The following is a 230,686-nucleotide window of genomic DNA, read 5'->3' as shown; positions in this document are numbered from 1 at the left end:
AGCTTCTGTACCACCAGAGCCTGACTGTAAATCGATGTAGCAATCTGAAGCATCGTGATCGCCAGAGAACATACGACGGAACTCAAGTTTACCTAGCTTAGCTTCAAGCTCTGCAAGTTCTGGTTCAATTTCGTCGAACGTTTCTTGATCTTCTTCTTCAACTGCAAGCTCAAGTAGACCGTCTACATCCTCAACACCTTGGTCAAGCAAATCGATGGTTTCTACTACCGCTTCTAATGCAGAACGCTCTTTACCTAGCGCTTGAGCACGTTCAGGTTCGTTCCATACATCTGGTTGTTCTAGTTCTGCGTTTACTTCTTCTAGACGCTCTTTCTTAGCGTCATAGTCAAAGGTACCCCCTCAGGATATTTGTGCGCTCAGACACATCCTGCAGACGGTTTTTGATTGGATTGATTTCAAACATTTTAGCTCATCATTTATGAGTAGAATTTAACCGGAGAATTCTACTCAAAAATGTGACGGAGATACAGAAAAAAATACGTTTCCAGCCCATCAATTAGACAGGCTAGAAAGGATTAATTCTGAAAAAAGAAAAGATGCCTATTTTGCTTCTAAATGATCGATCATCAATTGCAAAGACTGATTGCCACGAAACTCGTTAATGTCGAGCTTATATGCAAGGCGAACCGTTTTGACTGACGCATCCGGCCAACGACGTAAATCGACATTAAACGCGATGCCATCAATCATAATATTGGTAGGGTGTCCTTTAAATAAAGGCTCAAGCATAAGCTTTAAGTGCTTTTCCCCAACGAGCTTTTGATGAAGTACTTTAAATTCACCATCAAAAATAGGCTCAGGGAACGCTTGCCCCCATGGACCACCAGCACGCAATGTTTCTGCAGTGTGCATGGAAAACTCTTCAGGCTTCAGTTCCCCATCCGATAAAATAATGCCTTTTAGCGCCGCTTCATCGAGTTCTAGTTTCACTATGTCGTCAAACAATTTACTGAAACGGTTAAAGTCCACTTCTTTGATGGTTAGGCCTGCAGCCATCGCATGACCACCAAATTTTAAGATCAGTCCTGGGTGCTGAGTATCAATTCGGTCTAATGCATCACGCATATGTAAACCCGGGATCGAGCGACAAGAGCCTTTGATATAGCCTTCCCCCCCATCAGCAAACGCAATTACCGGGCGATGGAATTTATCTTTAATTCGAGACGCAAGAATACCAATCACGCCTTGGTGCCAATCACGCTGGAATAACGCTAAGCCATAAGGCAATTCAGCGTCTTCACCAAATTGCAGACGCTCACAAAAAGCCATCGCTTCTTGCTTCATGCCTTCTTCAATTTCTTTACGGGTTTGATTAAGCCCATCAAGCTCACTGGCCATACGGCGCGCAGCATGAATGTTGTTACTCATCAAGAGTTCCACACCAAAAGACATGTCGTCGAGACGACCAGCAGCATTAATTCGCGGGCCAAGTGCAAAACCGAAATCAGAAGCCACCAAGCGACGTGCGTCTCTTTTCGCGACTTCAATCAGCGCTTGAATGCCTGGGCGAGCCTTGCCTGCCCTGATCCGTTGCAAACCTTGATGCACCAAAATACGGTTGTTGTCATCCAGTGGGACAACATCCGCCACCGTGCCTAACGCTACTAAGTCGATAAGTTCCATCAACTTAGGCTCTGCCATACCTTGTTCAGCAAACCAGCCCAGCTTTCTCATATGGACACAAAGTGCCATCATCAAGTAGAAGGCAACCCCTACACCAGCTAATGCTTTTGATGGAAAGGCGCAGCTTTCTAGGTTTGGGTTCACCATTGCATCAACCATAGGCAGCTCGTGCCCAGGTAAGTGATGATCGGTGACGAGAACTTCTAGCCCTTGCTCTTTAGCAAAGCGAACCCCTTCAATTGAAGAAACCCCGTTGTCGACCGTCATGATAACTTCAGCACCAATTTCAATCGCTTGCTCAACAACTTCAGGGCTAAGACCATAACCATCTTCAAAGCGGTTAGGCACTAAATAATCGACATTGGAGCTCCCAAGCATACGTAAAGCCAGCACCGATAGAGCTGAACTCGTAGCGCCGTCCGCATCAAAATCTCCAACAATAATGATGCGTTTTTGCTGCTTAATAGCATTAAACAGAAGCTCAACGGCCGCATCAATACCACCCAGTTTTTGGTATGAATGTAACCCTTTGGCTGTCGTTTCTAACTGGTTTGCATTCGTAATCCCACGACTCACATAAATTCGTTTGAGTAAATCGGGTTGATTACCAACAAGCACGCTGGTATCGACTTCGGGGCGACGTTGAATTTCTATCATATTGCATGTGGCTCAACGCAAGCTAAGCCAACTCCTGTCATTTGGAATTAAATACTGGTTATTGTGTCTGTAGACGTTGAAGCAATTGAGCAGGAGGTAAGTACCCACTCACTAACTCGCCACCAGGTAAGAAGATCGCCGGTGTACCGCTAATCCCGAGTTCACGACCTAGCGCATATTGGCCGCTGATTTGCTTTTCAAACTTGCTAATGTCGCCAGAAGGTGTTGGGAATGAACGGTTAATTTTAGCATCATGCATTGCGGTTTGCGGGTCTTTCGCCGCCCAAATGGAAGCCATCTGCTTGGCGACTTGACCTTCTGCGCCTTGGCGAGGGTAAGCAAGGTAGCGCACAGTAATGCCTAACGCATTATACCCTTCCATTTGGCTATGTAGTCGAACGCAGTAACCACACGTTGTGTCTGTAAATACAGTAATGGCATACTTTTCGTCTTGAGCTTTATACTCAATCATTTCGTCATTAAACGCCGCGATTTTCTCGGCATTAATCGGCGCTTGACGCTCGGCCAGAATATCAGTGTATTTTCCATTTTCATCCAACGAATAGAGCGTACCCGCAACAAAATATTCACCTGTCGGCGAAGAGAAAATGACACCGCTATTCGTTTGAATTTCCAATAGACCTTGAATATCTGAAGGCACGACATTCATAACTTTGATCCCGATTTTCTCGAAGCGAGCGGTTAACGCTTGCAAATCAAAGTCGCCACTTTCTACAGCAACCGCTTTGGTTTCAGCAACTGTAGCTGTTGGTTCGTTAGTCGTCGATTCTTCGGCACCGTTACATGCAGCAAGTAATAGCGGCAGGGTCAATAAAGGAAGACGGCGTAATACGCTCATTAAGTTCACCTTAGTTTTATTATTCGATTAAGCACGTGGATGGTGTTCAGCATGGATCTGCTTGAGTCTTTCCGTCGCCACGTGAGTATAAATTTGCGTTGTAGATAAGTCACTATGCCCTAAAAGCATTTGTACGACTCTTAGATCCGCGCCATAGTTCAATAGATGTGTCGCAAAAGCATGACGTAATACGTGGGGAGACAACAATTCTGTATCAATCCCGGCCATCACTGCATAATGCTTAATTCGATACCAGAACGTTTGTCGCGTCATTTGCCTTGCGCGTTTGCTTGGGAAAACAACATCCGACGTGTTTTCTCCCAGTAACGCAGGGCGGCCTTGCTCCATAAAGGTTTCAATCCAATCTACGGCATTTTCTCCCATCGGAACTAAACGCTCTTTGCCACCTTTACCTATGACTCGAACCACCCCTTGGCGCAAGCTAATGTTTTCCATCGTTAAGCTCACTAATTCGGTCACGCGTAGGCCGGTTGCATACAATAGCTCTAACATTGCTTTATCACGCAGCTCAATCGGGTCATTAGGGTCAGGCGCATCGAGCAAAGCGTCCACTTGCTCTTCTGATAGATCCTTAGGTAAACGCTGAGGTAATTTGGGGCTGACCAACAACGCACTTGGATCATCGGCTCGAACCTTTTCACGATGCAAATACTGGAACAAGCGGCGAATCGCTGACAGCATACGGGCTCGTGATGTTTGCTTGAAGTCTTGGTCAACTAACCAGCTCTGGTAATCTTGAAGCCCAGACAAACTGATGAAGTCGAGTTTGTAGTTATGATTTTCCATCCACAGCACAAGCTTGGTTAAATCTGCACGGTAAGAAGCCAGCGTATTTTCAGACAAACCACGCTCCATCCACATCGTATCTAAAAACTGCTCAACCAAGCCATAATCCAAACTTTGCCCTTGAGAAGGCGATTCCATACTGTTTACTCTCGCTTATCAAAACTGGTTCGAGAGTAAGCCACCACACCATTGATTGCCATAAAAATTACGAGTTGAGTGGATAATCGCTGCAATCAAAAGCAATTTATGGTTAGAATTCGCCATCCCCAAATAAAACCGAACATATGCTATGAAAATTGGATTATTTTACGGCTCTACTACCTGCTATACCGAAATGGCAGCAGAAAAAATTCGCGCGATGATTGGCGAAGAACTTGTCGATATTCATAACGTAAAGGAAACCCCATTATCGTTAATGGCAGATTACGACTTGCTGCTATTAGGCATTTCCACATGGGACTTTGGTGAAATTCAGGAAGACTGGAATGAGGCTTGGGAAAATATCGCCACTACACCAGTTAAAGGAAAAACTTTCGCCCTGTTTGGTTTAGGTGATCAAGAAGGTTATGGCGAATGGTTTCTTGACGCGATGGGGCTGCTGCACGATGAACTAAAAACAGCAGGCGCTGAACCAATTGGTTACTGGCCGAATGATGATAGCTACGAATTTGAAGCCTCTAAAGCCCTCACAGAAGATCAATCACAATTCGTCGGTTTGGCTCTAGATGAAGATTCACAATATGAGCTCAGCGACGAGCGTATTGAAGCTTGGGTGGAACAAGTACTCGTTGAGTACCACGACAAACTCTAATTCAGCCAGCTCTTTCAAAGACAAATAAAAAGGCCTCGTCATATGACGAGGCCTTTTTATTATTCAAGCAAGCAATACATTAAGCCGCTTCTTCTGTCATCACATCTTTCGTCGATTTACCGATGAACAGCATACAAACCATTGCAGTTGCTGTTGGTAACAACCAACCCATGCCGATCTCAAACAACGGCAGCATGTTTAGAGCAGACACATCAACACCCGCCACTTTAGCTGCATCAATCAGAGCAAACAGTAATGAAGCCAAAATAACTACGCGGTATGCCACACGAGGATTTGGCAACTTCTTGCGAATGAAAGTAAGTGCGACTAGGGCAATTGCTACTGGGTAAAGTGCAAATAACACAGGAACAGACAGTGCGATAAGTTGAGCTAAGCCCACATTCGCAACCGTTGCACATGCGACACCATTAATGAGCACCCAAGTTTTGTATGACAAAGGAGTCAAAGAGCTGAAGTAATCTGAACACGCTGAAATCAGACCAATTGCAGTCGTTAAACATGCCAGTAAAACAATAACCGACAATACGATCTGACCTGAAGGGCCAAATAGTGACTGAACATACAGGCTTAACACTACACCGCCATTGTCCGCACCTGCCGCGACCGTTGCGCTAGTCGCACCAAGATAAAACAGTGAAATATAAACGAAAGCTAAGCCCGCTGCCGCGATACAACCTGCGCTGATCAGGTATTTAGTTGTGGCAGCTCGATCGGTAATACCTTTGCTGCGGATTGCATCAACAATCAACATACCGAACATCAATGAACCAAACGTGTCCATGGTGTTGTAGCCTTCAAGGAAACCCTTCGTCAACGGCTGAGTCAGGTAATCGCCTTGCGCTGCAATCATTTCGCCTTGTGGGTTAAAGAAGACCGCGATAGCAAGAATGACAAGACCAACAAACAGTAAAGGCGTCAAAACTTTACCAATAATGTCGATAAGCTTGCCTTGAGACCACGCAAAGAACATCGCAATAGCAAAGAAAGCAATAGAGAATATCGTTAGGTGAGCTTGAACGGCATCGATGAAGAACGGTTTCACCGCCATTTCGTAAGCAACCAAACCGGTACGAGGTGCAGCAAAAGCAGGGCCAATAATAATAAATATCAGAACCGCCATGATTGTTGCAGCTTGTTTAGGCAGATCTTTTGTTAAATGCCCCCAAGTACCACCAGCAACAGCAATAGCAACGATAGTAATAAGAGGTAGACCTACTGCTGTTAATAAAAAGCCAGACATTGCTGGGAACAAATGGTCACCGGCCAATTGACCAGCTAGTGGTGGAAAAATAATGTTTCCTGCACCTAAGAAAAACGCAAAAAGCATAAAGCCCAATGCAATTATATCTGTTAGTTTTAGAGTCTGTTTCACAGATAACCCTTAATTATATTTTTGGAATTTAAGTCGTGTTTGCATGAATGCTCAAGTTAAAAACTGTGCACTCACTCTATAAAATAGTCGCGCATAATGACGAAAGGCTCACCAATTCGCAAGGCGAGAGAAAAAAACACTATATTAATTTGCACATTTAACAAATAACCAGTTCAAATCACCAGATTAATAAAAATAACCAAAACTATACACTAGCGATTAGCGTTAACAGATAACCTACAAGCAGAGTATTTATCCAAACAAATCGTTAACAATAGATGTAAAAACTTATATTTAGAACAAAGTTAGAACAATCATGAAAAGTAGCACATTAAAGACCAAGAGCTTCAAATTTAAACGCTTTGCTATCGAAGGTGGTCAAAGCGGCATGCCTGTGAGTACAGACGGCGTGTTGCTCGGAGCTTGGGCTCAATTCCCTCATGCCAACAACATCTTAGATATCGGCACGGGGACTGGGCTACTTGCCTTAATGGCAGCGCAACGATTCGCTGATATCGACATACAAACTATTGATATAAATCAGCACGCCGCAGAAGCAGCCTTATTCAATTTTCAACAATCTCCGTGGACTGCTCGACTTCATCTAATACAAGGGGACGTGCTCTCCCATCCTTTCAAGGAGAAGTTTGCAGGCATTATCTGTAACCCTCCCTATTTCAACAATGGCGAGCAAGCAAAGCATCAACAAAGAGCCACCGCTCGGCATACCGACACATTAAGTCATCAAGCTCTGATTGACCGCTGCTCAGCCATCACTACCGAAACAGCGACGGCCAGCTTTATTTTGCCGATTACCGAAGGCGAATCCTTCATCGAAATCGCCTTGCAATCTGGTTGGTTTCTATCTCGCCGACTGGATGTAAAGCCAACGGACAGCAAACCAGTAAGCCGAGTCGTATTTGAATTGACTAAACAACCGCAAGAAACTCAATACGATCAACTCACCATTCGTCATAAAGCCGACTATAGCGATGAATTTATTGCGCTAACTAAAGATTTTTATCTGAAGATGTAGAAATACCATGTGATCCTAATCACTAATGCTTCTATAATGGCCGACTACTCTTTTTTATCTTCTGCTACTTGATGCAGAAAACATTTATTGCTTGTGGAGAAACAACAGTGATCAGAACCTTTGCAGAACTCGATCTAGAACAAGAGCTGCTAAAAGCAATTGACGAAATGGGCTACGAGCGCCCAACACAGGTACAAGCTGAAGCAATCCCACAAGCGTTAGATGGAAGAGACGTTTTGGCTTCCGCGCCAACAGGTACAGGCAAAACCGCATCTTTCGTTCTACCTGCGCTGCAATACTTACTGGATTTCCCACGTAAGAAAGCAGGCCCTGCACGTATGCTGATCCTGACGCCAACGCGTGAGCTAGCGATGCAGATCACCGATCAAGCCCGTGAACTGGCTAAGTACACCAGCTTAAACATCTTCACCATTACTGGTGGTGTGATGTACCAAGAGCACGCAGACATCCTTGGTACCACTCAAGATATCGTGGTTGCAACTCCAGGCCGCCTAATGGAGTACATTGAAGCTGAACGCTTTGATTGTCGTGCGATTGAATGGCTTATCCTAGATGAAGCAGACCGCATGCTAGACATGGGTTTTGGCCCTGTCGTTGACCGACTGTCTGCCGAGTGTCGCTGGCGTAAACAAACTTTACTATTCTCAGCAACGCTAGAAGGTAAAGGCGTAGAAGGCTTCACTGAAGATCTTCTAAAGAACCCAGCAGAAATCAACGCGCAATCGTCACTGCGTGAACGTAAAAAAATCACTCAGTGGTATCACCGTGCAGATACAGCCGATCATAAACTGGATCTGCTTAAGCACATTATCACCGAGCAAGCAGAGCGCACGATCGTATTCTTAAAAACTCGCGAACGTTTAGGTGAGCTACGCGCTCAACTGGAAAGTGCGCAAATCCCTTGTGCGTGGATCCAAGGTGAAATGCCTCAAGACCGCCGTAACAATGCGATTGCTCGTTTCCGTGATGGCACAGTGAATGTACTATTAGCCACTGACGTTGCCGCTCGTGGTATCGACCTTCCAGATGTCAGCCACGTGATCAACTACGATATGCCGCGTACTGCAGATGTGTACTTACACCGTATCGGCCGTACGGCTCGTGCAGGTAAGAAAGGTAATGCGATTTCAATCATTGAAGCGCATGACCAGCCGATGATCGAACGTGTGGCTCGTTACACGAAAGAAAGCATCAAAGAGCGCTTCATCGAAGGCATGCGTCCAACGCACAAAAAACCTGTCTTCAAGAAAAAGAAGAAAGTAAAAAAAGACGACAAAAAGTCCGCTGCGTCTAAAAAGAAAGCCGCTAAGAAAAAGAAGTAATCCCTTCTGAAGATCAAAAAAACCGATGCGAATGCATCGGTTTTTTATTGTTATCTAAGTCTATAATCACGTTCGTGGTTAAGCTTGTTCTTCACGTTTGAAAACTAATTCTTTCGCATTCGACTCTTCTTCAACAAAGTAGTAACCCGCGGTATCAAATTTCGTTAACGCTTCAATCGAGTCAACTTTGTTCTCAATGATGTAGCGGGCCATCATGCCACGCGCTTTCTTCGCGTAGAAACTGATCACCTTGTACTGGCCATTCTTACAATCTTTGAATACAGGCGTAATGACTTGCCCGTCTAAATTCTTTGGCTTCACCGCTTTGAAGTATTCGTTCGATGCTAGGTTGATCAACACATTGTCGCCTTGAGCGTTCAGTGCTTCATTCAGCTTGTCTGTGATGATGTTACCCCAGAATTGGTATAGGTTAGTACCACGAGCATTTGCGAGACGTGTTCCCATTTCTAAGCGGTATGGCTGCATCAAATCCAAAGGCTTCAACAAGCCGTAAAGACCGGAAAGCATACGTAAATGGCTTTGCGCATAATCAAAGTCTTCTTCTGTCAGAGACTCTGCATCTAACCCTGTGTATACATCACCTTTAAACGCTAGAATCGCTTGGCGAGCATTCTCTTGAGTAAAGGTTTCGCTCCACTGTTCGAATCGAGCCACATTCAGCCCTGCGATTTTATCACTCACTTTCATCAGCGCCGAAACATCTGCCGGAGTCAGTTTACGGCACTCTTCAATGAGCTCAGCTGAATGCTCAACAAATTCAGGCTGACTAAAGCGTTCTGTTGCTAAAGGAGATTCGTAATCTAGTGTTTTTGCGGGAGAAACGACAACTAACATAACTTTGATCCTATTCATTAACACCAGTTGAATCCGCACCTTCAGCGGCAAAGCTTCGCGAAGTGCAGTTTCAGTTGGTGTTCAATAATTGAAACTTGAGAATAGCGTTAGAGTATCGAAAAAACATCAACTTGTCTTTATGACTCTCCCTATTACTTCCATAGGTAAACATCCAACTTCACTCAACAACAAAAAAGGCCAAGGTAAAATACCTTGGCCTTTGAAATGCTTCTGAAGCTTGGCTTCAACGTCAGCTTTGGGGGATGAAACTTACTTCTTCGTGTTATCCCAAATACCGTCTTCTAACTGAGACTTAAGCTCAGGGAAGTCATTCGAATCAAACGTTGGCACTTTGCCTGCGTCTAATTGACGGTTGTAGTCTTTAGCAAGCTTAATCACGATGCCGGATAGCAGGATAATTGCCACCAAGTTCACAATCGCCATCAAACCCATTGATACGTCAGCTAACGCCCAAACGGTTGGCAGTGTTGCTAAAGAACCGAACATCACCATGCCTAGTACAACAACACGGAACAGCACTAGGCCTTTCTTATTATTGTGCTCTAGGAAGATAAGGTTTGTTTCAGCGTAAGAGTAGTTCGCAATGATAGAAGTAAACGCGAAGAAGAAAATCGCTACCGCTACAAAGATACCACCCCAATCACCAACTTGTGCTGTTAACGCGCGCTGAGTCAGTTCAATACCTGTGATTTCACCATGTGGCACATATTCACCAGACATCAAGATGATCGCAACAGTCGCAGAACAGATAACAATAGTATCGACGAATACACCTAGCATTTGAACGTAACCTTGCGACGCTGGGTGCGGCGGGTAAGGTGTCGCGGATGCCGCAGCGTTTGGCGCAGAACCCATACCAGCTTCGTTCGAGAATAGACCACGTTTAATACCGTTGATCATTGCTTGTGCGATTGCGTAGCCTAAGCCACCCGCCGCAGCTTCTTGCAAGCCGAATGCACTCTTGAAGATAAGCGCTAATACATCTGGCACTTTCTCAATGTTCATGAACATTACGAAGATAGCAATCGCAAGGTAAGCAAGTGCCATAACAGGAACGATAAGTTCAGCTGTACGAGCGATCTTACGGATACCACCAAAAATAACGAAAGCAGAGATGATTACGATAGCGACGCCAACATAGCTGCGTTCAAAATCAAACGCGGTATTCATTGCGCTTGCGATTGCATTCGCTTGAACCGCGTTGAATACAAGACCGAATGCGATGATTAGGAAGATAGAGAATAGAACCCCCATCCAACGCATACCAAGGCCTTTCTCCATGTAGTAAGCAGGGCCGCCACGGTAGTTACCGTCGTTATCGCGTGTTTTGTATAGCTGAGCTAGCGTACTTTCGGCAAAAGAGGTTGCCATACCTAGCATCGCAATTAACCACATCCAGAAAATCGCACCTGGGCCACCAGCGGTAAGTGCGACTGCAACACCCGCCATGTTACCTGTACCTACACGCGCAGCAAGACTAGTACAAAGAGCTTGGAAAGAAGAGATACCAGCGTTGTCTGCTTTACGGCTGTTCTTTAGAACAGAGAACATATGGCCAAAGTGGCGGAATTGAATGAAGCCTAGTCTTACAGTGAAGTAAATACCTACACCAACTAGTAAATAAACTAAGATTGATCCCCAAAGAAGATCATTCATTAAATTAATTAAATCTGTCACGTGAACCTCGTATTGAGTTTAAGCACTGATCATGCATCCGAGCCCTCCTCTAAATTGCCAATGCCAGTGTCAATGTTGTGTCGGCATTTGTTATATCGTGTTATTTGTGCAATTTAGATTGTAAATTGTCGCCTCATGCGTCCATTTTACGTATCAGTGTATTTTTTGACGGGCGGATAATGCAGCGAGTCGAAGTAAAAATCAATATGCACCAGATATCATTACAATGCTATTTTTCACTAATAAATGACTATTTGTTAACATAAAACGCAACAACACCTACAACAAAAAGACACATAAGCCAGACATTTCCACAACATCCCATTCCTTCGCCTATCAATATAAACAGCATCTAACGAATAGGGCGTAAACCTAGGTTCTATAAGGTACGGTGAACTTAAAGGCAATATTCCAATGCCAAGTTACTATCAGCAATTTGCACAGAGTATGAGTATGATTGCATTGTGACTAAAATGCTATTCCCACCCCGTGCCTTATTAACATTCTCAATGCTGCAATTTGATCGTTTTCTTATGTTTGTTTGCGCAATAATTAACCACACCTCATGCTAAATAACGTGACCACCTGCTGAAAATACACACAAAACCTTCATGGTATTGAAACAAATGAGAAACAAATCAAAGTTATCGTTGAAGAAAATATGGTACTAAATGAATCGAAACGAACCGCAAACATGGAAAGGGGTCGCTTATGGAAAGCTTTCAATTTGATGAAATCGCAGAGCTAGATGCACCAAGAGCACAAAGAAGTCGTTCTAAACCGGTTAAACGTAAGTGGCGAGAAATAGAAGAGATCAACGATCGTCGTCGCTTACAAAAAGAACTCATGGACTTAGATTTAGATGCCGATTTCGGTATCGAAGACATTAAGCTCTAAATCAGAGAACAAAAAAAGGCACGGTATCGTGCCTTTTCTATTTATATATCAGTGCTCAAACACACTCTTTTGCACTTTGCCGTATCCTTTCAGCCAGCTGCTTATATTCTTCCGCAATCGTATCGCCAAACACCGGGTCATCTTCAGGTTGAGCCCATTGAGATTCCACTTCCTGCCAATCTTCGACAGTAAATGCATCAACAATGAGCGGAAGGATGTACCTTTCTTCTAGCTCTAAATGGCGCTTTTGCATTTGAATGAAGTCATCGAGCTTTTCAATGAACACCTCTTGAGGAACAACCGCATCTTGCAAAATCATTTCTACCACTAACAGAAACTGAGCCGTTCTATCAGACAGAGTTCGATGCTCAGCCTCAAGGTTATCAATCGATTGTTGTTCACCATACTTTTTCAAGTAGTGGTGATAAATAATATCTTCTTTAGGATGGTGCACTTTCTCTGAATGACTAATAAGATAACTAACAATCTCTTTGACTAAACCATAGTTAATCTCTTGTTCACGATTCAGTTGAGCAAGTTTACCTTTCAATATAGAGAGTAATTGCACCATGTAGCCGTGCTCGCGCCTGATCCTTTCAATCATCATTGTGTCGACCTCCATTTCACCTACTTTTTATAAGTGTATAGGGTCATTCACCTATAAGCCTTGATCCTGGTCGAAAAACAATCAATTATCGACTTCAAGCGGCAAATGCCAATGAATAGGGTTTAGCCCTTGAGCCATTAATGCTTCATTTACCTTGGAAAAATGCCTGCACCCGAAAAAACCGCGCCTAGCGGAAAGAGGCGAAGGATGCGGGGATGAGAATACAATGTGTCTATTCGAATCAATCGCAGCCCCTTTTTTCTGGGCATGTGCTCCCCACAGCAAAAATATGACAGGAGATTCCCTTTGATTGAGCTTATCGATCACCGAGTCAGTGAATTGCTCCCATCCACTCTTGGCATGAGAATGCGCTTTTCCTTCCTCTACCGTTAACACAGTATTTAATAATAAGACGCCTTGTTCCGCCCAGCTTTGTAAGTAACCATGAGATGGTGTTTCAAAGCCTTCAATATCTTGAGTCAGTTCTTTATAGATATTGCGTAACGATGGCGGGATCTTAATACCTGGGAGCACAGAAAAAGACAAACCGTGTGCTTGGTTTGGCCCATGGTAAGGGTCTTGCCCTAATATCACGACCCTAACATCTTCATAAGCGGTACTAGAAAATGCGCTAAACACATCTTTTTCAAGCGGATAAATTGGCTTACCAGAATTCCGCTCTTGCTCGACAAACTGCTGAGTTTTCTGAAAATAGGCTTTTTGCTGCTCTTCTTTAATAAAGAGCGCCCAAGTAGACGATGCGTTCATGTGCTCCTCCTAAAATCTTCTTCGCGTAGTGTACCCGATATATGAAGATTTCAGGAGGGATACTACTAAGCACTTTTTTGTGGCGTACGGTAATGACCGTGACTGTGGATGTGTCGATTAGGTACAGGTAAACGACCTGATGCCGATGCCCCGCTTACACTCGCGAGTTTTATTGAAGTGGAATTGAACATACCCTCTCCTTAGTACAGTAGGTAGCGTTGTCTACTGTACTAATGAAAGAAAGATGCCAAGTTTTGTCTAAGGAGTATTAGTCCGTTGAATTATCATGAAACTTTCTTAACGCGTTAATTTCATCTTTCCATTTTTCTGGCTTTATTGTCTCTAAAATCAAAGGGATACCATTAAAACGTTCATCCGACGCAATATATTCAAAGCAATCCCAACCAATTTCCCCTTCACCTAATGCATGGTGGCGATCAACTCTACTTGCAAATTCTGCTTTAGAATCATTGATGTGCATTGCTCTTAGATAGTGCATACCGACCACTTCATCGAATTCTTCAAAGGTCGACTGACACGCTTCTTTAGTTCTCAAGTCATAACCAGCGGTAAAGGTGTGGCAAGTGTCGAGACACACGCCGACACGTGACTTATCTTCAACTTGATCAATGATTTCCGCTAAATGTTCAAACCTCCAGCCTAGATTAGTCCCTTGGCCTGAGGTGTTCTCGATGACAGCGGTGACGTTCGGCACTGCTTTGTGAGCTAAGTTGATCGACTCTGCGATACGAGCTAAGCAGTCAGATTCTGAAATTTTCTTTAAATGACTCCCAGGATGAAAGTTCAGCAGCGTGAGACCAAGTTGGTTACAGCGCTCCATTTCATCAATAAAAGCGGCTCGTGATTTTTCCAATTTCTCGATTTCAGGAGCCCCTAGATTAATCAAATAAGAATCGTGAGGTAAAATGTGTTCAGCACCAAAACCAAGCATTTTGCAATTAGCTTTAAACGCACTAATGGTTTTTTCCTCTAATGGCTTAGCAGCCCACTGCCTTTGGTTCTTTGTAAATAGTGCAAACGCGTTTGCTCCTATTTCTCGAGCACGCATTGGAGCTTGATCAACGCCTCCCGCCGCAGACACATGAGCACCGATAAATTTTTGGTTATTCGAAGAAAAATTGTTTGTCATTAAATCACTTTGCACTTTCAGGATAAGCACCATATTTAGTATTAGAATAGGTGTCAGTTCAATAAACTAGTTAATTTTGTAGTAAACTTACAACAAAACCATCTGTTAAATAATTTTTATAGTTTAAAATATTTTGTAATCACATTGTTTTTAAAGGTTTTATTGATTTAACTCAATAAAATTACCATTAAAAAATTAAGGTTTTTGATTGTTTTTTGACTTAAATCAAGACTATCATGGCGACAGCTAGGTATATATTAACCTGTTCAACAAAATTCGAAAGTTAACACCATAACAATCCACATTAGTGGACTAGGAGATAGTGATGATTCAAGGTATTCAAATTACAAAAGCAGCAAACGACGACCTACTAAACTCAATCTGGCTACTAGATAGCGAGAAGAACGAAGCTCGTTGTGTGGTTGCTACAACTGGTTATGAAGCGGATCAAGTGATCACAGCTTCAGACCTAGGTGAATATGAAAGCCGTGAAGTAGCAATTGAAACTGCACCACGTATCGAAGGCGGTCAGCACTTAAACGTGAACGTTCTAAAACGTGAAACTCTTGAAGATGCAGTAGCACACCCAGAGAAGTACCCACAACTAACAATCCGTGTTTCTGGCTATGCGGTTCGTTTCAACTCTCTAACGACTGAACAGCAACGTGACGTTATCGCACGTACGTTCACTGAGTCTCTATAATTTAGATTGCTCATTCAGCAACGGCTGAAAACAAATACAAAAAAACGGCGCTCTATGAGCGCCGTTTTTATATCTAAAATGAGGATAGCTGGCCATCCCATATTGAACTATTTTTGAACGCGGCGAAGTACTTCTTTCAGTGCGTCAAAGTCATTCGATAAGTTTTCAGACAACAATTCCATCGCAGCGTGCTTCGCTAGCGGGCCAGGAAGATCGATATCTGAACCAAGAATGTCATCAACGACTTCTTTGAACTTCGCAGGGTGAGCCGTACATAGGAATAAGCCAGTTTCGCCATCTTGCAACTGTTCGTCTAATAGACGGTAAGCAATCGCACCATGCGGTTCACACAAGTAACCTTGTGCTTTTAGGTCGCGTACTGATTCAGCACTCTGCTCATCAGATACCTTACCTTTACCTAATGTATCTAAGCCCCAACCTTTCAACTGACATAACTCTTCAATGCGTGGCCAGTTATTTGGCTGACTAACATCCATTGCATTCGAAGTAGTAGCAACGGTTGGTTTCGGATCCCATTTACCGGTTTCTAAGTAACGTGGAACCGTATCATTTTCATTGGTTGCTGCAATAAAGCGCTTAATTGGTAAGCCAAGTGCTTTTGCTAAAAGACCAGCAGTTAAGTTACCGAAGTTACCACTTGGCACTGAAATTACTAGGTTTTCACGTTGCTCTTTCGAAAGCTGAGAAGCTGCTTCGAAGTAGTAACAAATCTGAGCCATCAAGCGGCTAATGTTGATTGAGTTTGCTGAGTTAAGACCAATCTCTTCACGTAACGCCGCATCATCGAACGCTTGCTTGACTAGTGCCTGACACGCATCAAAGTCACCATCGATAGCGACTGTGTGAATATTCTTACCAAGCGTACAGAATAGCTTTTCCTGAAGCGGGCTGATCTTCCCGTTCGGGTAAAGGATCACAACATTAATGTCTTCCATACCATAGAAAGCATGCGCCACTGCCGCGCCAGTATCACCTGATGTCGCCGTAAGGATAGTGATCTTACCGCCATCTGAAACCGCTGCTAAAGATTGCGCCATAAAACGGCCGCCAAAATCTTTAAATGCTAACGTAGGACCATGGAATAACTCTAGTGCGTATACGCCATCTTTTACTTTGTTGATCGGCGCTGGGAATTGGAATGCAGCATCAACTAATTGATTCACTTGCTCTGCAGGTAGTTCATCACCAATCAGTGCCGATAAAATTTTGCCACTACGAGTAACAAAGTCTTCCGCTAATAGCGCATCGATATCATCGAACTTCGGCAGTTCCGATGGGAAAAATAGACCTTGGTTACGACCTAGCCCTTGGCGCACGGCTTGGCCAAAAGATACTTGTTCGTCATTTTCTTTGATGTTGTACAGCTTCATAGCTCACTTCCTGTAACGATCGAACCTTGCTTGTCTAGGCGACAAACGTGAACGAATCCTTCTTCATTTTGTACGTAATTTTGTTCTAACCAGCGTGCTACACGCTCAGCGACATCTTTTTCTTTGCAAATGCTAAATAGAGTTGGACCGCTACCTGAAATACCAGTTGCGAGTGCCCCTGCTGAAGCGGCGTATTTACGCGCGTCAGCAAACCCTGGAAGCAGTTTCTCACGATATGGTTCTGCGATCACGTCTTTGATCATTTTAGCTGCTAGTTCAGGTTGACCTGAATGGCATGCATGGATAAATCCAGCTAAATGACGACCGTGCGCGATCACGTCTTGGCGACGATATTGAGAAGGTAAAATTTCACGAGCTTCGGCGGTTGATACCTTAATGCCCGGATATGCCATGACCCAATACCAATCATCAAAACAAGGTACTTCTTGGCTAATAATGCCCAGCTCTTCTAACATCAGCTGCAAGCCACCTAAGTAGCATGGGGCAACATTGTCATAGTGGATGCCACCGGAGATTTGGCCTTCCATCTCTCCCATTAAGGCGAGCAGTTCCATCTCATCCAGAGGTTGACCATGGAAACGGTTAAGCGCATCTAACGCCGCAACGATAGAACACGCACTAGAACCTAACCCAGAACCGATTGGCATGTTCTTTTCTAGTGTCATTTCTAGCGGCTTTAGTTCAACCCCTTTCTTGGCGAGTTCGCGAGAAAACACGACCCAACAATCGTAAACAATGTTTTCTTTCGCTTCTTTTGGAAGCTTAGATACAAAGCTCCCAGCAGTTTTCAAAGTGAAGGCTTCATTACCGGCCTTCACTAACACTCGGTCACCTAATAGCGTTCCGTCTACAGGGGAAACCGCAGCACCGAGCACATCGAAGCCTACACTTACATTACCTATCGATGCAGGCGCGTAAACTACAACATCCATATCACTTGAACTCATTTTAAACCCCTAACTTCCAACCAAGAGTACGCATAACATCAGAGAATACACCCGCAGCGGTTACTTCCGTACCCGCACCGTATCCACGTAGGACAAGTGGGATCGGTTGGTAATAACGGCTGTAGAATGCTAACGCATTTTCACCATCTTTGATCTTAAACATTGGGTCATCGCCATCTACCGCAGCGATACGCACCTTACATTTACCATCCGCAATTTCACCAACGTAACGCAATACCTTGCCTTCTTCAGCGGCAATAGCTGATTGCTCTTGGAAGTACGCATCCGCTTCAGGCAAACGGGCCATAAATTCTTCAACACTACCTGAATCATCAAAACCAGGTGGCAGCGCTTGATCCACTTCCACATCTTCCAATTCAAGAGCCATACCCGCTTCACGAGCTAAGATAAGAAGCTTACGAGCCACATCCATACCAGATAGGTCATCACGTGGATCTGGTTCTGTAAATCCATTGTCTTTAGCGATATTTGTCGCTTGGCTTAACGTCATACCTTCATCCAACTTACCGAAGATGTATGACAGTGAACCAGAAAGAATACCGTTGAATTTCTCGAGTTCATCACCCGCCGAAATCAGATTTTGTAGGTTCTCAATAACCGGTAGACCAGCACCCACTGTTGTTTCGTACATCAACTTACGACGAGAGCTGCGCGCAACCTCTCTAAGTTGGTGATAGTAAGCCATGCTAGCCGTATTCGCTTTCTTATTTGGCGTCACTACATGGAAGCCTGCAGCAAGGAAGTCCGCATATTGATTTGCGATAGCTTCACTTGAAGTACAGTCTACTAGCACTGGGTTGATGATATGGTTGCGCTGAACCAATGCAACGAGTCGAGCTAGGCTGAAATCTTCTGTTGCATCAGCCATACGATCACGCCACTGCTCGAGCGGTAAACCTTCACTATCAAGTAGTAGCCCTTTACTGTTTGCTAGTCCACAAACTCGGATAACGATGCCTTTTTCAGCCAATTTCCCTTGCTGACGTTTGATCTGATCAACAAGTTCACCACCAACACCGCCAACACCAACCACAAAGACATCAAGGAAGTGCTTCGAGTTAAATAGGTTTTCATGACAAGCTTTAATGGCTTCTGAAATTTTATCTTCTGGGATTACCGCTGAGATAGCACGCTCTGAAGAGCCTTGAGCAATCGCAACAATGTTGACATTCACTTCAGCTAAAGAGGCGAAGAATTGGGAAGCAACACCGCGAGAAGTACGCATGCCATCACCTACCAGCGTGACGATAGCGACGTCATCCATGAACTCAACAGGTTCAAGCAAGCCGTCTTTAAGCTCTAGCTCAAAGGATTCCGACAGCACTTGCTGAGCTTTGGCTTTATCTGCAGATTCAATACAGAAACTGATGCTGTATTCAGATGAAGATTGAGTAATTAAAACAATAGATACGCCCGCAGAAGACATCGCGCCGAATACACGGCTAGCCATGCCAACCATACCTTTCATACCAGGGCCAGATACGTTGACCATTGTTAGGTCGCTTAGTGTCGTGATGCCTTTGATCGCTAGGTTATCTTCACCAGTGTCTTGGCCAATCAAAGTGCCCGCACCTTGTGGATTAAAGCTATTTTTAATCAAACATGGGATGTGGAATTGCGCAATTGGAGCGATAGTTTTTGGGTGAAGAACAGAAGCACCGAAGTACGACAACTCCATTGCTTCTTGATAGCTGAGTGATTTAAGCAGGCGAGCATCATCCACTAGACGAGGGTCACAGTTGTAAACACCGTCAACATCCGTCCAGATTTCGCAACAATCAGCACGTAAACAGGCTGCCAATACTGCCGCAGAGTAGTCTGAGCCGTTACGACCTAATGTCACCAACTCGCCTTTTGCATTACCCGCAGTAAAACCAGGCATGATATTCACATGGCCTTCAGGTAACGGAGATTGGCGGAAGTTCTGTGTAGAAACCTCAACATCCACCATTGCTTCAAGATGATCACCTTGAGCATACAGATACTGGATAGGATCAATCAGGCTCGCGGCTTGACCTTTTGCTTCTAAAACAGCCTTCATCAACTGAATAGATACTCGCTCACCCTTACTAATTATGCGAGCGTTAACATTGTTAGGGCACATGCCTAATAGGTTAATTCCATGTACGAATTGGCGAAGTTGAGAAAGTGATGTTTTTACTTGGTTATCAAAACCAGAGCCATCAATGTTGGGTAATACCGCTTTAATGCCTGAAAACAGTTCTTTAAATGACGACTCCAATTCACTTATTTGTAATTCAGCCTCGCCATTTCTCAAAGCACCATCGATAACAGCAACTAACTTATTTGTTGTCTTACCAGGTGCCGACAATACTACTGCTACTTCTTCCTGCTGTGCATTATTAGCAATGATATCTGCCGCTCGTAAAAAACGGTCTGCATCTGCTAATGATGAACCTCCAAATTTAAGAACTCGCATCCCTTCCTCCATAAATCATAAAAATTGGTACAAAAAAAGGCCTGTATCTTGTGGGATACAGGCCTTTTCTTTTAAATCCGTTACTTAGCAGCCTGCCCCAACAATTGTAATGTCGGTAATAATAATGGTTGTGGTCATTACTAGGTGGCGAGTGTTCTGCATAATAATATTTTTTCAATTCTTTGCGTTTGCTTATCTCTACGTGTATCAATTTTTAGTAGGTCACGTCAATGAAAAGTTAATTTTTTTTCACATTCAGGCGATTTTTAGAAGTAAAGCGCCATTAAATAGCAATAAGTGTAGATTTTCATTCCTTGAGAACATTAATCAAACAACTTTGAAAGTCATACAGTTACCAAATAAGCATCTAGACTCTTATGGTTTAATAACCATTTGCTATAACATTAATGCAGCAATAAGCATTTTTATGTGCTTTAATTATTCTCGCTAAACAATAATTAATAATAACGATCCAAGGAGTGGGTTATGGGAAGACTACTGTATCTTTTTTCCTTAGTCGTGCCCGCTATTTGCCAAGCAAACTCCCTCCCTGAACTGCCTTCTCAAACCAAAGAGTCCGCGCACAGCTTTTTCATTTCAAGTCAGCCTACCGCCTCAGATGACAGTTTTGATATATGGAAAATCGATGGTGGGTATTCATATAACGTTTTCAAAAGCGTTGACCTTTATGTCGGGGCACGAGTGAACAACTCTACAATAGGAAATGAAAACGGCTTTCTAAGCGGTGTTAGCTATCAAATATCAGACAAGCTTTCATTGAACAGTACTGTACATACATATACTTATGAAAACGGTGACGAGAAGAACAGCTCTGTGGCGGCGGAAGTCTCAAGTCGAATGAAACTCACCGATAATTTAGATATTCATGCCACTCTTGACTATGAAAAGTGGCAACAAGGTATTGAGGTAGGGCTAGGTTTTCGCTTCTAGTTGATTAGCTTATACGCTGATAACAAAACACCATTCCAATCTGCGTAAATATAATCCCCAGGCTGTACAAGTTGATTGTGGATCGACAGAGTCACATTCACATCTCCAGCACCACGCTTCTCAGTTTTAAATGGGCATGCGCCTAAAGCCTGAACTCCGAGATCCATTTGAGACATCATCCCAACATCACGAATCGCTCCATTAACAATAACCCCTTCCCAGCCATTCTCTATTGCTAGAATAGCCAGCTGATCACCAAGTAGGGCTTTCTGACAAGAGCCATGACCATCGACCACTAACACTTTTCCTTTACCATCAGATTCCAGCATCTCTCGCACTTTAGAGTTATCGTGATAACAACGAACAGTAACGATCTCCCCCCAAAATGCCCCTTTTTGACCAAAGGTTTGTAACGGTAGGTTAAGCAAAGTAACTTGCTCTTCAAACTGGTCACACAAATCCGGTGTTATGTCTTGCATATTTCCTCCATGAGATAAGAGCCGCACAGTTTCCATTGACGCGCTCTTAATACTTCTCTGTGTAGATAGTTATAAAAATTCTTTATTCTCATACCGTTAGCTAACGAGACGAGATTGAAACTCTCCTAAACACTCATACTGATTATGCGCTAAGCACGAATGTAAAAATAATTGATTGCCGGACACACGGTAGATGGCATTTTGTTCAAACTTCCTAGCCGTTGTGATGGCTTGTTCTAACTCCATCACAACGGCGTAGCTTTCTTCACACCAAGTGAAACTTTCATCCCCCACGATACCTTGCGTCAATTCATGTTCTTGTAAGTCTGTGAGAAGTAATTGGTTCTTCGTTTTATTCTCTTCTATAGACAGTATGGCACTTCTTGGGTTCCAAGCGGTGATTATTATGAAAGAGTGTTGGTTAGGTAACTCTTTAAAATCAAAAAAAGAAGCTGCATAAGCATGCCAAAGATTCGAGTCTATAATCAAATTAGTACCAGTTATATTTGTATTTATACTATTAGAGTTTGTTACATTTCAGCAATTGATATAAATCAACAAAGTGAATGGAATTAACATTCTCGCATTGTTAGCAAGCTGTTAAGATTATAGAATTCTCAGCAATTACTAACGGAATAATAAAGGGCGTACTCGGAATTACGTTTTCAGGCAGAGCTTCAAGGATGGCGGATAGCTGAAGTAAGTGTTTTTTTGAAAACTTTGAGTTATTATCAAAATTACATTACCTGTATGTTATGTTTTTGCCTAGAATTTATTCTATTAGCACAGTTTCGTCACAAATTTAGGTACCGCCAAATGCAAACCCCGCAGATTCTCATCGTTGAAGATGAGCAAGTAACGCGTAACACTCTTAAGAGTATTTTTGAAGCAGAGGGATATGCTGTTTTTGAGGCCAGCGATGGTGAAGAGATGCACCAAGTGCTATCTGACAACCAAGTTAACTTGGTAATCATGGATATCAACCTTCCTGGTAAGAATGGTCTATTACTGGCTCGTGAACTACGTGAGCAAGCAAACGTAGCCCTAATGTTCTTAACTGGCCGTGATAACGAAGTTGATAAAATCCTTGGTCTAGAAATTGGTGCTGATGATTACATCACTAAGCCATTTAACCCACGTGAACTGACTATCCGCGCACGTAACCTTCTTAACCGTTCAATGAGCACAAGCACAGTGACGGAAGAAAAACGTAGCGTTGAAAAATATGAGTTCAACGGCTGGGTTCTAGATATCAATAGCCGTTCTCTTGTAAGCCCTGATGGCGAAGGTTACAAACTGCCACGTTCTGAGTTCCGTGCTTTACTTCACTTCTGTGAAAACCCAGGCAAGATCCAAACTCGTGCAGACCTTCTTAAGAAGATGACTGGTCGTGAGCTTAAGCCACATGACCGTACTGTAGACGTCACTATCCGTCGTATTCGTAAGCACTTTGAATCAGTGTCTGGTACTCCAGAAATCATTGCAACGATTCATGGTGAAGGCTACCGCTTTTGTGGTGACCTAGAAGAGTAGTCTTCAAGTTAAAATAGAAAGGGTGATGCTTTTGGCATCACCCTTTTTTGTTGCAAGGAAAATACTGGAAAGTTAGTAGACAGAGTCGACTTTCACTTCATTCTCAACCAACCATTGAGATTGCCCTGCTTGCTCAACTTCAACCGCGACATCAACAACCAGATCGGCATCAACATCCAATTGCCATACGAAAGCCACTTCCCACTGCGTTTCACTGTGTGTACGCAAGTCTAGCGCTTCCCCATCAACAATCCATGTATTCTCGCCTTGCTTAAGAGAAACACTTTTAACGGTAAGGTCAGCAGGAAGGTCCGAGTCGGACTCTAAGTAAAGAGCGCCATGTAAGTTATGTTCTTGCTCTTCACCTATGGTCGGCATTTTGTTTAGCCACAAGTTGCTTTTCAAAGTTACAGTCGATTGAGAAACTTCAATTTGACTATCTTGGTCCCAGCTAACGTTTGTTGTCGAGCAGCCAGCTAAAGCAAGCACGCACGCTAATGCAATTTTCTTCATTCGATTACCTTTGATTTAACCAACTTTTAAGGACTTCAATATCATTCTGATATTCGTTATTTATTTCATCAACCCAATCAGCCACATTATCCCACCATTCTGGTAAATCTGGAGATTGCGCTTTTTGCGCGGTTTTCTGAATTCGCTTAAGCCCAATAGAGCCTGCCGCACCTTTTATTTTATGCGCTTCAGAGACAATGCTCGGTTGATCTTTAGCGGCCATATTCGAGTTTAAGATAGCCATGTAGTCCGGCATCATATCTTCAAACATAGCGATGCTGTCTAACACTGGCTTCGAACCAACAATATCGACATACGACTCTAGCATTTCAATATCGAGCAGTGAGGTATCAATATTCACCACCGGTTTAACGGTTTTCTCTTCAATAACAGGCTTCTCTTTAACAACTTCGCACTCTATAAACTCAGCAATCACATCTTGAATCGCTTTCACTGATAACGGTTTACTGATCGCCTCATCCATACCGTTTTCAATATATTCCTGTTTATTACTGAGTACATTGGCCGTCAAAGCCACCAGCGGAGGTAGCTCAGGGTATTTATCACGATAGTAATGCGCCACATCGAAACCGGTCATGTCTGGTAATTGAATGTCCAACAATACCAAGTCGTATAAATCTGGTACGAACTCGATTTGCGCATCTTTCCCCGTCATGGCAACAGTCACTTCGTGTCCTAGACTCTCCAAAAGCGAGCGCGCAACAGTCACATTCAGTTCAATGTCTTCAACCATAAATATCTGTAATTTTGGTTGCTTACGAATGACCTTATTCAGAACTTGTTTATCTTCTGTGACCGGTACTCGAATAGAGACAGTGAAAGTGCTACCAAAACCTTCTTCACTGCTTACATAGATGTCGCCATCCATCATATTGATTAATTGCTTCGACACAGCTAAACCAATGCCCGTACCGACTGCATGTAAGTTATCTTTGCCAGATTTAACTTGATAGTACATCGCGAAAATCTTTTCGACTTCACTTTCTGGTATACCAATGCCTGTGTCTTCAACTTCCATTGTGACATTGGCAAAGCCATCTTCCACATCAGCACTCACCGTCATGACCACCCCACCATCTTTGGTGAACTTCATGGCGTTACTGATTAAGTTCCATAGAACTTGTCGTAAACGAGTCCCGTCTGCTTCAATGATCCCTGGGAGCTCTGATAAACGATCTAAATCAAAACGAAGTCCTTTTTGCTCGGCCATCAAGGCTGAAATGCTCTCCATTTCAGCAACAAAGTCTTCAAAATTGAGCGGCGTCGGGAAAAGCTCCAGCTTATTTCGGTCAAATTTATCCATGTCGATAATATCGTTGAAAATATTACCCAGTGTCACCGCACTCACTTTGATCGTCTGCATATGTTTTCGCTGCTCTTGGGTGAGCTGACTATCAAGTAACATACGGCTTAAACCAATAATACCGTTGAGTGGCGTTTTTAATTCATGGCTAATGGTGGAGATAAAAGTGGTTTTATCGCGGCTGGCTTTCTCCAGTGACTCTTGATGCTCTTTACGCTCTGTAATATCTCGCCCAAAACCGACCAAGCCCAAATGACGACCATCTTTACTATAGAAAGGGACTTTTCGTAATTCGAAGTAATTCTTACGACCATCAGGGTACTCTAGCCACTGCTCATAAGTTAGAGCTTGATTGTCAGCAAAGACTTTTTCATCGGTTTCAACCACTTGTTGAGCCACTTCTTTACTGTATACATCCCATGGAGTCAGCCCGACCAGATCTTTCTCAGATTTACCGGTAAGCTCTTCAACGGCACGGTTACATCCAGAAAAAATCCCATCTTCATTTCGGTAATAAATCAGATCCGGTGACGCATCAATGAAAGACCGTAATAACGCGGTTCGCTCTGCGAGTTCAAGCTGTGTGCGCTCACGTTGAAACACCTCATTTTCAAGATCCTTCATCGCTTCTTGGCGAGCTTCTTCCGCTTTCTCACGTTCTTCAATTTCTTGGTTAAGCTTTTCGATATTCAGTTGTAACTGACTGTTGAGCTCTTGATCTCGAGAGCGCATATCACCAAGCTTTGAAACCAACTTGGATAAACGCTGGCGCGACTCCTCTAACTGATCAACAACCACCGATAAGAAATATACCGCCCATGGAGTAATCACTAAGCCAAAGAAAACCGAGCGAACGATATCGATGTCATCGACATTACCTTTTAGGGCAAGTGTAATACCAACTTGAACAACGACCGCTAGCGCTACAAGGGCTAAAGCAAGAAGAATGGAAAAGCGAACAATGCCCAGTTTTACTAGCAGATCAACGTAGTATTGGGCGAGGTTTTTCATGGGTTTCATTTAACGCTCCATGCGATACGACTAGGCAATATTCTAACCTGTTTAACTAAGTCAGGTAAGCGTGCTAGCGTATTTGGAGCGGTTGAACCCGCTAATCTGTGGGGTATCTAACTAATTTTGCGATGATGGATGGATACAAGTTTGATTTCGACCGTTTGCTTTCGCTTGATAGAGTGCACTATCCGCCAACGCAACGGCAGATTCCATCGATTCACCAAGAGGAGGCGTATAAGAAATGATACCTAAACTCACGGTCACAAACGCTGAAACCGTGGAAGTTTCATGTTCAATTTCCAATTTTGCAATTTCTTCATGAATACGTTTTGCGACGGCTTCTGCTCCGAGTGCCGTTGTATTCGGCAAAATGAATCCGAACTCTTCGCCACCGTATCGAGCCACGCAATCCGACGAGCGGTTTAACACTTTCAAAAAGGCTTGAGACACTTTTATCAAAGCCTCATCACCTTGTTGATGCCCATAAAAGTCGTTATAACCTTTAAAGAAATCTATATCGCATAACATCACGGTGATCGGCAAAGTTTCCCGGACATGGTGATGCCACAACGTTGAAAGCTGCTCATCAAATCGTCGACGGTTGGAAACCTGCGTTAAGCTATCCATAAAACTCAAACGCTCAAGCTCTAAGTTCGCTTCTTCCAACTTTTGTTCTGCCAAGTAACGTTCTGAGACATCACGCGCCATGATCAAAACACCATTAGTCCCTGAGGCTGGATCTCTGAATGGAGACTTTACAACGTCGTACCAAGTCAGTCGGCCATCAGTAGACATGGTTTTATCTAAATAGCGTAGTGATTTATTTTGATGAAGCACTTGGCTGTCCGTTTCCGACAAACGCTTGTATAAGTCACTTGGCACCACATCTTGCAGGCGCTTACCTATCAGCTCATTGACATCACTAATGCCTAATGCGCTAACAAATGGCTGATTACAGGCTTGGTAAATCATATTTTCATTGAAGATACCAATAGAGTCAGGACTCGCCTCTAGTATGTTTTGCAAAATGGTGTCTCTTTGCGCCAATGCAACTTCGGTATCTTTACGGCGCTCCATTTCATTACGTAATTGCTGCTGAGTATTGTGCCAGTCTGTCACATCATGACTAATAGAGAGCATGCCTAGGTTTTCGCCCTGCTCTGAAAGCAATACGTTCTGATAAGTTTCAAGCAGGCAGCTTCGCCCTTGATTGTCGGTCGTCCATGAGCGCTCACTTACCCTGCCTTTTAACAAGCTATCTGTGATATCTCTTAAACCTTCATCGTGACGATCCTGCCAAAACTTTTTGTAGGCGCGATTGGTCGCAATGAGTTTTCCCTCATTATCTTTTACGTAGATAAGTTCAGAAAGTGAGTCTAATGCGGTCTTTGCTACACTAAGCACTTTCATTTCAGCTTGTTGCGCATCCATGGTGTTTTCAGCCGGAGCAATATAGATCAACCACGCTCTTCGTCCATAGAACCAAACCTTTCGGCCAGTAATAGACAAACGAAGCGCATCAAATGTGGATAACGACCAAGGGAAAGAAACATTAGAGAAATGAGAGCCGTTTTGTTCCTTTAATATAGAAAGAACTTTTTCGGCCCCTACCGTCTTAGGATAACGATAAACTGTACCAACCTTACGAATGCCAAGCAGCTGCATGGCTTGACGGTTAGCTTTGCGAAGCTCTGCCGTTTTAGCATCTATAATACAAACTGCAGATGGGGAATCATGAGTTAAATGACGTAATTGATTTTGGTATCGAGTGTAAATGAGGCCACAGATAAATATACTAGATACGAGAACGACAATATCAAAACCGTATCCGTTCGTAGTATTCCATAACCAGTCTAAGACCTGTTCCATTTACCCTCAATTACTCATCTACCATCATCAGTAATAAATATATCATTATCTGGTCATTTTATCTGCTGATAAAATCGGTAGCGTATATTCATACGGATCATTGATTAATACCCCTTGAGCACCGGTTTTATTCAATGAACGCCCTATTTCAGTCATCGCTAACCAACGGTTTTCACACCACAGTGGAGACAATAATGTTGGCCGCCTCGCCGCCGAGGAAACTCTGTGATAAATAATTTGGCTCGGAGTTCGTTGGATCATCTCAGTCGCGATGTCGACATATTCTTCCAAAGTCGGCGCTTCCAATCTGCCAGCCTTCCATGATTTCGCCATAGTGCTGCCTTCTACTATATGTAGGCCATGTAGCTTAATCCCATCAGTACCGACGTTTAAAACTCGTTCCAAAGTTTCCAAATTATCGGTTTTAGTTTCTTTAGGTAACCCCACAATTAAATGCGTACAGACCTTTATTCCAAGCGATCGAGCGCGCTGAGTAATCGATTCATAAATCGCGAAATCATGACCTCGATTTATACGCTTGAGCGTTTGATTACTTGCAGTCTGCAACCCTAGCTCTAGCCAAATTTCGTAACCCTGATTTACATATTCGGCTAGCAGTTCCAGTACAGAGTCTGGCACACAGTCAGGCCTAGTTCCGACGCATAGCCCGACGATATCTGCAGCTTTCAATGCTTCCTCGTACATATTTTTTAGCACTTGCACCTCGGCATAAGTGCTGGTGTAAGCTTGAAAATAGGCCAGATACTTTTTGGCTCGCTTAATTTCACCCGCTCTATCTGTCAGTTGATCGACGATACTTTTGATTTGAGTTTGTTCATCCGCAAATGACGCGACATTACAAAACGTGCAGCCCCCTCGACCAATCGTGCCGTCCCTATTTGGACAACTAAATCCGCCATGTAAGGTCAGCTTATGAACTTTCTCGCCATAGCGGCGCTGTAAATCTTGGCCAATAGTATTGACTAACTCGTGTAATTGCATCGTTTAGGGTTAACCTGACAAATAAGAATGAATCTCACTCCATTTATGAAAATAAATTACATCCCTGCAAAATTAAGCCAGACACAATACTCAAAATGTATTGCGAGCAACCTATCAAATATCAATAAACATTCAAAAAATAGGTACTATTTGCCTAATGTTGCGCATTTGTTATGCGATTTATTCATGCGAAGACGAAAAAAATGGTCTACACAAGGCAACTTTCGTTGGAATTAACCAGTACAAAATTGTAGGATACTTACACATATCTGCGTTTTTTGTGATTTTAGTTACAGAATTAGTTGCAGATAAATCGGTGATATCCGGCTCCCACCTATATAAACCACTAGTTTGTGGCTCTAAAAAAACGGATATCACTAAGGATTGTTTTTCTCGCAAAATTTTTCCTGCGAGATACGGAAAGGACTCAAACTGGCTCGTCAGAGTTGGTTTAGATTCATAAATATAAAAGGACAAGGCTCGCTGGCAATAGCCAAGTTGCGCCTAGATTGAACTGGAAGGATGTATCTATGGTAGATAGAGAGCAGAATGCACAAGGCATGTATACTCCGGAATTGGAGCATGATGCGTGTGGTATCGGTTTTGTTGCTCACCTAAAAAACCGTAAATCTCATGATGTAGTCACTCAAGCCCTCGATATGCTTGCGCGTATGGAACACCGTGGCGGTCAAGGCTGTGATCCTTGCTCGGGTGATGGTGCGGGTATCTTGCTACAAAAACCTCATGAATTTTTACTCGAAGAGTCAGTAAAGCTTGGTATTAAGCTTCCGTCTTTCGAGAAATACGGTGTCGGTGTAGTACTTTTCCCTAAAGACGAACACAAACGTGCACAATGTCGTGACATTCTTGAACGCAACGCTAAGCGTCTTGAACTTGAAGTATTAGGCTACCGTGAGTTACCAACAGATAACTCAATGATCGGTGCAGATCCTCTAAGCACTGAGCCACAATTCGAACACGTCTTCATTTCTGGTGGCCCAAGCACCACACCTGAAGAATTAGAGCGTAAACTTTATGTTCTACGTAATTACACGGTTCGTGTTTGTCTAGAAAGCATTTCTAACATTGGTGATGATTTTTACATCAACTCAATGTCTTACAAGACTTTGGTTTACAAAGGTCAGTTAACAACGGAGCAAGTACCTCAGTACTTCCTAGACCTTCAAAACCCAACGATGGTAACAGCACTCGCTCTTGTTCACTCTCGTTTCTCAACCAATACATTCCCTCGCTGGCGTCTAGCTCAACCATTCCGTTACATCGCTCATAACGGCGAAATCAACACGGTTCGTGGTAACTTGAACTGGATGAAAGCACGTGAAGCGATCATCGAATCTGATCTATTCACTCAAGCTGAAATCGACATGCTTCTTCCTATTTGTCAGGAAGGCAGCTCGGATTCATCAAACTTCGATATGGCGCTAGAGCTTCTGGTTCTTTCTGGCCGTACATTGCCACATGCATTGATGATGATGATCCCTGAAGCATGGCAAGAAAACAAAAACATGGATCCAACTCGTCGCGCGTTCTATCAGTATCACGCAAACGTAATGGAACCATGGGATGGCCCAGCTTCTGTATGTTTCACTGATGGCGTCCAAGTAGGTGCAACTCTTGACCGTAACGGTCTACGTCCTTCTCGCTATACCGTGACAAAAGATGACTTCCTAGTAATGGCATCTGAGTCAGGTGTTGTAGAAATCGCCCCAGAGAACGTAGAGTTCCGCGGCCGCCTACAACCAGGTCGCATCTTTGTTGCGGACTTAGAACAAGGCCGCATCATTTCTGATGAAGAAGTGAAAGACGGTATTGCAAATAGCCAACCTTACGAGCAATGGGTAAAAGACAACCTATTAAGCTTGAAAGAGCTACCAGAGGCAGACAACGCACACAGCCAGCCGACTCCAGAGCGTCTAATGCACCACCAACAAGCATTCGGTGTAAGCTCTGAAGAAGTAAACGAAATTATTGTTCCTCTTGCAAAGACCGGGTACGAGCCGCTATCTGCAATGGGTGCCGACTGGCCGCTAGCAATTCTTTCTCACCAGTCTCAACATCTATCTAACTACTTCAAGCAGCTGTTTGCCCAAGTAACTAATCCGCCAATCGATCCGATTCGTGAGCGTATGGTTATGTCTCTGAACACTTACCTAGGTAAAGATCAGAACTTACTCGCTGAAACACCTGAGCACTGTCAGAAAGTGGAGCTTGAATCTCCAGTTCTTTCAAATGCTGAGCTTGAGAAACTACGTGCAATCGACAACGAGCACTTACAAGCTAAGACGCTAGACATCGTATTCCGTGCAAGTGAAGAAGAAGGCAAGCTAGAGCGCGCACTTAAACGTGTTTGTCAGTACGCAGAAGATGCTGTAATTGATGGCTACTCAATCATCCTTCTAACTGACCGCGCAGTAAACTCTAACCACGCAGCCATTCCAGCAATGCTGGCGGTTGGCGCTGTTCACCACCACCTAATCCGTAAAGGTCTACGTGCGAAGTGTGACATTGTGGTTGAGACAGGTGATGCACGTGAAACGCACCACTTTGCAACTCTAGTAGGTTACGGCGCAAACGCAGTAAACCCTTACCTAGTGACTGAGACCATCATTGATCTTCAGCGCACTAAGAAACTGGATCCAAACCTATCTGCTGACGAGCTATTCGATAACTACCGTAAAGGTGTTAACGGCGGCTTGCTGAAAATCTTCTCTAAGATGGGTATCTCAACACTTCAGTCTTACCATGGCGCTCAAATCTTCGAAGCCCTTGGTATTAGTAAATCTGTTGTAGATAAGTATTTCACTGGTACCGTTTCACGTATCGAAGGTCTAACAATTGATGACATTGCTAAAGAAGTATTAGTACGTCACCGTGTTGGTTACCCTACTCGTGAAATCCCAGTTCAAGTTCTGGATGTCGGTGGTGTTTACCAGTGGAAACAACGTGGTGAGAAACACTTGTTTAACCCTGAAACAATTTCACTGCTGCAAGAGTCTACTCGTAACAAAGACTACGCTCAGTTCAAGAAATACGCGAAAGCGGTTGATGATCAAGGCGATAACGCGGCAACACTGCGTAGCCAACTAGACTTCGTTAAAAACCCAGCGGGTTCGATTCCATTAGAAGAAGTGGAGCCAATCGAAAGCATTCTTAAGCGTTTCGCTACAGGTGCAATGTCATTCGGTTCGATCTCTTACGAAGCACACTCAACACTTGCAGTTGCGATGAACCGCATTGGCGCGAAGTCAAACTCAGGTGAAGGTGGTGAAGACCCAGCGCGTTTCGAGCGTAAAGAAAACGGTGACTGGGAACGCTCTGCAATCAAGCAGGTTGCTTCAGGTCGCTTTGGTGTAACGTCATACTACCTAACTAACTCTGACGAGATTCAGATCAAGATGGCACAAGGCGCGAAGCCTGGTGAAGGTGGTCAATTACCTGGTGATAAAGTTGATGACTGGATCGGCGCAACGCGTCACTCGACTCCGGGCGTTGGTCTTATTTCACCACCGCCACACCACGATATCTACTCAATCGAAGATTTGGCTCAGCTAATCTACGATCTGAAAAATGCGAACCGTGCTGGCCGTGTAAACGTGAAGCTGGTATCGGAAGCGGGTGTTGGTACGATTGCATCTGGTGTAGCGAAAGCGAAAGCTGACGTGGTACTTATCGCAGGCTTTGATGGTGGTACAGGTGCATCTCCAATGTCATCTATCCGTCACACAGGTCTACCTTGGGAGCTTGGTCTAGCGGAAACGCACCAAACACTACTGAAAAACGGCCTACGTAACCGTATCGTAGTTCAGTCTGATGGTCAGATGAAGACGCCTCGTGACCTTGCAGTAGCAACACTACTGGGTGCTGAAGAATGGGGCGTAGCAACGGCTGCATTGGTTGTTGAAGGCTGTATCATGATGCGTAAGTGTCATAAAAATACCTGTCCTGTTGGTATCGCGACACAAAACAAAACACTGCGTGAACGTTTCGACGGCCGCGTAGAAGACGTAGTGACATTCTTCCAGTACATGGCTGAAGGTCTGCGTGAAGTGATGGCTGAACTTGGCTATCGCACAATTCAAGAAATGGTTGGTCAATCTCAGAAGCTGAAAGTTCGAGAAGACATCGGCCACTGGAAGTACAAGAACCTAGATTTAACGCCAGTTCTACACCTAGAGCCTGCACGTGAAGAAGATGGCGTGTACAACCAAATCGAGCAAAACCACAACCTAGAAGACGTTCTGGACCGTAAGTTGATTCAAGCCGCTATTCCAGCGCTTGAGAAAGGCGAAGCAATCAACGCTGAATTCCCGATCATCAACACAGATCGCTCTGCGGGTACGATGCTTTCTAACGAAATTTCAAAAGTGTACAAAGACCAAGGTCTACCAAAACCGATGAACGTGAAGTTCAACGGCAGCGCAGGTCAGTCATTTGGTGCTTTCCTAGCTAAGGGCGTGAAGTTCGAAGTAGAAGGCGATGCGAACGATTACTGGGGTAAAGGTTTATCTGGTGGTACGCTTGTTCTATATCCTGATGCAAAATCATCCATCATTGCAGAAGACAACATTGTTGTAGGTAACGTATGTTTCTACGGCGCGACTTCTGGTGACTCATACATCCGAGGCATGGCTGGTGAACGCTTCTGTGTTCGTAACTCAGGTGCCAAAGTAGTTGTAGAAGGCGTAGGTGACCACGGCTGTGAATACATGACCGGTGGCGTAGCGGTAATCCTTGGCTCAACAGGTCGTAACTTTGCGGCAGGTATGAGTGGCGGTGTCGCTTATGTTTGGGACAAAGCTGGAGACTTCGAAACCAAGCTGAACCCTGAACTAGTTGACCTAGATCCTATCGAAGCAGAAGACAAAGCTCTTCTAAAAGAAATGCTAACTAAGCACGTTGAATTCACAGGAAGTGAAGTTGCTCAGTCTTTCCTAGACAACTTTGAAGTAAGCATTCAATCACTGGTTAAAGTTATGCCACGTGACTACAAAGCGGTACTTCAAAAGCGTAAAGCTGAAGCACAACAAGCACAATCGGAAGAAGTGGAGGCAGTATAATGGGTAAGCCTACTGGATTTTTAGAACATGGTCGTGAGCTTCCGAAGAAGCTCGATCCATCCGTTCGTATCGAAGACAACAAAGAGTTCGTTCTAAACGAAGAGTTTGGTGACAAGATCAATACTCAGGCTTCTCGTTGTATGGACTGTGGTGTCCCTTTCTGTCACAGCGGTTGTCCAATTGGTAACATCATTCCAGAATTCAATGACGCGGTTTATCGCGACAGCTGGGAAGAGGCTTGGAACATTCTAAGTTCGACCAACAACTTCCCTGAATTTACAGGTCGTGTATGCCCAGCTCCTTGTGAAAGTGCATGTGTACTTGGCATTAACCAAGATCCAATCACAATCTGTAATATCGAAAAAACCATTGTAGAAACTGCGTACCGTGAAGGGTACGCAAAACCTAAGACTCCGCGTTCTCGCACGGGTAAAACTATTGCGATCATCGGTTCTGGCCCTGCGGGTTTAGCTGCTGCAGAGCAATTGAACAGTGCAGGTCACTCAGTGACAGTATTCGAACGTGACGAGAAAGTAGGTGGTCTACTGCGCTTCGGTATCCCAGATTTCAAACTGGGTATGGACATTATCGATCGTAAAATCAACATGATGGCTGAAGCTGGCGTTGAGTTTAAAGTAAACCAACACATTGGTGTTGATGTTAACGCTCAACAGTTGCGCCAAGAGTTTGATGTGGTCTTACTAACGGGTGGCTCTACGGTACCTCGTGACTTGCCAATCCCAGGTCGTGAGCTGAAAGGCGTTCACTTTGCCATGGAATTCCTTGGTCAAAACAACCGCCGTGCCAACGACTTAGATCTTAAAACAGAAGAGATTCACGCTAAAGATAAGCATATTGTGGTTATCGGTGGTGGTGATACGGGTTCTGACTGTGTAGGTACATCAAATCGCCATAAAGCAGCAAGCATTACTCAGGTAGAGATCATGCCGATCCCACCAGAGAAACGCCCTGCAAATATGCCTTGGCCTCAATACCCAATGATCATGAAAACCACCACTTCTCACGAAGAAGGTTGTGAACGTCATTGGAACATCCTGACCAAAGAATTTATCGGAAACGATAAAGGCGAAGTAACAGGTTTACGTATCGCTGACATCGTTTGGCAAGATGCGAAACCAGGTGAACGCCCAGGTTTTGATGAAGTCGCTAACTCTGAACGTGTTATCCCTTGTGATATGGCATTCCTAGCAATGGGCTTCTTGCACCCAGAACCAACAGGCGTGCTTGCTCAACTAGACATTAAACTGGATGAGCGCGGTAACGTCGCTTCTGAAGGTTTTGCGACGAACCAGAAAGGCGTTTTCGCTGCTGGTGATATGCGTACTGGTCAGTCACTAGTTGTTCGCTGTATCAACGAAGGCCGTGAATGTGCAATCGCGATTGATGATTACCTAATGGGTAACTCAAACTTAGAAGCGAAAGCAAATTCATTGATGCTTTCAGCATAATAACTCTCCGTTAGCCTTCTAACTTATTGAAGGCTAACCAAAGAGTTCGCAACACCCTTCCTAACTTTTTATATTTGGCTAGCACTTGATGCTAGCCTTTTTTATTTTAAGCCCTCGTAAACACCCACCCACATTGTTACAAAAATGTAACAATGAAAACTCTATCCCATTGATATATTTAGTCATAACTAGACAATTACTTGGGTATTGGAAACATGACGTGATAAATGACCACAAACTTGACCTTTTGCACAATTAGCTATACGTTGTGAAATCGTTGAAAATAAAAGCAATAGATTTTGTTAACAGATTCAATAACGATTACTAATTAACTATGCAGATATAACAATTATAATGAATAGTTAGTCATTTACTGTCTGGATGACAGAGAAGCAAAGGGAGAATTGCAATGGCACTATATGATCCTAGTCTTGAAAAAGACAACTGTGGATTTGGTTTAATAGCGCAAATGGAAGGCCAGGCCAGCCACAAACTCGTACGTACCGCTATATCAGCCTTAGATCGCATGACACACCGTGGTGGCATTGCCGCTGATGGAAAAACAGGTGATGGCTGTGGTCTATTACTTCAAAAACCTGACTCTTACCTTAGAATCATCGCCGAAGAAAATGGGCTTAACCTTGGCAAACAATACGCGATCGGAATGATTTTCTTCAGCCAAGATCCTGTCAAAGCTCAAGCAGCGAAAGACATCATCAATAAAGAACTGGCTCAAGAAACACTCACCGTAGCAGGTTGGAGAGAAGTACCGACAAACACTGAAGTGCTAGGTCCAATCGCCAAAGATTCAGTTCCCAATATTCAGCAGGTCTTTATTTCAGCCCCAGCAGGTTGGCGAGAACGAGATATCGAACGACGTTTATATATCGCTCGTCGCAGAATTGAAAAACAGATCACCGAAGACAAAGATTTTTATATTTGTAGCCTATCGACCCAAGTCATCGTCTACAAAGGTTTATGTATGCCTGCCGATCTTCCTAGATTTTACCTCGATCTTGCAGACTTACGCATGGAATCTGCCATTTGCTTATTCCACCAAAGATTCTCGACCAACACTCAACCTCGTTGGCCTTTAGCTCAGCCGTTCCGCTATTTAGCACACAATGGTGAAATCAACACCATCGAAGGTAACCGACAATGGGCCAGAGCGCGTGCTTATAAATTTGCCTCACCGCTTCTACCGGATTTACAAACGGCTGCGCCATTTGTTAACGAAACGGGTTCCGATTCATCAAGCCTGGACAACATGCTCGATCTGTTCCTTGCGGGTGGTATGGATGTCTTCCGAGCAATGCGCATGCTTGTTCCACCAGCATGGCAAAATCACCCAGACATGGACCCAGATCTAAGAGCCTTTTACGATTTTAACTCCAAGCATATGGAACCATGGGATGGCCCTGCTGGGATCGTACTGTCAGACGGTCGATATGCAGCGTGTAATCTAGACAGAAACGGATTACGCCCAGCTCGATACGTCATTACCAAAGACAATTTGATCACACTCGCATCAGAAGTCGGCATCTGGGACTACGCTCCAGATGAGGTTGCCGAAAAAGGGCGAGTAGGCCCAGGTGAGCTGCTGGTCGTCGATACTCGCCGTGGTAAACTTTGGCAATCCAGCGAGATCGATAACGATCTAAAAGGCCGCCACCCATACAAAGAGTGGATGGAAAACAACGTCCATAAACTAACTCCATTTTCAGCATTAGAAGACGCTCAAGTTGGCGAACGAAGCTTCGATACCGACCAACTGAATACTTATCAAAAACAGTTCGCGATGAGTAATGAGGAAGTCGACCAAGTGCTTCGTGTTCTTGGGGATATGGGGCAAGAAGCCGTGGGTTCTATGGGTGACGACACGCCAATGGCTGTGCTTTCTTCCAAAGAACGCTTAGTTACTGACTACTTCCGCCAAAAGTTTGCTCAGGTAACCAACCCTCCTATCGACCCGCTTCGTGAAAAGCACGTTATGTCTTTAGCTACAAGTGTTGGTCAAGAGATGAATGTGTTCTGCGAGACCGATGGACACGCTTATCGAGTTACTTTCGATTCTCCTGTTCTGCTCTACTCAGACATGCAACAACTCCTTGGGTTAAGTCAAAAGCATTATCGTCACTCTATTCTCGACATCAACTACGACCCAGAAGTTAAAGATCTTAAACAAGCGATCTTAGACCTTTGTGATCAAGCTGAAGAAGCCGTTAAAGCTGGCACTGTATTAGTAGTTCTTTCCGATAAGCAACTAGAAAAAGGGAAACTCCCAATCCCTGCAGCGATGGCGGTAGGTGCAGTACAAACTCGCTTAGCTGATACCAACCTTCGCTGTGACGCCAACATAATTGTTGAAACTGGTACCGCTAGAGATCCTCACCAATTCGCAGTGCTCCTTGGATTTGGCGCAACAGCAGTCTACCCATACCTAGCATATGAGTCCTTAGGTAAAATCATCGATGACGGAGCCTTAAACAAAGACTACCGTGAAGCAATGCAGAATTACCAAAACGGCATTAATAAAGGTCTGTATAAGATCATGTCGAAAATGGGAATCTCCACTATCGCCTCATACCGATGTTCGCAGCTGTTCGAAGCAGTTGGCCTACATAACGACGTGGTTGAACTGTGTTTCAGAGGTGTTACGACACGTATTCAAGGTGCGAGCTTCAGTGATTTCCAGCAAGACATTTTCAATCTTTCGCGCAAAGCATGGGCCAAGCGTAAGCCGATTGAGCACGGTGGGTTACTGAAATACGTTCATGGTGGTGAATATCATGCTTACAACCCAGATGTTGTGGGCTCACTGCAAACTGCAGTTAAAACCGGTGAGTCGTCTGATTACCAATCGTTCGCCAAACAAGTGAATTCTCGCCCAGTCGCTATGCTTCGTGACCTAATGTCACTCAAAAAATCGGATACACCTTTACCTTTGCAGCAAGTAGAGCCGAACACTGAGCTATTCAAACGCTTTGACTCCGCTGCAATGTCTATTGGCGCGTTAAGCCCTGAAGCACATGAAGCTTTAGCTACCGCAATGAATCGACTTGGGGGTTACTCGAATTCAGGGGAAGGCGGTGAAGATCCTCGTCGTTTTGGTACTGAGCGTAATTCTCGAATTAAGCAGATTGCATCAGGCCGTTTTGGGGTGACTCCGCATTACCTCACCAATGCAGACGTTCTACAAATTAAAGTCGCACAAGGGGCGAAACCGGGTGAAGGCGGACAGCTTCCGGGTCATAAAGTCACCGCAGAAATCGCAAAACTGAGATACTCAGTTCAAGGGGTAACACTGATCTCCCCTCCTCCGCACCACGATATCTACTCTATCGAAGATTTGGCACAGCTGATTTTCGACCTCAAGCAAGTTAACCCTAAAGCATTGGTTTCAGTGAAGTTAGTATCTGAACCTGGCGTTGGTACGATTGCTACCGGTGTGGCAAAAGCCTATGCCGATTTGATCACTATTTCGGGCTACGACGGTGGCACAGCAGCAAGCCCGCTCACATCCGTAAAATACGCCGGTTGTCCTTGGGAACTTGGCCTAGCAGAAACTCAACAAGCACTAGTTGCTAACGGGCTTCGTCATAAAATTCGCCTGCAAGTCGATGGTGGTTTAAAAACCGGCCTTGATGTCATCAAGGGCGCAATTCTGGGTGCCGAAAGTTTCGGTTTTGGTACTGCGCCTATGGTCGCAATGGGCTGTAAATTTTTGCGAATCTGCCACCTGAATAACTGTGCAACGGGCGTTGCTACTCAAGACGAAACCCTGCGCAAAGAGTACTTTAAAGGCTTACCAGATATGGTGGTGAACTACTTTACTGGTCTAGCCGATGAAGTACGCCAACACCTTGCAGAACTTGGAGTCGAAAAACTGACTGACCTAATCGGTCGTACTGATCTACTTGAAGCTCTTGATGGCCTGACCGCGAAGCAAAACAAACTCGATTTGTCTGGCATATTAGAAACACCTGTATCTCCAGAAGGTCACCCTGTTTATTGGACGGAGCCAAATGCACCGTTTGATAAAGCAGAGCTAAATCAGAAAATACTCGACGATGCGCGTAGCGCAATTGAGAGCAAACAAGCAGCTAACCTTTATTACGATGTAATCAACACCGACCGCTCCATTGGCGCGCGTATCTCTGGTGAAATTGCTAAGCGATACGGCAATCAAGGTATGGCAGGGGCTCCAATCAAGCTAAACCTAAACGGTACAGCAGGCCAATCTTTCGGGGTGTGGAATGCTGGCGGCGTTGAGCTGTACCTAACTGGCGATGCTAATGACTACGTTGGTAAAGGTATGGCCGGAGGCAAGATCGTAATTAAGCCTCACCTTGGCACTGCCTTTGTTTGTAACGAGGCCACAATTATCGGTAATACCTGCCTATATGGAGCGACTGGAGGCAAACTATTTGCAGCCGGAACCGCTGGAGAACGATTTGGCGTTCGTAACTCTGGAACAATCGCCGTTATTGAAGGTGCGGGTGACAACGCCTGTGAGTATATGACTGGTGGTATCGTTGCTATTTTAGGTGCTACTGGGGTTAACTTTGGCGCAGGTATGACGGGCGGTTTTGCTTATGTCCTCGATCAAAATGAAGATTTCACAGGCCGTGTAAATAATGAGTCTGTCGAAGCGATTTCACTGTCAGAGCTTGTCATCCATCAAGAGCATCTGCGTGGTTTAATCGCAGAACACCTTGAAGAAACAGGCTCTAGCCATGCTGAAAACATCTTGGCGAACTTTGATGAATGGATTCCGAAGTTCTACCTGGTTAAACCACAATCCGCAGATCTGCGCACACTTTTAGGTCATCAAAGCCGAAGTGCAGCAGAGCTACGTGTTCAAGCGCAATAATTGGAAGGAGCCAAAAAATGAGCCAGAACGTATACCAATTTATTGACGTCAATCGCGTAGACCCAGCGAAAAAGCCCGTCAAAATTCGTAAGATCGAGTTTGTAGAAATCTACGAACCTTTCACCAAACAGCAAGCTAAAGCTCAAGCTGACCGATGCTTAGATTGCGGTAACCCATATTGTGAATGGAAGTGCCCAGTGCACAACTACATTCCACAATGGTTAAAGCTTGCTAATGAAGGCCGCATCATCGAAGCGGCTGAGCTTTCCCACCAAACCAACAGCCTGCCTGAAGTCTGTGGCCGAGTATGCCCTCAAGACAGACTATGTGAAGGCTCTTGTACGCTAAACGATGACTTCGGTGCGGTAACCATAGGTAACATAGAAAAATATATTACCGATAAAGCCTTCGAAATGGGCTGGAAACCTGACATGTCCAAAGTCGAGTGGACAGACAAAAAAGTCGCGATCATTGGTGCAGGGCCTGCCGGATTAGCGGCTGCTGATGTCTTAGTTCGAAATGGAGTTAAACCTGTCGTTTTTGACCGCTATCCTGAAATTGGCGGCCTACTGACTTTCGGTATTCCATCATTCAAGCTCGAAAAGGGCGTCATGGAAAATCGACGCCGAGTCTTTACCGATATGGGCGTTGAATTTCAAATGAACGTTGAAGTAGGCAAAGATATCGCACTCCAAACACTCGTTGACGATTATGACGCTGTCTTTTTAGGCGTAGGTACCTATAAAAATATGCGTGCAGGCCTCGCTAACGAAGATGCCCCTGGGGTTTACGATGCACTTCCTTTTCTAATTTCCAATACTTACAAAGTCATGGAGCTAGACAACCCACAACCTTTCGTTGATATGTCAGGGAAAAAAGTGGTGGTCCTAGGTGGCGGAGACACTGCAATGGACTGTGTTCGAACCTCTATTCGCCAAGGCGCAAAGCACGTTGTGTGTGCGTATCGTCGTGATGAAGCAAACATGCCAGGTTCCAGAAGAGAAGTGAAGAATGCCAAAGAAGAAGGCGTGAACTTCATGTTCAACTTGCAGCCATTAGGTCTGGAAGTTGATTCTCAAGGGAAGGTTAATGGCGTGAAAGTGGTGAAGACCGCATTAGGTGAACCAGATGAAGCTGGACGTCGTCGTCCGGAGCCTGTTCCGGGAAGTGAGCACATATTAGAAGCCGATGCCGTTATCATGGCATTCGGCTTCCAACCTCATAAAATGGAATGGCTAGAACCATTTGGTGTCGACCTTGATCAATGGGGACGCATCAAAGCACCGCAACAACAAGAGTTCCAATATCAAACCACAAATGAAAAGATCTTTGCGGGTGGTGATGCTGTACGAGGATCAGACTTGGTGGTAACGGCAATCGATGAAGGCCGGAAAGCAGCTGAGGGAATTATGGACTACCTAGAAATCTAACCTCCCCTACCCAGCACTTAAGTCAAAAAGGATCCAACTAATTGGATCCTTTTTATTTTTCTATTAATAATAAGCATATATCGAAATTCAAAAGTAGACTCAACGATGAAAACTAGATTACTCCCTTTGGCCGCTATTGTTGGCCTAACCGCTTGCAGCCAAAGTCCTGAAACAATCGTAGATAGAAGCTCAAAAGCATGCGGCGAAAAGCCTAATTGTGTATCAACACTTGACGATAGAAGTGATTACCAACTCGCCCCCTATTTTCTTAAAGAAGCGGTCACTATTGATAACATCGAAGTCAGTGCCCTTAAATTACCCGGCGCTAAGGTCGCCGTGAAAGATACACAATACATCCGCATTGAATGCACGAGCCAAATCCTTAGATTTGTTGATGATTTAGAACTCCGTGTATCTGATAACCAATTGATTGTTCGTTCCGAGTCTCGAGTTGGTTATTCTGATTTTGGTGTAAATAGAGAACGAGCAGACCAACTTAGAGAGCTTCTTATCAAAGATGGTTTGCTGACTCAGTAGCGCAAACGAATGATCAATAGATCTATCGCCCACCTCTTTCGTTCCTGCTACACTTAGCGACTATTATTAAGACTTATTTAAAGAGATAACACATGAAAATCGGCATCATTGGCGCAATGGAGCAAGAAGTTGCGATCCTAAAAACAGCGATTACTGACATCCAAGAAGTAAGCAAAGGCGGATGTACCTTTTTCTCAGGTCAGCTAAACGGCGTTGATGTCGTACTTCTTCAATCTGGTATTGGTAAAGTAGCGGCTGCGGTCGGGACCTCAATTCTTCTTAATGAGTACCAACCAGATGTTGTTATTAATACAGGTTCTGCAGGGGGCTTCGACCCAAGCTTAAACCTAGGTGATGTCGTCATTTCAACAGAAGTTCGCCATCACGATGCTGATGTAACGGCATTTGGATACGAAATTGGCCAAATGGCTGGTCAGCCTGCTGCATTTAAAGCAGACGAAAAGCTAATGGCGGTTGCAGAGAAAGCTCTAGAGCAAATGGAAGATAAGCACGCGGTACGTGGCTTGATTTGTACTGGCGACGCATTCGTATGTACAGCTGAACGTCAAGAGTTCATTCGTACACACTTCCCATCTGTTATTGCCGTTGAAATGGAAGCTTCTGCCATAGCTCAAGCATGTCATCAATTTAAAGTACCATTTGTTGTAGTACGCGCAATTTCTGATGTAGCAGACAAAGAGTCACCAATGAGTTTTGACGAGTTCCTTCCTCTTGCAGCTCAAAGCTCTTCAGAAATGGTCCTGAAGATGGTTGACCTATTAAAGTAACCATCCGCCATGCAAGCAATGTTTGAACAAATATTTGCGAATGGAGTGCTCCTAGTTATGTGGGGAGCACTTCTGTTTCATTTAGTCCTTCCAATCCCCTACTCAGCACACCCAACAACACTCTGGCACAAATTCGCCGAGCTACTCGCGAGTAAAGTAAACAATAACCACAGTTACTCACAAAGCTTACTTTCAGGCACACTAGCCTGCCTATTAATGTGTTTACCTGCCTTAGTCGTTTTGTGGGCACTCAAACCTTTGGTATGGCAGCCCCAGCTATTTGAATTGGGCCTTCTATTATTAGCAATTGATTGGCGCAATAATGAAAAGTTGGCCAACCAGCTCATCAAAGCGCTCAGCAATGATGATAAAAAACTAGCTCGCCGTTTGCTTTCGCCTGTCGTCAATAGGCAAACAGAGACCTTATCAGTTCTCGGTCTAGGCAAAGCTGGCGCAGAAACCATAATAATGGGGTACGGTCGCAACGTTATTTGTGTATTGTTTTGGTACGGAATTGGAGGGGGTATTGCTGCTCTGATGTACCGATTAACCGCTGAGTTGGCTCGAGCTTGGTCTCCAAGTAGACAAGAATATTCACCTTTTGGCATTGCTGTTGTTCGTTTAACTGCCATGTTGGATTTCATTCCATTACGCTTATTTGCGTTGATGATCGTATTCGGTTCGAAAGCAGGTCATACATTCAGCACTATGTTATCTCAAAGCAAATCTTGGCCCCTGCCAGGGCCAGCTTGGTTAATTACCGCGGTAGGGAATAAGCTTGAGTTATCGCTAGGTGGCCCGGCTATCTATAACGATACGAAAGCGGTTCGCGCGAAATTAGGTGGACGAATCGCTCCTTCAGCACTTCATTTATCACAGCTTCAAAAGTTACTTGCGTGGAGAATTCTAGCCTGGATACTATTCCAAAGCTTAGTTCTTCTGCTCATACATAAAGGGATTTAAATGGTTATTCGTTCTTGCTATCGCTTCATGGCGCTAACGTCAGCTGCGTGCGCTTTCTCCGCTATAGCAGAATCAGAAAACAACATTGAGCGAGTAGTCAGTTTGGCTCCTCATGCAACAGAACTCGCATTTGAAGCAGGGCTAGGAGACAAAGTCGTTGCTGTCAGTGACAGAAGCGATTATCCACCCGCGGTCAAAAATTTAGAAAAGGTCGCCAATTATCAAGGTATCAAGGTTGAAAAAATCATCGCACTTCAACCTGATCTGATCCTTGCTTGGCCTGCAGGAAACCCTCCAAGAGAGTTAAGAAAGCTTAAAGAGTTTGGATTTAATATCTATTACTCACAAACCAAAACTCTCGATAACATTGCAACAAATATTGAACAACTCAGTCAATATGCCGATGAGCCTGAAATAGGAATGAGAAACGCAGAGGCGTATAGAGAGCGTCTGGAGTCACTCAGAAAAAAATACGCAAATGCCTCACCTGTTCATTACTTTTATCAGCTGAGTGAAAAGCCGATCATCACGGTTGCCCAAGGGCATTGGCCAAGTGAAGTGTTTGAATTCTGCGGTGGTGAAAATATTTTCCAAAACAGTGCTTCACCTTATCCTCAAGTTGGGATTGAGCAAGTCGTGCTACGAGAGCCCGAAGTTATCTTTACCTCTCAACACGCCATTGATAACGGAAATATGTGGCTAGATTGGAAAGCTGAAATACCAGCTGTTAGCAAACAACAAGTTTGGTCTCTCAATTCAGATTGGATTAACCGCCCAACACCTCGCACTTTGAACGCCATACAGCAAGTGTGTAATTTCTTCGATAAAGCACGCCAAAATCGCTAACTATTTGGAGCGAATTTTCGTACAATTCGCCCCACTACCATGTTCCCTAACTATACAAGAGCGTCAGTATCATGGATTCCATGCTGCTTTATTTTATTGATTTGTTTGGCACCGCAATATTTGCTATTTCCGGAGTGATCCTCGCTGGACGATTAAAAATGGATCCATTCGGCGTCGCTGTGCTTGGCAGCGTAACCGCCATAGGCGGAGGTACCATTCGAGATATGGCTCTGGGTGCAACTCCCGTTTTCTGGATCACCGACACCACTTACCTTTGGGTTATCTTATTAACATGCTTGCTGACGATGATCATTATTCGGCGTCCGAAGCGTCTTGCTTGGTGGATCCTGCCTGTCTGTGATGCGATTGGCCTAGCCGTATTTGTCGGCATTGGCGTTGAAAAGGCCATGGCTTATCAGGATTCCGCATTAGTTGCAGTGATCATGGGGGTCATTACTGGTTGCGGTGGTGGCATTATTCGTGATGTGCTTGCCCGAGAAGTACCCATGGTATTAAGAAGTGAAGTCTACGCGACAGCCTGTATTGTTGGCGGTGTATTCCACACAACTGCACTCAGCATGGGGCAAGACTCAGAGACAGCTTTTCTAGCAGGGGTTTTCTCTACTCTATTGATTCGCCTAGGCGCAATTCGTTGGCATTTATCTCTACCAACATTCGCACTCAATAAATAGTGCGTCAAACGCTTGAATCTTATAACGAAAACAAAAGGCTCTCCGGAGCCTTTTTTTGTGCCTGTCGATCTGATCCCTTCACCCAAACTAGCATTGCGTGGAACAAAAAGAAGTTAAATAAAGTTTTTTATTTACTTAATCGCTTTTTGAACTATATTAGTAAACAAATATCTTTATAAAGTTATTTATTTACTAATTAGAGAACACTGGAGGTTCCAATGCAGGCTTATGTTGAACACGCAAATATCACCGTCAGTAACATTGATGACGCCGTCCAATTTATCCAAACCGCGATCCCTGAATTTAAAGAGCGCCACCGCGGACAAACAAATTACCGCTGGTGCCATATCGGTACTGACGACAGCTACATTGCACTTCAAGAGGTCGTTGCAAGAGAGCAAACCGATCGCTCCCCTTATCTAGATGTAGGTATCAATCACATCGGTATCGTTGTTGATGACGTTGATCGTGTTGAGAAGCGCTTATCAGACGCTGGCTATGAACAGAACGATATCGGAGAAGCTAATCCATTTCGCAAGCGCGTCTATTTTTACGATGCAAGCGGTGTTGAGTGGGAGTTCATTGAATACCTTACTCAGGATGCTGAAAACAAAAATCTCTACGAGGATTAACCCATGAGACAGATCGGTATTGTTTTCTTCTCTAAGTGCGGTGCAACGAAAGCTGTCGCCCAAGCCCTCGCCGAAGGTGTTGAGGCTCAATCTCAATTCGTCACCATGGTTGAGGTATTACCCAGTGAAATTGTAGAGGGTCGCTACACCAACGACCAAAAGCTCAGGGAACTTGGAGAGTGTGACGCGATCGTATTTGGCTCCCCAACTTACATGGGGAGCCCAGCCGCACAATTTAAAGCTTTTATGGACGCCAGCAGCGATCCTTACTGCGCTAAAGCTTGGCGTAATAAATTCGCCGCAGGCTTTACCACGGGCGGCAGCCTTAACGGTGAGCAGCAGCAAACACTGCTGAGTTTTTTCACACTGGCATGTCAGCATGGGATGTTATGGATTGGACTCGATGCCTCTAAACACACCGATGAGTTGGGTCTCAATCGAACCGGCTCCAACATCGGCTTGGTGTCCAGCATCGATGACGGAGAAGAAGATGTAAACGTCAATGATCTGCTCACCGCTCGCTACTACGGCGCCCGAATTGCCACGCTAGTTCAAGAACTGGCAAACAAACACTAGAGTCATAGATTTGATTGAGATAAGTTGGGGATACTATTCCCAACTTTCATCAATAATCCTATGCTACTGGAAGGTATTGAAACACTGCTAGTACTCAGCAAAGCAAAAACCATGAGCCGCACTGGCAGCTTGCTGTATATCAGCCAATCAGCGGTAAGCAAACGGATTGCTAACTTAGAAAAGAAGTTGGGTAAAAAGCTCATCGAGCCAAGTGGTCGGCAGATAAAACTCACGCCAGATGCGATAGCACTGATCGAGAGTATTGGACCTACGTTCAATGAACTTCGTGGCCTTATTTATGAACAGCAAGAACTGGAAGATACAACTCTCATCACCTTAGACAGCTCTAAATCTTTGATAGCCGGCTATTTAGGTGAAATGATGGGGCAGTTTATCCAACAAGATAAATACATCACCATAACCACCAACCACACGCCCAGGATCATCGAACGAGTTCAGTCCGGTAAAGCAACCCTTGGTCTATGTGCTGGCTTGTTGCCGCCACATCATGGATTGATGACGTTTCATCTGTTCGACGAGCCCTTTTATATTGTAAGTAAGTTGCCATTGAAAGGGCTTCCACCCAAAGTCATCACGAATGACATGACTAACCCAGCCAACTCTTACCAACTTTCAGTATTAGAGAAGTTTGGCATTAAACCTTTGATGGAAATGGACGCTTACACCGCAGCGGCCCAGCTTGCATTAGGTGGAACAGGGCCCGCTTTGATTCCGCTCTCTATCGTAAAAACACTCAATATTGATACTGAATATCTGTATAGCTTCCAAGAATTAGCGGGCTTAATTCGACCGATTCATATCTGTGTGAGACCAAATAGCTATCAGTCTCCAAGAGTTAAAACACTGATAGAATCCATTGCTGATGCTGTTCCCAAAGCAACTTAGACGCCATTAGCATCGACATCACGATCACAAGGGGGCGAATCCACTTCTGCCCTTTTGTTACCACTACTTTAGCGCCCAGCTGAGCCCCCATAAAACCCCCAATTGCCATCACTAAACCCAGCTCCCAGATTGGCAAGCCAGCCAAAATAAAGAAAATCAGTGCCGCGATGTTAGAGGTGAAGTTCAACACCTTAGTACGCGCCGTAGCATCAACCAGTGAAAAGTGACCTATCGCGACAAAGCACACGGTAAAGATAGAGCCCGTCCCCGGCCCAAAGAAGCCATCGTAAAAGCCAACACCGCCACCAACACACAAAGCAAACATGGCTTCAGAGAGCTTTTGTTTACCTTCAGAGGCCTTGGTTTGTGGCGCTAATAAGAAGTAGAGAGAGATAGCGATCAACAGCAGTGGGATCACACTGGTCAATAAGCTTGCGTCAATGTACTGAACGAGTTCTGCACCAATCGCCGAGCCAATGAAGGTACACAAGATGGCGAGGCGCATCTCCTTAATACTAACGATACCGTTACGCACGAAGTACCAGCTTGCGGAAAAACTGCCGAAAGAGCTTTGCAGCTTGTTAGTTGCTAGGGCTTGTGTTGGTGGCACACCTGCAGCGAGCAATGCAGGCAAAGTCAGTAACCCGCCACCGCCGGCCATCGCATCGATAAAGCCAGCAGCCGTTGCGACAACAAACAAAATAGCCAATATTTCCAGAGTGATTTCCATATGCCCAACACCTCAAAGTCTCGTGTAGCGACAACTTACCATCCTGAGCAGGCGATCAATAACGAAACACAAGATTTTAACCTATTCCAAATATTCATCATTTAACTAACGCTGTATCACGAACATAAAAAAGCCCACTCCGAAGAGTGGGCTTTGAGCATTTATATCCGCTAACTTCAGTTCAGTTAGCTAAGCTAAGACAAATTAAGCTTGAGAAGCTTTCACCTGCGCGTGTAGCTCTTGAACAGAAGTTACTGTCGTCTTCGCATCTGCAGTGTGCGCCATACATGTCGCAAATGCTGCGTTTAGCGTAGTCGTGTAGTTCACCTTCTCAGCAAGTGCACCACGACGAAGAACTTTAGAATCTTCAATCGCTTGACGGCCAGCTGCAGTGTTCACGATGTAGGTGTACTCGTTGTTCTTGATACGGTCAAGAATGTGAGGACGACCTTCGTGTACCTTGTTTACTAGACGTGGGTTGATGCCCGCTTCGCCAAGAATCACTGCTGTACCGTGTGTTGCGTCTAGCTGGTAGCCAAGCTTAGATAGCTTAGATGCTAGGTCTACAACGCGCTCTTTGTCGCCTTCGCGAACAGAAAGAAGTGCACGACCGCCTTCTGGGTAGATGTTGCCACAACCCAATTCAGCTTTAGAGTATGCTTCTGCGAACGTCGCGCCAACACCCATAACTTCACCAGTAGAGCGCATTTCTGGGCCTAACAGTGGGTCAACACCAGGGAACTTGTTGAATGGAAGTACAACTTCTTTCACTGAGTAGTAAGGTGGAATGATTTCTTTCGTAAAGCCTTGAGACTCTAGAGATTGACCAGCCATTACACGAGCGGCAATCTTAGCGATTGGCGCGCCAGTTGCTTTAGATACGAATGGAACCGTACGTGCTGCACGAGGGTTAACCTCGATTAGGTACACTTCATTGTTCTTAACAGCAAACTGCGTGTTCATCAGACCACGAACACCTAGCTCGAATGCTAGCTTTTCAACTTGCTCACGCATTACGTCTTGGATTTCTTGGCTTAGCGTGTAAGCAGGAAGAGAACATGCTGAGTCACCTGAGTGAACCCCCGCTTGCTCGATGTGTTCCATGATACCGCCAATAACTACGCGCTCACCATCACAGATAGCATCGATATCTACTTCAACTGCGTCGTCTAGGAAGCTATCAAGAAGAACTGGCGATTCGTTCGATACGCTTACTGCTTCGTTGAAGTAGCGACGTAAGTCTTGCTCATCGTATACGATTTCCATCGCACGACCACCAAGTACGTAAGAAGGACGTACAACCAATGGGAAGCCGATTTCGCGAGATTTCTCTACCGCTTGTTCCATTGTTGTTACTGTCGCGTTCTCTGGCTGTAAAAGACCTAGACGGTCAACAGCAACTTGGAAACGCTCACGGTCTTCTGCACGGTCGATTGCGTCAGGGCTAGTACCGATGATTGGCACGCCAGCTGCTTCAAGTGCGCGAGCCAGTTTAAGTGGCGTTTGACCACCGTACTGAACGATAACGCCTTTTGGCTTCTCAACGCGAGCGATTGCTAGTACGTCTTCCAGAGTGACTGGTTCGAAGTACAGACGGTCAGACGTATCGTAGTCTGTAGAAACAGTCTCAGGGTTACAGTTAACCATGATGGTTTCGTAGCCATCTTCACGTAGAGCTAGTGATGCGTGTACACAACAGTAGTCAAATTCAATACCTTGGCCGATACGGTTTGGACCGCCACCAAGAATCATGATTTTGTCTTTTTCTGTTGGGTTTGCTTCACACTCGTCATCGTAAGATGAGTACATGTAAGCCGTATCTGAAGAGAACTCAGCCGCACACGTATCTACACGCTTGTACACTGGGTGGATATCATATTGGTCACGCAGACGACGGATTTCGCTTTCCGCTACACCTAGAATCTTAGATAGGCGCGCATCAGCAAAACCTTTACGCTTAAGCTTGTTTAGCTCGTCTTTATTTAGACCAGCAAAGCCTTTCGTTTTAAGCTCTTGCTCAAGCTTAACGATGTCTTCGATTTGAACTAGGAACCAACGGTCAATTTGCGTTAGGTTGAATACGCCATCTACTGACATACCCGCACGGAATGCATCCGCGATGTACCAAATACGCTCTGCGCCCGCTTCTTTTAGTTCGTGACGAATTGTTGTTAGTGCGTCTGGCGCATCTAGGTCAACCATTTCGTCAAAGCCAGTCGCGCCAACTTCTAGGCCGCGAAGTGCTTTTTGTAGAGATTCTTGCTGGTTACGGCCGATAGCCATAACTTCACCAACAGACTTCATTTGCGTCGTTAGACGGTCGTTAGCACCTGCAAATTTCTCGAAGTTGAAACGAGGAATCTTAGTCACTACGTAGTCGATGGTTGGTTCGAATGATGCTGGCGTTGCGCCGCCAGTGATGTCATTTTGCAGTTCATCTAGTGTGTAACCCACAGCCAGTTTCGCTGCAATCTTAGCGATTGGGAAACCTGTTGCTTTAGAAGCTAGTGCTGAAGAGCGAGATACACGTGGGTTCATCTCGATGATAACCATACGGCCATCTTTCGGGTTGATACCAAACTGTACGTTTGAACCACCTGTTTCAACACCAATCTCACGCAGTACCGCTAGAGAAGCGTTACGCATCAGTTGGTATTCTTTGTCTGTTAGAGTCTGTGCTGGTGCAACTGTGATTGAGTCACCCGTGTGGATACCCATTGGGTCAAAGTTTTCAATCGCACATACGATGATGCAGTTGTCGTTTTTGTCACGAACCACTTCCATCTCGTACTCTTTCCAACCGATAAGTGATTCATCGATAAGAAGTTCGTTGGTTGGAGATAGGTCCAGACCACGACGACAGATTTCTTCAAATTCTTCTTTGTTGTAAGCGATACCACCGCCTGTACCACCCATAGTGAATGATGGACGGATGATACAAGGGAAGCCAACCATGTCTAAAACTTTGTAAGCTTCTTCCATGCTTTTCGCTGTATCAGCAGTTGGACACTCTAGACCAATTGCTTTCATTGCTTTATCAAAGCGTGAACGGTCTTCTGCTTTATCGATAGCATCAGCCGTTGCACCAATCATCTCTACACCGAACTCTTCAAGAACACCGTATTTCTCTAGGTCTAGTGCACAGTTAAGTGCTGTTTGGCCACCCATTGTAGGTAGAACTGCATCTGGCTTCTCTTTCGCAATGATGTTGCGAACAACTTCCCATTGGATAGGCTCGATGTAAGTTGCATCTGCCATGTCTGGGTCAGTCATGATGGTCGCTGGGTTCGAGTTTACAAGAATAACTCGGTAACCTTCTTCGCGAAGCGCTTTACAAGCTTGAGCACCAGAGTAATCGAACTCACATGCTTGGCCGATAACGATCGGGCCAGCACCTAGAATTAGAATACTTTTAATGTCAGTACGTTTTGGCATTGTCTACTACTCCGAATTACGCTGTGTGCTGTTTAATTAGTTCAATGAAGTGGTCGAATAACGGCGCTGCGTCTTCTGGACCTGGGCTTGCTTCTGGGTGACCTTGAAAGCTAAATGCAGGTTTGTCTGTACGGTGGATACCTTGTAGAGAACCATCAAATAGAGACTTGTGCGTTGCACGTAGGTTTTCAGGAAGCGTCTCTTCGTCAGCAGCAAAGCCGTGGTTTTGCGAAGTAATCATCACAACATCACGATCTAAATCTTTAACTGGGTGGTTTGCACCGTGGTGACCAAACTTCATCTTCACTGTCTTAGCGCCTGACGCAAGAGCAAGAATTTGGTGGCCTAGACAGATACCAAAGATTGGTAAACCTTTATCTAGGAACACTTTTGTCGCTTCAATTGCGTAAGTACATGGTTCTGGGTCACCAGGGCCATTTGAAAGGAATACACCGTCTGGGTTCAGCGCAAGCACTTCTTCAGCAGAAGTTTCAGCAGGAACAACCGTTAGGCGGCAGCCGCGGTCAACGAGCATTCGTAGGATGTTTCGTTTTGCACCGAAGTCATAAGCAACAACGTGGTATGGCAATTCTGAATCTGCTTTCGCTTCAGGAAGTCCACCCGTAAGCGTCCACGAACCTTGTTTCCATTGATACGCTTCTTTTGTTGTAACTTCTTTCGCAAGGTCCATACCTTTCAGGCCAGGGAATTCTTTTGCTTTAGCTAGAGCCAAAGCTTCGTCTAAGTTGTTACCCGCTACAATACAACCGTTCTGTGCGCCTTTTTCACGAAGAATACGCGTCAGCTTACGAGTATCGATATCAGCGATACCAACAACGTTTTGCGACTTAAGGTAATCAGAAAGGGATTGTTCATTACGGAAGTTAGAAGCGATAAGAGGGAGATCGCGAATCACAAGGCCTTGAGCGTGGATTGAAGAGGATTCTTCGTCTTCGGAGTTGGTTCCGGTATTGCCAATGTGAGGATAAGTAAGGGTAACGATTTGTTGAGAGTAGGAAGGATCAGTGAGGATTTCTTGGTACCCCGTCATCGAGGTATTAAAAACGACTTCACCAACTGCGGAACCTACAGCGCCAATGGCTTCACCGTGAAATACTGTCCCATCTTCTAGGACAAGTAGTGCTGACTTTTTCAAGACAACCTCCAGAAATAAATATGCATTAAAATTGATTTAATTTGCAAATCTACCTTCCTGCAACACCAGAAACTGCGTGTTTATGGAAATTAGACAAATTGGCGGTATTTTAGTGATGTGCGTGATACGTGTCAACATTTAACGCAAAAGAAATTAAAGATTTGTAAGGACTAAATCAATTTGCCCAACCAAAGCTTCAAAAGTTCAACTTTCATGCTCTATAAAACTAGATATTACGATTTTCTAATTTTACCCCCTCACTTTACTACCCCACTGAGTACCAAAAACATCATCAACAAAACGCAATCGATAAAAACAAACAGAAAACATAAAAGTTTAGAGCTCTAAAGCAAAAACAAAGCCAAGCCAACAAAACCACAAGAAAAGTAGCGTGAGAATGGTGTTAAAGGGTAAATAAAAGAAAGGATAGAGAAACAAGATTACATGGAAAAAAACAGGAAATAAAGAAAGCGCCGGCAATTGCCAGCGCATAAATATCTATTTAAAGGTCATTCAAACCAAGGACATCTGTCATGGTATAAAATCCTGCAGGCTTATCGTTTAACCACACTGCAGCCTTAATAGCACCGTTAGCAAAAGTCATTCGGTCAGTTGCTTTATGGGTTATTTCGACTCGCTCACCAATATCAGCAAACATCGCGGTATGTTCACCGATTATATCGCCAGCACGAATTGTCGCAAAACCGATCTCATCTTTAGTGCGCTCACCGGTAATACCTTCACGAGCCCAAACTGCAACGTCATTTAGCTCATTACCCATCGCTCCCGCAATCGCTTCGCCCATACCAATCGCAGTACCTGATGGTGCGTCGACTTTATGGCGGTGGTGCGCTTCAACGATTTCCACATCGCAGTAATCGCCCATCACTTTAGCGGCCTTTTCTAGCAGCTTAAATACAAGGTTTACCCCTACGCTGTAGTTAGGAGCCATGATAATTGGCATCTCTAGCGACGCTTGATTGATCACTTCTTTTTCTTCTTCAGAAAAGCCCGTGGTGCCGATGACCAACTTCTTGTTGTACTTTTTACACAACTCGATATTTGCTAACGTACTTACAGGCGCTGTAAAGTCGACGATAACATCAAAATCATCAATCGCTTTTTCCAAGTCATCCACTAAAACAACGTTTAGTTGGCCCTCTCCACATAGCTCGCCAATATCAACTCCAACCAAAGAGGATTCAGGGCGTTCAGAGCCTGTACCAACTCTTGCTTGAGTATTTTGGTGTGCGGCTTTGACCAAGTTTCGGCCCATACGACCGGCTGCTCCTGCAATCGCAACTCTAACCACTGCGTTATTCTCCATCCGTTACTGTTAACGACTAGTACCAAGGTGGTCCAGTGCGCTTTATCAACTACATATTGCTAATAAACTATCAACAATCTCAAACTCTGGCTAGAGGTTAAGCAAACTCTTTTATCACACGCTCAACAATCGGACGGTTCGCTTCAGGGAATGTGTAATCCACTAAATCACTCACAGGAACCCAAAGTCCATCTTGCCCCTCTTTACCGTAAGGTTCAGATCCAAAAGCTGTTACTAACATAAAATCAAACTCTAAAGATTTATCCGGGTAGTCATGCTTTAGGTTCTCAAATACGTTCTGCTCAGTCACCGAAATACCGATTTCTTCATCGAGCTCTCGAATCATCGCCTGTTCTACTGTTTCGCCAAGTTCAACCTTTCCGCCTGGAAACTCCCAAAAACCACCTTTATGAAGATGATCCGGCCTTTTGGTAATAAATACTTGTGACTTATCCGAATTAAAAATGATGCCAGCTACAATATGAATGCGCTTCATGTCTATCCCTTCTGCTCAGCTTACTAATGAGCCTATCTATACTTAAAAAAAGAGCCGCTAATGCGACTCTTTAATTGGATTGTTTATCAGCTTAATTAGGCAATTTTGCCATGACACTGCTTGTACTTCTTACCACTACCACAAGGGCATGGTTCGTTACGTCCAACTTTGCGCTCTTCACGAACCATTGGCTGATGAGCACCATCTTCTTGTGACTCATCATTACCTAACTGGTTTTCAGCATTAGCATGTTGAGCTTGAGCACGTCGAGCCGCTTCTTCAGCTTGCGCTTGACGCTGTGCTTCCATCTTCTCAACTTCTTCTTGCTGTTGAACTCTAACTTTAGAAAGAATGGTAATCACATCAGACTTCAGTGCATCAAGCAAACCTTCAAACAATTCAAACGACTCGCGCTTGTATTCTTGTTTCGGGTTTTTCTGCGCATAGCCACGTAAGTGGATACCTTGACGCAAATGATCCATTGCGGCCAAATGCTCTTTCCAAAGCGTATCTAACGTCTGAAGCATTACAGATTTTTCAAAGTTACGTAGTACTTGTTCGCCTACGACTTCTTCTTTCTGCTTATACACTTCAACAGCAGTCACTAAGATTTTCTCTCGAAGCGCTTCTTCGTAAAGCTTGTCGTCTTCGTCTAGCCATGTTTGGATTGGAAGCTCAAGATCAAAATCGTTCTTAAGACGCTCTTGTAAGCCTTCAATATCCCACATGTCTTCTAAAGATTGTGGCGGGATGTATTCATCTAGAACTGAAGTAAATACATCAGCACGGTTTTGCTCAATCATGTCACTGATGTCATCAGCGCCCATCAGCTCATCACGTAGCTCGTAAACCACTTTACGCTGATCATTAGCAACATCATCGTACTCTAGAAGCTGCTTACGTATATCGAAGTTACGACCTTCAACTTTACGCTGAGCTTTTTCAATAGAACGTGAAAGCATTCGGCTCTCAATTGCCTCACCTTCATCCATTCCACTTTGAATAAGACCAGCCATACGATCAGACGTGAAGATGCGTAGTAGTGAATCTTCCATCGAAAGGTAGAAACGAGAAGAACCTGCATCACCTTGACGACCAGAACGACCACGAAGTTGGTTATCGATACGACGAGATTCATGACGCTCAGTACCGATGATATGCAAACCACCAGACTCAAGCACTTGATCATGTACCACTTTCCAATCAGCCTTGATCTTATCAATCTGCTCTTGAGTTGGGTTATCTAGTTTATCAACTTGAGACTGCCAGCTACCACCAAGTACGATATCCGTACCACGACCAGCCATGTTAGTTGCGATCGTTACTGCACCTGGCGTACCTGCTTGCGCTACGATCTCAGCTTCCATTTCGTGGAACTTAGCATTTAGTACGTTGTGCTTAATCTTCGCTTTCTTCAATGCATTTGAAAGCAACTCTGATTTTTCAATCGAAACGGTACCAACCAAGCTAGGCTGACCGTTTGCCACACGTTCTTTAATGTCTTCAATAATTGCGTTGAATTTATCAGCTTCAGTTCGATATACCACATCAGGCATATCGTTACGAACCATTGGTCGGTTAGTTGGAATAACGACCGTTTCAAGTCCATAGATCGATTGGAATTCAAATGCTTCTGTATCCGCCGTACCTGTCATACCAGACAGCTTTTCATATAAACGGAAGAAGTTCTGGAAAGTGATTGACGCTAGAGTCTGGTTTTCATTTTGGATCTTAACGCCTTCTTTCGCCTCTACCGCTTGGTGAAGACCTTCAGACCAGCGGCGACCAGGCATGGTACGGCCAGTATGTTCATCAACGATGACTACTTCACCTTCTTCGGTAACAATGTAGTCAACGTCTTTTTCAAACAGAACATGCGCACGTAACGCTGCATTGACGTGGTGTAATAGGCTGATGTTGGTTGGAGAGTAAAGAGTATCGCCCTCTTCCATCAAACCATTTTTCACCATTAACTCTTCAACAAACTCTTGACCTGTTTCTGTTAGGTGAACTTGTTTAGACTTCTCATCCATAGTGTAGTGACCATCACCACGGTACTCTTCAGAATCTTCTTTCTCTTGAAGCTCTAGATGAGGGATAAGAGTATTAATTCGAGTATAAAGCTCCGAGCTATCTTCGGCAGGGCCTGAGATAATTAACGGGGTACGTGCCTCATCGATTAGGATCGAATCCACTTCATCGACGATTGCAAAGTAACGCTCACGCTGTACACGGTCTTCCGAACGGAAAGCCATATTATCGCGCAGATAGTCAAAACCAAATTCGTTATTTGTGCCGTATAGAATATCCGCTAAATAGGCTTCTTTCTTTTCTTGAGGTGGCATGTTTGGCACATTAATGCCGACAGTCATACCTAGGAATTCAAATAGTACACGGTTAGTTTCTGCATCACGCTTAGCTAAGTAGTCGTTCACTGTTACAACATGAACGGCACCTTTAAGTGCATTTAAGTATGCAGGTAAAGTTGCGGTAAGAGTTTTACCCTCACCTGTGCGCATTTCTGCGATTTGACCCGCGTTCAGTACCATGCCGCCAATCATCTGAACATCAAAGTGACGCATACCATACACACGCTTTGATGCTTCACGAACTGTCGCAAAAGCTTCTGGCAATAGGTTATCTAGAGTTTCACCTTTTTCTAAGCGCTCACGAAATTCAACAGTCTTAGCTTTTAATTCTTCATCAGAAAACGCTTCAAACGTGGGCTCGTAGTTATTAATTTCTTTTACAATTTTTCTAAGGCGGCGCAGTGTTCTGTCATTGCGACTGCCAATTACCTTTGTCAGCAGCTTAGTAATCATGTGCTTGGAATCTCTTCTTTAATCAGATCGTCTGCGATCTAGTTTTAATGCCTTCAGTCTCTACCAGTTATTAACTAAGGATACTGAGATAATTCATATTACTCAGATATTGTATTGGAAAGTAGAGTTTTCAAGGCTTGAGTGAAAATATTGCCATCTAGTGTAAGTAATTTTCACTAAGACAACCATCTTATGAGCCATTTGTTTGATGTGCTTTGAACTTTTATTCGTGATTGATGATGGAATAAACAACCAACCAAACCATTTGTACAAACTTATATTTCAACTATCAGCATTATCTTACCCCTGCGGCAAATAGCTGCGTACTCTCAAGCTCATAAAGAGGCAACTAAACATCCACATTTGAAAGAATCTGAGACATAAAAAAAGCTAGGCAATTGCCTAGCTTCATTAATGAAATTTTGATTTACGCTAGAACCATGTTCGGCTCAGCAAACGCTACTGGAGAACCTGCTTCTTCTTCGAAGGTCGCCCATTCCCAAGCTTCAGCATCCGCTAGCACAGCGCGTAGCAATTGGTTATTTAATCCATGGCCTGATTTATATGCTCTGAACTCACCAATAATTGCGTGACCACACATATATAGATCACCAATCGCATCTAAAACTTTATGCGTTACGAATTCATTCTCAAAACGCAAGCCTTCTTCGTTCAAGATTCGGTAGTCGTCTAGTACGATTGCACAATCAAAGCTACCACCTAGACACAAGTTTTGTGACTGTAGGTATTCGATATCACGCATAAAACCGAACGTACGAGCTCGTGAAATTTCTTTTACAAACCCTTGAGATGAAAAGTCAAACAACATGCGTTGTTCATCAGACTCGATTGCTGGGTGGTTAAAGTCAATTTCGAAATCCATACGGAAACCGTTAAATGGTACAAATTCAGCCCATTTATCATCGTCTTCAAAACGTACTGGTTTCTTAATTCGAATGTAACGTTTAGGTGCGTTGAGAGTTTCAACACCAGCTTGTTGTAGTAAATATACAAATGGACTCGCGCTACCATCCATAATAGGAATTTCTGGTGCGTCTACTTCAATAATAATATTGTCGATACCCATTCCAGCTAATGCAGCATTCAAATGCTCTACTGTAGAGATTCGAACACCTTCGTCATTAACCAAAGCTGTACAAAGCATAGTGTCACGAACTGATGCAGGGTCTGCTGGGAAGTCGACTGGTGGATTTAAATCCGTGCGACGATAAACAATCCCAGTATTCGCAGCTGCAGGTCGAAGAGTAAGTGTGACTTTACGACCAGAGTGGAGACCCACACCAGTTGTTTTCACAATTTCTTTCAGAGTACGCTGTCTGATCATCTTCTTGCCTCTTGTCAGTGCTACAATTCGCGGCCGGTATTATACCGACCGAAAATTTTACCGCTAATTTTGAACACTGTCAAATTAGCGACTGTTTATTAATCAGCCTGACGTCGTAAAAATGCTGGAATATCTAGATATCCACTCTCTTTTTCCGCTTTAGGAGCCGTATTTTGGCTCGCGCTAGCAGTCGAAGGTGCCGCTGACGAAGTTGGCTGTGGTTTCACTTGAGGTTTAACCTCAGTTTTTTCCTGCAATGGCTGTGCCAATTTCTCTTCTACCTTAGGAGCTGCCTGCGCAGATACTTGAGGTTGAGATACTGGTGCCACTTTCGCTTTACCACCCGCGACTAAAGTAATATCAGGTTTTTTCTCTGTCCCAATGCCTGTTGCAACAACAGTTACACGGATTTCATCCGTCATATCAGGGTCTAGAGAAGTACCAATAACTACTGTCGCATTATCAGAAGCAAATGCCTTAACGGTATTACCTACTGTCTCGAACTCGTCTAAACGCATGTCTAGACCTGCAGTAATGTTTACAAGCACACCACGAGCACCAGCTAGATCGATATCTTCTAGGAGTGGGCTAGAAATTGCCGTTTCTGCTGCCTCTTCCGCACGATCTTCACCTTTCGAAATGCCACTACCCATCATTGCATGACCCATTTCCGACATTACGGTTCTAACATCCGCAAAGTCGACGTTAATCATGCCTGGACGAGTGATCAATTCAGCAATACCCTGAACTGCATTCTTAAGTACGTCATTTGCGCTAGCAAAAGCTTCCAAAAGAGTAACACCGCGACCTAATACTTTAAGTAGCTTCTCATTCGGGATAGTAATCAAAGAGTCTACATGTTTAGATAGCTCTTCAATTCCTTGCTCAGCAAATGCTAAACGCTTTTTCCCTTCGAAGCTAAATGGCTTAGTCACTACAGCAACCGTAAGCACACCTAGTTCTTTCGCAACTTCTGCAATAACCGGCGCAGCACCTGTACCAGTACCACCGCCCATTCCAGCTGCGATAAATACCATATCGGCACCTGTTAGAACTTCTTTAATTCTTTCTTTATCTTCGAGAGCTGCATCACGGCCAACTTGTGGGTTAGCACCAGCGCCCAAACCTTTGGTGATATCACCACCGATTTGAATTACGCTGCTAACGCTTGTTTTACGAAGAGCTTGAGCATCAGTATTTACACTAATGAATTCAACGCCTTCAATAGACTCACGTACCATGTGCTCAACAGCGTTACCGCCGCCACCACCAACTCCAACGACTTTGATTACTGCATCGTCAGACATTTCCATCATCGGTTCAAACATGTGTTATCTCCGTTTTTTCCTGCAACTCAGGTTAAAACTCTTTTTGTATCCAATTACGCAACTTACCAAACAATCCCGACATAGATGAGCTGCGCTTTGGTTCGCTATACTCACCTTCATCACTCATTTGGCTATCTCTTGCATAATGAAGTAATCCAACTGCCGTAGAATGATACGGCTCTTTTACGTATTCAGTTAAACCACTAACTTCTAGTGGCTTACCGACTCTAACTTGATTGCGGAAAACGCGTTCCGCGCATTCTACCAATCCGTCAATTTGTGCCGCACCGCCAGTCAAGACCACACCAGCAGCTAAATGGTGCTTAATGCCGTCTTCGCGAAGCTTAACTTGAACAGTATCGATAGTTTGGTTAACGAGCCCCATAAGTTCAGTGTAACGTGGTTCGATCACTTCTGACAAAGTTTGTCTTTGTAAACTGCGTGATGGACGCCCACCGACACTTGGGACATTAACCGTATCGTCCTTGCTAACTAATTCACTCAGAGCGCAACCATATTTAACTTTAATCTCTTCAGCATCACTCACTGGTGTACCGAAAGCGAAGGCTATATCACTGGTTACTGCATTTCCTGCATAGGAAAATACTTCAGTGTGTCGTAAGGCTCCACCAGTCCAAATGGATATATCCATTGTACCGGCACCAATATCAACAACACATACTCCAAGCTCTCTTTCATCTTCTGTAATGACAGCATTACTAGAAGCAAGACCTGAAAAAACGAGATGATCGACGGTTAATCCACATCGCTCAACTGCTTTAATTATGTTCTTAGCCATATCATTGTGGCAAGAAATCAGATGGACACTCACTTCCATTCTTACCCCAGATAAACCAAGTGGGTTCTTGATCCCTTCTTGATAATCAATGGTGAATTCTTGTGGTATCACATGCAAAATTTTCTGCTCTTCACCGATTTTAATCGACTTAGCAGTATGGATTGCACGCTCCATATCTTCTGGAGACACCTCTTCATCTGAGATTGTCCCCATGCCTTTTTCTATTCGGCTCGCTATGTGCTTACCGGACAATGAAATAAATACGCGGCTGATTTGGCACTCTGCCATTAACTCAGCTTGATCAATAGCTCGTTGAACGGACTTCACTACTGATTCTAAATCGTTAACACCGCCTTTATCCATACCTCGGGACGGGCTACTGCCTGAACCAATAATATTGATTTGACCATCTGGCAGTACTTCTCCGACTAGAGCTGATATGGTTGCAGTGCCTATATCAAGACCAACAATAATGTTGTCATCTGCGGTCTTAGTCATCTGTATTCTCTTCTAACTCTTGTTCTGGAAACCAACCAACGGCGGCTCCCGTATCATACCGAAGGTCGATGTAGCTAACTTGATTCGCTTTGTCACCTAAGTCGGTATAAAGCGAAATAAAGCGCTCAACACGCTCATCTAAAGATTCTTTTCCCAGTTCCAAACGAATGCCATTATCCAAGATCATTTGCCAAGCACGGCGTTCGTTTAATACTAGAGAGGTTACCGTTAAGCCTAAAGGCTGAAACATAGGACTCACTTTACGCCATTGCTCTATTACGCTTTGGCTGGTTCCTTCTGGACCATAAAGCTTGACCCTATCCCCTTTGAGAATCCCGATATCCCCATTGAACACTTCACCCTGATCATTTAGAAGCATGTTGCCATTCCAAATCGCAGCAACTTGATGTTCTGTCAGAAATACTTTTACCGTATCAGGCCATTGTTTTCGAATAGAAACTTGAGAAACCCATGGCAACACTTCTAAGCTGTGTTGTAATAAATTGATGTCTTGAGACATAAATGTGCCGATATGCTCAAGTTGACCAAAAGCTCTCTGCACATCTTCAGCACCGACATACGTCAGTTCGCCTTGAAGGACAATTTTTGAAAGCGGTAACCTTTGGTCATCCCACATCCAACTCAGAGTGTTATAGAAAAGAAACCCAATGAAGAGTAAAACCACTAAGAAAAAAGTTCCGCCTACTGCGTGCCTTTTCATTAATGGGTAACTGGATAATTGACGGTAATCGTTGACAGTATTCTCTACCAAAGTCCGCTATCCCTGTCGTTGGTTTGCAATTCTATTCCCTATTCACAATTAATAGAGGTAAAAGCACTTACTTTAACCTTGGGATTATACTGAGCTAGCACAAACTATCAAACACTGATACGGTGATTTTCAGACAATTTTAGGTCAATTACTAGAACTGCGCAGTTAACCACAGTCTGTGCTGGCTTCATTTATACGTTTTGCATTCTATTAATATTTAACTCAAGAGTCTCAAGCCTTTTCGCAACCTTACCCACATCACCGGCGCCTTGAGTTAATACTAAGTCACCACCTTGAATCACATTCGCAAGAACGGATGGTAATGAGTCAATTTCAGGTACAAAAATTGGGTCAATACGCCCACGGCTTCGGATCGTTCTGCATAGAGAGCGGCCATCTGCGCCTGCAATAGGTTGTTCACCCGCCGAATAGACATCTAAAAGAATCAGAACATCAACTTGCTCAAGAACGTTAGCAAAATCATCATAGAGATCACGAGTTCGGCTGTAACGGTGAGGCTGGAAGATCATAACTAAACGTTTATCTTCCCATCCACTTCTTGCAGCCTGAATAGTTACATCAACTTCCGTAGGATGGTGACCGTAATCATCCACTAACATCGCAACGCCATTGCCCGTTTCAAACTCACCTAAGTGGTCAAATCGTCGACCAGTACCTTGCGTTCCTGCCATCGCTTTTAAAATAGCTTCATCGCTGACATCATCTTCTGTCGCTACAGCTATCGCAGCAGAGGCGTTAAGTGCATTATGACGACCAGGAATATTCAGGGTGATATCAAGGTTCGCTTTACCTTCTCTGACGACTGTAAATTTGCCTTGTTGACCTTCCTGACGATAATTCTCAATACGTACATCAGCATCTTCGGAGAAGCCATAAGTAATTACCTGACGACTCACCTGCGGGATCAATTCTCGTACAACAGGATCATCCACGCACATGATCGCCTGACCATAAAACGGTAAATTGTGCAGAAAGTCGATAAACGTTTGTTTTAGCGTCTCGAAATCTCCGCCATACGTGTCCATATGATCAGCTTCAATATTCGTTACGATACTGACCATAGGCTGAAGGTGCAGGAACGAAGCATCACTTTCATCCGCTTCAGCGATCAAGATACGACTAGAACCCAAACGCGCATTTGTTCCAACACTTTTAACTAGTCCACCATTTACAAAGGTTGGATCAAGCCCAGCCTCTGAATAGATTTGTGTCACAAGCGCTGTCGTCGTCGTTTTACCATGAGTACCAGCTACAGCAATACCATGCCTGAATCTCATCAACTCCGCGAGCATTTCAGCACGACGAACGATCGGAATACGAAGCTGACGAGCCGCTACGATTTCTGGGTTTTCTTCATTAATCGCAGTAGAAACCACTACCACACTCGCATTCGCAACATTACTTTCTTGATGACCAATAAATACCGTTGCACCTTTATCAGTCAATCTGGCTGTCACAGGATTTTCAGCAATGTCTGAGCCCGTAATTTGGTAGCCTTCATTTAACAGCACTTCGGCAATGCCACTCATTCCAGCGCCGCCTATACCAATAAAGTGGATAGATTTTACGCGGCGCATTTCTGGAACCATTGCTCGAATTTGAGCGAGATTTTGAGTGTGTTCAATCGTCATCAGTTCTTTCTCGTTATTCTACTAAAGCAGAAATTGCTTTAGCGACGGTTACATCAGCATCAAGCTTAGCAGCCTGACGCGCCTTAGTAGCCATCAATAGTAATTCTTTTCTGTTTAACTCTGATATTGCTGCAGTTAATTTTTCTACAGTTAAATCAGGCTGTTCAATCATTAGAGCCGCACCACACTCAACCAAATGGTCAGCGTTTAAAGCTTGTTGACGGTCTTTATGCATGAATGGGATGAAGATCGACCCCACTCCTGCAGCAGACACTTCAGATACCGTAAGTGCGCCAGAACGACATACTAACAAATCTGCCCATCCATAAGCTTGCGCAACATCATCAATAAATTCGCTGACTTCTACATTGTTCACACCTGACTCACGGTAAGCTTGTTCAACAGAACCTGCGTTATTCTTACCAGCCTGATGCTTCACTGTGAACCCAGAGCTCAAGTTAGCTAATACTTGCGGCATTGTATCATTAAGAATTTTTGCTCCTTGGCTTCCTCCCATCACTAGAATACGTATATCGTCACTGCGATTTTGCATTCTAGACATAGGCTCAGGTAACGACACAACATCTTCGCGTACCGGGTTTCCAACTACTTTCGCGCTAGGAAAAGCGCCAGGGAAAGCCTGAAACACTTTGGTGGCGATCTTAGATAACCACTGGTTAGTTAAACCCGCTACGGCATTTTGTTCGTGTAAAACAACAGGAATCCCAGACATCCAAGCCGCAATGCCGCCAGGGCCGCTTACATATCCCCCCATCCCTAGCACAACATCAGGCTTCCAGGATTTCAGGTGTCGACGAGCTTGCAGGATGGCGTTAATTATTTGAAAAGGTGCTTTCACTAATTTCGCAAGCCCTTGCCCACGCAAACCTTTAACTTTAATAAAATCGATCTCAATGCCGTGCTTTGGAACTAGCTCTGCTTCCATCCGATCGGCTGTTCCTAACCAGCGAATTTCCCAGCCTTCTTGTTGAAGTTTTTTCGCAACGGCAAGGCCTGGAAATACATGACCGCCAGTACCACCAGCCATTACGAGTAATTTTTTACTTTTTGTCATTCGTTTCTCGTTCATTTATCGAATCTAATTCTTCCTCACTGGTCGAATCAACAAGCCGACATTCATGATCAATTCGCAATAATATGGAAACTGCAGTCGCCATGACAATCAAGCTAGAGCCACCATAACTGATAAGTGGTAGAGTTAATCCTTTAGTTGGCACAATACCCGCAGCAGCCCCGACGTTCACTAAGGTTTGGAATGCGAACCAAATACCAATACCAAACGCTAAATAACCGCCAAATTGCTGGTCTTGGTCAAACGCACGCTTACCAATAAACACAGCTTTAAGTACAAGGCTAAAGATCAATATCAAGACCAATGTGACCCCGATAAACCCTAACTCTTCCGCGAGTACAGCAAATACAAAGTCGGTATGCGCTTCCGGCAAGTACTCAAGCTTTTGAATAGAGTTACCCAAACCTTGACCAAACCAATCCCCTCGTCCAAAGGCCATCAAAGATTGAGTAAGTTGGTATCCACTACCAAACGGGTCATTCCAAGGTTCCCAAAATGATGTCACACGTCGAACGCGGTAGGGCTCAATGGCAATCAGACCGACAACCGCTGCTATGCCAGCGACCATCAGCGCTATAAATTGCGACAGCTTGGCACCTGCTATAAATAGCATTCCAAACAATGTCACCAACATCACAACCACTGTCCCTAAATCAGGTTGACCAAGCAGTAACACGGCTAACGCACTAAACACCATTATCGGCTTCATGAAGCCACCGAAAAATGTTGCTCGGACTTCCTTTTGTTTTCTAACCAGGTAACCTGACATGAAAATAAACAACGATAACTTCGCAACCTCAGCCGGTTGTAAGTTAAACAACCCAAGCGGAATCCATCGAGAAGCACCATTGACCGACTTACCAACAGCCAGTACCACAATTAACAAGAAAAACGAGATTGCCAGTAAATAGGAGCTGTATTGTAGCCAACGCTTAAGTGGGATTTGGAGGATAGCTCCCGATACACCAATGGCTAAAACCAAGAACATGGCGTGTCTAAACATGAAGTGGAATGGCTGATCAGTTAAACGAGAACTGATTGGAAATGACGCCGAAGTCACCATCACCAACCCGGTCAGCATCAAACCTAATGCAATCCATACGAGCTGACGATCAAACAACGCATCAGGCGTAGGTCTATTTAACCACCCAAGAATGTTCTGATTTATCTGTCGGACACGCTGCAAATTGTTAGCCTTTCAACGCTATGCGTATTTCTGTGCAAGCTCGGTGAATGCATCACCTCTCGCCATAAAATTAGGGAATTGATCAAAGCTAGCACAAGCAGGAGACAGCATCACCATATCTCCTGATTTTAATCGTGGATTGATCTCCTGAATCACATCAGTCATGGTTTGGTATTGTTTTGCCGACTGGTGTAATGACATGAATTTGCCACTATCAGCACCAAAACAACATAGATTGACAGGTAACTTAGCCAAAGCTGGCGCTAAATCGCTGAAGTCAGCCCCTTTGCCATCACCACCAACCAGTAAATACAATGTGCCAGCACATTCCAAACCGGATAATGCAGCAAGCGTACTGGCAACATTAGTGGCTTTGGAGTCATTGACCCATTTAACGCCTTGATTATCGGCTACAACTTGGCATCGATGCGTCAGACCATTGTAAGATTTCAATGCATCCAAACTTAACGAGTAATCAATATTAGCTTGCTTAAGAAGCGCTATCGCAACCAAGGCATTAGCGACATTATGCTTCCCTACTAATGAGAGCTCACTTACTGGTAGCACAGGACACCCGTGATCCGCTAGCCACTCTTTCTCTTCATGCCATACAACACCAAATTCAGGTGCATCTAGGCCGAAGGTTTGCGTGGTCATATCACACTCAGGGTAGCTCGCAGTATCAGCGCGGTTAACGATCGCCACTTGCGCATTATCAAAAATACGCAGCTTTGCAGCACGATAGTCGTCCATTCCCTGATAGCGGTCCATATGATCTTCAGACAGATTCAAAAATGCCGCAGCTGCCAGTTTTAAACTATTTGTCGTTTCCAACTGAAAACTTGATAGCTCCAACACGTAAAGCTCAGTATTGGCATCGAGCAAATCAAGTGCAGGCACCCCAATATTGCCTCCTACCCCAACCTTCAAACCAGCGGCTTTAGCCATTACCCCAGTCAGATCCGTTACCGTACTTTTACCATTGGATCCGGTTATCGCTACGACAGGCTTATTAACAGCCCATGCAAACAGCTCGATATCTCCAACAACAGGAATACCTTGCTCCATCGCTTGTTGAAGTTCAGGCGTCGCTAACGCAATACCAGGGTTTGCAACAATCAGATCAGCCGCTAATAGCCATTCAAGGTTCCAACTACCGCTGTGTAGCGCCACAGATGGAGGCAACGCTTCCTTTCCCGGTGGCGCAGCACGAGTATCAATGACTTTCACACCGCACTGAGGCTGGTTTTTGGTAACATGTTTAACGACTGAGAGCCCGGTAATACCGAGCCCTACAACCACTACATTTTCAATATTTTGCCAACGTTTCATTGATGCTCAATGCTCTTAACAATTTGAGATTAGCGTACTTTTAGAGTCGCTAAACCAACCAGTACCAATACAATAGAAATAATCCAGAAACGAACGATAACACGTGGCTCAGGCCAGCCTTTTAGTTCGTAATGGTGATGAATTGGAGCCATACGGAAAATCCGCTGACCTCTCAATTTATACGACCCTACCTGCAGAATTACCGACAACGTTTCCATTACGAATACGCCGCCCATAATCACTAATACCAACTCTTGTCGTACTAGTACTGCGATAGTACCAAGTGCACCGCCTAACGCCAGAGAACCCACATCACCCATGAACACTTGAGCTGGGTATGTGTTAAACCATAGGAAACCTAACCCTGCTCCAACCATCGCGGTACACACGACAACTAATTCTGATGTATACGGGATATATGGAATATGAAGGTAGGCGGCAAAATTCACGTTGCCCGTTGCCCAAGCGATCACAGCAAAACCAGCAGCCACAAGTACCGTTGGCATGATCGCGAGTCCATCTAACCCATCTGTTAGGTTAACGGCATTACTCGTACCTACGATCACAAAATACGTCAGTAAAATATAAAGCAAGCCAAGCTGCGGCATGATGTCTTTGAAAAATGGCACGACTAACTGAGTAGCGGCGGTATCTTTGCCGTGCGCATATAGTGCGAATGCAACAACAAAAGCGATCGTCGACTGCCAAAAGTACTTCCAACGTGCGATCAAACCATCTGTATTTTTACGAACGACTTTGCGGTAGTCGTCGACAAAACCAACGGCGCCGTAACCCAGAAGGACCGTCAGGACGGCCCATACATAAGGGTTTGAGAGGTCAGCCCATAGCAAAACAGTTATCACGATTGATGCCAAGATCATTACACCGCCCATTGTCGGCGTGCCACGTTTACTGAAGTGAGATTCTGGACCGTCGTTACGAACGACTTGACCAATTTGCAGCATTTGTAAGCGTGCAATCAGTTTAGGCCCCATCCATAAAGAAAGGCCAAGTGCTGTGATGATGCTTAAGATCGCTCGAAACGATAGGTATTCGAAAAGACGAAAGAAAGAAAAATATGGCTGTAGTAATTCAGCAAGCCAAATAATCATGAAAGGTTCTCCTTTAAAGCAGCCGCAATTTTACTCATGCCTGCACTATTTGCCCCTTTAACCAATAAGGTATGGGTAGCGTTCTTATGCAGAGATAAATTCTGCTCTATATGTTCAATCATCGCTTGATGAGAAGAGAAGTGAATACCATTGCACACTTCGCTGATCACCTTGCAGTCCTCACCATAGGTAAGAACGTGTTCAAATTTAAATGGGGCAGCATGTTCACCGACTTGGCGGTGAAGTGCAAGACTTTCATCGCCCAATTCCGCCATGTTACCGAGAATTAACCAGCGCTGACCAACGAACTCAGAAAGCAAGTCTGCCGCAGCTTTCATCGCAGGAACACTCGCGTTATAGCTGTCATCGATCAGTTTTACGGTTTCTGTAAGTTGTAATGCTTCAACTCGGCCTTTTACTTTCATCAAATTTGATAAACCAACCCTCACCTCTTCTAGTGAAGCGCCAAATTGAGTGGCAAGAGCGGTCGCAGCTAACGCATTCGCCACATTGTGTTTACCAATAATACCGAGTTGGATGGCTTGAGAACCCATTGGGCTTACCAACTCAAAGCTCGCCTCTCCAGCAGTGTTCACTGACACGTTATTCGCGTAGAAATCGGCAGAGCTGTCAGTCACGGAAAATGAAAGCACTCGCTTATCACTTAATACAGAATCCCAAAAATCACCACCATTGCTGTCTAGATTAATGATTGCGACGTCACCGGCTTTTAAGCCTTGAAAAATCTCGCCTTTAGCCTGCTTTACGCCATCCATCGAGCCAAAGCCTTCTAGATGAGCCGCTGCTACATTATTCACTAAAGCAACCTGGGGCTGAACCAACTCTGTGGTATAGGCAATTTCCCCCACATGGTTAGCACCGAGTTCAATCACCGCGTAGTTATGCTCAGGCATACTTCGTAGCAAAGTGAGAGGGGCACCAATATCATTATTAAAGTTACCTGCGGTGAACAAAACTTCACCTTTTCTCATCAAAATGCTTGCCACCATCTCTTTAACCGTGGTTTTGCCACAGCTGCCTGTAATTGCCATCGTTGGGATCTGGCACTGTTGGTGCACCCACGAACCTAGCAGGCCCAGTGCAGCTTTTGTGTCTTCAACAACCAATTGTGCAATACTTAAATCCAGCTCTCGCTCAACAAGTAGCGCGCTTGCACCCGATTCTACGGCTTGTTCGCAAAAATCATGAGCATCAAAGCGCTCACCGACAAGTGCAATAAACAACGCACCGGCTTCAACAGTTCGAGTATCGGTAGAAACAGATTGAACCGTGACGTCGCTTCCCACTAAACGGGCATTGAGTATTTTTGAAACTTGCTCAAGTGTAAAATCTATCATTATTTAATACCCAATAATTCGCATGCCGATTCGCGGTCAGAATAGTGCACTACCCCGTCTTTCAACACTTGATAGTCTTCATGCCCTTTCCCGGCTAGCAGAATGATGTCGTTAGCTGAGGCGTTCTCTAAAGCGAATTTTGTGGCTAAGAAACGATCGTGTTCGACCTCTGCTTTTTGAGGCAATTTGAGGCCAGCCAACATATCTTGAACAATCAATTGTGCATCTTCACTTCTTGGATTGTCATCAGACAAAATAATGCGGTCCGCAAACTTTTCCGCAATCGAGGCCATCATTGGGCGCTTGCCTTTATCTCGGTCACCACCACATCCAAAGATCGCCCATAACTTCCCAGAGCAATGGACACGAAGCGCTGACAACGCTTTCTCTAACGCGTCTGGCGTATGTGCATAATCCACCACGATTTTCGCTTTAGTTGGCTGCTGAAAAAGCTCCATGCGCCCGATAACAGGTTGTAACGAAGATGCCGTTTCAATTAATAGCTTTTTGTCTATCCCTTGAGTCAGGAGCGTAGCAAAAGCCAGCATGACGTTAGACGCATTAAACTCACCAATTAGTGGCGCATGCAATACTCCTTCTCCCCAAGAGCCATCGAAATCAATGGTAATGCCCGTTTCAGCATAGCGAACATTCGATGCCCACAGGGAAGTGTCGAAGTTGGGTTGACCTTTTAAGGAAACCGCAACTGCATTAGAAATCTTAGGCATCCAGCTTAACCCGACACTATCATCAATATTGATCACGGAAGCTTTACAGCGGTGCTCAGTAAACAAGGTCAACTTAGCCTGAGCGTATTCTTCCATCGTACCGTGATAGTCCAAGTGATCTCGGCTCAAATTAGTAAATACGCCGACTTCAAAATCTAAGCTTTTGACTCGGCCTTGAACCAAACCATGGGATGAAATTTCCATTGCTGTGTAGTGAGCTTTCTGAGCTGACAATTCACTTAATGTTCTTTGAATTTCAATCGCACTTCCTGTGGTGTTAGCTGCGGGTTTTAGCTCGTCTAAAAAGCCATTGCCAGTCGTGCCCATCACGGCAGAGCGAGCCTTAACTAAATCTAACCACTGGACAATAAGCTGAGTAATCGTTGTTTTGCCATTAGTTCCCGTAACACCTATTAGCTTCATATCTTGAAACGTATAAAGCTGACTGGCTAATAGGGAAAGTTCGGTATTGAGCTGTCGAATATATACGACTGGTACTTCACCTTTAAACTCGACAAAACCATGCGTTTTATCTTCACAAGACTGAGCGATAACCGCACTAGCGCCCTGTTCAATAGCTTTTGAAATGAACTGTCGGCCATCAATGGCATGCCCAATGACAGCTACAAAGACATCACCTCGATTCACCTTTCTGCTATCAAGCTCTAAGTGAGTTACTTGAATACTCTCAAAGGTCGGCTGTTGAAAGCTTCCCCAAGGTAAAAGCAGAGTTGATAGAGAAATCCTATTGCTCATATACGTTCCTAATAAGCATTAATTCTGAAATTGGTTTTCATCAGGCGCAACATTCATGATCTGAAGCGCGCCTTTCATAATTTCCGAGAAAACAGGCGCGGCGACAGAACCACCGTAATATTGATCGCCCTGCGGTTCATTAATCATCACAACCAAAGAAACACGAGGGTCACTCACAGGGGCGATTCCTGCAGTATAGGCAAAGTACTCGTCTCCATAGCCACCTGAAATCGCTTTTCGTGATGTACCCGTTTTAGCCGCGACGCGATAACCTGGGACTGCCGCCTTGGTTGCGGTACCTCCAGGTTGGGTTACACCTTCAAGCATTTCGAGTACTTGTTTAGCGTGTTCTCTGTCTACAACTTGTCTTGATAGCTCTTGTTGGTTGCTATCAATAATATGGATAGGTTGATACTCACCTAAGTTACCTAAGGTGGCATAGGCGTGCGCCAGTTGAATCGGTGTTATAGATAGACCGTAACCAAAAGCTAACGTGGCAATTTCAAATTTCGACCAACGACGTCGACTTGGGAAAATACCGGAAGTCTCACCCACCAAATTCAAGCCAGATTCTTGCCCTAAGCCCACTGAGCTATACATACCTAATAACGCTTCAAGGGGCATATCTAACGCAAGTTTGGTCACACCAATATTACTTGATTTCTTCAAGATGGTGGCAAGGTCTGCTTTGCCGACTTTAGAGGTATCACGTACTCGACTTCCGCCAATACGCATAATGCCATTGCCTGTATCAATCACGGTATCTTTCGTCGCAGTCCCGTTTTCCAGCGCAGCAAGCACGACGAAAGGCTTAACTGTAGAGCCCGGCTCAAAAGCATCGGTGATCACACGGTTACGCATTTTAAAGCTTTGCAGGTCTGAGCGGTTATTCGGGTTGTAAGAAGGGGCATTCACCATCGCAAGAACAGCACCGGTTCTCACATCCAGTAGAATTGCGGATCCTGAAGTGGCACGATGATCAGCCACTGCTTGTTTGATTGCTCGGTAAGCGATCGCTTGTAAACGCTGATCAATGGTTAGCTCGAGTGGCTTGCCTTGTTCACGCTCTTCAAGAGAAATGTTTTCAACAACGCGCCCATAGCGATCTTTTCGAATGGTACGTTTCCCCGCCTCGCCAGTCAGCCATTTATCATAGCTACGCTCAACACCTTCAAGGCCATGCCCATCAATTCCTGTCACACCAATTAAGTGGGCACTAACTTCACCCGCAGGGTAATAACGGCGAGATTCAGCTTTCAACCCCACTCCCGCAAGCTTAAGCTCACGAATGTATTTAGCCATAGCAGGGCTAACTTGACGTTGTAGGTAAATGAAACGACGAGATTTATTCGCAGAGATCTTCTTAATCAAGTTTTGGCGATCAAGCCCTAGGACGTCAGCAAGGGCATACCAACGATCTTTGTCACTTAAACCTTCATTATCGAAGATTGTTTTTGGATCTGCCCAAACAGCTTCAACGGGAACACTCACCGCTAAAGGCTCACCATTTCGATCGGAAATGATGCCACGAGCCGATGGAAGAGCTTTCACCCGGACAGAGCGTAGGTCACCCTGACGAATCAAATTATCAGGTTCGATGACTTGAATATAAGCAACACGGCCAACCAAGGTGGCAAAGGCGAGAAAAACAAAAAGCAGAATAACGTGAAAGCGCCAACGAATCAGAATTGGCCCAGTATCCTTATCTTCACTGGAGCGAGACTTCGCTCGAACCTTATCCTTTTTGCCTATCATTTCAATGAGATCACTACTTCTTTATCGGAATCAGGCCGCTTCATTTCAAGCTCTTTTTTAGCCATAAATTGAACTCGACTGTGCTCCGAAAGTGCCGTTTCTTCCAACATTAAATTTCGCCACTCGTTATCAAGCTGCTCACGCTCTACTAACGCAGAATCTTTTTGAGTGATCGCTTGGCGAGACATATGAGTGGTCAGCACGACTCCCATCGCACTTGCAAAAATGCAAATAAGCAGCATCAGTGGAACTTTGCCCACTGAAAACAGATCCACAATAATGATCTTGGCGAGGTTAGGCTTTCGGCTCATAAAGCGCTTTAGAGTTTCTCAGCGATACGCAGTACCGAACTACGAGAGCGAGTGTTGTCGTCTACTTCATTCTTAGACGGCTTAATCGCTTTACCAACAGGTTTAAGATCGGCGCTGCCTAACGCTTTAATTTGTTCTTCAGTTAAAGGGATACCGTGAGGGACTTGAGGGCCTTGGCTTTCTTTACGAATAAATCGCTTCACCATGCGATCTTCTAACGAGTGGAAGCTGATCACAGATAAGCGCCCCTCAGGAGCTAAAATGCTCGCAGCACCTTTTAACGCGGTATCAATTTCTTCTAACTCACTATTGATGTAAATACGAAATGCTTGGAACGCACGAGTCGCCGGGTGCTTTTTCTCTTTGAAGCTTTTCGGTGCGACATCAGAGATGAGCTTAGCAAGTTGACCAGTTCGAGTGAGTGGCTCATTTTCTTCGTTTTCACGGTAAGCAACGATGCCTTTGGCAATACGTCGAGCATGTTTGTCTTCACCAAACTCTCGAATCACCCAAGTAATATCATCCAAATCAGCTTCAGCTAACCACTGCGAAACCGGCATGCCAGATGTTGGATCCATACGCATGTCTAACGGACCATCTTTCATGAAGCTGAAACCACGTTCAGCATCATCCAACTGTGGGGAAGACACACCAAGATCAAGCAATACGCCATCAACTTGACCAACCAAGTCATAACGCTCAGCGTATTCCGCCATGCCAGAAAATGGGCCGTGGATAATAGTAAAACGTGGGTCATCAATCTTTTGAGCTTCAGCAATGGCTTGCGGATCACGGTCAATACTGAAAAGACGACCATTTTCACCCAACTTAGATAAAATTGTACGACTATGCCCACCTCGGCCAAAAGTGCCATCAATGTAGGTGCCATCAGGTTTGATCGCGAGTCCATCAATGGATTCGTTAAGCAACACTGAAATATGTTTGAATGCTTCTGTCATAGTCTTCTCGGTGAGTGAATTAAGCCGTTAAACGGCAATGGTTTTATTTCGATAACGTTTTAGTGTACTGATTTCGAACTTTATCTCCACTCTTTGCGTACAACTTCTAGTGATTTTGCGCCAGTTTAATGGATATAAAATTGTTAACGTCAATATAAAGCAAAAAACCCATCACTACTTATTAGTAATGATGGGTTCTTTAAATGGGTGGAGTTGACACATACGCCGGGTTCTGTTCCGCTTGCGCGGCGGTAACCATTCGTCTAGGCCTGCAATCGCTCACAGGCTCAAGCAATCTACCCGCCCCCAAACACGAGCAATGCTATGTGAGGGCCTATTTGATCTTGCTCCGGGTGGAGTTTACCTTGCTACGGACTGTTGCCAGCCGCACGGTGCGCTCTTACCGCACCCTTTCACCCTTACCTGTGCTTCTTCCGAAGAAATGAAGCCATCGGCGGTTTTCTCTCTGCTGCACTTGTCGTGGGCTCGCGCCCCCCAGACGTTATCTGGCACCCTGCTCTATGGAGCCCGGACGTTCCTCCCCTCCATCAGTCTCCCTAAGGACATCAATGAAGCAGCGATTACCCGTTCAACTCCGAGGGCGGATTGTATAGATAAAGCCAAGAAGTGTCTAGTCAAGTCACACTATATGCTCACTTAGCAACCAAAGAAAAACTCTTAAGCAATGTTAGCTTTACTCTAAGTGTTCCAAGCCCCATTTATACAGAGCATTTTTCTTAAGGTTGTATATCTCAGCAGCCATAGCTGCGGCTTTCTTCAACGGCAGCTCTTTCGTCAAAATACTTAACGTTCGAGTAGCTTCATCAGGTAAATCCGATGACGCTTCTTCACGGTGGCCATGAATCAACAACACCATCTCCCCGCGCTTGCGGTTAGTATCTTCTTCAATCCACTCGATCAACTCACCTAACGGTAACCCTTGAATGGTTTCGAAAGTCTTGGTTAACTCTCTCGCCAATACCACTTCTCGGTCTGGGCCTAAGATCTCTAGCATATCTTGAAGAGAGTCTGAAATGCGGTGGGGAGATTCATAGAAAATACAGGTGCGCTCAGCTTTTGCAATTTCTAGGAATTTATCTTTACGACCTTTACTCTTTGGCGGTAAAAAACCCTCAAAGCTGAAACGATCCGACGGAAGGCCAGAGGCACTCAGTGCGGTGATCACAGCACACGCACCAGGTAATGGCACAACTCTAACGCCAGCTTGACGACATTGAGAAACTAAGTGGTACCCTGGGTCACTAATTAAAGGGGTTCCCGCATCTGAAACTAATGCGATAGACTGGCCTTCTAATAATCTTTCGACTAATACTTGCGCTTTGGTTTGCTCGTTGTGATCATGTAGAGCAAACGTTCTGGTTGAAATATTGAAGTGAGCAAGCAGTTTGCCCGTGTGACGAGTATCCTCGGCAGCAATAACATCAACATTTGATAACACCTCGATGGCTCTTTGAGTGATATCTCCCAAATTTCCGATTGGGGTTGGCACAATGTAGAGAGTTGGGCTCTCTGTGAGCAAGGTTTTGTTGTCTGTCATTTGTTTACCATCACTTCAACGATTAATATAGATACAAATTTATACGGAATAATAAAGAACTCATGGCAATGATGAACCATAAGAGACTCAGTGTACCACGCTTATTAACTCCAATTGCATTAGCAATTACATTGGCGGCTTGTTCTTCTAAGCCTGAAACACCTGTAAGCGTCGATATCACACTCGATCCAACACAAACTACGCAAAGCTACATGATGCGTGCCGACAGCTCGGAAGGCAGCCTTCAAAATGATTGGCTGATCATGGCACTTAAAGCTTCTGTGCAATCTGGTAATACCGACCAAGCCTCTTTATTAATAAAGCGTCTTGCTAAACAATCATTGTCTGAAGTTCAGCAAGCAGAATGGCAGCTATCCCGTGCACAGCTGTTGTTCAACAACAATCAAGCTAAAGAAGCGTATAAACAGCTGAATTTCCAAGCATGGTGGCAACTGCCGCAAGAGCAATGGAAAGATTACCACAGCCTGCGCTCTGATATTCTTGAGGTGCTTAGCGATTACTTTGCTGCGAGCCGTGAACTAGTTTTATTGAGCGACTACGCTCAAAGTGACGTTCAAGAACGTATTGCGGAACGAATCTGGCAAAATCTATATACTTATTCTCAGTATGAAATCACTTCTCTAGTCACGACGAAGAACGAAGAAACCCTCGACGGCTGGTTGCAATTAGCGATTTACATGAAAGCGCTTGATAGTAACTTACCGCAACTCAAAAACACGTTAGAGCATTGGTTTGCAGAGAACCCTACTCACCCTGCAGCAACGTACACACCGCTGGCGATAACGGATATTTTAAACCTAGATATCAGCAAGCCTACAAGCACAGCATTACTACTACCGTTAACAGGAAAATTTGCTAAACAAGCTCAATTAGTTCGTGACGGTTTTATTTTTGCCATGATGAACGATGACGAGCGTGAACAAGATGCGACTCTCACTGTTTTAGACACGAATACTCAAAGTGCTGAAGAGATCAAAGCTCGCATTATTTCCGACAAGGTGGATTTTATTGTTGGCCCTCTGGTTAAAAGCAACATAGAAAAGCTTCAACAAGCTCAAGCGCTCAGCGAGAATCCGATCCCAGCATTGGCATTAAACATTCCAAGCTCAGTTAACCCTGACTCCAGCATGTGTTACCTCACACTATCTCCAGAGCAAGAAGTCGCACAAGCCGCAAAACACTTATTCAGCAAAGGTTACAAGTACCCATTGATCATTGCGCCAAAAGGTCGCTTAGGTATTAGAGTGCAGGACGCATTTGAAGCTGAATGGCAGAAATACAGTAGTAATAAAGTCGCGACGAGCTTCTTTACTGATAAGCGTCAACTGCAGCGTAATGTCAATCAAGTCTTTGGTTTACAAGAAAGCCAGCAGCGCATCGCTCAAATGGATGCATTACTGAAACTTGATATTGAGACTGAGCCTCGTAGCCGTCGAGATATTGATTCAGTTTACATCGTTGCTAAGAATTCAGAGCTAACGCTGATCAAGCCGTTTATTGAGGTTGCTGTAAACCCTGACGCCAAACAACCAGAGCTATTCTCAAACTCGCGTAGTCACAGTGGTGATAAACAATATGAAGATCTAACCGGTGTTATCTACAGCGATATTCCACTATTGATTGAAGAGAACACCAGCCTAAAAGAACAGTTACAATCACTTTGGCCAAATAACTCCAATACAGAAAAACGCCTTCAAGCACTTGGTATGGATGCGTATTACTTAATGGAGGCGCTTCCACAAATGAAAGCCGTCGATGGTCATAGTATTCATGGAAAAACCGGCATACTCACCATTGACGATAACTGTGTAGTGCAGCGCCAAATTAGTTGGTCTGAGCATGGCGCTATTTAGCCGTCGTAAAATTGGTAACCACTACGAAGAACTGGCGAACAAATACCTTGTTCGCCAAGGTTTCTCCCTGATAGAACAAAATTTCTCAGCCAAATGTGGCGAGATTGATCTTATAATGCGTGACCAAAACACGATTGTGTTTATCGAAGTAAAATACCGTAAACACACAAGCTACGGTCATGCAGCCGAAATGGTAACCTCAAGCAAAATACTTAAGCTTATTAAAACTGCAAATGTTTGGTTACTTAAACAAGGGCTATCAGCCCATTCAACAGATTTTCGATTCGATGTTATCGCGATTGAACAAAATGGCGATAACATCGAATGGATAAAAAATGCGATAACTCAAGGATAAGCGATGCTAGATAGCATTAAAGAAAGTTTTACAGAAAGTATCCAAATTCAAATAGCCGCAGCAGAAGCACTGCCGGACGCGATCACTCATGCAGCGCAAGCGATGGTAGCGACTTTACTTAATGGCAATAAAATTCTCTGCTGTGGTAACGGTGGTTCAGCCTCCAATGCCCAACAATTTGTCTCGTGCTTACTAAATCGCTTCGAAACTGAACGTCCGAGCTTACCAGCGATGGCGCTTACTGCAGACAACACCACCCTCACAGCTGTTGCTAATGACTACCATTACGAAGAGATTTTTTCGAAACAGGTTCGCGCATTTGGTCAAACCGGCGATATTTTACTGGCTATCTCGACCAGCGGTAACAGTAAAAATATCATTAAAGCCATGGAAGCAGCCGTAACTCGAGATATGACCATTATCGCTTTTACAGGCAAAGATGGTGGTGAAATGGCGGGGCTCCTTGGAGAGCACGATGTCGAAATTCGCATTCCATCACACCGCACTGCACGCATACATGAAGTTCATATGGTCACGCTACATTGCCTATGTGACTTAATTGATCAAGTGCTCTTCCCTGCTCACGAAGAATAAAGGTATTTCAATGAAACTAGTCAAACTATTCAGCATCGCGTTACTCACTGCAAGCTTGTCTGGCTGTGCTGGTTTATTCATTGCAGGCGCAGCCACGACAGCAAACCTAGTCACAGATACTCGTAGTACACAAGAAATTTGGAACGACAATAATATTGAATTTGAAGTAGCCGCTTTAGGTAACAAAGCTCCTTACCGAGGGAACGTACGAATTACCGCTAGTTCCTACAAAGGAACCGTAGTCTTGATGGGGCAAGCAACCACAGTTCAAGAAAGACGCTCATTCGAAAGTAAGGCTCGTGAGGTTGCTGGTGTTACCGAAATCCATAACCAAATACGAGTTCAACCTCCGCTTTCCGTTAGTGAAATCAGTAAAGATAGTTGGATTACTACCAAGGTAAAGTCAGCGCTACTGGCGAAATCAGAACTAAACGGAATCAAAGTAAAGGTCATCACGGAGAACAGCGAAGTCTTCTTATTAGGTTTAGTCACCCAAGAGCAAGCTGAAATCGCAACTGACGTCGCACGGAATATTTCTGGCGTGAAGCAGGTAATTAGGGCGTTCCAATATGGCTTACCTGAAGCATAAGCTATTAACTTTAGGCAACGAAAAGCTATAGATACAAAAAAGCAGCGTTAATACGCTGCTTTTTTTATTTAATCACTCTGAGGCTCGGCTTACCTTTCGGTCTTTTCGGCTCAGGTTCTGAATTAGTTTCGACCTTATCTGATGATTCAATTTCAGACGTAGATGCCACACTCAAAGAGGATACAGGCTGCTGAGTTTCAAGTGGCACTTCTTCAATGCCCTCTTCCAACGCAGTCATGTAAGCATCTTCTGGCTCAAACATGGTTCCAGCGCCATTTTCACGCGCATAAATCGCTTGAACGGCATAAAGTGGAACAATGACTGAGTGAGGTCGACCACCAAAACGAGCACTGAATGTAATCGCTTCGTTGCCTAACTCAAGCTGACCAACCGCTCTAGGCGCGACATTCAAGATAATCTGACCATCTTGAATGAACTCTTCCGGAACTCGAACTCCAGGTAAAGTCGCTTCAACCACTAAGTGCGGAGTTAACTCATTGTCGACCAGCCAATCATAAAATGCTCGTAGCATATATGGTCGGCGTGGTGTCATATTTTCGATATCCATAAGCTTAGCGAGTTAAACGCATCTCACGTTCAGCTTCAGTTAATGAAGCTAAGAACGAATCACGTTCAAATACGCGGTTCATGTAGATTTTCAGTTCTTTTGAACCTGGGCCAATCAATTCGATACCAAGCTCTGGCAAACGCCATAGTAACGGAGCTAAGTAACAATCGATCAGGCTAAATTCTTCGCTCATGAAGTATTCGTATTCAGCAAAGATAGGAGCAAGAGTTAGAAGGTCATTACGTAGCTTAATACGCGCAGCCTCTGACTCTTCAGCATTACCTTTTACGATTTTCTCAGCAACTGAATACCAGTTACGCTCAATACGATACATCATTAGACGGCTGTTACCACGAGCTACAGGGTAGACAGGCATCAAAGGTGGATGAGGAAAACGCTCATCTAAATACTCCATGATGATCTTTGAGTCGTATAACGCTAACTCACGATCAACTAGAGTTGGTACTGACTTGTAAGGGTTCAGTTCTACAAGTTCTGCCGGCAAGTTTGCTTCGTCGACTAATTCAACTTCTACACTTACGCCTTTCTCAGCTAGTACAATACGAACCTGATGGCTATACATATCAGAAGCACTTGAGAAAAGAGTCATCACAGAACGTTTATTGGCAGCTACAGCCATGGAGCCCTCCAGTACACTTAAAATAAAAAACAATGGAGGCTAAGCCTCCATTGTACATTCAACAAAATTTAGTAATTAGCACAGTATGGTAGCACAATTAATGCACATCACGCCAATACTCTTTCTTCAGCAGAACTACGATGATGGTGAAGATAACTAGGAAGCCCATTACCCACCAACCTAGAGCATGACGCTCGAGTTGTACTGGGTCACCTGAATAAACAAGGAAGTTTACTAGGTCACGAACCGAGTCATCGTATTCACTTGAACTTAGCTCACCAGAACCATCTGTTTCAGTACCAACAACTACTGTTACTTCTTCACCGTCTACCACGTGTGTGTCGTAGATTGGTGTCGGGATACCTTGAAGTTCTTCAAGAACATGAGGCATACCAACGCTTGGGAAGACAATATTGTTCACGCCAAATGGACGAGATGGGTCTTCGTAGAAAGAACGAAGGTAAGTGTACAGCCAATCTGCACCGCGAACACGAGCAACCAATGTTAGATCAGGTGGTGGAGCACCAAACCAGTTAGCCGCTTGCTTCGCAGGCATAGCGTTAACCATCAGGTTACCGATTTTTGCTTCTGGATCAAAAATCAGGTTTTCCTTCATTAGATCCACTGGGATCTCTAAGTCCGTTGCTACTCGCTCATAACGCTGATATTGCGTTGAGTGACACGCAAAACAGTAGTTCATGAATAACTTAGCACCATTTTGCAATGAAGCCTTGTCAGACAAGTCATTGTTCGCTTTATCCAACGGTACGTTTGCACCCGCTGCCATTGCTAGAGATGGCAACATAGCAAATAAAATTACAATCCACTTTTTCATTTGAACGTCACCCTTTCTGGTAATGGTTTCGTTGCTTCATTCTTACTGTAGAACCACAGTAGTACAAAGAACATGAAGTAACCTAAGCTAAAGATTTGAGCTAGAAGCGTATAAGTTGGTGTTGCTGGAAGCGCACCAAGAATACCAAGCGCAATAAAGCTTATTGTGAATTGGATGATGTTAATCAGGTGAAGCTTACTACGGTAACGGTAAGAGCGTACTTTACAACGGTCGAACCATGGCAGTAAGAATAGCACTACGATAGAAGCGCCCATTGCTACGACACCTAGAAGCTTGTCCGGAACTGCACGAAGGATCGCGTAGAACGGTGTGAAGTACCATACAGGAGCAATATGCTCAGGAGTCTTCAGCGGGTTTGCAGCTTCAAAGTTAGGCGGCTCAAGGAAGTATCCACCCATTTCAGGGTTAAAGAACAACACGTAACAGAAGAAGAATAAGAAACCTGCCACACCAACCATATCTTTCACCGTACCGTAAGGGTGGAAAGGAATTGAGTCGATGATGTCGTACTTCTTGGTGTAATCTTTATGGAATGGGAACTGAGTTTTGTAATCGTCGCCCATTGTGCCTTTAGGAAGCTTAGTCTCGATACCGTCTGGGTTGTTCGAGCCCACTTCATGCAGTGCTAGTACGTGAAGTACGATAAGCAGAAGAAGTACGATTGGTAGCGCGATAACGTGCAGTGCGAAGAAACGGTTTAGCGTTGCACCAGAGATGATGTAGTCACCACGGATCCAAAGCGTTAGATCATCACCGATAACAGGAATCGCACCAAACAGTGAAATGATTACCTGAGCACCCCAGTAAGACATTTGTCCCCATGGAAGTAGGTAACCCATGAACGCTTCAGCCATCAACACAAGGAAGATAAGCATACCGAAGATCCACAGTAATTCACGAGGCTTCTGGTAAGAACCATAAATTAAACCACGGAACATGTGCAGATACACAACCACGAAGAACGCTGATGCGCCAGTCGAGTGCATGTAACGTAATAACCAACCGTATTCCACATCACGCATGATGTATTCAACAGAAGCAAACGCACCTTCGCCAGACGGTACGTAGTTCATTGTTAACCAGATACCCGTTAGGATTTGGTTAACCAAAACAAGCATTGCTAAAGAACCAAAAAGGTACCAAAAGTTAAAGTTCTTAGGCATCGGGTATTCGGATAAGTGCTTTTTGTAAGCATTCATCGCAGGTATACGTTTTTCTACCCAATCAAGTAGTCCTTGCATTATGCATCTCCCTCGTCAATACCGATAAGGATCTTAGTGTCACTCAAATACATATGCTTAGGCACAACTAGGTTCAGAGGAGCGGGAACGCCCTGGAACACTCGGCCAGCCATATCAAACTTAGAGCCATGACACGGACAGAAGAAGCCAGATTTAACACCTTGAACTTGTTCTGCAAAAGAATCAGGTAGGTAAGTTGGAGAACAACCTAGGTGAGTACAGAAACCAACAGCAACAAAGAATTCTGGCTTGATTGAGCGGAATTCATTTTGAGCGTACTCAGGTTGTTGCTCTGCTTCTGATTGTGGATCACGTAATTGACCGCCAATTGATTTTAGGTTTTCAAGTACCGACTCAGCACGGCGTACAACCCATACAGGTTTACCTTGCCACTCGACACGAACCATTTGACCGGCTTCCAGTTTACTGACTTCCACTTCAACCGGCGCACCTGCAGCTTTCGCTTTGGCACTCGGATTCCATGATTTAATAAAAGGCACGGCGACAGCGGCTGCTCCCAAACCACCAACAACAGCTGTTGTTGCGGTTAAGAAACGCCTGCGACCGTTATTTAAAGGCGCGTTGCTCATCCAAACATTCTCCCATTTGCTCCTTTTGGATTGTTATTATTCCGCTTATAGAGCATGGCTAACAAAATACGAATTTAGTTCTATTTATTGACGAGAAATGATAAATAAAACCCTACTTTTTGACAAGATAAAGCTACCTTTTTGTAACAATCATGAGGTAAATCGCACGCGGGGTCACAAAAGAAGTCAAATAATAAGAAAGAGAAAGTAAATGTAAGGAATTTAGGGGATTGTCTGGGGAGTAAAAAAACAAAAAGCCCGGCATATAGCCGAGCTTTGAACCACAATTCCAGTAATAAAACTGGGAGCGTGTATTTTCCGTAAAGGAAAATTAACGCTTAGAGAATTGAGGTTTACGACGTGCTTTACGTAGACCAACTTTCTTACGTTCAACGCAACGAGCGTCACGAGTAACGTAGCCAGCTGCACGTAGAGCAGGACGTAGAGTTTCATCGTACTCCATAAGAGCGCGAGTGATACCGTGGCGGATTGCGCCAGCTTGACCAGAAATACCACCACCAGAAACAGTGATGTAAAGGTCAAGTTTCTCAGTTAGTTCAACTAGCTCAAGAGGTTGCTTAACAACCATGCGAGAAGTTGGACGACCGAAGTAAACATCAAGGCTACGCTTGTTGATTACGATCTCACCAGAGCCTGGTTTGATGAAAACACGAGCTGCTGAGCTTTTGCGACGACCAGTGCCGTAGTATTGATTCTCTGCCATTTTCATAATCCCCGATTAGATGTCTAGTACTGTTGGTTGTTGAGCAACATGGTTGTGCTCAGCACCAGCGTAAACTTTTAGCTTACGGTACATAGCACGGCCTAGAGGACCACGTGGTAACATACCTTTAACAGCTAGTTCAAGAGCCATCTCTGGCTTCTTGTCGATCAGCTTTTCAAAAGTGATAGACTTAAGACCACCTGGGAACTCAGAGTGACGGTAGTAAACCTTACCCTTAGCTTTGTTACCAGTAACAGTTACTTTCTCAGCGTTAACAACGATGATGTAATCACCAGTGTCTACGTGTGGAGTGTATTCTGCTTTGTGCTTACCGCGTAGGCGAGAAGCGATTTCACTTGCTAGACGACCAAGAGTTTTACCTTCAGCGTCTACAACGTACCAGTCGCGTTTTACAGTTTCTGGTTTAGCAACGAAAGTTTTCATGCTAATAATTACCTATTAAAAAAATTTACACTTAAGGAATATCAAGTATTCCCACTGTCTAAGAGCCCCATTCATCACCCCTTCGAGTGTTGGACAACTCTTGGCATAACGTGATTTAACTCATCGTTAGAGGCCCGCAGTAACGGTAGGTCGCAGGATTATAGAGAAGAGCGAAGAAAAAATCACCTCTTTTTGAACAAAATCACGATTTTTTTATTCTCTTTTCTCAGCTTGCCAACAAATTCTTATCCAAGGTGTTCTTTCGCCAAATAATCATGGCTTTGCATTTCGATTAATCGAGACTGACAGCGCTTAAATTCAAACTCTAGCTGCCCTTGTGTATAAAGGGATTCAAGTGCAACTTCAGCGGAAATAATGAGTTTCACGTTTCTTTCATAGAATTCATCGACTAACGCGATAAAACGCCTCGCTGCATCATCGAGAGTTGCGCTCATTTGCATGACATCCGCTAATAAAACCGTGTGGTAGATTTTAGAGAGCTCAATGTAATCATTTTGGCTACGCGCGGACTGACAAAGCTGCTCAAACGTTGCATGGAGAACGCCTTCACTTGCTTCTACAACATCAATCTGACGATGATTAATCTCAACTTGCTTCTGTATTACCTTATCTTCCCCAACTAACTGCCGGTAATAAGTTTCCAAGTTTATATTGGCCTGAACATCCAACGGAAAATGATAAATTTCAGCTTGTTCAAGCGTTCTAAGGCGGTAATCCACACCACTATCGACATTCAGAATATGGCAGTTGTCTTGAATGAGCTTAATAGCAGGTAAAAAACGTGCGCGCTGTAAGCCATTACGATACAAATCAGCCGGAGGAATATTGGATGTCGCAACCAACACAACATGCCTTGCAAAAAGCTCTTCAAATAACGTACCTAAGATCATTGCATCAGTAATGTCGGAAACAAAGAACTCATCAAAACAGATAATATTGGTTTCTTGCTTTAGTTTGTCTGCAACCAAAGGGAGTGGGTCACTGACATTCCCTAATGCTTTCAATTCATCATGTACCCTGTACATAAAGCGATGGAAGTGAACCCGCATCTTTTTATCGGTTGGCAATGCTTCAAAAAAAGTATCCATCAAATAGGTTTTACCCCGCCCTACTCCGCCCCAAAAATAGAGACCTTTTGGAGGGTGAGGTAAATCAGGCTTTTTACCCATTAATTTTTGAAGGCGACTAAGTTTAGGAACCGGAGCATCTAAATAGCTCTGAAATTGGTAAAAAAGTTCGTCTAGGCTTTTTACCGCTTGCTCTTGAGCAGGATCTCTCTGAAATCCATGAGTTTTTATATCGAGTTCGTATTTTTTTATAGGGTTCATAACGACAAATCCACGAAGGAGGCAATACTAAACTGCTAAGCAGCGCACACGCATTTTTCTTTATACGTTAGGTTACTCATAGTACCATGGAGTCGAAATACGTGTAACTAAGCAGTAACAAACATGTTAAAAAACAACTATAAGGAGCTGTTATGCCTTGGATGTATGCGATCATAGGTTTACTTGTCGGCGCTATTCTGGGAGTGGTTATCGCCCGTCTGACAAAGCCTGAATATAAGAATCAGAAATCAGTACAAAAAGAGCTAGACTCTGCAAAGTTTGCGCTTGAGCAACAAAGACAGGAGTTGGCTGACCATTTCGCGCAAACAGCGGAAATGTTAGATACGTTAGGAAAAGATTACACCAAGCTTTACCAACACATGGAAAAAACCTCAGCAGAGCTATTACCGAATCTTCCTGAGCAGGATAATCCATTTGTAAAAACGGCGGCCCTTCATGCCGAGCCTAAAGTCGATGATACGGTAGCACCAATCAATCACCCGCCAAAAGACTATGCAAAAGGTGCAACTGGGCTTTTTAATGAACAAGAAAAAGAAATCATTGAAGCACCTGAAGCGGTAACAGCAAAAGCGTCTTAACAATTTTTTGCTGAACTTTGAAAAGGTTTTTGAGTCATAACTTTCACTCAGGTCTATTGAACTCTCACATATCGCACTTATATATGTTGGAAAGAAGACCTTAAATCAGAGAGGAGTTTATGATGAAAAAACCTTTGCTTGCTTTATCGGTACTGACTTTAAGCTTAAGTTCACTCATCACACCAATACAAGCGACCGCGGCACTTCCCCTAAGTGTCAATGGTGAGCAGCTGCCAAGCTTAGCTCCAATGCTTGAACAAGTTACCCCTGCTGTTGTAAGCATTGCAGTAGAAGGCAAACAGGTTCAGCGCCAACGCATCCCTGAACAATTCCAGTTTTTCTTCGGCCCAGAACAAACCCGTGAACGCCCTTTTCGAGGTTTAGGTTCCGGTGTCATTATTGATGCAGATAAAGGGCACATAGTGACCAATTATCACGTTATCAACGGAGCAGACGAAATCAAGGTCAAACTTCACGATGGCCGAGAGTACGATGCCGAACTTATCGGTGGCGACGAAATGTCTGACATTGCTTTACTTAAACTAGAAAAAGCGAAGAACCTTACCCAAATCAAACTCGCGGATTCTGACAAACTTAGAGTCGGCGACTTCTCTGTTGCCATTGGCAACCCATTCGGCCTAGGACAAACCGTCACGTCAGGCATTGTATCGGCACTAGGACGAAGCGGACTAAACTTAGAAAACTTCGAAAACTTCATTCAAACCGACGCTGCCATTAATAGCGGTAACTCCGGGGGAGCACTGGTCAACCTCAACGGGGAATTGATTGGCATAAACACGGCAATTTTAGGCCCTAACGGCGGTAATGTCGGCATTGGTTTCGCGATCCCATCTAACATGATGAAAAACCTAACCGAGCAGATTTTAGACTTCGGAGAAGTAAAACGTGGCATGCTTGGTGTTCAAGGCGGTGAAATTACCTCTGAGCTTGCTGAAGCTCTGGGTTACGAATCCAGTAAAGGTGCATTCGTGAGCCAAGTATTACCTGATAGTGCTGCTGACAAAGCAGGCATTGAAGCTGGCGATATCATCACCTCTCTTAACGGTAAGCGGATTGATACGTTCAGTGAACTGCGCGCCAAAGTTGCCACCCTTGGTGCCGGGAAAGAGATAGAACTTGGGATTGTTCGTGATGGTAAAAGTAAATCATTTGATGTCACTCTCGGAGAATCAACCAACAAAAAAACTCAGGCAGAAAAACTACATGAAGGGTTAGCCGGAGCTGAGTTAACTAACACGACCGATAACGCCAAAGTTAAAGGGGTTAAAGTAACCAGTGTCGCCCAGGGCTCACCTGCAGAAGCGTATCAGTTAATGAAAGATGACATCATCATTGGCGTGAACCGTCAACGGGTGAAAAACCTAGCCCAGTTCAGGGATATATTGGAACAAAAACCAGACGTTTTAGCACTGAATGTTCAACGAGGTGACCGTACTATTTACCTAGTCGTTCGTTAAGTACAAACACGATAACACTAAGGGCGAGAGAACAAATAGACGACATTGCTCTATTTGCTTATTTCTCGCCCTTTTATTTAATCCAATCAAAGTGCTATTCTTCACAAGGCTTTCTACTTCTCACTCACAAACTTTACTGTAGACTCGCCAAACTTGCTGAAGAGGAAAATAATGCTGGGTTTCTTATTCCGTTCCATCGCTCTTGGGGTAGCTTCTGCTGCAATCATCCTCATAGCCTTTCCTAATCTCAGACCAGCAATCGTGCCACAAGTGATCGAAAGCCAAGTCAATAACATTGGTTCACTGCAAATTTCTTTTAATCAAGCTGTTCGCAAAGCTGCACCAGCCGTCGTAAATATTTATAGCCGTAAATACGTCGAGAGTGACCGAACTAAGTTATCCACTCAAGGGCTAGGCTCTGGTGTCATCGTCAGTGAAAAAGGCTATATCATTACCAACTACCATGTAGTGGCTCAAGCCGATCAAATTGTTGTCGCGTTGCAAGATGGAAGAATCGCGGCTGCCCAATTAGTTGGCACCGACAGAAGAACCGATATCGCGATTTTACGCGTAGAAGGGGATAGCTTGCCGGTTATTCCATTGAACCCTGATTACTCCGCGAATGTTGGGGATGTCGTCCTCGCTATTGGCAATCCTTATAACTTAGGGCAAACCACAACATTTGGTATTGTTTCGGCAACAGGCCGTTCATCGATCAGTGCCGATGGTCATCAAGCCTTTATACAGACAGATGCTGCGATTAATGAAGGTAACTCTGGTGGCGCCTTAGTGAATACGCAGGGGGAACTTGTAGGGATCAATACCGCCTCCTTTCAACAAGCAACAGATTTAGAAACCTACGGCATTTCTTTCGCTATTCCTTACCCACTGGCGAATAAGATAATGCAAAAAATTATTGCTGACGGCCGAGTCATTAGAGGCTATATCGGCATCGATGGACAAGACATCAACTCTGTTACTTCTCGTCTGTTAGGCAAACAAAACATTGGCGGGATTGTCGTATTGGGAATCGACCCGAATGGGCCAGCTGCGGACGCTGGCTTTGAGGTACAAGACATCATTTTGAGTATCGACAACCAAACCATTAATGGTCGTCAAAGTGTGATGGACATCGTCACTGATCTTCGCCCTGGCACAACAGTAGACGTCGGTGTTTTAAGGGACGGTAAAAACAAAACGCTTCAAGTCACCATCACTGAAGATATTCGCTAGGCCATTCTTTAATGTATAAAAAAACCAGCGTTAGCTGGTTTTTTTATTATCAGGTGACACTTTATTCAGAAGTTTCGTCAGTCGGCGCGTCAACATCTATTCTTGTGACACGCTGTAAACCTCTTGGCAACAAGCCACCACGACGACCGCGTTCACCTCTAAAGTTATCTAAATCTGCAGGCTTCAAGCCAAGCTTGCGCTTACCAGCATAAACCGTTAACGAGGCGTTCTCAGGCAGCGCCATCAAATGAGACACGAACTCTTCGCGCTCTTTCGCTTTTGCTGCTGGAATATTAATGATCTTGTTACCCTTACCTTTGCTCAATTGCGGCAGGTCTTTAATAGGGAACAACAACATGCGACCTTGATTAGTGATCGCCAGGATCTCATCGCTATCCAAATTACCAATCGTGCTAGGCAACAGAATTTCAGACGCTTGAGGCAAGTTAACTAGCGCTTTACCGCTCTTGTTTTTAGACAGTAAATCACTGCCTTTACACACAAAGCCATACCCCGCATCAGAGCCAACCAACCAAAGCTGTTCATCGTCACCCATGATCACTTGGCGAATCGAACTACCAACGCTGATATTCAAGCGACCTGTAATCGGCTCTCCTTGGCTACGAGCGGATGGCAAAGAGTGAGACTCAAGTGAGTAACTTCGCCCATCACTGCCAAGGAATACTGCTTGTTGGTTACTCTTACCGCGAGCGCTGGCTAAGTATTTATCGCCAGATTTGTAGTTCAAGCCTTCAGCATCGACTTCATGCCCTTTCGCATGACGAATCCAACCTTTTTCAGACAATACGACTGTGATTGGTTCACTTGGTACTAAATCACGTTCAGTCAGTGCTTTTGCTTCCGAACGAACCACTATCGGCGAACGACGACCATCACCGTACTTATCCGCATCCGCTTGGATTTCTTTCTTGATTAGCGTGTTTAAGCGACGCTCAGAACCAAGCAGCTTCTCTAGCTTCTCACGTTCTTTTTCTAGTTCATCCTGCTCACCGCGAATCTTCATTTCTTCCAATTTCGCTAAGTGACGAAGTTTGGTATCGAGAATCGCATCGGCCTGAATTTCTGTAATACCGAAACGCTCCATCAATACTGCTTTTGGATCGTCTTCGGTTCGAATAATCTCAATCACTTCATCTAGGTTTAGGTACGCAATAAGCAAACCTTCCAAGATATGTAAGCGAGCCAGAACTTTGTCTAAGCGGTGCTGCAAACGGCGGCGAACGGTCGTGCGTCGGAATTCAATCCACTCAGCAAGAATTTGGACTAAGCCTTTCACTTGAGGGCGGTTATCTAAACCAATCATGTTCAAGTTAACGCGGAAGTTCTTTTCCAAGTCCGTCGATGCAAACAGATGGTTCATCAATTGATCACAATCGATACGATTTGAGCGAGGCACAATGACGATTCGAGTCGGGTTTTCATGATCCGATTCATCACGTAAATCATCAACCATTGGCAGCTTCTTCGCGCGCATTTGGTTAGCAATTTGCTCTAGAAGTTTTGCGCCTGACACTTGATGTGGCAAAGCGGTAATAACAATATCGCTGCTTTCTTTGTGCCATACCGCACGCATCTTGATGCTACCTTTACCCGTTCGGTAGATTTTCTCTATGTCCGATTTAGGAGAAATAATCTCTGCTTCAGTCGGGTAATCAGGACCTTGCACATGTTCCATCACATCTGGTAATTCAGACTTAGGATTATCAATCAAGTGGATAGCCGCGTTTGCGACTTCACGTACGTTGTGTGGTGGGATGTCTGTCGCCATACCAACCGCAATACCAGTGATACCATTCAGCAGGATGTGAGGCAGACGAGCTGGCAACATTTGAGGCTCTTTCATCGTGCCATCAAAGTTAGGCTGCCATTCAACGGTGCCTTGACCTAATTCACCAAGTAGCACTTCCGCGAATTTAGAAAGCTTAGCTTCGGTATAACGCATCGCTGCAAATGATTTCGGGTCATCCGGAGCACCCCAGTTACCTTGACCATCGACTAACGGGTAGCGGTAAGAAAACGGTTGAGCCATCAATACCATAGCTTCATAACACGCTGAATCACCGTGCGGGTGGTACTTACCTAGTACATCACCAACGGTACGCGCAGATTTCTTATATTTAGACGCCGCGGATAAACCCAGTTCAGACATCGCATAAATAATGCGACGTTGTACCGGTTTAAGACCGTCACCAATATAAGGCAATGCACGATCCATGATTACGTACATTGAGTAATTTAAGTAGGCATCTTCGGTGAACTTGCGCATTGGCAATTGTTCAACGCCATCAAATGTAATTTCGTTAGACATCAATTATACCTCGGCCATATCACCGTTATTTTGTAACCAAGAACGGCGATCATCAGCTCGCTTCTTACCTAACAGCATGTCCATCATCTCGTTAGTCGCTTCAGTATCATCAATCGTTAACTGAACTAGACGGCGAGTGTTTGGATCCATGGTCGTTTCGCGTAGCTGAAGTGGGTTCATCTCACCCAGACCTTTGAATCGTTGAACATTGATTTTGGCTTTCTTCTTAGATAGGCGCTCTAACACCCCTTCTTTTTCATCGTCATCAAGGGCATAGAAAACTTCTTTACCACAGTCGATACGATAGAGAGGTGGCATCGCCACATAGATATGACCTGCTTGTACCAACGCGCGGAAATGGCGGGTAAACAACGCACACAACAGTGTAGCAATGTGAAGGCCATCCGAGTCCGCATCGGCAAGAATACAAATTTTACCGTAACGTAAGCTATCTAGGTTATCGCTATCAGGGTCAATACCAAGTGCTACGGAAATATCGTGCACTTCTTGAGACGCTAAAACTTGGTCTGCCGACACTTCCCAAGTATTCAAAATCTTACCGCGAAGAGGCATTACCGCTTGGAATTCTCGGTCACGAGCCTGTTTTGCTGAGCCACCCGCCGAGTCCCCTTCCACGAAGAAGATTTCGGTACGACTTAAATCTTGAACGGAGCAGTCGGTTAATTTACCTGGAAGTGCAGGGCCAGACGCAACTTTCTTACGTACAACCTTCTTGCTAGCACGCATACGACGGTGCGCATTGGCAATACAGCTTTCTGCTAGAAGCTCCGCAAGCTGCGGCTTTTCATTCAACCAAAGGCTGAAAGCATCTTTTACCACGCCAGAAACAAACGCAGCGGTTTGACGCGAAGACAAACGCTCTTTGGTTTGCCCTGCAAATTGAGGATCCTGCATTTTTACCGATAACACATACGAACAACGGTCAAAAATATCATCGCCGGTAAGTTTAACGCCACGAGGCAGTAAGTTGCGGAATTCACAGAACTCACGCATAGCATCTAATAAACCCTGACGTAGGCCGTTAACGTGCGTACCACCTTGAGCTGTTGGGATTAAGTTCACGTAACTTTCGGTGATCATATCGCCGCCTTCCGGCTGCCAAATCACCGCCCAAGTTGCCGCTTCCGTTTCTGCGGTAAACTCACCAGTAAATGGTGACTCAGGCAGAACAGGGAAACCTTTTACGCCTTCTGCTAAGTAGTCTTTTAGACCATCTTCATAGAACCATTTATGTTCTTTGTCGTTCACCTTGTCTGTAAACGAAATTTCAAGACCAGGGCAAAGTACCGCTTTCGCACGTAAATTGTTAACTAAACGCGTAACAGAGAAATTACCAGAATCAAAGTAGCTAGCATCTGGCCAAAAATGAACGCTGGTGCCTTTATTACGACGACCACAAGTACCAGTCACGGTCAATTCTTCAACTTTATTACCGTGCTCAAACGCCATTTCATAAACTTGCCCATCACGACGAACCGTGACTTCTACACGCTTAGAAAGTGCGTTTACTACTGAGATACCAACCCCGTGCAAACCACCTGAGAACTGGTAATTCTTATTCGAGAACTTACCACCAGCATGGAGCTTACAGAAAATCAGCTCTACGCCTGAAATTTTTTCTTCAGGGTGAATATCGACAGGCATACCACGACCATCATCAATCACTTCAAGAGACTGATCGGCATGTAGAATTACTTGTACTTTTGAGGCATGTCCGGCAAGCGCTTCATCGACACTGTTATCGATAACTTCTTGGCCTAAGTGATTAGGTCGCGCTGTATCCGTATACATCCCTGGTCGGCGACGTACTGGTTCTAAGCCATTAAGAACTTCAATGGCTCCAGCATTATATTGTTCAGTCATAATACGGAGTTTACTCAAAAAATTTGCGTCCATTCGCTTACGTTCAAAAGCAAAGCTCAAGAACTGGCAGGTGAACCGTCACCACACCGCGAACGCGCGAAAGTATTGGGGAATATAGTCTGGAAGCTAGCTAGTTATGTCAAGCCCGTTCAAAAAGTATGGCGTCAAACTATGATATTTCCCCAACTGACCGGCGATTTATCATTCAAATTTGACGGGCTGAACTCAGAGTTCTAAAAAAGAGATAATGTCTTGAGGGTAACGTTCAAAGTCCACAAAGCTATGATCTCCACCTTGCTCGATGGTTTGTTTGCCACCTTGATACTTATGCACGGCTTGTCGGTAATCTAATACTTCGTCTTCTGTTTGTTGCAGTAACCAGAAGTCTGCAGGGTTGCGAAGTTTAACAACTTCTAACGCTTTCAACTCATCAATATGTTTAGTTTCTAAACAGTAAGTTTCGAGCGTATACGGATTGGTTTGTTCACCTAAGTAATCGACCAATAATTCAAATGGTTTGACTGCTGGGTTAACAACCACCGCTTTAAAACCATAATGATGATTAAGCCAAGTCGACAGGTATCCACCTAATGAGCTGCCAACCAAACCGATTTTGTAATCATCTTTGTATTGTTCAACGAGGGTTTTAAGGTGTTCAGCCGCCAACTGAGGAAAACTCGGCAATTGAGGTTTCACCACTTTAATATCCGGGCGATGGGCCTGACAGAATTCAGCCATCACATTCGCTTTGTGTGATTCAGATGAGCTATTAAAGCCATGAACATAAAGCAACATAGGAGGCTTAATGGGCATAATCAGTAACCTTGAGCATTAAAATCTGGGGAAAAGCCACCACAGCTCAATCGCTTAACTTGCGTCTCAATTGTGCCATCTGGTTTCAACTCCAATTCTCTCCAACCAGGAGAAAGTGTGTCTAAAGCGAAGTCATCAGAGTTTGGTTTAAACTGCACACACGTTGACGGCGTCGCCATTACTCTCGCGCCCAAATGCACACGATTCATATCTTGATGAACATGGCCACATAGTATTCCTTTCACATTATTATGTTGTTTCACCACATCCCAAAACTGATCGGAGTCTTTTAATGTGTGCTGATCAAGCCATGCACTCCCGACAAGTACAGGGTGGTGGTGAAGCAATACTAAGGTATGTAAATCAGGGTTCTGAGCGAGCTTATCATCCAATAAAGTCAATTGCTGATCACTCAAACGTCCGTGAGGAACACCCACAACTTGAGAGTCCAGCATAATCAGTTGCCACTGTTCACTGAGAACAACGTGCTCCACACATTGAATTTGAGTAGAAGGGAGAACACTACTCATACTTGGCTTGTAATCGTGGTTTCCCGGAAGCCAATAACATGGCTTTTCTAGAGGTTGAATGCCCGATTCAAATTTTTGATAAGATTCAGGAGTATGATCTTGAGAAATATCACCCGTTGCTAAGATTGCTTGGTAGTCAAAGTTTTGTTCTAGGATCGCATCAACCACAGCATGAAAACTGTCTTGTGTATTGATACTCAATAAACTGCCACTATCAGGTGCAAACAGATGGGTATCTGTTATTTGTAGCAACTTGATACTGTCAATTTCAGATTTTGAAGTGTGTGATGATTTCAAAATTACAAACCTAAATACGTTCTTTTTCTCGACTGCCCCAGTCGTCTAAAATGATATTGGCGCTCGGCTGATGCCATTTTTTAAACAAAAAGTTAACCATTCTCCCAAGAACTTATTGAGTTGGAACTTCTCATCTTTCTGCATTAATTTTGCGTTTGGATAATCGTAACGCGCTTTTACTCTTGAAATGTGCCCACTGGAGCACACTTCTGCAACTCGAGCATCGTGATACAGCCTGACAGACATTTTTGGTAAAGGAAATACTGGTAACTCATCACTCTGACATATGTCGATTAAAGTGGTGTATTTTGTGACTTCTTTCACTTTCAATTGATACATCATATTAACTGCTTGATAACAGCGAATATCGTCAACCTTAGGCGCAGCCGGTAGCAATGCATTTAATTTTGCATAGTTCGTCTCATACACACGCATTAACTCTGCTAAGTCTACGTGGTACGGTTTTTTGACGGCTACATTTGGCATATTCGTTACTCTATCCAATTCGATTGTAAATCTAAGTAGTTAAGCTCCAACCACTGCAATGCAATAATTGTGGCACCATTCTCGAACTTACCATCCTTTACTAATTGATAAGCATGCTCTCGTGTCATGACCTGAACTCGAATGTCCTCATCTTCATAGTCTAGGCCGTGTACTCCTCCCGCTTTAGAGGCATCCACACACCCAGCGAATACATCTAGCTTTTCTGAGCAGCCACCAGAAGACGGGTAATAAGAAGTAATAGGGACAACTTTACCTACTTCTATCCCAGCTTCTTCTAATGCTTCACGACGAACTACTTGCTCGGCCGTTTCATCGGTATCGATAATGCCCGCCACAATTTCAAGCTGCCACGGCTGTTCATGCTCTAATGCCCCTACCCGAATCTGTTCGATTATCACGACTTCATCGCGAACAGGATCATAAGGGAGCAATGCTGCGGCGTGGCCTCGCTCGAACATTTCCCTTTCGACAGGCTGACTCCAGCCGCCTTCAAAACGTCTGTGTTTGAAGCGGTACTTCACCATTTTGAAAAAACCGCTAAATAATGTCTTTTTTGAGATAATTTCCACATCTTCGGGAGTAAAATCTCTTCGGCTATTGTCAGACTGTTGCATTCGTTACCTCACTGGGTGATCTTATAGTTTACTCATTGTGGAACTTAACTACCAAGGATATGGCTCAACTTTTTATATAAAACTTATTAAATAAGTTAAGTTACGCCAAAAATATATTGCACAAGTGGATAGTTAAGTGTAAAAAAGTGCAAAGTTTCGAGTAAATTACCATCAACATGAGTTAAACTCTTGAGGTTAAACCTTCTTTTATAAGGCAGGAATAGGAAAATGAAAAAACTGCTTCCACTATTTATCAGTGCAGCAATTGGTAGCCTGAGTTCGTCAGCATTTGCTGACACGCTAGCTGAAGTTTATGACCAAGCTAAACAAAACGATCCACAACTTCTACGTTCAGCGGCTCAACGTGACGCTGCGTTTGAAGCAGTAACCTCTAGCCGTAGTTCTTTACTACCGCAAATCAATTTAACCGCTAACTACGATATCAATCGTGGTGATAGAGACTACGCAGCATCTGGTAACTCCAGCCTAGACAGTAATGTTTGGGGTGCTGGTATTAGTTTCAGTCAAGAGCTTTATCAACGTTCTTCTTGGATTACGCTAGATACCGCTGAGAAAACGGCACGCCAAGCGGATTCAGCCTATGCAGCTCAGCAACAAGGTTTAATCCTTCGTGTGGCACAAGCGTATTTCGAAGTATTGCGCGCACAAGATAACTTAGAATTTGTTCGCGCAGAAAAAGCAGCCGTCGCTCGTCAATTAGAACAGACAAAACAACGTTTTGAAGTTGGTCTATCTGCGATTACCGATGTCCATGATGCACAAGCGCAATATGATGGCGTTTTAGCTGACGAAGTCTTGGCCGAGAATACACTGACCAACAACTACGAAGGCCTACGCGAAATTACTGGTCAAGAGCATTCTAACTTAAGTGTTTTAGATACAGCGCGTTTCTCTGCAAGCAAATCTTCAGAGTCTGCAGCTGCGTTGGTGGAGCAAGCTCAAGAGAAAAACTTAAGTCTACTAGCGTCTCGAATCTCTCAAGATATCGCAAAAGACAACATCTCACTAGCTAGCTCTGGTCACCTACCAAGCCTAACTCTAGACGGCAGTTACGCACTCGGAGATCAATCGAACAGTACTGGCGATTACGATCAAGACAACCTAAACATTGGCCTAAATTTAGTTGTACCTCTATATACCGGTGGTAATACAACGTCCTTGACTAAACAAGCTGAATACAACTATGTCGCAGCGAGTGAAGATCTCGAAGCCACTTACCGTAGCGTTGTAAAAGACGTGCGTGCCTTTAATAACAACATCAGCGCTTCAATCGGTGCACTACGCGCTTATGAGCAATCTGTTGTGTCTGCTAAGTCTGCTCTTGAAGCAACTGAAGCTGGTTTTGATGTGGGTACACGTACTATCGTTGACGTTCTAGACTCAACTCGTCGTCTATACGATGCAAACAAGAACCTATCTGATGCTCGTTACAACTACATTCTAAGCGTATTACAACTTCGCCAAGCGGTTGGTACCTTAAGCGAGCAAGATATTGTAGATGTTAACGCAGGCCTTAAAGCCGCTAGCTAATTATATTGCGCTCACAACGCAAAATTTAGTTAAAAAAATGCCGCTAGTGATTAGCGGCATTTTTATATCTAAAGGATGAGAAAAAGAGTTAGCCTTTCCCACCTTTGATTGCTTCGATGATTTCTGTCGTTGAACAACCATCTTCAAAGTTAAGCACTTTAACTTCACCACCAGCGGCAATCACTTCTTTACCACCAGCAATATCTTCAGGCTTGTAGTCCCCGCCTTTCACCAGAATGCTAGGCAGAACTTCAGAGATTAGACGCTGAGGCGTGTCTTCAGAAAATGGAACCACCCAATCCACCGCACCAAGGCCAGCCAATACAGCCATGCGACGATCTGTAGGATTTACAGGACGACCTGGGCCTTTTAAACGTTTAACGGATTCATCAGTGTTCACTGCCACGATTAAGCGATCACCCAACTCGGCAGCATGATTCATGTAAGACACATGGCCAGCGTGAAGAATATCAAAGCAACCATTCGTCATTACAACTTTTTCGCCTTTCTCGCGCGCTCGTTTTACCGCCTCAACTAAAGCACTCTCAGAAATTACGCCGTAGTCAGTATCTTGGCTCCCATGAATAGCTTCAGCCAATTCGATGGTCGATAGAGTAGACGTTCCAAGTTTACCCACTACAACACCTGCGGCAGCATTTGCCAGAGCACACGCTTCATCAAGTGGTTTACCTGCAGCAACTGAAGCTGCCAGTACAGAAATAACCGTATCGCCTGCGCCCGTTACGTCATACACTTCTTTGGCTTGTGTTGGTAAGTGGAACGGCTCTTGGCCTCTGCGAAGCAAAGTCATACCATGTTCACTGCGAGTCACAAGCAGAGCTTCAAAATCGAACTCTTCGATCAGATCCAATCCTTTTTCAATCAGCTCTTCTTCCGACTTTACTTTACCTGCAACCAGCTCAAACTCAGCCATATTAGGCGTTAGCAGTGTCGCACCGCGGTAACGTTCAAAATCGGCGCCTTTTGGATCAATAAAGACAGGTACATTAACGGCACGAGCCTTTTGAATAAAAGCTTGTACATGCTCTAGAGCGCCTTTGGCATAATCAGAAAGAATGACCGATTTTACATTTGGCAGAGCTTGCTCCATACGAGATAAAATTTGCTCTGGATCGGTATTTTCAAACTTATCTTCAAAGTCCAAACGAAGCAGTTGCTGTCCACGGCTCATTACACGTAGCTTAGTGATCGTTGGATACTCAGGAAGCGCAACAAAATCGCACTTCACTTTCAAAGCACTCAAGGTTTCTGTCAACACTTTAGCGGGTTCATCCATCCCTGTTAAACCGACGATATGAGCATGCCCTCCTAGAGAAGCGATGTTCATAGCTACGTTAGCAGCACCGCCTGGACGCTCTTCGTTATTTTCTACTTTTACCACTGGCACTGGCGCTTCAGGTGAGATTCGCCCTGTTGGACCGTGCCAATAACGGTCTAGCATGACATCACCGACAATAAGAACGCCTGATTGGCTGTAGTCAGGTAGAATTGGTTTCATTATGGATCTCCAAAAATCGAATCTGGATAGAGTTTAGCACACTGATTACAGCGGCTAAACTATAGATAAGGTTGATAAAATAGCCAACTAACCAACAAAAAGATTACTTTTCCATCCATTGTTGCCAAGCAGATTTTACTTGTTCGCGTTCCGCTAAGAATTTGTCATCTGCTACATCGGCATCTAAATTTAGCAAGTTTCGGTGATGAATTTCATCCCGAAGTGTCGTGTAAGCATGCGTCAAAGCTTGGGCTTGTTCCTCATCCATAATGCCTTGCGACAGCATAGATTCGAACACACGCACATTATCACACCAACGGGTAAGCTTTGGTTTCTCATGGCTATAACGTAACACCAGATACTGTGCTAAGAATTCAACATCGGTAATACCACCAGCATCTTGCTTCAGCATAAAGCGTCCCGCTTTTTTACTGCCTAAATGATCACGCATTTTCACACGCATATCAGAAACTTCCTGGCGTAACTTAGCTTCTTCTCGGTTCAGACAAAGCACTTCGTGACGAGTCTTATTAAACGCACTTGCAAGCGCGTCATCTCCATAAATCATTCGGGCACGAACTAACGCTTGATGTTCCCATGTCCACGCTTCATTGTGCTGATACTCATCAAACGCATCGATAGGGCTGACCAATAACCCCGACGCACCAGATGGACGTAAACGGGTATCTACTTCATAAAGAATGCCGGAAGCAGTACGTGTTGAGAAAATATGAATGATTCGCTGTGCTAAGCGTAAATAGAACTGACGACCGTCAATTTCTTTTTTGCCATCGGTGTATACGTGAACGGGGCAATCGTGCATAAATACGATGTCGAGATCGGAATTATAGCCAAGTTCCCAACCACCCACTTTACCGTAGCCCACGACGGCAAACCCTCGCCCTTCTCGGTCTTTGATATGAGTAGGCTCACCGTATTTCTCTGATACTTGTAGCCAAGCTTGGTTAACCCCAGCCTCAACGATGGCTTCTGCTAAGTAGGTTAAGTGATCGCTGACTTTCATCACGGGCAATGCGCCAGCAATATCTGCCGCAGCAATTCTCAGAATACAAGTCTGTTTAAACTGTCTTAGCCCTTCCATTTGCTGTTCCATATCGTCTTCAGGAATTCGGGCAAGATAGTCACGCAGCTCGGTTTTATAGGACTCTAAAGGAACTGGATTATATAACTGCTGAGGATCAATCAGTTCATCCAATAAGATTGGGTATCGACCCAATTGCTCTGAAATCATCGGGCTAGCGGTGCATAACCGCACAAGCTGAGTTAATGCTGCTGGGTGCTCGTCTAGCAGTTCAAGATAAGTGGTTCGAGTAACAATTCGGTTCAACAAATGCAATACGCGCGTTAAACCAAATTTGGAATCTTTATTGGTATAAAGCGCCTGAAAAACTTTTGGCATGAGGCGGTTTAACACTTCACGACCTCGAGGTCCCAAGGTTTTTTTCGCTAGGTCTGTTTTGAACTGGATAATGGTTTTCACCACTTCCTCTGGGTTCTCTGCCTTTATGTCATTTTCCAGAACATGCTGGAGTACATCTGGAGAATGCACCATATCCCACAATTCACAGAAGTGATTTGCTACAGGCTGTGCATCTTCTTCATCAACACCGATTAAATCTTCAAACACGGTGTGTACTTTTTCCATGTGCTGGCGAGTTTCATCAATCATTTCCGACCAATCGCCATAACCCATAGCGACAGCAAGCTGAAGTTGTTCCTGTTCGCCATCAGGCAGCGTTTGAGTCTGCTTGTCGGCCATCGCTTGCAATAAGTTCTCTAATCGACGTAAGAACAGATACGCATTGTGTAGGTTCGCCACCTCATCTGTTTCAAGTAGCTTTAGGGTTTCCACTGCGCTTAACGTCTCTAGTAGTCCGCGACCTCGTAAACTCGGCTCACGCCCACCGCGAATAAGCTGAAAGACCTGTGCGATAAACTCAACTTCTCGGATACCGCCTGGGCCTAATTTGATGTTGTTTGATAAGCCACGACGACGAACTTCACTACTGATCATTGATTTCATTCGACGCAAAGACTGAATGGCACTGAAATCAATGTAACGACGAAACACAAACGGGCGCAGCATCTGGCGTAATTCTTGGTACTCGGGATACATTTCGCTGCCCATCACACGGGCTTTCACCATCGCGTAGCGTTCCCAGTCTCGGCCTTGTTCCTGATAGTAATCTTCTAAAGCCGCGTAGCTCATCACGAGTGGGCCACTTTCACCAAATGGTCTCAATCGCATGTCGACTCGATAACAAAAGCCATCAAAAGTCTGTTGATCCAATGCCTTAATAATTCGCTGCCCTAAACGGGTAAAAAACTGCGCATTGGCAATACTGCGTCTTGCTCCCTGAGTTTCCCCGTTTTCTGGGTAAGTAAAAATCAAATCAATATCGGACGAAAAGTTAAGCTCACCGCCCCCCAATTTACCCATACCTATAATCAGCATTGGCTGAGCGACGCCTTCGCTATTACACGGCGTCCCCCATTCTTTACAGCAAATATCATACTGCCACTGATAGGTCTCAAAGATCATCGCTTCTGCCAACATCGACAAATGCTCGAGGCTGCTTTCCAAAGGCCACGAAGCAGTAAAATCTCGCCAAGCAATGTAAGTCATCTCGCGATTACGAAATCTCCTCAGTACACGCTGTCCACTCATTTCATCGGTACAAGGTTTCAATAACTCAGCCAATCGCTGACGATATTGGTCCGAGCGTTTTTCCTCTGCCAACATGCTAGGAAGCTCTCGGCATAAGTCCGAGTCTCGCTGCAAGCAATCGCCAACGAAACTACTCAAACCAAGTACGTAACTCAGTTCAGTCTTAACATTCGTAGGCCACTGCTCTAGGTGTTCACCTTGATGTTCAACCAAATGTTCTAGTGAAGATTGAGAGTAAGAAGTGAGTTCCGAGGGTAATTGCATGATTCTTCCTTGTATTGAACGACGTGGCACCAAGCACCAACTACATTTATACCAAACTTAGCCCAATAAAAAACGCCCACAATAGGAATTTGTGGGCGTTAACTATCTGTACTTCTGTCGACTTTTTAGTTCAATCTGATTCGGTCGATTAAACTTTAAATGATTTGATCTTACCGTCGAGTTCTTCCGCGTTATTCTGCATCATTTCCGATGTTTCAAGCAGTTCACTGACCACTACCACAGAAGCCTCTACCAACTCTCGAACGTTGGTTAAGTTCTGGTTCATTTCTTCAGCCACGCTGCTTTGTTGCCCTGCAGCAGTCGCTATTTGGAAATTCATGTCGTTAATTTGATTTACTTGGTCCACGATACCATCCAGTTCACTGCCTGCGTTCGTCACCAGCTCCACGCCTTCGGCAGCTTCAACAACACTTTTTTCCATTAACTCTACGGCAGAATTTGCGCTGCTCTGTAGATGGCTAATCATCTCCTGGATTTCCACTGTTGCCTGTTGAGTGCGTTGCGCTAAGTTACGGACTTCATCTGCAACCACGGCAAAACCACGACCGGCTTCACCAGCACGAGCCGCTTCAATCGCCGCATTCAGTGCCAATAAGTTCGTTTGCTCTGAAATGCCTTGAATAGTCCCGACTACGCTACCAATAGAATCCACTCGCTCTTCCACTTGGTTCACTGCAGCAGCCGATGCTGAAATGTCGGTAGACAGCTCGCTCATCTTGGTCACTGTACCTTGTACAAAGCGTTGCCCCGTGCCGGCTTGAGTAGACGCTTGCTCTGTAAGAGCAGAAGCATTTTGCGCGTGATCCGCGACCGTTTGAACGGTAGAAGTCATCTCACTCATTGCCGTCGCTAGTTGGTCAATTTCTTGGAATTCTTCTTGAGCGGACTCTTTTGTTTCTGACATGCTCATCGTCATGACTTCCGTCAGTGCGAATAGCTCTTCAGAAGATGACACTTGAGTGTTGATAACGTCATGCAGTTGTACACGAGTTTTCTCTAACTCACGTGCCACATCACCGTATTCATCTTTACAATCCATCGCAATTGGAACAGATAAATCTTTGCTCGCCATGCGTTTGATAGAGTCACTTAGGTATTGAGTTTGACGCAACATTACACGCGCTGCTGCTAAAAGTAGCACCACAAACACAACAATCATGATTGCTGTTTGCCATGCGACTTGAACAAGGTAAGCTTCGTAATGTTGCTGTGCGACAACGGCATCGTTTGTCGCCGATAACAACGCACTATGGAACGTACTGGCGTCCCATAATTGCTTAGCGATGATCAAAATGGTACTGAACACCATTAACATGATCATTTTTGGAACGAGACGAATATCAGAGATAATCCTTTCCCACGGCTTAAATGCCAGCTTTGTCATTGTCAGTTCTCCACTAAGTCTTATATATTAATTTTTTAGATACTAGCTGCAATCTCAGTAACAACGGGGGTTCGCTATTTATTTTGAGCTTCGTATGAATAATCATGATACCAAAGACACTACCAAGCCTATGAGCTTAATGTCACTTATACTCTCTTTCTTGGCGTTATTTGTGATCTCTGGCTTGTTGTTTGTGCCAATTGATCAAGAAGCTCGACAAGTTCTTATCGGCCTCGACTTTATAATCTGTAGTGTTTTTCTTTTTCAGCTCACTATCGATCTGTTCAGATCCTCGAACCGCTCACACTTTTTAAAAACCCACTGGATCGATTTCATTGCGAGCATTCCGATAATCGAACCCCTCCGTTACGCTAGGATTTTTCACATATTGCGCGTCATCCTTGTGATCCGTTCGAGCCGAACCATTATTTCAGAGCTGATTACCAATAAAAAAGAGACCACTTTCGCCTCGATTATCTTGTTAATGGTATTGCTACTCACCGTCGGAGCGGGGTCTGTGCTATTAACTGAGAGTAAAGCTCCAACCGCTAACATCACCACAGGACAGGACGCTTTATGGTGGGCCTTTGTGACGATATCAACTGTCGGCTACGGCGATCATTATCCCGTCACAACGGCTGGTAAATTGATTGCGTCTGCAGTCATCATTTGTGGCGTGGGCATTTTTGGTATGATCTCAGGGCTTATTACTTCTGTCATCACCTCACCTTCCAAGTTGCAAGATCAACGCTCTGAGAATAAAGAAAAGTTACTAGAACAGTTAATCGAACAGCAACAAGAAATCATTGAACGATTAGATAGACTTGAATCTAAGACAAAAAAATAGGGCTCTCTTGAGCCCTATTCGTAAGATATACAACGCTAAGTTAGCCTTGCCAATATGGCTCAACTTCTACCCCGATTTGACGGGTTTGCTCCATCGCGTGAAGAATAGACACTTCCTGACGCGCCAACCAACGTTCTAACTGCTCTTGTTCTTCGCCTTCTAACTTATTGGTTAGAGGCACTAACGTTCGTAACATCAGCAAATCGTCGATCCCTTGAATCAAATCAGCCCAAGGCAAACGGAAACTATTACGCTCTTCAATATCGTATAAGCTAGCAAAGCCGACACCAGAATATAGGTTACGCATCAGACGATACTGCTGATCGATGTACGCTTGGCTAGACATGATGCGCTCTGGCGGGAAAGCTTCCATCAATTCAGCCCAAGTTCGATCGAGCTGCTTCACTGAAAACCATTCAATACCACGTGACATTTGCTCGCGTGCTTTGCCATCCAAAAATGGCTGCCAGCCTCGGGATAAAATCCAACGGCTTAAATCCAATAGTAAACCGGTATAACGGGAAGAGCTCAGTAACATTAATAGCTCTTCACGTTGAGGAAGTTGCTCTTGTTGCTGTTTCAACTCCCCGACTAAGAATTTGCGCGCATCCAACTTACGCAGCACGTGACCTTTATCTTCGAGTAAATCGTCTAGATAATCGTAAGTCTTAAGCCACATTAGCTCTTGCTCTAACCATTTTAATTCTTGGCGCAAAATAGCACTTGCACGTCTTGGGACGATTCCGCCATAAATGGTGAAAGTTTGACGAATAAAGCTAATAGAATGGCTGATTTCATGCAGAGCAGCAATGGATTGGCGTTCAGTGTAGATCTGTTCATGATAATGCCAATGAGACAGTGCATGTTCCAAAGACTGAATAAAGCAGGATTCAACGGTATCGTTATGATCGGTATTCACCAAATCTAGCTCTTTAACTTCATCGCCTTCGTAACCTTGCGCTAAACGGTAACCTTTCGCTGCTTTGCTCAAGTTACCTAAACGCATTCCACCTTGTTCACCAAACTGGCGAGACAATGTAAATAGAGCGTCGGTCTGTCCCGATTTAAGTTCAAGCTCAACTTCACATATTGGCTCTTGCTTATCACCAGAAATAACCAAACCTTGATCGAATGCGACTTCCACCTGGCTGCCATCCGGCATACCGATGAGCCACTGTTCACGAGTAAAGTTTGTAGAGAATAGAGGGAATAGTTCACTTTGCAGAGTCTCGGCATCTTTACCCGCAGGCCAAATGTCTGCCGGGTGCAATGATAACTTAGGATCATTACTATCGTGTTCTGCGTTATACTCAGGTCGTTGGTGCAAACCTGCGACGACTCGTCCAGCTGTCTTTACCGTTTGTACAAAAACGTCATCAAAACGTCGAATTCGTAAACCAATATCGTGCTTACGTAGCCAGTTATCAGGTGTATCAAAATAAGTGTTACCTAGTTCACGACAACTGTGCTGAAGTACTTTCGTTTCAGAGATTTTTTGACGCAAAACCTCTGAAAAGTCTGGAGAAACAAAAAACTTCAGTTCTATCTCGGTTTCCATAGCCATGCCTTTCTGGGAAGATAGGAACAGGATATTGCCAATTTTAAATGTGGGCAAGAAAGAAATATCGCGCTAATGATGATCTAAAACAGTTTTAATGCGAGATTGATTGGGTTAACATGCGCGACTTTGTAGCCATCGCTCAACATTTCGCCGTGAATGACGGTGAATGTTTTTTCAAGGTTATTATTTATTAGGTTGGATGACCATGCCAGTAAATACAATTATGGGGTTATTTGCAAAGTCCCCAATTAAACCTTTGCAGCGCCACGTTGTGTGCGTGAATGAATGTTGCTCTCACCTAGTGAACTTTTTTGAAGTTTCTTCAAAAGGCGACTGGGAAAAAGCATCTGAAATTCGTGCTCAAATTTCTCACCTAGAGAAAGAAGCCGACGTACTCAAGCGCGAAATCCGTCTTAAACTTCCTCGCGGTTTGTTTATGCCCGTTGATCGCACCGACATGTTGGAGCTATTAACTCAGCAAGACAAACTTGCCAATCTTGCGAAAGACATTGCAGGCCGTGTATACGGTCGCCAACTTGTCATTCCAGCACCTCTACAAGAAAACTTCCTTGCATACGTTAAACGTTGTCTTGATGCTGCTAACCAAGCTCAAAACGTGATTAACGAACTAGACGAACTTTTAGAAACTGGCTTTAAAGGCCGTGAAGTAACTCTAGTGGCAGAGATGATTCATCAATTAGATGTAATTGAAGATGATACTGACGCAATGCAGATTGAGCTTCGCCAACAATTAATGGCAGTTGAAGCAGATCTGAACCCCGTTGATATCATGTTCTTATACAAGATTCTTGAATGGGTCGGTGGCATTGCAGATCAAGCACAGCGTGTAGGCGCTCGTCTTGAAGTTATGCTATCTCGATCTTAAAACATACGTTAACCATATAACGAAGAGCATTTTTTAAACAAACCACTTATGCGTTGAGTATTTCTCTCGCTGAGCGGTTTTTTGCGTCTAAATTTGCTCCGCTTGTTATCAAACAACTAGGTATTACGATGGATATCCTTGCTAACTACGGCACTGTCCTGATTATTGTTGCAGCAGCTTTCGGTTTCTTGATGGCTATTGGTATTGGTGCAAATGACGTTGCGAACGCAATGGGCACCTCAGTAGGCTCTAAAGCTCTAACCGTTAAACAAGCGATCATTATCGCAATGATCTTTGAATTCGCTGGTGCATATCTTGCTGGCGGTGAAGTAACCGATACTATCCGTAAAGGTGTGATTGAAACTTCGCTTTTTGCAGACCAACCTGATGTTCTCGTGTATGGCATGATGTCAGCGCTTCTTGCCGCTGGTACTTGGCTACTACTTGCATCTTACATGGGTTGGCCAGTATCGACGACTCACTCTATTATCGGTGCCATCATCGGTTTTGCTTGTATCTCAGTAGGTACTGAAGCAGTAGATTGGAACAGTGTTCAAGGCATTGTTGGTAGTTGGATTGTTACCCCTGTTATTTCAGGTTTCTTTGCTTACGTCATATTTGTGAGTGCTCAGCGTCTTATCTTCGACACTGAAAACCCGCTGTTCAACGCTAAACGTTTTGTACCGGTTTACATGTTCATCACAACAATGGTGATTGCGCTTGTAACGATTAAAAAAGGTCTGAAACACGTTGGTCTTCACCTAAGCAATACTGAAGCTTGGTTATGGTCTGCAGGTGTTTCTGGTCTAATCATGATCGGCGGCTACTTATACATCCAGAAGAAGTTTGCAAACCGCGAAGACGACCACGGCTTTGCTGGCGTGGAAGGTATCTTCAGCGTACTGATGGTTATCACAGCTTGTGCGATGGCATTTGCGCACGGTTCAAATGACGTTGCGAACGCGATTGGCCCACTTTCAGCGGTTGTATCAACGGTTGAGCACATGGGTGAAATCTCGGGCAAGAGCACTATCGCGTGGTGGATTCTTCCACTAGGTGGTTTCGGTATTGTTGTTGGTCTTGCAACTCTAGGCCACAAAGTAATGGCAACCGTTGGTACTGGTATTACAGAGCTAACGCCTAGCCGTGGCTTTGCTGCTCAGCTTGCAACAGCGTGTACGGTTGTACTGGCTTCAGGTACTGGTCTGCCAATTTCAACGACACAAACACTAGTTGGTGCGGTTTTAGGTGTGGGCTTTGCTCGTGGTATTGCAGCACTGAACTTAGGCGTTGTACGTAACATCGTTGCATCATGGATTGTGACACTGCCTGCTGGTGCACTACTGGCAGTGGTATTCTTCTATATGATTCAAGCAATGTTTACGATGTAATCGAAGAGTACTAAGTCAAAAATATGTGAGTCTACATATCGATATGTAAAGACTATGTCATTATTGACTCAAACGCACAGAAAGGGAGGCTCAGCCTCCCTTCTTTGTTGCACCAGATAAAGAAACTAAATACTATTTGGTAATTAAGGCTGACTCTTCGCCTCCCAATTAGAATCGTTAAGGGATTTACTGTGAAAAAACTGATCTGCATGGTTTTGTTCGCAATGCTTGCGGCTCCTGCGGCATTTGCTCAAGACCGTTACATCGCCGATAAACTATTTACCTACATGCACTCTGGACCGAACAATACATACCGTATTATTGGTAGTGTAGATGCGGGTGAAAAAATCAAACTTCTGCAAGCGAATAAGCAAACTGGCTACAGTGAAGTAGTTGATACGCGTGGCCGTAAAGGTTGGGTAGAAAGCAAATTTGTAAGCCGTAAAGAAAGCATGGCACTTCGCTTACCTAAACTAGAAAAGGAATTAGCGGAAGTAAAAGATAAGTTAGCCAATGCCCGCCAAAGTGCAGACAGTGAAAAAGCAGGCTTGATCAGCTCTTTAGATTCTCGCAATAAGCAAATCTCAGAGCTAGAGCAAAACTACAGTGATATCAGCCAACAGCTAACGTCATCGCAAACAGAAAACCGTGAGCTACGCGCTAAGCTAGACACGCAAAAAGATGACCTTCTATTGAAGTACTTCATGTACGGTGGTGGTGTTGCTGGCATCGGCCTATTGCTAGGTCTGATTCTGCCTCACATTATGCCTCGTCGTAAGAAGTCACCTAACGGTTGGGCATAAAACTTACCAATACAAAAAAGGTCACCTAAGGTGACCTTTTTTATTGCCTAAAAAGCATTCACTCAAACGTAAATTACCCTTGCCACTCATACAAAGCGGGAACCTTGATATTCAAACGCTTAAACTGAATGATCACAAACTGTGGTTCAATATCGACCACTTGCACATCTTCTTTTAGCCACTCGCCTTGGCTGACTTCTTGGTCATTTACTTTTATCCAACGCTTAGTCTCATCACTAGAGTACATGTGAGTCTGAAAATTCAGTTTCGGTAGCCACCCTTCCAATTGCGCAGAATCTTTCTCAATATCAAGTGCACTGCCATGGGCGCCTATCGTCTCCTGTCCTGAAGACGATATCTGATTAGAACCACTCAAAATCGACTCTATTGTTAATGCTAGCTCAGGAGAAAACTCGCTCATGTCCAAGTTTTCTAATTCAGAATTGTTATCGCTCGCTTGTGTCACCGGAGTCAAGGAGGACTCTTGAGGTGCTGACGAGCTTAAGCTTTCTTTCACTTCCTGTTTCACGATAGGCTCTTGCACTGATTCAGAGGGTAAACTGGCTAACAGTTGAGTATTACCACGGGGGAGCGCTTTCAAATCACTGAACGATGGTGCAGGCCGAATGAGCGATGGTCTGGATGTTTCAACGATCACTGCCGAGGCCACTTCTGTTTTTGGTTCCACCGGTTGGACAATACTAGATTGCAAGTAAACTTGGCTCGCGAACACCACAGCCGATGGAATCAATATTATCGCTGCGGCAACAAAAATAGTGCTTCGTTTCTTCGCTGGTGCGCCATAAGAAACCGAAGGCGAACCTGAAGCGTAACCCAACGACTCTCTTTCACTTCTTTGAAGCGCTTTCATCACTTGAGACATTAGTGATTTCCTCCCAATACAGGCTGTAGAGTAGGCGCATCAAGTTGAGCTAACCTTTGTAGCCTAGCTAACGTATTTCGCCCCGCGATACCGTCAACAGCCATCCCCTGCCAGCTTTGAAAGGCTTCCACTTTATTTTCTAACTCTTCATCGTAAACATCATTGCCACTTGCACTTTCATTCAATACTTCAGACAGCAACAGATCTAGCATCACTACCGCTTCACCTTGATAGTCTCGTTTTAGGGTTTGCCTTAATGGTTGTTGCCAAATCGCATAATAGTCACCCTGCCATAGCTCATGAAGTTTTTTACGAGAAATCTTTATCAGTTTCCCGTCGGCTAGCAGCTCTACGTCTGTGTCATTTGCGCCATATAGCACAGCAAAACTCTCTCGATGTTGGTAGCGAAGAGACATCACGACAGGCATGCCCCATTCAATTAGTTTCGTTAACGTCGCCGCTTCTTGTTCACAGGTAAATATAGATTGAGGCTCAGATAAACACAGCCCGTCTCTCATTGAAGGTTGATATCCCCATAGTTTGTAAAGGTCTTGAATTGCCGCCGAACGATTTGATGCTGAACTCAAGAAGCGCTCAATTTCCTCGGAAAAATCAGGTTCAGCGAGCAAAGTCATGCGTTCCTGCGGCAGCTGAGACTTCGCTACTATAGGCTCTTCGAAAGCTTGTTCGAAAGGAGCCGTCAATTGTGGTGCCCACCAATAGGTTGCCGCAGCAAGCCCAATGCCAGTCAGGCTTGCTAAACTATAGGCCCACAACGAGCGGCTCGTACCTTCCATTAGCTTAGAGGGCTCACTTTGATATACCGATGCTTGGAACGACATCACCTGCTGGCAGGCTCTCTCAACAATTTGAGTGTCCGGGCGAGCTGCACCCGAATGAAAGCATAATTGCAACGCTTTATCACAAACCAAATTAATGAGACGTGGGATACCATGAGTATGCCGAGCGATCACCTTAACACTGCGATTATGAAACAGCCCTGTATTTCCACCAGCAGCGCTCAACCGAAAGTCAATGTATTGGCCGGTTTCCGACACATTTAATGGCAATAAGTGGTAACGCCCAGTAATTCGTTGCGCTAACTGACGCAAGTGAGTCGTTTGAAGGTGCTGTTGTAATTCGGGCTGCCCGACTAGTAGAACTTTTAATAACTTACGGCTATCAGTTTCTAAATTCGTCAACAACCGCAACTGCTCCAATACATCCGCAGCAAGGTGCTGAGCTTCATCGATCACCAATAGAGTTTGAATACCTTGCTCATTGTTATCGAGCAAATATTGGTAAATCGCTTGGTTTAGTTCTTTTAAGCTCGGTTGGTAGGGGTATTCAATATCAAATTCATCACAGATTGCTTCTAGCAAATCGGAGCTTGAAAAAGTGGGGTTCAAAATCAACCCTGCCTCTGTCTGCTCATCAAGCCCTGCCATCATGGCTTTCGCCACCGTTGTTTTACCCGTCCCCACTTCTCCAGTAAGCATGGCAAAGCCACCGCCCTCACCTAGCCCAGCTTGCAAATTTTGCATGGCTTCTTGATGACGTTGACTTAAAAACAAGTAACGAGAATTTGGTACAATCGAAAATGGCATTTCAACAAAGCCAAAATATTCCTTATACATGAGCAATCCTATAATGATGACTATGGGAAAGTACCATTGCCTATGGCAAAGTCCAGCGGCGATAAAAATTTCGGGGTGAAAAATTGCAAATATTCTTAGTTGGCGGCGCAGTTCGCGATCAATTACTCAACATTGAAAGCTACGATAAAGACTGGGTTGTCGTTGGCAGTACGCCTGATGAAATGCAAACTCTTGGCTTCACTGCTGTAGGGAAAGATTTCCCAGTTTTCTTACACCCTAAAACCAAACAAGAACATGCACTTGCCAGAACAGAAAGAAAGTCTGGAAGTGGCTACACTGGATTTGAATGCCATTTTGCTCCAGATGTGACGTTGGAAGAAGACTTAAAACGACGCGACCTGACTATCAATGCCATTGCACAAAATAGTGAAGGAAAGCTGTTTGACCCTTACCGTGGCCAACAAGATTTGGAAAGTAAGATCTTACGTCATGTTTCAGAAGCGTTTGTTGAAGATCCGCTCCGAGTATTAAGAGTGGCCCGATTTGCCGCAAAATTAAAACACTTAGGCTTTTCTATTGCGCCAGAAACCATGGCTTTAATGTCCGAAATCGTCCAATCCGGCGAGCTCGCACACTTAACTGCAGAGCGCGTTTGGCAAGAATGGCACAAGTCGCTAAGTACTCCAAACCCTGAAGAATTTCTTTCTGTACTAAGAGAGTGCGGAGCTTTAGCAATCGTATTGCCAGAACTTGATGCTCTATTTGGTGTGCCGCAGCCAGAGCAATGGCACCCAGAAATTGATACTGGGATCCACACCTTAATGGTGGCTCAGCAAGCGGCAATCCTCAGTGATTCTTTACCAGTGCGCTTTGCAGCTCAAGTGCATGACTTAGGTAAAGGCGTAACTCCTCAATCAGAGTGGCCGAGCCACAAAATGCACTGTCACACTGGCGCTAAACTGATCAAAACACTGTGTGAAAGAGTGCGAGTACCTAATGAATTCAAAGAACTTGCTCTTCTTGTTTGCGAACAGCACTCTAATATTCACCGAGCAAACGAGCTTAAGCCCTCTACTTATCTGAAAATACTCAATAAGTTCGATGTATGGCGAAAGCCCCAACGCCTACAAGATATTCTCATTTGCTGCCAAGCTGACCACGCTGGTCGTCAAGGATTAGAACTTGAGCCCTACCCTCAGCGCAAAATGTTCGAACAAGCCTACAAAGCCGCACGGTCTATTGAAGTGAAAGATATCATCGCCGATGGCTTTAAAGGTAAGGCCATTCGAGATGAGCAAGATAAACGTCGAGAATCGGCAATTGCAGCTACACTCATAACTCGTAAACATTAGTTCGGCCCTGAACTAAAAAAGCCCGTCTGCATTAAGCAAAACGGGCTTTATTCTTCTCTTTAACTCGATTACTGCATCATCAAAAACGCAAACAAGCCGAAGCCAAGAATCAATCGATAAATCACAAATGGCGTCATTCCCATACGAGATATCAACTTCAAGAAAAAGTGAATGCAAATATAAGCACTAATAAACGAAGTGACGATCCCGGTAAGCAAGAAGCCAAAATGGATAGGTTCTCCGCTAGTGACTAGCTTCAGGCCTAGATAGCCACCTGCCAATGTAATAATGGGAATTGACATTAAAAACGAGAATCGAGCAGCAGCCTCACGGGTAAAACCCAGATACAAAGCGGCAGTGATCGTCGCACCAGAGCGAGAGGTGCCTGGGATCATCGCGAGAGCTTGAGCAACACCGATAAAGAGAGCTTGTTTCCAACCCGCTTGATATTCATCACTAGCCAATGAAGAATTCTTATCAACCCACCACAGCAACAAACCAAAGACGATCGTTGTCGTCGCGATCACCCAAGCACTGCGCAAGTAGAGTTCGATGAAATCTTTCATCAATAGACCAAACACACAGGCAGGAATTGTCGCTAGGATAATCATCCACGCTAATTTCGCTTCTTTACTTCGGTCACCTTTAAAGATCGAACCAAAAAAGGCGTTGAGTAAGGAAATGACTTCCTTTCGAAAGTAAATCACCACCGCCGCTAACGTACCGACGTGCACTGCAACATCAAAGGCTAACCCTTGATCTTCCCAACCTAATACCGCTGACGGCAAAATCAAATGCGCAGAACTAGAAATAGGCAGAAACTCAGTTAACCCCTGAATTAATGCCAAAATAAATGCTTCAAAATAACTCATGACTTACCTAAAAATTACCAACACAAATCTACAACGGTGAGTGAATCAAGATGCTCCATTCGTTCCCAGATCTCTCTAACTGACCGTCCATCTTCAGGTATTAGCCTCTGCGGACAAAGATCATAGAGAGGTTGAATGACAAAGGGATACTTAAATATGTCACTTCGAGGGAGTTCAGGATCTTTATCAGAGACACACTCGCCAAACAACACGATATCAAGATCTAAGTTTCGATCTTGAAACTTATGTGCATTTTCCGAGCGTCCCCACTTAAACTCTATTTTACGTAGAGCCTGTGAAAATTCCGTTAAGCTCAAGGTCGTGTCGAGTTGAATAACAAAGTTATAAAACGCACTGCTCTCAAAGCCTACCGGAGCACACTCGTAAATAGGTGAACATTTTAATTGATGCCCAATAACACTCAGTTCATCCCATGCGGCTTTCGCATGCTTATCACGGTCTATGTTCGTGCCTACACCAACATAGACGGTGTTCATGCATGACCTCGTTCAATCACTACACCGACAGATTTAGCTTGAGGAACGGCACCAGGTTTAGCCAATCGAATCTTAATCCACGGCACTGAGAACTCTGTCATGATCAGCTCTGCAATTTCTTCCGCAACACGTTCAACTAATAAAAAGCGCCCATTCTCAATATGATTCAATACCGCAGTACTGACTTTTGAGTAATCTAAAGCATCAACAACATCATCACTTTTACCCGCAGGTCGGTTGTCATGAGCCATTTCGATATCTAATACGAGTTTTTGCTTTATTTCTTGTTCCCAATCGTAAACGCCAATTGTTGTGATTACTTCTAATTGCTCAATGAAGACTTTATCCAGTGCCATGCCTTGTCCTTTTAGAGGTCGGATACCCAAACTTGGGAAAAAAACGTATTATTTTCAAAATTCGAGATATGATATCAATTACTCTTGGATAGAGCATTATTTTCCCACCTTTCTGGCTTAATACCAATTAAGGATAAACATGACTCCTTTAGCACTAATCATGATTATTGCGGCCTATTTGTTAGGTTCAATCTCTAGTGCTGTCTTGATTTGCCGAGTCGCTCGTTTACCCGATCCTCGCTCTGTTGGCTCTAATAACCCAGGCGCCACCAACGTATTGCGCATTGGTGGGAAATACGCCGCAGCATCCGTTTTGTTATGCGACATGCTAAAAGGCACGATCCCTGTTTGGCTAGGCTACTACTTTGAAATTGACTCGGTGATACTTGGAATGATCGCGATTGCTGCATGTTTAGGTCACATGTATCCGCTATTTTTTCACTTTAAAGGTGGGAAAGGCGTTGCAACCGCGCTAGGAGCCATTGCACCGATCGGCTTAGATCTGACCGGTATGATTATGGCGACGTGGTTATGTATCGCCTTTATGTTTCGTTATTCTTCTCTGGCTGCAATCATAACGGTATTGCTTGCACCGTTTTACACATGGTTAGCCAAACCGCAATATACTTTGCCCGTTGCCATGCTGTGCTGTTTAATCGTACTGCGCCATCATCAAAACATCCGCCGTTTGCTAGATGGTAGCGAACCCAAAATAGGCGAGAAGAAATCGGCATAGAAGTCTTCCCACCAGCTTTATCTTTGTTGTTTACTGCGCGTAAACTTTGTCTAAGAAAGTGCTGAGCATCTGATTAACGAACTCAGGCTGCTCTAAATTACTGATGTGGCCCGCTTTCGGGATCTGCACCAACTCACTTCCAGTAATACAATCATGCATTAAGTAAGATTCTAATACTGGGCGAGGTTTATCTTCTTGGCCTACCGCAATCAGCACTGGTAACGCAAACTGCTCAACTTCTTCAATCAAATCTCGACGTCCGAACACCATTTTCCCTACGCGAGCAATTTCAACCGCTTGCTCACCTTGAATACCTTCTAGATGTTTGGTGAATTCAGAAACTAGTTCCGGAGAGTCAGTCTGCGCGTCACTGGCAAAAAATAATGGCACAACCGCTTCTACGATTGGTGGCGGCACTAGCTTCACTTGGCTGATGGTGTCTAACATTCCGAAGTACTTTGCGTGTGCTACTTCAGGCTCAAGCCCAACAAAGGTATCCATCAATACCAACGATTTCACTCGACTTGGCGCAAGCGCCGCGAGTTCCGTACCCCACATGCCTCCAACGGATAAACCTATGATAGAAAACTCTTCGATTTTCAAATGATCCATTAAAGCCAAAATATGCTCGGCGTAATCTTTCAAATTACGCGTAGCTGAAGGAGCAAAATCAGACTGACCATGAGCCCACAAGTCAGGCACGATACAACGGTATGATTGACTCAAATGCTCAACTTGAGGTAACCACATATTGCTGTCCCACAAATAGCTATGACCAAGTATTAATACTGGACCTTCCCCCTTATCGAGGTAAGCCATTGTCTGATTGTCTACAGTAAACTTTTCCATTCTTCTTCCCTAATAGCAGGCGAAATAAAAAAACGGCCGCATTTAAGCGACCATTTCTGGAATTCATCAAGCATCAAAAGACGCTTAAGGTATATTATTCAATTGGCTCTAACTGATCGATTGGCCAACGTGGTGTTGCGTGTACCGATAAATCGGCAGTTTCACCATTTTTCAAACGCTGCATGCCAGCGTACGCGATCATCGCACCGTTATCGGTACAAAACTCCGTGCGTGGGTAATACACCTCGCCACCAATTTTATCCGCTAACGCTTCTAATTCGACACGTAACTGTTTGTTTGCACTCACACCACCAGCAATCACTATACGTTTCATACCAGTTTGCGCCAATGCACGCTTACATTTAATTACCAAAGTGCCACATACCGCCTCTTGGAATGCATAAGCAATGTCAGCGCGAGTCTGCTCATCGTCATCGTTATCACGAATCGTGTTGGCAGCAAAAGTCTTTAGCCCAGAAAAGCTCATATCCAAGCCTGGGCGATCGGTCATCGGGCGTGGGAACTTAAAACGACCCGGAGTACCTTTTTCAGCTAGGCGAGACAGTAATGGGCCACCTGGGTAATCCAACCCCATTAGTTTCGCCGTTTTATCAAACGCTTCACCCGCCGCATCATCAATCGATTCGCCAAGAATTTTATACTCACCAATACCTTTTACTTCCACCATCATGGTATGGCCGCCAGAAACCAGCAGCGCCACAAATGGGAATGGAGGTGGGTTATCTTCTAGCATTGGTGCCAATAAGTGTCCTTCCATATGGTGAACAGGCACAGCAGGCACACCCCATGCATAAGCAATACTGCGGCCAATCGTTGCGCCCACAAGTAATGCTCCTACCAAACCTGGGCCAGCAGTATAAGCAATACCATCAATATCTTTCGAGGTTAGGTTTGCTTCTGCTAACGCCGCTTTAATCAATGGAATAGTTTTCTTAACATGGTCACGTGATGCTAGCTCAGGGACTACACCGCCATAATCGGCATGCAGTTTTACTTGGCTATATAGCTGATGAGAAAGTAGACCTTTCTCGTCATCATAAATCGCTATACCTGTTTCATCACAAGAGGTTTCAATACCAATAATGCGCATAATTTTCTCGGCACGCTTTCGTTTAAAATGGGAAATTGGCGCAATATTACCTCGCCTTCGCTTCTCAAACAAATATTGTACAGACTATAATCGACAAAGTGCTTTACAAAGCCACTGTGATCGGATTAAAATTCCGCACCATTTTTGATCAAGCTGGTTATGACTGAAGAATATTGATTCAGTCCACTAAGTTACCAGCGTTAACGAATAACCCCTGAGGTGAAAGGCATATGCCAGTAGTTAAAGTACGTGAAAACGAACCGTTCGACGTTGCACTACGTCGTTTCAAGCGCTCTTGCGAAAAAGCAGGTATCCTTTCTGAAGTGCGTCGTCGTGAGCACTATGAAAAACCAACTACAGTTCGCAAACGCGCTAAAGCAGCAGCTCAAAAGCGTCACGCTAAGAAGCTAGCTCGCGAAAACGCACGTCGCGTTCGCCTGTACTAATAACTTAATCCATAAGGACTGAGTTATGGCTCTGATTGAACAACTCAAAGAAGAGCAAAAATTAGCGATGAAAGCCAAGGACAAACCGCGCCTTGGCACTATCCGTTTAGCCCTTTCAGCAATCAAGCAACGTGAAGTTGACGAACAGATCACTCTGAGCGACGACGACATTCTTGCAGTGCTGGTAAAAATGGTTAAACAACGTCGCGATTCTGTTGCTCAATATGAATCTGCTGATCGTCAAGACTTAGCAGATGTGGAAAAAGCAGAAATTGCTGTACTTGAAGGCTTTATGCCTCAACCGCTAACTGAAGAAGAAGTAATCGCGCTACTTGATAGTGCAATTGCAGAAGCTCAACCTGCGGGCATGCAAGACATGGGTAAAGTAATGGCTATCTTGAAACCACAAATTCAAGGGCGTGCAGATATGGGTAAAGTTAGTGGTTTAGTTCGTTCTAAACTCGCTTAATCCCAGAACAAATTGCAACAAGCCGTGCAATCCTTCGGAACGCACGGCTTGTTTGTATCTGCAGCCTATTCATCTATCATCACCATTTAGTTAGTGCATTTTTCTAAGGTTTTATGGCTGGACACATCCCTCGCAGTTTCATTGATGACCTCCTAGCGCGTCTCGACATCGTCGATATTGTTGACGCACGCGTGAAGCTTAAGAAAAAAGGCAAAAACTACGGCGCTTGCTGCCCATTCCACAACGAAAAAACCCCTTCATTCAGCGTTAGCCAAGAAAAACAGTTTTATCACTGCTTCGGCTGTGGCGTTCATGGTAACGCTATCGACTTCATTATGGAGTTTGAACGTTTGGAATTCGTTGAAGCAATTGAAGAGCTCGCTTCTTTCCTTGGTTTAGACGTTCCTAGAGAACAGCGCAGCGGTGCGATCTCGACAGCACCAAGAGCAAACACTGAACAGAAGCGTAACTTATACGATCTAATGGGTGGTATCAGTCAGTTTTACCGCTCTCAGCTCAAGCTATCGGCGAACAAGCCTGCAATCGAATACCTGAAAAATCGTGGGTTATCTGGCGATATCGTACAGAAGTTTGGTATTGGCTTTGTAGCAGACGAATGGGACTTAGTTCGTAAAAACTTTGGCCAACAGAAAGACGCGCAAGACATGCTTGTCACTGGTGGTATGCTGATTGAAAACGAAAAAGGTAACCGATATGACCGCTTCCGCGGCCGTGTTATGTTCCCGATTCGCGATCGCCGTGGCCGCGTTATTGGATTTGGTGGCCGAGTACTGGGTGACGGTACACCTAAATACTTAAACTCGCCTGAGACACCAATCTTCCATAAAGGTAAAGAGCTCTATGGCCTTTACGAAGTGCTGCAAGCTTACCGTGAGCCACCACAAATACTTGTTGTGGAAGGTTATATGGATGTGGTCGCGCTTGCTCAATACGGTGTCGATTACTCCGTAGCCTCACTGGGCACTTCAACAACTGGCGATCATGTACAAATGCTATTTCGCCAAACGAATACCGTTGTCTGTTGTTATGATGGCGACCGAGCAGGTAAAGAAGCCGCATGGCGCGCACTAGAGAACTCTTTGGAGTACCTAAAAACCGGTAACACCTTGAAGTTCCTATTTTTACCTGATGGTGAAGATCCAGACAGCTATATCCGTGAAAATGGTAAAGAAGCCTTTGAGCAGTTAGTAAAAGAAGCGGCTCCACTTTCTAAGTATTTAATCGATAATCTAATTGAAACTCATAATATCGATTTAGGTACAAGTGAAGGCAAATCGACTTTAAGAAATGTCGCAAATGCCTTAATTGAAAAAATCCCAAATGCAGGATTCCAGCAAGAGCTAGACGAAAAGCTAGATAAAATCACTGGTTTCATGGGACATCGGGTAAAACGAAAGCAAATAAGCGAAGAGCTTCCTCAGCCCCACAAGGCTCTCAAACGTACGCCAATGCGTGAGGTAATCGCTTTGCTTATTCAAAATCCGAGCTATGCTGATATGGTACCGGATATTTCAAGTGTGAGAGAACTCACCCTTCCTGGACTAAGTTTATTAGTCGAGGTCCTTGATAAGTGCCGGGCGCATCCCCATATCAACACGGGCCAATTATTAGAACATTGGCGAAACAGTAAAAATGAGGCGCTTCTGTCTCGTCTCGCGAGCTGGGAAATCCCCCTCGATGAAGACAACCAAGAAGATATATTTTTAGACTCATTGGACAATATTCTTGCCCAGTGCGTAGAGAAACAAATTGAAAACCTGCAGGCCAAAGCAAGAAGTATCGGCTTATCAGCCGACGAAAAAAGGGAGCTACTAGCACTAATGCTAGATTTAAAAGCGTAACCCTGTTTGATTAGTCAGCAATTAATAAATTTGTTAGAATTAATGGTTTGCATCGAGAATGCAACGTCCTTCACCAGACCTGAAGTTGGATATCATCTATGGATCAAAATCCGCAGTCACAGCTAAAATTACTTGTTATTAAAGGCAAGGAACAAGGCTATCTGACCTACGCCGAAGTAAACGACCACCTACCTGCAGAAATCGTGGATTCTGAACAGGTAGAAGACATCATTCAGATGATTAACGACATGGGTATCAAAGTAGTTGAAACTGCACCAGATGCCGATGATCTAGCCCTAAATGATGACGATACCATTACAGATGAAGATGCAGCAGAAGCTGCAGCTGCTGCGCTATCTAGCGTAGAAAACGAGATTGGCCGTACAACGGACCCAGTACGTATGTACATGCGTGAAATGGGTACGGTTGAGCTACTGACTCGTGAAGGCGAAATCGACATTGCTAAACGTATTGAAGATGGTATCAACCAAGTTCAATTATCTGTTGCTGAATACCCAGGCACTATCCCATACATCTTGGAACAGTTTGATAAAGTTCAAGCTGAAGAAATCCGCCTAACAGACCTAATTAATGGTTTTGTGGACCCAGATGATGACGGCACTGCAGCACCAACGGCAACACACATCGGTTCTGAACTGGCTGAAACAGATCTAGAAGACGAAGACGCTGAAGATGCTGAAGATGCTGATTCAGAAGAAGAGGAAGAAGAAGATACAGGTATTGATCCTGAGCTTGCTCTTGAGAAATTCACAGCACTTCGTAACAGCTACCAAAATCGTCAGCTAGCGATCAACGAATACGGCCCAGAAAGTCCGAAAGCGGTTCTTGCAACAACAATGATGCAAGACGTATTCAAAGAGTTCCGCCTAACGCCGAAACAATTTGATCACCTAGTAAACGAACTGCGCACTTCTATGGATCGCGTACGTACTCAAGAGCGCCTAATCATGCGCCAAACTGTTGAGTACGGCAAAATGCCTAAGAAATCTTTTATCGCGCTATTTACAGGCAATGAATCAAGCGAAGCTTGGTTAGATGAAGTGCTGGCTTCTGATAAGCCTTACGCTGAAAAGATTAAGCGTCACGAGCAAGATATCCGTCGTTCAATTCAAAAACTAGATATCATTGAACAAGAGACTTCTCTAACAGTTCAAAGCATTAAAGACATCAGCCGTCGTATGTCTATCGGTGAAGCGAAAGCACGCCGTGCGAAAAAAGAGATGGTTGAAGCGAACTTACGTCTAGTAATTTCGATCGCTAAAAAGTACACCAACCGTGGCCTACAATTCTTGGATCTAATCCAAGAAGGTAACATCGGTCTGATGAAAGCGGTTGATAAGTTTGAATACCGTCGTGGTTACAAGTTCTCGACTTACGCAACATGGTGGATCCGTCAAGCGATCACTCGTTCGATTGCCGACCAAGCGCGTACTATCCGTATTCCGGTACACATGATCGAAACGATCAACAAACTAAACCGTATCTCTCGTCAAATGCTACAAGAGATGGGCCGTGAGCCATTACCTGAAGAACTAGCTGAACGCATGCAAATGCCTGAAGACAAGATCCGTAAGGTATTGAAGATTGCTAAAGAGCCAATCTCAATGGAAACGCCAATCGGTGATGACGAAGATTCGCACCTAGGTGATTTCATCGAAGATACGACTCTAGAACTACCTTTAGACTCTGCAACGGCAACGAGCCTAAAAGGTGCGACTAAAGACGTTCTTGCTGGTCTAACACCTCGTGAAGCGAAAGTACTTCGTATGCGTTTTGGTATCGACATGAACACTGACCACACTTTAGAAGAAGTTGGTAAGCAGTTCGACGTAACACGTGAACGTATTCGTCAAATCGAAGCTAAAGCACTGCGTAAACTACGTCACCCAAGCCGCTCAGAAACTCTGCGTAGCTTCTTAGACGAGTAATCGCGACTAACTTCGTGATTAAAGTTTAAACAAAAAATATAAAAGGTGAGCTTTGGCTCACCTTTTTTGTATCTAATTGATTTAAGTGGCTAAGATGTGAACGCAAATGACCCATATAGTCTCTAGACACCGTAAAACGCTTCCCCTATAATCTATGCCCTATCGGCCCCTTAGCTCAGTGGTTAGAGCGCACGACTCATAATCGTTCGGTCCCCAGTTCAAATCTGGGAGGGGCCACCAAATTAGAAAAGCCAGAACAGTTCACACTGCTCTGGCTTTTTACTTTTCTAGAACAGCACAAATCACGCCCTGCACTTCCTAACGGTTAGAATCGTCCCGCACACAATTCCAATTGCCTCTCTGTGACTAAGCTTACTTTTCTTATATAAAAAAATCGGCAATATGAGCGTACATAAATCGTTCAATCGTTCAGGGAAGACACATGAAAGACGAAACTCTCTCGATTCACTTCGGCTACGAAACCGATCCAACCACTAAATCCGTTGCCACACCTATTTATCAAACCGTCGCTTACGAATTCGATGACGCACAACACGGCGCCGACCTCTTCAACCTTGCGGTGCCAGGTAATATCTACACTCGCATAATGAACCCAACCAATGATGTGCTAGAAAAGCGCATGGCAGCCTTAGAAGGTGGTATTGCAGGCTTAGTCGTGAGTGCGGGCAGTGCTGCGATCAACTATGCGATTCAGACGTTGGCGCAAATCGGTGACAACATTGTTTCAACGCCTCAGCTTTACGGTGGTACTTACACCCTATTTGCTCACATGCTACCAAACCAAGGGATAGAAGTTCGTTTTGCTAAAGACGACAAGCCTGAAAGCTTAGCGGCGCTGATCGATGAAAAGACCAAGGCGGTTTATTGTGAAAGTATCGGTAACCCAGCAGGCAATATTATCGACTTAGAACGTGTTGCTGAGCTTGCTCATGCACAAGGTGTACCTGTGATTGTGGATAACACGGTGGCGACACCTGTGTTGTGTAAACCTATCGATTTTGGTGCCGATATTGTGGTGCACTCGCTAACCAAATACGTTGGTGGTCACGGTACTACACTCGGCGGCGTGATTGTCGATTCAGGGAAATTTCCTTGGGCAGAACACAAAGATCGTTTCCCAATGTTTAATCAACCTGAGCCTTCATATCATGGTGTGGTTTATACCGAAGCTTTTGGTGATGCTGCATTTATTGGTCGCGCTCGAACCGTTCCACTACGTAATACAGGCGCAGCGCTGTCGCCAATGAATGCTTTCATGTTGATGCAAGGTTTAGAGACATTGTCGTTGCGTATGGAGCGACATACCGAGAACGCATTGAAAGTGGCTGAGTACCTTAAGCAACACGAGAACGTCAGTTGGGTGAGCTATGCTGGTTTACCTACGTCTGAGTTCTATCCATTGGCTGAAAAGTACATGCAAGGTAAGCCATCTGCTATTTTATCTTTTGGCTTAAAAGATGGTTATGAAGCAGGTGTGCGCTTCTACGATGCGCTGCAAATCTTCAAACGTTTGGTCAACATTGGCGATGCGAAATCGCTCGCTTGTCACCCAGCTTCGACTACACACCGTCAACTAAGCGAAGCTGAACAGAAACAAGCCGGTGTATCACCGGAGATGATTCGCCTATCAGTAGGTATCGAGCACATTGACGATATCTTGGCTGACCTAGAACAAGCACTTAGCGCTTAATGACGCCACTGCTTTAAGTAACAGACATAAAAAAGCCCATCACAAGATGGGCTTCTTATTATCTATGTGTCGAAAGACTATAAAAATTAGAGCTTTTTCTCTGTAATCTTTCACTACTCAACTATGTGAGAAAGTTGATGAACATTAAAGGTCGAAACTCACTACAAGTTCATAAACGAGAGAATCACCTAATTAATCTAAATCATAATTATTTTACTCGTTGAAATTAAATAATTTAGTCTGTAATAGAAACTTTAGAACCATCAATGTAAAGAGGAATATTAGCTAAACTACTGCTTTATTTTTTAAATAAACGCGTACCAACAATAACACTTAAACCTTATCTCTTAAGCGGAATCACCTTCCCCTAATAGTTCTCTGTAGCGAAAAATTTATTGATTCACCGTCAGACTATTCCAAGAATAGTTCGTACATGGACTATGCATATCAACCAAAGCATACTTAAACAACAATTAGGCGAGCTCACGTGTTTTAAAACCTGTTGCTCTCATCGTAGAAAGCTCGTCAGCCAAGGAAGCTTTTAAGGCATAGCATCCAAATTTCTAATCCTTTCAAAAATCAATGCTGTTGATGTTGTTTCCTAAATTGCTCTGGCGTTACTCCGGTTAGCTTACGAAACATTTTAATAAAAGATGACCCTTGACTATAACCCAGTAGGAAAGCAATTTCGTTGATTGATATAGATTCCTTCAATAATGTCATAGCTTTGACTAACTTTGCTCGTTGGCGCCAATCATTAAAACTCATTCTTAGCTCTTTTTGAAAACGTCGAGCAAGCGTTCGCTCAGTACTAAATACACGCTTTGCCCATGTCTCTAAACTGGAGCTATCGGAAGGATCCTCCAGAAGGTGAGCCAAAATAGGTGCGAGTAATTTGTCATTACTCGAAGGAAGGTAATTTTCTATGGGCTCAGTTTTCGCGAGTCTTTCCATTAGCACATGGCTTAAGCACCTATCTTCCTCGGTCAACACAGCCGTTGTTTTTCGTTCTACTAAATCATCTATTATTGCTCTTAATAGTGGTGTTAGAGGGATCATACAAGCCTGCTTAGGTAGGCTTGGGCTAATACTTAAAGCAATATTAATAGCGCAATACTCTACATCACTTCGATTAAAAGCACGATGCTGCTGCTGTGCTGGGGTCCAAATTGCGTAGTTGGCGGGACAAACCATTTTTTGCTTATCGACTTCCATCTCAAGTACACCTTGTTTGATTAGATGCAACTGCCCCCAAGCGTGTGAATGAGGCAGAGTTTCGGTTTGCGCCTCAAGAAAAAAATAATGAAAAAACACATCAGTAGGGAGCGTTTCATCCAGTCGCGGCATAAATGTTTTGCCTGTCGTGTTAGCTATGTTCTCTGTCGTGAACGGCATACAGCTTTCCCCTTCGTTGATGTGACAATTCTGTTAGTTGCTCTTTCGAAACCAGTCCCCATAACAGAGATTATTATGAATATTTTATTTCCTATTGCCGCCGTATTTATATGGGCAGCAAATGCTGTAATCAGTAAATTAGCAACCAGTGTGATAGAGCCTGGTGCCATAGCTTTCTATCGTTGGTTTTTTGCGCTGTTAATCCTATTGCCATTTTGCATTAAGCCAGTATGGCAACAGCGAGAGCAGATAAAGCCACTCATATTAAAATTAACGATTTTGGCTTCACTCGGTATGGTGCTTAATCAATGCCTTGCGTATTACGCAGCCCATACGACTAGTGCGACAAATATAGCGGTCTTCTTATCATTAATGCCGTTGTTTGGATTGTTTCTTGCTGTTCCACTATTGGGCAGCAAATTGAAAAAACAGGCACTATTTGGCGCCGTAATCTCTCTCTCAGGGTTAACGTATATGTTGAGTGAAGGTAATCCTGTAACTTTGCTGTCTGATGGCATAAAGCAAGGTGATGGTTTAATGCTTATCTCTAGCTTGGCCTACGCTCTTTACTCAGTTTTACTTAATAAATGGAAACTGCCATTAAAGCCTTGGACGTCTGTTTTTTGCCAAGTCGTAATTGGTGCCCTGCTTCAATTACCCTTATTACTGAGCAGTGACTCCTACGTAGTCGCAATTGATGCTTTTCCTATGGTGCTTTTTGCTGCAGCTTTTGCTTCAGTTCTTGCCCCTTGGTTTTGGCTTCAAGGTGTGCAGCGTATTGGCGCTTCACAAGCCACATTATTCATGAATCTAGTTCCTGTGTTTACAGTCCTAATTAGCCTTATCTTCCTTGGTCAACAACCTACGATGTACCATTTGATTGGCGGCGGTTGTGTTCTAGTTGGACTGTTGATTGCTCAAATGAAAACTCTATCATTACGAGTAACCTTGAACCCTGAAGTAGCCTAGTGGGAGTTGGTTTAAGCGTTTAGCGTTAGTTAAAATCCATCTCTAATGTGAGTTAGAGATGGATTGGGAAGAAAAGGATCCGATGTTTATATTGGCTCCTTTTCTATTCAGACTCAAAAGCGCGAACTAATAAACCATCGCCAGATACATGATAAGTACCCGGTTCAACAAGCAGAGATTGTCCAGCAGACAAAGTGATGTCATTAAGTTGAGCTCTGCCTTTTGCGACCAATAGAATGGAGCGAGTCGCTACATTAAGCGGTTGCTTATCTTCAGTGGTTTGGCGCAATGCTAAACCAAAATTGGTCTCTGTTGGTTGTAATACACGATCGTGATTGATAATACTCGCCGCTAGCTTTTCGGGGGTGAAAGGAGCAAATTGCGTACAAGTGATCAATTCCGTGGTATCAATGTGTTTAGGTGTTAATCCGGCTCTTAATACGTTGTCTGAACAACCCATTAATTCTATGCAAGTACCTTTGGTGTACGCATGGATGGTACCTGCTGGAAGAAACATAGCTTCTCCAGGGTTTAGCGTTAAACAGTTCAAATACAGTGGCGCTAAGATACCGATATCGCTCGGATAGTAATGAGCAAGATCGACAATTTGTTGCCACATTGGAGCATTACGAGTGATGGCAATCGCAAGCGTTTTTTCAATAACTTGTTGCTTTTCACGTTCGGCTAATTGCAGCAACGAAAGCAGCATTGATTGGTGATCAAAATGTGCACTGTTTGTGATGTTGTCGAGATGTGGTGATTCGATTGAGCGAAAATTATCGCGAATCTCTTCTAATTCTCTAAAACCGACCATAACCTTAAAAGGCGATAAGGCCATCACCATCTCAGGTTTTGCATTAGCATCTTTGTAGTTGCGGTGCGCGGCCGTTAGTGGGATACCTTGAGCATTCTCACGCTCAAATCCATCTTTAGCGTGTTCGCTATTAGGGTGTACTTGTAGTGAAAGCGGTTGAGATGCACTCAGTACTTTAAATAGAAAGTTAAGTGGTTTGTCCGCTAAAAACAGATCTAGGTTTTGCCAAGTGTGATCATTTAGCTGAATTTGAGAAGGTAACGCCGGATGACTTCCCAACCATAATTCTGCTAAAGGACGTTCTTCTTGTTGCAAGCCAAATAGGCCATAAAGCAAGTGGGAACCCCATGGGTAATGCTGTTGCCTTGCTTCTAATGAGTATGTGTTCATCGAGTTAACTCTTTGATTGATGAAATTAAAGCGTTCAAGCCCAATTCGACTTTGCTTCGTGGGCAGCCAAGGTTTAGGCGGACAAATTGATTTCCTTCAATGCCATAGGTGCTCCCTTGCATGATGGCAACTTTGTGTTTTTCGATTAGGTTTTGATTAAGTGCATCCATGTCTAAATCGAATGAAGAAAGATCTATCCACGCTAAGTAAGTCGCATCAGGTATTTGATAGCCGATGCTTGGAAGTTGCTCAGCTAATGTTTGTTGGACGTATTGATGATTGGCATAAAGATAATCGTTTAACTCATCAAGCCACGCTGCTCCATGTTGATAGGCTGCGATTAATCCAATGACGCCTAAGATGGAAGGAGATGAGAGTCCATCAACCTCTTTTAGGTTTTTTAGGTAAGTGTTGCGGGCAGTACTATCAGCAATGAAAGCGTATGAGCCGTTAAGGGCTGGAATATTAAAAGACTTTGAGGCTGAACTGACGAGCGCCCATCGCTCACCCATGTCAAAGCCTTGCCAAGGTGTGTGTGATTTAAAGCTCACATCCATATGAATTTCATCGCTAATAACAGCAACATCATATTTCTTGCATAGCTGAGCCATGCGAGTGAGTTCGTCATTACTCCATACTTTTCCTGTCGGGTTATGCGGGCTGCATAGAAGTAAAACGGTATTGTTTGGATCAGATAGCTGTGTTTCAAACTGTTGCCAATCAATATGAAACTCTGTTGATGATTTTTGTAGAGGGTTTGTTACGACGGTACGGTCTAAGCCGAGAATCATTTTTTCAAAAGCATCATAGGCAGGAGTGTGAATGATGATTCCTTGCCCTTTTTGACTCCAGTGGCGGATCAGTTGTGAAACAATATAGATGACGGATGGGCCATAAACTAAATGCTCTTGATTCAAATCAGCATCAAAACGAGTCTTGAACCACTGTGTAACGGCATTTTTAAAGTCGATATGATTCCAACGACTGTAACCAAATACGGAATGCTCGACACGAGCTTTAAGTGCTTCAATTACCGCAGGTGGTGCTGCAAAATCCATATCAGATATAGTAAAAGGGAGTAAATCAGCTTGGCCAAAACGGTCTTCTACATAGTCCCATTGTGTGCAATAGGTCCCTTTACGGTTTATTTGTTCTGAGAAATTGAACATAGGTAGCCTGTCGCTCAGTTGAGCTAAAAAAATGATGTCGAAAGGAATGAGCGGAGGGGACACCTCCGCTATTTAACGCTTAGGATTAAGCAGTTGCAGTCATAAGAGATTGCATTTCATTTTTTACTAGGTGGACTTGCGCACCGATAACAACTTGAAGGCTATGTTCATCAAGCTTGACTACACCAAGAGCACCGTAGGACTTCAGTTTTGCATCATCAACCAAGCTCATATCTGCAACAGTTAAGCGTAGTCGAGTAATACAGTTATCAAGAGAAGTGATGTTTTCAGCTCCGCCTAGCGCAGCTAGTATCAATCCGCCTTTGCCGCCTTCTGTAGCCAAAATTGCTTCAGCTTCTTCCGATACCGGTGCTTCTTCCGCTTCACGACCAGGAGTTTTTAGGTTGAACTTGATGATTGCGAACTTGAATACGAAGTAGTAGACAGTGAACCAAACAGCTGCAACAAGAGGGACTAGATACCATTTAGTTGCTGTGCCTTGCAGAATACCGAAGACAAAGAAGTCAATGATGTTGCCATCAGTGTTACCAATAGTGACATCAAGCATACCCATGATCATGAAGCCAAAACCAGTTAGCATCGCATGAACAAAGTAGAGAACAGGAGCAACGAAGAGGAATAGGAATTCAAGAGGCTCTGTAATACCGCCTACCACACATGCAACAACGCCTGATAGCAATAGTGCTTTGATTTTACCTCGGTTTTCCACCTTCGCGCAGTGGTACATAGCTAAAGCTGCACCAGGAAGACCACCAAGGAAAGCTGGCATTTTACCTTGAGATAAGAACGCCGTTACTGATGGCGTGAAGCCTTGAGTTTCAGAACAAGCTAGTTCTGAGTAGAAGATGTTTAAAGCACCAGAAACGGTTTCGCCACATACTTCCATTGTACCACCAGCTTCAGTAAAGCGGATAAGTGCAACGAGAATATGATGCAGACCAATAGGAAGCAGTAAGCGTTCACCCGCACCAAATAGGAAAGGTCCAAAATCGCCAGCGCCAGCGATAGCATAACCAATGCCATTGATACCAGCTGCGAAATAAGGCCATACGAATGGTACAAGCAAGCCAACAAGACCTAGCGTGATGCTTGAGATGATTGGTACAAAGCGCGCGCCACCAAAGAATGCAAGAGCATCTGGCATTTTAAAGGTATAGAAACGAGCATGTAGTTTAGCCACGATAATACCAACGATTACCGCACCTAGAATACCCGTATCAATTGAGTCAACACCTAGAATTGACTTCACACCATAAGCTTTACGCTCAATGTCACTTCCTAAAACACCATTAACGGTTAGGTAAAAATTGATAGACAAGTTTAGTGCAGCATAGCCGACTAGACCTGAAAATGCAGCGACCCCTTTCTCTTCACGTGCTAAGCCCATTGGTATAGCAATAGCGAACATTACCGGTAAGTAAATAAAGGCAACTAAACCAATTTTAGTCATCCATATGAACAGGTATTGGAGTAGAACGTTGTCAAAGAAGGGCATTGCCTCTTTTAGGGCAGAGCTAGAAAAAGAGCTACCAACACCCAGCAAAATGCCTGAAAACGCAAGTAAGGCTACGGGAACCATGAAAGTTTTACCAAGGCTTTGTAGGAACTCCCACAAAGTGGATTTATTAGATTGTTGTTTCATAGAAAATCTCTAATTAATACGGCATGTAATAAAACAATAGAGGCGATTCAAAATGGCGTACAAAGGGTGAATGCCTGCTCTATCTGGCGCAACAATACACCTGATAAATTTGTGGTGAAACGTTTTACCACTTTTATTGTGATCGTGATCGTTGTATTTTTTCAACATACTAGTGAAGAGTAATAGAATCATCGCTGGGATAATGAGTTGGCTAGGTGTAACGTTTTATCTAATTAAAGCAAAGAAGAGTAATGATAAATAAAAAAGCAAACATTAAGGATGTCGCTGAGCAAGCGGGAGTGTCCGTGACGACAGTATCGATGGTGCTTAGCGAAAAAGGACGTATCTCTTCAGAAACGATCGCAAAAGTTAATCGAGCTGTTCAGGAATTAGGTTACGTAAAGAATCGCAGTGCAGCGAACCTACGCTCCCATAAGTCTGTATTAATTGGCTTGATTTTGAGAGATTTTAGTGACCCATACTATGCTGAGATGACGGCTGGGCTTAGCGAAGTATTAGAAGAAAAGGGTTATATGCTATTTCTAGCCCAATCTGGAAATAGCCAAGAAAAGTTTGATCAATGTCTTTCAACGATGGTCGCTCAAGGGGTTGGGGGGGTTGTGTTTTGCCCTATACGAGATATCGGTGTACCTAACATAGAGAAAATTACAGAACTGAATTTACCTGTCGTGTGTGTAGCTAGAGCTAAAGTTGGTCAACAAGTTGATTTCGTTGGTCCTGATAATATGCAAGCCGCTAAGATTGCCACTGAGTATTTAATTCAGCAAGGCCACCGTCAAATTGCGTATGTCGGGGGAAGTGCAGATTCGCTGAGTCGAGCAGAGAGGCTGGGAGGCTATTGCAGTACGTTGATGCAATTTGGTTTGCCATTTAAACCTGAATGGGTGGTTGAGTGCGATAAAAGTCAAACGGCTTCAGCTGATGCGGTAAATCAACTTATCAATAAAAACCCTAAAATAACCGCTGTTCTTTGCCATTATTCGTCAACAGCTTTTGGTGCTGTTTATGGCATCAACCGCTCTAATCGTAGTGTTGGTAAAGATAACTATATTGGCCAACAGGTTGCTATTATTGGTTTTGACGATGTACCTGAAGCAGAGCTAGTTGAGCCAGCATTGACGTTTGTTTCTACACCAGTACGGGATATAGGTCGACAAGCCGGTTACCGATTGTTGAGCCAGTTAGATGGGAAAGCGACTGTTCCACAGAGCTTAATTTTGGCTCCAGAACTTATTGCGCGTGATTCTGCATAATACAATTATAACGATTAATATTTCGCATTGAGTCATTGTATGCGCTTGATCAAAAAAACCTCCTACCAAGTTACACTTAGTAGGAGGTTTAAAGAGTCAAACATTATAATCTAGACAAATAACGCTAAGAGAAAGTTCGACTTACTCAACGGTAACCGCTTTCGCTAGGTTACGCGGCTGATCCACATCTGTACCTTTGATTAAGGCAACGTGATAAGACAGTAGCTGCATTGGAATCGTGTAATATATTGGCGCGGTAATATCACTCACATGAGGCATCGTAATGATCTTCATGCTTTCATCGGCTTCAAATCCTGCGTCTTCATCCGCGAATACATATAGCAGTCCACCACGTGCGCGAACTTCTTCAATGTTCGACTTAAGCTTCTCAAGCAGTTCATTGTTTGGCGCGACTACAACAACCGGCATATCCGCATCAATAAGTGCCAATGGTCCGTGCTTTAGCTCACCCGCTGCGTATGCTTCCGCGTGAATGTATGAAATTTCTTTTAGCTTCAGTGACGCTTCGACTGCAATTGGGTAGAACTCACCACGGCCAAGGAAAAGCGTGTGGTGCTTATCTGCAAAGTCTTCCGCAAGCGCTTCAATTTCCTTGTCATAAGCCAATGCAGCATTAATTTGTTTAGGCAGCGCATGTAACGCTTCAACGATCTCAGCTTCTTTCTCAGTGCTGATCAGCTGCTTTTGCTTACCTAACGCCGTTACTAACATCAGCAGCGCTGAAAGCTGAGTAGTGAAAGCTTTAGTAGAAGCTACACCGATCTCAGTGCCAGCACGAGTCATAAAGGCAAAGTCAGATTCACGAACCAAAGAAGAGCCAGCAACGTTACATACTGTCATCGCAGCCATGTAACCTTTCTCTTTAGCTAAGCGAAGCGCAGCCAATGTATCTGCCGTTTCACCTGACTGAGAAAGCGTGATTAGCAAGCTATTTGGACGAGTAACAAACTTGCGGTAACGGAACTCAGAGGCGATCTCAACATCACAGCTTACGCCCGCTAGCGACTCAAACCAGTAACGCGCTGTCATACCAGCATTGTATGAAGTACCACAAGCGATGATCTGGACGTGCTCAACTTTATTTAGGATCTCAACAGCATTAACACCAATACTTTCAGTCACAACAGCGTTATCGGTGATACGACCTTCCATTGTGTTAATCAAAGCTGTTGGCTGCTCAAAGATCTCTTTCTGCATAAAGTGACGGTATTTACCTTTATCGCCCGCATCATGCTCTGCGTTGGATTCAATCACTTCACGTTCAACACGAGTGCCTCGCTCATCAAACACAGTAACGTCGCGACGAGTGATTTCGGCAACATCGCCCTCTTCTAAATACATGAATCGACGAGTTACGTTAAGAAGCGCTAGTTGATCGGAAGCTAGGAAGTTTTCGCCAACACCAAAACCGATCACAATCGGGCTACCAGAACGTGCAACCACGACTCGGCTTGGATCTTTACGATCAAACACAACAGTACCGTACGCACCATCTAATTGCTCTGCGGTTTTTTGTAACGCTTCAACAAGCGTATCTGATGTGCGACGCTCCCACTCCACCAAGTGAGCAATCACTTCAGTATCAGTTTGAGACTGAAACTCGTAACCTCTTTCTTGAAGCAACGCACGTAGCTCTTCATGGTTCTCGATAATGCCGTTATGAACCACAGAGATATCACCTGAAAGGTGTGGGTGAGCGTTGGCTTCTGAAGGCTCACCGTGTGTTGCCCAGCGTGTATGCGCGATACCAGTACCACCAACTACATGCTCTTTCTCAACAGCTTCAGCAAGCTCATTCACTTTACCTAAGCGACGAACTCGCGTTAGGTTTTGTTCTGCATCAACAACCGCGACACCCGCCGAGTCATACCCGCGATACTCTAAACGACGTAGACCTTCCACTAAGATTTCAGCTACATCACGTTGTGCTACTGCACCAACAATTCCACACATGGTTTTACCCCTATTATATTTTTTGAATTCCTATTGGCTGCAAGCAATGCCAGTTCAACGCGTAGGTTGACTATAGGACCTTTGTTTCATATTTGTTATTGACTGGTAATCACTCGAACATCGTGTGATTCAATTCTTTCGATGATTTCAATGTCTAAATCTCCATCAGTGATCAAAACATCAATGTCTTGCCATGCCAGCTCTAGATTCGGTATTTTTCGGCCTACTTTTTCAGACTCGACCATCACGATGACTTCCCTAGACACTTCCGCCATCACTTTACTCAGGCCAACTAACTCATTAAAAGTCGTCGTGCCGCGTTCTAAATCAATGCCATCCGCACCGATAAACAACTGGTCAAAATCGTAAGCTCTCAATACCGACTCTGCGACTTGGCCTTGGAAAGATTCAGAATGCGTATCCCAAGTTCCGCCCGTCATTAGTAAAGTTGGCTCACTTTCTAGCTCATTCAAAGCATTTGCCACGTGCAACGAGTTGGTCATTACCACCAAGCCACTTTTATTATTGAGCTGTTTAATTAGCGCTCCGGTAGTGCTGCCACTGTCGATAACAATCCGGTTATGGTCGCGGATCAGTGAAGCAGCGGCCGTTGCAAGTGAAACCTTTCGACTCGAAACTTTATAACTCAATTCATCACTGACAACTTCTTTCGGTAATGAGATTGCACCACCATAGCGGCGCAAAAGTTGACCATTTTTTTCTAAAGAGGCGAGATCCTTTCTAATCGTGACCTCTGAGGTTTCAAATTTTACGGACAACTCTTCAACACTGACCTCTCCTTTTTCATTAACTAGGTTAGAAATGGAGTGTCTTCTCAGCTGAGTGTTTCGTTTCGACATTTAATAAAGACCATTAAGTTTCGATTTGAAAGCAAGTATAGTCAAACCGAAACCTTTTCGTCCATTTATTTCGATCTAAAAAATTAATAAATTGCGCTAAAACCTTGTCCTAAGACAATTGTTAAGCAGTGATATTGAAGTCATTAGGTGGTAGAATCCGCACCCGAAAAGAAAAAAAATTACAAAAATACCCGTTATTTTTTTGCAACTTTCGCCATTTATAGTGGGTGAAGTCACAAAAAACTGACATTGAATCGAAATGAGTTGGTCATAAAATGACTAAACTTGATGAAAGACTTACAACTCTGAAGAGAAATGAAGAAGCATTTATCTTGAACAGCAGGCACAAAATGCTGCTTGATGATTGTATCTCCTTCAGAAAACAGACAAATTTCAAATTGTAACAATACTTACCGGAGAGTATCTTCCATGAAAAAGACCAAAATCGTATGTACGATTGGCCCTAAAACTGAATCTGTAGAGAAACTAACTGAACTTGTAAATGCAGGCATGAACGTAATGCGCCTGAACTTTTCTCACGGTGACTTTGAAGAGCACGGCACTCGTATTGCGAACTTCCGTACAGTAATGGAAGCAAAAGGTGAGCAACTAGCAATCCTTCTTGACACTAAAGGTCCTGAAATCCGCACTATCAAACTAGAAGGCGGCAACGACTTCGATCTAGTAGCGGGTCAAGAGTTCACTTTCACAACTGATACTTCAGTTGTTGGTAACAAAGACATCGTAGCGGTAACTTACCCAGGTTTCGCAACTGACCTTAACGCTGGTAACACTATCCTTGTTGATGACGGCCTAATTGAAATGGAAGTTATCGCAACAACTGAGACTGAAGTTAAGTGTAAAGTTCTTAACAACGGCGCTCTAGGTGAAAATAAAGGTGTTAACCTTCCTGGCGTATCTGTTCAACTTCCAGCGCTTTCTGAGAAAGACAAAGCTGACCTTAAGTTTGGTTGTGAGCAAGGCGTTGACTTCGTTGCAGCTTCTTTCATCCGTAAAGAAGAAGACGTTAAGGAAATCCGTGAGCTTCTAAACGCTAACGGTGGCGAAAACATCCACATCATCTCTAAGATCGAAAACCAAGAAGGTGTTGATAACTTCGACGCTATTCTAGAAGCTTCTGACGGTATCATGGTTGCTCGTGGTGACCTAGGTGTTGAAATCCCAGCTGAAGAAGTAATCTTCGCTCAAAAAATGATGATCGAGAAGTGTAACCGCGCACGTAAGATGGTTATCACTGCAACTCAAATGCTTGACTCTATGATCAGCAACCCACGTCCAACTCGTGCAGAAGCGGGTGACGTTGCGAACGCAATCATGGATGGTACTGATGCAGTAATGCTATCTGGCGAAACAGCAAAAGGTAAGTACCCTGTTGAAGCGGTAACTATCATGGCTCAAATCGCTTCTCGTACAGACGGCGCTCTTAAAGCTGAGCTAGGTTCTCGCCTAGACAGCCCTCGCCTACGTATCACTGAAGCTGTATGTAAAGGTGCAGTAGACACAGCTGAGAAGCTAGCAGCTCCTCTTATCGTTGTTTCTACTGAAGGCGGTAAATCTGCACGTTCAGTACGTAAGTACTTCCCAACGGCAAACATCCTAGCACTAACTAACAATGCTAAGACTGCAGCTCAACTAGTTCTTACTAAAGGTGTTACTCCAGTATTGGTTGACTCTCTAGACAGCACTGATGACTTCTACATCAACGGTAAAGAGTACGCTCTTAAGTCTGGCCTAGGTAAGAAAGGCGACATCGTTGTAATGGTATCTGGTGCGCTAGTTGCTTCTTGCACTAACACGGCATCTGTTCAAGTTCTTTAAGAGCTAGAACCCACAACACAAAATATAAAAGAGAGCTTCGGCTCTCTTTTTTTATGAAACAAAGCTTGCCCGATTAATCAGTACGCTGTATTATCAAACTCAATAGAACTTCGTACCGTTAATTCACATCATTAATGGAACGAGTCGACGTTATTAAATGTTACATGAGGATATTCAGTGTCTAGTCCAACTTTAACCGACAAAGTGTCAAAAATGATCCGTCAAGACATCCTTAGCGGTGAGTTACGTCCCGGTCAAAAATTGGTGGTTGCAGATCTAAAAGACAAATACCATGTTGGTGCCTCTCCTATCCGTGAAGCGCTTGTTCAGTTGTCATGGAGCAAATATGTAAAACTGGAGCCTCAAAAAGGCTGCTGGGTTGCACCGGTTTCTAAAGAAGAACTTAATGACCTTTACGAAAGCCTACGTGTGGTTTCTTCAGTACTCCTGAAAAAAGCCATTGCTATGGGTGACGAAAGCTGGGAACTGGAAGTATTAACCTCATACCATAAGTTATCTCGTGCCCATAATTCAGCGGAAGAGTTTAACTACAATGAATGGGAAGAGCGTCATCACCAGTTCCATGTAGCATTGCTAGAAGGGTCTGATTCAAAGAATATGTTCGAATTCTTTAGTGACCTCATCAATCAAGTGAAGCGATACCGCTACCTAGCACTTTCCTCTGATTCTGCTAGCTCGGATATTTTCAATATTGATGAGCATGAAATGATTATGAAGTTGGTATTGGCTAAGAACCCAGAGCAAGCTGCCGAGCTGCTCGATCAACACCTTTTAGGTTCGATGAAGCGAATTGAAGAAGTCATCGAAGCAGCTTAACGCCAAATAAAAACCGGAGTGCAGACTCCGGTTTTTTCATTTCACGACTTTACCAGCCAAAAAACTCTTTATGATGAGTATTTAATAATACCACCATCAACAAAAAGTATATGGCGCTCAGCTTGAACCCTAATATCACTAAGCAACCTATCGTTAATCTTACCAAGAAGTCGACATACATAATCTGCCCCACACACTCGACTGTATGTACCCCTTTATATCTTCATCTATCGCTACAACTACTGATGGATCATTATTTTTATAATGGTTCAGGGTTACAGTGCTTCCATTATTACTGAACAGCCAACTCAGAACTGACGCATTACAGGCTCACTGAATACGAAATTTCTTCATAACTTATGATTCAGTTTAGACGAAATACAGGCAAGCATTAGACTTTAGTCTAATAAGGTTGCGCTCTAATGAAAGAACAATCAGTTAGGCAATGTCATCGATGCTAGAACAGCAAGACACTTGGTTTCGACCAGAACATTTAGATTCGTAGAGGGCTATATCCGCACACTTATATGAACGAGTACTATTTGCAGTGAGATCCGTCACTCCAATACTGATGGTTACAGGTGTTCCTTGTTCTGCACCTATCGCGACTCTTAAGCGGTTTAACACAACTTCTGCTTCATGGACTACGGTATGAGGCATCAATACAGCGAACTCTTCGCCACCAACTCGAGAGACAAAATCCGTCGTGCGTAGGCCGCTTTCTAGGTACTGTGCGACTTCTTTGATCACCCTATCCCCTTCATCATGCCCTAACTCATCGTTGATACGTTTGAAGTGGTCAATATCAATCAAAGCAAGACAAGTTGTTGAGTTCGTTGGGTAACGCTCCGTCATTTTCGCGTAATACTCAAGCTGCTCTTCAAATTTCCTGCGATTCCATAACTGAGTCAATGAATCTCTTTCACTCAAGGTTCTCAGCTGTACTTCCAACTCTTTACGCTCAGTGATATCAACCAAAGAGCTAATGTAGTAACTCACTTTTCCGACAGAACTCTTCATCGCATGCACACGCATGATTACCGTAAAAGGTCCCCCTAGACTGGTGACACAGGTCACTTCCCCTTCCCAAATATCTTCGTCAAGAAGGTGAGACCAAATCCCCATCATCGAACCCAGCTCTTCTTCATCTTTCAGCAGCAGCCTCAAAGCATTTTTGCCACTCACTTGCCTAGAGCTGTAGCCAGTCATGCTTTCAAACTCATTATTGACCATGATCGTCCGATGAGATTTATCCGAAATCATCACCGCTGACATCCCATTTAGAGCAGCGCGAGCGAGTTTACTTTCAATGTTTCTCTCACGGTAATGGACAAAAGTAATGGCCGCCGGCAGGGCAAAAATCAGCATGACAAATAGGATGATCAGAGAATCCTGCCTAAGATCGTTTAAATCACGTTGAGCTCGTTGAAGCAGCTGCTTTTCATTGAGTTGAATCAGCAAATGCAGAGGTTGATTTTTTGCCAAATAAACCGTGTTAAAAGCAAACAGATTGCTGTCTTCAAATACGTAGCCCATTCGCTCAGATGATAAAGATTTCCATACCCCGGGAGCGATGGACTCTAAATTGAAACTCTTACGTTCTGGGATGAAATCGCCATAGAGTTTACTTTGATTATCACTGGCAACGTAGAAGCCCGAGCCATTCACGACTTCTGCGCGCAAGGCATAATCAGGGGAGTAATTAAGGCGAGAAGATAATGTCATGACATCAATGTTAATCACCAAGTAACCAAGCTTCTTACCTTGATCTTGAATTGGCATTACGATCCTTAGGATCGGGGTATACGGAGTACTTAATTCCCCGTATTCAAGTTCCAAATCAATTCCCCATGAACCTATCTCATCAATCCCCAAGCTCTGAGCGTATTTGAAGTAGCCCCGTTGAGACTTATCTTGAAGATACTCTGGAGTGGTCACGCCCCCTGATTTCGAAGAATAGCTCACCCTGACTTGCTCTTTACCGACTAAGTCAATCAGCCGGATCTGGGTATACCATTTTTGGTTCACCGCGACCGATTTCCATACTTCTTCTAATACTTTTCGGTTTTGGGGTGATGGGGAGTTAGTAAAATCGATCAAACTTTGGCTGTGGCCTAAGAGATCCATTATAGAAAGGAGCTGATCGCGCATATTGCTGTATTCGCGCTCAGTGTAAGCAAGTTGATGAAGGGCTTGTTTTGCCGTTTGCTCAAAATTAGCACGCTTTACTTCCTTAAAACGTTGGACGTAAAGCAACCCGACGATCGTACAAAAGATCAAGGAAGTGACGAGAAGGGCTAAAAACGTTTTTTTGTTTCTCATCATCATCTCAAGATCGAAAGGGGATTATTGGTCGCTAAGTATACCCATTATCAATATTTAACTAAATAAAAAAGCCACTCTATTAGAGTGGCTTCCATTCGAAATAGTTGAGATTACGCTTTTAACGCTCTCTCACCTCGAGCAATGCCGACCACACCGCTACGTGCAACTTCTAGAACCTCTGTTACTTCAGAGAGTGCCTGAATAAAGGCATCCAACTTCTCACTGGTTCCTGCCATCTGAACCGTATACTGAGAAGCAGTCACATCCACGATCTGACCACGGAAAATATCCGCAGTTCGCTTTACTTCAGCGCGAGCGAAACCGCTAGCTCTCACTTTAACCATCAGTAGCTCACGTTCAATATGCTCAAGTTCAGAAACTTCTTGTACTTTAAGTACATCGATCAACTTATGCAGTTGTTTCTGAATCTGTTCCAGCTGCATTTCATCAGAGTTAGTCGTAACGTTAAGTCGAGACAATGTTGCATCATCAGTTGGTGATACGTTCAAAGATTCGATGTTGTAGCCACGTTGAGAAAACAAGCCAACAACTCGAGATAAAGCACCCGGTTGGTTTTCCATTAGCAGTGAAATTATGTGTCTCATATTATGTTCTCTCCGTTTTGCTTAGCCACATCTTGTCCATACCCTCACCTTTAATCTGCATTGGGTATACATGTTCAGTATCATCAACACTGATGTCGACAAACACCAAACGATCTTTCATCGCAAGCGCTTTTTCTAGCCCAGATTCCAACTCGTCTGGAGATGAAATACGCATACCTACGTGACCGTAAGCTTCAGCGATAGCTGCAAAGTCTGGAACGGAGTCCATGTATGAGTTCGAGTGACGACCTTGATAAACAATGTCTTGCCACTGCTTAACCATTCCTAAGAAACGGTTATTAAGGTTAATAATTTTCACGGGAATATTGTACTGAAGTGCCGTCGAGAGCTCTTGAATATTCATTTGAATACTGCCATCACCCGTTACAACCACCACTTCTTCATCCGGTTGAGCAAATTTAACGCCCATGCCTGCTGGTAGACCAAAGCCCATGGTGCCTAGGCCACCAGAGTTAATCCAACGACGTGGCTTGTTAAATGGGTAATAAAGAGCAGCAAACATCTGATGTTGACCAACGTCTGATGCAACATAAGCGTCGCCGTTTGTCACTTTATGTAGTGTTTCAATAACTTGCTGTGGCTTAATGCGCTCTGAAGATTTTTCGTAAGCTAGGCAGTTACGATCTTGCCACACTTTAATTTCACTCCACCAGCTTTCAATGGCTTGCGCATCGTTTGTACCACCTTGCTCCACCAGCAAGTTCACCATGCTTTCTAGTACTTTTTCAGCAGAGCCTACAATCGGTAAGTCGACTTTAACGTTCTTAGAAATAGAAGACGGGTCAATATCAATGTGCATGATTTTCGCGTCTGGACAGTACTTCTCAAGGTTGTTGGTCGTGCGGTCGTCAAAACGAACCCCAATACCAAAAATCAAATCAGCATTGTGCATTGCCATGTTCGCTTCATACAAACCGTGCATGCCCAACATACCCAAAGAGTTTTTGTGAGTACCAGGAAACGCGCCTAACCCCATCAAAGTACTAACCACCGGTAAGTTGAGCGTTTCCGCTAGCTTAAGAAGAGGTTTATCCGCTTCAGAGATAACTGCGCCACCACCCACGTAAAGAACAGGCTTCTTAGCTTCTAATAGGGCTTTAAGTGCTTTTTTGATCTGTCCTTTGTGACCCGTAGTGGTTGGGTTGTAAGAACGCATCTTGATCGTTTCAGGATATTGATAAGGTAACTTGATCTGCGGGTTCATTGTGTCTTTTGGCAGATCGATAACAACCGGCCCAGGGCGGCCTGTTGTCGCAATATGGAAAGCTTTCTTAACCGTTTCAGGAATGTCTTCTGCTTTTTTTACTAGGAAACTATGCTTAACAATAGGACGAGATACACCGACGATGTCACACTCTTGGAACGCATCATTACCAATCAAATTATTGGGTACGTTACCTGAAATCACAATCATTGGAATTGAATCCATATACGCGGTTGCGATACCTGTAACAGTGTTGGTTGCGCCAGGGCCTGAACAAACTAATACTACACCAGGTTTACCTGTTGAACGTGTATAGCCGTCAGCCATATGTGTTGCCGCTTGTTCATGACGAACAAGAACGTGTTTAATTTGGTCTGTTTTGGCATGCAAGGCATCATAGATATCAAGTACCGAGCCTCCTGGGTAACCAAAAATCTGTTCTACATTCTCTTCAATTAGAGACTGAACAACCATCTCAGCACCGGATAACATTGCTGTTTCTGGTTTCATTGTCATATTGCTCTCCTTACCAGTATTCCAATTCATTTTGGTTAACGTATTGGTCTGGTTTTACATAGTCTAGGTCTTATTCGTAGCCTAAATCGAAATACTTCCACTTTTTCGGCTATGCCCGCTCGCTGTGATAACATCGAACAGGTTACGTAACAACTGTAACGCTTTCTTAGCATGCGGTCTAACCCTGCATTTACCTATAAAGCCTCAACCTTCTACTCTCAAGTGAATAATCAGGAAGATGAACCTTAACCCACAAAAACATTAGACATATAAACCACAAATAAAAGAAAAAAGAGATTTAAATAACAATATTTTTTTCTTCCATGCGTGATAAATGCAATTTTTTAATGTGCGCTCTAGCACACTCACCTACTAACAGGTACAAAAAATCCCTCTATAAATGAGCCAAAACTCATAGAGGGATTTTTAAACAACTGAAAAGTTATCTTGCTAGATATTACTTATCTTTAGGCTTATCAGTGTACATTTCTTCGATTTCATCCTGATACTTATCGTTAATCACTTTACGACGCAGTTTCTGGGTTGGAGTTAACTCACCATTATCCATCGAGAACGCTTTAGGCAGTAATTTAAACTTCTTCACTTGTTCAAACTTTGCAAGTTCATCTTGTAAGCCATTCACTCGCTTTTCAAACATCTCTACGACTTGGTTATTTTTAATTAACTCTAAACGGTCGTGATACTTGATGTTCAGCTCTTTCGCATACTCTTCTAACGTATCAAAACATGGAACAATCAAAGCTGAAACGAACTTACGAGTATCTGCAATCACCGCAATTTGCTCGATGTAGTGATCTTTACCAATCGTGCCTTCAATCATTTGTGGCGCGATATACTTACCACCAGATGTCTTCATCAGCTCTTTGATACGATCGGTAATGAATAAGTTACCATTTTCATCGAATTGGCCCGCGTCACCAGTCTTTAAGAAACCATGCTCATCAAACGTTTTTTCCGTTTCTTCTGGCATCTTGTAGTAGCCACGCATGACCATCGGCCCACGAACAAGAATCTCATTGTTCTCACCAATTTTAACTTCAGCGCCAGGCATAGCCATACCGATAGAATCTGGATTGAAACACTTGTCATCCCAACAAGAAACCGTTGCTGTAGTTTCTGTCATTCCGTAACCCAGCTTGACGTTGATGCCAATTGCGTGGAAGAAACGGCCAATGGTTTCGTCAAGCTTCGCACCGCCACAAGGCATGAAGTTAATACGACCACCGAGCAATGCGCGCAACTTGGAGAGAACTAACTTGTCAGCAAGCTTGTAGCTTTTCTGTAGCATGAAAGAGGGTTTGCGATTCTCTTGATGACATAAGGCCATTTTCGCGCCCATGTTCACCGCCCAAGTAAAGAGTACTTTGCGGATAACGGGAGCTTTAGAGACTTTCTCGTGAATCGCAGAGAAGATTTTTTCGTAAAAACGAGGAACCGCACTCATCACAGTTGGGCGAACTTCACTTAGCGCATCACGCACTTGCATCGTGTCTTGTAAGTAGCAGTTCGTTGCGCCTTTGTAGAGTACATAGAAAGTCCATGCACGCTCAAAAACGTGTGATAAAGGCAAAAAGCACAAAGATACATCGTCTTTGGTTAGGCTCAAACGCTCATCGTGCCCTTCTAATTGAGAGCCAATGTTAGCGTAATCTAACATCACACCTTTAGGCTGACCGGTTGTGCCTGAGGTATAAATCAGAGTCAGTAGGTCGTCCATCTTAGCGTCATCTAAACGAGTATTCAGTTCAGCCTGCTGTGACTCGCAACCACGCGCTAGGAAATCTTGCCAACCAATTGCAAATTCGTGGCCTTGAGTGTCAATGTCATCCGACATCGCAACAACTAACTCAAGCTGTTCGCATTCTTCAAAAATTTGAACCGCTGCATCAAATTGAGGCTGCTCACCCACAAACAGCACTTTTACGTCTGCATTTTGAATGATGTAAGAAGATTGTGCCGCGGTGTTGGTTGGGTAAATCGGCACGGTCACAAGGCGAGCTTGTAGAGATGCAAAATCAGCCACAGTCCATTGAGGCATATTATTTGAAAAGATACCGATCTTATCTTGGATTCTCAGTCCTTGAGCCAATAGCGCTAGCGAAAGCGTATCGATTTGTTGGCCAAACTGCTTCCAGCTGATGCTTTCCCAAGCATTACTGACTTTGTGTTTCAGCGCGGTACGGTCACCACCTTGAGCAATTTGGTCTCGAAGTCTTTTTACGATGTGAAAATCTAAATTGGCCATGTCTTTACCTTTGGCTTACACCTGTAAGCTTTTTTGAGCGCACAAGTGTACCTTTGAGGTTAGAAAAGGCAACTGACGAACGTCAAAGTTATCAATTTTAGTGAGTTTTTAATCAAATAACTGCCAATAAAAAGCCCCAAATTATCAGGGATAACTTGGGGCTCAATATCAGTCAGGGCTTGAGGTTATGCTAGAGCAACCACTTCACCACAAATCATCATCAATTGATCTCGTAACCAAATGTGACCTTTGTCTTTTTCGCTTGATTCATGCCAGCTCAAGTAGCCAGAGATTGCCGCATTATCAAATGGGAAATCTAGAACTTGCAGTTGATCTTTGTTCGCTGCATTTTCTACCATCCAACGAGGTGCAATCGTTACTAATTCAGATTGACCAACAACGTACAGTACGTTGCTTAAACTTGTGCCTTCGTAGTAAGCCAAGCAATCTAGTTCGCGGTAAGCTTGCTCAGAGAAGCTGCGCTGACCGTGGATCTTAGACAGTTTTGCGTGTTTTTCATTAAGTAGATCCGTCGCCGTCACCGCGCCTTCAATGCGAGGGTGAGACTTTGATGCCACAACTACTAACTCATCTTGGAAAATCTCAGTGCTAGAGAAGCCTTGCTCATCAAAACGTGCGTAATCAATCACGAAGTCGATTTCTTGGTAACGCATGCGTTCAGAAAGCTGGCGGTCAAATTCAGCGTCCATGTGCAGTTGAACATTTGGCGCTTGAGTATTAATAGTAGACATAATCTTCGGAGCAAAACGCATATCACAAGGGCTGCAAATCGCTAGTTTGAAAAGACGAGAAGATGTCTCTGGAGAAAATACTGAGCTTGGCAGCTCATTACGAACCAATTGCAGTGCTTGGCGGATTGGACCAAACAATTGACGTGCACGTTGAGTCGGTTGAATACCACGACCTTGGCGCATAAACAGTTCGTCATTAAACATCACTTTTAGACGCGCAACTGCATTACTAACCGCTGGTTGAGACATACCTAAGTTGTGTGCTGCTCGAGTGATATTTTGCTCTTGCATTACCGCATCAAACACAGTCAAAAGGTTTAAATCTACTCCACGTAATGTGCTTTCCATTCTGTAACTTGCAATTGCACTCATCGCATCTTTTTTATCTAACATTCGCTTGCCTCTTGTTGGTCGCAACAGCTTTAAAATTTTAATTAGGTTGGAATAGATAACCGTTCTTTCTAATATTTATGTGCTCGATATGTTTGAGCTGCTATCTACTATTAACCAATCAATCGCATGCCACCAACAAGATTGATAAAGAATAATGTAATTTTACCTCCTTGATTAATTATCGATTTAATATCAACCAGTTACATATTTATAAAAAATCATAAAATGCATCATTTTGTGATTTTAAGGTTTCACATTTCACCGACAAATGTTTTGGTTACATTTGTTACAAGTTATTGAGTACATGAATCGGTGGGTTGGGCGATTCACAAACCTCACCAATGTATCAAGCAATAGAGGCGTAACTTGGAAAATCCGCTTTGTCCCAAAGCTGCTTCCTCAACGCTTCTTGGCATGTCCAATCTCCTGCTAAAATCCACTCCACCAGAGCGCTTGCTACATCAGGGTAAGTCACCATTTCAGCTTGTTGCTCATCTAACCAGTTACGCAACACCGACGCATCCAAATAGCTCATTACTTGCGCTAAACCCAGCGCCTCTAATGTCGCGACATTACTTTGCTGTTCAAACTGTCCTTCTAAAGGTTTCAGCAGTAATTTTTTACCTAATGTTAACGCTTCCGAGGGTAATTCGAAGCCACCGTTCGCAATCACCCCCGAGCAGCGGTGCAAATCAATTTGAAAGTGGTAATGGCTTAATGACTTGTATTCGATGTTCTCAATCTGTTTATCTTCAATCACGCTAGGGTGATAACAGATGAAACGATGAGAGGTAAACTTCATCAATAGCTCGTTAATTTCGTCAATATCTTCAAACGGCAGATAGACAAGAATGTTCTCAGTCTTCTCGTACGGTTCAACAACATTCTTCTTAAAATCAAGAGTGTGTACGATCGGAGGCAAAATAGGTTGATCAAAGTGATACCAATGCAACCCAACATAGAGGTTCGTTGGCGCAAAATGTTGGATAACAGAGCGGTCTATCCAGCTATCGCCTTTTTTAGGCACAGCATAACGAAAAGCATTTTGATGGCTAATACCAATACAAGTAACATTTTGCTTTTTCGCTGCCCAAGCACTAACCGGTTCGAAGTCATTAAGCACCAAATCGTAACCGCTTAAATCCAAAGCCCGCACTTCACGCAAAAATCGCCAGCCATTGTTTTTAATTAACGTTTTCGAATAATTCACTTTCCCTTGTTCGGTGTGGAAAGTCAGCCCTTGCCGAGTTTGGTAGTCGCCAAACTCTTCCATCGAAAAGTAATGTTTTTTGTCGCGTCCAGAGAACAAAAAATCAATCTCTATTCCACGTTGACGAAATGCTACCGCCATGGCTCTTGCACGGGCAATATGCCCATTTCCAGTACCTTGAACCCCGTATAAAATTTTCATCGTATTGTTCCTATCGAAATCGCTATAACACACCGTTAATGGCAAGAACGGCACACGCTATGCCTAATCCAGCACCAATCAACACATCAGTTAGAAAGTGCACCCCGAGAAGCACCCTTGAGGCACCAATCGCACTCGCCCATAGCAAACTAAAAAGGTATAAACTTGGATAAAAATGACCAATCAAGGTCGCCATCAAAAATGCGGCCGCTGTATGACCAGAAGGTAAGCTGTACTTATCTGAAGGGGTGATATGAGAATGAAGTAACGCAGAAAACTCCGAAGGCCTACGACGCTTCAGCGTGTTTTTCGCAAACCAATAAATGGGGAGCTCCAACGCAAAAGCTGCTAATCCCACCAATAAAAAATCAGTACCCGAAGTTTGATCGGCCAGTAATACGGCTAACGCCAACAAAATATACAGGTGCCCATCGCCAGTATGTGATATCGCTTTACTCACTTGGGCACTTTGCTGACTGTAGCGATGACGCAAGCAGAAAAAAGAAAATGCTACATCCCAGCGGATAATCGGCTCAATAGTGCGCATACGTTCTTCCTTAACGATCCTTATAGAGTTAAGGCTCACGTTAGGGGGAACAAATGACAGTTAAGTGACGATTGTGAGGATCTACAGTGAACTTTACTGCGCCAGAAAAAACAAAAGCGGCACTTGGCCGCTTTATGAAAAAAGAATATGGAAGCTTAAGCCATTAATGGTTCATGTTTTTTGACTAAGCCGAAATCCGCCAAGATGGCGTAAGCAGCAGGGATCATAAACAACACCAAAAGAGTGGAGGCAAAAATACCAAATACAATTGAGATCACGAGTGGCTGTATTACTTGTGCTTGTAAACTGGTTTCCATTAGCAGCGGCAACAAACCTGCAGCGGTTGTCATCGACGTTAAGAACACCGCTCTAAAACGCTCTCGACTCGCTTTAACCACCGAGTCGTGAACCGTATCCCCTTCATCAACATGATGGCGAATGTACTGCACAAGTAAAATGGAATCGTTCACCACAATACCAGCCAACGACACAAAGCCCATCATACTTGGCATGCTTAACGAATGACCTAAGAGCCAATGGCCGAAAACCACACCAATAAACGCCAATGGGATTGCCATCATCACGACGACAGGTTCCAAGTAGCTGCGGAACTGATAGCTCAAAATAGCAAACACGCCAAATAACCCCAGCAAGAAGCCCTTACCCATTGAAGCACCTGTTTTCTCGGCATCTTTCGCTTCCCCTTCGAAATCAAAACGTAGCCCAGGGTACTGTTGGAGCAACTCAGGAGCTTTATCTTTTTGAAACTGAGCCAAGATGGCTGAAGAACTTGCCTTCGTGTTGTCAATGTCACCAAATACACTGATGGTACGCAAACCATCAATCCGCTGGATTCGAACATAATTACGTTGGAAGTCGAGTGTCGCTAACGTCGCTAGTGGGATTTGGCTCCCCTCTGGCGTGATGATTGGAAAATTAGCCAATTGCTGTAAATCACCAGCCTGAACTTTGTCTAAACGCACTTCAATTGAGATGTTTTCCACACCGAGTTGTATTTCATCTGCAGTTTGGCCAAAGAAGGCCGCTCTTAGCTGAGACGCGATCATTTGCCCGTTTACACCGTAGGTTTCCGCACCGGGGCGAAGTTTCACTAACACTTCTTCTTTCCCCATGCGCATGTCATCAAGCACTCCGTGTACGCCTTCAAACTCATTCAGATAGTTTTGAATATCGATCGAAGCTGATTTCAGTTCGTCTAGATCATCATGCTTCACCCGAATTTCAATGGCCCGCCCACCTGGTCCCATCGTAGGCTGCTTAAACACCAGTGAGACAGGGTCTGCTAATTCGCCAATGTCTTCACGCCACGCTGCAATAAAATCATCAATCAATGTATTACGGCTTTCTGCACCAAGCAGGTCTAAACGCACTGTGGCTAAGTGAGGACCAGATTCATTGGCATCTGCATTAACATTAAATTGGCTAGTAATGTGTTGTACCAAAGTTTGGCCTTCTTCAACCTCTTCACTCCATTGGATATTCAGTTTTTGAGCCGAAGCGACAATTTTATCGACCACTTTTTCGGTTTGAGATAACGAAGCCCCCGGCGCAAGAATAATACGCGCTTCTGCAATGTCCCCATCAAGCTCTGGAAAAGGTTGGAATTTCACGACTCCTCCAGCAATCAAAGACACCGATATAAGCAGCAATGAGAGCACCCCTCCCATAAACGCATAGCGAAAGCTCACCACTTTCTCAACCGCGTTCATTAAGGTCGTATTTCTGAAATGTTCAAACTTCTCTAAAAGCACAACTTTAAATCGAAGCGGCGCTTTCTCTTTCTTTTCTTTATGTAAAGAATGAGAAAGGTGGTTAGGCAGAATCAAGAAGGCTTCCACTAAACTTAATGAAAGAACCAAGATCAACACTTGGGGCACAGCTTTTAACACCGCACCCATTTCACCATCTAAAAACAGCAAGCTACCGAAAATACACACCGTCGTGAGGAACGACGATAGAACGCCCGGAAACACTTTTCGCACGCCGTTGTAGACGGCATCATCAACGTTTTGCCCTCTATCGAGGTGCGCCGCGATCGATTCGGCAATCACGATGGCGTCATCCATCATGATACCAATGGCCATCAACAAGCCGACCAAAGACATGATGTTAATCGAGAGCCCTAAGTTTGCCATTAGGAATAAGCCACCGAGAAAGGCAACGGGCAACCCTGCTGCGACCCAAAACGAATACCGTAAACTGAAAAACAGCCACATGGTCGCAAACACTAAAACGATCCCTTGCCAGCCATTGCTGACCATCATCGTTAAGCGATCCCACAATACAGAGGAAAGATCGTTAGTCAGCTCTAATGTCACGCCATCCGGCGCTAGTTGCCGTTGATCTTCAACAAACTGGGTGACGCGCTCTTTTATACGTAACGCATCGTCTTCTTTATTCTTGCTAACTTTTAAAAGTGCAGAAGGTTTGCCATCAAACAAGACTTTTTGCTCATCAAGTTCAAAACGATCTGTGATGGTCGCGATATCTTTCAAGCGAATGATCGAACCGTTGGGGGCTGAGCCCACCACAATACTTTCTAACTCTAAAGGCGTGACGCGGCGTTCATCAAAGCGAATTAAAAAATTCTTATCAGGCGTTTCAACGTTACCACTCGGTAATTTAATGTTTTGGCGACCAATTTGATCCGCAATATCTCCAACACTTAAACCCAATTGACGAATGGCTTGGCTATCCAGTTCCACACGATACTGATGATCAGAAAATCCGCTCACTTCAACCAGCGAGACGTCATAATCCAACTTCATGATCCGCTTGAGATCTTCCGCGTAAGATTTCAGTTCAGGCCAAGTCGTATCCGCCGTGATCGCCACATCGACCACAGGCTCATTCCAGTCCAGCTCTTGGACAACGGGTGATTCAATCTCAGAGGGAAAATCATTGATCGAGTTGATCTGGGTTTGCACATCCACCAGCATTCTGCCGATATCCGCCCGCTCATTTAACTTTAAAATCAGGCGCGCGCTGCCTTCAATGGCCTCACATTGCGTTTCTTCTATATTCGCCAATCCATCGACGGCATCTTCCATACGGATACAAAGGCTTTCTTCGACCTCTTGTGGGGAGGCTCCTGGGTACACCACACCAGCCATGATGTACGGCGGATCATATTCTGGAAAGGTTTCACGCTTAATGGTAGATAGAGAGGACAACCCCAGTATCAGCAAACCGAGCATCAACAAGTTTGCGGCTGTCGGGTGACGAGAGAAAAAACGAATCATGCTGGATTCTCCTCATTAACCGTCGCCTCACGCAACAACATACCTTCAATCGCAGGCAGAAGATCGTTCAGAATCAATTTATCACCACGCTCAAGTTCACCTTCAATAACAACTTGGTTCTCACGTCGATAAAGCACAGTGACAGGCTTGATGATCAAACGGCTTTCCGAATCCACCAAATAGATCTTATCACCATGTAGCGCACGTTCAGGCACAACCCAACTTGGGTTTTCCTGGCCTTCAATCTCTGCACGAACAAACATTCCGTTCACCAAAGGAGGCACCGTGCTCGGCTTTAAGTCAGCATAGCTTTGGTGAATTTCTAAAATCACACCAACGGTTGCTTGGTTTTCATCGACTGTTTCACTAATACGAGCTACTTTTGCTGGCCAAGTAGCATGGAGAGTGCCGCTGCTTAGGTGGATACTCGCAGAAATATTCGCCATATCTGGGCGAGGAATGCCGGAGTCGTCACGACTGAATTCAGTTAAACTCGATGCCAATACTTGCATGTCGTGGATAGATAATTGCGCTTCCACTTCCATCACATCAATACCATGCGCCACGATCATTGTTTGTTGTATGTTCACCACCTGATTTTGCTCAATATCGACGTTAGCAATACGCATCGCTTTAGGGAGAGTAATTGAAGTTTTTTCTAATGAACGCTGCGCTTCTTGCACTTTAGATACATTTACTTTGATCACCGCTTCCGCAACCCGCTTTTCATCTGGCATCAGCCCTATTTGGTTCTCAATATCCAACACCAGTTTTTGTTGTGAGAGCGTACTTTGTTTTTGTAAATCCACGTCAGACTGCGAGGTCAGCCCTTTCTTACGTAAGTTGAGCTTTCTATCTAGCTCTTTGTTACTGATCGATAAGCGGTTTTTCTCAATCTTCAAAGTTTGCTTTAGATTGTTTTCTTCTTGAGTCAATTTCGCTAACGAGGTTTGGCTAGATTTAAGGTCAGCTTGCGCTTGCACCAATTTCAATTCGTAATCGAGAGGATCGATCCTCAATACCTCTGTACCTGCCGCTAAAATTTGCCCCTTTTCAAGTAAAGGGTGGCGGTATACCACTTTACCTGTCACTTCAGCGATGGCTTTCCATTCCACTTTGGGGGTTACTTTCCCAAAACCAACCGCCTGTGGAGCGATCGATTGTTTTTCTAAAGCCAACACATCAACTAGCCTAGCGCGATCACCCGCAGGCTTAGTCGGTAAATCTGGCTTAAGGTTAATGGCTGCTATCAAGCTCAGTACGCCCACAGCGAGTGCAGGAAAAAAAAGGAGTTTTCTATTCAGTTTCATTAAATGTGTTCCTGCTTATTGGTAGGAGCCGATACATTGATGAACCCTTCGGTCATCAGCTGGATGTTGTGTTCGATAAGTCGATTCAAAAAGTCTTCATTAAGTTGAACACCATGAAGTGCAAGTAACGGCGGGGGAGCAATAAAAGGAAAAACCATTAAGCTAATGTAAGACACACGACACAGCTTAGGATCCATCCCATCTTTCAACACTCCTTGCTCCATCAGCTTTTCAAAAATCACATCTTGAGCAGGTTTAGTGACATCGAAAAACACCTTTTCGAGTAGCTCTCTTTGCACTTCAGAAGGAGGCATATTCATGACTTGCGCAATCAAACGAGGAAACTTAGGAACTTTCACCATTTCTTTGTAGTACGTTCTCATCAAATCAAGAAAGTTCTCATGATTGCTATCCTGTACGAGCTTTTGCATTTGCACTTGCATAGGTCGAAGCGTTTCACGCAACATGGCTTCAAATAGCCCGGCCTTACTACCAAAGTAATAGCGAATCATTGCGATATTTACGCCTGCCCTGTCAGCGATGAGCCGAGTCGATACTTTATCGTAAGACTGAACGACAAACAGGTCTCTAGCATGCTGAATCAACGCAGCTCTTACATCTAACGTTTGTTGAGGTCGCCCTGCTTTCCTCGTCTCCATCTAACATCCACCTATAATTAATCAATCGATTAATTATAGGTGGATTTATTGGCGAATTGCAGAACAATAATTATTCATTACTTAATCAAGTGATTAATTAAATCTGTGGCTCGTCGTTTTTACCCGTGATTCGTACTATTAAAAAGTTTTACTACAAAGTATTAACCTAAACATACGCTTGCCTATAAACTTACCGCCCAATCAAAAACAAACATCCAGAATTAACAACCAAAAAACAAATAAAAATAAGAATAAACCAAATGAAAAGTCCTTAGTTATACTTGGATATTGGATTTTCTTGTTTGACGCTCAGAATAAATTGCGGTAAATATGGTGTTAACAGTTTATTTACGGATATTTGTGTAATGACATTTTCTTCAACTCGACTTCTAAAGCTCCTCCTTATCGTGACCAAATCGCGTGGGTAGCTTGTGGGTGAAGAACCGCACAAATATTAAAACCCGCGCTTAGCGGGTTTTTTTGTAACTAACACTAATTAAAGAACATCATTCTCAATAATATTTTGGAAGCATTCGATTAAAAATCGACATAAGGAAGCACCTATGAACGACCAAGTGATAATTTTCGACACCACGTTACGTGATGGCGAGCAAGCGTTATCTGCAAGCCTAACGGTTAAGGAAAAATTGCAAATTGCGTATGCACTTGAGCGACTGGGTGTGGACGTAATCGAAGCGGGTTTTCCTGTATCTTCTCCAGGTGATTTCGAATCGGTTCAAACCATTGCGAAACACATCAAAAACAGCCGTATCTGTGGTTTATCTCGTGCGGTAGCGAAAGATATCGATGCGGCAGCAGAAGCGCTAAAGGTCGCAGAAGCATTCCGTATTCATACTTTCATCTCTACCTCAACCGTCCACGTTCAGGATAAACTTCGTCGTAGTTACGATGATGTCGTTGAGATGGGCGTTAAAGCGGTTAAGCATGCTCGTAAATATACGGATGATGTTGAATTCTCATGTGAAGACGCTGGTCGAACTCCTATCGATAACTTATGTCGTATGGTGGAAGCTGCTATTGATGCTGGCGCGAAGACCATCAATATTCCAGACACGGTAGGTTATACCGTGCCAAACGAGTTCGGTGGCATTATCCAAACACTATTCAACCGTGTTCCAAACATCGACAAAGCTATTATTTCTGTGCACTGTCATGACGACCTTGGTATGTCGGTCGCGAACTCTATTGCCGCGGTTCAAGCGGGTGCGCGTCAAATCGAAGGGACTATCAATGGTATTGGTGAGCGCGCAGGTAACTGTTCTTTAGAAGAAATCGCGATGATCATCAAAACTCGTCAAGAGCTACTAGGTGTTCATACAGGCCTTAAGCACGAAGAAATTCACCGTACTAGCAAGTTGGTCAGCCAGCTATGTAACATGCCAATTCAAGACAACAAGGCGATTGTCGGTGCTAACGCATTTAGTCACTCGTCAGGTATTCACCAAGACGGCATGCTAAAGAATAAGAACACTTACGAGATCATGACGCCTGAGTCTATTGGCTTGAAAAACAAGGCATTGAACCTAACTAGTCGCTCTGGTCGTGCTGCTGTTAAGAGCCACATGGACGCGATGGGCTATAAAGAAGACGAGTACAGCTTAGATGCATTATATGAAGATTTCTTAAAGCTAGCTGACCGTAAAGGCCAAGTTTTCGATTACGACCTAGAAGCGTTAATGCACTTTGCGAACCTACGTGAAGAGGATGACTTCTATAAACTTAACTACCTAAGCGTGCAATCTGGTAGTGTAATGTCTACGACTAGCATCAAGTTGCAATGTGGCGATGAAGAGCAATGTGAAGCAGCTGTCGGTAATGGTCCAGTAGACGCACTTTACCAATGTATTTACCGCCTAACTGGATACGAAATCGCACTAGATAAGTTCGACCTTACCGCCAAAGGCGAAGGTGAAGATGGCCTAGGTCAAGCTGATATCATTGCTAACTATAAAGGTCGTAAATACCACGGCACAGGCGTTTCAACCGATATCGTAGAAGCTTCAGGCCAAGCACTATTGCACGTAATCAATAGCATTCACCGTGCAGACCAAATTGCAGAAATTAAGCAAAAGAAAGTCGTAACCGTTTAAGCAACCAATAACAGCGCCCTAGAGCCACGTTATTGGCTTTAGGGACAGAAAATTTAAACGAGCTTAAAAAGCTCAGTAACAAGAATTAAAGGATTAACATGACTGATAAATCATACAAAATTGCCGTACTACCTGGTGATGGCATTGGCCCAGAAGTAATGCAACAAGCACACAAAGTGCTAGACGCGATTGAAAAGAAGCACGCAATTAGCTTTTCTCGCGAAGAGTATGATGTTGGTGGTATCGCGATCGATAACCACGGCTGCCCATTACCAGAAGCGACGGTAAAAGGCTGTGAAGAATCTGACGCGGTATTATTCGGTTCAGTTGGCGGCCCTAAATGGGAACACCTTCCACCAAATGATCAACCTGAACGTGGTGCTCTACTTCCACTTCGTAAACACTTCCAACTGTTCTGCAACCTGCGCCCAGCACAAATCCATAAAGGTTTAGAAGCTTTCTCACCACTACGTGCTGATATCTCTGAGCGCGGCTTTGACATCGTAGTTGTTCGTGAACTGACTGGCGGTATCTACTTCGGTCAACCTAAAGGTCGTGAAGGCGAAGGCGCAAACGAAAAGGCGTTCGATACCGAGGTTTACCACCGTTACGAGATTGAGCGTATTGCTAAAATTGCATTTGAGTCGGCTCGCCTACGCAACAAAAACGTGTACTCAATCGACAAAGCAAACGTACTTCAAAGTTCAATCCTATGGCGCGAAGTTGTCGAAGAAGTGGCAAAGGACTACCCAGATGTAGAGCTAAACCACATGTACATCGACAACGCGACTATGCAGCTAATCAAAGACCCATCTCAGTTTGACGTAATGCTATGTTCAAACATCTTCGGTGACATCATCTCTGATGAGTGCGCGATGATCACTGGTTCTATGGGTATGCTTCCTTCTGCAAGCTTGAACGAAAGCAACTTTGGCCTATACGAACCAGCAGGCGGCAGTGCTCCAGATATCGCAGGTAAGAATATTGCTAACCCAGTTGCGCAGATCCTTTCTGCAGCGCTAATGCTTCGTTACAGCCTAGGTGAAGAAGCCGCAGCACAAGATATCGAAACAGCGGTATCTAAAGCACTTTCAGCAGGTGAACTAACAGCCGATCTTGCGGGTGATAAGCAGGCACTAACGACTTCAGAAATGGGCGACAAAATCGCTGAGTACATCTTAGCTTCATAAGCGTAACGCTCTAAAGCAAGTACATAAGAATAATATCAAGCCAAGTCATCCAAAGAGCCTGACTTGGCTAGAAACAAACACTGGGACTGATACTCCCAAGGAAGAAAAGCTATGTCGACAAATCAGCAAGCCAAAACCTTATACGAGAAAGTTTACGACGCGCACGTTGCAGTAGCAGCGGAAGGCGAAAACCCGATTATTTACATCGACCGTCACCTAGTTCACGAAGTAACGTCACCTCAAGCATTTGATGGTCTGCGTGAAAAAGGCCGTAAAGTTCGCCAAGTAGGCAAAACTTTCGCGACCATGGATCACAACGTATCAACACAAACTAAAGACATTAACGCTTCTGGCGAGATGGCTCGTATCCAAATGGAAACGCTATCTAAAAACTGTGAAGAGTTTGGTGTAACGCTTTACGACCTAAACCACAAATACCAAGGTATTGTGCACGTAATGGGCCCAGAGCTAGGTATTACCCTGCCAGGCATGACCATCGTTTGTGGTGACTCGCACACTGCGACGCACGGTGCCTTTGGTTCATTAGCATTCGGTATCGGTACTTCAGAAGTTGAGCACGTTCTAGCGACGCAAACGCTAAAGCAAGCTCGCGCTAAAACCATGAAGATCGAAGTAAAAGGCAAAGTGGCTCCAGGCATTACCGCAAAAGACATAGTACTAGCGATCATCGGTAAAACAACAGCCGCTGGCGGTACTGGCTACGTCGTTGAATTCTGTGGTGAGGCGATTACCGACCTTACAATGGAAGGCCGTATGACAGTATGTAACATGGCTATCGAACTGGGTGCTAAAGCGGGTCTGATTGCACCTGATGAAACCACTTATGAATATATCAAAGGCCGTAAATTCTCACCTCAAGGTGAAGACTTAGACGCGGCTATCGAATACTGGAACACATTGAAAACCGATGCTGACGCTGAATTTGATGCAGTCGTAACTCTAGAAGCCGCTGACATCAAACCGCAAGTCACTTGGGGTACTAACCCAGGTCAGGTAATTTCTGTTGATGCGCCTATCCCAGCACCAGAAAGCTTCGCAGACCCTGTTGAAAAAGCGTCAGCTGAAAAGGCATTGGCATACATGGGCTTAGAAGCGGGTAAATCCCTATCCGAGTACAACGTAGATAAAGTGTTTGTTGGCTCTTGTACTAACTCTCGTATCGAAGACATGCGTGCAGCCGCTGCAGTAGCGAAAGGCCGCCAAGTTGCGAAACATGTACAAGCGCTGATCGTTCCAGGCTCAGAGCAAGTAAAAGCGCAAGCCGAAGCAGAAGGCCTAGATGTTATCTTTAAAGAAGCAGGCTTTGAGTGGCGTTTGCCAGGTTGCTCAATGTGTCTAGCGATGAATAACGACCGCCTTGGTCCGCACGAGCGCTGCGCTTCTACATCAAACCGTAACTTTGAAGGCCGCCAAGGCCGTGATGGTCGTACGCACCTAGTTAGCCCTGCAATGGCTGCAGCCGCAGCGATCGCTGGTCACTTTGTCGATATTCGTGAACTTTAATTAGAGGATTTAACATGTCAGGTTTTCAACAACACACCGGATTAGTCGTTCCTCTAGATACGGCCAACATCGATACTGATGCGATCATTCCAAAGCAGTTCCTACAGAAAGTGAACCGCATTGGTTTTGGTAAACACTTATTCCATGACTGGCGCTTCCTTGACGATGCTGGTGAGCAACCTAACCCAGAGTTCGTGATGAATGCACCACGTTACCAAGGCGCTTCAATCCTGCTTGCTCGTGAGAACTTTGGTTGTGGTTCATCTCGTGAACACGCACCTTGGGCACTTGCTGATTACGGCATCCAAGTGATGATTGCGCCAAGCTTTGCAGACATCTTCTACGGTAACTCAATCAACAACCAAATGGTTCCGGTTAGATTGACTGAGCAAGAAGTGGATGAGATTTTCCAATTCGTAGAAGCGAATGAAGGCGCAGAAGTTACTGTCGATCTAGAAGCAATGAAAGTAAGCGCGAACGGCAAACAGTACTCATTTGAAATTGATGAGTTCCGTCGTCACTGCCTGCTGAACGGCTTAGACAATATCGGCCTAACACTGCAGCACGCTGATAAGATTTCAGCCTATGAAGCGAAAATCCCAAGCTTCCTAAAGTAAGAATCTTTTTCAAAGCTCATGAAAGGCTGACACTATGTCAGCCTTTTTTATTTGAAAGATAATTCACACTTGTAAGGTCAATTAATGAAGAAGCAGCTACGCTCTATTTCGAATAAGGTTTTTCTATGAAATCACTCGTTTGGTTAATTCTATTATTGCTACCTTTCAGCGCAATATCGGCTCCTAAATCTGACTTATGGGCGTATTGGGACAAACATGTGCCGGAGAGTACTCAAACGATCTCTCATTTAGCATGGCAAAGCTTTTTAGATAAGTATCTCATCACGGAAGGTGACAATACGTTAGTCCGATATGCGGAAGTATCTACAAACGACAAGCGAGCGCTCAAGAACTATATCAAGACTAGCGCGCAGCTTGATCCTTTAACCTATTCCAAAGCGGAGCAGTACGCTTATTGGGTAAACCTTTACAATGCCATTACCATCGATTTGGTCTTAGACGACTATCCGATCAAGTCGATAACTAAACTGGGCGGACTATTTAGTTTTGGACCATGGGGAGATGAGGTGGTGAAAGTTAATGGTAAAGCTCTAACATTAAACGATATCGAACATCGAATTTTGAGACCAATTTGGCAGGATCCTCGCACGCACTATGCTGTCAATTGCGCTAGTTTAGGTTGCCCTAATTTGCAGCCTAAAGCATTTACAGCGGACAACACCAACGATCTTCTTGAAAGTGCCGCAGCGGAATTTATTAATAGCGATAAAGGGGTTAGCCTAAAGAAAGGTGAACTACAGTTATCTTCTATTTATGATTGGTTTATTGAGGACTTTGGAACACAAGTCCAACTACTTCAACACCTTAACCATTATCGTGAGTCACCGATCAGAGATCATGAAAAAGTTAAATATGACTACGATTGGTCACTCAACCTTGCTCAATAAAATAAGGAGGCGCTAGCCTCCTTATTTACACTCAAAAACTCGAACCGGGCTCTTGCAGAAATGTGATTTCTTCTTCACTTGAACTTCTACCAAGAATTTCATTTCGGTGCGGGTAACGACCAAACCGTTCGATAATCACTTTATGCTTATATTCAAAATCCAAATTATGCTCTAAGCCTTCCTGAGAAAAGAGCTCGACAGCTTGTTCATGAATAACCAAAGATTCACTATGCATATATGGCATGTACAAAAAGCTTTTCTGCTTCGTCGTAAGCGCTTTATCGAATTCTCCGGCCACCGCCTCCTGTGCTAACACAAGCGCCATTGCATCCGAAGCAAAAGCTAGCGCGCTGTTTCTCCCGATATTGCGTGAGAATTGGTCAAGGACAATCACTTCGGCTAATCGCCCAAGAGGGGTTTTACGCCAAGCGTATAGCTCTCCTTTCGTTGCCGAGGTATGAACCTCGCTAAACCTATCAGCAATTTGTTTATCTACGCTTTTCCCACCAGAAAACCAATCAGATGGGCTGAGTTCTTCGAACCAAAAATCCAACACTTCTTGAACACTTGTCGCCATAACATTTCCCTTATATGGTTGATGCCTGCTTTATTTAAAGCCTTTCACTTTTTTAATTAGGTCATAAGCATTTTGAATTTCTTGTGATTTTTCTTTCGCCACATTCATCATTTCAGGAGGTAAGCCTTTAGCCATCAACTTATCTGGATGATGTTCGTTCATTAATTTACGATAAGCACGTTTGACTTCCTTACCCTCGGCATTTTCACTGACACCCAACACCTTGTAAGCATCAGCAAGGTGATTCGTTTGAGACGCTTGCTGCCACCCTGACGACTGTTGCTGTCCTTGCTGCCCGCCAAAGCCTCCACCTTGCTGTTGAAAACGGAACGCCGCTTCTTGCATTTGCAAACGCTGCTCTAATTGCTGAGAAGAGAACCCTAACCCTCTCGCAATCTTATGCAAAACATTACGCTCACTAGGGTGTAGATCACCATCGGCAAACGCTGCTGAGATTTGTAGTTCGAGAAAGAACTGCATCAAATCAAAACGCCCACCCGAAGAAATCTTAACTCGTTCTAAAGTTTCTTCTAACGGAAAATCAGGCTCTTTACCTGCGCGAAACGCATCTTGCGCTGACTTTCTTAGTTCACCATGAAGGCTCATACGATCCATCATAGTACTAGCAAGTTGAATCTCTTCTCGTGTCACCTGCCCTTTGGCTTTAGCAACATGCCCCATCACCGCAAATGCCGCCTTAAAAAACTCTTGCTGGCGCTCTGCCTGGCTAGGTCCGCTACCGAACCCAGAGCTCTTAAAGCCCGCCTGATTAAGTCGACGAGCCTTATCGAATTGGTGACCTAAAAAGATTCCAAAAATCGAGCCTAGGATGCCCCCAAATAAAAAGCCAAAAAAGGCCCCCAATATTTTGCCAAATATCTGCATTATATCTTCTCTAGTAATGAATTTTTTCTGTGTTCAGCGGTCTTATAGTGCCGGATGCAATTATTTCCTTTATCATAAGGAAAACAGTTTTATTTATTCGATTGATTCAGTTCAATCAATTATTTCGAGACACAGGATAGTTCAACTTCATGCAATGTTTTTCCCGCACCTTGTTAGCCGCTTCAATTAGCACGGCGTTATACGTGTCGACAACACAAGCTGAAACAACAAACAATAGTAGTGTGCAGGAAATGCCCTCTCTAGATCAATGCTTGATCGAACCTTCTTCAGATAACGACCTAAATGAACCAGCTTTAGTCGAAGCCGATCGCTTAGAAGCCATCAATGGCGACAAGGCCAATTACTCAGGCAGCGTTAAGGTTACTCAAGGGGTCAAAACGATTGAAGCAGAGAGTGTGACTCTACACCAACAAGAGAACATTGTAATTGCCCAAGGTGACGTCACGTTCAATGACGGGCAAGTGAAAGCCACTTCGGACAAAGTAACGAATAACTTAACCACCAACGAATTTACGTTAGAGAACTCTAAGTATGAGTTTTTGTGTGAGCCGGGGCGAGGTGATGCCACGTATATAGCTAAAACAGGTAAAGCTGTTTATGAACTCGAAGATGGCTCGATCACCTCGTGTCCAGCCGATGATAACTCTTGGCGCTTAAAAGCTTCAAGCATTACAGTTGACCAAGATGAAGAACAGGCAACCTTCACTCACCCAAGGTTTGAAATTCTGGATGTTCCGGTATTTTATGTCCCGTATCTAACCGTCCCAGTAGGCGATAAACGTAAAACCGGTTTCTTGTATCCAACCATTTCCTATGGTTCAAGTGATGGTTTCGAAGCTGAGATCCCGGTTTACTGGAACTTAGCGCCTAACTATGACCTTGAAACAACGCTAAAGCACATGCAACAGCGTGGTAATCAATTGAATAGTGAGTTCAGATACTTAACCGAATACGGACAAGGCAGTATTAAGTCTGAATACTTGCACGAAGATAAAAAATACGAAGCTCTCGACAGCCGCTGGGGTGGTCAACTGACATTCAATGGTATCTATCAGCAATCGTGGAAATTCGATATCGACTACTCCCAAGTCAGTGATATTGACTACTTCACTGATGTCGATTCTTCCATTGGTAACCGAGAAGATGGTCAACTCATTCAGTCTGGTAAAGCAGCTTTCCGTACCGCTAACTGGGATACATCAATAGAAGTACGAGATTTTCAAATTTTAACGACGGATGGCAACCAACCGTATCAATTAATGCCACAAGTAAAATTCAACTATTACGCTCCAACCGTGTTTAATTTCGTTGAATTTGATGTCATTAGCCATGTCTCGCGTTTCGAAACCGAATCCGAAGGAAAACCATCTACGACGCGTTTACACGTAGAGCCTGGCATCACAGTTCCTTTGAGCAATACTTGGGGTACGTGGACAACAGAGGCACGTTTACTCGGTACTTATTACCAACAAGATTTGTCTGGCACTACTGAATTCAGTGAACTTTCCCCAACCGTTTATCGCACGATTCCTGAATTCCGAACACATGCGGGTATAGTTCTAGAACGTGATACGACGCTTTTAGACAGCTACACTCAGACATTGGAGCCACAAATTCAGTACTTGTATGTACCTGAGCAAGAGCAAGATAATATCGGTTTCTACGACACCACATTACTTCAAACTGACTATTATGGTTTATTCCGTAGCCGCAAGTTCAGTGGTGTTGACCGAATCGCAGCCGCAAATCAAGTCAGTTACGGTGCGTCGTCTCGCTTCTTTGATGACGCTTATAAAGAGCGTTTGAACATTTCATTTGGTCAAATCTTCTTTATCGATAAAGACACGAAATCACCGAACATCGGGACCGGTGACAGCGAATCACAATCCAACTACTCATCTTGGGCCGTAGAGGCTGACTTCAACTATGACGATTATCTTTTCTATCATGGTGGTGTTCAGTACGATATTGACTCAGGCCAAATGCAGCTGGCGAACAGCACTTTAGAATACAAGCTAAACAAAGGCTTCGTACAAGCCAACTACCGATTTGTCACTAAAGAATACATCGAAGATACTGTTGGTGAGAGTATTGATGACATTGATTCAATTACTCGTGACGGTATTTCTCAAGCAGGCCTATTAGGCGGATATCAGTTCACACCGAAATGGGCTGCAAGTGCTCAATACTTCTATGACTTGAACGAAGATATCCACATCGAGTGGCAAACCAATGTCCGATATACCTCCGACTGTTGGTACTTCGGCGTCAGTTACAGTAATCAATTACGCAACTGGACTGGCGATGGCTACAGTGATATCAACGCGGACCCTGTTTACGAAAATAACTTCAGCGTTAACTTTGGTATTGTTGGTTTTGGCACCAACCTAGGTTCGGGCTCTGATTCTGTTGACTTAGACAGCGGCGATAATTCTCTTGGCTACGGTCGCCCATTCTTCTTAAATAACTAATTTTTATTATTTGCTGAGGCTATGCTCAGCAAGCTTAAAGGACTACAAATGAAATTGTGGAAACAAACTTTAATCAGTTTAGCTGCGACCTGCACATTCTCTAGTGCGATCGCAGCCCCTGTCGAACTTGATAAGGTTAGCGTCATCGTCAATGAAGGCGTAATACTGCAAAGTGATATTGATACTTCGATGAAGACTTTGCGCGCCAATGCAAAAAAGAACAACCAGACATTACCACCACAAGACGTACTCGTTGAACAGGTTCTAGAAAAGCTCATCGTTGATACCATTCAAACTCAAGAAGCTGAGCGAATTGGTGTAAGAATCGACGACAATCGCCTTAACGAAGCCATTGCCGAAATCGCCAAAAATAATAACCAGACTATTGATGAGCTAACTGCATCAGTGGCGGCTGAAGGGCTAACTTACAGTGCCTTTCGTGAACAAGTAAGAAAAGAACTCGCCGCAACAGAGGCGCGTAATGCCTTGGTTCGTCAGCGAATCAACATTCTTCCTGCTGAAGTGGACAACCTAGCTAACATTTTGGCGCAGGAAACCAATGCGACAGTTCAGTATAAAATTGGTCATATCCAACTTCGATTTAACGACGATCAAACTAAAGAAGAACTAGAAAAACAAGCAAATGAATTGGTAGAAAAGCTTAATTCTGGCGATGATTTTAGCACCATGGCTTACACCTACTCAAAAGGGCCGAAAGCCCTACAAGGAGGCGATTGGGGCTGGATGCGTAAAGAGGAAATGCCAACCATTTTTGCAGACCAAATCAAACTTCAAAATAAAGGCAGCATCATTGGCCCATTTCGCAGCGGTGTTGGTTTCCACATTTTGAAAATTGAAGATGTTAAAGGTCTAGAAACAATCGCGGTCACCGAAGTCAATGCTCGTCATATTCTGCTAAAACCAACGGTCATATTGAGTGACGAAGGGGCGAAGCAGCAACTGAACGATTTCATTCGTCGTATTAACGATGGTGAAACCACCTTTGGCGATCTAGCTCAGCAATACAGCCAAGATCCAGGCTCTGCTGTTCAAGATGGTGAACTAGGCTACCAAACTCCAGATCTTTACGTTCCAGAATTTAAACACCAAGTAGAAACCATCGAGAAAGGCAAAATCAGTGAACCTTTCAAAACAGTGCACGGGTGGCACATTGTTGAAGTTCTTGACCGCCGCGAAGTGGACAGAACAGATTCAGCACTAAAAAATAAGGCTTACCGCATTTTGTTTAACCGCAAATTTAACGAAGAAGCAGGCGCTTGGTTACAGGAAATTCGCGCCAGTGCATTCGTTGAAATGGTTGGGGAAGCGCAAGATGACAATTAAACGTATTGCAGTCACAGCCGGCGAACCTGCCGGTATTGGACCAGACTTAGTACTGGCCCTCTCCCAACAAAGCTGGCCACATCAGCTTGTCGTTTGTGCGGATAAACACATGTTGGCTGAGCGCGCCCAATTATTGGGGATTACGGTAGAGCTACTAGACTATGATCAATCCCAACCAGCACAAGCACAAAGCTCTGGTACATTGCTTGTCAAACATTCTCCATTAGCACAACCTTGCGTAGCAGGTGAACTGAACGAAGCAAATGGTCATTATGTATTAAATACATTAGAAAGCGCTGCAATAGGCTGTATGAATGGTGAATTTGATGCTATTGTCACCGGCCCTGTTCATAAGGGGGTAATTAACCGTGCTGGCGTTGCTTTTAGTGGCCACACTGAGTTTTTTGCAGAGAAGTCCAACACACCTTTGGTGGTAATGATGTTGGCAACCGAAGGATTAAGAGTGGCACTTGTCACGACCCATATCCCTCTCGCATACGTTTCTCAAGCAGTAACTGAAGAGCGTCTGGAGCATATTATCCAGATACTTCACAAAGACTTAGTCGAAAAGTTTGCAATTGAGAAACCAACTATCTATGTATGTGGATTAAACCCGCATGCTGGTGAAGATGGTTGCCTCGGCCGTGAAGAAATAGAAACCATCACGCCAACGTTAGAAAAGATTAGACAACAAGATGGTATGAACCTGATTGGCCCATTGCCAGCAGATACCATTTTTAATGAAAAATATTTGCAAGATGCAGATGCTGTTTTAGGTATGTATCACGACCAAGTGTTACCTGTATTGAAATACAAAGGCTTTGGTCGTTCAGTGAACATCACACTTGGCTTACCATTCATTCGAACTTCCGTCGATCATGGTACAGCTCTAGACTTGGCAGGGACAGGCCAAGCCGATACAGGGAGCTTTAGAACAGCGCTCACGCACGCCATTGAATTAGTAGAGAAAAAGCAATGAGAAATGATGTCCACTTAGGGCACAAAGCGCGTAAACGTTTTGGTCAAAACTTCCTAAATGATCCATATATTATTGATGGTATTGTTTCGAGTATTAACCCTTTACCAGGCCAAAACCTAGTCGAAATAGGCCCAGGTTTAGGTGCGATCACCGAGCCTGTAGGTAAGCTTGTTGATAAATTTACCGTTATCGAGCTAGATAGAGACCTAGCAGAGCGTCTACGCAATCACCCAGATTTAGCAGATAAGTTAACGATTCACGAAGGCGACGCGATGAAGTTCGATTTCGAGCAACTCGTCAAGCCAAATAACAAACTGCGTATCTTCGGTAACTTACCTTATAACATTTCGACGCCGTTGATGTTCCACCTATTTGAATTCCATAAAGACATTCAAGACATGCACTTTATGCTTCAAAAAGAAGTGGTTAACCGCCTAGCTGCAGGCCCTGGTAGCAAAGCTTATGGCCGACTAACGGTAATGGCTCAGTACTACTGTAAAGTAACGCCTGTGCTAGAAGTACCGCCAACGGCATTCGTTCCACCACCGAAAGTAGATTCTGCTGTGGTTCGCCTTCAACCATACGAAGAGCTTCCATACCCTGCGAAGAACTTAAAATGGTTAGACCGTGTGTGCCGTGAAGGCTTCAACCAACGCCGTAAAACCGTTCGTAACTGTTACAAGAGCTTAATCAGTAAAGAAATCTTAGAAGAGCTTGAGATCAATCCAAGCATGCGTCCTGAGAACCTGACCTTGGAACAGTTTGTCGACATGGCTAACTGGCTAGAAGACAACCACAGCACTACGAAATAATCAAAAGGCTCCTAAACTTCAACTAGGAGCCTCTTTTTTATCTATTGTCTTGTTCTAAATTGCATTTTCACATACCGTATAAAAATAATAGCCAGAGATAACGAAGGCCTAATTGGCTCAAACCAAGGAGCGAATATGGATATATCAACGCCCTGCATCAAATGCCAAGTGCATACCAAATACGTACCCGAACAGTCTGAACCTGATCAAAATCGCTATGTCTTTGCCTACATCATTACCATAAAAAACTTAAGCAAAAGCCCTGTACAATTGTTAACGCGGCGCTGGCTAATAACCGACGCTAACGGTAAACAACTGACCATAGAGGGAGACGGTGTGGTTGGTAAACAACCTGTCATCGAAGGGAATGATGAATACACTTACACAAGTGGAACCGTCATTGAAACGCCGGTCGGAGTTATGCAAGGGCATTACGTAATGAATGATCATTTAGGTCAAGATTTCCTAGCGCAAGTTGATCCTTTCCGCCTCGCGATCCCAAATATTCTCAACTAATAAGAACTAGCCTGTGTCGAACTACATTGTTGGTGATATCCAAGGCTGCTATGACGAACTCATACAGCTACTCAGCTCCGTCAACTTCAATCCTAACACTGATACTTTATGGGTTGCGGGGGATTTAGTCGCGAGAGGACCTAAATCTCTTGAAACACTCAGATATATAAAAAGCTTAGGTAAGAGAGCTAAAGTCGTACTCGGTAATCACGACTTGCATCTACTTGCGGTTTCACTTGGTCTCTTTCCGGCAAAGAAAAAAGACAAAACTCAACCCATTCTAGATGCAGAAGACAAACAAGAATTGCTTGATTGGATTCGCTTACAACCTCTCATGCAAGAGCATGACGAGTTTGTTATGTGTCATGCCGGAGTTTCTCCACAGTGGGACCTTAATACCGCCCGTGCCGCAAACTTAGAAGTCTCTGAAGTATTACAGTCTGATCGCTGGCCGTGGCTAATAGAGAACATGTACAGCAATCAGCCAGATATTTGGAAAAGTGAATTATCCGGTATCGAGCGCTATCGTTACATCATCAATAGTTTTACGAGAATGCGCTATTGCACCCCACAATTCCAATTAGATATGGCTTGTAAACTTCCCCCCAAAGATGTGACTGGAAATGAGCTTGTCCCTTGGTTTGAGCTTACAACGAGAGTCGATTTGGAAAAGACCATCTTATTCGGACACTGGGCAGCTCTTGAGGGCCATTCAGGGGAAGCTGTCATTGGTCTTGATACCGGATGTGTGTGGGGCGGCGAGCTCACATTACTTAGGTGGGAAGACAAACAGTTTTTTACACAGCCGGCCCTAAATCTAAGTTAAGAGCTTAAGAGAGAACTTAAGCTCTTAACGGCTTAACGCTCTAAAACAACAAACTCCATGTTATGCGCATTTTTTTCGTCTGCTTGGTAGTGTTCTGAATACGTTTGATTCCAACTGTTACCCCAATCGGGGAACTGTGTATCACCATCAACGTCAAAGTCGATGTAAGTCAAATAAAGTTTATCCGCTTTTGGTAGACAGCTTGCGTAGATTGAACCACCACCGATTATCATCACTTCTTCTACATCCCCCGCGACTTCTAGTGCTTGCTCAATAGAAGTCACGGTAACCACACCTTCAATAGTTAATGATTCATCACGGCTGATCACGATATTCTGGCGCCCTGGTAATGGTCGGCCAATAGAATCATACGTTTTTCTTCCCATGACTACGGGCTTGCCCATGGTTGAACGCTTAAACCAAGCGAAATCTGCAGGTAAATGCCAAGGCATTTGGTTATCTTTCCCGATGATTCGATTGTTTGCCATAGCGGCAACCATACTAATGATCATGTTTACGGTCCTATCTAATTTGGGTTAGGTTACTCCCAACAAGTCTACTAGACAATCGGGCGACGGCGATAGAATAACAGCCCCGGCATAGCTAATCCAATCGCCAAACCAGCAATGATAAACATCGCTTTCAAGAAGTTCTCCATCAAGGTCGCCAATAATTCTGGTGTATAGCCGAGGTTATTAATTTCCACCATCGCGATCATCGCTTTAAATGCAAAAACGCCTGGAACCATAGGAATTAAAGCCGCCACTGTAAACACTTTAGGATGAGCAAGAAGGCGGTGCGACCAGTGTACACCAATCATGCCGACAACCGTCGCGGCAAAGAAAGTTGCCCATTCAATCGGGATACCAAACTCCATCATGACATAACGACTTCCGTGTCCAATAGCGCCACCTAAAGCGCAATACACTAAAGCGCGCTGAGGAACATTGAAGACAAGTGCAAACCCCACAGCAGGAATCGCAGCAAAAAACATATCGTTAATCAAACCAACAAGTAAATCCATCATACCCATTATCCTACCCACCCCCATACACCAGTCAGACTCATTGCTCCCACGATCCCTAAGCTCGTCGCTAAGGTCAGTAAACTCGCCATGGTAAAACGCGCTATCCCCATATTGATATGCCCTTTCAACATATCCGCAACGGAGTTAATTAGTGGAAAACCAGGGACAAGCATAAGAACCGAGGACGCCATCGCGATGGTTGGTTGGTTCCCAATACCATGCATAACCGCTTGAGCAGAAACAAAGGTTGTCACGAATGCTGTGACGGCAAAATTGAGTAACGGATTAAAATGACGATGACCAATTTCTTGCCGCACAATCATTCCGGTTGCAGAGGCTAAAAATGTCATTGCAAACACATTCCAATCCCCGCCCGCCAATCGACTGAACGACGCACAGGATAAACCAATCATCACCACGACTAGCCAACGGTTATAACGTTCCGGGCTTATGGAGTTCAATTTACGTTGAGCGAGAGAGAAATCTAAGATGCCCTTTTCCATCATGATACAAATACGTTGGATCTGAGTAATTGCTTGCATGTTGATACCCCGATCCGCGCAGCTACGCGTCGTGGTAATGCAATGGTCTCCCATTCGAGTGGTTACAACTAAAGAATTAGCAGACAATGCCACTTCAACCTCATCTACCCCACTTGCAATCCCAATTCGACGCATAATATCGCCAACTAACGTGCTTTCCGCACCATGCGCCAACAGCATTTGTCCCGCTTGAGCGACTAAGCGTGAAATCGCTCTTTGTTTCGAAGCCATGATCCCTTCCATGTGATAATTAGATCCCTAATCAGGATATTGCATGAGTTTCAGTAATGGCGACATGATTTAGATACAAAAAAACCGCAATTCTCATTGCGGTTTTTATCTAGATAACTCAGATTCTAATCACGGACATAGATAACATGGCCGTCATCTTCTTCGTCGTCCCAGTCATCCCAATCATCATCTGTAACAACGTTCTTACCACTCATTGCATCTTTATGGTAATCGTCCCACATGAAGTCGACTTTATCTTCTTCTTCCACTTCTTCAGCTTCTCGTGGCAGAGTTTCCATGAAGTCAGCTAGCTTATAGCAAAGCTCTTTCGTACCTTGCTTGTTTACCGCAGAGATCTGGAAGTATTCACCTTCCCAACCTAACGCATCCAAGATCTCTTGGATCTTTTCTTGCGCTTCTTCTTCTGGCATTAAATCAACTTTGTTGAATACTAACCAACGAGGTTTCGCTGCTACTTTTTCGCTGTATTGCTCTAATTCATCAATGATCGTTAATGCATTTTGGATCGGATCAGACTGATCGATTGGCATAATATCAATCATATGCAGTAGAACACGACAACGCTCTAAGTGCTTCAAGAATCGAATGCCAAGGCCTGCACCATCAGCGGCGCCTTCAATTAGACCCGGAATATCAGCAACAACAAAGCTTTTCTCAGGAACAACGCTCACCACACCTAAGCTTGGAATTAGCGTCGTAAATGGGTAATCAGCCACTTTTGGTTTCGCAGCAGAAACTGAGCGAATGAAGGTAGATTTACCAGCATTTGGTAAACCAAGCATACCAACATCAGCTAATAGAAGAAGCTCTAGACGAAGTTCGCGAACTTCACCCTTAGTACCCATCGTTTTTTGGCGAGGAGCACGGTTCACAGAAGATTTAAAACGCGTGTTACCTAAACCGTGCCAACCACCTTTTGCTACCATGACTTTCTTGCCATGCTCAGCAACTTCAGCAACGATTTCATTTGTGTGGATATCAACAGCACGAGTACCAACCGGCACCTTAAGGGTAATATCTTTACCACGTTTACCAGTACAGTTACCACCGCGGCCATTTTCACCACGTTCAGCGTTGTAAAAGCGTTGGAATCGGTAATCGATCAGCGTGTTAAGGTTTTCATCCGCTTGGATATAAACGTCACCACCGTCACCACCATCGCCACCATCAGGGCCACCTTTAGCTACGAACTTCTCACGCCAAAAGCTAACGGTACCATTACCGCCATCGCCGGCTTCAACTTTTACTACCGCTTCATCAACGAATTTCATTTTTCACTCCGCATGTTTGCGTTGCAATATCACTATCTTGTAATGATATAAATTCTAGCAGATCCGAGTTTAGATCGATCACCTATGATCTAGGGTCTTTCTGCAATCAGGAACAAAAAAGAAGAGACTCTCTGTACACATTGAAAGAGTAACTACTTTTTTGATCCCGCTATAAATAAAAAACCCCGCCGAATCGGCAGGGCTTTTGAATTCAGCTTGAAACTAAGAATTACTCAGAATCGATGCTAACGAATTTACGGTTTTTAGGACCTTTAACTTCAAATTTCACTTTACCTTCAGTAAGAGCGAAAAGAGTGTGGTCTTTACCGATACCAACGTTAGTGCCAGCGTGGAACTTAGTACCACGTTGACGAACGATGATGTTACCTGCAAGAACAGATTCACCACCGAAACGCTTAACACCAAGACGTTTGCTTTCTGAATCGCGGCCGTTACGAGTAGAACCGCCAGCTTTTTTGTGTGCCATTGTTAAACTCTCCTATAACTTAAGCGTTAATGCCAGTGATTTTCACTTCAGTGAACCACTGACGGTGGCCAGCTTGCTTACGAGAGTGCTTACGACGACGGAACTTAACGATTTTTACTTTATCGCCACGACCGTGTTGTACTACTTCCGCAGTAACCTTACCACCTTCTACAAGAGGTGCACCAACAGTGATTTCTTCACCGTTAGCAACTAGAAGAACTTTATCAAATTCTACAGTTGCACCAGTTTCAACGTCTAATTTCTCTAAACGAAGAGTTTGACCTTCGCTTACACGGTGTTGTTTGCCACCAGATTGGAAAACAGCGTACATATTTTACTCCGCTTTTTCCGCACAGCCTATGGTTGTTATTTGTACAACTCGGGTGTGCGCTAAACTAATCAATAGGGCGCAGATTCTACGGGAATCATGCGGCTATGACAAGCCATATTTTTAAAAAATTGGCGAAAAGCTAATCGCCGAAGAAAAGTGCGGCAATCATGCCCTTAAGTGATGTATTAATCAACGTTTTTTAGTGTATCATTCGTCAATTAAATATAACGAATAAGCCTTACAGGTTCTAACCTCAGCCGGATGAATAATGGATTTTAAAGCTATCCAAGCGCTTACTGCCGATGATATGGCAAAAGTGAATGAAACAATTCAAGCTCAACTCAATTCTGACGTAAGTTTAATCAATCAGCTCGGTTTCTATATCGTAAGCGGTGGCGGTAAACGCCTTCGCCCTTTGCTTGCAATCTTATCTGCACGTGCTCTTGGCTACCAAGGCGAAGCGCATACCACTTCTGCTGCGTTTATTGAATTCATTCATACCGCAACCCTTCTTCACGATGATGTCGTTGATGAATCAGATATGCGTCGCGGAAAAGCAACCGCAAACGCGGCATTTGGTAATGCGGCTAGTGTATTGGTCGGTGATTTCATTTACACCCGTTCATTCCAAATGATGACAAAGCTAGGATCTTTGAAGATCCTTGATCTCATGAGTGAAGCGGTAAATGTGATTGCTGAGGGTGAAGTTCAACAATTAATGAACTGTAATAACCCTGATACAACCGAAGAAAGCTACATGCAGGTTATCTATTCAAAAACTGCACGTTTGTTTGAAGCAGCTACCCAAATTGGGGCCATTCTGACTGATTCTTCAGAAGAAGTTGAAACAGCAATGCAAAACTATGGAAAATACTTAGGTACTGCATTCCAACTGATTGATGACGTCATGGATTACACCTCTGACGGTAAAGAGATGGGTAAGAATGTCGGTGATGACCTAGCCGAAGGTAAACCAACACTTCCTCTTCTTTACGCGATGCACAACGGCTCTCCTGAGCAAGAAAGTATGATTCGTGAAGCGATTGAAAAAGCCAACGGCATGGAGAGGCTCAATGACATTTTGGCCGCCATGAATGAAACAGGCTCACTTGAGTACACCACGAAAAAAGCTTATGAAGAGGCCGACAAGGCTATTAAAGAGCTTGAGGTACTGCCAGAGTCTGAATACAAAGACGCATTAGTCACTCTTGCGCATTTGGCGGTTAAACGCACCAAGTAAATAATGAATTGGAGGAGCTTGTTGCTTCTCTGTTCGTAAAAACAAAAAAGCCGATCAAACGATCGGCTTTTCTTTTATCTAAAGCAATTGATTACTTAGCGAATTCAACACCAATTTCAATATCGCCATTTAGAGTATCAAGCATGCTGTCTAGTGCAGACTGCTCGTAATCACTTAGGTCACCGTAGCTAAGGATCGCTTCTGCGCCCTCTTTGCCTAGTTTAACTGGTTGTGCGAAGAATGGTGCATGCTCACCTGCGCCTTCTACGTATGCACACTCAATTACGTTCTCTTCACCTTGTAGAGCTTTCACAAGTGCTAGACCAAAGCGACATGCTGCTTGTCCCATAGATAGAGTTGCGCTACCGCCACCCGCTTTAGCTTCAACAACTTCAGTACCAGCATTTTGAATACGCTTAGTTAGCGCTTCTACTTCTTCCGCTGTAAATTCAACGCCTTCAACTTGAGATAGAAGAGGAAGAATTGTTACACCAGAGTGACCACCGATAACAGGAACGCGGATATCACCTGGATCTTTATCTTTCAATTCAGCAACGAAAGTTTCTGAGCGGATAACATCAAGAGTTGTAACACCGAATAGGCGACGCTTGTCGTACACGCCCGCTTTCTTAAGAACTTCAGCAGCAATAGGAACCGTTGTGTTCACTGGGTTAGTAATGATACCTACGCACGCTTTAGGACAAACTACAGCGATTTTTTCAGCAAGAGATTTAACAATGCCAGCATTCACATTGAAAAGATCCGCACGATCCATACCAGGCTTACGAGCAACACCAGCAGAGATTAGAACCACATCTGCACCTTCTAGTGCTGGAGTTGGATCTTCACCTGCGTAACCTTTGATCGATACTGGCGTAGGAATATGGCTAAGATCCGCAGCAACACCAGGAGTAACCGGTGCGATATCGTACAAAGCTAAATCTGAACCAGCAGGAAGGCGATTTTTCAGTAATAGGGCTAGGGCTTGACCGATGCCACCAGCGGCACCAATAACAGCTACTTTCATTGTTATTCTCCTTGAGAGTAAATCTCTTATAAGGTTTTTATAGGGTGTTTTTGAATTGAGTTAATCCAGAAAACTATAGTAATTACAAGTTGATTACAATCAGTTAACGTCATCTTTGCGACCTCGCGCAAGTCAATGAATACGGACGATGCAAGGCATTATCATTATGCAAATAAACGAGAGAAAGGACAGTAAACCCACTCTCAAAAAACACAATATTCCATATATTTTTTACAGTGATGTGACTAACAAATTACTCGGATACTTTGGTTAATAGTGAATATGTATGCGAGAATATGCAGCAATGACTTCGTTAACAAATAAGAAAAAACCATGCGCAATACCGAAAAACAAGACAACCTAGTTCGCGCCTTTAAAGCTTTATTGAAAGAAGAGCGTTTTGGCTCTCAAGGCGAGATTGTTGACGCACTGAAACATGAAGGCTTCGAAAGCATCAACCAGTCAAAAGTTTCACGTATGCTGACGAAGTTTGGTGCCGTGAGAACTCGCAACGCCAAAATGGAAATGGTGTATTGCCTACCAGCTGAACTTGGTGTACCAACGGTATCCAGTTCGTTAAGAGAATTGGTACTAGATATTGATCACAATGCCGCATTAGTCGTTATTCATACTGGACCAGGGGCAGCTCAGTTGATCGCTCGCTTACTTGACTCTTTAGGCAAGTCCGAAGGCATTCTAGGCGTGGTCGCTGGTGACGACACGATCTTTATTACCCCAACTCTATCTGTAACAACCAAGCAGCTGTTTGACTCTGTGTGTGAATTATTCGAGTACGCTGGCTAATAAACACTCGAAAAAATCCAATAAAACATTCCAAAATTCGATGGATCACCGATAATCATTTCTTCCGTGATCCATATCACATCCTAGAATATCCATCTTTCATTCAAAATATCAAACCAAACTATTGATTTTTAAAAACATAATCAGGTTAAAACTTCATTATCTTTGCATCAGATTTTAGACTTTTTCGCTATATGTTTTAACAATTGAGTAATTTTCTGCCGATTTTTGTTATTATTCAGCCACTTTTTCATCGGACGGATTGAAAAAGATGCCGTTTCCACATAGGAAACTCCAGAAGCAACTACACTTGTTTCAGGGTTAATAATGAATAAAGGAAGGGAAATTCATGGCATTTAACAAACTTGTTAAAGTCGGTGCAATTGCAGCTGCTGTAATGGGCGCGGGCGCGGTTAACGCTCAAGAGTTCATCACTATTGGTACTGGTTCTGTAACTGGTGTTTACTACCCTACTGGTGGTGCTATCTGTAAGCTAGTGAACAAAGGTCGTAAAGAACACAACATTCGTTGTTCTGTAGAATCGACTGGTGGTTCAATCTACAACGTAAACACTATGCGTGCAGGTGAGCTTGATTTTGGTGTTGTTCAGTCTGACTGGCAGTACCATGGCTACAACGGTACAAGTAAGTTTACAGAGCAAGGCGAGTACAAGAAGCTACGTGCAATGTTCTCTCTACATACAGAACCATTCAACATCATCGCGCGTTCTGACGCAGGTATCGAAAACGTTTCTGACCTAAAAGGTAAGCGCGTAAACATCGGTAACCCTGGCTCTGGTGACCGTGCAACGATGGGTGTTGTGATGGATGCAATGGGCTGGACTAACGACAGCTTCAAACTAGCATCTGAGCTTAAAGGTTCTGAGCGTTCTCAAGCACTTTGTGATAACAAGATTGATGCATTCATCTACATGGTTGGTCACCCGAACGGTTCAATCAAAGAAGCAACAACTTCTTGTGACGCGAAACTAGTTTCGGCAACAGGTGCACAAATCGATAAGATCGTTGCAGATAACCCATACTACGCATACAGCACGGTTCCAGCTGGTATGTACCGTGGTACAGATGCTGACGTAAACAGCTTTGGTGTTGCTGCAACTATGGTAACAACAACTGACGTTTCTGACGAAGTTGCTTACAACGTTGCTAAAGCAGTATTCGAAAACTTCTCTACTTTCAAACGCCTACACCCAGCGTTTGCTAACCTGAAGAAAGAAGACATGGTGAAAGCTGGTCTTTCAATCCCTCTTCACCCAGGTGCAGCTAAATACTACAAAGAAGTAGGCCTTCTAAAGTAATCTGACTTTAGCCTACTGACCCAATAAGGAGGCCTAAGCCTCCTTATTAGTTTTTCGCACTTCAAAAAATTAAAATTCGTGCGAAATAGCAACACTTTTTAAGTTATCTCGTTTTGATGACTTACCTTCGTAAAAGCCTGAGTTAAATCGAAACTAAGAGCAATTTTCCATCTATTCACTACACTAATAGATGCTAAATCTGGTTCTAATCAGTCATTACTAATGACTAGACCATCAATAATAAGGATAAAGTACATGACGCAGACAAATACACCGTCTTCAGATGTGCAAGAAATGGTGGCCCAAGCCGATACTGGAGCAAGAAGCCCAAAAGGTATTCAAGGAAGAATTTTATGGTTTGTACCATTGTGTTGGTCGCTATTCCAACTTTGGTATGCATCACCACTGCCGTTCATATTTGATTTTGCTGTACTTAATGATACACAAGCACGTGCTATCCACTTAACTTTTGCTATCTTTTTAGCATTCACAGCATACCCAGCATTAAAGAACTCACCTCGCGATCACATTCCCGCAATGGACTGGGTTCTCGCTTTAGCAGGTAGCTTTTCAGCAGCGTATATCTACATTTTCTATACAGAGCTCGCGGGCCGTTCCGGTGCTCCAACCACTCTAGATATTGTTGCTGCCGTTACCGGCATGGTTCTACTCCTAGAAGCGACTCGCCGTGCACTCGGTCCACCACTCATGGTTGTTGCAGCTGTATTTCTGCTGTACACCTTCGGTGGCCCATACATGCCAGACGTTATTGCGCATAAAGGTGCGAGCCTAAATAAAGCGATGTCACACCTATGGTTAACAACGGAAGGCGTATTCGGTGTTGCACTAGGTGTATCCACTTCTTTTGTATTCTTGTTTGTTTTATTTGGCGCGATGCTTGAGCGAGCAGGTGCAGGTGCATACTTCATTAAAGTAGCATTCTCACTACTTGGTCATATGAAAGGTGGCCCGGCGAAAGCAGCCGTTGTAGCGTCAGGTCTTTCTGGCCTTGTATCAGGTTCATCTATCGCAAACGTAGTAACGACAGGTACCTTCACTATCCCACTAATGAAACGTGTTGGTTTCCCTGGCACAAAAGCGGGGGCGGTAGAAGTTGCGGCTTCAACCAATGGTCAACTGACTCCACCGATCATGGGTGCAGCCGCATTCCTAATGGTGGAATATGTGGGTATTTCTTACGTTGAAGTAATCAAAGCGGCTCTGTTGCCAGCGTTAATTTCATACGTAGCTCTGATTTACATTGTTCACTTAGAAGCATGTAAAGCGGGTATGACTGGCTTACCTCGTCGTCACACTCCAACTATCGTACAAAGCTTGCTGTCGTTTACCGGAACGATTTTAGGCCTGTGTGTGATTAGCGCTGTGGTTTACTACGGTGTGGGTTGGACGAAAGACGTCTTCGGCGCGGCAGCAACGCCAATTGTAACGGTCGCATTATTGATTGCTTACCTAGCTCTTGTTCGTGTTTCTGCGAAGTACGCGAAAGAAGGCGGCATGGAAATCGATGCGGATCTGAAAGAAGTTCCAGACCCAGGTCCAACGATTAAGTCAGGTCTACACTTCCTATTGCCTATCGTTGTATTGGTATGGTGTTTAACGGTTGAACGTTTCTCTCCAGGCCTATCGGCATTCTGGGCAACGGTCTTCATGATCTTCATTTTGATCACTCAGCGCCCACTCATGGCTATGATGTCAAAGACTGACGATATCGCAGAACAAACGAAAGCTGGTTTTGTCGACCTAGCGGAAAGTTTAGTGTCTGGTGCTCGTAACATGATTGGTATCGGTGTAGCAACAGCTGCAGCTGGTACTGTAGTAGGTGTAGTAACACTTACAGGTATTGGCCTTGTGATGACTGATTTTGTTGAGTTCATCTCAGGCGGTAGCATCATCCTTATGTTGCTATTTACCGCGGTGATCAGCTTAATCTTAGGTATGGGCTTGCCAACAACGGCAAACTACATCGTTGTATCGACCCTAATGGCACCAGTAATTGTGACGTTAGGCGCAGCGCACGGCTTAATCATTCCTCTGATTGCAGTTCACTTATTCGTGTTCTACTTTGGTATTCTGGCCGATGATACGCCTCCTGTAGGTCTTGCTGCTTTTGCGGCAGCTGCTATCGCGAAGTCAGATCCTATTCGAACGGGTATCCAAGGTTTTACCTACGATATTCGAACTGCGATTTTGCCATTCATGTTCATCTTCAACACCCAACTGCTATTGATGGGCATTGATTCTTGGTGGCACTTAGCACTGACTATCTTCTCTTCGGTTACTGCGGTACTCATCTTCGCTGCAGCGACGCAAGGTTGGTGGTTTACTAAGAACAAATGGTGGGAAACAGTACTTCTTATCGTGCTAACTTTCTCTTTCTTCCGCCCAGGTTTCTGGTGGGACATGATCTACCCAGCGAAAGTTCTTTCTCCTGGAGTTGAGATTGCTCAAATCACAGAAGGCCTAGCTGTGGGAGAATCCCTAGAGTTAAGAGTCGGTGGTGAGAACCTAGAAGGCGATTACTCAGAGAAAACCGTTCGTCTTCCATTTGAAGATTCTGCAACAACCGGTGAAGACCGTGTCGCTTCAATGGGCCTAATGCTAACGGAAACTGACGGCAAAATGATTGTCGATATGGTCGAGTTTGGTAGCCCAGCAGAAGCATCAGGTATTGATTTTGATTGGGAAATCAAATCAGTTATCCAAGATGCAGATCGTCCAATGAAAGAGTGGGTATTCTTACCGTCTCTACTCATTTTGATTGGTTTAGCGATGAATCAAAGAAGACGTGCTCGTAAGGATGAAATAAGCGCGTAATACATCGGGCGATAAAATGTCGCCCATGTAATGGAAAGGATAATGGTAGCACCTAGACTCTAACTAGGTGCTCATTAATAAGAGAGCAAAACATGTATAAACAAATCCTTGTTCCAGTCGATTTAAATGACAAAGGCTTTTCCGATAAAGCCGTTGAGCTTGCAGTTTGGCATGCTAAACATAGTAATGCTGAAATTCACCTTCTTAATGTACTTCCAGGCATACATATGTCGATGGTCGCATCTTACTTCCCGAAAGATGCCGCTAATCAAATGAAGATTGACGTAAAAAATCAACTCAAAGAGTTTGCCGATCAGCATATCGATGACGAAGTTATCTACAAGGTTCATGTTGCCGAAGGTAAAGCATACTCTACAATTTTAGAACACGCTGAAAAGCTAGGTGCCGATCTTATTATCATGCCGAGCCACAAACGTTCTAAGATCGATAAGGTCGTGTTAGGTTCAGTTGCGAGCAAAGTCGTACAGAATTCACCAATCAATGTGCTGGTTGTTAAACCGCAAGGTTAAACCATATCAGACACATTGAATGGAACACAAAAAAGGGTGACATTGCGTCACCCTTTTTATTTGTTTTTATGTATCACACTACGCGGTTTTGAGAACGGCCTTCGACAAACACACTAATATTATCAATCAATATGTCTGCTAGCTTTTGAATGGAAGAGTCACTGCCCCAAGCGACATGAGGGGTAAGCAACAGATTAGGCATCGCCATATTAGCGACTAACACATTACTCTCATCCGCAGGCTCTTGAGTGAACACATCCACTCCTGCGCCAGCGATCTTATTTTCTTTTAAAGCCGCAACCAGCGCTTGCTCATCGACTAAACCGCCTCGTCCAGCATTAACCAACACAGAGGAAGACTTCATCATATTTAGCTCTCGCTCACCAATAAGATTATGCGTGTCGTCTGTTAACGGGCAGTGTAACGTAATCGCGTCGGCTAACTGTAAAACCAATTCAAACGGTAGGTAACCTTCGCGGCAGTCTTGAACACCTTTACGCTCCGCAAACATCACATTCATACCGAGAGATTTGGCTAAGTTTGCAGTCGCTTGCCCTAAGCCACCACTGCCAATAATACCTAATGTGCTACCTGCTACATCCTGAATTGGATGAGTAAAGAAACAGAACTGTTTATGCCGCTGCCACTCACCCGTAGCAATATCCTGATGATAACCCACAATATTTCTTTTAAGCGCAAACAGCATCGCTACCACATGTTCAGGAACAGATTGAGTGGCGTACCCTTGAACATTCGTTACTGCAATATTGTTATTCGCGCAATAACTCAAATCGACGTTATTCACTCCCGTCGCAGAGACAGCAACCAAACGGAGCTTCTTCGCATTCGATAATTGCTCACCATTCAGCACCACTTTATTGGTGACCACAATATCAGCATCAGCGATTCGCTCATTCACTTGCTCAGCTCGAGTGAAATCGTATTCCACCCACACATGCTCAAAATCTGGAGCCTTCAGGGTAATTTGAGTCGGTATCGTCGCCCTATCTAAAAAGACCACGGTTAATGCTGACATTCAACTTCCTTGTAAATTACTAGACGTAGTAGAACCAGTTTACGCTTTCAGAGTTTTGTAATCTGGTAGCTCCGGCGCAATTTCAAAATGAAGCGTCACTTGTGCTGTGGCTTCTGGGTAAAAATCACAGGGCACAAAAGCGGTAAATAGCTGATTATCTTTAGGGTGATAAAAACTCAATTCACACGCGTGTAACTCTAGGCGTTCTGAAAAAGCCAACGCTTCAGGTGTCGCATAAAACTCGTCACCCACAATCGGATGCCCAAGCTCCATCGCATGGACTCGCAACTGATGTGAACGTCCTGTAATGGGTAGCAAACGCAACAAGGTTGTGTGCTCCTCGTGTTGAGCGACTTGATAACGAGTTTGCGAAGGCTTACCGTCTTCAAAACAGACCTTTTGCCTTGGGCGATTTGGCCAGTCACAAATCAGAGGCAAATCAATCACTCCCTCTTCATTCTCGACTTTACCCCATACTCGCGCATAGTAGATCTTATGCGTTAAGCGGTATTGAAACTGCTTTTTAAGATGACGTTCCGCTTCTTTATGCTTAGCCAGCAACATTAAGCCAGATGTCGACATATCTAAGCGATGAACCACCTGAATCTCGGGAAACTCAGCCACTAAGCGGCTCCACATACTGTCATAATGTTCTGGTAAACGACCGGGCACAGACAGCAGGCCAGAGGGTTTATTCACAACTAAGATATCGTCATCTTGATAAACAATATCAATCCAAGGTTCAGTAGGAGGAGTGTACTCCAGCATTGCCATTTTCTTGCCCTTATAAAAAAGCCCGAGGCGTAGCTCGAGCTTTAAATTACGTTAATACTTTCAATTAATTATGGGAAACCACGATCAATCGTAGTGAATCGAGTTGAACTTGCGCTTTCGCAATGTAACCCGTGAGCTGCTCAATTTGAGACTCGATCGCTTCAAGTTCTTCATCACGGATATTTGGATTGACCGCTTTCAGTGCTTGCAGACGCTCTAGCTCACCATTTAGGTTCGCTTGCATGTCTTTCTGCGCTTGCTCACGTACCGCTTCGACTTTAGGCAATACTTGTGCTTCACCAGCTTCGATCAACTTATGCACGTCTGCTTGTACTGAATTCACAAGCTTGCTTGCCAAGTGACGGTTCACCGGGCTTAACTGACGGTTAAAGCTTTCAAATTCAACTTGAGCGGATAAATCATTACCGCGTGCATCCATCATCAAGCGAATCGGTGTCTGCGGTAAGAATTGGCTTATACCGCTACGTTTAGGAGCTTGCGCATCCACTAGGTAAACCAACTCAAGCAAAATAGTGCCCACTGGCAGAGCTTTATTCTTTAATAACGAAACCGCCGACGCGCCAACACCTTCACTTAGCAATAAATCAATGCCACCCTGGATCATTGGGTGCTCCCAGCTAATGAAGTTCATGTCTTCACGAGAAAGCGCCGTTTCACGATCAAAGGTGATTGTTGCCCCTTCGTAAGGTAAACCTGGGTAGCTTGGTACCATCATGTGCTCAGATGGAGTCACCACAAGTGCGTTTTCACCTTTATCGTCTTGGTTCAAGCCAATAGTATCGAATAAGCTAAGCGCGAAGGTAACTAAATTAGTATCACCATCGGTTGCCGCGATTTTCTCAGCAATTTCTGCGGCTTTTTCGCCACCATTTGAGTGCATTTCTAATAGTCGGTCACGACCTTTCTCAAGGTCTGCTTTCAACGCTTGGTTCAACTTAGCGGATTCTTCAATCACTTCATCTAACTGTTCAGTATTGCCAGATGCCAGCATCTCAATGAGGTCGGCCGAATACTTGTCGTAAACTGTGCGACCTGTTGGGCAGGTTTCAGCAAAGGCATTTAAGCCTTCATCAAACCAACGAGCCAATATCGCTTGAGAAGTGCCCTTTAAATACGGAACATGTACATCGATATCGCGCTTTTGGCCAATACGGTCCAAACGGCCAATACGCTGTTCAAGCAAGTCTGGGTTAAATGGTAAATCGAACATCACCAATTGGTTCGCAAACTGGAAGTTACGACCTTCAGAACCGATCTCACTACAGATAAGGACCTGAGCACCTCCCTCTTCCTGAGCAAAGTACGCAGCGGCTTTATCACGCTCTAAGATAGACATGCCTTCATGGAAGACAGTGGCACGTACGCCTTCACGCTCACGTAACGCCTGCTCTAGCTGCAGCGCAGTACTTGCACGCGATGCAATCACAAGAATTTTCTCACTGCGTTTTTCTTGAATTTTTTCTAGCAACCAGTTCACACGTGAATCAAACTGCCACCAGCTCGAATCTTCGCCTTCAAACTCTTGGAAGATTTCTTCAGGATAAAGCATCTTCATTGCACGCGCTTCAGGAGCCATCTTACCACCGATCATGCCAGATACGCGCATAGAGGTGGTGTATTGGCTTGGGATATCCATTGGCAGAAGGTGTACGTTACGCTTCGGGAATCCTTTGATCGCAGCTCGAGTGTTTCTAAATAGAACGCGGCCCGTACCATGGCGATCCATCAGGTTATCAATCAATTCCTGACGAGCTGACGCTTTATCTTCTTCAGAGCTATCCCCTTCAATAATACGGAATAACGGTTCGACATCTTGCTCAGACAGCAGCTCAGTGATCTGATTTTTTGCTTCATTTTCTAGTTTGATACCAGAGAATAGCGCCGTCACAGCATCCGCTACTGGAGCATACTGCTCTTCTTCCGCCACAAAAGCTTCGTAGTCATAGAATCGGTCTGGATCCAGTAGACGCAGACGAGCAAAGTGGCTTTCACGGCCCAGCTGCTCTGGGGTCGCTGTTAGTAGCAATACGCCCGGTGTATTTTCTGCAAGGCCTTCTACCACTTGATATTGACGGCTTGGTTTATCTTGGCTCCACTCAAGGTGGTGCGCTTCATCGACAACCAATAAATCCCATTCGCCTTCTAACGCTTGTTCAAAGCGCTTACGGCTCTTACGTAGGAAGTCTAACGAACATAATACGTATTGCTGAGTATCAAACGGATTGTCCGACTCGGCGAACGCTTCGATGCAACGCTCTTCATCGAAAATAGAAAAGTGCAGGTTGAAACGGCGCATCATTTCCACTAGCCACTGGTGCTGAAGCGTCTCAGGAACCACGATAAGAATACGCTCTGCACGACCTGCCAACACTTGTTGGTGAATGATCATGCCCGCTTCAATGGTTTTACCTAGACCAACTTCATCGGCTAATAGAACACGAGGCGCATGACGACGGCCAACTTCGTGGGCGATATAAAGTTGATGAGGGATCAAGCCAGCACGCATGCCGCATAAGCCACGCATTGGGCTTTTATGTTGCTCGTACTGATTGCTAAGCGCACGGTAACGGAGAACAAAGTTATCCATGCGATCGATTTGACCTGCGTAAAGCTTGTCTTGAGGCTTATTGAAACGAATTTGGTTACTCAAAAAGATCTCTCTTAGAGCCACTTCCGTTTCTTCAGTATCTTCGCGAGTACCTAAATAAGTAAACAAACCTTGGTCTTCAATGACTTGTTCAACTTTTAGTGACCAGCCTTCTTGCGCTTCGATGACATCGCCAACATTAAATGTTACTCGGGTGACGGGAGCATCACTTCGTGCGTATACACGGTTCTCTTCTGAAGCTGCAAACATTAGTGTCACAGTTCGAGCATCCATTGCTACAACGGTACCTAAACCTAAATCACTCTCCGTATCGCTTATCCAGCGTTGCCCCAAAGCAAATGTCATGAATCGACTACCTCATTTTCTTATATGTAATAGAGTCTTTTTTCTCAGCAGAACATCTTTATATTAGTCAAAAGAGCTCACTTTGCCGCCACTTTACAATGCGGCTCACGATAATAAAGCTTGTGAGTAAATGGCGCAGAAAAAGGTCGCTAATCTTACTTGAAGCTGTGATTTAGGTCACGCTTAAAGGGGCGTTTTCAGTGCTTTTTTTTCCAATTTCGATATTGAAATCAAACTGTCAAAAATCCATGACTAATCTACTAAAAACAGATTGCTATACTCATACTAACGATGTGCATTTTTTAATATGAAAAATACACATCTGGTATCAATTAGGTTTGCGAGTATGTAGCTGAGTAACTTACCTAAATACCAAACAGCGTAGTGACTCCGCGACCTCTGCTGGCAATATATCAATGCTAGGCAAGCCGTACTGCGGCAAGGAGATGCTATGGGCGATACCGATCGGAAACTGTTTGTTTTGGATACCAATATCCTACTTCATGAACCTTTCGCCATTTACTCATTTCAAGAGCATGATGTTGTTATCCCGATGACCGTGCTTGAAGAACTAGACCGAATTAAAGACAGCAAGCGAGATGTAGCGCGCGATGCCAGAGTCGCGATTCGAGCATTAGAAGACCTCTTCCATGACGCCACCCCTGACAAAATCTCAGAGGGTATCCCATTTTCTAAAGACATTGATGCCTCTGGCACCATCGCCATTCTTGCGGACTACGAACTGCAAGAAACGGTCAAAGCATTCGCCGATAAGGCAGGCGATAACCGTATCCTCAACGCCGTTATTCATTTACAAAACAAACGCGCCCCACGCGAAGTCATTCTGATCACAAAAGACATCAACATGCGTCTCAGAGCAAAAGGCGCAGGGGTACGCTTCGTTGAAGATTATCAATCTGACCAACTGATTGATGACGTGCAATACCTCACCAAAGGCTTCCAGACTCGTGCCGGAGAATTTTGGCAAGACGTGGAACAAGTTGAAAGCAAAGTGCTTGCCGGGAAAACCTTTCACACGATTGATAGAGAGCCTTTTGAGCCTACTTTCATCAACCAATATGTCATTGACGAAGACAGTGACTTTGCAGGGCGAGTCGAAGAAATCACTCCCGACACAGTGACGATTAGAGATTTAAGTCGAGAGCGAATGATGCACCGCCGAGCATGGGACATCACGCCGAAAAATATCTACCAAGGCATGGCTATGGATGCGTTGCTCGATCCTGATATCGACTTGGTGATCCTGACAGGCGCGGCGGGTAGCGGTAAAACTCTACTAGCGATGGCTGCTGCTCTTGAGCAAACCATCGAACGTAGTATGTTCGATAAGATCATTGTGACGCGTAATACGCCAGACATTGGTGAATCCATTGGCTTCTTGCCCGGCACAGAAGAGGAAAAAATGCTGCCTTGGTTGGCTGCTGTGACCGATACTCTGGAGGCCTTGCACAAAAACGATCATTGCACAGAAGGCTCTCTCAAATACATCTGTGACAAAGCCAATATTCAGTTCAAGTCCATCAACTTCATGCGTGGTCGTTCCATTCAAAACGCATTTGTGCTGTTAGACGAGTGTCAGAACTTAACCGCATCGCAAATCAAAACCATCATTACTCGATGTGGTGAAGGGACCAAGATTGTCTGCTCAGGTAACCTTGCCCAGATCGACTCACCATATCTGACTCCAGTAACTTCAGGTTTAACCTATATGGTTGAACGGTTTAAAAATTTCGAGGGCAGCGCAAATATCCACCTCAATGGTGTGGTTCGTAGTCGGTTGGCCGAGTTCGCCGAAGAAAACATGTAACTTTTTAGAGCCAGAAATCAAAAAAGCGCTTCCAATAGGAAGCGCTTTTTATTATCAATTTACAGCCAGAGTTACTCTGTACCACCAACCGTTAATGAGTCGAGCTTAAGTGTTGGCTGACCAACACCGACCGGGACACTTTGCCCCGCTTTACCACAAACGCCTACACCGCGATCAATGCTTAAATCATTACCAACCATTGATACTTGTTGCATCGCCTCAATACCAGAGCCGATCAATGTTGCACCTTTAACTGGGTGTGTGATCTTGCCGTTTTCAATCATGTACGCTTCAGAAGCGGAGAATACGAATTTACCAGATGTGATATCTACCTGACCACCACCAAAGTTAGGTGCGTAAATACCTTTTTCAACGGTAGCGATGATCTCTTCTGGAGTGTGCTCTCCAGGAAGCATGTACGTATTGGTCATGCGTGGCATCGGTAAGTGTGCGTATGACTCACGGCGACCATTACCCGTTGGAGCAACACCCATCAAACGAGCATTAAGCTTATCTTGCATGTAGCCTTTTAACACACCATTTTCAATCAAGGTATTGTATTGGCCATTCACGCCTTCATCGTCCACGTTCAAAGAACCGCGAAGGTCTTTCAATGTACCGTCATCCACAATCGTACATAGGCTCGAAGTCACTTGCTCGCCGACTTTACCAGAGAATACTGAAGATTCTTTACGGTTAAAGTCACCTTCTAAGCCATGACCGACAGCCTCATGTAATAAGACACCAGGCCAACCTGAGCCCAGTACAACCGGCATCGCGCCTGCTGGCGCAGCTACGGCTTCTAGGTTCACCAACGCTTGGCGAATCGCTTCATCGGCAAATTGATACGCGACTTGAGTGCCTTCACTATCACTTAGGAAGAAGTCATAACCGAATCGGCCACCACCACCTGCACTGCCTCGCTCACGGCGATCGCCTTTTTGTGCCAAGACACTGATAGATAAACGAACTAATGGGCGAATATCACCCGCGTACGTTCCATCAGTTGCCGCAACGAGCATTTGTTCGTGCACACCACTGAGGCTTACTGACACTTCTTGAATCATAGGTTCTTTCGTACGGATGTACGCATCCAATGACTTTAGTAGTTCAGTTTTCTGCTGTTTTTCCCAACTTGCTAATGGGTTAACCGCATCGTAATACGTTTGATTTTGATTACGCTTAAAGGCTTGAACCTGCGCATTCTTGCCTTGCTGCGCAATGCCTCGGGCAGCAATTGCGCTTTGCTTCAAACCTTCTAGCTGAATTTGGTCTGAGTAAGCAAAGCCTGTTTTTTCACCCGTAACCGCACGAACACCGACACCACAATCGATATTGAATGACCCATCTTTAATGATGCTGTCTTCAAGCACTAAAGATTCATGCCAGCTCGACTGAAAGTAAATATCAGCGTAATCAATTTGACGCGTAGCAATACTCGCTAAAGTATCAGCAATGTCTTGCTCAGTTAACCCTGTAGGTTTTAGTAATGCATCTTCAATCTGATTAATGCTCATATTTAGCTCTTATTATTAATTTGAAAGTGATTATTGAAGCGAGTGTGTCGCTCAATTGGCATATTGCGCCTAACTTGTTCATTCACAGTCAGATCAATATCAACCACCATACTACTGGCCGTTTGATCCAATTGTTTAACGATTCTTCCCCACGGATCGATCACCATGGAATGTCCCCAGGTCTCACGCCCACAAGGGTGGGTGCCACCTTGACCGACCGCCACAACCCAAGATTGGGTTTCAATGGCCCGGCAACGTAGCAAGGTTTCCCAATGAGCTTCTCCTGTCACCGCCGTAAACGCCGCAGGAACAAGCATAACTTGCGCGCCTTCTCTCACTAACTGAGAGTATAGGTGCGGAAAGCGCACATCATAACAAATACTCAAGCCTAGGTGAGCAAAAGGCGTTTCAGCCGTCACGACCCTATTGCCAGGGGTAAAAGTATCTGACTCTCTATAATGTTGATGGCCGTCCGCAACATCGACATCAAACATATGAAGTTTGTCGTAATGAGCCACGAGTGAACCAAAATCATCAAAGATCAACGTAGTGGTCGTGACCCCGCTCTTCGTTTGAATCGGCATACTCCCGATAACCAACCAAATACGGTGACGTTTAGCAATGCTCGCGAGCTTCTGCTGAATGACTCCATCACCCAATGGTTCTGCATATTGGTGATAGTCACTACGAGAGCCAAACACAATGGCATTCTCGGGCGTCACGATCCATTGTGCACCTTGAGATACCAAGCTTTCGGTTTGCGCCTCTATCCAGTTAATATTCTCAAACGGATCAGGCCCTGAGGTCATTTGAATAACGCCAACACATCCCATGTGTTTTCCTTCCCTATCGATTACTGGGCTTTTTTTCTTAATTTTTCAGGCAGTTTAAACTCACCACGACTACGAGAGAGCTCTTTTACTGTCGGTGAGTCCAACGGTCCTTTGACTTCATAATTCACTTGAGTGAAAACTTCGACCACAGGTGAAATCACCGTTGTGATTGCCAGCACGTATAAAGCAGTTTGAGGCGTAACGGCAAACGCAGTCAACACAGGAATACCAGAGGTAACATCTGGCGTGAAGTTCACTTCCGCATCGACCAAACGAGTGTTCAAATCCGCCATACCGCTGATTTTCATCTCTCCAGCCACCGCGTCCATGTAGATGTCATTAGTCACAAACACCCCATTCGCCATTTGCCCGCTGCCAGTTATCGAGTTGAACGCCATTCCTTTATCGAACACATCGCTAAAATCAAGCTGCATTTTTCGAATGATAGAATCTAAGCTAAAGAGACCAAGTAAGCGAGCAGCTCCACTGACATCCGAAATCACCCCTTTGCCAAATTTTACTTTCGCATTGCCATCGAGAGTTTGAGTATCAACTCCCCATGGCGAACCATTCCAAGTTGCCAGCGCATCCATTTCAAATGGGGCCTTTTGAATGCCCGAAGTGATGCCAAATCGTTCCATCAAGTCACTGTTGTTTTCGCCTTTCACATCGACTTTCAGCTGTGATTGACTCAAGTCACCATCCAGCTTCCACCAGCCACTCATGTCTAGCTCATTTTCACCACTTCTGACTTGGATCTTTTTCCATTCTAAGCGTTCACCTTGACGTTGGAGATCGACGTTAACTCTCCCGACCTTATAACCCTGCAGCCAAAAGTCATCAATCAATAGAGTGACATTAGGCATCACCTCATGAATATGACGATCAAAGTCAGACACTAGCGGAGCCGTCAGATCTTTAGGCTTAATCAATGATTCAGGTTCTTTCTGCTTACTCCATTCTGGTACAAATATGTGTAGTCGCTCTAAGGAAACAGTCAGGTCATAAGGTTCGATATAGTTGATATCCCCTTCTACCTCTTGGCTGGACACTTCCATCTGCCAAGCGAGTCCTTTTTTACGGGCACTAAAATCGACGTCATTCCATTGGATTCCACCGAGAGTTACTTCTTTACTTTGCAGCGTCACTCGGCTCGGCATTGGAATGTCTGGCGTATTCATTTGGCTTAAAACGGCTTTCGATTCCTTTTCAGGTGCCGTAAAAAAACTCGACCAGTCATCAACATTGAATTTATCGGTACGGACCAATGCATGATGACCTGCTACTGGGCTGATTTTAAACCCACCTCGACCTAACACTAGGTTCGTGGCCGTTAAGACCGGCTTTTCTCCCGTAATATCAATTTCGGTTTGATACTTAGTGTTTGGTAGCTGAACGCGCGCTGTTATCGATTCTTGGTTCCCCGACGCTTGCAGCCTAGCAGAACCACTTTCCGATGAAGCTTTAGCCAGCGGATATGGATACTTACTTGCAATAAACTTAAGATCAGAGTTGAGGTCTAACTGATAAGTAAACCCAACATCATTCAGCTGTATATCAATACCAGCTTGCCACGGTGCATGGCCAGATACTGGAGATAACCAGCGCTCACCGATATAGGGAACAAGCGGCTCGACATCCCAATCGCCAAGCACGTCGATATTTACCGCGTACCCCGGACCATCGTTTTCGCCTTTGAAGTCTACTGAAATAGACTGTTTAAGTAACTCAGCGGCTAACCCATTAGCGGTTACGACATCATTATCAAACGAAATTCGACCCGAAACATTTTCGAGTGTCATTGGAGGCGCCTCAATTTCTACATGATTTTCAGCAAGATCAGCATAACCCCACGCTCTAGGTTCTAGGTCAGCATTAAATGGGATATTCAACTGGAATTCAGAATTGACTTCTCCGCTGACTTGCAACGCCGTTAAAGCGGCACCAACAGAATCAACCAAAGGGGTTGAAGTCATGTAATCACGAACCGCATTACCCGAAGCAACTGCGCTGGCTTCTATCTCAATGTGACCGTTTTCTGCCAAATCGGGGATACGACCAGTAATTCTCTTTGCAGTGACATCCATTAATTGAGCTGAGCGAGAATCTAAATGCATCGCTTCATTTTCAAATAACAGATCAAGTTGTAAATCGGTAATTGGTGGCCAAGCTGTATCAAAGCTAAACTTCGCCCCTTCCAAACCAACCCATACTTGGAATATTCCTTCATTATTCTTGTATGGGAACTGGGCTAATTCGCCATGCCATAAAAGCTTAACTGTCTCCGCGCGCCCAGCCTGAATGGCGGTCGATAGATAATCCGTAAGGTCTTGACCAAGTGCTAATGTCGGCAGATAACGCCAAGTTTCACCAGCGTTATACGCATCGGCTTCTCCATAAAAAGAAAGAAAGGCATTACCTTTTTTCGGAAAATCGAGGCGAAACGCACCCAACACTTGCAAATCAGGAGTGGCGGCGGTGACTTTGTCTGACCATAGGCGCCAACCGTTCTCATCACTTTGCCAAACAATATCGACTAAGCCTTGCTTAATATTCAGAGGCGCTTGAAACACTTCTCCATAAGGAAAAACATCATCAATGACTGATATTCTTGCTTTCGCTTCAGAAATCGAACCAAATAACGAACCGGAGACATGATGGAAACCAGGTAGTAGGTCCCATTGATTCATAGAGGCTTGAGAGATCTTGGCTGAGTATCTTAAGCTTTCAATATCATCGCCCATTGAAACCCTAATATCTTCCACCAGCCCGCCAGGGTTCAATGTCGACAGCATTTCACCAGAATCCGTCGATTCAGGTAATAGCTTTATCAAAGGTGTAATCGTAGCAATATCTATTTGAGAGACATTCAGCTGCCAAAAATCGGTTTGCCAATCAAAAGCCACATCCAACTCTGGCCACTGCGTATCATCCGTCCGCAGATTCAGTGAGTGGCCATTCACTTGCCAGCCTTTCTCGGTAGGTTTTAGCTTGAATACCCCTGATTCGACAATAAGGTCGTGCTCAGACCCTTCTATCCAGCTCAGCTCTGAAGGCAGAATCTCAACGTATGCATCGACAGGCTTGCTGTTGGTTAATGTTATCCAACTGTTTAGACTAACATTGCCAGTCGTGATGCCTGATTCTGCTTGCATGTACCTCGTCAACCAAGGCTTCACTGAAACCTGCTCAGCGCTGACATAAAATTCACCAGACACATCCGCCAACGAACCATTGTCGATGAAGTTAGCACTTACTGACAAAGAGTTGATGTTCGTGTCAGCAATACTTAACACCCCTTCAGCAAGGTGGTGTTTGCCTGAGTTTCGCCACTTAAGGTTTTCGATGTCTAATTGGCGTTCTTCACCAGAAATAGAGGTATATAAAACCGTAGAATCTTTTAAGGTGAAATCAATCAGGATCCTCAGTAGCAAGTTATCCAGTTCAGGAACAATATTAGAGGAGCCACCTTTAGAGTTGCTCTTGTTCTCGCTACTCGGGTTTGCTCCCAAAATATCGAGAGAGCGAACATCCAGATGCAATTGATTTAGAGTGAGATCAGTGACGACAGGTCGCAACTTAAAAATCGATTGAATCAGATCGAATTCAACCTCAAGTTGGTCTACGGAAAAGTGAACATTTTGTGTACTTGGGAAATTGGCTTTAACGCCTTGTAAAGCTATAGAAGGGTGAGTGTTGCGCCAGAAACCACTCACTTCATTGATCGTAAATTCGAAACCTGAGCGTTGGTTAACCCAAGTTTCGATTTCAGATTTATAGTTATTTAAATTGGGTAACGCTACGCGTAACGTAGTCACGGCGACAGCCAGTACAACTAAGGCTGACACCAATAACCACAAACACCCTCGCCATAAGCGAACAACACTCGAACTCACAAAACATCCATTACATCATAACAACGTCAAACTGTTCCTGAATATAAAGAGGCTCAGCTTGGATTTTCACTTGTTTACCAATGAACACTTCAAGCTCGGCTAGCGCGTGAGACTCATCACCTTCTAATGTTTCAGCAACCGCAGGCGACGCATAAACAACAAATTTATCAGCATCATAAGCACGGTTTACACGGGTTATCTCACGAAGGATTTCATAACACACCGTTTCCACCGTCTTAACGCTTCCTCGACCTTCACACGTAGGACAGCTTGAACATAAAATATGTTCGATGCTCTCACGAGTACGTTTTCGAGTCATCTCTACTAAGCCTAGCTGAGTAAAGCCATTAATATTGGTCTTCACTCGATCTTTATCTAATGCAGCTTCTAGGGAAGTAAGTACACGCTTACGGTGCTCTTCCGAAATCATATCGATGAAATCAATGATAATGATGCCACCTAAATTTCGTAGGCGTAGCTGGCGAGCGATAGCCTGAGTGGCTTCCACATTGGTATTGAAGATCGTTTCTTCAAGATTGCGGCGACCGACAAACGCTCCGGTATTAATATCAACCGTGGTCATGGCTTCAGTTTGATCGATAATCAAGTAACCGCCAGACTTCAACTCGACTTTACGGTCTAGTGAACGTTGAATTTCGTTCTCTGTATCGTACATATCGAAGATGGGTTTATCCCCTTCGTAGAGCTCTAACTTATTCGTTAGCTCTGGCACGTATTCAGACGTGAATTCCTTTAGATTTTCAAACTCTAGACGAGAGTCTACTTGGATTTTACTCAGCTCTGTGCCAACAAAATCACGAAGAATGCGCTGAGCAAGCCCTAACTCCCCATAAAGACGAGTGCGCGGTTTGTGTTTCGCTCGGCGCTCTAACACTTTCAGCCATAAACGTTTAAGAAATGCGGCATCCTGAGAGAGCTCATGTTCGTCTGCTCCTTCAGCAGCAGTACGAATAATAAACCCGCCGTGCTCATCACAATAATGTGATACGACTTTCTTTAAACGATCACGCTCTGATTCGCTTTCGATACGCTGAGATACGCCCACATGACTTGCGCCGGGCATGAAAACTAAGTAACGCGAAGGCAGGGTAATATCAGTCGTTAGGCGGGCTCCTTTTGTGCCAAGAGGATCTTTTACCACTTGAACCACAATGTCCTGACCTTGACGAACTAGTTCAGAGATATCGCGAACTTGGAATTGCTTTTTTTCATTCTCTGCCACGCATTCTGTATGCGGGACAATGTCAGACGCGTGCAGAAAAGCCGCTTTTTCTAGACCAATATCCACAAATGCAGCCTGCATACCTGGCAGTACTCGACTGACTTTTCCTTTGTAAATATTTCCAACTAAACCACGACGAGCATCTCGCTCAATATGAATTTCCTGAAGGACTCCCCCTTCAATCATGGCCACACGAGTTTCACTCGGGGTCACGTTCAACAGCAACTCAGCACTCATGGTGCACCTCAAAAATTAATTTATAAAAATTCGTGCAAGAGCTGGTCAGTTTCAAATAAAGGCAAACCTACTACAGAGTGAAAACTACCTTCGATTCGGGTGACGAAACGTCCCCCTAACCCTTGAATGCCATAACTACCAGCCTTGTCGCATGGTTCCCCTGATAACCAATATTTTTCTATTTCTTTTTCACTTAGGGGCTTAAACCATACATCTGTAGTTACCACTACAGTTTGCTGATCTGAGTGTGAAACGACAGAGACGGCAGTCATGACTTGATGACGGTTATCAGAAAGCTGATTCAGCATTCTCTGACAATCAGCAAAGTCTCTGGGTTTCTCTAAAACTTGTCCATCAATGACAACAACGGTATCTGACCCTAGAACAACAGCACCTTCACCTGCCAGTTCTAAGCCTGCAGACGCTTTATCTAACGCTAACCTTTGGACGTACTCTTCTGCAGACTCTTCCGCTTGTTTTATTTCTTCTACATCTGTCTTAATCACAGAAAAGTCGTAACCAAGTTGGCTTAATAGCTCCTTACGGCGAGGAGAGCCAGATGCCAATATCAGTGTTGTGTCTGAAATCATTGCGCTACCTAACATGCCAATGTCGACGCACCCGTCTCATTAGCAAAAACATCCATGGCCAAAGTATACAGTTTATCAATGCGCTCCATAACGATAATGGGTTGAATACAACGTCTTGGATCAAATATTCACCAAAGAATATTAAGACCTCAAATAATATCGTTAGTGCCGCAATGATCATGGCTTGTTGCCACAACGCCATATTTCGAATCACCAAGAAATTCAAAGCGATAATATAGATCACTATCGACATCATCATTCCACGGATACCAAGCGTGGAACCGATCAACAAATCCCAAAGCAATCCAAGAATGAGTGCAGAACCAACATTGACACGGTGTGGTAACGCTAGTACCCAATAGCAAGTAACGAGCAATAACCAAGAGGGTCTCAACAAGTCTAGACTGCCTGGCCACGGAATGGTTTGTAAGATCAAAGCAATCAAGAAAGAACACCCAATGGCGAGCTTACTTCTTAACACACTATTCGCCATTAGCACCCTCAACTAACACTTGTTTTACACTGGCTTCATCCGCTTGTTTCTGACGATCTTCATTTGGCCAGATGAGCAGTAGATAACGCAGTCGATCAAACTCCACAACCGGGGTTGCTTTGATCGCTGCAAATTCTCGTTGAGGATCGTAGTTGACCGATTCAACATACGCGACTGGATAACCTTCCGGATAAACGCCGCCTAAGCCAGAAGTCACTAGCAAGTCTTCTTCTTGGATATCCGTACTGGTTGGAATGTGCTCAAGTTGGATTTCATCCACTTTAGCGTTTCCAGAAGCGATTACTCGAATATCGTTGCGGATCACTTGCACTGGGATGGCATTATTTGCGTCTGTCAGCAACAGAACTCGGCTATTATGTGCCGCCACAAACGTGACTTGCCCGACGATCCCTTTTTCATTGATAACTGGCTGACCTTCATAAACGCCATCAATCTTCCCTTTATCAATCACGACTTGGTGACGATATGGAGAGGTATCAACTGCCATCACTTCCGTCACTACTTTCTTCTCATCGCGGATAAACGGAGAGCCAAGTAGTTTACGTAATCGCTGGTTTTCTTCTCGATATTGATCCAACAAAATCATGTCGCTTTTTAGGCGAAGAACTTCTCGCTTGAGAGTGTAGTTTGAATCGATCAAACCTTTCCGGGTATTAAAACGATCGTATACCCCATCAAACATACTACGAGGGAGGTTAGCGGCGTATTGGATAGGCGCAACCATACTGTTCAGCAAGTAACGCACACTAGAGAAAGCATCTAAACGACTATCAGCCAGCATAAGGCTGGCTGATAATGTTACTGCAAAAAATAGGCGCAATTGTAGAGAAGGGCCTCTACCAAAAATTGGCTTCATTCTATATTTGGTCCTAGAAGCTAGGTCCTAGGCCCTAGATCGTATCTAGAACCTAACACTGGATTATTATTCTTCGCTAAATAGATCGCCACCGTGCATGTCGATCATTTCAAGAGCTTTACCGCCACCCAAAGCAACACATGTTAGTGGCTCTTCAGCGACAACAACAGGGATACCCGTTTCTTCAGTTAGTAGGCGATCAAGATCTTTCAGAAGTGCACCGCCACCCGTTAGTACCATACCATTTTCTGAAATATCAGAAGCCAGTTCAGGTGGACATTGCTCTAACGCAACCATGACTGCAGATACGATACCCGAAAGCGGCTCTTGCAGCGCTTCAAGGATTTCGTTGGAGTTTAGGCTAAAGCTACGAGGTACACCTTCTGCAAGGTTACGACCACGCACTTCAATCTCTTCTACTTCATCACCAGGGTAAGCAGAACCGATTTCGTGTTTGATCTTCTCAGCCGTTGCCTCGCCAATCAAGCTGCCGTAGTTACGACGCACATAGTTAATGATAGCTTCATCAAAACGGTCGCCACCGATACGTACTGAAGATGAGTAAACCACACCATTTAGTGAGATAACCGCCACTTCCGTTGTACCACCACCGATATCAACAACCATTGAACCTGTTGGTTCTGATACACGTAGGCCGGCACCGATTGCCGCAGCCATTGGTTCATCAATCAAATAAACTTCACGAGCGCCCGCACCTAATGCCGACTCACGAATTGCACGACGTTCAACTTGAGTAGACCCACAAGGTACACACACAAGAACGCGTGGGCTTGGTTTTAAAACACTGTTGTCATGCACTTGTTTAATGAAGTGCTGAAGCATTTTTTCAGTTACATAGAAATCCGCGATTACGCCGTCTTTCATTGGGCGAATAGCTGAAATATTACCAGGTGTACGACCTAGCATTTGTTTAGCAGCATGACCGACAGCAGCTACGCTTTTAGCGGAACCTACACGATCTTGACGAATAGCGACAACAGAAGGCTCATCAAGAACGATGCCTTGGCCTTTAACATAAATAAGGGTATTGGCAGTACCTAAATCAATCGATAGGTCGTTTGAAAACATGCCACGAAGTTTTTTAAACATATTCTTCGCTCATCCTGCAAGAATTAGAAGACAAAAATTGCACTAAATGTACCAATGCCTTGCTGTAACGGCAAGGCATTGAAGTATAAACATGGACTGAAACCCGCATTTTCTTACAGATTCCTAACTTAAGACTCGTTATTTAAATTATCACTGACCGGTAAGGCGGCTTTCGCCTCGATAAATCACACGATCATTACCTCGATAAATACCGAAGGTTGCCACCGATGAAGGGTCTTCTTCCGCTGCGACAGTTGAGTCCCAGTTATAGCGAAGCCACGGGGTATCATCCATATCTTGCCACAGCTGAATCTGCTCTCTTAGCTCAACATCGTCACCTTGAGAAGCTGTAATGTTTCGGGATTCTCCACTGGTCACATCACCACCACCACCTAATGTTACGGTGGTCGTATCGCTATCCGGAGACCAAAGAATTTCTCGATTACTCATTTCCGCGTCTACAGACGTCGAGCTATCATCATCGTTCGTCATGAAACGACTGCCATTCCAATATTCAGCTCTCAATGGAACCGTCAATGTCGCTCCTGCATTGCCACCTACATCATCAAGGTCAACACGACCAAAACGAATATCCGGCTGGCCATCAAGTTTTTGTCCACCCGTAACAAACTCTACTGGGTCAGTATTTCCTGTTGCTAACACAATTGATATATCGGTTGGAGTGGTTAACGCATTATCACTGTCGCTGCCATTTAAGTTAAACGGTCCATCTTCATAACCAGTCGCAACATCATTTTTTGTAAAACACAAACTCGTTGAGTCTTCACAAATACTTAGGCTACTCGGCGTATGGCTAAACGTACCAATGCTTCCGATATCATCACTCCACACTCCCTCACCAAAGCTTGGGGATACAAAGCGAGTAGTATAGGAACCGAGTTCGGACAAATTAAATTCTGCTCTTAAATCACTAGAATAGTTAGCATGAGCATAATTGAAAATAGCTTCTTCATTGTCATCAAGAGCTTGAACTTCAAACTCTACTGTTTCAAAGTTCTGCCCCATATAAATAAAGCTTTGGCTGCTTGGGTATGCCCATGTTTGGGAAAAGACTGAGAAATACTTAGGGTAAAATCGGCCAACTGAACGGGTTCCACTGTCAATATCCATGGTTAGATATTGATTATCTGACGCAGCGATGACAGACAGACTTCCCGCCTCATTAATAGCTAGTCCAGAATAAGGAAGGTATTGGTTAGAACTAGATCCAGCGCCTTCTGTATTGGCTTTGGATAAAGACCCGGACAGCTCTAATTGAGTGCCTCCAGTCGGTGTGAATGCTCCGTTCGATAAGGTCACCGAAGCTGCAGTCGCTCCACTTAGGAAAAAGTTTTGAGTAATATCGGCATCACATAAGCTTAAGCCACCGTTGAGCGTATTAACCGGAGAAGAACCATCCCAATCGGACTGCCATACGACCGGTTTGAGGCGTAATTCGAAGTTGTCTCCAACCGCCACATAACCATTCCCACTTAGTGAGGTGCCTGAAATGTTAGCGTCGGTTTCCTCGCAAATCGCGAATGTCCATGGCCTCGAATAAACCGAAAACTCACCTGTTACTTCGGCACTGCCTCCATCAGGGCAATTCTGATATCCTGAGCAGTTAAATGAATCTGAAATTGTCACTTCAAATTCCCCCGACTCATCCAGACTTAAATCTGCACTCGATTCACCGGAACTAAAAGTAGGGGCATACGAAAAATTGCCATCTAAGCCGTCACTAGGTTCAATGATGTTGCTCTCTGTATTAGGAGATCCGCTATAATTTGTAGCAATAACTTCTGAACCATCACTTTCTGTACAAGCCAATATTCTAGCCTCTACAGATTTAGGCTGACCTGCGATGATAAACTGAGGATCTACATCAAACATGTATGGAACATACTTAAATAGGCTACTTGATTCCTCTGTGTCATGATCCTTTAATGACGCTTGAATCGTGTAATCAGTGTCCAATTCCACACTAGAGATTGAGGAGGTTGAAATCTGAAGTTGCAGTTCACCGCTAGTCGTTGTTGTAAATTGACTGCCGCTTCCACTACCAATCCCTCCAAACACAGAAGCACTCAGAAATGAACTGTCTCCAATAGCGGATTTAAACAATTCAATGTTAATGTCTACACTTTCATTAACTAAGTCTTCACCATTGTTTTGCACTTTCAATTCGAAAGTTGGTTTATCACTGCCACATGTTAAAGATAAACTTTTAGCCGGAGTCATTGAAACGGTGTAAGAGTCACCAGTATCAATACATTGGTGTTCAGAACGCGAGTGAATAACATTAGAGTAGCCACTTAAATTCACATTAAAGGCACTCACTCCGCCATAGAAGTTATTGTTATTACCGGATATATCAAAGCCTCCACGATCATCGGCAAGCGAATCAATATAGAGATAAGCATAAACTTCAACACCATCTACTCCGCTATCAATATGAAAGAAAGAATCTTTTTCATGACCGATTAGCAGTAAATCCTCACTAACCTTAGATGTTGTGTTAATTTCAATAGGGTTTGAAGTGGTACTTTCTTCAATGAATATCTTCTTAAAATGAACAATAGATGCGGCTCCAATCTCTAGCTTTGCCCCTTCACCTTCAAATTTAAGTTCATTAAACCAATACTCCCCACCAGCTAAAGTCAGAGTCTGATTTTCGTCAATAGAGACATCTTTATATGTACCCGCGAGCAAAGGTTCACAGTCATCAGAATCACACTCAATATCTTCAGCATCATCAGTCGAATAAGACGTCAGAACCGGGGGGAAATCTTCATAAAACTTATTGCTATCCACATTACACGCTTGAAGACCTGAGCTAGGATAATCACAGCCCTCAGGACCACCTTGATACGCTAAAAATGAAAAAGTCGTAGAATCATCCGCTGGAATAATTTTACTCTGCGTGCCATTGGTGATCGCGAGTTGACCTCGCAAAGCTGGACCAGATGCATAAGCATTGGTCTGAACCGTTTCAGGAACATAAGCACATATATCAGGAGTGACGGAAGGAGGAGTAATGACAGGAGGGTTAACGGAGTCTTCACAATCGATATTGGTGATATCGTCGTCATCAACATCCGGGCTCAAGTTACCGTTATGTAAAGATTTGACTTTCGTTTCTATTAAGCTCCATGGATTACTATCTCCCGCCAATCGACGATAATAATTTAAAGTATCAGTACTCGCACCATTAGTAATGATGATTTCATAATCTTCATCATCTATTAGGTTTTGCTCGTTGAAGACATAATCACTGTCGCTTTTTTCAGCCTGTGTATACCACAAAACATGCCCATGGCTTCCTTGCTTTAAATAAAACTCTTGATAATCCTCATCATCGCCTTCAACTTCAAAGTAAATCGTAAAGTCAGAATTACCATGTACACTACAACTCTGGGCTTTTTTCGCGAAAGTATAATTAGAAAACGATACTAACAACCAAAAGAGTAGAAATCCCTTCAAACCTGATAGCATAGTTACTCCCTCACCCATACTTCTTGAACACGTTGCACTTGATTAATACCACTACCACACTCTACCGTCGCCTCAATACGAAAAGAACGAGTATCGTCTAATACTGGAAGCTCTTCACATGTCAATTCAGCATTTTGGCATTGAGCTAAATTGAAATCTAAAGACGCCCCATCAACAGTATCCGCGCACGCATCCTCATCATACCCAGCCACTAGTGGGTATACTTGGGTCAGAGCCCATTCATTTGCCGAGTGTGCCGCAAGCCAAGCTTGTGTTCCCAAAAATTCGCGCGTTTGAGCATCGCTGTTTGACCACTCTACTCGCGTTAAGCTCATGCTTAACATCCCCATCACCACTAAGACAAATATAGCAACAATATATAAGCTGCCTCTTTGACGGGTTCTTTTACGCGGGCAAAAGTTATGGGACATTTAGCACCTGCACTTCTTGCTGATAGTTTGTTGTTTCTGATGATTGAGAAAACTCGATATTAATGAGAACCGTCCCACCTCGTTGAGCATTCGCCGATAAGTAATCAAAACTTCCCGAATTAATACTGTCGGCTACCTGAACCGTATCCCTAAACAAGGACATAGAGTCACCATTAGATATCAAGCAATAAGCGACTTGCTCAGAAAAAAGATACTGTCGATTAGCCACAGACTCACTTGATATACTAGAAGATGCATTAGAAACCGTGTAGATACCAGCAGATACGGTCGTATTTAACGATGTAACATCAATCGCACTTGCAAAATCTTCAATTTTTGTGGGGTTAATTATTAGCTTATGCCCACCATTTATGACTTCATTCGAATCCGCATTATTACTTCCTACTATGAAGTCGATATTCGCTCCAGAAATAGCATAAAAGCCCGAGTATTCTATGGGATAAAATGAGAGGCAGCTGACCGCACCTGATAGATTGCTATCATCAAAACTATTAGGAACAGCGTGTCTAATTTCGCGAGATATTTTCTCTAGTGCAAACTTAGCTTGAGTCTGCAGTCTTTGACGGTCAATGGAGTCGGCATACCCTTTTGTTCCAAATTCGACGAAGCTAGAAATTCCTAAAACAATAATTCCACTGATCACCATAGTGACCACCATTTCAATCAGAGTAAATCCACTCACTTTCATCAGTAATTTCCCCTGTACGCTGTCAAGGTAAACGGGGGCTGATTACTAGCAGAAATCGTCATCTCGATTCGCTTAAAAGAGTATTCATCAACCGGTGCTGTTGAGTGATAATTAGTGTCGTACTCCACGGCTATATCAACGCGAAAGTTGCGATAAGTTCCTTCTGAATCGTAAATCAAGTCACTCAAATCATTACATCCGTTCGTCCCGCCAGTTTCCCAACAGCCAATGTAATCATCTACATCATTAAACTGACCGACCGGCTCATCTGAGCCGAGAGTATTAGTGGCTCCTGATATGCCGGAACAATACTGTTGAGTAGTTCCAGAATCCCCCTCACCACAACGCACTCCGGTTCCAGTAAAGTCACCATTATGGTCAAAACCACGAGATAAAACCTGGCTCATCAAACTCTGACCTAATGAAATCATGCGCGCTTGATAATGAGGATCACCAGATCGGGCTATTTGGGGCGCAATAAAACTTGTAATGGTAATCATTGCGACACCAATAATTACCATTACTACAACACTTTCAATGAGGGTAAAGGCTTTTATGTTTTTCATCAGCACCCCGATACGTAGCCTTGAGAGTTAATACAAACCTGTGTTTGTTGGCCTTCAGATGTAATGGTGATATCAACCCCAGCGCTTGCGCTGTTAATAGGGTTGCCAAGTAAGTCAAAATCGACAGTGGTTAAAGAGGAGGGTTGAGTGGTAAAGCTTACGCTTGAGGCTCTTAAAACGTCACTTCTACTCTCATCATTAGAAGTAGCTTCGTCACACGCTTCCGTAGAACCAAGGCAATCATTGGATATGGTCAGTTGGAAATTGTCGTTTAAAGATGCTGAATCTACATTCGACTGCATTCGATTCACTTGGACTTGCCTAATAATCGAAATCGCCTGCTCTTGAACAGCAAAAGAAGAGAAGCTGGATGTTCCGATATAACGACTAGAAGCATAAACAGCTACGATGCCTATTAATGTCATGACAACAACTAACTCAATCAACGTAAAACCTAATGTCAGATATTTTTTCACAGGCGGGCCAAATTAAATCTTTAATAAGTATCTAATATTATATAAGAAAATATCAGGCATCGAGCAACTAAAACAAATCCCAACAACCTCGCGTGTATAAAAAAGGCCAGCAAATGCTGGCCTTACTATAACTTTTAAACCTTAGTTACAGTTCGTCAATTGAATTGTCGGCTCACCACGACTTGTAGCATTAGTGAGAGCGATATATTCAACATAACAGTCTGCATTAGATGCTGAGAAACCATATCCAATGCCACCACTAACTGCACCGCTAACAAGAGTCCAATCAGTAGCCAAACCAGATACAATCGCTTCCATAGCCGCTGATGTTTGTGCTGGGTAGCCATACGCTACTTCAATATTTGTACCATTAACATTTACAGTACCACTTACAGCTGTTTCGATACCATCGATTGCTGATTTACCATAAATAATACCTGAAGCACCAGCCATTGCACCACGCAATCCTTCTGCCGCAGCTGAACGTGCATCATCTTGTAAGTTAAGGAAACGAGGTGCTGCAGTCACTGCAAGAATACCTAGAATAACAATTACCACCACTAGTTCGATAAGGGTGAAACCGCCTTGTTTTTTCATAGTCTTTCTCTCTATGTTTAAGTTAAAGCAGGATTACTGCAGTGTTACGGTCACTCGACCAGTTTTAATCTCGTAAACGAATTGGTGCTCTGTACCACCTTCCAATTGAATGTAAGTACAATATGCATTGCCATTATCCGCTTGCGCTGAATATTTATAGTTAGAGCCATCAGCAACTTCGTCTAATGTGCCTACTTTAGGCGGATTTTGAAGCAGGTTGCCCATTAGCTCAACACAGGCTTCATCTGTTACATCATTAGGGAAAGTCGTCGAATCTTCATTTAAAGCCCATGGATAACCATCACGGAAGTCCGTGTCGTCTCCATTGCCATCTTTTGAGCGAGTCAGCCAAAAGTCCACACCGTCATAGTTCACAGTGTTATACGTCTCGCCGCCAATACTTTCTGATGGCCTAGCTTCAGCTTCCCACTGAGCTCGCGCTGAAAGCACACCAGTAGCAAATCCACCAGCAACCCCTTCAATGCTTGCTTTCTTAGCTTCATCAGTAACATCTAGAAATCGAGGGAGTGCAGCAACTGCCAACAAACCTACCACTACGATCACCACCACTAATTCAACTAAGGAGAAACCTTTTTGATTTTTAAGCATTTTCTACCTACTCATATAATTAGTATGACGTATTATACATGGTTGAATCAACAAGAACATCAACCAGATGTCAAAATTATCACAAAGCCAATATATTGGCTTTAACACTAAAACGCCCATTCACTAGAAAAATATCTATCTGATATTTATCAGTATATTGATACTCACAGTAAAAACCATGTTTACTGCTTTTATCTGTCGCCTTCGGTGAACCCATTCCCAATATTCTCTGCTCGGGATAAAGCTGAGTGAGCCATACGTTACAGTCTCGAGCAGAACCATTAATCGGTAAAAGCCAACCTGAAGGGCTATAGCTCAGCGGACTCCCCGCACGATTAAGCTCTGACTTCCCATTAAGAATCTTTTGTTGGCGATAATAATTGGCTCGCTCCAATATCCGCTTACTTGCCACAATAACTGCCGTATTACTCGCTTCTTCTTCAACGGCACTCCATGCCCCCATAAACGCGAATAACAAGGCGAATATGACCACAACCCATATTGTAGTGCGTGAACGACGAACGTAATCAGCCACGCGCTACCCTTTAATTGCATCTAACATTCCCCACATAGGTAAGAAAATACCTAGTGCAAGAATCAACACCATACCAGCAACAATGACCAACAAAATAGGCTCAATACGTGCCGTTAATGTTTTTAAATCATAGTCTACTTCTCGGTCATAAAAATCGGCGACTTCTAACAAAAGTTCATCGATTCGACCGGTTTCTTCACCAACAGAGATCATTTGAATCACTAAGGGAGTGAAAATACCTGAGTTGATTGCTGTTGAAGAAACGGTACTACCGGCTTCAATGGCCGATTTCATCTCTTGTATACGCAACTCTAAGTATCGGTTCCCCAAAGCTTCTCCAGACAAAGATAGAGACTGGTTTAGTGGAACTCCAGCTTTAAGCATCAATGCAAAGGTTCGAGAGAACCGAGAAAGTTGCGCTCGGTTAATCACCCCACCAACTACTGGCATTTTGAGACGAAACTTATCCCACGTTTCTCTTCCATCAGCTGTTCCAATCCAAGCCTTAAAAGCAAATAAAGAACCCACGATCACGCCTACCATTGCTCCCCAGTAGTTGACGAAGAATTCCGACATTCCAATTAAGATCTTAGTTGGCAACGGAAGATCCACACCGAAACGGCTAAACATACTCGAAAACTGAGGGATAACCTTGACGTTCAAAATGAACATTGCGATCAATATAAAGCTGATAACAAAGGTCGGGTAACGCATCGCTGTCTTGATTCTCTTACGAGTCTCTACTTCTTGTTCATAGTAACCAGCGAGTTGGAGCAAAGCTTGATCCAAACGACCTGTGTTTTCACCCACGCTGATCATAGAAACAAACAACGGACTAAACACCCTTGGGTGTAACTGCATCGAAGCAGATAATCCACGGCCGTTCGTCAACTCATTCACAACCTCTTCCAATGCTTCTTTTAGCTGCTTGTTCTCACAATTTTGAGTCAAGCCTTTCATTGACCTAAGAAGGGGGACACCGGCTTTAGTTAAGCTGTATAGTTGGCGACAGAACAGTACCAACACTTCAAGGGGTACATTAGGCACGAACAAGCCTGATAGATCCATGTTCAGTCCAGAAGCACTTTTTCCTTCTGTGATTGAAATAGGAATGATGCCTTTACCTAGCAAGCTTTCGGCCGCCAAGTCTTCAGAACCTGCATCTACTTGGCCGCTCGCTTTGCTGCCATCAGCATTTCGCCCTTGGTAACGATAGGTTGGCATTCGTTAATGACCTCTATAGATAAATAGCATCTGTTGCCCCTGAAGCATCACCTTCCCCAAGGTTCATCACTTCATCTAAGCTCACCACTCCCTGTAATGCTAATTCCATTGCAGAAGCCAAAAGTGGTTTATAATTTTTCGACTGTCTAGCTGCATGCGAAAATCCAACAGCGTCATTAGAGCGAAGCGCTTCCATCATCTCTTGTTCTAACTCCAGCATTTCAAAAACACCAATACGCCCACGGTAGCCAGTTAAGTTGCAGTTCTGGCAACCTCGGCCTTTAGTGTAGGAAGAACCCGCTTGATTAGGAAAACGAACGCTGAGCCACTGTTTTCTCGCCTCGTCTAGTTCATCTTCCACTTTACAGTCGGTACATACTTTACGAACTAAACGCTGAGCAACTACCGCTCTCACCGCACTCGCCACTAGGTAGCCCGGCGCGCCCATATCCATCATTCTTAGTGCGCTGTCCACTGCATCATTAGTATGCAAGGTACTTAACACTAAGTGACCGGTTAATGCCGCTCGCAAGCCGATCTCAACAGTTTCATGATCACGCATCTCACCAACCAGAATGATATCGGGATCCTGACGTAAAAATGTTCGTAAGATAGTCGAAAAGTCTAAGTTAATTTTAGGGTTAACTTGCACTTGGTTTACCCGAGGCAAGCGATATTCCACAGGATCTTCTGCGGTAATGATCTTTTTCCCAGGGTCGTTCAATTCCGTCAATGCACCATAAAGCGTTGTTGTCTTACCTGAACCGGTTGGGCCTGTCACCAAGATCATGCCATGCGGGCGGCGCAGCTGTTTTCTTAGTCGAACCAATAGATCGGCTGGCAGTCCAGATTCTTCTAACTTTCTTAAACCCGCTGACTGGTTCAACAAACGCATTACGACTGATTCACCATGTTGAACTGGCATTGTGGACATACGAATATCAACTGACTGACCTTTCGCCCTGATATTAAAACGTCCATCTTGTGGCAGGCGCTTTTCAGAAATGTCTAGGTTGGCCATTAACTTAAGGCGTAGTACTAATGCGGAGGCGATATTTACTTCGTTCAAAATGGTTTCATGAAGCACGCCATCAATACGTTGGCGAAGTCGAAGTAAGTTTGAATCGGGCTCGATATGAATATCTGACGCCCCAACTTGGATGGCGTCTTCAAACAATGAATTGATCAACTTAACAACGGTAACTTCATCGCTATCTTCATCTGCAATATCGAAGTCAAACGCTTCTGTCACTTGGTGTTCAGCCTGAAGTTGCTCAGCAAATGAAGCAATTTCTTTGGTCCGGCGATAATAACGATCGAAGCCTTCGACTAACTGTCGCTCTGGCGCAATGACAAACTCAAGCCCATACTGCCCTAATTGACCAAGCAGTGATTCTTGAGCAAAGAGATCAGCAGGATCACTCATGGCAACTCGCAACGTATCTCCGTTGCGACCAATAACCAGCGCTCTTAAGCGTCGAGCATGTACTTCAGGCAGCACTTGCACCGCATCAATATCGATATTGGCACGGCTGAGATCAATTAATGGCAGATCAAGCTGTTGAGAAAGGAAAGAGAGCATCTGTTGCTCAGACAAAAAGCCCAGTTCAATTAAGGTATCCCCTAATTTTCGCCCCGTACTTTTTTGCGCAGCTAAAGCCTGTTCGACTTGAGTTTCGGTAATTATGCCCTCTTCTACGAGCAAATCACCCAGTCGCTTTCTTAACTTAATTTGCACTCTCAGCTTCCTCTAGGTCTTTTATTATTTTAAGTCGGTCACGCACAAATGTTTGAGATTGAGATGAAATCCCTACTCGAGTCAAAGCTTGCTGATAAGAGTTTTTCGCCTCTGAGAATTGCAATTGCCTTTCCTGTTGAATAGCTAGCCCCAACCACCAGCGAGCATTCTCTTCATCAAGCTTGACGAGGTGCTGATAGCTTTCCAAAGCAATCTCTTCTTGTTGAGACTTCTGGCTAAGTACGGCTCTCATCGCCAAATAATCTTTACTTGGTGAGGGCGGTAGATGCACTAAAGGGCTTAGTGCCGCTTCTGACTGGTTCGCTTTAATTAGTAGCTTAGACAAACTCAGGCGCAACGCTTCGCTATCATTATTGAGCTTAATTCCGTCTTGCAATAACTCATATGCTTTTCGAGTGTCCCCTTTTCCAAAGTAAAGTACCGCAAGTTTCTTACGAGCTTTCTCATCTCTCGGGGTATAACGTAATACTTCAGTATAACCAGCTAAAGCCCCAGACAAATCGTTGCTATCAAGCGCCTTCTTCGCACGCCCTTTTGCATTCGTCGCAAGCTGTTCTGGGGTCAACTCGACTTGCTTAATAACCATACTCGCTGGTTCGTTCTCATATTCACTAGATGCTTCAGCGTGAGAATGAGATTTAGCCACATTATTGCTAGCCAATAAAATCGGCTTCGTGGCTGCTTTCTCTATAGGAGTGGTGACAACCTCCGACTGCTGAAAATCAGGTTTGGGAGCCTTTGGCTTGGAGATTTCTATTGGTTTACTGTGTTGCGTTAAAGCTTTAACGTTTACCGTTTCTGGTTCAAGCGCTACCGTTACCTGTGGGGTTGTTTTCTGAGTTGGCGAAATACTAGCGACTAGGGAGGTATTCTCAGCTGAGGAGCTAGAAGGAAGAGTTTCTGGAGCAGATTGAGTCACAGCCCAGCCCCCGACGGTCAAGCTTAGAGCGAAACCCGCTAACACCCAAACCCAAGGAGAACGAGTTTTCACTTTTGGTACGTGAGCAGCTTCAATCTTGCTTGTCGACTGCTTCTTAGCTAAGTCTGATAGTGCGGTATTAATTGCACTCATGGTTAACTCCATCCCCACAAAATCGGGGTTTTAAACTTAGGTTTTCGAACATCATATGTATCATGCATTGCGGAATACAGGTGTTGGTTATCAATAGCACTTCCGAGTTCCGTATAGCTTAGCAGTAAAGCTTTATGACAAATTTGGTTAATCAAACGAGGGATGCCTTGAGATGAATGCCAAATCGCTTTTTTTTGCCCCAAGCTAAAGAGCGCTTCATTCCCACCCGCTTTCGAAATTCGATTGTCAATATAGGCGACAGTTTCATCGAGGTTCAGAGCTCTTAGTTTAGAATTGAACCCTATTCGTTGGCGGAACTGACGGAGATGATGCGCTTCTAAACGCTCGTCTAGCTCAGGCTGCCCGAGTAAAACAATCTGAAGCAGCTTTTTATCTTCCGTTTCCAAATTGCCAAACAAACGCAACGTTTCCAATGCTTCATCACTTAAGGCCTGAGCTTCATCGAGTATCGCCACGACATTTTTGCCTTCAGCATGTAAGCGAATCAATTGGTGCTGAATGTCATCGACAACCGAAGATTCACTCTCTACCACTAAACCCAATTCTTTTGCGACTGCAGCCCGTAAATCAGCACCAGATAACACAGGATTGGGTAAATAAATCAGCGCAGTTGCTTCTTGCAAATGATTCACTAGCATCCTACACACCATGGTTTTTCCAGTCCCGACCTCACCCGTAACCTTCACGACACCCTCTCCCATATCTAGGGCTGAGAGCACCGTTTGAATCGCCTCAAAATGAGGGGCTAGGCCGTAGAACAACTCCGTCGAAGGAGTCAGTGAAAACGGCTGACGACTAAAACCAAAGTGCGCTTGGTACACTGACGACTGTTACTCTTCTTCTGGGAACCATTGCTGCAGTAAATCGCGCGAACGTTCTAGTTCTTTTTGCCACGTATTTACCCCAACAATCGTCGGCTTCAAAAGAATGACGAGCTCCGTTTTTTGTGTCAGCTCCGAAGTATTACGGAACAAATGACCTAAAGCAGGAATGTCCCCAAAGAATGGGACTTTCGAAACCAGTTCACTAGTATTCGATTTCATCAAACCACCAATGACGACCACATCACCATCTTTCGCTCTGATCACCGAATCAGATTCACGGATCGAGCTCTTCGCCAAAGGTAACGAGACTAAGCCGGTGCTATCACCGAGGTTGAGCTCTTTCGTTTCTTCTTCTACTTCAATAACCGCAGGGTGAACATGCAGGAACACATTTCCTTTATCATCGATTTGCGGCGTTACATCCAAAGAAATACCAGAGAAGAAAGGGGTCAACTCTACTTCAGGTGAAACATTGGCATTGTCACCACTGCCGACAACACTCGATAGGTCTGTTACATAGTATTCGTCCGTACCGACTTTAATGACTGCTTTCTGATTATTGGATGCCGTAACACGAGGGCTCGAAAGAACATTCAAATCACCTTGAGTATCCATGAAGCTCAACACCGCTTCAAAGCTACCGTCAGAGATGGTGACATTTGTCTGACCACCTAACAATGAACTGATCGCATCTAGCGGCGGTAACGTATTTTCAGGTCGACTGATCACCACACCACCGCTGCCAATCGACTTAGATAAGTTACTCCAGCTAATACCTTGCTGATAGCCATCACTCAACGTGACTTCTAGTATTTTCGCTTCAAGGATGACTTGACGTTGAAGGCGCTCTTGAGAAATACCCAAGAATTGTCGGACCTCTCGAATCTCATCAGGGTACGCTCTTACTGTAATCACGCTCGCTTGCGGTGTCACAACTACACTCTGACCATCTCCTGAACCAATTAGCTGAGTAACGGCCGCCTCTAACTGAGGCCAAAAATCACTTTCTGACGTGGTTTCAATTTCCGTTCCGCCGCTCGTGGTACTGCTCGAGCTAGAGGTGTTCGATGAGGAAGAGCTGGATGAAGAAGTACTTGAAGAGCTCGAATCACTATTGCTGATAGTACCGGTTGAAATCGTGGTCAATGAGCGACCCACTCGCTTCACTTGCAAGTAGTCCACAGGGATAGTAACCGTCCGCAGTCCCGCCGGGTAGACTTGAATGACCGAGCCTTTTTTCTCGATATCATACCCATACATATCACGTACGACACTGAGCACCTCATCTAGAGTCACATCCGTTAAATTAACCGTAATTTTTCCAGATACCGCAGGATGAATCGCCGCGCTAAATTCGGTGCCTTTCACTAAACTCGCAAAGAAAGTTCGAGCATCAACCCCTTTTGCTTGAATTCTAAAGCGTTTAACAGGCGCTGTTGATTCTAGTTGTCCGCTTTCTAGTTCTGGCATCAGATCATCTTGAACAGACGATGGAAGTTCATGCAAGCTACGACTATTTGCTTCATTAATTGATTCATTCAAGGTTTCTTTAATTTCAACAGGGTCACGATGCCCCATCGAACAACCAACTAATGATGAAATGATAACTGCCACTACGAGTTTACGCATGTCTATACTCAAACCTTAATTTTTCTTTATATCCAGAGAAAACAGCTCTAGTTTCCATTGTTTGCCATTTCTCTGAAGAGAAACATAATTCGGATCTATTGTTTTAATTCGATAGCCTCGAATAGACTCACCTTGAGACAAGACCTGATCGTTCAAGATTGCATAACAGGGTGATTCACTTTTACACACAATACTTTGCAACGTTGGCAAACGATAAGAGGTTGCTCTTTTCTGAGTCGATGTTGCAGACTTTTCTTTAGGTGCTAACCACCCTAGTGGGGCGGTAGGATCCTGAGAAGCATGCGCATTCAATACAAATAAGAATGGCAATATAACGAAAAGAGATCTAACCACCGATGAACTCCTGCCTTGTGCCTAAGGTATACACTTCAAAAACCAATCTAGCTTGAGGGTACTCTTCAACGGAATACTGGAAGCTCCTCCAATAATAGCTTACTGGTAGCTCCTCTAGTATTTTCAAATAATTGGCAATATCAAAATAACTGCCTGTCAGTTCCATCCTTACAGGATGTAAAAAGTAGTCCGAGTTTTCACTAGTACTTTGGTTCTTAGAAATGGACTCGGGTTGTAACGATTCGAGCGACACCAGTTTTAAGCCACTGGCGGAAGTCAAAACACTCTCTAGTAATTGAGCCATTTGCGTTGGGGAAATAAGACCATCGATGACTTCAGAAAGCTCCATTGATAAATCTTGACTCTGAACTAGGAGCTTTTTGTACTGAATATCAATCTCTTTATCTGGATTTCTACTCAACTTTGCTTGTAGAACTAATAGTTCACCCTGCAACTTCTGGTTATTTTGTTTTGTCGACTGCAATTTAGATTGGCTTGATTGCAACTCTTTATAGCTAGGCTCAAGAAGCAAGGTGAACAGCAGCATAAAAATCCCGACCGTACCACACAGCGCTATAAGCCATTTTTCACGTTGACTCAATGCGATGAATTTATCATTAAGTTCATTCCACTGGTTCATTACTTACTCTCCCTACGAGTACGTAATTCAAAAGTAATCACGTCTTGCTCATTGCGACCAATCTTTAGCTTTTCAAAAGAACGCCCCACTAAATTTAATTCTGTTTTAAATTGGTTAACCCAATTCGGGACAACACTTGCAGTACGAGCATAGCCTTTAAGGTCTAACGTATTGCTGTTCATATAGATAGTAGAAAGCGATATATCATTTCGCCCTAATTTGGCAAGAGCTGTCATGACTCCTGAGTAGCCAACCTGTTGAGATTCATCGTATCTACCTACCGCATTAAGGGCTTCTTGCTTTGCTTTGATTTCTCTTTGCAGCCTAGCGACAGCGGCAACCTTTTCAGGAGAGGGTTTATGCTTGGCTAATTTGGCTTTTAACTGACTAACTTGTTCATTCAACTTTCTTGACTCACTTTGAACCATTGAAAGCTCGGACTTAACGGCACTTAACTGATAGGTGGTATAGCCATATGCTCCACCTAGCGCGATCGCAATTAATGCCCATACCGCGACGATATTATTGAGCGTAAAGTATTCTTTTTTTGGCCTTAAGTGGCTTGGGTATAGATTGACATGGAAGTCAGAAATTGTGGCAGCAAGGTCGACTAATAGAGCGCCAGAGTCACCACGTTCTTCTTCAACTAAACGAGAAACTTTAGAACTGAGCCTCTCATTTAAAGAAGTCGCCAATTCTGTTTCGTCTTCATCATCACAACAAATCTTCAGTTGATGAAGTTGAGTCCCCTTTAGCTGTGAAGACAAGTAATCAACAGAACGTTGCAATTCCAGAGCTAATCCGTCTAACTGGAGAGCACTTGAAGCCACTCCGGTTAATGGCGGGACCACGCTACGTATCGTACGCTGGAAACACACCGTATTATCAACAAAAGCGCCAACTCTAAAGTTTCCTTGGCTACTACGCTGCAGCAACATAAAGTTACTTAACTCACCCGCAGAGTATCCCCAAACCTCGTCTTCAGGAACAATACGTTCTAAGCGAATTTGTTTTGCTGCGGTAAGCGCGAGAATTTTATCGAGAGTTTTCTTTTGAAAAACATAAACCTGAAGCTTATTGCCAGAAGGAAGCGCTACCGCATCTGCAACAATATCTGTCACTTTTTCGGTAATTAAATCTTTCAACAAAAAAGGGAGTGCGACTGGCCACTCAGCTTCTGGGATTTCTGGCTTATCTATTTGGTAGGTTTGATAAAAATGAGAACCTAAAACAATTGAAAGTGCCTGCCCACCCAACCCATCTTGCGAGAATAAGGTTTTCAGCGCGGCTTCCCAATCTCCACCATGGATCGGTATGAAACTAGGAAGCGGTGAATTTTCAGGAGACGACAAATTAATTACGCTTTGTTGCAGCATAATCGTCTGTGAAGGCGCATGCCCTTTAGCAGGTTTAAATTTGTCTAATATCGATTGTAATTTCATTCTTTAACTACTGTTTTTTCGCCATCGATTTCTTCTACCTATTTTCACGACCGATTCCGCTTTAGGTGGAGGTATAATTTGCGTTTCTGGAGCTAAGTATCGACCTTGATACCCTAAAATGCCAAGTTCCTGTAATGCACTCTGCTCTTGCTTAGTTTCAACCCCGACCGCAATAACTTGGGTATCAGAGTCCCCACAAGCACCAATAATACTGCTGACAAACAATTGATTTTCATGCCTTCTATCAATGCGTTTAATCAAGCTACGGTGCAGTTTAATGTAATCGACTTTCAAATCTTTTATATAGTGCGTGCTCACAATCGTACGACCGGCTTGCCCCACAATAACCTTGCAACCTAGCCCAGATATCATTCTCACGACGGGCCTCATATAATCAAGGTGCGTGACGAGACGTCCTTCTGAAAATTCAAAGCTCAAATACTGGCGATTTTTGATCGGGATTTGCAACAACTCATCCCTAAACCATTTGAAATACTGCTTGTTGGCAAACGGAGTGACATTTAAGTTAATAGAGTAGCATATTGATTGCCTTGAATCTTTCATATGTTGCAGTAAAACTTTGAGCAAAGCTCTATCCATTTGCGATTCATACCCAACTTGTTCAACGGCCGCCATAAATCGTGAAGCTTTTATTACCCCTTTATCTGGATCCGTAATTCTCACAAAGACTTCTCTGTGCAGCTCATTCGTCCCCTGCCCTGGCTTTGTGACAAAACAAGGTTGAGTAAATAAAATAAGATTTTCAGGGAGCAACGCTTTGTCCAGTAATGTTCTCCAACGGACACTGCCTCTTTCCATTTCATTACGAGTTTGTTTAGGGAAACGACTCCAGTTATTCAACTTTTGCAATTGAGCACTTTTCAGTGCCGTCTCCGCTTCGTCCATAATTTGACTGTGGCGCTCACCTTCGCTGTACATGGATACGCCAATGTGACACCAGTTATCTTTCTCAAGCGGATTTGGTGGAGAGACTCTCTCAATTTGCTTTAAACATTGGTTAGCCAAGTTCGAAATGTCTTTTGCACCTTGGTGCGGAATAAACACTGCAAAATCAGCATCATAGTAACGAGAGAAAATCACATCAGGGTAGCGCTGGACTATATTAGAGAGTACTTCTCCCACTTCAATAATGAAATTATCGCAGGTTTCTTTGTCATTAGTTTCAATGACTTGCTCCCACTCCTCAATGCGTACCAAAAGAATGCCACCACGAGCACCGCTTTCATGTAGAGCCGACTCAAGCTTATTGTCAAACAACACTCTATTTGCGGTACCGGTTAATTTATCAAGGAAGGTTTGAGTGCGAATAAAGGTGTCAAACCGGCTTCTTTCTTGCCGAGCGTCTTGCAATTCTTCAATCAAGACATCTAAAGCTTCACTAGCGGTATATGGCCACTCTCGATGATCTCCTTTGGCGAACGGCTCAACTTGCCCAGCCAAGATCATTCGCCCTCTCTCTTCAAGGAGCTCAGAGCCCATCAATTGCTCTTTTAACCAATGAACCCCTCTAACTAAACAGAAAATCACGAGTGCGACGGCTAAAGTGATCGACCAAAGCGCCTCTAGCGAGTAGTTATAACCGATATAGGGAGGAAGAGCTTTAAACTCAATGAAATAACCGTTATTCCTCTCAAGATTAAAGGATTGTTCATACAGTAAGTGGGGATCGATTTGAGGAGAGGTATCTTTAAACCGGTAAACAATACCCGCAGAGTTCGAAAGCTTCATTTCAACGATATTACTCGCCTGAAGCATTTTCGGCATCCAGCGTTGCATAGAATAAGCGGCGTCAGGATCTTCCATTTCCTTATCAACCACTTCCACAATGCCAACCAAATAATGGTTCAAATATTCTTGACCGATTCGCTTAAATGACAGCGTTCCGCCAATGAATAAGATAAACATCGCACTAATCACGATGACGGTAACAAAAGCGACTAAGCGTGTACTTAACTTTAAGGTAGGGGTATATCTCATGAATAACGAAATCCTTTTCAACTCACTTTATACCGTATCACTACTTATACTATATAATGTAATTGTAAACAAAGCGTTAACTGTTACTGAATGATAAAAAAAACCGCGTAAAACGCGGTTTCTTCAAAGCTGCTTAAAATGGAATATCGTCATCGAAGTCCATTGGTGGCTCGTTGTATTGCGGCTGTGCTTGTTGCGGAGCCTGCTGCTGAGCTGGAGCATTATTAAATTGCTGAGGTTGCTGCTGTTGAGGAGCTTGTTGAACCGCAGGTTGCTGAGGTTGTCCCCATCCACCTTGCTGTTGTCCCATACCACCCTGAGCTGGAGCGCCACCTTGAGCACGTCCACCTAGCATTTGCATCACGCCATTAAAACCTTGAACAACTACTTCAGTTGTGTAGCGATCTTGACCACTCTGATCTTGCCACTTACGAGTTTGTAATTGGCCTTCGATGTATACTTGAGAGCCTTTACGTAAGTACTCACCCGCCACTTCAGCCAATTTGCCAAACAGAGCAACACGATGCCATTCTGTTTTTTCGCGCTGTTCACCAGTCGCTTTGTCACGCCATGATTCTGACGTGGCAATCGTAATATTCGCTACTGCGCCACCATTAGGCATATAGCGAATTTCTGGGTCATTACCTAGGTTGCCCACTAATATAACTTTGTTTACTCCACGGCTCGCCATGATTTGCTCCGTCTCAATTCATACGTGTCTTAAAAATTTTAGCGCATAAGAATAACACGCTTTATCGCGGTTACAAATCGCTATCCTTATCTTGATTATGGCTAAAGAATAAAAGCGTAACAATTCATGACTTTCAGAGCGGTAATACTTTTTTCGCAACTTACAAACCACATATTTACGTTAAGAATTGATATTCAACGCAATACATCATGTTGAATATAGTGGCTAACTCTAGGCAATGAGAGAGTTTCACCTCAACTTTAATTACAGGTGAACAAATGAAATCATCAAGTTATAAAAGAACACTTCATTTTCTTTGTTTGGACCCCAACCAAAATTATCTCCACATCAACCAGCTGCGAGAAAAAACACGCATCGACATTCACTTCATTACCCCCGATGAGCTTTTGTGCATCAATAAAAAGCACCGCAATCGAATTTTGCTCGTCGACTATCGTCAGTTTGATAACTTAATCAACCACCACCCTAACCTTCCAGTGGCATGGAAAAATTACGAAATCATCGCATTTAATGTCGAAAACCGGCTAACCACCGACGAATTAGTGAATTTAGGAGTGTTAAAAGCCCTCTTCTACCGAAATGAAAAACACGAGCAAGTGGTCAAAGGCATAGAAGCTGTGATTGATGGACACAATTGGCTTCCTCGTAATGTCGCAAGCCAATTACTTTATTATTACCGAGGCCTTGTCGATACCAACACAACACCGACTAATGTTGATCTCACAATACGAGAGCTTGAAGTGCTTAGATGTTTGCAATCTGGCTCTTCCAATACTCAAATGGCTGACGATTTGTTTATTAGTGAATTTACGATTAAGTCTCATCTATACCAAATATTCAAAAAGCTCGCTGTCAAAAACCGAGTGCAAGCGATCGCTTGGGCAAATCAAAATCTTTTGTCTTAGGTTTGAAAATGAGAGTTACGCAAAAATAGCAATCCACGGTTAATGATTTTTTCACTTAGGGCATGATAAAGTTACGTAAGATAAATTACTTAAAACTTATAAAGGTCAAACCATGATCAAAAAATGCCTATTCCCGGCAGCTGGCTACGGCACTCGCTTTTTACCGGCAACCAAATCGATGCCTAAAGAAATGATGCCCGTTGTGAACAAACCTCTTATCGAGTACGGCGTAGAAGAAGCCATTGATGCTGGTATGACTGGCATGTGTATTGTTACAGGCCGTGGCAAACATTCGATTATGGATCACTTCGATAAAAACTATGAGTTAGAACATCAAATTAACGGAACCAACAAAGAAGAGTTGCTGGTCGATATCCGTGAAATCATCGACTCCGCAAACTTTACTTACATTCGCCAACGCGAGATGAAAGGCTTAGGGCATGCCATTTTAACCGGACGTGAGTTAGTTGGAGATGAACCTTTTGCGGTAGTACTTGCTGACGACTTATGCGTAAACGAAGAGCAAGGCGTATTGGCTCAAATGGTCGCTCTTTATAAACAATTCCGTTGCTCAATCGTGGCAGTTCAAGAAGTACCAGAAGATGAAACTCACAAATACGGTGTCATCTCTGGTGAGATGATCAAAGACGACCTGTACCGCGTTGATGATATGGTAGAAAAACCAGAGCAAGGCACAGCTCCAAGTAATCTCGCGATTATCGGCCGCTACATTCTAACGCCAGATATCTTCGAACTAATTGAACAGACCGAACCAGGGAAAGGTGGAGAGATCCAAATTACCGATGCTCTGCTCAAGCAGGCAAAATCTGGCTGTGTGCTCGCATACAAATTCAAAGGTCAACGTTTTGATTGTGGTAGCGTCGAAGGATATATTGAAGCAACCAATTACTGCTTCGAAAACCTTTACCAAAAAGACGAACAGAAAGTTGAGCTCGATAAGCACTCCACAAAAAAAGAGTTGTAAGGCGAAGCAATATAGAAAGGCGCTCTAACTAGAGCGCCTTTTTTATAACTGTTTTTTTATCCAGTATTTTCTTTGCACAAAACTCACACTATGTAATACTTATTCCACTGAAAATTACATGGTCAGCAGAGATGGACAAAATAGAAGTTAGAGGCGCAAGAACGCATAACCTAAAAGATGTGAATTTAACAATACCTCGAGACAAACTCATTGTTATTACAGGACTTTCAGGTTCAGGTAAATCGTCACTCGCATTCGATACTTTATACGCCGAAGGACAAAGACGTTATGTCGAGTCACTTTCAGCTTATGCTCGTCAGTTTTTGTCTTTGATGGAAAAGCCTGATGTTGACCATATTGAAGGACTATCACCTGCTATTTCTATTGAGCAGAAGTCCACCTCGCACAACCCTCGTTCTACCGTCGGCACTATCACCGAAGTCTACGATTACCTAAGGCTTTTATATGCACGAGTTGGCGAGCCTCGCTGTCCTGATCATCACACTCCGCTAGCAGCTCAAACCATTAGTCAAATGGTAGATAAAGTTCTTGAGCTACCAGAAGGCTCAAAAATGATGCTTCTGGCTCCAATAGTGAAAGAGCGTAAAGGGGAACATGTTAAAACTCTTGAAAACTTAGCTGCGCAGGGTTTTATCCGCGCTCGTATAGATGGGGAAACCTGCGATCTTTCCGATCCACCAGCTTTAGAGCTGCATAAGAAACATACCATTGAAGTAGTCGTCGATCGCTTTAAAGTTCGACCAGATCTTCAGCAACGTCTAGCGGAATCATTTGAAACCACTCTCGAGTTATCAGGCGGAATCGCTGTCGTTAGTTGGATGGACGACGCTCAAAAAGACGAAATCGTATTTTCAGCTAATTTTGCCTGTAGTCATTGCGGTTACAGCATGCAAGAACTTGAACCAAGACTGTTTTCGTTTAACAACCCAGCAGGGGCTTGTGGCACCTGTGATGGCTTAGGTGTACAACAATATTTTGACCCAAGTCGCGTCATTTTAGATGAATCTTTAAGTATCGCAGAAGGCGCTGTTAAAGGTTGGGATCAGAAGAATTACTATTACTTCCAAATGCTAACTTCTCTAGCAGAGCACTATAAGTTTGATCTATATGCGCCGTTTAAGAGCCTAGCAAAGAAAACAAAAGAGATTATTTTAAAGGGATCAGGTCGAACTGAAATTGAATTTAAGTACATCAATGATCGTGGTGACATTCGAGTTAAACGACATCCATTTGAAGGTATTCTCAACACTTTAGAACGCCGATATCGTGATACTGAATCGAATGCAGTTCGAGAAGATTTAGCAAAGTACATCTCCACAAAATCCTGCTCTAGCTGTGATGGAACAAGATTACGAGTTGAAGCTCGTAATGTGTTTATTGGTGATACCGCACTTCCTGAAGTCGTTGAATTGAGTATTGCGGATGCACTCCACTTCTTCCAATCACTAAAACTTGAAGGCCAACGAGCACAAATTGCTGAAAAGGTCATGAAAGAAATTAATGATCGCCTGCATTTCCTAGTCAACGTCGGTCTTAATTACCTGAACTTATCTCGAAGCGCTGAAACGCTATCTGGTGGTGAAGCTCAGCGTATTCGTTTGGCGAGCCAAATAGGAGCAGGCCTTGTCGGAGTAATGTATGTACTTGATGAGCCATCTATTGGTTTACACCAACGTGACAATGAACGCTTATTAAAAACGCTCGTTCACCTTCGTGATTTAGGTAATACCGTGTTAGTCGTTGAACACGATGAAGATGCTATCCGATGTGCGGATCATGTTATTGATATCGGCCCAGGCGCAGGGGTTCACGGTGGGCAAGTTGTGGCTGAAGGCACAATGGAAGACATTCTTGCGTCACCGGAGTCTCTTACGGGTCAGTATTTGAGTGGTAAAAAAGAAATTTCAGTGCCACAAGAACGAACGCCTATCAATAAGAAAAAAGTCGTCGAGATCATCGGCGCCACTGGCAACAACCTAAAAGAAATCACCGCAACCATTCCTGTCGGCTTGTTTAGTTGCATTACAGGTGTTTCTGGGTCGGGTAAATCGACACTCATAAACGATACTTTCTTTAAAGTCGCCCACACACAATTAAATGGAGCGACTACGGCAGTACCGGCACCTTATCAAAAGATAAAAGGATTAGAGCATTTCGATAAAGTCATCGATATTGATCAAAGTCCTATAGGCCGAACTCCAAGATCAAACCCAGCGACCTACACCGGTATTTTCACTCCAATACGGGAGCTATTTTCTGGTACTCAAGAAGCCCGTTCGAGAGGCTACAAGCCAGGGCGATTTAGCTTCAACGTTAGAGGGGGACGTTGTGAAGCTTGTCAGGGAGATGGCGTCATCAAAGTAGAGATGCACTTCTTGCCTGATGTATACGTCCCATGTGATGTCTGTAAAGGAAAGCGATATAACCGTGAGACATTAGAAGTCCGCTATAAAGGGAAAACTATCGATGAAGTGCTAGAGATGACTGTTGAAGACGCACGTTCTTTCTTCGATCCTGTACCTGTGATTGCGAGAAAGCTTCAAACATTAATGGATGTTGGACTTTCCTATATTCGCTTAGGGCAAGCAGCGACTACGTTGTCTGGCGGTGAAGCTCAGCGGGTAAAATTGGCTCGAGAGCTGTCTAAAAGAGATACAGGTAAAACTCTCTATATTCTAGATGAGCCAACAACAGGGCTACACTTCCATGATATTCAGCAGTTGCTGACCGTTTTACACCGGTTACGTGACCACGGTAATACCGTAGTGGTCATCGAGCATAACTTAGACGTGATCAAAACAGCCGACTGGATCATCGACTTGGGGCCAGAAGGGGGCCAAGGTGGCGGTGAAATTATTGCATCTGGCACCCCTGAAGATGTGTCGTTAGTCGAAGGGTCGCATACCGCAAGGTTTCTTAAACCTATGTTAAAGTAACAAAAAACGCTAAAATGGTCGGGCTTACTTATTCATAGTAAGCCCTTTTTCTTTCAGGAACTTTTTATATGGCAACAATACATACTAGCGGAACCCAACTCGCCCAGACGCAAGCACGGTTGCCATTAAATAAACCGTTTCTTTTCCTAGTAGGAACTACTTTCTTACTAGCAATGCACTTTTTTATGCCGAATCCCGGAGGAGCAGGGCTCGCACTTTCATTCAACCCAGCGACATGGCTGAGCCTTAGTATTGCACTAGCTATCGGTTTTTATCAGCTAGCCACTAATCGATATCTGCGTTACTCAAAGCTCACCATAGGGCTATTGATTAGCTGTATGATTCTGACATTGCCAACCTTGTATTCCAACGCCGACATCCATGCGGTCAGTGGTCGGTTATTGGGGCTCTGGGCTGGGTTTATCTTCTTCGTTGTTCTACAGCAGTTTCATTTTACTAACAGTCAAAAACAACGCTTACTTTGGTTTATTGTTTTGGCAGTCACGCTCCAAGCTCTCTTTGGCTATTGGCAATATTTCTTATTAGAGCCTAGTAACATATTTGGCTACAACACGGTTGCTAACCGCCCTTATGGTATCTTTCAGCAGCCCAATGTCATGGCCAGCTTCCTTGCGACAGGCTTAGTTACTTCCGCATATTTATTAGCAAGGCAACCACATAAATACAACCACAAGCTCAGCAAAGTCACCTTACTTTATATTCTACCTTTGCTAACGGTTCCTTTGCTGATCGTATTGGCATCGCGAACAGGTTGGATAGCTGCGACTCTTGGCACAATCTGTATTCTTCCGTACTTATATCGTTTCTCAACAAATAAGCGTGTCATTGGTTGGATTTCTTCCTGTGTATTGGGGGGGGTCGTTGGACTATCCATACTGTCTTACCAATCAGTCGATGGGGGCACCAGCCTCGCGGAAAAGAAAACCGATTTAAGTGGGCCACGTGATTATATGTACTCCCAATCACTCGATATGCTCACCGAAAAACCATTTACAGGATATGGATACGGAAAGTTTGAATCTGCATACATTCTTTATACGGCTCGCCAACATCAATTAAATAGCAGCTACCACCCAGGCTTGCCTTCTATGGATCACCCTCATAATGAGCTACTCTATTGGGGAGTCGAAGGTGGTATTGTGCCAATCATCGGGATCTTACTGGCGGCTTTTATCGTGTTATCTCGAATTATGAGTGCCAATAAAGGCACTCGCTTAGCGATGTTTGCGCTATTTATTCCAATTACCTTGCACTCTCAACTCGAGTATCCTTTTTATCACTCTGCAATTCATTGGATTACTTTTGTAACGTTATTGTATTGGGTCGACCAGCGAGCCTCAGCACACTCAACCCAAAACTTCAGTATTATCAGTAAAACTTTGTTCCGCGTTATGAGCTTAGTACTGCCAATCATCACCTCTTTTTACATGCTAAGTGCGTTACATACGAACTATGTACTGACAAAATTTGAACAGTCTAAACCGAAAAACCCAGACCTACTCAATCAAGTTACCAACCCGGTTGTTTGGAAAGACCGATTCGATTGGGATGTTTATAGCACCTACTTAAATATCGGTTTATATAGCGGAGATCCAAAACTTATCCAACCTTATGTTGATTGGTCATTGGAGATAATCAAAACGAAACCTCGCCCAGCCTTTTACAGCAACTTAATATTGGCTTATCAAGGACTAGGGGACACTAGTCGAGCCGAGCAAATTCGCACTGAAGCTGAGTTTCTTTTCCCTAACAAAGACTTTTCTAAAGTTCAGTACAAAAAGGCATCTGCCGCTAATTCATCAGCGTCGAAAGCTCAATAAAAAAGGGAGGCAATTTTGCCTCCCTTTTAACTAATTCAATGATTCTTCCAGCGCCCTTAAACATAAGGATACATTTTCACTACGTGCGCCATATCCCATTAAACCTATCCGCCAAGCTTTTCCTGCTAGTGCTCCCAAGCCAGCACCAATTTCTAGGTTGTACTCTTCCAACAAATGAGTACGAACGGCAGCCTCGTCTATTCCTTCAGGCACATAAATAGCATTAAGTTGTGGTAATCGACTTGCCTCATCAACCACAAAGCTAAAGCCCAGTTTTTCCAAGCCTATTTTTAACTTATTGTGCATAGCTTTATGCCTTGCCCACGCACTCTCTAAACCTTCATTTTTTAAAATAACCAGGGATTCATGCAGTGCATATAAACTGTTAACAGGCGCAGTATGATGGTAGCTACGCTTGCCCTCACCACTCCAATACCCCAACACTAAGCTTTGATCTAAGAACCAGCTTTGAACTGGAGTTTTGCGGGCTTTGATTTTATCCACCGCTTTTTCTGAAAGCGTTACAGGAGAAAGACCAGGCACGCATGATAAGCACTTTTGACTACCGGAGTAGACGGCATCTAGCTTCCACTCATCCACCAGCAGTGGAACTCCACCAAGGGAAGTCACGGCATCCACGATAGTGAGCGCGTTATGCTCTCTCGCTATCTCAGCAATCGCTTTTGCATCAGACAAGGCACCTGTCGAAGTCTCAGCGTGAACAAACGCAACGACCGCAATATCTGGGTGTTGTTGAAGCGCTTGTTCAACTTTACTGACCGATACCGGATCGCCCCATTCGTCATCAACAATAATCGCCTCGCCGCCGCAACGAACTACATTCTCACGCATTCGCTCACCAAATACGCCATTACGGCAGACAAGCACCTTTTCACCAGGCTCAATCAAGTTTACAAAGCACGTTTCCATCCCTGCACTACCTGGCGCAGAGACCGCAATCGTGAACTCATTTTCCGTTTGGAATGCATACTTAAGTAACTGCTTTAGCTCATCCATCATTCCAATAAAAAGAGGGTCTAAATGGCCAATAGTTGGACGGCTTAATGCTTGGAGTACCTGAGGAGAGATATCAGATGGGCCAGGGCCCATTAAAGTTCGGTGAGGGGGAATAAAACTTGAGATCGACATAGGTGCTCCTTGCATACAATTCTGTGAACAACCACATTAAAACAAATTGACGCCTTCAGCAATTAGCCCAAAGTATACAGGTCAAACCAGCATCACATAGTTGCTAAAATAATTTTACTTTTCTGTCACTTTATCAATTGACTTTTTAGCCGCAAAAACGTTCAATGAAATAGCTATCTAGCAGAAGAGGAGCATTGCCCAGGTAGATGTTTTGTGGAACCTCATTTCCAATACAAAACATTCAGGGGGAGCAATGCCGAGGTAAACAGTCAATGCAGGTTTCTGTTTATCGGTTGATTGGGCTGAATCCCACCAACTGTCTCCATTCCATATGGAGAAGAGCTTCTGAGGTTACTATTCAAATAATTCCTCTCTTTTTGCTCTAAAACTCTCTTCAAACATTGGATGTTGGATTACCAACTGTAATTTATCTTAGGAAGTCGTGGGAGAAATGTCGTGAGCAATCTTAATGTTGCTGGCTCGTTTAATGTTGCAAAATTTGGTGGCACAAGTGTGGCCAACTTTGAAGCGATGAGCCGTTGTGCTGCCATTATTGAAAAAAATTCTCAAACAAAATTGGTCGTCAGTAGTGCATGTTCAGGTGTAACTAACCTGCTAGTGGAACTATCGAATGGAGTACAGGATAAAGCTCGTCGTGAAGAGCTACTCGGTCAACTCGCTGATATCCACCATACTATTCTCGATCAACTCGCCGATCCTGTCGCAGCTGAAAAAGAAGTTCACACTATTCTTGATAACGTTGCGAGCGCTGCAGAGGCCGCTTCTTTTCAAGCAAGCAAAAAACTGACCGATCATCTTGTCGCATGTGGTGAGTTAATGTCGACTCATATTCTCGCTCAACTCATGAGAGAACGTGGTATTCCAGCCATTCGGTTTGATATCAGAGAAGTACTACGTACAAGTAATAACTTTGGTAAAGCAGAGCCTCAGCTTGAAGAAATCGCTCGACTGGCGCAACAAAAACTGATTCCGCTGTGCCAAGATCATGTTGTCATTACTCAAGGTTTTATCGGTTCAGATGAAGACAGTAACACAACAACACTAGGCCGTGGTGGCAGCGATTATTCCGCAGCTCTTATCGCAGAATCCGTTCAAGCGGCAGGTCTAGAAATCTGGACGGATGTCCCTGGTATTTACACGACAGACCCACGTATCGCTCCTAAAGCATCTCCAATTCCAGAAATTAGCTTTAGTGAGGCGTCTGAAATGGCCAATTTTGGCGCCAAGATTTTACACCCTTCAACCTTGGTTCCAGCACTTCGCCATCAAATTCCTGTTTTTGTCGGCTCCTCTAAAGAACCAGAAAAAGGCGGAACTTGGATTAGGCAACAAGTCGAAAGCTCCCCACTCTTCAGAGCACTAGCACTACGTTGCAACCAAACGATGGTCACGCTACGCAGCGCCAATATGTTCCATGCCTATGGTTTCTTAGCAAAAGTCTTTGAGATCCTAGCGAAGCATAAGATCTCTATCGATCTTATCACGACATCAGAGATCAGCGTTTCATTAACTCTGGATCAAACGGATACCTCTGGCGGCGCTCCGGAATTACCTGAAGCCGTTAGAATTGAGCTAGAAGAGTTATGTACAGTGGAAGTCGAGCACAACCTTTGTCTGGTAGCGCTGATTGGTAACAACATGAGCGAGAGCAAAGGCTACGCTAAGCATGTGTTTGGTACGCTAGAAGACTTTAACCTTCGTATGATCTGCTATGGTGCTAGTCCGCATAATTTGTGTTTCTTACTGCACGAGTCTGTTTCTAAAACGGCTATTCAAAAACTCCATCAAGAGCTTTTTGAAAAATAAGCTCTAAGCTCTAAGCTCTAAGCTCTAAGCTCTAAAGATAAAAAAGGTTGCCTATACGGCAACCTTTTTTAGAACAGTAAGCTCCACAGTCGGACTAATTCATATTTGGTCCTAACCACTTCTCTGCTTCCAACATATCCCACCCTTTACGATCAGCGTAGCTTTCCACTTGATCTTGCTGTATCTGCGCAATAGCAAAGTAACGAGAGTCAGGATGAGAGAAATACATACCAGATACCGATGCACCGGGCCACATTGCGTAACTAGATGTTAAAGACATCCCGATAGTTTTCTCGACGTCCATCAGTTCCCACAGCGTGCCTTTCTCGGTATGTTCAGGACAAGCCGGATAACCAGGCGCAGGACGAATACCTTGATACTTCTCTCGAATAAGGTCTTCATTACTCAGTTCCTCATCAGGAGCGTATCCCCAGATATCTTTTCGGACCACTTGGTGTAAGTATTCAGCAAAAGCTTCTGCTAAACGGTCAGCGACAGCTTGAATCATAATGGCATTATAATCATCGCCCTGCGCTTTATACACATCAGCAAGCTCTCTTTCATTAATACCGCCGGTCACTGCGAATCCACCAATCCAATCCGCCTTACCGCTCTCTTTTGGCGCAACATAATCAGACAAGCAATAATTAAAGCCTTTTGGCTTCTCAGTCTGCTGTCGTAAATTATGGAGCACTTTCAATACTTCTGTTCGCGATTCATCGGTGTAGACTTCAATATCATCTCCGACGCTGTTTGCTGGGAACATCGCACACATGCCACGAGCCTCAAGAAGCTTTTCTGTCTCGACTCGATCCAGTAACTCGTTCGCATCTTTGAATAAACGCTTCGCCTCTTCACCGACTTCTTCATGATCTAAAATTGCTGGGTATTTACCCATTAATGACCAAGTCATAAAGAAAGGCGTCCAATCGATATACTCACGTAAAGTCGCAACGTCAAAGTCATCAAAAACATGAATACCCGGCTTCAATGGGGCTGGAGGCGTGTAATTAACCCAATCAATAGCAACTTTATTAGCACGTGCACGTTCTAACGTAATTGGCTTAGTTCTAGGAGTCTTACGGTTATGCTGGTCACGTACTCTATCGTAATCAAGTTGTAGTTTTTCAACAAAAGCAGGCTTTAATTCATCTGATAGCAATGACGTACATACACCCACAGCACGAGAAGCATTGTTCACGTATACAACAGGCTCTGAATAATTCTGCTCAATTTTAACAGCGGTGTGTGCTTTAGAAGTTGTCGCGCCACCTATCAGTAAAGGCAACTTGAATCCTTGACGCTCCATCTCTTTAGCCACATGAACCATCTCATCTAAAGAAGGCGTGATCAAACCCGACAAACCAATAATATCCACGTTCTCTTCTTTGGCCACTTGAAGAATTTTTTCGCATGGAACCATTACACCAAGATCGATAATTTCGTAGTTATTACATTGAAGAACCACACCCACAATATTTTTACCAATATCGTGAACATCACCTTTCACTGTGGCTAATAGAATCTTACCGTTAGAAGTACCAGCTGCTTTGGAGGCGTTGATGAATGGCTCCAAATGAGCAACAGCTTGTTTCATTACACGCGCAGATTTAACAACCTGCGGGAGGAACATTTTCCCTTCACCAAACAAATCCCCAACGACGTTCATGCCATCCATCAATGGGCCTTCGATAACTTCTATAGGCTTAGCAGCATTGACGCGAGCTTCTTCAGTATCTTCGACAATAAATTCAGTAATACCTTTGACCAAAGAGTGCTCTAGACGCTTTTCAACAGACCAAGTACGCCACTCAAGTGCGGACGCATCGTCCTCTTTGCCGACAGCTTTATCTAAGTATTCTTGCGCAATATCGAGCAGTCGTTCAGTGCCATCATCACGGCGATTTAAAACTACGTCTTCAACAGCTTCGCGTAATTTGTCTGGGACATTATCGTAGATCTCAAGCTGGCCCGCATTAACGATACCCATGTCCATACCATTCTTAAAACAGTGATACAGGAATACCGCATGAATCGCTTCACGAACGTAGTTATTGCCTCGGAAAGAGAACGATACGTTGGATACACCACCTGAAATCATGGCATGTGGCAAGTCGCGTTTAATATCGGCAACGGCTTCGATAAAATCTACAGCGTAGTTATTGTGCTCTTCGATACCTGTCGCGACAGCAAAGATGTTAGGATCAAAAATGATATCTTCTGGCGGGAAGCCTACTTCGTCGACTAGGATTCGATACGCATTAGTACAAATTTCTAATTTACGCTCTCTTGTTTCAGCTTGGCCTACTTTATCAAAAGCCATCACAATAACTGCCGCACCATAGCGTCGGATCAGTTTAGCTTGCTGAACAAACTTCTCTTTCCCTTCTTTCAAAGAAATTGAGTTAACAATACCTTTACCTTGAACACACTTCAGACCCGCTTCAATCACTTCCCACTTAGAGGAGTCGACCATAATTGGCACTTTGGAAATCTCAGGCTCTGAGGCACATAAGTTCAAAAAGCGAACCATACATGCTTCAGCATCTAACATGCCCTCGTCCATATTGATGTCGATAATTTGAGCGCCATTTTCAACTTGTTGACGAGCAACTTCTAGAGCTTCATCGTAAAGTTCTTCTTTAATCAGACGCTTAAATCGTGCGGAGCCTGTGACATTTGTGCGTTCGCCGACATTGATAAATAAAGTATCTTTTTCAATGGTTAGTGGCTCTAAACCCGATAGGCGACATGCAACCTTTAGATCAGGTAATTGGCGCGGTTTTACACCTTCAACCGCCTGCGCCATCTGACGAATATGTTCAGGTGTCGTACCACAACAGCCGCCAATCAAGTTCAAAAATCCGCTTCCTGCCCACTCCTTGACATGTATAGCCATGTCTTCAGGAGACAAATCATATTCACCAAAAGCGTTAGGTAACCCAGCATTAGGGTGAGCTGAGACGTGACTTTCGGAGATGCGAGATAACTCTTCGACATAAGGGCGCAATTCATCAGGCCCAAGCGCACAGTTCAGACCAAAAGAAATAGGATTAACGTGGCGCAATGCATTATAGAAGGCTTCTGTTGTTTGTCCTGACAGAGTTCGGCCTGATGCATCAGTGATCGTACCGGAAATCATTACCGGTAATTTAATGTCTAGCTCTTCGAAAACCGTTTCAACAGCAAAAGCACACGCCTTCGCATTCAGCGTATCGAAAATGGTTTCAATAAGGATAAGGTCAGAGCCACCTCTGATTAAAGCGCGAGTAGATTCAGAATACGCTTCAACTAGCTCGTCAAAGCTCACATTTCGGTAACCGGGATCATTCACATCCGGTGAAATAGAACATGTTCTGTTCGTAGGGCCAAGAACACCGGCTACATAACGAGGACGTTCTGGCGTTTTTGCTGTCCATTCATCTGCTGCTTCACGGGCAAGCTTAGCCGCTTCAAAGTTAATCTCTTCACTCAGGCTTTCCATATCATAGTCAGCCATCGCAATAGTAGTCGCGTTAAAGGTATTCGTTTCTAGAATATCTGCGCCAGCTTCTAGATACTGACTATGAATTTCCTTAATCATATGAGGCTGAGAAAGGACAAGTAAATCGTTATTACCCTTTAGGTCACAGTGCCAGTCAGAGAAACGTTCACCACGATAGTCATTTTCTTCAAGCTTGTAATCTTGGATCATGGTGCCCATACCACCATCGATCAGTAAAATTCTTTCTTTTAATTGAGTTTCAATCTGTTGCTTTACATTACTTCCCACAGTACAGCCTCATTCCTTTAGTTATCTAAACATCCTACCATATAAAAAGTAGAAATCTAGACGTCTAAAACAGCTTTAATAAACAAAAGGAGCGCTATAAAGCCTTACATAAGCATGACAAAAAATGATTGCTATTTAATCGGCTAAAGCTGAAAATTCTTTGAAATATTTACTTACACTTAAGAGTAAGCCATGTCCATTTACTACACGCTTTGCTTTCTATCTGCAGCAGCAATGCTAATTGCTTTCGTCAATAGCAAGATAGGAAAGATGCAAACCACAATTGCAATCACTGCTGGCGCAATGATGCTCTCACTATTAATTCTTGTCGCAGGACAAAACGATTGGTTTCATTTGACCGAAATCGCTACCTCTACGATGACAAGCATTAACTTCGAAGATTTCCTACTCAAAGGTATTCTTGGTTTCTTACTCTTTGCTGGCGGCCTTGGCATCAAATTACCAAACCTAAAAGATCAGAAATGGGAAATTACAGTATTGGCGCTTGGCGCAACCTTGTTCTCAACCTTCTTTATCGGTGGAGTGCTTTATGGGTTCTGCCAGCTCATAGGGATCCAGTTCGATTTTGTTTATTGTTTACTATTTGGCTCGCTGATCTCCCCGACTGACCCTATAGCAGTTTTAGCTATAGTAAAAAAACTCGATGCCCCAAGACGAATTTCAACTCAAATTGAAGGAGAGTCACTCTTCAACGACGGCTTTGGCTTAGTTATCTTTGTGACACTTTTCACTATCGCTTTTGGTACTGAAACCCCAACCGTTTCAAGTGTCGGATTTTTGTTTTTCCAAGAAGCAATTGGGGGCATCGTATATGGATTCGCGCTAGGGCTGCTATTTCACTACCTAATAAGCTCTACCAATGATCATTCCATGGAGTTACTGTTAACCATTGGCGTACCAACTGCAGGTTATGTCTTTGCCGATGTTATCCATGTCTCTGGACCATTAGCAATGGTAGTTTCAGGGATAATGATTGGTAACTGGACACGTTTCATTGGCTTTTCAAAGGAAAGTGAGGAACATTTAGATCACTTCTGGGAGTTAGTCGATGAATTCCTAAACGGCGTATTATTCTTATTGATCGGTATGTCTATGCTACTGTTTGAATTCCATAAAGAAGACTGGATATTAATGGCCTTTGCTATCCCACTAGTTCTAGTCGCACGTTATTTAAGTGTTTTCATTCCCTATATAGGCTTTAAGCAATATCGAACTTACAATCCGTGGGCCGTTAAAATCTTAACTTGGGGAGGACTCCGTGGAGGATTGGCTTTAGCAATGGCACTTTCAATACCTTCAGGGATTCTAGTCATTCCTGACAAACTGATTGATGTAAAAGAGCTAATCCTAGTGATGACCTACTCCGTTGTCGTTTTCTCTATTTTGATCCAAGGGTCAACGATTACCCCTATGATTGAAAAGGCGAAAACAGCGGAGAAAGAATTAGAAAGCAACCTCACCGAAAAATCTCAGTAACTAGAACTAACAAAGTAGCAGCATCTGCTGCTACTAAAAACTTTCACAGCAGCTATAGATATAGTATCTATAGCTAACATTCCAAGCCTATAAATTCCTCCCCTTATAACCTCCGCAATCAACAACAAACTCCCTAAGCACTCTTTAAGAGCTGCATTGAAACAAGACAAGTAGTAAGAAATAAGGCAGAAAGGTTATAAATGGTTAAGTAACTACTAGCAGCTAATTCTGTTGGGTTCCTGCGAAAGTGAACCAAGCTTAAAGTGTCGATAGCATCGCAATACCGATACATTCCAGTGTGGAAAGCTAATGCGGTAAGTGGTCGTTAAGTCTTTAATAATCCGAAATGAAAGTAGTCTGTTAGATTCGAATTGGCCATTCATATCGAACTTACAGGGGCGTGATTTAGTAACCACTAGGTCTTAAATATATGACCGATGGATAAAGTTTTAATAGCTGATAAGCAAACGTAGGAGTACTTTCTTCAGACGTAAAAAAGCCCAAGTCTTTCGACTTGGGCTTCTCTAATAAGTGGCGGAGTGGACGGGACTCGAACCCGCGACCCCCGGCGTGACAGGCCGGTATTCTAACCAACTGAACTACCA

186 protein-coding genes, 1 tRNA gene, 1 other RNA gene, 1 pseudogene, 1 riboswitch and 1 other annotated feature (1 of these 191 cut by a window edge) are annotated in these 230,686 nt (G+C 44.1%); of the genes and pseudogenes, 66 read left to right on the top strand and 123 right to left on the bottom strand.

Annotated elements, in window-relative coordinates:
* The 4 genes from prfB to xerD all read right to left on the bottom strand — a co-directional run.
* A protein-coding gene (prfB, locus tag ACHUFI_RS10780) for a peptide chain release factor 2 (protein ID WP_137358308.1) occupies positions 1-424 on the bottom strand; the annotation gives its coding sequence in 2 pieces (ribosomal slippage) (positions 1-348 and positions 350-424; 1,098 coding nt in all); it reaches 675 nt to the left of the window's first position.
* Between the two features lie 137 nt (positions 425-561).
* Positions 562-2,301, bottom strand: a complete 1,740-nt coding sequence (gene recJ / locus ACHUFI_RS10775) for a single-stranded-DNA-specific exonuclease RecJ (RefSeq protein ID WP_394248979.1) — start codon at positions 2,299-2,301, stop codon at positions 562-564.
* Positions 2,302-2,359: 58 nt separating this feature from the next.
* A complete protein-coding gene (locus ACHUFI_RS10770; RefSeq protein WP_394248977.1) occupies positions 2,360-3,160 on the bottom strand; it encodes a thioredoxin fold domain-containing protein in 801 nt (266 codons plus the stop codon).
* A gap of 27 nt (positions 3,161-3,187) precedes the next feature.
* Positions 3,188-4,105 carry a site-specific tyrosine recombinase XerD gene (gene xerD / locus ACHUFI_RS10765; RefSeq protein ID WP_394248975.1) on the bottom strand — a complete coding sequence of 306 codons (918 nt, stop codon included), beginning with the start codon at positions 4,103-4,105 and terminating at the stop codon, positions 3,188-3,190.
* A gap of 151 nt (positions 4,106-4,256) precedes the next feature.
* Here xerD and fldB point away from each other — a divergent pair, with 151 nt between their 5' ends.
* On the top strand, positions 4,257-4,778 hold the full coding sequence (fldB, locus tag ACHUFI_RS10760; RefSeq protein ID WP_394248973.1) for a flavodoxin FldB: 522 nt from the start codon (positions 4,257-4,259) through the stop codon (positions 4,776-4,778).
* 79 nt (positions 4,779-4,857) lie between these two features.
* Here the strand turns inward: fldB and brnQ are convergent, their stop codons facing one another.
* Positions 4,858-6,171, bottom strand: coding sequence for a branched-chain amino acid transport system II carrier protein (gene brnQ / locus ACHUFI_RS10755; protein ID WP_394248971.1), 1,314 nt, complete (start codon positions 6,169-6,171; stop codon positions 4,858-4,860).
* A gap of 316 nt (positions 6,172-6,487) precedes the next feature.
* Between brnQ and ACHUFI_RS10750 the strand changes: the two genes are divergently transcribed.
* On the top strand, positions 6,488-7,207 hold the full coding sequence (locus ACHUFI_RS10750) for a tRNA1(Val) (adenine(37)-N6)-methyltransferase (protein WP_394248969.1): 720 nt from the start codon (positions 6,488-6,490) through the stop codon (positions 7,205-7,207).
* Between the two features lie 107 nt (positions 7,208-7,314).
* Complete coding sequence (gene srmB / locus ACHUFI_RS10745) at positions 7,315-8,550, top strand: ATP-dependent RNA helicase SrmB (protein WP_394248967.1); 1,236 nt, start codon at positions 7,315-7,317, stop codon at positions 8,548-8,550.
* 78 nt (positions 8,551-8,628) lie between these two features.
* Here srmB and yaaA read toward each other — a convergent pair whose 3' ends face one another.
* On the bottom strand, positions 8,629-9,405 hold the full coding sequence (gene yaaA, locus ACHUFI_RS10740) for a peroxide stress protein YaaA (RefSeq protein WP_394248965.1): 777 nt from the start codon (positions 9,403-9,405) through the stop codon (positions 8,629-8,631).
* A gap of 270 nt (positions 9,406-9,675) precedes the next feature.
* Positions 9,676-11,103, bottom strand: coding sequence for an alanine/glycine:cation symporter family protein (locus tag ACHUFI_RS10735; RefSeq protein ID WP_394248963.1), 1,428 nt, complete (start codon positions 11,101-11,103; stop codon positions 9,676-9,678).
* 711 nt (positions 11,104-11,814) lie between these two features.
* Between ACHUFI_RS10735 and ACHUFI_RS10730 the strand changes: the two genes are divergently transcribed.
* On the top strand, positions 11,815-12,000 hold the full coding sequence (locus ACHUFI_RS10730; RefSeq protein WP_394248961.1) for a DUF3545 family protein: 186 nt from the start codon (positions 11,815-11,817) through the stop codon (positions 11,998-12,000).
* A 55-nt stretch (positions 12,001-12,055) separates the two neighbouring features.
* Here ACHUFI_RS10730 and ACHUFI_RS10725 read toward each other — a convergent pair whose 3' ends face one another.
* The 4 genes from ACHUFI_RS10725 to nfo all read right to left on the bottom strand — a co-directional run bounded on the left by ACHUFI_RS10725 (position 12,056) and on the right by nfo (position 14,525).
* Positions 12,056-12,607, bottom strand: a complete 552-nt coding sequence (locus ACHUFI_RS10725) for a hemerythrin domain-containing protein (RefSeq protein ID WP_394248959.1) — start codon at positions 12,605-12,607, stop codon at positions 12,056-12,058.
* An 81-nt stretch (positions 12,608-12,688) separates the two neighbouring features.
* Positions 12,689-13,375 carry a uracil-DNA glycosylase gene (gene ung, locus ACHUFI_RS10720; protein WP_394248957.1) on the bottom strand — a complete coding sequence of 229 codons (687 nt, stop codon included), beginning with the start codon at positions 13,373-13,375 and terminating at the stop codon, positions 12,689-12,691.
* 65 nt (positions 13,376-13,440) lie between these two features.
* Entirely contained in the window at positions 13,441-13,566 is a 126-nt protein-coding gene (locus ACHUFI_RS10715) for a hypothetical protein (RefSeq protein WP_394248955.1), read from the bottom strand.
* A gap of 77 nt (positions 13,567-13,643) precedes the next feature.
* Positions 13,644-14,525 carry a deoxyribonuclease IV gene (gene nfo, locus ACHUFI_RS10710; protein WP_394248953.1) on the bottom strand — a complete coding sequence of 294 codons (882 nt, stop codon included), beginning with the start codon at positions 14,523-14,525 and terminating at the stop codon, positions 13,644-13,646.
* Between the two features lie 325 nt (positions 14,526-14,850).
* On the opposite strand from nfo, the gene grcA reads away from it, so the two are divergent.
* The gene (gene grcA / locus ACHUFI_RS10705; protein WP_394248951.1) at positions 14,851-15,228 is read left to right on the top strand and encodes an autonomous glycyl radical cofactor GrcA; all 378 of its coding nucleotides are present in this window, start codon (positions 14,851-14,853) and stop codon (positions 15,226-15,228) included.
* Between the two features lie 107 nt (positions 15,229-15,335).
* Here grcA and thrC read toward each other — a convergent pair whose 3' ends face one another.
* The 3 genes from thrC to thrA are packed head-to-tail and all read right to left on the bottom strand — an operon-like array spanning position 15,336 to position 20,048.
* On the bottom strand, positions 15,336-16,619 hold the full coding sequence (gene thrC, locus ACHUFI_RS10700) for a threonine synthase (protein WP_394248949.1): 1,284 nt from the start codon (positions 16,617-16,619) through the stop codon (positions 15,336-15,338).
* Positions 16,616-17,572: a homoserine kinase gene (gene thrB / locus ACHUFI_RS10695; RefSeq protein ID WP_394249072.1), complete on the bottom strand. Its 957-nt coding sequence runs from the start codon at positions 17,570-17,572 to the stop codon at positions 16,616-16,618. The genes thrC and thrB overlap by 4 nt, the downstream gene beginning before the upstream one ends.
* A 16-nt stretch (positions 17,573-17,588) precedes the next feature.
* Positions 17,589-20,048: a bifunctional aspartate kinase/homoserine dehydrogenase I gene (gene thrA / locus ACHUFI_RS10690; protein ID WP_394248947.1), complete on the bottom strand. Its 2,460-nt coding sequence runs from the start codon at positions 20,046-20,048 to the stop codon at positions 17,589-17,591.
* Between the two features lie 30 nt (positions 20,049-20,078).
* Positions 20,079-20,197, bottom strand: a sequence feature (Thr leader region).
* Between the two features lie 337 nt (positions 20,198-20,534).
* On the opposite strand from thrA, the gene ACHUFI_RS10685 reads away from it, so the two are divergent.
* Positions 20,535-20,999, top strand: a complete 465-nt coding sequence (locus tag ACHUFI_RS10685) for a ribonuclease regulator (protein ID WP_394248945.1) — start codon at positions 20,535-20,537, stop codon at positions 20,997-20,999.
* Here ACHUFI_RS10685 and ACHUFI_RS10680 read toward each other — a convergent pair.
* Positions 20,996-21,478: a putative 4-hydroxy-4-methyl-2-oxoglutarate aldolase gene (locus ACHUFI_RS10680; RefSeq protein WP_394248943.1), complete on the bottom strand. Its 483-nt coding sequence runs from the start codon at positions 21,476-21,478 to the stop codon at positions 20,996-20,998. The two genes, ACHUFI_RS10685 and ACHUFI_RS10680, sit on opposite strands and share 4 nt — an antisense overlap.
* 96 nt (positions 21,479-21,574) lie before the next feature.
* Positions 21,575-21,967 (bottom strand): DUF3293 domain-containing protein, encoded by a 393-nt coding sequence (locus tag ACHUFI_RS10675; RefSeq protein ID WP_394248941.1) that lies wholly within the window; start codon positions 21,965-21,967, stop codon positions 21,575-21,577.
* Between the two features lie 327 nt (positions 21,968-22,294).
* Between ACHUFI_RS10675 and arcA the strand changes: the two genes are divergently transcribed.
* The gene (gene arcA, locus ACHUFI_RS10670) at positions 22,295-23,011 is read left to right on the top strand and encodes a two-component system response regulator ArcA (RefSeq protein ID WP_394248939.1); all 717 of its coding nucleotides are present in this window, start codon (positions 22,295-22,297) and stop codon (positions 23,009-23,011) included.
* Positions 23,012-23,083: 72 nt separating this feature from the next.
* Here the strand turns inward: arcA and ACHUFI_RS10665 are convergent, their stop codons facing one another.
* The 4 genes from ACHUFI_RS10665 to mnmL all read right to left on the bottom strand — a co-directional run bounded on the left by ACHUFI_RS10665 (position 23,084) and on the right by mnmL (position 28,733).
* Positions 23,084-23,524: a hypothetical protein gene (locus tag ACHUFI_RS10665; protein WP_394248937.1), complete on the bottom strand. Its 441-nt coding sequence runs from the start codon at positions 23,522-23,524 to the stop codon at positions 23,084-23,086.
* 4 nt (positions 23,525-23,528) lie between these two features.
* Positions 23,529-25,868 carry an aerobic respiration two-component sensor histidine kinase ArcB gene (gene arcB, locus ACHUFI_RS10660; RefSeq protein WP_394248935.1) on the bottom strand — a complete coding sequence of 780 codons (2,340 nt, stop codon included), beginning with the start codon at positions 25,866-25,868 and terminating at the stop codon, positions 23,529-23,531.
* A 111-nt stretch (positions 25,869-25,979) separates the two neighbouring features.
* Complete coding sequence (locus tag ACHUFI_RS10655; protein ID WP_394248933.1) at positions 25,980-27,731, bottom strand: GGDEF domain-containing protein; 1,752 nt, start codon at positions 27,729-27,731, stop codon at positions 25,980-25,982.
* A 45-nt stretch (positions 27,732-27,776) separates the two neighbouring features.
* Positions 27,777-28,733, bottom strand: a complete 957-nt coding sequence (mnmL, locus tag ACHUFI_RS10650) for a tRNA modification radical SAM protein MnmL/YtqA (RefSeq protein ID WP_394248931.1) — start codon at positions 28,731-28,733, stop codon at positions 27,777-27,779.
* A 530-nt stretch (positions 28,734-29,263) separates the two neighbouring features.
* On the opposite strand from mnmL, the gene gltB (ACHUFI_RS10645) reads away from it, so the two are divergent.
* The 12 genes from gltB (ACHUFI_RS10645) (at position 29,264) to ACHUFI_RS10590 (ending at position 47,523) form a co-directional block, all read left to right on the top strand.
* Positions 29,264-33,811 carry a glutamate synthase large subunit gene (gene gltB / locus ACHUFI_RS10645; RefSeq protein ID WP_394248929.1) on the top strand — a complete coding sequence of 1,516 codons (4,548 nt, stop codon included), beginning with the start codon at positions 29,264-29,266 and terminating at the stop codon, positions 33,809-33,811.
* On the top strand, positions 33,811-35,280 hold the full coding sequence (locus ACHUFI_RS10640) for a glutamate synthase subunit beta (RefSeq protein ID WP_394248927.1): 1,470 nt from the start codon (positions 33,811-33,813) through the stop codon (positions 35,278-35,280). The genes gltB (ACHUFI_RS10645) and ACHUFI_RS10640 overlap by 1 nt, the downstream gene beginning before the upstream one ends.
* Before the next feature lie 409 nt (positions 35,281-35,689).
* The gene (gene gltB / locus ACHUFI_RS10635) at positions 35,690-40,153 is read left to right on the top strand and encodes a glutamate synthase large subunit (protein ID WP_394248925.1); all 4,464 of its coding nucleotides are present in this window, start codon (positions 35,690-35,692) and stop codon (positions 40,151-40,153) included.
* Positions 40,154-40,170: 17 nt separating this feature from the next.
* Positions 40,171-41,583 carry an FAD-dependent oxidoreductase gene (locus ACHUFI_RS10630; protein ID WP_394248923.1) on the top strand — a complete coding sequence of 471 codons (1,413 nt, stop codon included), beginning with the start codon at positions 40,171-40,173 and terminating at the stop codon, positions 41,581-41,583.
* 105 nt (positions 41,584-41,688) lie between these two features.
* Positions 41,689-42,120: a DUF1499 domain-containing protein gene (locus ACHUFI_RS10625; RefSeq protein ID WP_394248921.1), complete on the top strand. Its 432-nt coding sequence runs from the start codon at positions 41,689-41,691 to the stop codon at positions 42,118-42,120.
* 92 nt (positions 42,121-42,212) lie between these two features.
* Complete coding sequence (gene mtnN, locus ACHUFI_RS10620) at positions 42,213-42,908, top strand: 5'-methylthioadenosine/S-adenosylhomocysteine nucleosidase (RefSeq protein WP_394248919.1); 696 nt, start codon at positions 42,213-42,215, stop codon at positions 42,906-42,908.
* A gap of 9 nt (positions 42,909-42,917) precedes the next feature.
* Positions 42,918-43,871, top strand: coding sequence for a cobalamin biosynthesis family protein (locus ACHUFI_RS10615; protein WP_394248917.1), 954 nt, complete (start codon positions 42,918-42,920; stop codon positions 43,869-43,871).
* A 27-nt stretch (positions 43,872-43,898) separates the two neighbouring features.
* Positions 43,899-44,717 carry a vitamin B12 ABC transporter substrate-binding protein BtuF gene (gene btuF, locus ACHUFI_RS10610; RefSeq protein WP_394249070.1) on the top strand — a complete coding sequence of 273 codons (819 nt, stop codon included), beginning with the start codon at positions 43,899-43,901 and terminating at the stop codon, positions 44,715-44,717.
* Between the two features lie 71 nt (positions 44,718-44,788).
* The gene (locus ACHUFI_RS10605) at positions 44,789-45,409 is read left to right on the top strand and encodes a TRIC cation channel family protein (RefSeq protein ID WP_394248915.1); all 621 of its coding nucleotides are present in this window, start codon (positions 44,789-44,791) and stop codon (positions 45,407-45,409) included.
* 218 nt (positions 45,410-45,627) lie between these two features.
* The gene (locus ACHUFI_RS10600) at positions 45,628-46,041 is read left to right on the top strand and encodes a VOC family protein (RefSeq protein ID WP_394248913.1); all 414 of its coding nucleotides are present in this window, start codon (positions 45,628-45,630) and stop codon (positions 46,039-46,041) included.
* A gap of 3 nt (positions 46,042-46,044) precedes the next feature.
* Positions 46,045-46,617, top strand: a complete 573-nt coding sequence (locus ACHUFI_RS10595) for a flavodoxin family protein (protein WP_394248911.1) — start codon at positions 46,045-46,047, stop codon at positions 46,615-46,617.
* A gap of 60 nt (positions 46,618-46,677) precedes the next feature.
* Complete coding sequence (locus tag ACHUFI_RS10590) at positions 46,678-47,523, top strand: LysR family transcriptional regulator (protein ID WP_394249068.1); 846 nt, start codon at positions 46,678-46,680, stop codon at positions 47,521-47,523.
* On the opposite strand, the gene ACHUFI_RS10585 is transcribed toward ACHUFI_RS10590, so the two are convergent.
* From ACHUFI_RS10585 to rsmI, 22 genes are all read right to left on the bottom strand, one after another.
* Entirely contained in the window at positions 47,474-48,253 is a 780-nt protein-coding gene (locus ACHUFI_RS10585; protein WP_394248909.1) for a TSUP family transporter, read from the bottom strand. The genes ACHUFI_RS10590 and ACHUFI_RS10585 overlap by 50 nt on opposite strands.
* 204 nt (positions 48,254-48,457) lie before the next feature.
* The gene (gene carB / locus ACHUFI_RS10580) at positions 48,458-51,688 is read right to left on the bottom strand and encodes a carbamoyl-phosphate synthase large subunit (protein WP_394248907.1); all 3,231 of its coding nucleotides are present in this window, start codon (positions 51,686-51,688) and stop codon (positions 48,458-48,460) included.
* 16 nt (positions 51,689-51,704) lie between these two features.
* Positions 51,705-52,844 carry a glutamine-hydrolyzing carbamoyl-phosphate synthase small subunit gene (gene carA, locus ACHUFI_RS10575; protein WP_394248905.1) on the bottom strand — a complete coding sequence of 380 codons (1,140 nt, stop codon included), beginning with the start codon at positions 52,842-52,844 and terminating at the stop codon, positions 51,705-51,707.
* 502 nt (positions 52,845-53,346) lie between these two features.
* Positions 53,347-54,171, bottom strand: a complete 825-nt coding sequence (gene dapB, locus ACHUFI_RS10570) for a 4-hydroxy-tetrahydrodipicolinate reductase (RefSeq protein ID WP_394248903.1) — start codon at positions 54,169-54,171, stop codon at positions 53,347-53,349.
* A gap of 97 nt (positions 54,172-54,268) precedes the next feature.
* Positions 54,269-54,667: an 8-oxo-dGTP diphosphatase MutT gene (gene mutT / locus ACHUFI_RS10565; RefSeq protein WP_394248901.1), complete on the bottom strand. Its 399-nt coding sequence runs from the start codon at positions 54,665-54,667 to the stop codon at positions 54,269-54,271.
* Positions 54,668-54,762: 95 nt separating this feature from the next.
* On the bottom strand, positions 54,763-57,489 hold the full coding sequence (gene secA, locus ACHUFI_RS10560) for a preprotein translocase subunit SecA (protein WP_394248899.1): 2,727 nt from the start codon (positions 57,487-57,489) through the stop codon (positions 54,763-54,765).
* A gap of 427 nt (positions 57,490-57,916) precedes the next feature.
* Positions 57,917-58,834, bottom strand: coding sequence for a UDP-3-O-acyl-N-acetylglucosamine deacetylase (gene lpxC, locus ACHUFI_RS10555; protein ID WP_394248897.1), 918 nt, complete (start codon positions 58,832-58,834; stop codon positions 57,917-57,919).
* Between the two features lie 98 nt (positions 58,835-58,932).
* Entirely contained in the window at positions 58,933-60,162 is a 1,230-nt protein-coding gene (gene ftsZ, locus ACHUFI_RS10550; protein WP_394248895.1) for a cell division protein FtsZ, read from the bottom strand.
* 31 nt (positions 60,163-60,193) lie between these two features.
* A complete protein-coding gene (gene ftsA, locus ACHUFI_RS10545) occupies positions 60,194-61,459 on the bottom strand; it encodes a cell division protein FtsA (RefSeq protein ID WP_394248893.1) in 1,266 nt (421 codons plus the stop codon).
* Entirely contained in the window at positions 61,452-62,180 is a 729-nt protein-coding gene (locus ACHUFI_RS10540; RefSeq protein ID WP_394249066.1) for a cell division protein FtsQ/DivIB, read from the bottom strand. Before ACHUFI_RS10540 ends, ftsA begins: the two co-directional genes overlap by 8 nt.
* A gap of 242 nt (positions 62,181-62,422) precedes the next feature.
* The gene (gene murC / locus ACHUFI_RS10535) at positions 62,423-63,883 is read right to left on the bottom strand and encodes a UDP-N-acetylmuramate--L-alanine ligase (protein WP_394248891.1); all 1,461 of its coding nucleotides are present in this window, start codon (positions 63,881-63,883) and stop codon (positions 62,423-62,425) included.
* A 13-nt stretch (positions 63,884-63,896) separates the two neighbouring features.
* Positions 63,897-64,958 (bottom strand): undecaprenyldiphospho-muramoylpentapeptide beta-N-acetylglucosaminyltransferase, encoded by a 1,062-nt coding sequence (gene murG, locus ACHUFI_RS10530; protein ID WP_394248889.1) that lies wholly within the window; start codon positions 64,956-64,958, stop codon positions 63,897-63,899.
* The gene (gene ftsW / locus ACHUFI_RS10525) at positions 64,945-66,162 is read right to left on the bottom strand and encodes a cell division protein FtsW (protein WP_394248887.1); all 1,218 of its coding nucleotides are present in this window, start codon (positions 66,160-66,162) and stop codon (positions 64,945-64,947) included. The genes murG and ftsW overlap by 14 nt, the downstream gene beginning before the upstream one ends.
* An 18-nt stretch (positions 66,163-66,180) precedes the next feature.
* Positions 66,181-67,494 carry a UDP-N-acetylmuramoyl-L-alanine--D-glutamate ligase gene (murD, locus tag ACHUFI_RS10520; RefSeq protein ID WP_394248885.1) on the bottom strand — a complete coding sequence of 438 codons (1,314 nt, stop codon included), beginning with the start codon at positions 67,492-67,494 and terminating at the stop codon, positions 66,181-66,183.
* A 29-nt stretch (positions 67,495-67,523) separates the two neighbouring features.
* A complete protein-coding gene (mraY, locus tag ACHUFI_RS10515; protein ID WP_394248883.1) occupies positions 67,524-68,606 on the bottom strand; it encodes a phospho-N-acetylmuramoyl-pentapeptide-transferase in 1,083 nt (360 codons plus the stop codon).
* Entirely contained in the window at positions 68,603-69,964 is a 1,362-nt protein-coding gene (gene murF / locus ACHUFI_RS10510; protein WP_394248881.1) for a UDP-N-acetylmuramoyl-tripeptide--D-alanyl-D-alanine ligase, read from the bottom strand. Before murF ends, mraY begins: the two co-directional genes overlap by 4 nt.
* Positions 69,964-71,448, bottom strand: coding sequence for a UDP-N-acetylmuramoyl-L-alanyl-D-glutamate--2,6-diaminopimelate ligase (gene murE, locus ACHUFI_RS10505; protein WP_394248879.1), 1,485 nt, complete (start codon positions 71,446-71,448; stop codon positions 69,964-69,966). The genes murF and murE overlap by 1 nt, the downstream gene beginning before the upstream one ends.
* 18 nt (positions 71,449-71,466) lie before the next feature.
* A complete protein-coding gene (locus tag ACHUFI_RS10500) occupies positions 71,467-73,203 on the bottom strand; it encodes a penicillin-binding transpeptidase domain-containing protein (RefSeq protein WP_394248877.1) in 1,737 nt (578 codons plus the stop codon).
* Positions 73,200-73,514: a cell division protein FtsL gene (gene ftsL / locus ACHUFI_RS10495; RefSeq protein ID WP_394248875.1), complete on the bottom strand. Its 315-nt coding sequence runs from the start codon at positions 73,512-73,514 to the stop codon at positions 73,200-73,202. The genes ACHUFI_RS10500 and ftsL overlap by 4 nt, the downstream gene beginning before the upstream one ends.
* Before the next feature lie 8 nt (positions 73,515-73,522).
* Positions 73,523-74,473 carry a 16S rRNA (cytosine(1402)-N(4))-methyltransferase RsmH gene (rsmH, locus tag ACHUFI_RS10490; protein ID WP_137358359.1) on the bottom strand — a complete coding sequence of 317 codons (951 nt, stop codon included), beginning with the start codon at positions 74,471-74,473 and terminating at the stop codon, positions 73,523-73,525.
* A gap of 205 nt (positions 74,474-74,678) precedes the next feature.
* Positions 74,679-75,070: RNase P RNA component class A (rnpB, locus tag ACHUFI_RS10485), an RNA gene on the bottom strand.
* A 97-nt stretch (positions 75,071-75,167) separates the two neighbouring features.
* Complete coding sequence (rsmI, locus tag ACHUFI_RS10480; RefSeq protein ID WP_394248873.1) at positions 75,168-76,031, bottom strand: 16S rRNA (cytidine(1402)-2'-O)-methyltransferase; 864 nt, start codon at positions 76,029-76,031, stop codon at positions 75,168-75,170.
* 62 nt (positions 76,032-76,093) lie between these two features.
* Between rsmI and ACHUFI_RS10475 the strand changes: the two genes are divergently transcribed.
* The 4 genes from ACHUFI_RS10475 to ACHUFI_RS10460 are packed head-to-tail and all read left to right on the top strand — an operon-like array spanning position 76,094 to position 79,443.
* A complete protein-coding gene (locus ACHUFI_RS10475; RefSeq protein ID WP_394248871.1) occupies positions 76,094-77,905 on the top strand; it encodes a penicillin-binding protein activator in 1,812 nt (603 codons plus the stop codon).
* Entirely contained in the window at positions 77,892-78,260 is a 369-nt protein-coding gene (locus tag ACHUFI_RS10470) for a YraN family protein (RefSeq protein WP_394248869.1), read from the top strand. Before ACHUFI_RS10475 ends, ACHUFI_RS10470 begins: the two co-directional genes overlap by 14 nt.
* A gap of 3 nt (positions 78,261-78,263) precedes the next feature.
* Positions 78,264-78,854, top strand: a complete 591-nt coding sequence (locus ACHUFI_RS10465) for a phosphoheptose isomerase (RefSeq protein ID WP_004729817.1) — start codon at positions 78,264-78,266, stop codon at positions 78,852-78,854.
* 10 nt (positions 78,855-78,864) lie between these two features.
* Positions 78,865-79,443 (top strand): BON domain-containing protein, encoded by a 579-nt coding sequence (locus tag ACHUFI_RS10460; RefSeq protein ID WP_394248867.1) that lies wholly within the window; start codon positions 78,865-78,867, stop codon positions 79,441-79,443.
* Positions 79,444-79,507: 64 nt separating this feature from the next.
* Here the strand turns inward: ACHUFI_RS10460 and sspB are convergent, their stop codons facing one another.
* From sspB to zapE, 8 genes are all read right to left on the bottom strand, one after another.
* The gene (sspB, locus tag ACHUFI_RS10455) at positions 79,508-80,011 is read right to left on the bottom strand and encodes a ClpXP protease specificity-enhancing factor (protein WP_394248865.1); all 504 of its coding nucleotides are present in this window, start codon (positions 80,009-80,011) and stop codon (positions 79,508-79,510) included.
* A gap of 4 nt (positions 80,012-80,015) precedes the next feature.
* Complete coding sequence (gene sspA, locus ACHUFI_RS10450) at positions 80,016-80,651, bottom strand: stringent starvation protein SspA (protein ID WP_137358365.1); 636 nt, start codon at positions 80,649-80,651, stop codon at positions 80,016-80,018.
* A gap of 97 nt (positions 80,652-80,748) precedes the next feature.
* Positions 80,749-81,486, bottom strand: a complete 738-nt coding sequence (locus ACHUFI_RS10445; RefSeq protein WP_394248863.1) for a cytochrome c1 — start codon at positions 81,484-81,486, stop codon at positions 80,749-80,751.
* Positions 81,483-82,748 carry a cytochrome b gene (locus ACHUFI_RS10440; protein ID WP_394248861.1) on the bottom strand — a complete coding sequence of 422 codons (1,266 nt, stop codon included), beginning with the start codon at positions 82,746-82,748 and terminating at the stop codon, positions 81,483-81,485. Before ACHUFI_RS10440 ends, ACHUFI_RS10445 begins: the two co-directional genes overlap by 4 nt.
* Positions 82,748-83,338, bottom strand: coding sequence for a ubiquinol-cytochrome c reductase iron-sulfur subunit (gene petA, locus ACHUFI_RS10435; protein WP_137358368.1), 591 nt, complete (start codon positions 83,336-83,338; stop codon positions 82,748-82,750). Before petA ends, ACHUFI_RS10440 begins: the two co-directional genes overlap by 1 nt.
* A 331-nt stretch (positions 83,339-83,669) precedes the next feature.
* On the bottom strand, positions 83,670-84,062 hold the full coding sequence (gene rpsI, locus ACHUFI_RS10430) for a 30S ribosomal protein S9 (protein ID WP_004740758.1): 393 nt from the start codon (positions 84,060-84,062) through the stop codon (positions 83,670-83,672).
* Between the two features lie 15 nt (positions 84,063-84,077).
* Entirely contained in the window at positions 84,078-84,506 is a 429-nt protein-coding gene (rplM, locus tag ACHUFI_RS10425) for a 50S ribosomal protein L13 (protein ID WP_394248858.1), read from the bottom strand.
* Positions 84,507-84,751: 245 nt separating this feature from the next.
* The gene (gene zapE, locus ACHUFI_RS10420; RefSeq protein WP_394248856.1) at positions 84,752-85,855 is read right to left on the bottom strand and encodes a cell division protein ZapE; all 1,104 of its coding nucleotides are present in this window, start codon (positions 85,853-85,855) and stop codon (positions 84,752-84,754) included.
* A gap of 152 nt (positions 85,856-86,007) precedes the next feature.
* Between zapE and zapG the strand changes: the two genes are divergently transcribed.
* From zapG to degS, 3 genes are all read left to right on the top strand, one after another.
* Positions 86,008-86,454, top strand: coding sequence for a Z-ring associated protein ZapG (gene zapG, locus ACHUFI_RS10415; RefSeq protein WP_394248854.1), 447 nt, complete (start codon positions 86,008-86,010; stop codon positions 86,452-86,454).
* Between the two features lie 122 nt (positions 86,455-86,576).
* Positions 86,577-87,932 carry a DegQ family serine endoprotease gene (locus ACHUFI_RS10410; RefSeq protein WP_394249064.1) on the top strand — a complete coding sequence of 452 codons (1,356 nt, stop codon included), beginning with the start codon at positions 86,577-86,579 and terminating at the stop codon, positions 87,930-87,932.
* A 171-nt stretch (positions 87,933-88,103) separates the two neighbouring features.
* A complete protein-coding gene (gene degS / locus ACHUFI_RS10405) occupies positions 88,104-89,165 on the top strand; it encodes an outer membrane-stress sensor serine endopeptidase DegS (RefSeq protein WP_394248852.1) in 1,062 nt (353 codons plus the stop codon).
* 61 nt (positions 89,166-89,226) lie between these two features.
* Here degS and parC read toward each other — a convergent pair whose 3' ends face one another.
* From parC to nudF, 6 genes are all read right to left on the bottom strand, one after another.
* On the bottom strand, positions 89,227-91,494 hold the full coding sequence (gene parC, locus ACHUFI_RS10400; RefSeq protein WP_394248850.1) for a DNA topoisomerase IV subunit A: 2,268 nt from the start codon (positions 91,492-91,494) through the stop codon (positions 89,227-89,229).
* A gap of 3 nt (positions 91,495-91,497) precedes the next feature.
* The gene (parE, locus tag ACHUFI_RS10395) at positions 91,498-93,378 is read right to left on the bottom strand and encodes a DNA topoisomerase IV subunit B (protein ID WP_394248848.1); all 1,881 of its coding nucleotides are present in this window, start codon (positions 93,376-93,378) and stop codon (positions 91,498-91,500) included.
* A gap of 225 nt (positions 93,379-93,603) precedes the next feature.
* Positions 93,604-94,191 (bottom strand): esterase YqiA, encoded by a 588-nt coding sequence (yqiA, locus tag ACHUFI_RS10390; RefSeq protein WP_394248846.1) that lies wholly within the window; start codon positions 94,189-94,191, stop codon positions 93,604-93,606.
* A gap of 2 nt (positions 94,192-94,193) precedes the next feature.
* A complete protein-coding gene (gene cpdA, locus ACHUFI_RS10385) occupies positions 94,194-95,018 on the bottom strand; it encodes a 3',5'-cyclic-AMP phosphodiesterase (protein ID WP_394248844.1) in 825 nt (274 codons plus the stop codon).
* Positions 95,019-95,063: 45 nt separating this feature from the next.
* Entirely contained in the window at positions 95,064-95,504 is a 441-nt protein-coding gene (locus ACHUFI_RS10380; RefSeq protein WP_394248842.1) for a DUF1249 family protein, read from the bottom strand.
* 5 nt (positions 95,505-95,509) lie between these two features.
* Complete coding sequence (gene nudF, locus ACHUFI_RS10375) at positions 95,510-96,139, bottom strand: ADP-ribose diphosphatase (RefSeq protein ID WP_394248840.1); 630 nt, start codon at positions 96,137-96,139, stop codon at positions 95,510-95,512.
* A gap of 228 nt (positions 96,140-96,367) precedes the next feature.
* Here nudF and tolC point away from each other — a divergent pair, with 228 nt between their 5' ends.
* Positions 96,368-97,690, top strand: a complete 1,323-nt coding sequence (gene tolC, locus ACHUFI_RS10370) for an outer membrane channel protein TolC (protein WP_394248838.1) — start codon at positions 96,368-96,370, stop codon at positions 97,688-97,690.
* Positions 97,691-97,778: 88 nt separating this feature from the next.
* On the opposite strand, the gene hldE is transcribed toward tolC, so the two are convergent.
* The 3 genes from hldE to ACHUFI_RS10355 form a co-directional block, all read right to left on the bottom strand.
* The gene (gene hldE, locus ACHUFI_RS10365) at positions 97,779-99,209 is read right to left on the bottom strand and encodes a bifunctional D-glycero-beta-D-manno-heptose-7-phosphate kinase/D-glycero-beta-D-manno-heptose 1-phosphate adenylyltransferase HldE (protein WP_394248836.1); all 1,431 of its coding nucleotides are present in this window, start codon (positions 99,207-99,209) and stop codon (positions 97,779-97,781) included.
* Between the two features lie 103 nt (positions 99,210-99,312).
* Positions 99,313-102,162, bottom strand: coding sequence for a bifunctional [glutamate--ammonia ligase]-adenylyl-L-tyrosine phosphorylase/[glutamate--ammonia-ligase] adenylyltransferase (gene glnE / locus ACHUFI_RS10360; RefSeq protein WP_394248834.1), 2,850 nt, complete (start codon positions 102,160-102,162; stop codon positions 99,313-99,315).
* A gap of 148 nt (positions 102,163-102,310) precedes the next feature.
* Entirely contained in the window at positions 102,311-103,567 is a 1,257-nt protein-coding gene (locus ACHUFI_RS10355; protein WP_394248832.1) for a methyl-accepting chemotaxis protein, read from the bottom strand.
* A 94-nt stretch (positions 103,568-103,661) separates the two neighbouring features.
* Here ACHUFI_RS10355 and ACHUFI_RS10350 point away from each other — a divergent pair, with 94 nt between their 5' ends.
* Positions 103,662-104,414, top strand: a complete 753-nt coding sequence (locus tag ACHUFI_RS10350) for a potassium channel family protein (RefSeq protein WP_394248830.1) — start codon at positions 103,662-103,664, stop codon at positions 104,412-104,414.
* A 40-nt stretch (positions 104,415-104,454) separates the two neighbouring features.
* Here the strand turns inward: ACHUFI_RS10350 and ACHUFI_RS10345 are convergent, their stop codons facing one another.
* Positions 104,455-105,972 (bottom strand): CYTH and CHAD domain-containing protein, encoded by a 1,518-nt coding sequence (locus ACHUFI_RS10345; protein ID WP_394248828.1) that lies wholly within the window; start codon positions 105,970-105,972, stop codon positions 104,455-104,457.
* A 208-nt stretch (positions 105,973-106,180) separates the two neighbouring features.
* On the opposite strand from ACHUFI_RS10345, the gene ACHUFI_RS10340 reads away from it, so the two are divergent.
* The 3 genes from ACHUFI_RS10340 (at position 106,181) to ACHUFI_RS10330 (ending at position 109,055) form a co-directional block, all read left to right on the top strand.
* Complete coding sequence (locus tag ACHUFI_RS10340; RefSeq protein ID WP_394248826.1) at positions 106,181-106,861, top strand: TIGR00153 family protein; 681 nt, start codon at positions 106,181-106,183, stop codon at positions 106,859-106,861.
* 128 nt (positions 106,862-106,989) lie between these two features.
* Positions 106,990-108,252, top strand: coding sequence for an inorganic phosphate transporter (locus tag ACHUFI_RS10335; RefSeq protein ID WP_394248824.1), 1,263 nt, complete (start codon positions 106,990-106,992; stop codon positions 108,250-108,252).
* Between the two features lie 191 nt (positions 108,253-108,443).
* Positions 108,444-109,055 (top strand): TIGR04211 family SH3 domain-containing protein, encoded by a 612-nt coding sequence (locus tag ACHUFI_RS10330; RefSeq protein ID WP_394248822.1) that lies wholly within the window; start codon positions 108,444-108,446, stop codon positions 109,053-109,055.
* Positions 109,056-109,128: 73 nt separating this feature from the next.
* On the opposite strand, the gene ACHUFI_RS10325 is transcribed toward ACHUFI_RS10330, so the two are convergent.
* The gene (locus ACHUFI_RS10325; RefSeq protein ID WP_394248820.1) at positions 109,129-109,938 is read right to left on the bottom strand and encodes a general secretion pathway protein GspB; all 810 of its coding nucleotides are present in this window, start codon (positions 109,936-109,938) and stop codon (positions 109,129-109,131) included.
* Entirely contained in the window at positions 109,938-111,575 is a 1,638-nt protein-coding gene (locus ACHUFI_RS10320; protein ID WP_394248818.1) for an ExeA family protein, read from the bottom strand. The genes ACHUFI_RS10325 and ACHUFI_RS10320 overlap by 1 nt, the downstream gene beginning before the upstream one ends.
* 36 nt (positions 111,576-111,611) lie before the next feature.
* Between ACHUFI_RS10320 and ACHUFI_RS10315 the strand changes: the two are divergent.
* Positions 111,612-112,888 (top strand): annotated as a pseudogene (locus ACHUFI_RS10315) (multifunctional CCA addition/repair protein).
* Positions 112,889-112,956: 68 nt separating this feature from the next.
* On the opposite strand, the gene ACHUFI_RS10310 reads toward ACHUFI_RS10315, so the two are convergent.
* From ACHUFI_RS10310 to folB, 3 genes are read right to left on the bottom strand one after another with little or no spacing between them, the layout of a single operon-like run.
* The gene (locus ACHUFI_RS10310) at positions 112,957-113,760 is read right to left on the bottom strand and encodes an undecaprenyl-diphosphate phosphatase (RefSeq protein WP_394248816.1); all 804 of its coding nucleotides are present in this window, start codon (positions 113,758-113,760) and stop codon (positions 112,957-112,959) included.
* Between the two features lie 14 nt (positions 113,761-113,774).
* Positions 113,775-114,257 (bottom strand): 2-amino-4-hydroxy-6-hydroxymethyldihydropteridine diphosphokinase, encoded by a 483-nt coding sequence (gene folK, locus ACHUFI_RS10305; protein ID WP_394248814.1) that lies wholly within the window; start codon positions 114,255-114,257, stop codon positions 113,775-113,777.
* Positions 114,254-114,613: a dihydroneopterin aldolase gene (gene folB, locus ACHUFI_RS10300; RefSeq protein WP_394248812.1), complete on the bottom strand. Its 360-nt coding sequence runs from the start codon at positions 114,611-114,613 to the stop codon at positions 114,254-114,256. The genes folK and folB overlap by 4 nt, the downstream gene beginning before the upstream one ends.
* Positions 114,614-114,752: 139 nt before the next feature.
* On the opposite strand from folB, the gene plsY reads away from it, so the two are divergent.
* Positions 114,753-115,349: a glycerol-3-phosphate 1-O-acyltransferase PlsY gene (gene plsY / locus ACHUFI_RS10295; protein WP_394248810.1), complete on the top strand. Its 597-nt coding sequence runs from the start codon at positions 114,753-114,755 to the stop codon at positions 115,347-115,349.
* Positions 115,350-115,379: 30 nt separating this feature from the next.
* On the opposite strand, the gene ACHUFI_RS10290 is transcribed toward plsY, so the two are convergent.
* Both ACHUFI_RS10290 and tsaD read right to left on the bottom strand, forming a co-directional pair.
* Positions 115,380-116,198: an alpha/beta fold hydrolase gene (locus ACHUFI_RS10290; RefSeq protein ID WP_394248808.1), complete on the bottom strand. Its 819-nt coding sequence runs from the start codon at positions 116,196-116,198 to the stop codon at positions 115,380-115,382.
* A gap of 94 nt (positions 116,199-116,292) precedes the next feature.
* Positions 116,293-117,309 carry a tRNA (adenosine(37)-N6)-threonylcarbamoyltransferase complex transferase subunit TsaD gene (gene tsaD / locus ACHUFI_RS10285; RefSeq protein WP_394248806.1) on the bottom strand — a complete coding sequence of 339 codons (1,017 nt, stop codon included), beginning with the start codon at positions 117,307-117,309 and terminating at the stop codon, positions 116,293-116,295.
* Between the two features lie 230 nt (positions 117,310-117,539).
* Between tsaD and rpsU the strand changes: the two genes are divergently transcribed.
* The 6 genes from rpsU (at position 117,540) to ACHUFI_RS10255 (ending at position 123,746) form a co-directional block, all read left to right on the top strand.
* On the top strand, positions 117,540-117,755 hold the full coding sequence (gene rpsU / locus ACHUFI_RS10280; protein ID WP_001145625.1) for a 30S ribosomal protein S21: 216 nt from the start codon (positions 117,540-117,542) through the stop codon (positions 117,753-117,755).
* A gap of 25 nt (positions 117,756-117,780) precedes the next feature.
* Entirely contained in the window at positions 117,781-118,224 is a 444-nt protein-coding gene (locus ACHUFI_RS10275; RefSeq protein ID WP_394248804.1) for a GatB/YqeY domain-containing protein, read from the top strand.
* Between the two features lie 113 nt (positions 118,225-118,337).
* Positions 118,338-120,086 (top strand): DNA primase, encoded by a 1,749-nt coding sequence (gene dnaG / locus ACHUFI_RS10270; RefSeq protein WP_394248802.1) that lies wholly within the window; start codon positions 118,338-118,340, stop codon positions 120,084-120,086.
* Between the two features lie 98 nt (positions 120,087-120,184).
* Entirely contained in the window at positions 120,185-122,035 is a 1,851-nt protein-coding gene (gene rpoD, locus ACHUFI_RS10265) for an RNA polymerase sigma factor RpoD (RefSeq protein ID WP_137358396.1), read from the top strand.
* A gap of 164 nt (positions 122,036-122,199) precedes the next feature.
* A tRNA-Ile gene (locus ACHUFI_RS10260) sits at positions 122,200-122,275 on the top strand.
* Positions 122,276-122,477: 202 nt separating this feature from the next.
* Positions 122,478-123,746 (top strand): O-acetylhomoserine aminocarboxypropyltransferase/cysteine synthase family protein, encoded by a 1,269-nt coding sequence (locus tag ACHUFI_RS10255; RefSeq protein ID WP_394248799.1) that lies wholly within the window; start codon positions 122,478-122,480, stop codon positions 123,744-123,746.
* A gap of 579 nt (positions 123,747-124,325) precedes the next feature.
* Here ACHUFI_RS10255 and ACHUFI_RS10250 read toward each other — a convergent pair.
* The gene (locus ACHUFI_RS10250) at positions 124,326-125,141 is read right to left on the bottom strand and encodes an AraC family transcriptional regulator (protein WP_394248797.1); all 816 of its coding nucleotides are present in this window, start codon (positions 125,139-125,141) and stop codon (positions 124,326-124,328) included.
* A 75-nt stretch (positions 125,142-125,216) separates the two neighbouring features.
* Here ACHUFI_RS10250 and ACHUFI_RS10245 point away from each other — a divergent pair, with 75 nt between their 5' ends.
* The gene (locus tag ACHUFI_RS10245) at positions 125,217-126,110 is read left to right on the top strand and encodes a DMT family transporter (RefSeq protein ID WP_394248795.1); all 894 of its coding nucleotides are present in this window, start codon (positions 125,217-125,219) and stop codon (positions 126,108-126,110) included.
* Between the two features lie 103 nt (positions 126,111-126,213).
* On the opposite strand, the gene manA is transcribed toward ACHUFI_RS10245, so the two are convergent.
* The 3 genes from manA to malX form a co-directional block, all read right to left on the bottom strand.
* Positions 126,214-127,314: a mannose-6-phosphate isomerase, class I gene (manA, locus tag ACHUFI_RS10240; protein ID WP_394248793.1), complete on the bottom strand. Its 1,101-nt coding sequence runs from the start codon at positions 127,312-127,314 to the stop codon at positions 126,214-126,216.
* On the bottom strand, positions 127,311-128,483 hold the full coding sequence (locus ACHUFI_RS10235; protein WP_394248791.1) for a MalY/PatB family protein: 1,173 nt from the start codon (positions 128,481-128,483) through the stop codon (positions 127,311-127,313). Before ACHUFI_RS10235 ends, manA begins: the two co-directional genes overlap by 4 nt.
* Before the next feature lie 85 nt (positions 128,484-128,568).
* Complete coding sequence (gene malX / locus ACHUFI_RS10230; RefSeq protein WP_394248789.1) at positions 128,569-130,146, bottom strand: maltose/glucose-specific PTS transporter subunit IIBC; 1,578 nt, start codon at positions 130,144-130,146, stop codon at positions 128,569-128,571.
* A gap of 251 nt (positions 130,147-130,397) precedes the next feature.
* Between malX and ACHUFI_RS10225 the strand changes: the two genes are divergently transcribed.
* Entirely contained in the window at positions 130,398-131,420 is a 1,023-nt protein-coding gene (locus tag ACHUFI_RS10225; RefSeq protein ID WP_394248787.1) for a Mal regulon transcriptional regulator MalI, read from the top strand.
* A gap of 141 nt (positions 131,421-131,561) precedes the next feature.
* Here ACHUFI_RS10225 and glmS read toward each other — a convergent pair whose 3' ends face one another.
* Both glmS and ACHUFI_RS10215 read right to left on the bottom strand, forming a co-directional pair.
* Positions 131,562-133,394 (bottom strand): glutamine--fructose-6-phosphate transaminase (isomerizing), encoded by a 1,833-nt coding sequence (glmS, locus tag ACHUFI_RS10220; protein ID WP_394248785.1) that lies wholly within the window; start codon positions 133,392-133,394, stop codon positions 131,562-131,564.
* Positions 133,395-133,489: 95 nt separating this feature from the next.
* Positions 133,490-134,254 carry a DeoR/GlpR family DNA-binding transcription regulator gene (locus tag ACHUFI_RS10215; protein ID WP_394248783.1) on the bottom strand — a complete coding sequence of 255 codons (765 nt, stop codon included), beginning with the start codon at positions 134,252-134,254 and terminating at the stop codon, positions 133,490-133,492.
* A 429-nt stretch (positions 134,255-134,683) separates the two neighbouring features.
* Here ACHUFI_RS10215 and pykF point away from each other — a divergent pair, with 429 nt between their 5' ends.
* On the top strand, positions 134,684-136,093 hold the full coding sequence (pykF, locus tag ACHUFI_RS10210; RefSeq protein ID WP_394248781.1) for a pyruvate kinase PykF: 1,410 nt from the start codon (positions 134,684-134,686) through the stop codon (positions 136,091-136,093).
* Positions 136,094-136,270: 177 nt separating this feature from the next.
* Entirely contained in the window at positions 136,271-136,930 is a 660-nt protein-coding gene (locus tag ACHUFI_RS10205) for a GntR family transcriptional regulator (protein WP_394248779.1), read from the top strand.
* Between the two features lie 438 nt (positions 136,931-137,368).
* Here ACHUFI_RS10205 and ACHUFI_RS10200 read toward each other — a convergent pair whose 3' ends face one another.
* The 10 genes from ACHUFI_RS10200 to ACHUFI_RS10155 form a co-directional block, all read right to left on the bottom strand.
* Entirely contained in the window at positions 137,369-139,252 is a 1,884-nt protein-coding gene (locus ACHUFI_RS10200) for a sensor domain-containing diguanylate cyclase (RefSeq protein ID WP_394249062.1), read from the bottom strand.
* A gap of 113 nt (positions 139,253-139,365) precedes the next feature.
* Positions 139,366-139,860: an acetolactate synthase small subunit gene (ilvN, locus tag ACHUFI_RS10195; RefSeq protein WP_394248777.1), complete on the bottom strand. Its 495-nt coding sequence runs from the start codon at positions 139,858-139,860 to the stop codon at positions 139,366-139,368.
* Position 139,861: 1 nt separating this feature from the next.
* Positions 139,862-141,601 (bottom strand): acetolactate synthase 3 large subunit, encoded by a 1,740-nt coding sequence (locus ACHUFI_RS10190; RefSeq protein ID WP_394248775.1) that lies wholly within the window; start codon positions 141,599-141,601, stop codon positions 139,862-139,864.
* A gap of 457 nt (positions 141,602-142,058) precedes the next feature.
* Positions 142,059-143,867 (bottom strand): AMP-dependent synthetase/ligase, encoded by a 1,809-nt coding sequence (locus ACHUFI_RS10185; RefSeq protein WP_394248773.1) that lies wholly within the window; start codon positions 143,865-143,867, stop codon positions 142,059-142,061.
* A gap of 185 nt (positions 143,868-144,052) precedes the next feature.
* Positions 144,053-145,012 (bottom strand): transcriptional regulator LeuO, encoded by a 960-nt coding sequence (leuO, locus tag ACHUFI_RS10180; RefSeq protein WP_394248771.1) that lies wholly within the window; start codon positions 145,010-145,012, stop codon positions 144,053-144,055.
* Between the two features lie 346 nt (positions 145,013-145,358).
* Positions 145,359-146,423 carry an MJ1255/VC2487 family glycosyltransferase gene (locus tag ACHUFI_RS10175; RefSeq protein WP_394248769.1) on the bottom strand — a complete coding sequence of 355 codons (1,065 nt, stop codon included), beginning with the start codon at positions 146,421-146,423 and terminating at the stop codon, positions 145,359-145,361.
* Positions 146,424-146,445: 22 nt separating this feature from the next.
* Positions 146,446-146,970 (bottom strand): phosphatase PAP2 family protein, encoded by a 525-nt coding sequence (locus ACHUFI_RS10170; protein WP_394248767.1) that lies wholly within the window; start codon positions 146,968-146,970, stop codon positions 146,446-146,448.
* A 155-nt stretch (positions 146,971-147,125) separates the two neighbouring features.
* The gene (locus ACHUFI_RS10165) at positions 147,126-150,233 is read right to left on the bottom strand and encodes an efflux RND transporter permease subunit (RefSeq protein WP_394248765.1); all 3,108 of its coding nucleotides are present in this window, start codon (positions 150,231-150,233) and stop codon (positions 147,126-147,128) included.
* Entirely contained in the window at positions 150,230-151,543 is a 1,314-nt protein-coding gene (locus tag ACHUFI_RS10160) for an efflux RND transporter periplasmic adaptor subunit (protein WP_394248763.1), read from the bottom strand. Before ACHUFI_RS10160 ends, ACHUFI_RS10165 begins: the two co-directional genes overlap by 4 nt.
* Positions 151,543-152,202, bottom strand: a complete 660-nt coding sequence (locus ACHUFI_RS10155) for a TetR/AcrR family transcriptional regulator (protein WP_394248761.1) — start codon at positions 152,200-152,202, stop codon at positions 151,543-151,545. Before ACHUFI_RS10155 ends, ACHUFI_RS10160 begins: the two co-directional genes overlap by 1 nt.
* A gap of 563 nt (positions 152,203-152,765) precedes the next feature.
* Between ACHUFI_RS10155 and leuA the strand changes: the two genes are divergently transcribed.
* The 5 genes from leuA to ACHUFI_RS10130 all read left to right on the top strand — a co-directional run bounded on the left by leuA (position 152,766) and on the right by ACHUFI_RS10130 (position 158,552).
* Positions 152,766-154,313 (top strand): 2-isopropylmalate synthase, encoded by a 1,548-nt coding sequence (gene leuA / locus ACHUFI_RS10150; RefSeq protein ID WP_394248759.1) that lies wholly within the window; start codon positions 152,766-152,768, stop codon positions 154,311-154,313.
* A 98-nt stretch (positions 154,314-154,411) separates the two neighbouring features.
* Positions 154,412-155,503, top strand: coding sequence for a 3-isopropylmalate dehydrogenase (gene leuB / locus ACHUFI_RS10145; protein WP_394248757.1), 1,092 nt, complete (start codon positions 154,412-154,414; stop codon positions 155,501-155,503).
* A gap of 111 nt (positions 155,504-155,614) precedes the next feature.
* Positions 155,615-157,027: a 3-isopropylmalate dehydratase large subunit gene (gene leuC, locus ACHUFI_RS10140; RefSeq protein WP_394248755.1), complete on the top strand. Its 1,413-nt coding sequence runs from the start codon at positions 155,615-155,617 to the stop codon at positions 157,025-157,027.
* Between the two features lie 14 nt (positions 157,028-157,041).
* Entirely contained in the window at positions 157,042-157,644 is a 603-nt protein-coding gene (leuD, locus tag ACHUFI_RS10135) for a 3-isopropylmalate dehydratase small subunit (protein ID WP_394248753.1), read from the top strand.
* Between the two features lie 125 nt (positions 157,645-157,769).
* On the top strand, positions 157,770-158,552 hold the full coding sequence (locus ACHUFI_RS10130) for a DUF547 domain-containing protein (RefSeq protein WP_394248751.1): 783 nt from the start codon (positions 157,770-157,772) through the stop codon (positions 158,550-158,552).
* Positions 158,553-158,583: 31 nt separating this feature from the next.
* On the opposite strand, the gene ACHUFI_RS10125 is transcribed toward ACHUFI_RS10130, so the two are convergent.
* Complete coding sequence (locus ACHUFI_RS10125) at positions 158,584-159,129, bottom strand: DUF924 family protein (RefSeq protein ID WP_394248749.1); 546 nt, start codon at positions 159,127-159,129, stop codon at positions 158,584-158,586.
* A 30-nt stretch (positions 159,130-159,159) separates the two neighbouring features.
* Positions 159,160-160,014, bottom strand: coding sequence for a co-chaperone DjlA (djlA, locus tag ACHUFI_RS10120; RefSeq protein ID WP_394248747.1), 855 nt, complete (start codon positions 160,012-160,014; stop codon positions 159,160-159,162).
* Positions 160,015-160,163: 149 nt separating this feature from the next.
* On the opposite strand from djlA, the gene lptD reads away from it, so the two are divergent.
* From lptD to apaH, 6 genes are all read left to right on the top strand, one after another.
* Positions 160,164-162,506 (top strand): LPS assembly protein LptD, encoded by a 2,343-nt coding sequence (gene lptD / locus ACHUFI_RS10115; protein WP_394248745.1) that lies wholly within the window; start codon positions 160,164-160,166, stop codon positions 162,504-162,506.
* 48 nt (positions 162,507-162,554) lie between these two features.
* Positions 162,555-163,850 carry a peptidylprolyl isomerase SurA gene (gene surA, locus ACHUFI_RS10110; protein WP_394248743.1) on the top strand — a complete coding sequence of 432 codons (1,296 nt, stop codon included), beginning with the start codon at positions 162,555-162,557 and terminating at the stop codon, positions 163,848-163,850.
* Complete coding sequence (gene pdxA / locus ACHUFI_RS10105) at positions 163,840-164,829, top strand: 4-hydroxythreonine-4-phosphate dehydrogenase PdxA (RefSeq protein ID WP_394248741.1); 990 nt, start codon at positions 163,840-163,842, stop codon at positions 164,827-164,829. Before surA ends, pdxA begins: the two co-directional genes overlap by 11 nt.
* Entirely contained in the window at positions 164,826-165,641 is an 816-nt protein-coding gene (rsmA, locus tag ACHUFI_RS10100; protein ID WP_394248739.1) for a 16S rRNA (adenine(1518)-N(6)/adenine(1519)-N(6))-dimethyltransferase RsmA, read from the top strand. Before pdxA ends, rsmA begins: the two co-directional genes overlap by 4 nt.
* 135 nt (positions 165,642-165,776) lie before the next feature.
* Positions 165,777-166,157, top strand: coding sequence for a Co2+/Mg2+ efflux protein ApaG (apaG, locus tag ACHUFI_RS10095; RefSeq protein WP_394248737.1), 381 nt, complete (start codon positions 165,777-165,779; stop codon positions 166,155-166,157).
* Positions 166,158-166,170: 13 nt separating this feature from the next.
* A complete protein-coding gene (gene apaH, locus ACHUFI_RS10090) occupies positions 166,171-166,983 on the top strand; it encodes a bis(5'-nucleosyl)-tetraphosphatase (symmetrical) ApaH (protein ID WP_394248735.1) in 813 nt (270 codons plus the stop codon).
* A gap of 32 nt (positions 166,984-167,015) precedes the next feature.
* Here the strand turns inward: apaH and folA are convergent, their stop codons facing one another.
* The 6 genes from folA to rplU all read right to left on the bottom strand — a co-directional run bounded on the left by folA (position 167,016) and on the right by rplU (position 170,893).
* Positions 167,016-167,495, bottom strand: a complete 480-nt coding sequence (folA, locus tag ACHUFI_RS10085) for a type 3 dihydrofolate reductase (RefSeq protein WP_394248733.1) — start codon at positions 167,493-167,495, stop codon at positions 167,016-167,018.
* A gap of 47 nt (positions 167,496-167,542) precedes the next feature.
* The gene (locus ACHUFI_RS10080) at positions 167,543-168,034 is read right to left on the bottom strand and encodes a threonine/serine exporter family protein (protein WP_394248731.1); all 492 of its coding nucleotides are present in this window, start codon (positions 168,032-168,034) and stop codon (positions 167,543-167,545) included.
* The gene (locus ACHUFI_RS10075; RefSeq protein WP_394248729.1) at positions 168,016-168,783 is read right to left on the bottom strand and encodes a threonine/serine exporter family protein; all 768 of its coding nucleotides are present in this window, start codon (positions 168,781-168,783) and stop codon (positions 168,016-168,018) included. The genes ACHUFI_RS10080 and ACHUFI_RS10075 overlap by 19 nt, the downstream gene beginning before the upstream one ends.
* A 125-nt stretch (positions 168,784-168,908) precedes the next feature.
* On the bottom strand, positions 168,909-170,075 hold the full coding sequence (gene cgtA, locus ACHUFI_RS10070) for an Obg family GTPase CgtA (protein WP_394248727.1): 1,167 nt from the start codon (positions 170,073-170,075) through the stop codon (positions 168,909-168,911).
* A gap of 229 nt (positions 170,076-170,304) precedes the next feature.
* Complete coding sequence (gene rpmA, locus ACHUFI_RS10065) at positions 170,305-170,562, bottom strand: 50S ribosomal protein L27 (protein ID WP_032553028.1); 258 nt, start codon at positions 170,560-170,562, stop codon at positions 170,305-170,307.
* Positions 170,563-170,581: 19 nt separating this feature from the next.
* Entirely contained in the window at positions 170,582-170,893 is a 312-nt protein-coding gene (rplU, locus tag ACHUFI_RS10060; protein ID WP_032553027.1) for a 50S ribosomal protein L21, read from the bottom strand.
* Positions 170,894-171,161: 268 nt separating this feature from the next.
* On the opposite strand from rplU, the gene ispB reads away from it, so the two are divergent.
* Complete coding sequence (gene ispB, locus ACHUFI_RS10055; protein WP_394248724.1) at positions 171,162-172,133, top strand: octaprenyl diphosphate synthase; 972 nt, start codon at positions 171,162-171,164, stop codon at positions 172,131-172,133.
* 91 nt (positions 172,134-172,224) lie between these two features.
* Here ispB and mdh read toward each other — a convergent pair whose 3' ends face one another.
* Complete coding sequence (gene mdh, locus ACHUFI_RS10050) at positions 172,225-173,160, bottom strand: malate dehydrogenase (protein WP_394248722.1); 936 nt, start codon at positions 173,158-173,160, stop codon at positions 172,225-172,227.
* A 333-nt stretch (positions 173,161-173,493) separates the two neighbouring features.
* On the opposite strand from mdh, the gene argR reads away from it, so the two are divergent.
* The 4 genes from argR (at position 173,494) to ACHUFI_RS10030 (ending at position 178,647) form a co-directional block, all read left to right on the top strand.
* Positions 173,494-173,964 (top strand): transcriptional regulator ArgR, encoded by a 471-nt coding sequence (gene argR / locus ACHUFI_RS10045; protein WP_137358432.1) that lies wholly within the window; start codon positions 173,494-173,496, stop codon positions 173,962-173,964.
* A gap of 349 nt (positions 173,965-174,313) precedes the next feature.
* Entirely contained in the window at positions 174,314-175,282 is a 969-nt protein-coding gene (locus tag ACHUFI_RS10040; RefSeq protein ID WP_394248720.1) for a TAXI family TRAP transporter solute-binding subunit, read from the top strand.
* A gap of 255 nt (positions 175,283-175,537) precedes the next feature.
* Positions 175,538-178,117: a TRAP transporter permease gene (locus tag ACHUFI_RS10035; RefSeq protein ID WP_394248718.1), complete on the top strand. Its 2,580-nt coding sequence runs from the start codon at positions 175,538-175,540 to the stop codon at positions 178,115-178,117.
* A gap of 92 nt (positions 178,118-178,209) precedes the next feature.
* Positions 178,210-178,647 (top strand): universal stress protein, encoded by a 438-nt coding sequence (locus ACHUFI_RS10030; protein ID WP_394248716.1) that lies wholly within the window; start codon positions 178,210-178,212, stop codon positions 178,645-178,647.
* Positions 178,648-178,720: 73 nt separating this feature from the next.
* On the opposite strand, the gene ACHUFI_RS10025 is transcribed toward ACHUFI_RS10030, so the two are convergent.
* From ACHUFI_RS10025 to rapA, 3 genes are all read right to left on the bottom strand, one after another.
* Positions 178,721-179,683, bottom strand: a complete 963-nt coding sequence (locus tag ACHUFI_RS10025) for a D-2-hydroxyacid dehydrogenase (RefSeq protein ID WP_394248714.1) — start codon at positions 179,681-179,683, stop codon at positions 178,721-178,723.
* 39 nt (positions 179,684-179,722) lie between these two features.
* Entirely contained in the window at positions 179,723-180,457 is a 735-nt protein-coding gene (gene rluA / locus ACHUFI_RS10020; protein ID WP_394248712.1) for a bifunctional tRNA pseudouridine(32) synthase/23S rRNA pseudouridine(746) synthase RluA, read from the bottom strand.
* A gap of 64 nt (positions 180,458-180,521) precedes the next feature.
* Positions 180,522-183,431: an RNA polymerase-associated protein RapA gene (gene rapA / locus ACHUFI_RS10015; RefSeq protein WP_394248710.1), complete on the bottom strand. Its 2,910-nt coding sequence runs from the start codon at positions 183,429-183,431 to the stop codon at positions 180,522-180,524.
* A gap of 451 nt (positions 183,432-183,882) precedes the next feature.
* Between rapA and ACHUFI_RS10010 the strand changes: the two genes are divergently transcribed.
* A complete protein-coding gene (locus ACHUFI_RS10010) occupies positions 183,883-185,259 on the top strand; it encodes a PhoH family protein (RefSeq protein ID WP_394248708.1) in 1,377 nt (458 codons plus the stop codon).
* 71 nt (positions 185,260-185,330) lie between these two features.
* On the opposite strand, the gene tldD is transcribed toward ACHUFI_RS10010, so the two are convergent.
* The 26 genes from tldD to ACHUFI_RS09880 all read right to left on the bottom strand — a co-directional run bounded on the left by tldD (position 185,331) and on the right by ACHUFI_RS09880 (position 215,127).
* Positions 185,331-186,776, bottom strand: coding sequence for a metalloprotease TldD (gene tldD, locus ACHUFI_RS10005; protein ID WP_394248706.1), 1,446 nt, complete (start codon positions 186,774-186,776; stop codon positions 185,331-185,333).
* A 2-nt stretch (positions 186,777-186,778) separates the two neighbouring features.
* Positions 186,779-187,609: a carbon-nitrogen hydrolase family protein gene (locus ACHUFI_RS10000; protein ID WP_394248704.1), complete on the bottom strand. Its 831-nt coding sequence runs from the start codon at positions 187,607-187,609 to the stop codon at positions 186,779-186,781.
* Positions 187,610-187,629: 20 nt separating this feature from the next.
* Positions 187,630-191,505, bottom strand: coding sequence for a YhdP family protein (locus ACHUFI_RS09995; RefSeq protein ID WP_394248702.1), 3,876 nt, complete (start codon positions 191,503-191,505; stop codon positions 187,630-187,632).
* A 10-nt stretch (positions 191,506-191,515) separates the two neighbouring features.
* Positions 191,516-192,985, bottom strand: coding sequence for a ribonuclease G (gene rng / locus ACHUFI_RS09990; protein ID WP_394248700.1), 1,470 nt, complete (start codon positions 192,983-192,985; stop codon positions 191,516-191,518).
* Positions 192,986-193,005: 20 nt separating this feature from the next.
* Positions 193,006-193,575, bottom strand: coding sequence for a Maf family protein (locus ACHUFI_RS09985; protein ID WP_394248698.1), 570 nt, complete (start codon positions 193,573-193,575; stop codon positions 193,006-193,008).
* A 4-nt stretch (positions 193,576-193,579) separates the two neighbouring features.
* Positions 193,580-194,068: a rod shape-determining protein MreD gene (gene mreD / locus ACHUFI_RS09980; protein ID WP_137358445.1), complete on the bottom strand. Its 489-nt coding sequence runs from the start codon at positions 194,066-194,068 to the stop codon at positions 193,580-193,582.
* Positions 194,058-194,945: a rod shape-determining protein MreC gene (mreC, locus tag ACHUFI_RS09975; protein ID WP_394248695.1), complete on the bottom strand. Its 888-nt coding sequence runs from the start codon at positions 194,943-194,945 to the stop codon at positions 194,058-194,060. The genes mreD and mreC overlap by 11 nt, the downstream gene beginning before the upstream one ends.
* A gap of 66 nt (positions 194,946-195,011) precedes the next feature.
* The gene (locus ACHUFI_RS09970; RefSeq protein ID WP_004740843.1) at positions 195,012-196,055 is read right to left on the bottom strand and encodes a rod shape-determining protein; all 1,044 of its coding nucleotides are present in this window, start codon (positions 196,053-196,055) and stop codon (positions 195,012-195,014) included.
* Between the two features lie 150 nt (positions 196,056-196,205).
* Positions 196,206-199,550, bottom strand: coding sequence for a DUF6701 domain-containing protein (locus tag ACHUFI_RS09965; RefSeq protein WP_394248693.1), 3,345 nt, complete (start codon positions 199,548-199,550; stop codon positions 196,206-196,208).
* 2 nt (positions 199,551-199,552) lie between these two features.
* The gene (locus ACHUFI_RS09960; protein WP_394248691.1) at positions 199,553-199,981 is read right to left on the bottom strand and encodes an MSHA biogenesis protein MshP; all 429 of its coding nucleotides are present in this window, start codon (positions 199,979-199,981) and stop codon (positions 199,553-199,555) included.
* Positions 199,971-200,690 carry a PilW family protein gene (locus ACHUFI_RS09955; protein WP_394248689.1) on the bottom strand — a complete coding sequence of 240 codons (720 nt, stop codon included), beginning with the start codon at positions 200,688-200,690 and terminating at the stop codon, positions 199,971-199,973. Before ACHUFI_RS09955 ends, ACHUFI_RS09960 begins: the two co-directional genes overlap by 11 nt.
* The gene (locus ACHUFI_RS09950) at positions 200,690-201,256 is read right to left on the bottom strand and encodes a type IV pilus modification PilV family protein (RefSeq protein WP_394248687.1); all 567 of its coding nucleotides are present in this window, start codon (positions 201,254-201,256) and stop codon (positions 200,690-200,692) included. Before ACHUFI_RS09950 ends, ACHUFI_RS09955 begins: the two co-directional genes overlap by 1 nt.
* The gene (locus tag ACHUFI_RS09945; RefSeq protein WP_394248685.1) at positions 201,256-201,732 is read right to left on the bottom strand and encodes a type II secretion system protein; all 477 of its coding nucleotides are present in this window, start codon (positions 201,730-201,732) and stop codon (positions 201,256-201,258) included. The genes ACHUFI_RS09950 and ACHUFI_RS09945 overlap by 1 nt, the downstream gene beginning before the upstream one ends.
* A 141-nt stretch (positions 201,733-201,873) precedes the next feature.
* Complete coding sequence (locus ACHUFI_RS09940; protein WP_394248683.1) at positions 201,874-202,329, bottom strand: type II secretion system protein; 456 nt, start codon at positions 202,327-202,329, stop codon at positions 201,874-201,876.
* A gap of 33 nt (positions 202,330-202,362) precedes the next feature.
* Positions 202,363-202,938, bottom strand: a complete 576-nt coding sequence (locus tag ACHUFI_RS09935) for a prepilin-type N-terminal cleavage/methylation domain-containing protein (RefSeq protein WP_394248681.1) — start codon at positions 202,936-202,938, stop codon at positions 202,363-202,365.
* Positions 202,939-203,017: 79 nt separating this feature from the next.
* Positions 203,018-203,473 (bottom strand): MSHA biogenesis protein MshF, encoded by a 456-nt coding sequence (locus ACHUFI_RS09930; RefSeq protein ID WP_394248679.1) that lies wholly within the window; start codon positions 203,471-203,473, stop codon positions 203,018-203,020.
* 3 nt (positions 203,474-203,476) lie between these two features.
* Positions 203,477-204,697 (bottom strand): type II secretion system F family protein, encoded by a 1,221-nt coding sequence (locus tag ACHUFI_RS09925; protein ID WP_394248677.1) that lies wholly within the window; start codon positions 204,695-204,697, stop codon positions 203,477-203,479.
* 13 nt (positions 204,698-204,710) lie between these two features.
* Positions 204,711-206,435, bottom strand: coding sequence for a GspE/PulE family protein (locus ACHUFI_RS09920; protein ID WP_394248675.1), 1,725 nt, complete (start codon positions 206,433-206,435; stop codon positions 204,711-204,713).
* A complete protein-coding gene (locus ACHUFI_RS09915) occupies positions 206,425-207,540 on the bottom strand; it encodes a tetratricopeptide repeat protein (protein WP_394248673.1) in 1,116 nt (371 codons plus the stop codon). The genes ACHUFI_RS09920 and ACHUFI_RS09915 overlap by 11 nt, the downstream gene beginning before the upstream one ends.
* A complete protein-coding gene (locus ACHUFI_RS09910; RefSeq protein WP_394248671.1) occupies positions 207,531-208,370 on the bottom strand; it encodes an ExeA family protein in 840 nt (279 codons plus the stop codon). Before ACHUFI_RS09910 ends, ACHUFI_RS09915 begins: the two co-directional genes overlap by 10 nt.
* Positions 208,371-208,379: 9 nt before the next feature.
* Entirely contained in the window at positions 208,380-210,002 is a 1,623-nt protein-coding gene (mshL, locus tag ACHUFI_RS09905) for a pilus (MSHA type) biogenesis protein MshL (protein ID WP_394248669.1), read from the bottom strand.
* Between the two features lie 15 nt (positions 210,003-210,017).
* Positions 210,018-210,356 (bottom strand): MSHA biogenesis protein MshK, encoded by a 339-nt coding sequence (locus ACHUFI_RS09900; protein ID WP_394248668.1) that lies wholly within the window; start codon positions 210,354-210,356, stop codon positions 210,018-210,020.
* Positions 210,349-210,996 carry a type II secretion system protein GspM gene (gene gspM, locus ACHUFI_RS09895; protein WP_394248667.1) on the bottom strand — a complete coding sequence of 216 codons (648 nt, stop codon included), beginning with the start codon at positions 210,994-210,996 and terminating at the stop codon, positions 210,349-210,351. Before gspM ends, ACHUFI_RS09900 begins: the two co-directional genes overlap by 8 nt.
* Positions 210,996-212,438 carry an MSHA biogenesis protein MshI gene (locus ACHUFI_RS09890; RefSeq protein ID WP_394248665.1) on the bottom strand — a complete coding sequence of 481 codons (1,443 nt, stop codon included), beginning with the start codon at positions 212,436-212,438 and terminating at the stop codon, positions 210,996-210,998. The genes gspM and ACHUFI_RS09890 overlap by 1 nt, the downstream gene beginning before the upstream one ends.
* Positions 212,439-212,441: 3 nt before the next feature.
* A complete protein-coding gene (gene csrD, locus ACHUFI_RS09885; RefSeq protein WP_394248663.1) occupies positions 212,442-214,436 on the bottom strand; it encodes an RNase E specificity factor CsrD in 1,995 nt (664 codons plus the stop codon).
* Positions 214,437-214,569: 133 nt separating this feature from the next.
* On the bottom strand, positions 214,570-215,127 hold the full coding sequence (locus ACHUFI_RS09880) for a single-stranded DNA-binding protein (RefSeq protein WP_394248661.1): 558 nt from the start codon (positions 215,125-215,127) through the stop codon (positions 214,570-214,572).
* Between the two features lie 278 nt (positions 215,128-215,405).
* On the opposite strand from ACHUFI_RS09880, the gene ACHUFI_RS09875 reads away from it, so the two are divergent.
* The 4 genes from ACHUFI_RS09875 (at position 215,406) to ACHUFI_RS09860 (ending at position 221,836) form a co-directional block, all read left to right on the top strand.
* Positions 215,406-216,053, top strand: coding sequence for a LuxR C-terminal-related transcriptional regulator (locus ACHUFI_RS09875; protein ID WP_394248659.1), 648 nt, complete (start codon positions 215,406-215,408; stop codon positions 216,051-216,053).
* Positions 216,054-216,165: 112 nt separating this feature from the next.
* Positions 216,166-217,038 carry a UTP--glucose-1-phosphate uridylyltransferase GalU gene (galU, locus tag ACHUFI_RS09870; RefSeq protein ID WP_394248657.1) on the top strand — a complete coding sequence of 291 codons (873 nt, stop codon included), beginning with the start codon at positions 216,166-216,168 and terminating at the stop codon, positions 217,036-217,038.
* 131 nt (positions 217,039-217,169) lie between these two features.
* Complete coding sequence (uvrA, locus tag ACHUFI_RS09865) at positions 217,170-219,995, top strand: excinuclease ABC subunit UvrA (protein ID WP_394248655.1); 2,826 nt, start codon at positions 217,170-217,172, stop codon at positions 219,993-219,995.
* Between the two features lie 68 nt (positions 219,996-220,063).
* The gene (locus ACHUFI_RS09860) at positions 220,064-221,836 is read left to right on the top strand and encodes a PglL family O-oligosaccharyltransferase (RefSeq protein ID WP_394248653.1); all 1,773 of its coding nucleotides are present in this window, start codon (positions 220,064-220,066) and stop codon (positions 221,834-221,836) included.
* Between the two features lie 30 nt (positions 221,837-221,866).
* Here the strand turns inward: ACHUFI_RS09860 and ACHUFI_RS09855 are convergent, their stop codons facing one another.
* The gene (locus tag ACHUFI_RS09855) at positions 221,867-222,985 is read right to left on the bottom strand and encodes a pyridoxal-phosphate-dependent aminotransferase family protein (protein WP_394248651.1); all 1,119 of its coding nucleotides are present in this window, start codon (positions 222,983-222,985) and stop codon (positions 221,867-221,869) included.
* A 176-nt stretch (positions 222,986-223,161) separates the two neighbouring features.
* Positions 223,162-223,338, top strand: a riboswitch (Lysine riboswitch).
* Between the two features lie 103 nt (positions 223,339-223,441).
* Here ACHUFI_RS09855 and lysC point away from each other — a divergent pair.
* Complete coding sequence (gene lysC, locus ACHUFI_RS09850; protein ID WP_394248649.1) at positions 223,442-224,812, top strand: lysine-sensitive aspartokinase 3; 1,371 nt, start codon at positions 223,442-223,444, stop codon at positions 224,810-224,812.
* Between the two features lie 94 nt (positions 224,813-224,906).
* Here lysC and metH read toward each other — a convergent pair whose 3' ends face one another.
* Positions 224,907-228,584 (bottom strand): methionine synthase, encoded by a 3,678-nt coding sequence (metH, locus tag ACHUFI_RS09845; protein WP_394248647.1) that lies wholly within the window; start codon positions 228,582-228,584, stop codon positions 224,907-224,909.
* 192 nt (positions 228,585-228,776) lie between these two features.
* On the opposite strand from metH, the gene ACHUFI_RS09840 reads away from it, so the two are divergent.
* The gene (locus ACHUFI_RS09840) at positions 228,777-230,081 is read left to right on the top strand and encodes a cation:proton antiporter (protein WP_394248645.1); all 1,305 of its coding nucleotides are present in this window, start codon (positions 228,777-228,779) and stop codon (positions 230,079-230,081) included.
* Positions 230,082-230,686 lie beyond the last annotated feature (605 nt).

It is taken from the genome of Vibrio profundi, assembly GCF_043642225.1.
Classification (GTDB): Bacteria; Pseudomonadota; Gammaproteobacteria; order Enterobacterales; family Vibrionaceae; genus Vibrio; species Vibrio profundi_A.
This window is presented reverse-complemented; position numbering and strand designations above follow the sequence as displayed.

What these genes read in the sequence shown, in the direction of transcription:
- recJ (WP_394248979.1), bottom strand. Translation starts at nt 2,301, where the DNA reads ATGATAGAAATTCAACGTCGCCCCGAAGTCGATACCAGCGTGCTTGTT.
- ACHUFI_RS10770 (WP_394248977.1), bottom strand. Translation starts at nt 3,160, where the DNA reads ATGAGCGTATTACGCCGTCTTCCTTTATTGACCCTGCCGCTATTACTT.
- xerD (WP_394248975.1), bottom strand. Translation starts at nt 4,105, where the DNA reads ATGGAATCGCCTTCTCAAGGGCAAAGTTTGGATTATGGCTTGGTTGAG.
- fldB (WP_394248973.1), top strand. Translation starts at nt 4,257, where the DNA reads ATGAAAATTGGATTATTTTACGGCTCTACTACCTGCTATACCGAAATG.
- ACHUFI_RS10750 (WP_394248969.1), top strand. Translation starts at nt 6,488, where the DNA reads ATGAAAAGTAGCACATTAAAGACCAAGAGCTTCAAATTTAAACGCTTT.
- yaaA (WP_394248965.1), bottom strand. Translation starts at nt 9,405, where the DNA reads ATGTTAGTTGTCGTTTCTCCCGCAAAAACACTAGATTACGAATCTCCT.
- ACHUFI_RS10730 (WP_394248961.1), top strand. Translation starts at nt 11,815, where the DNA reads ATGGAAAGCTTTCAATTTGATGAAATCGCAGAGCTAGATGCACCAAGA.
- ACHUFI_RS10725 (WP_394248959.1), bottom strand. Translation starts at nt 12,607, where the DNA reads ATGATGATTGAAAGGATCAGGCGCGAGCACGGCTACATGGTGCAATTA.
- ung (WP_394248957.1), bottom strand. Translation starts at nt 13,375, where the DNA reads ATGAACGCATCGTCTACTTGGGCGCTCTTTATTAAAGAAGAGCAGCAA.
- ACHUFI_RS10715 (WP_394248955.1), bottom strand. Translation starts at nt 13,566, where the DNA reads ATGTTCAATTCCACTTCAATAAAACTCGCGAGTGTAAGCGGGGCATCG.
- nfo (WP_394248953.1), bottom strand. Translation starts at nt 14,525, where the DNA reads ATGACAAACAATTTTTCTTCGAATAACCAAAAATTTATCGGTGCTCAT.
- grcA (WP_394248951.1), top strand. Translation starts at nt 14,851, where the DNA reads ATGATTCAAGGTATTCAAATTACAAAAGCAGCAAACGACGACCTACTA.
- thrC (WP_394248949.1), bottom strand. Translation starts at nt 16,619, where the DNA reads ATGAAGCTGTACAACATCAAAGAAAATGACGAACAAGTATCTTTTGGC.
- thrB (WP_394249072.1), bottom strand. Translation starts at nt 17,572, where the DNA reads ATGGATGTTGTAGTTTACGCGCCTGCATCGATAGGTAATGTAAGTGTA.
- thrA (WP_394248947.1), bottom strand. Translation starts at nt 20,048, where the DNA reads ATGCGAGTTCTTAAATTTGGAGGTTCATCATTAGCAGATGCAGACCGT.
- ACHUFI_RS10685 (WP_394248945.1), top strand. Translation starts at nt 20,535, where the DNA reads ATGGGAAGACTACTGTATCTTTTTTCCTTAGTCGTGCCCGCTATTTGC.
- ACHUFI_RS10680 (WP_394248943.1), bottom strand. Translation starts at nt 21,478, where the DNA reads ATGCAAGACATAACACCGGATTTGTGTGACCAGTTTGAAGAGCAAGTT.
- arcA (WP_394248939.1), top strand. Translation starts at nt 22,295, where the DNA reads ATGCAAACCCCGCAGATTCTCATCGTTGAAGATGAGCAAGTAACGCGT.
- ACHUFI_RS10665 (WP_394248937.1), bottom strand. Translation starts at nt 23,524, where the DNA reads ATGAAGAAAATTGCATTAGCGTGCGTGCTTGCTTTAGCTGGCTGCTCG.
- arcB (WP_394248935.1), bottom strand. Translation starts at nt 25,868, where the DNA reads ATGAAACCCATGAAAAACCTCGCCCAATACTACGTTGATCTGCTAGTA.
- ACHUFI_RS10655 (WP_394248933.1), bottom strand. Translation starts at nt 27,731, where the DNA reads ATGGAACAGGTCTTAGACTGGTTATGGAATACTACGAACGGATACGGT.
- mnmL (WP_394248931.1), bottom strand. Translation starts at nt 28,733, where the DNA reads ATGCAATTACACGAGTTAGTCAATACTATTGGCCAAGATTTACAGCGC.
- gltB (WP_394248929.1), top strand. Translation starts at nt 29,264, where the DNA reads ATGGTAGATAGAGAGCAGAATGCACAAGGCATGTATACTCCGGAATTG.
- ACHUFI_RS10640 (WP_394248927.1), top strand. Translation starts at nt 33,811, where the DNA reads ATGGGTAAGCCTACTGGATTTTTAGAACATGGTCGTGAGCTTCCGAAG.
- gltB (WP_394248925.1), top strand. Translation starts at nt 35,690, where the DNA reads ATGGCACTATATGATCCTAGTCTTGAAAAAGACAACTGTGGATTTGGT.
- ACHUFI_RS10630 (WP_394248923.1), top strand. Translation starts at nt 40,171, where the DNA reads ATGAGCCAGAACGTATACCAATTTATTGACGTCAATCGCGTAGACCCA.
- ACHUFI_RS10625 (WP_394248921.1), top strand. Translation starts at nt 41,689, where the DNA reads ATGAAAACTAGATTACTCCCTTTGGCCGCTATTGTTGGCCTAACCGCT.
- mtnN (WP_394248919.1), top strand. Translation starts at nt 42,213, where the DNA reads ATGAAAATCGGCATCATTGGCGCAATGGAGCAAGAAGTTGCGATCCTA.
- ACHUFI_RS10615 (WP_394248917.1), top strand. Translation starts at nt 42,918, where the DNA reads ATGCAAGCAATGTTTGAACAAATATTTGCGAATGGAGTGCTCCTAGTT.
- btuF (WP_394249070.1), top strand. Translation starts at nt 43,899, where the DNA reads ATGGCGCTAACGTCAGCTGCGTGCGCTTTCTCCGCTATAGCAGAATCA.
- ACHUFI_RS10605 (WP_394248915.1), top strand. Translation starts at nt 44,789, where the DNA reads ATGGATTCCATGCTGCTTTATTTTATTGATTTGTTTGGCACCGCAATA.
- ACHUFI_RS10600 (WP_394248913.1), top strand. Translation starts at nt 45,628, where the DNA reads ATGCAGGCTTATGTTGAACACGCAAATATCACCGTCAGTAACATTGAT.
- ACHUFI_RS10595 (WP_394248911.1), top strand. Translation starts at nt 46,045, where the DNA reads ATGAGACAGATCGGTATTGTTTTCTTCTCTAAGTGCGGTGCAACGAAA.
- ACHUFI_RS10590 (WP_394249068.1), top strand. Translation starts at nt 46,678, where the DNA reads ATGCTACTGGAAGGTATTGAAACACTGCTAGTACTCAGCAAAGCAAAA.
- ACHUFI_RS10585 (WP_394248909.1), bottom strand. Translation starts at nt 48,253, where the DNA reads ATGGAAATCACTCTGGAAATATTGGCTATTTTGTTTGTTGTCGCAACG.
- carB (WP_394248907.1), bottom strand. Translation starts at nt 51,688, where the DNA reads ATGCCAAAACGTACTGACATTAAAAGTATTCTAATTCTAGGTGCTGGC.
- dapB (WP_394248903.1), bottom strand. Translation starts at nt 54,171, where the DNA reads ATGGAGAATAACGCAGTGGTTAGAGTTGCGATTGCAGGAGCAGCCGGT.
- mutT (WP_394248901.1), bottom strand. Translation starts at nt 54,667, where the DNA reads ATGAAGCGCATTCATATTGTAGCTGGCATCATTTTTAATTCGGATAAG.
- secA (WP_394248899.1), bottom strand. Translation starts at nt 57,489, where the DNA reads ATGATTACTAAGCTGCTGACAAAGGTAATTGGCAGTCGCAATGACAGA.
- lpxC (WP_394248897.1), bottom strand. Translation starts at nt 58,834, where the DNA reads ATGATCAGACAGCGTACTCTGAAAGAAATTGTGAAAACAACTGGTGTG.
- ftsZ (WP_394248895.1), bottom strand. Translation starts at nt 60,162, where the DNA reads ATGTTTGAACCGATGATGGAAATGTCTGACGATGCAGTAATCAAAGTC.
- ftsA (WP_394248893.1), bottom strand. Translation starts at nt 61,459, where the DNA reads ATGACTAAGACCGCAGATGACAACATTATTGTTGGTCTTGATATAGGC.
- ACHUFI_RS10540 (WP_394249066.1), bottom strand. Translation starts at nt 62,180, where the DNA reads ATGAAAAGGCACGCAGTAGGCGGAACTTTTTTCTTAGTGGTTTTACTC.
- murC (WP_394248891.1), bottom strand. Translation starts at nt 63,883, where the DNA reads ATGACGATTGAACACACTCAAAATCTCGCTCAAATTCGAGCAATGGTT.
- murG (WP_394248889.1), bottom strand. Translation starts at nt 64,958, where the DNA reads ATGACAAAAAGTAAAAAATTACTCGTAATGGCTGGTGGTACTGGCGGT.
- murD (WP_394248885.1), bottom strand. Translation starts at nt 67,494, where the DNA reads ATGAAACGTTGGCAAAATATTGAAAATGTAGTGGTTGTAGGGCTCGGT.
- mraY (WP_394248883.1), bottom strand. Translation starts at nt 68,606, where the DNA reads ATGATTATTTGGCTTGCTGAATTACTACAGCCATATTTTTCTTTCTTT.
- murF (WP_394248881.1), bottom strand. Translation starts at nt 69,964, where the DNA reads ATGATAGATTTTACACTTGAGCAAGTTTCAAAAATACTCAATGCCCGT.
- murE (WP_394248879.1), bottom strand. Translation starts at nt 71,448, where the DNA reads ATGAGCAATAGGATTTCTCTATCAACTCTGCTTTTACCTTGGGGAAGC.
- ACHUFI_RS10500 (WP_394248877.1), bottom strand. Translation starts at nt 73,203, where the DNA reads ATGATAGGCAAAAAGGATAAGGTTCGAGCGAAGTCTCGCTCCAGTGAA.
- ftsL (WP_394248875.1), bottom strand. Translation starts at nt 73,514, where the DNA reads ATGAGCCGAAAGCCTAACCTCGCCAAGATCATTATTGTGGATCTGTTT.
- rsmH (WP_137358359.1), bottom strand. Translation starts at nt 74,473, where the DNA reads ATGACAGAAGCATTCAAACATATTTCAGTGTTGCTTAACGAATCCATT.
- rsmI (WP_394248873.1), bottom strand. Translation starts at nt 76,031, where the DNA reads ATGACAGACAACAAAACCTTGCTCACAGAGAGCCCAACTCTCTACATT.
- ACHUFI_RS10475 (WP_394248871.1), top strand. Translation starts at nt 76,094, where the DNA reads ATGGCAATGATGAACCATAAGAGACTCAGTGTACCACGCTTATTAACT.
- ACHUFI_RS10470 (WP_394248869.1), top strand. Translation starts at nt 77,892, where the DNA reads ATGGCGCTATTTAGCCGTCGTAAAATTGGTAACCACTACGAAGAACTG.
- ACHUFI_RS10465 (WP_004729817.1), top strand. Translation starts at nt 78,264, where the DNA reads ATGCTAGATAGCATTAAAGAAAGTTTTACAGAAAGTATCCAAATTCAA.
- ACHUFI_RS10460 (WP_394248867.1), top strand. Translation starts at nt 78,865, where the DNA reads ATGAAACTAGTCAAACTATTCAGCATCGCGTTACTCACTGCAAGCTTG.
- sspB (WP_394248865.1), bottom strand. Translation starts at nt 80,011, where the DNA reads ATGGATATCGAAAATATGACACCACGCCGACCATATATGCTACGAGCA.
- sspA (WP_137358365.1), bottom strand. Translation starts at nt 80,651, where the DNA reads ATGGCTGTAGCTGCCAATAAACGTTCTGTGATGACTCTTTTCTCAAGT.
- ACHUFI_RS10445 (WP_394248863.1), bottom strand. Translation starts at nt 81,486, where the DNA reads ATGAAAAAGTGGATTGTAATTTTATTTGCTATGTTGCCATCTCTAGCA.
- ACHUFI_RS10440 (WP_394248861.1), bottom strand. Translation starts at nt 82,748, where the DNA reads ATGCAAGGACTACTTGATTGGGTAGAAAAACGTATACCTGCGATGAAT.
- petA (WP_137358368.1), bottom strand. Translation starts at nt 83,338, where the DNA reads ATGAGCAACGCGCCTTTAAATAACGGTCGCAGGCGTTTCTTAACCGCA.
- rpsI (WP_004740758.1), bottom strand. Translation starts at nt 84,062, where the DNA reads ATGGCAGAGAATCAATACTACGGCACTGGTCGTCGCAAAAGCTCAGCA.
- rplM (WP_394248858.1), bottom strand. Translation starts at nt 84,506, where the DNA reads ATGAAAACTTTCGTTGCTAAACCAGAAACTGTAAAACGCGACTGGTAC.
- zapE (WP_394248856.1), bottom strand. Translation starts at nt 85,855, where the DNA reads ATGAACCCTATAAAAAAATACGAACTCGATATAAAAACTCATGGATTT.
- zapG (WP_394248854.1), top strand. Translation starts at nt 86,008, where the DNA reads ATGCCTTGGATGTATGCGATCATAGGTTTACTTGTCGGCGCTATTCTG.
- ACHUFI_RS10410 (WP_394249064.1), top strand. Translation starts at nt 86,577, where the DNA reads ATGAAAAAACCTTTGCTTGCTTTATCGGTACTGACTTTAAGCTTAAGT.
- degS (WP_394248852.1), top strand. Translation starts at nt 88,104, where the DNA reads ATGCTGGGTTTCTTATTCCGTTCCATCGCTCTTGGGGTAGCTTCTGCT.
- parC (WP_394248850.1), bottom strand. Translation starts at nt 91,494, where the DNA reads ATGTCTAACGAAATTACATTTGATGGCGTTGAACAATTGCCAATGCGC.
- parE (WP_394248848.1), bottom strand. Translation starts at nt 93,378, where the DNA reads ATGACTGAACAATATAATGCTGGAGCCATTGAAGTTCTTAATGGCTTA.
- yqiA (WP_394248846.1), bottom strand. Translation starts at nt 94,191, where the DNA reads ATGCCCATTAAGCCTCCTATGTTGCTTTATGTTCATGGCTTTAATAGC.
- ACHUFI_RS10380 (WP_394248842.1), bottom strand. Translation starts at nt 95,504, where the DNA reads ATGCCAAATGTAGCCGTCAAAAAACCGTACCACGTAGACTTAGCAGAG.
- nudF (WP_394248840.1), bottom strand. Translation starts at nt 96,139, where the DNA reads ATGCAACAGTCTGACAATAGCCGAAGAGATTTTACTCCCGAAGATGTG.
- tolC (WP_394248838.1), top strand. Translation starts at nt 96,368, where the DNA reads ATGAAAAAACTGCTTCCACTATTTATCAGTGCAGCAATTGGTAGCCTG.
- hldE (WP_394248836.1), bottom strand. Translation starts at nt 99,209, where the DNA reads ATGAAACCAATTCTACCTGACTACAGCCAATCAGGCGTTCTTATTGTC.
- glnE (WP_394248834.1), bottom strand. Translation starts at nt 102,162, where the DNA reads ATGCAATTACCCTCGGAACTCACTTCTTACTCTCAATCTTCACTAGAA.
- ACHUFI_RS10355 (WP_394248832.1), bottom strand. Translation starts at nt 103,567, where the DNA reads ATGACAAAGCTGGCATTTAAGCCGTGGGAAAGGATTATCTCTGATATT.
- ACHUFI_RS10350 (WP_394248830.1), top strand. Translation starts at nt 103,662, where the DNA reads ATGAATAATCATGATACCAAAGACACTACCAAGCCTATGAGCTTAATG.
- ACHUFI_RS10345 (WP_394248828.1), bottom strand. Translation starts at nt 105,972, where the DNA reads ATGGAAACCGAGATAGAACTGAAGTTTTTTGTTTCTCCAGACTTTTCA.
- ACHUFI_RS10340 (WP_394248826.1), top strand. Translation starts at nt 106,181, where the DNA reads ATGCCAGTAAATACAATTATGGGGTTATTTGCAAAGTCCCCAATTAAA.
- ACHUFI_RS10335 (WP_394248824.1), top strand. Translation starts at nt 106,990, where the DNA reads ATGGATATCCTTGCTAACTACGGCACTGTCCTGATTATTGTTGCAGCA.
- ACHUFI_RS10325 (WP_394248820.1), bottom strand. Translation starts at nt 109,938, where the DNA reads ATGTCTCAAGTGATGAAAGCGCTTCAAAGAAGTGAAAGAGAGTCGTTG.
- ACHUFI_RS10320 (WP_394248818.1), bottom strand. Translation starts at nt 111,575, where the DNA reads ATGTATAAGGAATATTTTGGCTTTGTTGAAATGCCATTTTCGATTGTA.
- ACHUFI_RS10310 (WP_394248816.1), bottom strand. Translation starts at nt 113,760, where the DNA reads ATGAGTTATTTTGAAGCATTTATTTTGGCATTAATTCAGGGGTTAACT.
- folK (WP_394248814.1), bottom strand. Translation starts at nt 114,257, where the DNA reads ATGAACACCGTCTATGTTGGTGTAGGCACGAACATAGACCGTGATAAG.
- folB (WP_394248812.1), bottom strand. Translation starts at nt 114,613, where the DNA reads ATGGCACTGGATAAAGTCTTCATTGAGCAATTAGAAGTAATCACAACA.
- plsY (WP_394248810.1), top strand. Translation starts at nt 114,753, where the DNA reads ATGACTCCTTTAGCACTAATCATGATTATTGCGGCCTATTTGTTAGGT.
- ACHUFI_RS10290 (WP_394248808.1), bottom strand. Translation starts at nt 116,198, where the DNA reads ATGGAAAAGTTTACTGTAGACAATCAGACAATGGCTTACCTCGATAAG.
- tsaD (WP_394248806.1), bottom strand. Translation starts at nt 117,309, where the DNA reads ATGCGCATTATTGGTATTGAAACCTCTTGTGATGAAACAGGTATAGCG.
- rpsU (WP_001145625.1), top strand. Translation starts at nt 117,540, where the DNA reads ATGCCAGTAGTTAAAGTACGTGAAAACGAACCGTTCGACGTTGCACTA.
- ACHUFI_RS10275 (WP_394248804.1), top strand. Translation starts at nt 117,781, where the DNA reads ATGGCTCTGATTGAACAACTCAAAGAAGAGCAAAAATTAGCGATGAAA.
- dnaG (WP_394248802.1), top strand. Translation starts at nt 118,338, where the DNA reads ATGGCTGGACACATCCCTCGCAGTTTCATTGATGACCTCCTAGCGCGT.
- rpoD (WP_137358396.1), top strand. Translation starts at nt 120,185, where the DNA reads ATGGATCAAAATCCGCAGTCACAGCTAAAATTACTTGTTATTAAAGGC.
- ACHUFI_RS10255 (WP_394248799.1), top strand. Translation starts at nt 122,478, where the DNA reads ATGAAAGACGAAACTCTCTCGATTCACTTCGGCTACGAAACCGATCCA.
- ACHUFI_RS10250 (WP_394248797.1), bottom strand. Translation starts at nt 125,141, where the DNA reads ATGCCGTTCACGACAGAGAACATAGCTAACACGACAGGCAAAACATTT.
- ACHUFI_RS10245 (WP_394248795.1), top strand. Translation starts at nt 125,217, where the DNA reads ATGAATATTTTATTTCCTATTGCCGCCGTATTTATATGGGCAGCAAAT.
- manA (WP_394248793.1), bottom strand. Translation starts at nt 127,314, where the DNA reads ATGAACACATACTCATTAGAAGCAAGGCAACAGCATTACCCATGGGGT.
- ACHUFI_RS10235 (WP_394248791.1), bottom strand. Translation starts at nt 128,483, where the DNA reads ATGTTCAATTTCTCAGAACAAATAAACCGTAAAGGGACCTATTGCACA.
- malX (WP_394248789.1), bottom strand. Translation starts at nt 130,146, where the DNA reads ATGAAACAACAATCTAATAAATCCACTTTGTGGGAGTTCCTACAAAGC.
- ACHUFI_RS10225 (WP_394248787.1), top strand. Translation starts at nt 130,398, where the DNA reads ATGATAAATAAAAAAGCAAACATTAAGGATGTCGCTGAGCAAGCGGGA.
- glmS (WP_394248785.1), bottom strand. Translation starts at nt 133,394, where the DNA reads ATGTGTGGAATTGTTGGTGCAGTAGCACAACGTGATGTAGCTGAAATC.
- ACHUFI_RS10215 (WP_394248783.1), bottom strand. Translation starts at nt 134,254, where the DNA reads ATGTCGAAACGAAACACTCAGCTGAGAAGACACTCCATTTCTAACCTA.
- pykF (WP_394248781.1), top strand. Translation starts at nt 134,684, where the DNA reads ATGAAAAAGACCAAAATCGTATGTACGATTGGCCCTAAAACTGAATCT.
- ACHUFI_RS10200 (WP_394249062.1), bottom strand. Translation starts at nt 139,252, where the DNA reads ATGAGAAACAAAAAAACGTTTTTAGCCCTTCTCGTCACTTCCTTGATC.
- ilvN (WP_394248777.1), bottom strand. Translation starts at nt 139,860, where the DNA reads ATGAGACACATAATTTCACTGCTAATGGAAAACCAACCGGGTGCTTTA.
- ACHUFI_RS10190 (WP_394248775.1), bottom strand. Translation starts at nt 141,601, where the DNA reads ATGACAATGAAACCAGAAACAGCAATGTTATCCGGTGCTGAGATGGTT.
- ACHUFI_RS10185 (WP_394248773.1), bottom strand. Translation starts at nt 143,867, where the DNA reads ATGGCCAATTTAGATTTTCACATCGTAAAAAGACTTCGAGACCAAATT.
- leuO (WP_394248771.1), bottom strand. Translation starts at nt 145,012, where the DNA reads ATGTTAGATAAAAAAGATGCGATGAGTGCAATTGCAAGTTACAGAATG.
- ACHUFI_RS10175 (WP_394248769.1), bottom strand. Translation starts at nt 146,423, where the DNA reads ATGAAAATTTTATACGGGGTTCAAGGTACTGGAAATGGGCATATTGCC.
- ACHUFI_RS10170 (WP_394248767.1), bottom strand. Translation starts at nt 146,970, where the DNA reads ATGCGCACTATTGAGCCGATTATCCGCTGGGATGTAGCATTTTCTTTT.
- ACHUFI_RS10165 (WP_394248765.1), bottom strand. Translation starts at nt 150,233, where the DNA reads ATGATTCGTTTTTTCTCTCGTCACCCGACAGCCGCAAACTTGTTGATG.
- ACHUFI_RS10160 (WP_394248763.1), bottom strand. Translation starts at nt 151,543, where the DNA reads ATGAAACTGAATAGAAAACTCCTTTTTTTTCCTGCACTCGCTGTGGGC.
- ACHUFI_RS10155 (WP_394248761.1), bottom strand. Translation starts at nt 152,202, where the DNA reads ATGGAGACGAGGAAAGCAGGGCGACCTCAACAAACGTTAGATGTAAGA.
- leuA (WP_394248759.1), top strand. Translation starts at nt 152,766, where the DNA reads ATGAACGACCAAGTGATAATTTTCGACACCACGTTACGTGATGGCGAG.
- leuB (WP_394248757.1), top strand. Translation starts at nt 154,412, where the DNA reads ATGACTGATAAATCATACAAAATTGCCGTACTACCTGGTGATGGCATT.
- leuC (WP_394248755.1), top strand. Translation starts at nt 155,615, where the DNA reads ATGTCGACAAATCAGCAAGCCAAAACCTTATACGAGAAAGTTTACGAC.
- leuD (WP_394248753.1), top strand. Translation starts at nt 157,042, where the DNA reads ATGTCAGGTTTTCAACAACACACCGGATTAGTCGTTCCTCTAGATACG.
- ACHUFI_RS10130 (WP_394248751.1), top strand. Translation starts at nt 157,770, where the DNA reads ATGAAATCACTCGTTTGGTTAATTCTATTATTGCTACCTTTCAGCGCA.
- ACHUFI_RS10125 (WP_394248749.1), bottom strand. Translation starts at nt 159,129, where the DNA reads ATGGCGACAAGTGTTCAAGAAGTGTTGGATTTTTGGTTCGAAGAACTC.
- djlA (WP_394248747.1), bottom strand. Translation starts at nt 160,014, where the DNA reads ATGCAGATATTTGGCAAAATATTGGGGGCCTTTTTTGGCTTTTTATTT.
- lptD (WP_394248745.1), top strand. Translation starts at nt 160,164, where the DNA reads ATGCAATGTTTTTCCCGCACCTTGTTAGCCGCTTCAATTAGCACGGCG.
- surA (WP_394248743.1), top strand. Translation starts at nt 162,555, where the DNA reads ATGAAATTGTGGAAACAAACTTTAATCAGTTTAGCTGCGACCTGCACA.
- pdxA (WP_394248741.1), top strand. Translation starts at nt 163,840, where the DNA reads ATGACAATTAAACGTATTGCAGTCACAGCCGGCGAACCTGCCGGTATT.
- rsmA (WP_394248739.1), top strand. Translation starts at nt 164,826, where the DNA reads ATGAGAAATGATGTCCACTTAGGGCACAAAGCGCGTAAACGTTTTGGT.
- apaG (WP_394248737.1), top strand. Translation starts at nt 165,777, where the DNA reads ATGGATATATCAACGCCCTGCATCAAATGCCAAGTGCATACCAAATAC.
- folA (WP_394248733.1), bottom strand. Translation starts at nt 167,495, where the DNA reads ATGATCATTAGTATGGTTGCCGCTATGGCAAACAATCGAATCATCGGG.
- ACHUFI_RS10080 (WP_394248731.1), bottom strand. Translation starts at nt 168,034, where the DNA reads ATGGGGGTGGGTAGGATAATGGGTATGATGGATTTACTTGTTGGTTTG.
- ACHUFI_RS10075 (WP_394248729.1), bottom strand. Translation starts at nt 168,783, where the DNA reads ATGGCTTCGAAACAAAGAGCGATTTCACGCTTAGTCGCTCAAGCGGGA.
- cgtA (WP_394248727.1), bottom strand. Translation starts at nt 170,075, where the DNA reads ATGAAATTCGTTGATGAAGCGGTAGTAAAAGTTGAAGCCGGCGATGGC.
- rpmA (WP_032553028.1), bottom strand. Translation starts at nt 170,562, where the DNA reads ATGGCACACAAAAAAGCTGGCGGTTCTACTCGTAACGGCCGCGATTCA.
- rplU (WP_032553027.1), bottom strand. Translation starts at nt 170,893, where the DNA reads ATGTACGCTGTTTTCCAATCTGGTGGCAAACAACACCGTGTAAGCGAA.
- ispB (WP_394248724.1), top strand. Translation starts at nt 171,162, where the DNA reads ATGGATTTTAAAGCTATCCAAGCGCTTACTGCCGATGATATGGCAAAA.
- mdh (WP_394248722.1), bottom strand. Translation starts at nt 173,160, where the DNA reads ATGAAAGTAGCTGTTATTGGTGCCGCTGGTGGCATCGGTCAAGCCCTA.
- argR (WP_137358432.1), top strand. Translation starts at nt 173,494, where the DNA reads ATGCGCAATACCGAAAAACAAGACAACCTAGTTCGCGCCTTTAAAGCT.
- ACHUFI_RS10040 (WP_394248720.1), top strand. Translation starts at nt 174,314, where the DNA reads ATGGCATTTAACAAACTTGTTAAAGTCGGTGCAATTGCAGCTGCTGTA.
- ACHUFI_RS10035 (WP_394248718.1), top strand. Translation starts at nt 175,538, where the DNA reads ATGACGCAGACAAATACACCGTCTTCAGATGTGCAAGAAATGGTGGCC.
- ACHUFI_RS10030 (WP_394248716.1), top strand. Translation starts at nt 178,210, where the DNA reads ATGTATAAACAAATCCTTGTTCCAGTCGATTTAAATGACAAAGGCTTT.
- ACHUFI_RS10025 (WP_394248714.1), bottom strand. Translation starts at nt 179,683, where the DNA reads ATGTCAGCATTAACCGTGGTCTTTTTAGATAGGGCGACGATACCGACT.
- rluA (WP_394248712.1), bottom strand. Translation starts at nt 180,457, where the DNA reads ATGGCAATGCTGGAGTACACTCCTCCTACTGAACCTTGGATTGATATT.
- rapA (WP_394248710.1), bottom strand. Translation starts at nt 183,431, where the DNA reads ATGACATTTGCTTTGGGGCAACGCTGGATAAGCGATACGGAGAGTGAT.
- ACHUFI_RS10010 (WP_394248708.1), top strand. Translation starts at nt 183,883, where the DNA reads ATGGGCGATACCGATCGGAAACTGTTTGTTTTGGATACCAATATCCTA.
- tldD (WP_394248706.1), bottom strand. Translation starts at nt 186,776, where the DNA reads ATGAGCATTAATCAGATTGAAGATGCATTACTAAAACCTACAGGGTTA.
- ACHUFI_RS10000 (WP_394248704.1), bottom strand. Translation starts at nt 187,609, where the DNA reads ATGGGATGTGTTGGCGTTATTCAAATGACCTCAGGGCCTGATCCGTTT.
- rng (WP_394248700.1), bottom strand. Translation starts at nt 192,985, where the DNA reads ATGAGTGCTGAGTTGCTGTTGAACGTGACCCCGAGTGAAACTCGTGTG.
- ACHUFI_RS09985 (WP_394248698.1), bottom strand. Translation starts at nt 193,575, where the DNA reads ATGATTTCAGACACAACACTGATATTGGCATCTGGCTCTCCTCGCCGT.
- mreD (WP_137358445.1), bottom strand. Translation starts at nt 194,068, where the DNA reads ATGGCGAATAGTGTGTTAAGAAGTAAGCTCGCCATTGGGTGTTCTTTC.
- mreC (WP_394248695.1), bottom strand. Translation starts at nt 194,945, where the DNA reads ATGAAGCCAATTTTTGGTAGAGGCCCTTCTCTACAATTGCGCCTATTT.
- ACHUFI_RS09970 (WP_004740843.1), bottom strand. Translation starts at nt 196,055, where the DNA reads ATGTTTAAAAAACTTCGTGGCATGTTTTCAAACGACCTATCGATTGAT.
- ACHUFI_RS09965 (WP_394248693.1), bottom strand. Translation starts at nt 199,550, where the DNA reads ATGCTATCAGGTTTGAAGGGATTTCTACTCTTTTGGTTGTTAGTATCG.
- ACHUFI_RS09960 (WP_394248691.1), bottom strand. Translation starts at nt 199,981, where the DNA reads ATGTCCCATAACTTTTGCCCGCGTAAAAGAACCCGTCAAAGAGGCAGC.
- ACHUFI_RS09955 (WP_394248689.1), bottom strand. Translation starts at nt 200,690, where the DNA reads ATGAAAGTGAGTGGATTTACTCTGATTGAAATGGTGGTCACTATGGTG.
- ACHUFI_RS09950 (WP_394248687.1), bottom strand. Translation starts at nt 201,256, where the DNA reads ATGAAAAACATAAAAGCCTTTACCCTCATTGAAAGTGTTGTAGTAATG.
- ACHUFI_RS09940 (WP_394248683.1), bottom strand. Translation starts at nt 202,329, where the DNA reads ATGAAAAAACAAGGCGGTTTCACCCTTATCGAACTAGTGGTGGTAATT.
- ACHUFI_RS09935 (WP_394248681.1), bottom strand. Translation starts at nt 202,938, where the DNA reads ATGCTTAAAAATCAAAAAGGTTTCTCCTTAGTTGAATTAGTGGTGGTG.
- ACHUFI_RS09925 (WP_394248677.1), bottom strand. Translation starts at nt 204,697, where the DNA reads ATGCCAACCTATCGTTACCAAGGGCGAAATGCTGATGGCAGCAAAGCG.
- ACHUFI_RS09915 (WP_394248673.1), bottom strand. Translation starts at nt 207,540, where the DNA reads ATGGAGTTAACCATGAGTGCAATTAATACCGCACTATCAGACTTAGCT.
- mshL (WP_394248669.1), bottom strand. Translation starts at nt 210,002, where the DNA reads ATGCGTAAACTCGTAGTGGCAGTTATCATTTCATCATTAGTTGGTTGT.
- gspM (WP_394248667.1), bottom strand. Translation starts at nt 210,996, where the DNA reads ATGAACCAGTGGAATGAACTTAATGATAAATTCATCGCATTGAGTCAA.
- ACHUFI_RS09890 (WP_394248665.1), bottom strand. Translation starts at nt 212,438, where the DNA reads ATGAAATTACAATCGATATTAGACAAATTTAAACCTGCTAAAGGGCAT.
- csrD (WP_394248663.1), bottom strand. Translation starts at nt 214,436, where the DNA reads ATGAGATATACCCCTACCTTAAAGTTAAGTACACGCTTAGTCGCTTTT.
- ACHUFI_RS09880 (WP_394248661.1), bottom strand. Translation starts at nt 215,127, where the DNA reads ATGGCGAGCCGTGGAGTAAACAAAGTTATATTAGTGGGCAACCTAGGT.
- ACHUFI_RS09875 (WP_394248659.1), top strand. Translation starts at nt 215,406, where the DNA reads ATGAAATCATCAAGTTATAAAAGAACACTTCATTTTCTTTGTTTGGAC.
- galU (WP_394248657.1), top strand. Translation starts at nt 216,166, where the DNA reads ATGATCAAAAAATGCCTATTCCCGGCAGCTGGCTACGGCACTCGCTTT.
- uvrA (WP_394248655.1), top strand. Translation starts at nt 217,170, where the DNA reads ATGGACAAAATAGAAGTTAGAGGCGCAAGAACGCATAACCTAAAAGAT.
- ACHUFI_RS09860 (WP_394248653.1), top strand. Translation starts at nt 220,064, where the DNA reads ATGGCAACAATACATACTAGCGGAACCCAACTCGCCCAGACGCAAGCA.
- ACHUFI_RS09855 (WP_394248651.1), bottom strand. Translation starts at nt 222,985, where the DNA reads ATGTCGATCTCAAGTTTTATTCCCCCTCACCGAACTTTAATGGGCCCT.
- ACHUFI_RS09840 (WP_394248645.1), top strand. Translation starts at nt 228,777, where the DNA reads ATGTCCATTTACTACACGCTTTGCTTTCTATCTGCAGCAGCAATGCTA.